Source organism: Mycolicibacterium alvei (assembly GCF_010727325.1).
Classification (GTDB): Bacteria; Actinomycetota; Actinomycetes; order Mycobacteriales; family Mycobacteriaceae; genus Mycobacterium; species Mycobacterium alvei.
Genome location: NZ_AP022565.1, coordinates 115,344 through 346,029, shown reverse-complemented (window position 1 = coordinate 346,029; position 230,686 = coordinate 115,344). Strand labels below are relative to the sequence as shown.

The following is a 230,686-nucleotide window of genomic DNA, read 5'->3' as shown; positions in this document are numbered from 1 at the left end:
CACAGCAGACCGAGCAGGATGATGCTCAACGAGACGGTCTGCCCGAGGTCGGGCTGGGCGACGATCAACGCGAGCGCGATCACCGCGGCAGGCACCAGCGGGATCAGCATCTCGCGCAACGAGGCCCGTTCCATGCGCCGGGCCGCCAGCAGGTGCGCACCCCAGATCGCGAAGGCGATCTTGGCCAGCTCCGAGGGCTGCATCGAGAACCCGGCGACGACGAACCAGCCGCGAGAGCCGTTGGCCACCTTGCCGATTCCAGGGATGAGCACCAGGATCAGCAGCACGATGGTGAAGGCGAACCCGGGGAACGCGATCCGGCGCAAGGTGCGTACCGGCATCCGCAGGGCCACATAGAACGCGATCAGCCCGACGCCCGTCCACATCACCTGGCGGCCGAACACCGCCCAGGGTGACCCGTCGAAGTCATACGAATACACGCCCGACGCCGAGAGCACCATGATCAGACCGAGCGTGGTGAGCAGCGCAGTGACCGCGATGATCAGGTGAAACGAGGTCATCGGACGGCCCAGCCAGGCGCCGAACCGGGTCCGCGGAGCCTCCGTCGATGTGCCTGTCGAATCGGAGGTTGCGCCCGTTGCGGCACCGTCACGGCGGCGCAACCGGGCCAGGATGCCGGCCACCTCGGCTACCCGATCGCGGCGCGGACGGCGCCGGCGAAAGCATCGCCACGCTGGCCGTAGCCGCTGAACTGATCGAAGGACGCACCGGCCGGGGCCAGCAACACGGTGTCACCCGCGCCGGCCAACCCGCGGGCGACATCGACGACCGCCGCCATGACCGCGTCGGAGACCGCACGGTCCCCGACATCGATCACACGAGTCACATGATCACCAATAGACTCATTTGTCTCAAGCACCCCAGAATCCTCCCCCGTCACAACCTCGACAACGGGTACATCCGGCGCGTGTCGCGATAACGCATCGGCAACCATCTGCCGATCCCGACCGATCAGCACCACAGCAACCAGGCGATTCGCCACCTCACGCACCAACTCGTCAACCGAGGCGCCCTTCAGCAAGCCGCCGGCGATCCAGATCACGCGGTCGAACGCGGTGATCGAGGCCTGCGCGGCATGTGGGTTGGTGGCCTTGGAATCGTCGACGTAGCGCACCCCGTCGGCCTCCCCGACCAGCTCGGCACGATGCCTGCCGACCTGGAACGAGGCCAACGCGCTCGCGATCGAACCCTGGGCCACCCCGACGGCACGGGCCAGTGCCGCGGCCGCGAGCGCATCGAGCACGCCGACCGGACCGGCCACCCCGATCGTCGCGGCATCAGCCAACTCGACATCGTCGCCGAACGCACGGTCGACGAGCTTGCCGTCACGCACGCCGAGCTCGCCGGCGGCAGGTTCGCCCAGCCGGAATCCGACCCGCACCCGCGCCCCGGCGGCCGGCAGCAGACCGGCGGCCACCGGATCGTCGAGACCCACCACGGCCACCCGTCCGGCCAGCGCGCGAGCCTTGTCGGCGGCATAGCCGGCCATCGAACCGTGCCAGTCCAGATGATCCTCGGCAACGTTGAGCACCACACCGGCGTCCGGGCGCAGCGAGGGAGCCCAGTGCAACTGAAAACTGGAGAGCTCGACCGCCAGCAACTCCGCGGGCTGGTCCAGAACGGCCAGCACCGGGTCACCGATATTGCCGCACAACAGGCTTCGACGCCCATCGGCCAGCAGCATCTCGTGCAGCATCGACGTGGTGGTGGTCTTGCCATTGGTGCCGGTGACCACCAGCCAGCGCCGCGGCGGGCCGTAACGACCCGCGGCATCCAGCCGCCAGGCCAGCTCCACATCGCCCCAGATCGGTACCCCGGCCCCGGCCGCGGCGGCCAGCACGGCAGCCGTCGGCGGAAATCCCGGGCTGGTCACCACCAGGGTGTAGTCGGCGATGGCGGCAATCGCGTCGGCCGGGTCGATGACGGCGGTGCCCTGCTCGGCCAGGACGCGCAGGGCATCGGCGTTGTCATCGCACAGCGTCGCCGCCACGTTCAACGGTGCCAGCGCCGCCAGCACGGCACGTCCGGTCACCCCGGCACCGGTCACCAACACCGGGGCACCCGGGGTCAGCAGCGAGAGATCGTCGTCACCGCCGCGCCCGCCGGATGGGCCCGCCACCGTCAGGCCCCGACTGCGGTGAGCCACTCGCTGTAGAACAGGGCCACACCCAGACCACAGGCGATCGCCGTCAGCAGCCAGAACCGGATGATGACCGTGGTCTCGGCCCAACCCACCAGCTCGAAATGATGATGGAACGGAGCCATCCGGAACACCCGGCGCCCTGTGGTGCGAAACGCCAGGATCTGCACCACCACCGAGGTCACCTCGGCCACGAACAGTGCGCCCAGGACGACCGCCAGGATCTCGGTGCGGCTGGTCACCGACAGCCCGGCGATGATGCCGCCCAGCGCGAGCGAACCGGTGTCACCCATGAAGATCTTGGCCGGCGCGGCGTTCCACCACAGGAAGCCGATACACGCGCCGGCGGTCGCAGCCGCGACGAGGGCCAGGTCCAGCGGGTCGCGCACGTTGTAGCAGCCCAGACCCGGAGCCGTGGCACAGGCATTGCGGTACTGCCAGAACGTGATCAACACGTAGGCCGCGGTGACCATCGCCATCGCGCCTGCCGCCAACCCGTCCAGACCGTCGGTGAAGTTCACCGCGTTGGACCAGGCACTGACGATCACGACGCAGAACAACACAAAAACCCACGACGCCAGCGTGACCGTGGCGATCTCGCGGACATAGGACAGCTCGGGGCTGCCCGGGGTCAGACCGTTGCCGTTGCGAAACTGCAGCACCAGCACGCCGAACAGCACGGCGGCGGTCAGCTGGCCGACGGTCTTGGCGGTCTTGTTCAGGCCCAGGTTGCGCGAACGACGCAGTTTGATCAGGTCATCGACGAACCCGACCAGGCCGAGCATCGTGGCCAGCCCCAGCACCAACAGCCCCGAGGCCGACGGACCGTCACCGCCCAGCGCTACCCCGACCAGGTGAGTGCCCAGGTAGCCCGCCCAGATGCCGGCCACGATCGCCACGCCACCCATCGACGGCGTTCCGCGTTTCTTGGCGTGACTGGCCGGGCCGTCCTCACGGATCTCGTGGCCCAGCCCGCGCTTGGTGAACAGCCGGATCAACGCCGGCGTGAGCAGGATCGAGACCGCCAGTGCGATACCGACGGCAATCAGGATGAGCTTCATCGGTCGGCGTTCCCAACTTCTCCTGCCGTCGGAGACGGCGATCCAGCTCCTGCCGTCGGAGACGGCGATCCAGCTCCTGCGGCAACCAGCGCGTCGGCCAGGGCACCCAACCCCACCGAGTTGGATGCCTTCACCAGCACCACGTCCCCGGGCTGCAGCTCAGCCCGCAACAGGGCGAGCGCGGCATCGGCGTCGTCGACCATCGTGGACTCAGATCCCCACGAACCCTCCATCACCGCGCCGTGGTGCATGGCGTTCATAGTCCTCCCGGTTCCGACGACGATTAACCGAGACACATCTAAGCGCACCGCGAACCGTCCGATGGCGTCGTGCTCGGTTATCGCGTCGTCGCCCAGTTCGGCCATTTCGCCCAACACCGCCCAGCTGCGCCGCTTTCCGTGCAGGTCACCGCCGGCATCACCACCACCCTGGCGGGCCATCCAGGCCAGCGCCTTGAGGCCGGCACGCATCGAATCCGGGTTGGCGTTGTAGGCGTCGTTGATGACCGTCACACCGTCGGCGCGGGTGCCGACCGCCATCCGGTGCCGCGAGACCGGGCCCGCGCCCGCCAGCGCGGTGGCCACCTGGTCCAGATCGGCGCCGCACTGCAGCGCGACCGCAGCCGCACACAACGCATTGCCGACCTGGTGATCGCCGTGCACCGCCAGCGCCACCTCGACTTCCCCACCGCCCGCGTGCAGCGCGAACCGCGGGCGGGCCAGATCGTCGAGGGTGACCGGGCCGGCCCACACGTCGACCGCCGCGCCGGGCTCCCGCGAGACCCGCACCACCCTGGCCTCGGTTTTGCCGGCCATCGCCGCCACCGCGGTGTCGTCGACGTTGAGGATCACCACCCCGGAGGACGGAACAGCTTGTGGCAACTCGGCTTTGGTACTGGCAATGGCCTCGCGCGAGCCGAACTCACCGAGGTGTGCGGTGCCCACATTGAGCACCACCCCGATCTGCGGCGGGGCGATGGCGGCCAGGGCGGCGATATTGCCCGGATGCCGGGCCGACATCTCCAGGATCAGGTAGTCGGTCTCGGGCGTGGCGCGCAGCACGGTCCACGGATGCCCCAGCTCGTTGTTGAACGAGCCCGGCGGCGCGATCACCTGCCCGAGCGGATCCAGCACCGCCGCCAGCAGATCCTTGGTCGAGGTCTTGCCCGAGGATCCCGTCACCCCGATGATCGTCAGCCCGTCGGCGACCAGTTCGGCTGCGACCGCCGCTGCCAACTTGGCCAGCGCGGCCAGCACCGCTGCACCGGACCCATCGGTATCGAATTCCAGAGCGCCAGAAGCGGTGTCGGCGCCCTTTGGATCGGGGGAAACGATGATCGCGGGCACCCCGACCGGGCGCGCGGCCAGCACGGCTACCGCCCCGGCCGCCACCGCCCTCGCCGCGAAGTCATGGCCGTCGGACCGGGCACCGGGTAGCGCCAGGAACAACCCACCGGTGCCGATCGCCCGGGAGTCGAATTCGACGGTGCCGGTGACGCGGGTCGCGGCGGCCTCGTCGGCAGTGATGTCGGCCAACTCGCCGCCGACGATCTCGGCGATCCTGGCGATGGTCATCTCGATCACGTGCCCGACTCCCCTTCCACGAGTGCCTCCAACGCCGCAGCCAATTCGTCACGATCGTCGAACGGCCTGGTGTGGCCGCCACCGGTCTGCCCGCTCTCGTGGCCCTTGCCGGCGATCAGCACGATGTCACCGGGCCCGGCCCAGGCCACCGCGCGGTCGATGGCCGCCCGCCGGTCCGCGACCTCCACGATCTCGGCGCCCGACCGTGCTTCAGCGGCCCCGGCCATGATCGCCGCGCGGATCAGTGCGGGGTCCTCGTCGCGGGGATTGTCATCGGTGACGACGACGAGATCGGCCAACTCGGCCGCGACCCGCCCCATCGGCGCGCGCTTGCCCGTGTCCCGGTTGCCACCGGCCCCGAACACCACGCCGATACGGCCCGGTCCCGACGCTCGCCGGGTGCCTTCTCCCGTCGCTGCGTTCGCCCCGCGATCATCTCCCGTCGCTGCGCTCGCCCTCAATGTCTCCAACACCGCCTGCAGAGCACCAGGCTTGTGCGCGTAATCGACCAGTGCCAGGAACCGCTGTCCGCGGTCGATCGGCTGCAGCCGACCCGGCACCGTCGCCACCTGCAACCCCGGAGCCGCCTGCTCAGGCGTCACCCCGGCCCCGTCCAGCAGGGCGATCGCCAGCGCCGCATTGGCGACGTTGTAGGCACCGGTCAGCCCGATCCGAATCTGGTGGGCCACGCCCGCCGGGTCCACGAGGGTGAACTCCTGGGACCCGACGCCGACCGCCGCGACATTGCGCACCTGCCAGTCTGCCGACGCGCCCGCGGAGCTGACGGTCGTCACCTTCTCGGCCCGGCCGGCCATCGCCACGCCCGCATCGTCGTCGACACAGACCACCGCGGCGGCGGCATGGTTACGCGACGCCGGATCGAACAGGCCGGCCTTGGCCTCGAAGTAGTCCTGCATCGTCGGATGGAAATCCAGGTGGTCGCGCGACAGGTTGGTGAACCCGCCGAGCGCGAAAACGATCCCGTCGACCCGGCCCAGCGTCAGCGCGTGGCTCGACACCTCCATCACCACGGTGTCGACACCGCTTTCGACCATCACAGCCAGCAACGCCTGCAGATCCGGCGCCTCGGGAGTGGTCAGCGCGCTCGGCAGATCGCGTCCGGCGATACGCACGCCCACCGTGCCGATCAGTCCGGCCACCCGGCCGGCGGACCGGAGCCCGGCCTCGGCCAGATACGTCGTGGTGGTCTTGCCCGAGGTTCCGGTCACCCCGATGACGGTCAGACGTTCCGACGGACGTCCGTACACCTCGGACGCCACCGCACCGAGCACCGCACGCGGGTCGGAATGGATCAGCACCGGCACCTGCAGCGCACCCAACTCGGCGGCGCCGGCAGCATCGGTCAGCACCGCCACCGCACCGGCGGCCACCGCCTCGGCCGCGTAGCGCGCACCGTGCACCGCCGATCCCGGCAGTGCGGCGAACAGGTCGCCTGGCCGGGCGTCCTGACCGCGCAGGGTCACGCCTGTCACCCGAAGATCCGGCAGGGGATTTCCGGTGGCGGATACCGCTTGGACCTGTTCGGCGAGCGGCACGAGGTATTGGCCGGCGGGACGGCTGGGACGCAGCTTCATGGCCATGCCACAGTACCCATCTGCGGGCCACCGACCGCACCACCCACGGCGATGGGGGTCAGGTCGCCTGCAGGGTCAACCGCGGCCCCGGATCGGCCGACAACGGGACGTTGTGACGTTGCAGCAGCCACGAGGCGATGTTGTGGAACAGCGGCGCCGCCGAGGATCCCGGTGAGCCGTCCGCGGCGCGGTGCGGCGCGTCCATCATGATGCCGATGACGTAACGAGGATCGTCGGCAGGCGCCATGCCGGCGAAGGTGATCCAGTAGACGTCGTCGTAGTAGCACCCGCACGCCGGATTGATCTGCTGCGCCGTACCGGTCTTACCGGCGATCTGATATCCCTCGACGGCGGCCTGCGGGCCGGTGCCCTGCTGGTAGCCCATCGGGTCACGCTGCACGACGGCGCGGAACATGTTGCGCACCGTACGGGCGGTCTCCGGTGTCACCACCCGAACCCCTTCGGGTCGCGGCTCATCGGTCCGGGTGCCATCGGGCGCAATCGTGGAGTTGACGATCCGCGGCGGCATCCGCACCCCGTCGTTGGCGATCGTCTGATACATCCCCGCCATCTGCAGCAGCGTCATCGAAAGACCCTGTCCGATGGGCAGGTTGGAGAACGAGCTGCCCGACCACTGATCGATGGGCGGCACCAGACCCGAGCTCTCGCCCGGCAGTCCGACGCCGGTGCGCTGACCGAGCCCGAACCGGCTGACCATGTCGTAGAACCGATCCGGACCCACGCGCTGAGCCAGCATCAGGGTGCCGACGTTCGACGACTTCCCGAACACACCGGTCATCGTGTATGGCATCACGCCGTGGTTCCACGCGTCGCGGACGGTGACCCCACCCATGTCGATCGACCCGGGCACCTGCAGCACCTCGTCCGGGTTGGCCAGACCGTACTCGATCGCGGCCGAGGCCGTGATGATCTTGTTCACCGAGCCGGGCTCGAACGGCGAGGACACCGGCAGGTTGCCCATCTGCCGGTGCTCCTGCCGACCGAGGTCCTGACTCGGGTCGAACGTGTTGTCGTTCGACATCGCCAGTACTTCACCGGATTTCGCATCGAGCACGACTGCCGAGACGTTCTTGGCACCCGAGGCATCCTTGGCCTGCTGCACCTGCTGCTGGACGTAGTACTGGATGTCGTCATCCAGGGTCAACTGCACAGTGGAGCCGTTGACCGCGTCGTGCCGGTTCCGGTAACTGCCCGGAATCACCACACCGTCGGAACCCCGGTCGTAGGTGACCGAACCGTCCGAGCCGGCCAGTACCGCGTCGAGCGAATCCTCAAGCCCCAGTAGGCCGTGGCCGTCCCAGTCGATGCCGCCGACGATATTGGCGGCCAGCGATCCACCCGGGTACTGCCGCAGATCTTGACGCTCGGCACCGACTTCGGGGAATTTTTCCATGATGGCGCCGGCGATCGCGGGGTCGACCGCACGGGCCAGATAGACGAAACTCTCGTTGCTCCGAAGCTTCTTGAGCACGGTCTTGAAATCTGGCCGGTTGTCCAGCCGGGTGGCGATCTCCTTGGCGATGTCGGAGAGCCGGCGATCCGGATCCGGCGCCTCGCTGGATTTGTCCTTCGCCTCGGCCAGCTGCTTGCGGACCCGGACCGGCTGGAACGTCAGCGCCTTGGCCTCGATGGTGAACGCCAGCTTGTCGTCGTTGCGGTCGACGATGCTGCCCCGCATGGCCGGATTCACGTCGGTGACCTTGAGCTGGCTGGCCGCCTCGGCGCGCAGACCTGCTGCCCTCGGCACCTGAAGCGTGAACAACTGCACGGCGGCGATCACCAGCACCGACAGCATGACCAGGTTTCCGGCGCGGTGCCGGAACACGAAAGACGAGCTGCGCAAACCCATTTCGGTCGCCGCAACGCGCGTGCGGCGAACCCGGGCCTCATGCCCCGGCCCGGGCGCGGCCTTCTTGGCCGGCTGTGGCTTCGGAGACCGGCCCTGGCCGCCCGGGCGGCGGCTCATGCGGCGGGCACCGGGGCGTTGACGGCGGCAGCCGGGACATGTGCCGCCGGGGCGGTCGGTCGGCTGAACTGCTCCAGAGGAACGACGGGGACGGGAGCGGCCAGCGCCTGCGCCGGCCCGGCCGGCGCAGGGGCAGCCGGCGGTGGCACGACCGGTCCCGGCGCAGTGGGCACCCCGGCGACGGGCGCGTGCGCCGGGTCGATGACCTGTTGCGGCACCAGTTGCACGGGATCAACCTGCGCGGGAGCCGCCAAGGGTGCCGGCGCCGGAACGGCGAGCACATCCGGTGCCGGCGCCGCCGGACCCGGCAGGGCCGGTCCGGGCACCGGCGGTACGGCTCCCGGCGCACCGTGGGGCGCGTCGGCCTGCGGGACCGGAATACCCGGGACGACAGGAGAACCCGGACGCGGTGTCCGGACCGTCAGCTCGCGCGGATCGACCACCTTCGGGGCCGGGGGCGCGGGCGGCGCAGGCGGGGCCTCCTCGGGCAGCGGCGTGTTCAACGGGGGCGGAGGCACGCCCTCGGCGGGCTTGGGGGTACCGACGACGGTCCAGTTACCGGCTGCATCCTGCACCAGGTGCGCGGTATCGCGTGACGGGATCATGCCCAGATTGCGGGCCGACTCGGCCAGTGCCGGTGCGGCCTGCGCCTCGAGCACATCGCGTTCCAGCGCCTCTTTCTGTTGCAGCAGGCCCTGATTGACCTGGCGGGCGTGCCCCAACTGGTAGGACCGCTCGGCAGAACCGGTCGACAGCCACAGCGTGACCGCGAGTCCCAGACCCAGCGCCGCGATCACCAACACGACGAAGGGGACACGGGAGAGCAGTACGCGCGGGTTCAGCTCGATCGAGGCCAGCCGGACCAGCAGACGTTCCCGCAACCGGACCCGCAGTGGCGGACGGACAACCTTGGGGGCCTTGGCCTTACGGGCCTTCGCCCGTGCCTTAGCCTGGCTGGTGTTCTTGGGCCGAGCCGGCCGGGTACCCGGCCGTTGATTCGGTCCGGCAGCCGGTGCCGTGCGTGCGGGCCGCTGTTCGGAACCCGGCCGGCGCTTGCGCGGCGGGGCCTGATCGGTGCGCCGCCCACCACCTCGCGCGGGTTGACGCACCGGACGCCTGCGGTCTGCCTCACGCAACTGTTCGGGTCGCTTGACCTTCATCGGTTACCCCCTTCCCCCACCTTTTCCAGTGCCCGCAGCCGCACCGGAGCGCTACGCGGATTGCGATCGATCTCACTTTGGCGGGCCTTCTCGGCACCGCGGGTCAACGCGACGAATTCGGGTTCATGGCCGGGCAATTCGATGGGCAGGCCGGGCGGGGTACGCGATGCGGTGGCGGCAGCGAAGGCCTGCTTGACGATCCGGTCCTCGAGCGACTGGTAGGACATCACCACGATCCGTCCGCCGTCGGTCAGCGCGGCGAGCGCGGCAGGCAGTGCGGCGCGCAGCGAGTCCAGCTCGCCGTTGACCGCGACCCGAAGCGCTTGGAAGGTGCGCTTACCGGGGTGCCCCCCGGTCCGCCGGGCCGGCGCCGGGATCGCCTCGTAGAGCAACTCGACCAGTTCACCGGTGGTGGAAAACGGTTTGTGCACACGCCGTTTGACCGCCTTGTCGGCTATCCGTCCGGCGAAGCGCTCCTCGCCGAAGTCGCGCAGGATCCGCGCGATCGACTTGGCGTCGTAGGTATTGAGGATGTCCGCGGCCGTCAGTGGCGCGTCCGGATCCATCCGCATGTCCAGCGGCGCATCCGCGGAGTAGGAGAAGCCGCGTTCGGTCTGGTCGAGTTGCATCGAGGACACCCCGAGGTCGAACAGCACACCGTCGATCTGAGTGAAGCCGGACTCCGCAATCGCCCCGGCGATTCCGTCGTAGCAGGTCCGCACCGGCCGCATCCGATCGCCGAACGGGGCCAGCCGGGCACCGGCGATGCCGAGCGCGGTGGGATCCCGGTCCAGACCGATCACGTGCAGACCCGGGAAGTCGGTCAGAAAGCGTTCGGAGTGGCCGCCTGCGCCGAGCGTGGCATCCACCAGAACCGCGCCCGTGCCGTCCTCATGGTGGCGGGTGAGTGCGGGGGCCAACAGCTCGACACAGCGGTCGAGCAGTACCGGGATGTGACCGTGGTCCTGGGAGTCGGACTGATCTGGGGAATCTGGCACCGCTGAAACACCTCCGCTCGGAATGGCCCCTGCACCGGGGTCTCTGTCCGAATTAACGGACCTGGCGTCGGGGAAGTACGCCAGGGCCAATTCGGGCAGAGGCCTCGCTGCACGGGCTAAGTCCAGGCCGGCCGCCGGTTCAGCGGCCGCATCAGCGGCGCCATCAGAGAACGTCGCGAGTTTCATCGGTGGCCGCGGAGAAGTTTTCTTCGTGGGTCTGCTGGTAGGACTCCCACGCTTCGGCGTCCCAGATCTCCAGGTAGTCGACCGACCCGATGACCACGCATTCCTTGGACAGGTTTGCGTACCTGCGGTGGTCGGCCGACAGGGTGATCCGACCCTGTCCATCCGGACGCTGCTCGTCGGCGGCCGCGGCGAATACCCGCAACTGTGCGCGACGTTCCGGATGCGCCTTCGCCTCTTCCACCGCTTTACGTGCGCGTTCCTCGAACTCGTCCCGTGGGTACACGGCCAGGCTGTGATCTTGACTCTTCGTGACCATCAACCCTCCTGCCAGTACGTCGCGGAACTTGGCGGGCAGCGTGAGCCGCCCCTTGTCGTCGAGCTTGGGCGTGTAGGTACCCAGAAACATCTGGACACCTCCCGCCACCGGAGTTCGGATCGCTTGCGAGATCCAGGCCTTCTGCCCTCCGAACGGGGCTCCGATTTCCCCGTTGGCCGCCACTTTACCCCACGATCCCCCACTTTGCTCCATTTAGTCCGCCAAGTTTGGGCACTCCCCCCACCTGAACACCCCATATCTCCGTGCTCAGTGCGTATTCATCCGCAGGGCGCGATCATAAGAACAGAAAAACCGCAGGTAGCGACCTATCGCGAGAGTGTGGGGGGATGTGGGGCGAAATTCCCTGAGAATCTGCCGTGCTCCCCACGCCGCCCCACGGATCCACCCGGCAGAACGACACCGGCGTGTCGCTGGACCGGCGCCCGACACCAGGCCCAGACATCCGGAACGCACAAAAAAGGGGGCAACCCGTTACGGGCTGCCCCCTGAATCCGTCTGACGGCTCAGTCGTCGAACCGGCGTCGGAACCGGTCTTCCATTCGAGTGGTGAACGACCCGCCACGTTGACGACGCTGCCGCGTCCTGGGCCGCACGCCCGGGACCACCGGTCACGCGCGGGCCGGTGACGGCGAACACCACGCCACCGAACATCACCACGAATCCCACCACCGACACGATCGGAAAATCGCCCATCCAGAGCGACTCCACTGCGAGTCCGATGACCAGTAGAGCCAGGCCCACGATGAACAGCAACGCGCCCTGAAGCCTGCGCCGAGCCGAGGGCGCACGCAAAGACCCACCACGAACGCTCGAGGCGAACTTGGGATCCTCGGCATAGAGCGCGCTCTCGATCTGGTCGAGCATGCGCTGCTCATGATCGGAGAGTGGCATTCGTCCCTCCTTGCCGACGCCGCCGTCGCGATTCCACGTGCCCGCAATCACGGGCACCTAACGCTAATGATACGAGGTCGATCCGAGCCGTACCACCTTGTTCACCGTCGATTGTAGGTCGTCGCGAGATGGCCCGGGTCGACGGGACCGAACGTCCTGCGGCCGGATAATGCTGAAGATAATGAAATGGGCAGGGCACCAGGCGGGCGAAAGGGCGAAGGCATTGGCGACGTATCTCATCGATCTGTCGCCGGACGACATGAAGCGCCGGCTTCCCGAGGCGCTGCGCGTGTACGTCGACGCCATGCGCTATCCACGCGGAACCGAGGAGCAGCGCGCCGCGCTGTGGCTCGAACACACCCGGCGCGCAGGCTGGAAATGTGTAGCCGCGGTCGAGGCGTCGGACGCCGATCCGGAGTCCGGTGCCGCCCCAGATCTGGCGGACCTGCTCGACGCACCGCTGAACGGGATCGCCTACGGCTACTGCGGCGCGCCGGATCAATGGTGGCAACAGCAGGTCATCTCCGGTTTGCAGAGAATCGGCACCAACCCCGGCCACATTGCCGACCTGATGGCCAGCTACTTCGAACTCACCGAGCTGCACATCGAGCCCCGGGCCCAGGGTCAGGGCCTCGGCGAGGCTCTGACCAGGCGACTACTGGCCGGGCGGGAGGAATCTCACGTGCTGTTGTCGACCCCTGAGATCACCGGCGAGTCGAATCGGGCGTGGCGCTTGTACCGGCGGCTGGGGTTCACCGACGTCATCCGCGGCTACCACTTCGCCGGCGACCCCCGGCCGTTCGCCATCCTCGGTCGCCCACTGCCGTTGTGAGATCTGGCACGATGACCAGCGTGCATGTCCGACCACCGAGCCGTCGCAGCCGCACCCGCCTGCTCACGTGGGTGATGTTGTTACTGATCCTGCCCATGGCGGTGGGCTGCGTCCGGGTCCGCACCTCGATCACGGTCTCCCCCGACGACCGGGTGTCCGGTCAGATCATCGCCGCAGCCAAGCCGCGGAACGCCGATGACCGGGGTCCGCAACTGCTGAACAACCTCCCCTTCGCGACCAAGGTTGCCGTCTCGGAGTACAGCCGCGACGACTACGTCGGCTCCCAGGCGGTGTTCTCCGACCTCACGTTCGCCGAACTGCCCCAGCTGGCCGGCATGAACCGGGATGCCGCCGGAGTCGACATCTCCCTGCGCCGCGCCGGTGACCTGGTGATCCTGGAGGGGCGGGTGGACCTCACCTCGCTCAACGATCCGCAGGCCGACGTTCTGCTCACCGTGTCGTTCCCTGGGGAAGTGACCTCGACCAACGGCGACCAGGTCAGTTCCTCGATCGTGGAATGGAAACTGCGCCCGGGAATCGTCAGCACCATGAACGCCCAGGCCCGCTACACCGACCCCAGTGCCCGGTCCTTCACCACCGCGACCATCTGGCTCATCGTCGGCGCACTCCTGGTCGCCGGCGTCATCGGGGGCTTGGCCTGGATGAGTCGGGACACCTCCCCGAAACCGGGTGACCCGGTCGCCGGCAGCGACTGACCGCGCGCCCCGTCCCCGCCGAGCACGTTGCTACACCACTCACTTGATACGAAACGCGCGGCACGCTCTACCCTGAATGCACTCACCGGACACACCGTTGACGACAGAAAGGGGCGGGCGCTGAGCGTGCAAACATCGGCTCCGTCAACCGTCGAGCTGGCCGGAGCCGTCACCGACCAATTGCGCGACTACCTGCGTGAGCGCCGCCTCGACAGCGAGTACATCGGAACCGACTACGCCGAACTGACCGCGGCTCTCGAAGAATTCGTCCTGCGCGGCGGTAAGCGGATGCGCCCGGCCTTCGCCTACTGGGGCTGGCGCGCGGTGATCGAGCCGGCGGACCGACCCGCGGGTCCCGATGTGTTGAGGTTTTTCGCCGCGCTGGAATTGCTGCAGGCCTGCGCCCTGGTGCACGACGACGTCATCGACGACTCGGACACCCGTCGTGGCCTGCCCACCGTCCACCGGGTGTTCGCCGACCGGCACCGCGACCGCAGCTGGCACGGTTCGTCACGGCAGTTTGGCTTGTCGGCGGCCATCCTGGCCGGCGATCTGGCGTTGTCCTGGGCCGACGACATCGTCGCGTCGGCCGACATCCCCGCCGACGCGCAGCAGCGCGTTCAGCAGGTTTGGCGCCACATCCGCACCGAGGTGCTCGGCGGCCAGTACCTCGACATCGTCGCGGAATCCAGCGGGGCCGAATCGGTGGCCTCGGCGATGAACGTCAACACCTACAAGACCGCGTCCTACACCGTGGCCCGGCCACTGCAGTTGGGCGCCGCCGCGGCCGCCGACCGGCCCGACGTGCAGCAGATCTTCCACCAGGTCGGCAACGACCTGGGCGTCGCATTCCAACTCCGCGACGACGTGCTCGGGGTGTTCGGCGATCCCGCGGTGACCGGAAAGCCCTCCGGTGACGACCTGCGATCCGGCAAGCGCACGGTGCTGCTGGCCGAGGCTCTCGAGCTCGCCGACAAATCCGACCCCGCGACCGCAGCACTGCTGCGCACCTCGGTGGGCACTGAACTGTCCGACGCCCAGGTGGGCGACCTGTGCCGGGCCATCGAGTCGGTGGGCGCCCTGGCCGCGGTCGAGGCGCACATCGAGCTACTGACCAACCGTGCCCTGGACACGCTGGCAGCCGCCCCCATTCACGCCCAGGCAAAGACCGGCCTGGCCGAGATCGCCCGGTTCGCGGCGAACCGGTCGGCATAGGAGCACGGCAAGCACGCCATGACACACACACCGACCGAGACCTCGAGCACCGGTTTCGCGCAACACCTCTCACGCCTGGCCGCATTCGCAGTGTCCGCCGATGCCCGTCCGGCCCGGCTGGGTTTCCTGGGCGCCACGCTGCTGACCATCGGTGGACTCGGCGCGGGCAGCACCCGATTGCACGACCCGCTCCTGGAGTCCCTGCACCTGTCCTGGCTGCGATTCGGGCACGGCCTGGTGCTGTCCTCGATCCTGCTGTGGGTCGGCATCGCGGTGATGCTGATCGCCTGGTTGTGGCTGGGCCGGCGCGTGATCGACCGCACCGCCACCGAATACACCATGGTGGCCACGACAGGTTTCTGGCTCGCACCCCTGCTGCTGAGCGTTCCGCTGTTCAGTCGGGACACCTACTCCTACCTCGCCCAGGGTGCCCTGCTGCGCGACGGCTTCGACCCCTACGTGGTCGGGCCGGTGGAGAATCCGAACCTGCTGCTGGACAACGTGAGTCCGATCTGGACGACGACCACCGCGCCCTACGGACCGGCCTTCATCCTGGTCGCGAAGTTCGTCACGATGCTGGTGGGCGACAACATCGTGGCGGGCACCATGTTGCTGCGGCTGTGCATGCTGCCCGGCCTGGCGTTGCTGATCTGGGCGACGCAGCGCGTCGCGCGCCACATCGGCGCGAGTCCGGCGACTGCGCTGTGGGTCTGCGTGCTCAACCCGCTGGTGATCATCCATCTGATGGGTGGCGTACACAACGAGATGCTGATGGTCGGGCTGATGATGGCCGGCATCGCACTGACGTTCCGACAACGCCCCGTCTGGGGTGTCGGCGTGATCGCCCTGGCCGTCGCAGTCAAAGCGACCGCAGCCCTTGCACTTCCGTTCGTTGTATGGGTATGGACGCGACAGCTGCGCGACCGCCACGGCCACCCGCCGGTGCGGGCATTCGTCCTGGCGACCGCCGCTTCCATGGCGATCCTCGCCGCGGTGTTCGCGGTGATGTCATGGCTCGCCGACGTCGGCCTGGGCTGGCTGTCCGCCCTCGCGGCCGGCAACGTGAAGATCATCAACTGGTTGACCGTGCCCACCGCCGCCGCCAACCTGATCAACGGCATCGGCGGCCTGATCGTCCCGGTGAACTTCTACGCCGTGCTCGAAGTCACCCGCATCATCGGCATCCTCGTCATTCTGATCGCCCTGCCGCTGTTGTGGTGGCGCTACCGGCACACCGACCGCGAAGCCCTCATCGGCACCGCCCTGGCGATGGCGGTGGTCGTGTTGTTCGTTCCCGCTGCGCTGCCCTGGTACTACACCTGGCCGTTGGCGGTGGCGGCCGCCCTGATCCAGACCCGGCCGGCCATCGCGGTGATGGCCGGGATGTCCACCTGGATCATGGTGATGTGGAAACCCGATGGGGCGCACGGCATGTACTCGTGGGCGCACGTCCTGCTGACCACCGCATGTGCGGTGGTGGCGTGGTACTCGCTGTACCGCGCACCCGAGCGGCCCGCGACTGAGCCGGCGGCCGAGAACCAGCCGTCAGTAGCCTAACGCCTGCGCGCGGCGCAATACCTCACGTGCCTGGTGCGAATGCAGGGCGTCGACCGGGCGGGCATTCGACACCTGCTCGGTTCGGCCGTCTGCCGTGATCGTCAGCGACTCGTCCGGAGTGAACAACCAGCGCACGATCTCGGTGTCGCGGTAGCCGCCGTCGCGCAGCACGATCAGCAGGCCGGGCAGGTGCTTGACCACATGACCTTCGTCATCGAAGAAGATCTCCGGCACCACCATGACGCGGTTGCGGCGCACGGCGATCAACTGCCCGTCGCGCAACTGTTGATGCACCTTGGTGACCGGGATGCCGAGCAAACCCGACACCGTCGGTAGGTCGTAGACGGGCTCGTCGGGGTCCAGGACATCATCGGCGACCGGAATGCTGCTCACCGCACTGATTCTAGGACCACGGCCGCAACTCGTAACATGTGTCCGGTGGAGCAGCAATCGGATCCACTCGTCGGCACCATGCTCGACGGGCGCTATCGCGTGGACACCGCCATCGCCACCGGCGGCATGTCCACGGTCTACCGCGGCCTCGACGTCCGCCTGGACCGCCCCGTGGCGCTCAAGGTGATGGACTCCCGCTACAGCGGCGACAGCCACTTTCTGACCAGGTTCGGCCGCGAGGCCAAGGCCGTGGCCCGGTTGAAGGATCCCGGGTTGGTCGCCGTCTATGACCAGGGGCTCGATCATCAACACCCGTTCCTGGTGATGGAGTTGGTCGAGGGCGGCACGCTCCGCGAGCTGCTGGCCGAACGCGGCCCGATGCCTCCGCACGCGGTTGCTGCGGTGCTGGCTCCGGTACTCGGCGGGCTCGCGGTGGCACATCGCGCCGGCCTCGTGCACCGCGACGTCAAACCCGAGAACGTCCTGATCTCCGACGACGGCGAGGTCAAGATCGCCGACTTCGGCCTGGTGCGCGCTGTCGCCGAGGCGAAGATCACCTCGACCAGCGTGATCCTGGGAACCGCGGCCTATCTGTCCCCTGAGCAGGTGAGCACCGGCGACGCCGACCCGCGTAGCGACGTGTACGCCGTCGGTATCCTCACCTACGAACTGCTCACGGGTGTCACGCCGTTCACCGGGGACTCGCCGCTCACCGTGGCCTATCAGCGCATGGATAACGATGTGCCCGCACCGAGCGGGGTAATCGCCGGAGTCCCAACGCAATTCGACCAGTTCGTGCGCCGTGCCACCGCACGCGATCCGGGACAGCGCTTCGTCGACGCCGACGCGATGCGGGCCGAGCTGGCCGAAATCGTCGAAGACCTCGGCCTTCCGGCGTTCCGGGTACCTGCACCGCAGCATTCGGCGCAGCACCTGGCCGCCACCCGCGTGCATGACCTCGGCGCCTCCGACGATCACCGCGCAGAGACGACGGCCGTCGTGACGGCGGCGCCCCCCTCCCCGGCGGTGACACCGCCGGGTGCTCCCGCACCGCGCCTGCCCACCCGGGAGATCACCCGCGACCAGCACGACTGGGCGCCGATCCCGGCCGACCCGGAAGCGGACGAATACGCTTTCGGGGCAGGGCAATTCGCCGGTATCGAGCTGAGCGAGTTCCACTGGGCGCGTCAGCGCGCCAAACGGATGCTGGCGTTCTGGGTGATCGCGGTACTCACCCTGACGGGCCTGGTTGCCACCGCGGCGTGGACGCTGGGCAGCAACGTCGGCGCGCTGCTGTAGCCGACCGGACCGCCAGGAATCACGCTAGCTGCGCAGCATCTCCGCGACCAGGAACGCCAACTCCAGGCTCTGCTGGGTGTTGAGCCGCGGATCGCACGCCGTCTCGTAGCGGCCGGCCAGATCCGAATCCGAGATGTCCTGCGCCCCACCGAGACATTCGGTGACGTTCTCGCCGGTGATCTCGACGTGTATGCCGCCGGGATGGGTCCCCAGGGCGCGGTGCACCTCGAAGAACCCCTGCACCTCGTCGACGATGCGGTCGAAGTGGCGGGTCTTGTAGCCGGTCGACGCCTCGTGGGTGTTGCCGTGCATCGGATCGCACTGCCAGATCACCTGGTGGCCGGCGGCCTGCACCTTCTCGATGATCGGCGGCAGCAGATCCCGCACCTTGTTGTTGCCCATCCGCGTCACCAGGGTCAGTCGGCCGGGCTCGTTGTTCGGATCCAGCCGCTCGACGTACTCGACGGCCATCTCCGGAGTCGTGGTGGGCCCCAGCTTGACCCCGATCGGATTGGCGATCACCTCGGCCAGCGCCACATGGGCCCCGTCGAGTTGCCGGGTGCGCTCCCCGATCCACAGATAGTGCGCGGACAGGTCGTACAGCTTGGGCGGCCCGTCCGGGTTCTCGGCCCGATCTGCCAGCCGCAACATCGACCGTTCGTAATCGATGACCAGGGCCTCGTGACTGGCGAAGATCTCGGCGGTCTGCAGGTTGCGGTCGGCCACCCCGCAGGCAGACATGAACTTCAGGCCACGGTCGATCTCCCCGGCCAACGCCTCGTAACGCGCCCCGGCCGGCGACGTCCGGACGAATTCGCGGTTCCAGTTGTGCACCAGATCCAACGACGCCAATCCCGACGAGGTCAGCGCACGGACCAGGTTCATCGCGGCGCTGGCATTGGCATAGGCCCGCACCAACCGCGACGGGTCATGCTTGCGCACCGCGGCGTCGGGGACGAAGCCGTTGATCATGTCACCGCGGTAGGACTTCAGGCCGAGCGCATCGATATCGGATGACCGCGGCTTGGCGTACTGGCCGGCGATGCGCGCCACCTTGACCACCGGCATGCTGGCGCCGTAGGTCAACACCACGGCCATCTGCAACAGGGTGCGGATGTTGGCCCGGATGTGCGACTCGGTGTTGTCCACGAACGTCTCGGCGCAATCGCCGCCCTGGAGCAGGAAGGCCTCGCCACGGGCAACATCGGCCAGCAGGCCCTTGAGCTTCTCGACCTCCGACGGCACGGTGACCGGCGGCACGCTCTCCAACACCGTGCGCATGGCCTTCGCCGCGTCCGCATCCCAGCTGGGCTGCTGCACAGCCGGCTTGGCCAGTGCCGCATCAAGCCGTTGCCGTAGCTCATCTGTCAGCGGGGGCAGTGGCGGCAGCTGGTCGATGGGGATGTCAACGGTCCAGTTCACCCGTTCATGGTAGCCGCCGGTGAACGGCCGATTCAGGGTTGTCGGGTGCCGGATTCCCGCGCCGGGGTGAGCCCGATCCCCGTCATCAACTGGAACCGGTGCAGATTGTGCCTGGCATCGACGAGCGCATCGTGCGCATCGGTCGGTCGTGCCGGCATCCGCGGCGATCCACGGTCCTCCCAGAACTGGCGCAGCTCGCGGGTGAACCGGGGCATCGCCGGAGGCAGATCGGTCATCGGCCCCCACAGCTGGCACAGCACCACGTGGTCGTAGGCGCCCACCCAGGCCCACAGCTCGATCGGCTCGTCACCGTCGATGTCGAAAAAGTCCTCCAGCTCCGACCGGATCTGGCGCCGCGACCGCCACAGCTTCGACGACGGCGACGGCAGCTTGGGCAGCACGTGCTTGCGTACCCACCGGCCGGCCCGGTCCGGATTGAATTCCGTCGAGATCGCGTAGTACTCGCGGCCGTCCTCGGCGGCGACGCCGATCGAGATCAGCTCGATGGTGCGACCGTCGTCGATGAACTCGGTGTCGTAGAAGTAGCGCATCAGGCCGCCGTCCGGGTCGGGTCACCCGGTGCCGGGGCGGCATGGACCTCCCGATCGAGTTGTGCGTCGACAGTGGCGTCGTCGGGAACCTTCGGCATACCGGTGATCGCGTCCTGCAACCACAGCTTGGCCTGCACCACGGGCCGGCGCAGCCAGCGCTCCCGCTGCAGTGCGCGGTGCATCCTGCGGGGTTGGCCCGTGTAGCGCCAGCGCGCCCACGGCGCATGCGGCCGCGACAGCCGAACTGCCCCGACGAACAGCAACGGGGTTATGAACATGCCCACCAATCCAGTCCAGACCTTGCCTTTGAGCAGAACCACCACCGCCAGGAGCAGGGTCAGCACCGCAACCGCGACCACGACCGCCCGCCCGACCGGCGACTGGTCCTCCCGCCAGATACCGATATCAAAGAATGACAGGGGATTGAAACCCAGGATCAACAGCCCGGCCACGGCCACCGCGGCGAACACCGCATCCACCGAGGTACGGCCGTCCTGGGCCCAGTACACATCCGACAGATGCAGGATCAACGCGAACTCGTCGAGCACCAGGGCCGCGCCGATGCCGAAGAACACCGCGGCCACGGTGAACTCCGCTACCCCGCCGTTGACCGCGAGCGTCACCATCGTCACGCCCGACACCATCACCAGTACGACGCCGATCACCATGTGGTGGATGTGCACGGAACCGTGTCCCATGTTGCGGGGCTGCCACCACTTCGGCGGCCGTTCGTCGCCGGCGTTCCGGCGGATGTAACGCACCACGAGTCGCGTCACGAAGAACGTGAGAATGAACGCCACCAGGCAGCACAGCAACGGCAGGCGATCCCGGGTGAGGAAATCGAGTTGAACGGTCGCATGCACGGACAGAGAACTTACGCCGCCCCACGCGCGTCGCGAGTGCGGATGCGCCGTCGGAGGGTGGCCCCCGATAGTCTGTTGAGGACATGAGTAAGCGGCAGTCGCCCGGTGGGGCTGGTTTGGCACCGACGATCGGGTGGCGGCTTTTTCAGTTGCTCACCGCGGCTGGGTTGATCCTGGTCGGCTGGAGGCTTCTGGGACACGTGCCCTATCGCATCGACATCGACGTGTATCGGATGGGCGGGCGGGCGTGGCTGGACAACCAGCCGCTGTACGCCGACGGCGCCATCTTCCACACCCAGGGCGGTCTGGACCTGCCGTTCACCTATCCCCCGCTCGCAGCGATCATGTTCGCCCCGTTCGCCTGGCTCTCGTTGCCGGCGGCAAGTGTGGCGATCACCGCCACCACCCTGGTACTGCTGATCGTCTCGACGGTCATCGTGCTGACCCGGCTGAACGTCTGGCCGGACACCGCGATCACCTCCGAACCGGCCTGGCTGCGACGCTGCTGGCTGGCGGTCGCGCTCGTGGCACCCGCGGTCATCTGGCTGGAGCCGATCCGGTCGAACTTCGAGTTCGGGCAGATCAACGTGGTGCTGATGACGCTGGTGATCGCCGACTGCGTGCCCCGCCGCACGCCGTGGCCGCGCGGAGTCCTGTTGGGCCTGGCGATCGCACTCAAGCTCACGCCCGCGGTGTTCCTGCTGTATTTCCTGCTGCGCCGCGACATCCACACGCTCCTGCGGACCGCCGCGGCCACGGTGGCAGCGACACTCGCCGGGTTCGTGCTGGCCTGGACCGACTCGATCGAGTACTGGACCGAGACGGTGCGCAACACCGACCGGATCGGTACGGCCACGCTCAACACCAACCAGAACATCGCGGGCACTCTGGCCCGGCTCGGCCTGTCCGAGGGGCCGCGGTTCGTCCTGTGGGTCGTCGCCTGCTTCGCGGTGCTGGCCCTGACGGTCTGGGCGGCCCGGCGGGTCCTGCGCTCCGGCGCCGACGAGGCCCCGTTGGTCGCCCTGACCTGTGTGGCGATGTTCGGCCTGGTGGTGTCGCCGGTGTCGTGGTCGCATCACTGGGTCTGGTCGCTACCCACCCTGTTGGTGACCGGCGTGCTCGCCTACCGGATGCGCAAGGTCCGCCTGCCGGCGGTGGCACTGGCCCTGGTGACGCTGATCGGGTTCGCCTTGATGGTGTGGACGCCCATCGCGTTGTTGACCCCGCACCAGGAAACCGCCGCATCGGTGCTGCGGCAGTTGGCCGGTGACGCCTACCTGTGGTGGGCGCTCGCGGTCATCGCCGTGCTCGGGCTCGTGTCCGCATCCAGGTCGGAACACACCACCGCGGTGCCCGCCGCCCCGCTGGTCCAGCTCAGCGGGGGCGAAGCGGTCTAACCGGCCGCCGCGTGTGGCAGGCGGGCCGCGGGCTTGGTCATGTCGACCGGCTGTCCGTTGACCTGCTGCGGGTTCTCCTTGAGGGTGGCCGCATAGATGTCGACGTACTCCTGATCGGACAGGTCCATCAGCTCGTACATGACCTCGTCGATCACGGCCCGCTCGATGAAACGGTTACCAGCAAGACCGTCGAATCGGCTGAAGTCCATCGGCTTACCGAATCTGACCTCGACCCGGCCGAACCGCAGTCCCTTCGTTCCCGGCGGATTGACGACGTTGGTGCCGATCATGGCCACCGGGATCACCGGCACGCCGGTCTCCAGTGCCAGCCTCGCCAGCCCGGTCTTGCCCTTGTAGAGGCGGCCGTCTGGTGAGCGGGTGCCTTCGGGATACATGCCGAGCAGCTTGCCCTCGCCGAGGATACGGGTGGCGGTGACCAAGGCTGCCTGCGCCGAATCCGCATCGGTGCGGTCGATCGGGACCTGTCCGGCCACCGTGTAAAACCAGGCCAGGATCCTGCCCTTGATCCCGGTACCGGTGAAGTACTCCTGTTTGGCCAGGAACGTGATGCGGCGGTTGACCACCAACGGCAGGTAGAAGCTGTCCATCACCGCTAGGTGGTTACTGGCCAGGATGGCCGGGCCGTCGGTCGGAACATGTTCCAGCCCAACGATTTTCGGCCGACCGAGGACAGCCAGCATGGGGCCCAACAGGATGTACTTGAACAGCCAATACCACATGGACCCTCCACCTTGGGCGTACCGCGCAATGCTCTGCGACAACTGTACCCAGGCCATGTTGCAGCTACCACATCAAGTCCTGGATACCCGCTGTGTCTCAGCGTTACTTCATTGGTGGCTCAGTCTGCTGGGCCCTCTACGGTGACCGGGATGTGCTGGTACCGACCGGGAGGCGGCGGGGGCGGGAAATCGTCGGGCGGCGGAGCGTCCGGCCCACCATCGGGTGTCGGGGTACCTCCGTCGGAGCCGCTGCCGCCAGACCCGTCGGCTCCCTCATCGAGAACAGCGCGGATCACCGTCAGCAGCGCCACACTGTGCTCGGCGATGACCGACAGCAGCGGATGCTGCTCGCCGTTGACCGCCGCAGCCAACGCGCATACCGGGCACCACACCTGCTGGCACTTGCCCGGGTCCGTGTCGCCCGACGCCGCGAAGGTGGCCGCGGCCAACCGCACCGCCGGATCCAACCGGTCCAGAATCTCCTGCGCCAATTGCCGCAGCTCCGAACTCAGCTCGGGATGAGACCCCGTCATGCCGGCCACACCTCCGGGTTCGGACGAAAACGTACGGTCAGCTCGCCACCGCGCAATTGGGCATCCGTCACGACGCACCGACGCAGGACAGAGGCCAACCGCACGCGGCGACGCATGCCTGCGACGCCGATGATCAAGTCGTCGTCGACGCGACCCAACGTGAGGTCGGCCGAATCGATCTGCGGCAACTCTAGCCGCAACCGGTACAGCGCTTCGAGTCCAGACCCCGACTCCCGGTCGACGACGGGCCGCAGGGGACCCGGCGGCGGCGACCCGTCGCGCTGTCGGGCACCTTCGAGCAGCTCCCCCAGCGCCTTGGGGCCGATCGGCTCCCCCGGCACGTGTGGAACGAGCACCAGCTGCACGTCACCGATCGCGGCGTCGAGGCCGTCGAGGACGGCCTGCTGCTCGGCGATCCGCTCGGTGTACCAGTCGAATGCGGGATGGGCAGGCAGGTTCTGGTACTCGAACGAATCATCCTGCACCAAAATCTGATTGACGATGATCTCGGCCACCTCGACACCCATCAGGGCAAGCGATCCCAGCGTCCGCGAGGCCTCGGCGGCCACCACCCGCTCCGGGGTGAGCACCAGGTGTGCGCTCACCCGTGAGCCGTCTGTGAGCAGGGTCCCGAGCCGGCGGATACCGGCATCGACGCGTTCGATCAGGGCCACGATGGCCGCACCGACCGCATCGGGTGAGCCCGACAGACGCCGGTGCCGCGGCCAGGCTCGTTCCAGATACAGGCCGAAAGTGTCCGGCAACGTCAGCATCCGCAGTGCGTCGGCCGTCGAGGCGCAGTCCACCACCACGTGATCCCAGCGGCCGGAATCGGCGAGCTCACCCACCTCGTGAAGTCCGAGGACTTCCTGGATTCCGGGAAGAGCCGAAAGTTCTTCAGGGGCAATGCTTCCCAGATCAGACTCGGGGAAACGAGCTGCCAGCGGACCAGCCGTCTCCACCCAACGCGCACCCAGCAGCGCCAGCGTGTCAAGGGCAAGTGCGTCCAAAACGCCACCGGCGTCGGTCAGGCCGGCACCCAGATCGCTGAGCACCCGGGTGGGGGCCCGCCCCCCGGTGGGAGCGAGCGCGATCCCGAGGACGTCGCCGGTGGAATGAGCCTGATCGGTGGACACGATCAGCACCCGCTGACCAGACGCGGCGTCCCGGACCGCGGTGGCGGTCGCCAGCGTCGACTTACCTACCCCGCCCTTGCCGACGAACAGGCTGATCTTCGCAGGGGTCCGTGCGCTCCCGTCCGGCGAAGTCACTCAGCCTCTGCTCGTTTCTTCAGGTCTTTGAGCGCGGTGTCGGTGAGTCGCCGCTCAGCCTTGCGCTTGAGCAGGCCGATCATCGGGATCATCAGATCGACCGAAAGCTCATAGGTGACCTCGGTACCGGATCCCTTGGGCGCCAAGCGATATGCGCCCTCCAGCGACCGCAGCAGCGAACTGGACACCAGCGACCAGGTCACCGAGGTGCGGTCGGCGGGCCACACGTAGGTCAGCACCATGGTGTCCTTGAGCACCGCGGCGTCGAGCACCATCCTGGCGGTCTTGGGATTGCCCTGCGCGTCGGTCTCCAGGACCTCGGCTTCCTTGTATTCGGCGACCCATTCCGGGTACGAGCCGATATCTGCGATGACATCCATCACCGTCACCGGATCAGCGTCGATGTAGATGGTCTGTGTCGTCTTGTCGGCCACCGCCACACCCTTCTCCCCGCGGGGATGTCTGGCTCTCGCCGAGAAATCTACCCTCCCGTTAGGGAGACGCCGACAACACCGGTCAGGCCAGTCGGGACACTCCCACCGGCCGCGCCGACTCCAACCGCTGTTTGATCCCGAATGCCATCACCTTGCCCGCGACGCGACGTTGGTGGTTCAGCTTCGCCAGATCCATATCGGCCAACTGCTCTGCCGTGGCGCCGGAGGGTTCGGCGTGCAGGAAGTAATGCAACACCACACCGTCCATCACCTCCTCCAGCCAGACCTCCATGGTGCCGGTGAGCGCACCGGTCACATTCCAGCGGTGGCCCTTGTCGGCGCGATCCTCGACAACCTTGAGCACCAGGTCGGGCCACCACCGCCGCCAGCTGGCGGGATCGGCGACCGCGGCGCCCACGGCGACCGGATCGGCGCAGACGAACGTCTCGTCGGCGATCTGAATGCTGTTCATCGCGGACTAGCTTCACACATGCACGATCACCTGCCTACCGCGGCCGACTAGGCTGACTCGCAAAGCGAGCATCACGAGCCTGGAGGGCAAGATCGTGCGTGAGTCAGTGCGGGAATACAGCGTGCCAGCGTCTTTTGCCGTCGGCGAGTACGACAGCATCGTCAGTTCGGTATCCGCGCACGCGGCCGACAGCCCTGACCAGGTCATCTTCCGGCGCCTGATCGACGGCGCCTGGACGGACGTGACCTGCGCCGAGGCGGCCGAGCAGATCCGTTCGGTCGCCCTCGGTCTGATCGCCGAGGGAATCCAGCCCGGCGACCGCGTAGCGATCCTGTCGGCTACCCGCTACGAGTGGCCAATCATCGACTTCGCGATCCTGTCGGTCGGCGCGGTGACCGTGCCGATCTACGAGACCTCCGCGGCCGAACAGGTGAAGTTCGTCCTGGACAACTCGGCGGCCCGGATCGTCTTCGCCGAGACCGATGCACACGCCGAGAAGGTGGAGCAGCTCCGCGGCCAACTGCCCGAATTGCGCAAGGTGCTGCGGATCGACGGTGCCGGCACGCCCGCGCTCGAGGCCATGGTCGAAGCCGGCAAGTCGACCGATGCCGCCGAACTCGACAAACGCCTCGCCGGCATCCGGTCCGCCGACCCGGCCACCCTGATCTACACCTCCGGAACCACCGGTCAGCCCAAGGGCTGCCAACTGACCCACTCGAACCTGCTCTACGAGATCCGGGGAGCCAAGGCCTGCTTCCCCTCCGAGCTGGCCGCCGGCGAACGCATGCTGGTGTTCCTGCCGCTGGCCCACGTGCTGGCCCGGGCCATCACCATCGCCGCCTTCACCAACAAGGTCACCCTCGGCTTCACCAGCGACATCAAGAACCTGGTCCCGACCTTCGGCGTGTTCAAACCCACCCTGGTGGTCTCGGTGCCCCGGGTGTTCGAGAAGGTCTACAACACCGCCGAGCAGAACGCCCGCAACGACGGCAAAGGCAAAATCTTCGCGATCGCCGCCGACACCGCGATCGAGTGGAGCAAGGCCCAGGACGAAAAGGGCCGAGCTGGCGCCGGCCTGTTGCTGCGCGCCAAGCACGCACTGTTCGACAAGCTGGTCTACGGCAAGCTACGGGCCGCCCTCGGTGGTGAATGCCGGGCGGCGATCTCCGGCGGTGCGCCGCTGGGCGCGCGGCTCGGTCACTTCTATCGCGGTGTCGGACTGAGCATCTACGAGGGCTACGGGCTCACCGAGACCAGCGCGGCGATCACCGTGAACCGGGTCAATGACCTCAAGGTCGGCTCGGTCGGCAAGCTGATGCCCGGCAACAGCATGCGCCTCGGCGATGACGGTGAGCTGCTGGTCAAGGGCGGCGTGGTGTTCAACGGCTACTGGGGCAACGAGGCCGAGACCAACGCGGTGTTCACCGACGGCTGGTTCCACACCGGCGATCTGGGTGCCATCGACGACGACGGCTTCCTGACCATCGTCGGGCGCAAGAAGGAGATCATCGTCACCGCAGGCGGCAAGAACGTCGCCCCCGCGCTGCTGGAGGACCGGCTGCGGGCCCATCCGTTGATCAGCCAGGCCATGGCCGTCGGTGACCAGCAGCCGTTCATCGCCGCGCTCGTCACCATCGACCCCGAGGCGTTCCCCGGATGGAAGGAGCGCAACGGCAAGGACGCCGGTGCCGCAGTCGGCGATCTCGCCGACGACCCGGACCTGCTGGCCGAGATCGACCTGGCGGTCAAGGAGGCCAACCAGGCGGTGTCGCATGCCGAGTCGATCCGCAAGTTCCGGATCCTGCCCGTCGATTTCACCGAGGACACCGGTGAACTGACCCCCACACTCAAGGTCAAGCGCAAGGTGGTCGCCGAGAAGTTCGCCGCCGACATCGCGGCGCTCTACGGCTGAGCCCCGGGTCAGCCCGACAACAGCCCGGCCAGCCGGGCGCCCTGCGAACGCCACTGCCAGTTGTCGACGGCCCAGTGCCGCCCGGCCACACCCATCGCGGCGGCGCGGCCCGGATCGGCCAGTAGGTCGGAAACGGCGGACGCGACCGCGGCGACGTCGGTGCCGTCCACGACGGTGCCGGTCTGGCCGTCCAGAACGGTTTCCGGTGCCCCGCCAGAGGTTCCGGCGATCACCGGCACGCCGCACGCCGAGGCCTCCAGGTAGACGATGCCCAGTCCCTCGACATCCAGGCCCGCACCGCGCGTCCGGCACGGCATGGCGAACACGTCGGCCATCGCGTGGTGCATGGGCAGCTCCACACCGGGTACCGCGCCGGTGAAGACCACGTCGGCCCCCACGTCATGCGTGTGCACGAGTTGTTTCAGGGTCGGCAGATACGGTCCCCCGCCGACGATGACCAATGCCGCGTCGGGCACGCGGCGCCGGATGGCCGGCCAGGCGCGGATCAGCATGTCCTGGCCCTTGCGCGGGACCAGACGGGACAGGCACACCACCACCGGACGTTGGCCCAGCCGGTACCGCGCGCGCAGTTCGGCCCGGGCCACCGGGTCGGGTACGAATCGGTCGGTATCGACGCCGGGCGACAGGCGTTCCAACGCCGCGTGGGGACCGAACGCCGAGGCGAACCTGCCGCGGGTATAGCGGCTGATGAACGTCACGACGTCGGCGTCATCTCCGATACGTCGCAATGCGCTCCGCGCCACCGGCAGCATCGACCAGCCGACCTCATGGCCGTGGGTGCTCGCCACCACGCGGGTGGCGCCGGCCCGCCGCGCCAGCGGGCCCAGCAGTGCCAGCGGTGCGGCCGCCCCGAACCACACCGTCTCGATGTCGTTCTCGGCGATCAACCGCTGCATGCGGGTGGCCACCATCGGCTCGGGGACCATCAGCGTGGTCGGGTGCCGCACGATCTGGTACCCGGCGGCCGCGTCGTAATCTGCGCAGCCCTTCCACTTCGGCGCGTACACCGTGAGCTGGTGCGAGCCGTCACGGACCAACTCGTCGACGAACGCCTCCAGATATGACTGGATACCGCCGCGGCGCGGTGGAAAGTCGTTGGTGACCAACAAAACCCGCGTCATCGCGCTATCCCTGCCCGTTTGTCGTCCATCGGCGACAGGCTATCCGGTCAGCCAACGATGCCAACCGGCAACTACGGCATCGAGTTCGGCGCCCAAGGTTTCCCGTAATGCGACGGTCACCTCCGGGTGCCCGGGTTCACAGGCGTGCAGGTAGAACTCACGCAGCTTCGGGACACCGTAGGCGTCGGCGACATAGCGGCTGAACCACCACGCCCGGTCGTAGGCGAGGCTGCGGGCGGCGCCGGGTGTGTCGAGATCGGCATCGGTGGGCAGCTGCGCCAGCGTCGCCGCCTGCACCGGACCGGGTAGCGGGGCAGGTGGTCGGCCGACGTAGTCGGCCACTCCCTCGGTCAGCCAGCGGGGCGCATCGACCGCTGTCCGCGACCGGGCTGCGTAATGAAACAGCTCATGGCGCAATACAATTCGCAGCGCTGCCGGGCTCATACCGGCGGCCCCGGGAGCGAACATGATCCGCTGGGCCGTAGCGGTCGCGGCGATGTCCGCGGCTCCGCCGGCCAGCACCCGGAATTGCTGATCGGAACCCGCGACCGCGATCTCGATGTCGCGCGGCCAGTCCGGACCCCAGAACGCGGTAACCGCGGCAGCGGCGTCAGGAAGCTCGGCGGCAAGACGCTGAAGCAGGGCCGAGGACTGCGAGCCGCCGAGGGCGAGTAAACGGGCGGCACGTCCATCGGGCAACACCAGGGCAGTGACCGGGTCGGGCGCTGGGCGCGCAGGCACGGCGGTGAGGGCAGACGGCACCGCCTGCAGAGGCGACGGGGGCGGTGCAGATTTCCACAACAGAGCAGCTGCCGCTGCCAGCTCCACCAGCAACAGCGCGACCAGCAGGCGCCTGTGCGCGCTCAGTGCGGTACCGCTATCGGACTTCTCGGTCGCCTCAGTACCGGCGAACGTTGTAGATCGGCGCATTGTTGACCGGGGCGACCCGCACCGGGGTGCCGTAGGTCGACGCGTGCACCATCTTCCCGTCACCGATGTAGATGCCCACATGGGAGGCGTCGGAGTAATAGGTCACCACGTCACCCGGCTGCATCGAATCCGTCGAGACCGGTTGACCACCGCGGGCCAGGGCCTGGCTCGAATGCGGCAGCGAGATTCCGGCATGCTGGAACGCCCACATCACCAGACCCGAACAGTCGAACGAGCTGGGGCCGGCCGCGCCCCAGGAGTACGGCGAGCCGATGCGGCTCAACGCCGCCTGGATCACGGTGCCGGAATGCCCGCCGCCCCCGTCCGGGAGTGCGCCCTCCGGCGGTGCAACGTCGCCGGGTGGAATGCCGTTCGGCGGGTCAGCCAACACTGCGGGATCCTGCGCCGGCGGCAACGCATCGGGCGCGGGCACCGGCGGGGCCGGCGGCAGGGCCGCCATCGCTTCCCGCTGGGCCGGGCTCAGCGCCTCGTACTGCGATTTGACGACGGCGATCTGGACCTGCAACTGACTTTGCTTGGATTGCAGGTCGGCGCGCACTGCGGCGGCCTGTTCAGCGGCGGTCTTGGCTTCGGCGGCCGAGGTAGCCGACTCCCGCTCGGCCACTGCGGCCTTCTCGCCCACCGAGCGGAAGTTCTTCATCTGCGCCGACATCTCGGTGGCCATCACGCGCTGCACCGCGAGTTGCTCGATCAGCTGCTGCGGCGAGTCGGCAGTCAGGATGGCATCCACCCCGGACGTGCGACCCCCCATGTACTGGGCTGCAGCTACCTTGTTGACCGAAGTCTGAAAGATTGCCAGCTGCGACTCGGCCTGACCGACCGCGGCGGCGTCGTCGGTGTGCTTCTTCTCCGCAGCCTCTTGTGCGGCAACCTTATTGTTCAGGTCGAGCTGCGCGGAGTGCATGGCCTCGGTGGTCTGCTCGGCCTGGCGGGACAGCTCGTTGAGCTTTGCCATGGCATCGTCGGCAGGATCGGCGTGCGAACTCACGGCCAGGAATCCGGGTATCAGAATCAAGCCCGCTATTGCACCTGCAATGGATCGCTTGACACGACTTGTGGGCCGGTGCGCGCGCTCGTGCCTCAAGTTTTCGTCCTCACAACTGGCGATGGCGAGCCGCCTCGAACTGCTCTTAGGTCTCAGATAGGTTACGAAACGGCAACGGGCTTGTCCAACGGAAGCTGCAAATTTAACAGCCCACCCTGGATATTTTCCTGTGAGCCAAGCGCTGCGTGTCGTCAGGCGACCCCGGATCTGCCGCCCCGGTGAATTGGGACGAGCCGCAGCCTCGGCGCCAGGCCCACGTCAGCGAGCACTTCCAGTGCCTGACGCTCGTCATCCAGCAAAGTTTCGGGAATCCCGAGCAGAACACTGACGACGCAGTCCTGGCATCCGGGCCCGCGTACCGCGCAATCGTCGCAGTCGATGGTCACGCTGCCGGTGACCGGTTCGTCGCCGTAGGGCTCGTCGGCGTAGAACCAGTTGTCCTGGCGCACTCCGGTCATCTTGACCATCCTCTCGATCGGTGTTGGGCGCACCGTATCGCCGCATACCGACAAGTTGCGTCGAGACAGTTCTGCGGGTGGGCCCAGCCTGGCCGTTAAATGTCGGGGGCTGGATCTACCGTCATCCCCATGGGCCAGCGCAATACCGCCGATACCGGGCAGCTGGCCCTGCAATTCGATCCCGGCTCCGACTTCGACGCGCTCTCACTCGCCGACACCACCTTCGTGGTGGTGGATCTGGAGACCACCGGAGGCCGGGCCACCGCCAAGGCACCGGGCGACGGCTACGACGCCATCACCGAGATCGGTGCGGTCAAGATTCGCGGCGGCGAGGTGCTCGGCGAGCTGGCCACGCTCGTCGACCCCGGCCGTTCCATTCCACCGCAGATCGTCGAACTCACCGGAATCACCACGGCGATGGTGCGCGACGCACCGCGCATCGAATCGGTGCTTCCCGCATTCCTGGAGTTCTCCCGGGGTGCGGTGCTGGTCGCCCACAACGCCGGGTTCGACATCGGCTTCCTGCGGGCCGCAGCCCGACGGGCGGAGCTCGGCTGGCCGCGGCCGCCGGTGCTGTGCACGGTGAAACTCGCCCGCCGCGTCCTCACCCGCGACGAGGCGCCCAGCGTGAAACTGTCCGCACTGGCCCGCTTGTTCGGCGCGTCCACCACACCCACCCACCGCGCCCTGGACGACGCCCGCGCCACCGTCGACGTCCTGCACGGACTGATCGAGCGGGTCGGAAACCAGGGCATCCACACCTTCGCCGATCTCCGCAACTATCTGCCCGATGTGACACCGGCCCAGCGCCGCAACCGCTCCCTGGCCGACCGGCTGCCCAACCGGCCCGGCGTCTATCTGTTCCGCGGCCCCTCCGACGAGGTGCTCTACGTCGGCACGGCGGTCGACCTACGACGCCGCGTCCGGCAGTACTTCACCGGTGCCGACCCCCGGGCCCGGATGAAGGAGATGGCCTCACTCGCGCGCGTCGTCGACCATGTCGAATGCGCTCACGATCTGGAGGCGGGGGTACGGGAGCTGCGACTGCTCGCGGCCCATGCGCCGCCCTACAACCGGCGTTCCAAGTATCCCCAGCGGTGGTGGTGGGTGGCCCTCACCGACGAGGCCTTCCCGAGATTGTCCGCGGTGCGAAACCCCGGGAGCCGCACCGCTTTCGGACCATTCTCGGCCCGGTCCGATGCGATACGGTCGGCGGCGCTGCTGGCCCGGTTCACCGGGGTGCGCACCTGCACGGCCCGCTTCGGCGCGACAGCCACGCACCGCTGCCCGGAGGTCGAACTGTCCCCGTGCCCGGCCCCGCAGGACATCGGGGCCGAGCAATACCGCGCCACGGTGCAACGTGCCACCGCGCTGATCGACGGCGCCGACCACAGCGCCCTGGCCGCCACTCTGACCCATATCGGCGAGGTTGCGGCGGCCCGACGGTACGAGACCGCGGCGCGGTTACGTGACGATGCCGCGGTGGCCATCGAGGCCCTGTGGCGGGGGCAGCGTCTGCGCGCCCTGGCCGATCTCCCCGAACTCGTGGCTGCCCGCGCCGACGGCGACGGCGGTTGGCAATTCGCGGTGGTCCGCCACGGCCGACTCGCCGGGGCGGGGACCGCCGGACGCGGGGTTCCACCGATGCCGGTGGTCGACGCCATCTGTGCGGCCGCGCAGGTGATCCTGCCCACCGCAACGCCTTTGGGCGGCGCGCTCCTGGAGGAGACCGCGCTCATCGCCCGCTGGCTGGCCGCACCCGGGGTCCGCATCGTGCGCACCGACACCGGCTACGCGACGCCGCTCGGGGCCGCGGGCCGCTACGCACAGTGGGCGGCCACCGCTCGCTCGGCGCGACTGGCCGCTGCCCAGCAGCAGAACTCAGAACTGCAGGCTGAACCGCACCCAACGCGCGAGCAGTTGTTCGGCCGCACCCGAGTCGATCGCCTCGACGGCCCGGGTCAGACCGGCCTCCCACGCCGGCACCCATTTGGCGTCGCTGGCTAGCCCGGCATGGGCGACCATGGCACCCGCCGCATTGAGCACGACCGCGTCACGCACCGGCCCTTTGGCCCCGGCCAGCACGGCCCGTGCGTCGGCGGCGTTGGCCGTGGCGTCGCCACCGACCAACTCACTGATGTCGGCGCGCTTGAAGCCGAAGGCCGCGGGGTCGAATTTCAACCGGTCCACGGTGCCGGCCTGTACCCGCCAGATGGTGCTGGTGGTCGTGGTGGTGAGCTCGTCGAGACCGTCGTCGCCGTGCACCACCAGCACGCTGGAACCACGGGCGGCGTATACCCCGGCCATCACCTCGGCCAGGTCGTCGAATGCACAACCGATCAGTCCGGCCCGCGGCGCAGCCGGATTGGTGAGTGGTCCAAGGAGATTGAAGACAGTGGGGACCCCGATCTCGCGGCGCACCACCGATGCGTGGCGATACGAGGGGTGGAACTGCGGCGCGAAGGCGAACCCGATGCCGACCTCGGCGACACTGCGCGCCACCTCGTCCGGGCCCAGGTCGATCCGAACCCCGAGCGCCTCCAGGGTGTCCGCACCGCCCGACAGCGAGGATGCCGCCCGGTTGCCGTGCTTGATCACCGGGACGCCACAGGCCGCCACCACGATGGCTGCCATCGTCGACAAGTTGACCGTGTTGGCCCCGTCGCCACCGGTCCCGACGATGTCGACCGTCTCGTGACCGATCGTGTCCGTCGGCACCCGACGCGCGTGCGACAGCATGATGTCGGCCAACTCCCCGACCTCAGCCGAGGTCGGTCGCTTCATCTTCATCGCCACCGCGAAGCCGGCGATCTGAGCCGGGGTCGCGACCCCGGTCATGATCTGGTCCATGGCCCATGCCGCGTAACCGTTGGGCAGGCTCTGCTCAGTAGTCAGGCGCCCGAGAATGGCCGGCCACGACGGCCCCGCCACCGAGCGTCGAGAGGACGGGTCCGCCGGCAGGAACTGAGGTGAAGATGCAGGAGCCACCGCCGAATGCTATCGCTGCGCGGGTGTGCACCCCTCGGCCCCGCCGACCCGAAGGCGACACGTTTCCGATCAATTGCTCGACCCGGGTGGAGTTCGACAACTACAAAGCGTCATACTTGCGGATGTGACGAGCGCTGTAGGTACCTCGGGAACGGCAATAACGTCGCGCGTTCATTCGCTGAACAGACCGAATATGGTCAGTGTCGGCACCATCGTGTGGCTTTCCAGTGAGCTCATGTTCTTTGCTGGACTCTTCGCGATGTATTTCACCGCGCGCGCGCAAGCCGGTGGCAACTGGCCTCCCGAGCCGACCGAACTCAATTTGGCCCTAGCCGTTCCGGTGACGCTGGTTCTGATCGCGTCATCCTTCACCTGCCAGATGGGCGTGTTCGCTGCCGAGCGCGGCGACGTGTTCGGGCTGCGCCGGTGGTATGTGATCACGTTCCTGATGGGCCTGTTCTTCGTACTGGGCCAGGGATACGAGTACATCCACCTGGTCCAGCACGGCACCACCATCCCGGGCAGTGCCTATGGATCGGTCTTCTATCTGGCGACCGGCTTCCACGGCCTGCACGTCATCGGCGGACTTGTTGCCTTCATCTTGCTGTTGGCCCGCACGAAGATGAGTAAATTCACGCCTGCGCAGGCCACTGCGGCGATCGTCGTCTCGTACTACTGGCACTTCGTCGACATCGTCTGGATTGCGTTGTTCGCCACGATCTACTTCGTCCGCTGATCGGCCGGCCGATGTTCGATTCGATGAGAAGGGGTTCGATGACCAGCAAGTCGCGCCGACGACTGCGCCGACGACTGTCAGCAGGCATCCTGCTGCTGGTCGGCCTGTCAGTCGCAGGTGGTGTTGCGGCCACGCTGACGCCCACACCGCAGGTCGCGGTCGCCGACGAGTCTCAGTCGGCGCTACTGCGCACGGGTAAGCAACTGTTCGACACGTCGTGCATCTCCTGCCACGGCGCCAACCTGCAGGGTGTGCCCGATCGTGGGCCCAGCCTGATCGGCACCGGCGAGGCAGCGGTGTACTTCCAGGTGTCGACCGGTCGTATGCCCGCGATGCGCGGTGAGGCTCAGGCCCCGGCCAAGCCCAAGCACTTCGACGAGGATCAGATCGACGCCCTCGGTGCCTTCGTTCAGGCCAACGGCGGTGGCCCCACGCTGCTCCGCAATGAGCACGGCGGCGTGGCCCAGGAGTCGCTGATCGGCTCCAACGTGGCCCGCGGCGGCGACCTGTTCCGGCTGAACTGCGCGTCCTGCCACAACTTCACCGGTAAGGGCGGCGCGCTGTCCTCCGGTAAGTACGCACCCGACCTCAGTGAGGCCGAGCCGGCACAGATCTACACGGCGATGCTGACCGGACCGCAGAACATGCCCAAGTTCTCCGACCGGCAGCTGTCGCCGGAAGAGAAGCGCGACATCATCGCCTACGTCCAAGAATCGACACAGGCGCCCAGCTACGGCGGCTACGGACTCGGCGGCTTCGGGCCCGGTCCCGAAGGCATGGCGATGTGGATCATCGGAATGGTCGCCGCTATCGGCATCGCGATGTGGATCGGGGCACGAGCATGACCGACAACAACCCGAAGATCCCGAGCGACGCCGAACTTGCCGAGATGTCGCGTGAGGAGCTCGTCGAGCTCGGCGGCAAGATCGACGGCGTCGAGACCATCTTCAAGGAGCCGCGCTGGCCGGTCGCAGGGACCAAGGCCGAGAAGCGCACCGAACGCCTCGTCGCATACTGGCTTCTGTTCGGCGGGCTTTCGGGCCTGGCGCTGTTGGTGATCTTCCTGTTCTGGCCGTGGGAATACCAGCCCCTCGGTTCGGAGGGTGAGTTCCTCTACTCGCTGGCCACCCCGCTGTACGGCCTCACCTTCGGCCTGTCGATCCTGGCGATCGGCGTCGGCGCGGTGTTGTTCCAGAAGAAGTTCATTCCCGAGGAGATCTCGGTCCAGGACCGCCACGACGGGCGCTCCTCCGAGCTGAACCGCAAGACCATCGCGGCCAACCTGACCGACGCCATGGAGGGCTCGACCGTCAAGCGCCGCAAGCTCATCGGCTTGTCGTTGGGTATCGGTCTCGGTGCGTTCGGGGCCGGCACCCTGGTGGCCTTCATCGGCGGGTTGATCAAGAACCCGTGGAAGCCCGTGGTGCCCACCGCAGAAGGCAAGAAGGCCGAGCTGTGGACCTCGGGGTGGACGCCTCGGTTCCACGGCGAGACGATCTACCTCGCCCGCGCGACCGGACGGCCCGGCTCGTCGCCGTTCGTGAAGATGCGGCCCGAGGATCTCGACGCCGGTGGTATGGAAACCGTCTTCCCCTGGCGCGAGTCTGACGGCGACGGCACCACCGTCGAGTCCGAGCATCACCTGACGGCGATCTCGATGGGTGTCCGTAACCCGGTCATGTTGATCCGTATCAAGCCGGCCGACATGCCCAGGGTGGTCAAGCGCAAGGGCCAGGAGAGCTTCAACTTCGGTGAGCTGTTCGCCTACACCAAGGTCTGCTCGCACCTGGGCTGCCCCTCGTCGCTGTACGAGCAGCAGACCTACCGGATCCTTTGCCCGTGCCACCAGTCGCAGTTCGACGCGTTGCACTTCGCAAAGCCGATCTTCGGTCCGGCTGCGCGCGCGTTGGCGCAGCTGCCCATCACCATCGACAAAGACGGCTACCTGGTCGCCAACGGCGACTTCGTGGAGCCCGTCGGACCGGCATTCTGGGAGCGCAAATCATGAGCCCTGACCTTGCCAAGATCGCTGCCGCGCAAGGCGATGCGATCGATTCCCGCTACCACCCCTCGGCCGCGGTACGCCGCCAGCTGAACAAGGTGTTCCCCACCCACTGGTCCTTCCTGCTGGGTGAGATCGCGCTGTACAGCTTCATCGTGCTGCTGATCACCGGTGTCTGGCTGACCTTGTTCTTCGATCCGTCGATGGCACACGTCACCTACGACGGTGTGTACCAACCACTTCGCGGTGTGCAGATGTCGCGGGCCTACGAGTCCGCACTCGACATCAGCTTCGAGGTGCGCGGCGGTCTGTTCGTCCGCCAGATCCACCACTGGGCCGCACTGATGTTCGCCGCATCGATCATGGTGCACATGGCGCGCATCTTCTTCACCGGTGCGTTCCGCCGCCCGCGTGAGGCCAACTGGGTGATCGGCTCGCTGCTGCTCATCCTGGCGATGTTCGAGGGCTACTTCGGTTACTCGCTGCCCGACGATCTGCTGTCCGGTATCGGTCTGCGCGCCGCACTGTCGTCGATCACCCTGGGCATGCCGATCATCGGCACCTGGCTGCACTGGGCGTTGTTCGGCGGGGACTTCCCCGGCGAGATCCTGATCCCGCGCCTGTATGCACTGCACATCCTGCTGCTCCCGGGCATCATCCTGGCCCTCATCGGTGCGCACATGGCGCTGGTGTGGTTCCAGAAGCACACCCAGTTCCCCGGCCCCGGCCGGACCGAGCACAACGTCGTCGGCGTACGCGTCATGCCGGTGTTCGCGGTGAAGTCGGGTGCGTTCTTCGCTCTGATCACCGGTGTGCTCGGCCTCATGGGCGGCCTGCTGACGATCAACCCGATCTGGAATCTGGGGCCCTACAAGCCGTCACAGATCTCGGCCGGTAGCCAGCCCGACTTCTACATGATGTGGACCGAGGGCCTGGCGCGTATCTGGCCGGCATGGGAGTTCTACCCGTTCGGCCACACCATCCCCGCGGTGGTCTGGGTCGCGTTGATCATGGGCGGTGTCTTCGGCCTGCTGATCGCCTATCCCTTCATCGAGCGGAAGGTGACCGGCGACGACGCTCACCACAACCTGCTGCAGCGTCCGCGTGATGTGCCGGTGCGTACCGCCATCGGTGCCATGGCGATCGCGTTCTACATGGTGCTGACCCTGGCCGCGATGAACGACATCATCGCGTTCAAGTTCCACATCTCGCTGAACGCGACCACCTGGATCGGCCGTATCGGCATGGTGGTCCTCCCGGCGATCGTGTACTTCATCACCTACCGGTGGGCGATCTCCTTGCAGCGCAGCGACCGTGCGGTGCTGGAGCACGGTATCGAGACCGGCATCATCAAGCGCCTGCCGCACGGTGCCTACGTCGAGCTGCACCAGCCGCTGGGACCGGTCGACGACCACGGTCACCCGATCCCGTTGGAGTACCAGGGTGCTGCCCTGCCGAAGCGGATGAACAAGCTCGGTTCGGCCGGTTCACCCGGCACCGGCAGCTTCTTGTTCGCCGATCCGGCTGTCGAGCACGAGGCGCTCACCGAGGCCGCACACGCCTCCGAGCACAAGGCGCTGACCGCTCTGCGCGAGCAGCAGGAACGAAATGGCAACGGGGACACCAACGGTCATCACTGACCACTCCCCTACCCCAAACAATCGCCGCAGCCTCTCAAGAGGTTGCGGCGATTGTTTTATGGGGAGCTGTCGGTCAGCGCTGTGCGGCGCACACCTTCAGCTGCCGTCACAGTTCGATCGCTGGCACTCCCGGAACTCGTCGGCCTCATGCCCTGGCTTCACGTACGGAGCGCTGCGGCGTTCCCACGGCGGTGATTTCGCCGTAATGCAGGCCGGGACAGCCCCGCTCAGTGCGGCTACGCGTCGAGTTGACGCAGCGCCGCGATCGGCAGCGCGACGAGGCCCGCGGTGACCACACCCGCCAGACCATAGAGGCACCAGGCAGCCACGTCACTGCCCGTAGCCATGAGATAGGTGGCCAACCCGATGGCTGCCGCCCCGACCCCGATGCCGCAGACGGTCGCCAGGAGAGACCGGAGCCACACCGCCTCGGCCGCGGCGGTAGCGCCGCCACGGTCCGCGGTGTAGCGGCTCATTGCTACCGGGGCAGCCCGGTAGCTGCCCCCGATCGGACGTGGCGAGCGGGCCGGCGGCTGGGGCCGGCGTCCGGGTTGGCGGTGGTCCGCTTGGGCCCGGGCCCGCAGCAGCAGCGGCACGGCGCCGGCGATCACCACGACGGACAGGCCGATCACGGTGTACAGCACCCAGGGAATGTCAGCACTCTCGGAGCCCTGCGGATGGCTGCGACCCAGGTCCACCAGGGCCACGACGGCCGCCACTCCGGCACCCAGCGCCGCGAGCCACACCGCGGCGCATGCGCCCAGCAAAACCCGGTCGGTGGTGTCGAGTTCGCTGACGGGCACTGGCATCAGCAGGCAGTCTGTGCGGAGTTGCTGGCGTTGGACGAGAGCACGGTGCCGTCACTTGCCGTGATCGAGCAGTTCAGTCTGCTGACCAGGAACAGGCTGGACGCCTCGACCGAGCCGACATCCGAGTTGGAGATCGGGGTCATCGTGAAGGTCCAGGGGATGTAGACGTTGCGCAGCGTGCGCCGGTTTCCGTTCCCGTCGACGTAAGTGATGGTGATGATGTCACCCGGCGCCTTGGTCCCCGTCACCGAATACGTGACCTGACGCGGTCCGGCTTGGGTGGTGGTCGGCGGCGCCGTCGTGGTATTCGGGGCCGGCGGGGGCGCCTCGTGGGTCGGCACGGGCGCGGGGGGTGGCGGTTCGGTCACCGTCACTGTCTCCGGGGGCGGCGGAGGCGGCAGTTCCTCCGATGTGGGGGGCGGCGGAGGCGGCGGCGGAGTCGTCGTGGTGATCTCGTCCTGCACCGGCGGCGCCGACGTGGTGGTACTCGTCTGTGGGGTTGCCAGGTTGGTGGTGTCGTCGTCGCGGGAAACCAGGACGCCCACCGAAGTCACCAGGGCTACCGCGGCGATGATGGCGGTGATGCCGACCACCCACGGCCAGCGCGGCGGAGGGCCGGTGTCGACGAGTTCGGTCGCCGGGTCGTAGTCGTCGTAGTCGTAGAGCGCCACATCGGCGGGTACGTAGGGCCCGCTGGTGAACTGCTCCGACTCCGGCGCGGAGTACGCCTGCGAGTAGAACTCCGTCTCGCCGTCATCCGCGTCTGCACCCGCAGCCTGACTCGGAACCTCGGGTGCGGAGTGTTTCCCGGGTTGATCCGGCAGATCAGAACCGGAGACACCGGGCTCCGGGGGATTCGGCCCGCTCATCTACGCCTATCCTTCTCGACAACTTCACTGCCACGCGGGACGAACGAATCCGTTCGCTGGTGACAGTGCCCCGGCAACATTACCGAACGAGGCGAAGCCGGCGAGTCCGGCACTGCCGGTGGCGGATGAAGTGACGGCCCGATTGTGACCTTGAGCAGGCCACACTCGGCACGTCCTAACGGTCAGTGCTTCTCGGCACCCCAGTAGTACTCGAAGACCAGGCCGCCGACGGCTGTCAGCACGAAGCAGATGCCCGCGACCATCAACCAGGGCAGCCACAGGGCGGTACCGACCGCGACGACCGAGAAGGCCAGCGCGATCAGGATGGGCCACCAGCTGTGCGGCGAGTAGAAGCCCAGTTCCCCTGCACCGTCACTGATCTCGGCGTCTTCGTAGTCTTCGGGACGGGTGTCGAGACGCCGCGCCACGAAGCGGAAGAACGTACCGGTGATCAGCGTCAGTCCGGTGGTGAGAGCGAGCGCGGTGGTGCCGGCCCACTCCACGCCACCGGTGGCGAACATCGCCGTCAGTACGCCGTATACCACCGCTGACACGGCGAAGAACGCCGTGAGGATTTCGAACAGTCGAGCTTCAATATGCATTACGTGTAGCCCCTACTTGCTCGCCTGCGGTGCCTGCTCACCGCGTCGGGTATCGAACGGGTGCGTCGTGATGGCCAGCGGCGGCTGGTTGATCGCCGCCAACGCCTCTGCGTTGGTCTTTCCCGCCTCGCGCTGGTCGATGTAGGCCTTGAAGTCAGCCGGTTCGACGACCCGGATCTCGAAGTTCATCATCGAGTGGTAGGTGCCACACATCTCCGTGCAGCGGCCGACAAATGCGCCGGTCTGCTCGATCTTGCTGACCTGGAAGATGTAGTCCGAGTTGTTGGCTACGGGCTGGGGCATCACGTCACGCTTGAAGAGGAACTCCGGCACCCAGAAACCGTGGATCACATCGGCGGAGTTGAGCTGGAACTCGATGCGCTTGCCCACCGGAACCACCAGCACCGGAATCTCGGTGGAGGTGCCCAGGGTCTCGATCTTGTCGAAGTTCAGGTAGGTGCGGTCCTCAGGGTTGAGACCGTGTACCGCGCCGACCTTCTCGTTGCCGTGCTCGTCCTTGCCCTCGGGCTTGGACGTCATCGCGGCCTTGCGCTCCGCGTCGACACCGTCGTAGTCGAACGTGCCGTCGGCGAAGTCGATCTTCTGGTAACCGAACTTCCAGTTCCACTGGAAGGCGGTCACATCGATGACGACCTCAGGATTCGGGTCCTTGTGCAGCATGCGCTCCTGGACCACCACGGTGAAGTAGAACAGCACCGAGATGATGAGGAACGGGATGACGGTCAGCGCCAACTCCAGCGGCATGTTGTAGCCGAACTGGCGCGGCAGCTCCGTGTCGCCCTTCTTCTTCCGGTGGAATGCGCTCGACCAGAAGATCAGGGCCCACACGATGGCGCCCACCACGAAGGACGCAATCACGGAGCCGATCCACAGCTCTCGGTTGAGTTTGCCCTCCGGGGTGATACCGGTCGGCCAACCGAGAGCGAGTGCGTCCTGCCAGCTGCAGCCGCTCAGCAAGAGCGCTGAGCCACCCAGGACAATGGTCAACAACGCCGCTCGGGCCACCTTCTTAAGCCCGCGAGGTGTCACGTTGGCGCCTCCTAGATCGGTATTTCGCGACCGCGACCGGTCGTTGTTTTGCGAATACTACGCAGCGTAGACCACGCCGGTCCACGGGAGTGAAGCGACTCGGGAATGACGTGGCGACAGGAGCGAAGCTACCCGGCGCGACGGCCCGGGTGGTGGTCTCGTGGAGCCGCCGGATCAGACATACTGGCGCGGTGTGCGGACTGCTCGCGTTGGTAACTGACCCATCCGACTCCTCCCGGGGTGACGTCTCCCCCGACTCCGGATCGCGGCTGGTCGACGCGGTGGCGGGCGCTTCCCACCTGATGCGTCACCGCGGCCCCGACGAGCCCGGCACGTGGGCAGATACCAGCGGAGATGCCGCCGTGGTGCTCGGTTTCAACCGGTTGTCGATCATCGACATCGCGCACAGTCACCAGCCGTTGCGCTGGGGACCCGCCGACTCGCCGGACCGTTACGCGCTCGTCTTCAACGGTGAGATCTACAACTACTTGGAACTTCGCGAGGCGTTGCGCTCCGAATATGGTGCGGTATTTCACACCGACGGTGACGGCGAGGCGATCGTCGCGGCGTACCACTACTGGGGTGCCGGCGCGCTGAGCCGACTACGCGGCATGTTCGCGTTCGCGGTGTGGGACACCGTCGAGCGTGAACTGTTCTGCGCCAGGGATCCGTTCGGCATCAAGCCGCTGTTCATGGCCACCGGGCCGGGCGGCACCGCGGTGGGCAGCGAGAAGAAGTGCCTGCTGGATCTCGCCGATCTGCTGGGACTCGACCTTGGCATCGACGAGCGGGCCGTGCAGCACTACACCGTGCTGCAGTACGTGCCCGAACCCGAGACGTTGCACCGCGGTATCCGTCGGCTGGAATCGGGCAGCTACGCACGGTTGAAGCCGGGTGGCCGTCCCGAGGTGACCCGCTACTTCGTCCCGAAGTTCGATGCGGTGCCGTTCGTCAAGGGCGCCGAGCAGTCCCGCTACGACGAGATCACCGCCGCCCTGGAAGATTCCGTCGCCAAACACATGCGCGCCGATGTCACCGTCGGGGCATTCCTGTCCGGCGGCATCGACTCCACGGCGACCGCCGCGCTGGCGATGCGTCACAATCCCCGGCTGATCACGTTCACCACCGGATTCGAGCGCGAGGGCTTCTCCGAGGTGGACGTGGCCGTCGCGTCCGCGGAAGCCATCGGCGCCCGGCATGTCACCAAAGTGGTCAGCCAGGCGGAGTTCGTCGAGGCGCTGCCCGAGATCGTCTGGTATCTGGACGAACCGGTGGCCGACCCGGCCTTGGTGCCGCTGTTCTTCATCGCCCGCGAGGCCCGCAAGCACGTCAAGGTGGTGCTGTCCGGCGAGGGTGCCGACGAGTTGTTCGGCGGTTACACGATCTACCGGGAACCGTTGTCGCTGCGGCCTTTCGACTACCTGCCACGGCCGGTGCGCAAGTCGCTGGGCAAGGCGTCCAAGCCGCTGCCGGAGGGCATGCGCGGCAAGAGCCTGCTGCACCGCGGTTCACTGACGCTGGAAGAGCGCTACTACGGCAACGCCCGCAGCTTCTCCGATGAGCAGCTACGGGCGGTGCTTCCGGGCTTCCGGCCGGAGTGGACGCACACCGACGTCACCGCACCGCTGTACGCCGAATCGCAGGGCTGGGATCCGGTGGCCCGGATGCAGCACATCGACCTGTTCACCTGGCTGCGGGGCGACATCCTGGTCAAGGCCGACAAGATCACCATGGCCAACTCGCTGGAACTGCGGGTGCCGTTCCTGGACCCAGAGGTTTTCGCGGTGGCCTCCCGGCTGCCGGTCGATCAGAAGATCACCCGCTCGACGACCAAGTACGCGCTGCGCCGTGCGCTGGAGCCGATCATTCCGCCCCACGTGCTGAACCGCCCCAAGCTGGGCTTCCCGGTGCCGATCCGGCACTGGCTGCGCGCAGGCGAGCTGATGGACTGGGCGTACGCCATGACGGCGTCCTCACAGACGGACGCCCTGATCGATCGGTCCGCGGTCCGCATCATGCTCGACGAGCACCGCAGCGGCGTCAGCGATCACAGCCGCCGGCTGTGGACCGTGCTGATCTTCATGCTGTGGCACGCCATCTTCGTCGAGCACAGCGTGACCCCGCAGATCTCCGAACCGCACTACCCGGTGCAGCTCTGAACCCCGCGGGTTCAGAGCCGCACCGCGGTATCGGCACGGTCAGGCCAGCGCTTTACCGATCTCGGCACCTGCCTCGGCGCCATAGGCGTCGGTGAGCCGCTGCACTGCCTCGGCCGGGTCCCAGGTCCATTCCTGCGGGCCGGTCGCCTCGAGCACCAGGACCGCGACCAGAGATGCCAACTGAGCCGAGCGCTCCAGGCCCAGTCCCGCACTGCGGCCGGTCAGGAAGCCCGCCCGGAACGCGTCGCCGATGCCGGTGGGGTCGGCCTGATGCTTTTCCGGCACCACGCCGACGTGCACGAACGTGCCATCCGAGCTGACCAGGTCGACCCCCTTGGCGCCGAGGGTGGTGACGCGCATGCCGATCTGGCTCATCACCTGCGCCTCGCTCCACCCCGACTTCTGCAGCAGCAGGTCCCACTCGTAATCGTTGGTGAACAGGTAGGCGGCGCCGTTGATGAGTTGGCGGATCTCCTCGCCGGAGAGCCGGGCCAGCTGCTGGGACGGGTCGGCGGCGAAGGCCAGGCCGAGCTTGCGGCACTCCTCGGTGTGCAGGAACATCGCCTCGGGATCGTTGGCGCCGATGATCACCAATTCCGGTTTCCCGACGCGGGCCACCAGATCTGCCAGGGAGATATTGCGGGCCTCCGACATGGCACCGGGGTAGAACGAGGCGATCTGGGCCATGTCCTCATCGGTGGTGCAGACGAAGCGGGCGGTGTAGGCGCTGTCGGAGATCAGCACGCTGCCGCAGTCGACGTTGGCGCCCTCCAGCCAGGTGCGGTATTCACCGAAATCCTGACCTGCGGCCCCGACGAGGGCCACGTCGCCGCCGAGGATGCCGATCGCGAAGGCCATGTTGCCCGCGACTCCCCCGCGGTGAATCACCAGATCGTCGACCAGGAAACTCAGCGACACCTTCTGCAGGTGGTCGGCCAGCAGTTGCTCGGAGAATTTGCCCGGGAACCGCATCAGGTGGTCGGTCGCGATGGATCCGGTAACTGCGATGGTCACGTAGTGCACCCCTCATTTCGTTAAGTCGGCTACATAACAGTACCCGCGCACGTCTTTCGGCGATCTGCGCGCACGGTCGTGCTTCGCGGGTTGCGCTAACCTGCGTATAACCGTATTCCCGGTCACCGTAGACGGCTGACCCACCTCCAGATCACGCGGGGAGCGTCATTTGATGACTGGTTCCTACCAGTACCCCGAGCACATTCCGCCGCAGACGTATCCCGAACCGGCGCCGACCGCACCGTCGTCCTACCCCGGCACACTGCCGCCGCCGGTGCCCTACCCGAAGCGGCGCCGCTGGCCGAAAATTCTGGCCGCCCTGCTGGTGTTCGCGGCGCTGGGAGGTGTGTTGACCGCGGTACTGGTCACCGGCCGCCGCGGACCTTCGGCACCGGTGGTGGTCTCCGACGCGCGGGCGCAGGCCGCGATCCAGGAATACCTGGATGCACTGACCGACGGAGACGCCGAAACGATTGCGCGGCACACCCTGTGCGGGTTGTACGACGGGGTGAAGGACCGCAGGGCTGATCTCGCGGTGGCCGGTCTGGCCAGCGACGCATTCCGCAAGCAGTTCAGCCATGTCGAAGTGACGGCTATCGACGAGAACGTGCCATGGTCCGCGACCCAAGCCCAGGTGCTGTTCACCATGCGGGTGGCGCCGACCGGTGGGTCCGCACGCGGACAACGCCCGATCAACGAGGAACAGCAGGGCGTGGCACAGCTACTGGTGCAGAGGGACGGGAAGAACGAGCACGTTCTGGTGTGCTCGTATGTGCTGCGCACCAGCGGCCTGTATTGACCGCCGGGCCGTCAGCTCAGGTCAGTTGAAGGAGTCGCCGCAGGCGCAGGAGCCGGTGGCATTCGGGTTGTCGATCGTGAAGCCCTGCTTCTCGATGGAGTCGACGAAGTCGATGATCGCGCCCTGGATGTACGGCGCGCTCATCCGGTCCACGACCAGCTTGACGCCGCCGAACTCGCTGGTGAGGTCACCGTCGAGGGCGCGGTCGTCGAAGAACAGGTTGTAGCGCAGGCCGGCACAGCCGCCCGGCTGCACCGCGATGCGCAGCGCGAGGTCGTCGCGGCCTTCCTGGTCCAGCAGCGCCTTCGCCTTCGTCGCCGCAGCGTCGGACAGGGTCGCACCGTGGGTTTCGGTGGTGCTGGCGTCCTGAACAGTCATAGCTCTCCCTAAGGATCCCGGGGCATCAAGGAAACGCGTGGATGTACCGCGCGTCTACTACCTCAACGGTACCTTGTTCCGACGCTATTCCCGACTTATCCACAGGCCGGGGCGTGTGGCCGGGTCACCTGCGGCGGGCAGTAACCTGGCAGTCGTGAAGCTGCTGGGCCGTAATAAGGACAACGAAGGCGAACCTGCCGGGACCGACCAGGTCACGAACGTCGGCGGGTCCGCAGAATCAACGGCGGGCACCGCGCCCAAGGGCAGGCCGACGCCCAAGCGCAATGAGGCCACCAAACGACGCGGACCGGTGGCCCCCGCCCCGCTGACCTCCGCCGAAGCCCGGGCGCGGCGCAAGGAACTGCGCGGGCCGAAGCTGTCCAAGGAAGAGCGCAAGCTCGAGCGCCTCACCCGCCGGGCCGACATGAGCGAACGCCGCGAGAAGATGATGGCCGGCGAGGAGTCCTACCTGCTGCCCCGCGACAAGGGCCCGGTTCGCCGCTACGTCCGTGACGTCGTCGACTCCCGCCGCAATGTGCTCGGCCTGTTCATGCCGGCCGCCCTGGCGATGATCTTCTTCATGCTGGCGCTGCCGTCGCTGAAGTTCCAGCAGCTCCTGTCCTACGCGATGTTGATCCTGGTGGTCGTCATGCTGATCGACGGCGTCATCGTCGGCCGCAAGGTCAACCGCATGGTGGACCAGAAATTCCCTGACAACACCGAAAGCGGTTGGAAGCTCGGTCTTTACGCGGCCAGCCGGGCCTCGCAGCTACGCCGTATGCGGGCACCACGACCAGTGGTCGACCGCGGCGACAAGATCTCTTGATGCCGTTCCAGGCGGCCTGACGAGTGCGCACCCTGGTGCTCGGCGGTATCCGATCGGGTAAATCCCAGTGGGCCGAAACGACCATTGCACACGCCGCCGAAGGGGCGCCGGTCCGTTATGTGGCCACCGGTCGCGCCGCCGACGGCGATGCGGCCTGGGCCGGCCGGATCAGCGCACATCGGGCCCGTCGTCCCGGGCATTGGCGCACCGTGGAGACGACCGACCTGGCCGCCGATCTGGGTGAGGTACCGGCCACCGCAACGCTCGTCGACGACATCGGCGGCTGGCTCACCGCGACCATGGACCGGCTGGATGCCTGGACCGGAACACCGGTGGGCCCCGAAGCCGACGACCTCGTGCAGGCGGTCGCCGCATTCGCCGCTCCCCTGGTCTTGGTCAGCCCGGAGGTCGGGCTGACCGTGGTCCCCGCGACCGAGGCGGGACGCCGGTTCGCCGATGAACTGGGCACGGTCAATCAGCGCCTGGCCGCGGTGTGCGACCGCGTGGTGCTGGTGGTGGCCGGCCAACCGCTCACGGTGAAGGAGCCGTCATGACGGAATCGGATGCGCTCTTCGCCCCGGTCACCGCACCGGATGCCGAGGTGGCCGCGGCGGCGTGGGACCGCCAAGCCCAGCTCACCAAGCCGCCCGGTTCGCTCGGCCGGCTGGAAGAACTCGCGGTCTGGGCCGCCTCGTGCCAGGGTGTGTGCCCGCCGCGAGCGCTCACCCGGGCACGCGTGGTGGTCTTCGCGGCCGACCACGGCGTCACCGCCGCGGGCGTTTCGGCGTTCCCCTCCGCAGTGACCGGCCAGATGGTGGCGAACTTCGACGCCGGTGGGGCCGCGATCAACGTGCTGGCCGAGGTGGCCGGAGCCACTGTGCGGGTCGCCGACATCGCCGTCGACTGCGATCAACCGCTGTCGCCTGCGATCGGCGCCCACAAGGTGCGCCGCAGCTCCGGCAACATCGCGGTGGAAGATGCACTGAGCGCCGAGGAGGCGGCGGCAGCGGTGGAAGCAGGCCGCCAGATCGCCGATGAGGAGATCGACGCCGGCGCCGACCTGCTCATCGCCGGCGATATGGGCATCGGAAATACCACGGCTGCAACAACTTTGGTGGCAGCACTGACCGGTGCCGAACCTGTCGTCGTGGTGGGCCGCGGCACCGGTATCGACGACCTCGGCTGGATGCGCAAGACCGGTGCGGTACGCGACGCGCTCTACCGAGCCCGCACCGTGACCGGCGATCCGCTGGGCCTCTTGCGGGTGTGCGGCGGTGCCGACCTGGCCGCGATGGCCGGGTTCCTGGCCCAGGCTGCGGTGCGGCGCACGCCGGTTCTGCTGGACGGACTGGTGGCGACGGCCGCGGCCCTGGTGGCCGAGAACCTGGCACCGGGCGCGCGGGCATGGTGGCAGGCCGGTCATCGGTCGACCGAACCGGCCCACAGCCTGGCGCTGTCCCAGTTGGGGCTGGAGCCGATCATCGACCTCGGCATGCGTCTGGGCGAAGGTACCGGCGCCGCGGTGGCGCTGCCGATCGTGCGGGCCGCGATCGCCACACTGGCCTCGATGGCAACTTTTGACGAGGCCGGAATCTCCGAAGAAGCGCCATGATTTCCGCACTCGGCGGGGCCTTCGCCTTCGGCACGGTGCTGCCGGTGAGAACTTCGGCCGGTATCGGCCGAGGCGCGCTCACCGCCCTGCCGGTGGTCGGTCTGACGCTCGGCGCACTGGCGGCCGCGGTGGTGGCCGGTGGCCAGTGGGCCTTCGGTACCAGCAGTGCACTGCCCGGCGTGGTGGCGGTGGCCGTCCTTCTGCTGACCACCCGCGGGCTGCACATCGACGGGTTCTGCGACACGGTCGACGGTCTGGGGTGCTACGGCCCACCGGAGCGGGCACTGGCGGTCATGCGCGACGGGTCGGCCGGACCGTTCGGCGTTGCCGCGGTGATCGTGGTGATCGGTTGTCAGGCAATGGCATTCAACCAGCTCGGTGCGGTAGCAATCGTCGTCGCCGTCGCCGCGGGCCGCGTCGCGGCAGTCCTCGCCTGCCGCCGTTCGGTGCCCGCGGCGGTCGGCAGCTCGCTGGGGGGCGCCGTGGCGGGCAGCCAATCGCCGGCCCTGGTGGTCGCGTGGGTGATCGCCGTCGCCACGACGGCCGTATGGGCTGGCCCACGAATGTGGCAGGGCCCGGTCGTGGTGCTGGTGGCGGTGGGCTGTTCGGCGCTGCTGGTCGCCCACTGCGTGCGGCGGTTCGGCGGTATCACCGGCGACGTGTTGGGCGCCGCCGTCGAGGTGACGACGACGCTGGCCGCGCTCGGCCTGGCGATTCGCTGATCTGCGGAGGTATCGCCGCCACCGCGGCCTGCACGGCCTGCCACTGCTCCTGCAGTTCGGCGCGTCCCACTGCCGGCGGCGGAAACTCCGGGACGGCGCCCAGCCGCTTCTCGACCCGCCTGCGATCGGCGGCCCACGCGGCCCGGAGTACCCGCCGGGCCCTGGTCAGATAACCGGTCAGTTTCCTGCCCGGCACCGCACCCAGGTCGGCGGGCAACCGCTCGGCCCAGTCACCCAGTTCCGCCGGGACCACTTCGGCGACCCGGGCGGGTGGAGCCGGATGCAGTGCCGCCGCCTTGGGCCCGAACAGTTCGGGATGCAGGTATTTACCCCGCTCGCCGTCGGGCTTGCGCTGCTCGGGGGTGACCCGATTCGCCTCGGCCCAGGCATCTTTGCGCACCCCGGTGACCTGCCAGCACACCTTGACCCGACCGGTGTCGGTGGCGATCGTGAACGCATTGTCCTTGATCTCCTCGGAGACCACCGCCTGGCTGAAGGTGCCGATCACGGTCAGCTGGTAGCGGAAGTCCCGGTTGAGTGCCTCGAAGTACGACGGCAGCTTCACCCGCGCCCGCCCGGACCGGTCCGTGGTCACCGTGCCGCTGTAGACGTTGAGCATGTCCGGGGACTCGACGAAGGAGTGCGACAGATACCGGTTCGCCGGATCGGCCGGGTGATCGACGGTGAACCCGCCGCCACTCTTGCTGAGAAACCCCGTCACCCGCACCCGTCCCACGAACAGCCCGGCGAAGCCGTTGGCACATTGACCGCGGACGGCTGCCACGTCGGGGTTGCGCCGACTGTCGGCGAAGGTGAAGCCCTCGACGCCGTTTCCGATCACGCTGAGACCCGAGACCCCGCCACCGGGGTCGGCGGAGAAATGCACGCCGGACACCCCGTGACCGGAACCGATGGTGAGGCCGGTCGTGCCGTCGGAGGACAGGCTGACTCCGCGCACACCTGCGTCGTCGTCGCTGCTGCCTCGGACGCCGGTGCCGCTGCGGCTGTGTCCGGAGACTCCGGACCCGGTCGAATCCGCGACGACGTGCCGTCCCGACACCCCGGAGACCCCGACGCCGTAGGTGAGACCGGCAATGGCATCGGTCGCCTGGCTGACGCCGTACACGCCGGGACCGTTGCTACTGGTGCCCAGTACCCCCATGGTGTTGTCGCCGGTGCCGAATACGCCTGGGGCACTGCCGCCGTCGGCGAAGCTGATACCCATGACACCGGCATTGTCACCGCTGGTGCCACGCACCCCGAAGCCATCGATACTGCTGCCGATCACCCCGGTTGCACCACCCACGAAGCCGGTGACTCCGTTGCCGCCCGTGGTGCTGGAACCGAACACCCCGTGTGAGTCGTCGGTGGGGCTGAAGGTCACCCCGAGCAACCCCGAGGCCGAGGAGCTGCGCGCCAGAACACCTGGCGCCTGCAAACTTTCGCCGATGACACCGTTTCCGGCGGGACTGCGGCCCACCACACCGGGACCGTCGGCGCCGTGACCCTCGACGCCGGCGGGCGGATCGATGGGCACGGTGGTGCCGCTCGGCAGAACCCCACTGCTGCCGAACACGCCGCCGCCGATATCGGAATCACCCCACACGCCGACCGGCACCGCCGCACCGTTCTCGTCGACTGGTTGCTGCCCGCTGTTGGCCGGATCGAATCCCGCTACGAGTGCCATGACGGCCTCCCCCAAATTGACTGCGCAGGTCAGATCAATTCTGCGCGCACCTCACGTCATTCGGGGAGAAACCGCTAGTTCAGCCGGGACATCCACCCGTGCGTATCGGCGAAGGTGCCCCGCTGGATCCCGGTCAGGGTGTCGCGTAGAGCCATGGTGATCTCGCCGGGTTGTCCGTCGGCGATGGTGAACTCGCCGTCCGCGTACTTGACCCTCGACACCGGGGTGATCACCGCGGCGGTCCCGCAGGCGAACACCTCGGTGATCTCGCCGGCGGCGGCCTTCTTCTGCCATTCGTCGACGTCGATCTTGCGTTCTTCGACCGCGAAGCCGGCGTCGGTGGCCAACTGCAGCAAGGATTCTCGCGTGATTCCCGGCAACAGCGAGCCGGACAGCTCCGGTGTGACGAGCCGGGCCGAACCGCCGCTGCCGAAGACGAAGAACAGGTTCATGCCGCCCATCTCTTCGACGTAGCGGCGCTCGATCGCGTCCAGCCACACCACCTGGTCGCAGCCGTTGTCGGCGGCCTGAGCCTGAGCCAGCAGTGAGGCCGCGTAGTTGCCGCCGAATTTGGCCGCGCCGGTGCCGCCGGGTGAGGCGCGCACGTACTCGTGTGACAGCCACACACTGACCGGTTTGACGCCGCCCTTGAAGTAGGCCCCGGCCGGTGAGCCGATCACCAGGTAGCGGTACTCGTTGGCCGGACGCACACCCAACCCCGGTTCGGTGGCGATCACGAACGGCCGCAGGTACAGCGACTCCTCACCACCGGCGGCGGGCACCCACTTCTCGTCGGCCGCGATGAGCTGACGAAGCGACTCGATGAACACGTCCTCGGGAAGTTCCGGGATGGCGAGCCGCCGCGAGGAGGCACGCAACCGCTGCGCATTGGACTCCGGCCGGAACGACACGATCGAGCCGTCCGCCCACCGATAGGCCTTGAGCCCCTCGAACACTTCCTGCGCGTAGTGCAGGACGATGGACGACGGGTCGAGTTCGATCGGCCCGTACGGGATCACCCGTGCGTCGTGCCAGCCCTGCCCGGCGGTGTAGTCGATGGCCACCATGTGGTCGGTGTGGAACTTGCCGAAGCCGGGGTTGGCCAAGATCGATTCGCGTACCGCATCGGTCGCCGGATTCGCATTGGCTGAAACCGTGAACTCGAGATGGCCGCTAGTCATGCAGCGATTGTATCGCCCGAGGCTAACGTGTTTTCGCGGCCACAAACGGTGGCTTGACCACTTCGCACTCGACAGCGCGGCCACGCACGTCCACACTCACCCGCTGCCCGTCGGCGATGTCGTGGGCAGTGTCGATGAGCGCCAGTGCGATACCGACTTTCAGCGACGGCGAGAACGTCCCCGACGTCGTGGTGCCGATCCGGGTGTCCCCGTCGAGCACCGCGAGATCGGCGCGCAATACCCCGCGGCCGACCGCTTTGAGGCCGCGCAGCACGCGTGCCGGGCCGGCCTGCTTCTCGGCCAGCAACGCATCGCGCCCCCAGAACGCATCCTTCTTCCAGCCGATCGCCCAGCCGCAGCGGGCCTGCAGCGGCGAGATGTCCAGCGACAGCTCGTGACCGTGCAGCGGGTAGCCCATCTCGGTGCGCAGGGTGTCGCGGGCACCCAGGCCCGCGGGTTCTCCGCCAGCCGCGCGCACCGCCGCCACCAGGGCGTCGAACACCACGCCGGCGCGGTCCCAGTCCGGTAGCAGCTCATAGCCGTGTTCACCGGTGTAACCGGTGCGGCAGACCCGCACGAACACGCCGTCGTAATCCGCGTCGACGTAACCCATGTAGTCCATCTCGGTGGGCAGCCCGAGCGCGGCCAGTACCTCGGTGGATTTCGGCCCCTGCACCGCCAGCACCGCATACGAGCGGTGCTCGTCGGTGATGGTGAGCCCGTCGGGAGCATGCTTTTTCAGTTCGGCGACCACCGCGGCGGTGTTGGCGGCGTTGGGCACCAGGAAGATCTCGTCGTCGGAGACGTAGTAGGCGATCAGGTCGTCGATAACCCCCGCGGCGCCTCCGTTTTCTGTGCAGCACAGGGTGTACTGCGCCTTACCCGGTCCGATCCGGTTCAGGTCGTTGGTAAACGCCGAGTTGACGTAGGCAGCCGCACCGGGCCCTTTGACCAGGGCCTTTCCCAGGTGGCTGACGTCGAACAGGCCGACGGACTCGCGGGTGGCGTTGTGCTCGGCGACGGTCCCGGCATAGGACACCGGCATCAGCCAGCCGCCGAACTCGGCAAAACTGGCCCCCAGTTCGCGGTGGCGGTCTTCCAACGGGCCGTGCAGCAGGTCGTCACTCACGAGTTCACCCTAATCTGCCTGCCCGATCGGGCCACCAAACTGCACACTGGACTGGTGGTCGATTTCGATGCACTGGCAGCCGCCGGGATTGCCGACGCTCGTGGGCGCGCCCCGCTCATCGAGTACCTCGACAGGCTGGGTTTCACTGCTGAGCAGATGATCGAGGCGGAGTCCCGGGGCCGGTTGTTCGGACTGGCCGGGGATGTCCTGCAGTGGTCGGGCCCACCGGAATACTGTCTGGCCGACGTGGCCGCCGAGATCGATGTCCCGCTGGAAGACGTGCAGCGGGCGTGGGCCGCGCTGGGTCTGACCGTGTCCGGTTGCGATGTGAGGACCCTGAGCCGGGCCGATGTGGAGACCTTGCGCACCTGGGCGGAGCTGCGGGTGCTGGTCGGCGACGTCGAGGCCACCGGCCTGCTGCGGGTGATCGGTTCGGGTATGGCCCGCCTGGCCGAAGCGCTGTCGTCGATGAGCCGGGCCAGTACGCCCGACATTCAGCTCAACATCACCCACGATGAGCTCACCACCGCCAAGGCGTACCGGGTCGCGGCCGGATTCATCCCGCGGATCGGCTCGATGATCGACGCCGTGCACCGCCACCATGTGATGAGCGCACGCAGCTATTTCGAGCATGTGGCCCGCGACGGATCTTCGGATGTGTTGTGTGGCATCGGTTTTGCCGATCTGTCGGGGTTCACCGCGCTCACCCAGATGTTGACCAGTACCGAACTGTCGGCACTGCTCAACGAGTTCAGCGCCATCAGCACCGAGGTCGTGCACGCCGCCGGTTGTCGCGTGGTCAAGTTCATCGGGGACGCCATCATGTGGGTGGGCTCCGAGCCCGCCGAACTGCTCCAGGTTGCCATCGACCTGGTAACTCACCCACGGGCCGCCGACGCCCACCTGCAGGTGCGGGCCGGACTTGATTTCGGCGAGGTGCTGGCCATCGGTGGCGATTATTTCGGTAACCCGGTGAATCGGGCGGCCCGTCTCGTCGCCGCCGCCGCACCCAGCCAGATCCTGGTATCCGAACCGCTGTGTGGGCTCCTCGACGAGCGGGCGTTCGCCGCGGCTCGCTCGCTGACACTGAAGGGTTTCGACGCACCGGTCACGGCGTATCCGCTGCGTCTAGGGTGGGCGGGGTGAGCCCCGCAAATCCCGGTTACCAGGTTCCCAACGTCACCGTCAGTGCGTCGCTGCCCAAACGCAGGAGCGACGCCGTGCTGATCGTTCCCGTGGTCAGCGGACCCGATGACGACGCAACCGCCACCGTCGTCGGCAACCCGTTCCTCGACGCCGAGGCGGTCGGCGAGATCGAGGTCGCGCTCAAGGCCCTCGGCGCGAAGGGTGGCACCGACCAGGTCACCAGGGTGCCCGTGCCGTCGCTTCCGGTCGCCAGCGTGCTGGTTGTCGGCCTCGGCACGCCCCGCGACGAGTGGCCCGCCGATGCGATCCGCCGGGCTGCCGGTACCGCGGCGCGGTCACTGAACGGCACCGAGAAGGTCATCACCACGCTGTCCCACATCGATCTGGAAGCCGCCGTCGAGGGCCTGATCCTGGGCGCCTACCGATTCAGCGACTTCCGTAGCGCCAAGACCGCACCGAAAGACGCCGGCCTGACCGCGGTCACCGCGCTGACCGCCGACACCACGGCAGCGACGAAGGCGCAGGCACAGCGCGCGGTAGACATCGCTTCGGCGGTCGCGATTGCCCGCGACTTCGTCAACACCCCGCCCAGCCACCTGTTTCCCGACGAATTCGCCAAGCGGGCAAAGACTTTGGGTGAGTCTGCCGGGCTTGAGGTCGAGGTGCTCGACGACAAGGCCCTGACCAAGGCGGGCTACGGCGGCATCGTGGGGGTCGGCAAGGGGTCCTCGCGTCCGCCGCGTCTGGTGCGACTGACCCACCGGGGCGGCAAGAAGAGCAAGCGCGTCGCGCTGGTCGGCAAGGGCATCACCTTCGACACCGGCGGCATCTCGATCAAGCCGGCGGCCAATATGCACCACATGACCTCGGACATGGGTGGTGCGGCGGCGGTCATCGCGACCGTGGTGCTGGCCGCCAGGCAGAAACTGCCCATCGAGGTCATCGCGACCGTGCCGATGGCCGAGAACATGCCGTCGGCGACCGCGCAGCGTCCGGGCGACGTGCTCACCCAGTACGGCGGGATCACCGTCGAAGTGCTCAACACCGACGCCGAGGGCCGACTGATCCTGGCCGATGCCATCGTGCGGGCCTGCGAGGACGACCCCGATTACCTGATCGAGACCTCGACGCTGACCGGCGCCCAGACCGTCGCGCTGGGCTCTCGCACACCGGGTGTCATGGGCAGCGAGGAGTTCCGCGACCGGGTTGCGACGCTGTCGCAGGCCGCCGGTGAAAACGCCTGGGCCATGCCGTTGCCCGAGGAACTCAAGGATGATCTGAAGTCCTCGGTGGCCGATCTGGCCAACGTCAGCGGGTCCCGCTATGCCGGGATGCTGGTCGCGGGCACCTACCTGCGCGAGTTCGTCGCAGACGGAGTCCAGTGGACGCACATCGACATCGCCGCCCCTGCCTACAACACCGGGGGCGCTTGGGGTTACACCCCCAAGGGCGGCACCGGAGTCCCGACGCGCACGATGTTCGCGGTCCTGGAAGATATCGCCGCGAACGGCTAGTCATGTTCCCGCCCAACGTGAACAAGATGGCGAGATTTCTCCAGAACCTGGCCATTTTCTTCACGTTGGGCGCAGCTGTCGCCGGCTGTTCGGGCTCACCGGACCCGCCGCCCGCGGCTCCACCCAGCACGACGATGTCGACGACGCACCCGCCGGCATCCACACCCGCCGCCCCGGTCGGCGCGCAACCCCGCCTGGCTGCGGACCCCGTCCGGCTGGCCGACGACCTCGTTGCCGACGAGCGGGCACTGCGCGACCCGTCGACTCCGGAGCCGGCGCTGACGCAGGCCGCCCGCCGCCAACAGGTCGCCTACCGGGCGATCGGCCGTCACCCCGAATGGGACGGGATCATCCGTCCCCGGATCCCCGGCGAACTGGTCGCGTTCTATGACCGCAATGTCGACGCGCGGCGGCAGCTCGCCACCCTGGCCCACCCCAAGGACACGCTGCCCGCGTGGCGCATCAACCCGCCGCCCCCGGCCGACATGCTGGTCAGCGCCTACCGCGACGCCGAAGCCGCCTCCGGTGTGGACTGGCATTACCTGGCCGCGATCAACCTGATCGAGACGCACTTCGGCAGCGTGGCCGGTGACAGCACGGCCGGGGCACAGGGCCCCATGCAGTTCATGCCGTCCACCTTCGCGGCGTACGGCCTGGGTGGTGATATCCACTCACCTCGGGACAGCATCATGGCTGCCGGGAATTACCTGGCCGCCAACGGTTTTGCGGACAACCCCGACCACGCCCTGTTCCGGTACAACAACGCCGACGCGTACGTGCGAGCGGTCACCGACTATGCCACCGCGATGGCCGCCGATCCCGCGGCATTCGGCGCGTTCTACCGCTGGGACGTCTATTACGTCTCCACCGCCGGTGACGTGCTGCTGCCCATCGGGTATGCCGCCGAATCGCGGATCCCCGTCGGCGAATACCTCACCGCGCATCCGCAGTAGCGGTTTACAGCGAGCCCGAACGCGCCGCCCGGCGCAGTACCGAGGGCACCACCCGTGCCACCCCGTATGCCGCATAGGCCTCCGGGGTGACGGGGCGGATCGCCTTGTCGTTGCGGACGGCCGCGACGATGGCCTTGGCCACCTTGTCCGGGCCGTAGCGCCGCGCGGCGAACATCTTCTTGGTCTGGGCCCGCAACTGCTCGACCTGGCCCTGCTTCTCGGCTGGGACGTCGAAGCGGGTGGTGTCGATGATGTTGGTGTCGATCATGCCCGGGCAGATCGTGGTCAAACCGACTCCCGCCGAGTTCAATTCGGCGCGCAGGCAGTCGGAGAACATGAAGACCGCCGCCTTGCTCGTGGAGTAGGCGTTCATCGATGCCGATGGCGAATAGGCGGCCATTGACGCCACGTTGACGATGTGGCCGCCGGTACCGCGGTCCACGAGGCGGCGGGCAAATGACCTGCAACAGTTGACGACTCCACCGAAGTTCACATCCAGTACCCGGTCGTACTGATCGGCCGGGGTGTCCAGGAACTTACCGCCGTGGCCGATCCCGGCGTTGTTGACGACCACATCGGGGATGCCGTGCGTACTGCAGACCCGGTCGACGAAGTTCTCCACCGCCTCGGCGTCGGACACGTCGAGGCCGTAGGCATGTGCCACCCCACCGCGCGCCGCGATCTCGCCTGCGGTGTTCTTGGCCGAAATCTCGTCGATGTCGCTGACCACGAGTTCGGCACCTTGCGCGGCGAACGCCAGCGCGGTGGCACGGCCGATACCGCTGCCCGCACCGGTCACCGAAACCAGGGTGTCGCTGAAGGATTCGCGTGACCGGCCGACCTGAGCGCGTCGCAGCGCACGGGATGCGGGAGCGCCCTCGATGTGCTCGATCAACTCGGCCGTCGCATTGGCGATGGCGTGCCAGTGCGAGAACGGGGCCCAGTGCCCGGCGTTGAGGTCACGACGCCACAGCAGCGGCACCCACTTGGACTCTTCCTCGAAGCCGTGCCCACGCACCACGGGATCGTGGTCGTTGCAGATCAACTGCACCGGCACTGTCACGTTGTGATCGCTGCGCAACGTCGTGAACGAGCGAATCGCGTTGGCACGGTAGATCTTCAGCCCGTTTGCCGCATCGATGTCGAGCGTCTCGGACTGGAACTTGGGGCCTGCGGTGTCGATGGCCTGCAGCCGACGCGCCGCACCCCGCCGCATCAATGCGGGCGCGGCGACCGGGACCGAGAACGGAATCCAGTAGCTGAACCGCGATGCCAGGTTCACCGCCTTGGCGAACCGGATCGGCCGGTAGGGGCGCGCCAGGCGGCCACGCACGAACGACCCGTAGTGATCGGTGCTCGGCCCCGATACCGACGTGAACGAGGCCACCCGTTCGGAGGCCTCCGGCCGGCTCAGGTACTCCCACACCCCGACCGACCCCCAGTCGTGGGCCAACACGTGAACCGGGCGTCCGGGGCTCACGGCGTCGATCACCGCGGACAGGTCGTCGGCGAACCGGTCCATCCGGTAGGCCCTGACCGGCTTCGGCACATCCGAGGCCCCTGCCCCGCGGTTGTCGTACCGCACGATGTGGAAGCGGTCCTCGAGCTCTCCCGTGACGCCGTTCCACAGCACATGCGAGTCCGGCCATCCGTGGGCCATGACGAGCGTGGGGCGCTGCCGATCCCCCTGTTCGTACACCGCGATGCGGGTTCCGTCCGGGCTGTCGACGAAGCGCTGCATGGTCCACCCTCCACGAGGTATCTGTGACGAACAGTATCCAATACCGGAGGTACCGGTTGCTTCGACTCTAGCGGTCGTCGAGTTCCCGGTACACCGCGCGCCGGCGTTCGATGCGACGACGAGCGTCGTAGTCCCGCATCCGTTGCGGATACCCCACCTTCTGCACGTCATACACGGGGATCTGGAGGCGGTCGCTGAGCCGGCGCGCACCCACCTCGCCGCCCGTTCGGCGCCGGGTCCATTCCCCGTCGGCAGCAACGAGCACGACAGTCACCTCGGTGACCGTGGTGCGGGGCTCGACGAATGCCTCCACCCCAACATGGCCGGCTGCCCAGCTTTGCAGATACTGCAGGTCCCCGGCCTGGTCGCTGTCTGATCCGCGCGCCGACCGGCTTCGGCGAAACGTATCGAACAGGCCCAACGGACGAATCTCCTCAGCTCTGGGCAAGTTCGGCGAACCGCCCTGCAAACCCTCACCCGATAGTGCCAGAGAATCAGCAACCCTGAGTGAGTGCGAATGGTGCTGCAGTGACAGGATGGGTCCGACAATCCACCTAGGTGCCGCACCCGGTGCACCTAGCTGTGGTAAGCCAGAGTTCGAGTCGTCACAAGTGACCGTCCGAGGAGTCAATACACATGGCCATCTCCGTCCAGATGCCCGCGCTAGGTGAAAGTGTCACCGAGGGGACCGTCACCCGTTGGCTTAAACAGGAGGGCGACGCCGTCGAACTCGACGAGCCGCTGCTGGAGGTGTCCACAGACAAGGTCGATACCGAGATCCCGTCGCCCGCCGCGGGTGTGTTGACGAAGATCGTCGCCCAGGAGGACGACACCGTCGAGATCGGCGGCGAGCTCGCGGTCATCGGCGAGGCCGGCGAAACCCCCGCTGCCGCCCCGGAACCGGAATCCCAGCCCGAACCCGAGCCGGAGCCCGCCCCGGCCGCACCCGAGCCCGCCGCTCCTGCCGTCCAGGAGCAGGCCGCCCCCGCCGCGCCGGCGGCCCCGGCCCCTTCCGGGTCGGCCACCTCCGTCGTGATGCCCGAGTTGGGCGAATCTGTCGCCGAGGGCACCGTCACCCGGTGGCTCAAGAAGGTCGGCGATTCCGTCGGTGTCGACGAGCCGCTGGTCGAGGTGTCCACTGACAAGGTCGACACCGAGATCCCGTCCCCGGTGGCCGGCACCCTGCTGTCGATCAGCGCGGAGGAGGACGACATCGTCGCGGTCGGCGGCGAGCTGGCCAAGATCGGCGACGCGTCCGCCGCGCCGGCAGCTGCTCCCGCTCCCGCTCCCGCAGCGCCCGCTCCGGCAGCCCCGGCCCCGGCTCCCGCGCCTGAGCCCAAGCCGGAACCGAAACCCGCACCAGCACCCGCCGCCACCCCGGCTCCCGCTCCGGCGGCACCGGCACCCGCACCGGCAGCCACCCCCGCCGCCGGCGACGGCTCGCCGTACGTCACCCCGCTGGTCCGAAAGTTGGCCACGGAGAACGGTGTTGACCTCACGACGGTGAAGGGCACCGGCGTCGGTGGCCGCATCCGCAAGCAGGATGTGCTCGCGGCGGCCGAGGCCAAGAAGGCTCCCCCGGCTCCCCCGGCACCGGCAGCTCCTGCCGCGGCCGCGCCCGCCGCCTCGGCTGCACCGGCCCCGGCCCTGGCGCACCTGCGCGGAACCACGCAGAAGGCCAACCGGATTCGCCAGATCACCGCGAAGAAGACCCGCGAATCGTTGCAGGCGACTGCGCAGTTGACCCAGACCCACGAGGTCGACATGACCAAGATCGTGGCGTTGCGGGCACAGGCGAAGGCCGACTTCGCCGAGCGCGAGGGGGTCAATCTCACCTACCTGCCGTTCATCGCCCGCGCCGTCATCGACGCTCTGAAGGTCCACCCGAACATCAACGCGAGCTACAACGAGGACACCAAGGAGATCACCTACTACGACGCCGAGCACCTCGGCTTCGCGGTCGACACCGACCAGGGTCTGCTCTCCCCGGTGATCCACAACGCCGGTGACCTGTCGCTGGGCGGGCTGGCACGCGCCATCTCCGACATCGCGGCGCGAGCCCGGTCGGGCAACCTCAAGCCCGACGAGCTGTCCGGCGGCACGTTCACCATCACCAACATCGGCAGCCAGGGTGCGCTGTTCGACACCCCGATCCTGGTGCCGCCGCAGGCGGCGATGCTGGGCACCGGGGCGATCGTCAAGCGTCCGCGGGTGATCTCCGATGCCTACGGCAATGAGTCGATCGGTGTGCGCTCGGTGTGCTACCTGCCGCTGACCTACGACCACCGACTGATCGACGGCGCCGACGCCGGCCGGTTCGTGACTACCATCAAGCGCAGGCTCGAAGAAGGTGCTTTCGAAGCCGATCTCGGGCTGTAACAGCTGTTAGGAGGGGCTCCCCACTGTGGCGGATGCCGTCATCGCGATAGCGGGATCATCCGGTCTGATCGGTTCGGCGCTGGTCTCAACGCTGCGCGCCGCCGATCACCGGGTGCTCCGGATCGTACGCAGGGCACCATCGAACGGCGACGAGCTGTTCTGGAACCCCGACACCGGGGAGTTCGACGCGTCGGCGTTGTGCGGTGTGGACGCGGTGGTGAACCTCTGCGGGGTCGGCGTCGGCGAGAAGCGTTGGTCGGGCGCCTTCAAGCAGAGCCTGCGCGACAGCCGGATCGATCCCACCGAGGTGCTCGCGGGCGCGGTAGCCGATGCCGGGGTGCCAGTGCTGATCAATGCGAGCGCCGTGGGTTACTACGGCGACACCCGGGACCGGGTGACCGACGAGTCCGCACCCGAAGGACGCGGGTTCCTGGCCGGGCTGTGCGCCGACTGGGAGGCGGCCACCGCGCCGGCGGTCGCTGCCGGCTCTCGGGTGGTGCTGCTGCGCTCCGGACTTGTCATGTCCCCGGCGGGCGGCATGGTGAACCGGCTCAGACCGCTGTTCTCACTGGGCCTGGGCGCCCGCTTGGGCAACGGCCGGCAGTACATCCCGTGGATCAGTCTGGAGGACGAGGTCCGCGCGGTGTTGTTCGCGATGGCGAACGAAAGCCTGTCGGGTCCGGTCAATCTCACCGGGCCGGCTCCGGTGACCAACGCCGAGTTCACGGCGGCACTGGGCCGGGCCCTCAACCGGCCCACGCCGGTGATGGTGCCCGGTTTCGCGTTGCGCACGCTGCTCGGCGAGTTCGCCGACGAAGGACTTCTCATCGGCCAGCGCGCCATTCCCGCCGCGCTGGAACGCGCCGGTTTCACCTTTCACCACAACACCGTCGGCGAGGCACTGGCCTACGCCACCGCGACCAAAGACCTGTGACCGAGGTCAGGGAGCGGCCGGGGCGTAGCGTCGACACTGTGGCATCCATCCGCTCGACCGCGGCTCCCGTCGATGTGCGGCACCTGGGCAGGGTCGACTACGAAGCCGCCTGGGCGCTGCAGCGCGAGATCGCCGATGCCCGGGTCGCCGGCGGTCCTGACACGCTGCTGCTGCTTCAGCACCCGGCCGTCTACACCGCGGGTAAGCGCACCGAGCCGCACGAACGCCCGGTGGACGGCACACCCGTCGTCGACACCGACCGCGGCGGCAAGATCACCTGGCACGGTCCCGGACAGCTGGTCGGCTACCCGATCATCGGGCTGACCGAGCCGCTGGATGTGGTGAATTTCGTTCGGCGCCTTGAGGAAGCACTGATCAGCGTGTGTGCGGATCTCGGACTGCAGACCGGCCGCGTCGAAGGGCGCTCGGGTGTGTGGGTGGCCGGCGACGCCGAGGCGGGCCGCGAATCCGGCCTGAGGCGACCGGCCCGCAAGGTCGGGGCGATCGGCATTCGGGTATCTCGGGCGACGACGTTGCACGGGTTCGCGCTGAACTGTGACTGCGATCTATCGGCGTTCTCGTCGATCGTGCCGTGCGGGATCGCCGATGCCGGCGTGACATCGTTGACTGCCGAACTCGGCCGCCACATCACCGTCGAGGATGTGACCGACCGCGTCGCCGCCGCGGTGTGCGACGCGCTGGACGGACGGCTGGAAGTAACTCTGAACGTAGGATGACCCTGTGACTGTGGTGCCTGAAGGTCGGAAACTGCTGCGTCTGGAAGTGCGGAACGCGCAGACGCCCATCGAACGCAAGCCACCGTGGATCAAGACCCGCGCCAAGATGGGCCCGGAGTACACCGAGCTCAAGGGGTTGGTGCGCCGCGAAGGCCTGCACACGGTATGCGAAGAGGCGGGCTGCCCCAACATCTTCGAATGCTGGGAGGACCGGGAAGCCACCTTCCTGATCGGCGGTGAGCAGTGCACGCGCCGGTGCGACTTCTGCCAGATCGACACCGGCAAGCCGGCCGAGCTGGACCGTGACGAGCCGCGCCGCGTCGCCGAGAGCGTGCAGGCGATGGGTCTGCGCTACTCCACGGTGACCGGGGTGGCCCGCGACGACCTGCCCGACGGCGGGGCCTGGCTCTACGCCGAGACCGTTCGCTACATCAAGCGACTCAACCCGAACACCGGCGTGGAACTGCTGGCGCCGGACTTCAACGGCGACCCCGACCAGTTGGCAGAGGTTTTCGAATCGCGCCCAGAGGTGTTCGCGCACAACGTCGAAACGGTGCCGCGCATCTTCAAACGCATCCGTCCGGCGTTCCGTTACGACCGCAGCCTGGCGGTGATCACCGCCGCCCGCAACGTCGGTCTGGTCACCAAGTCGAACCTGATCCTCGGCATGGGCGAGACCATCGAGGAGGTGCAGACCGCGCTGCGTGACCTGCACGACGCGGGCTGCGACATCGTCACCATCACCCAGTACCTGCGGCCCTCCCCGCGTCACCACCCGGTCGAACGCTGGGTGCACCCCGACGAGTTCGTCGAGTTGTCGAGCTATGCCGAGGGCCTCGGATTTGCCGGCGTGCTGGCCGGACCGCTGGTGCGGTCGTCCTATCGTGCGGGCCGGCTCTATGCCCAGGCCGCGCGGGTTCGGTTCGCGGATCAACCCCCCGTATCCTGAACCAATGGCGAAAAACCGCAATGCCGCAGAGACCAAGGCGGCAAAGGCCGAGGCGAAGGCTGCCCGTAAGGCGGCCTCCAGACAGCGGCGCAGTCAGCTGTGGCAGGCATTCCAGATCCAGCGCAAAGAGGACAAGCGTCTGCTGCCGTACATGATCGGCGCGTTCGTGCTGATCGTGGCCGCCTCGGTGGTCGCCGGTCTGCTCATCGGCGGGTTCACGATGTACACGATGATCCCGCTCGGCGTCGTGCTGGGCGCGCTGGTCGCGTTCATCATCTTCGGCCGCCGGGCCCAGAAGTCGGTGTACACGAAGGCCGAGGGTCAGACGGGTGCCGCGGCCTGGGCACTGGACAATCTTCGCGGCAAGTGGCGCGTCACCCCTGGTGTCGCGGCGACCGGTCATTTCGACGCGGTGCACCGGGTGATCGGCCGGCCGGGTGTGATCTTCGTCGGTGAGGGTGCGGCCAATCGGGTCAAGCCGCTGCTGGCCCAGGAGAAGAAGCGCACCGCACGTCTGGTCGGCGATATCCCGATCTACGACATCGTGGTCGGTAACGGCGAGGGTCAGGTGGCGCTGTCCAAGCTTGAGCGCCACCTGAACAAGCTGCCGGCGAACATCACGGTCAAGCAGATGGACTCGATCGAGTCCCGGCTCGCCGCTCTGGGCACCAAGTCCGGCCCGGCCGGGATGCCCAAGGGCCCGCTGCCCGCCGGCGCGAAGATGCGCGGTGTGCAGCGCACCGCCCGCCGCAAGTAACGCGCGCGCTTGGGCCGAACCCGCCTAGCGGCGCACCACGGCGGTGAACGTCAGCCGGTCGTGCAGACCACGCATGTCGGTGTCGGACACGAGCGGCGGGATCACCAGCGCAATCAACACCACCCGCAGAAACGCCCGGACGGTGCCGATCCCGTCGCGGCCGTCGGCCGGCACCACGACCAGACCTACCGCGAGCTGACCCGGGGTGAACGAAAACAGCCGCACGGCGATCGTTCCCAGCACCATCCAGATCACCAGCACCGCTGTGGAGAGCATCGGCAGCGAAATCAGGCCCAGGGCCATCACCAGACCCGCCAGCCCGTAGGCCACCAGCCAATCGATCAGGAGCGCACCGACCCGCCGGCCCATGCGGGCAATCGAGCCGGGGCCGGATTCGGGCAAGCCGAGGCGTTCACCGGAGTATTTACCCCGGCCATCCTGGGTGTCCTCGCCGTCACCGGCGTCGAACGGTCCTGGTCCGGACAGCCAAGTTCCCATCGTGCGCGCCATAGGGTCAGAATAGGCTGGTCCGGTTGAGTGGCGGTGAGTAGCTCACGTCACAGCGAACGGCCATCGCGTAACTTGCGCGCAACATATGGTTGACGACTGCGCAACATCGTGTCCTTAGCGTCAACCCGCGGGTTACCAGTAAAGGAGAACACTGAAGTGGCAGAAAAGACGTCCGACGACATCTTCAAGCTGATCAAGGACGAAAATGTCGAGTACGTCGACATTCGCTTCTGCGATCTGCCCGGCGTCGTCCAGCACTTCTCGATCCCGGCGTCCGCGTTCGACGCGAGCGTCTTCGAGGACGGTCTCGCGTTCGACGGCTCGTCGGTGCGCGGTTTCCAGTCGATCCACGAATCCGACATGATGCTGCTGCCGGACCCCGATACCGCGCGCATCGACCCGTTCCGCGCCGCCAAGACGCTGAACCTGAACTTCTTCGTGCACGACCCCTTCACCCGTGAGGCGTACTCACGCGACCCGCGCAACGTGGCCCGCAAGGCGGAGAACTACCTGGCGAGCACCGGTATCGCCGATACCTGTTTCTTCGGTGCCGAGGCCGAGTTCTACATCTTCGACTCGGTGAGCTTCGACTCCAAGATGAACGGCACCTTCTACGAGGTGGATTCCGAGTCGGCGTGGTGGAACACCGGCGAGCCCTTCGAGGCCGACGGCGGTCCCAACCTCGGTTACAAGGTCCGCCCCAAGGGCGGCTACTTCCCCGTGGCGCCGTATGACCACTACGTCGACCTGCGCGACGAGATGTCGACCAACCTGACCAACGCCGGGTTCACCCTGGAGCGCGGCCACCACGAAGTGGGCACCGCCGGCCAGGCCGAGATCAACTACAAGTTCAACACGCTGCTGCACGCAGCCGATGATGTGCAGCTGTTCAAGTACATCATCAAGAACACCGCATGGCAGAACGGCAAGACCGTCACCTTCATGCCCAAGCCGCTGTTCGGTGACAACGGTTCGGGCATGCACGCCCACCAGTCGCTGTGGAAGGACGGCAAGCCGCTGTTCCACGACGAGTCCGGCTACGCCGGCCTGTCCGATCTGGCCCGCCACTACATCGGCGGCATCCTGCACCACGCCCCGTCGCTGCTGGCGTTCACCAACCCGACGGTGAACTCCTACAAGCGTCTGGTGCCGGGCTACGAGGCTCCGATCAACCTGGTGTACAGCCAGCGCAACCGGTCGGCCTGTGTGCGTATCCCGATCACCGGCAACAACCCGAAGGCCAAGCGCCTCGAGTTCCGCTGCCCGGACAGCTCGGGTAACCCGTACCTGGCTTTCGCGGCCATGCTGATGGCTGGCATCGACGGCATCAAGAAGAAGATCGAGCCGCTGGCCCCGGTCGACAAGGACCTCTACGAGCTGCCGCCGGACGAGGCCGCCAACATCCCGCAGGCCCCGACCTCGCTGGCCGCCGTGATCGACAAGCTCGAAGAAGACCACGAGTACCTGACCGAGGGTGGCGTGTTCACCGAGGACCTGATCGAAACCTGGATCTCCTACAAGCGGGAGAACGAGATCCTGCCGATCCAGATCCGGCCTCACCCCTACGAGTTCTCGCTGTACTACGACGTTTAGGTCGGCTCGCCGACGCGACGTTTAGGTCGGCTCGCCGACGCGACGTTTAGGTCGGCTCGCCGACGCGACGTTTAGGTCGGCTCGCCGACGCGACGTTTAAGTCGTCCGACGAAAAGGCCGGGTGGTTCCCTTCGGGGCCACCCGGTTTTTCGTATCGGCAGCGGGCATCGATTTCCACCCCTGGGTCGCTGATATTCGACAGGCACAGCCCCGGTGCAGAAAGCGAGCTGCTCCCCCGCACAATGGGCCCATGCGTGTACTGGTGCAGCGGGTGAGCGCTGCGAGCGTTTCGGTGGACGGACAGATCGTCGGTGCCATCGACCCGCAACCGCAGGGGCTGCTCGCCCTGGTCGGCGCTACCCATGGCGATGACACCGCCAAGGCCCGGCGGATGGCCGAGAAGCTCTGGCAGTTACGAATCCTCGATGACGAGAAATCCGCATCCGACGTTGCCGCCCCCATCTTGGTGATCAGTCAATTCACGCTGTATGCCAATACCGACAAGGGCAGGCGCCCGTCCTGGAATGCCGCGGCGCCGGGGCCGGTGGCCGAACCGCTGGTGGTCGAATTCGCCAGCGCGCTCAGGCAGTTGGGCGCGGTGGTGGAAACGGGAGTTTTCGGCGCGGATATGCAGGTGGAACTGGTCAATGACGGCCCGGTAACGGTGTTGCTGGAGCTGTGAGTTTCCTGACCGTCTGAGCGTATTGTCGGCCCATGACGACCAATCTGGACACCCGACTCGGCTCGCTTTCGCCCGCCGTCATCAGCTTGTTCCGTGTCGTGCTCGGCTTTATGTTCGCCGTTCATGGGGCCTCGAAACTCTTTGCCTGGCCTGTCGATTCAGGAGCCGGCGCCGTGCCGGTCGGCAACTGGCCGTACTGGTACGCCGGCGTCATCGAGTTGGTGCTGGGCCTGCTGATCATGGTGGGGCTGTTCACCAGGATCGCGGCGTTCCTCGCCTCGGGCCAGATGGCGTTCGCCTACTTCACCGAGCATCAGCCGAAAGGCCTGTTGCCGATAGAGAACGGTGGCGAACCCGCCGTGCTGTTCTGCTTCGGTTTCCTGCTGCTCGCTGCCATCGGTGGCGGCGCTTACGCATTGGATGCGGCGCGCAGTAAGCGCTGACCGAGTCGCTCACCCCCGCCCGGGAATCCTCAGCCGATGACCTTCGTGTAGAACTCCGGGCGCGGGTCGCCCTCAAAGTACGCATCGACCTCATTGCGGAGCACGTCATGTTCCTCGCTGTTGTGCATCGCCAGGAATGTCTCCAAGCTCTCGTGCATCACGACTGAGGCGTAGTTTCCGCCCTGATTCGGTTCCAGCAAAACCCGACTGATGAATCCGGGGTACTTCGAGAATGCCTCGTTGGACCGGGCGAACCATTCACGGAACTCAGCATCCTTGCCGTCCTTGATCTTCGGCAGACGAACGAGGGTGTACAGCATTTCCCAACTCCTTTGTCCGGATCCGGTTCTTACATCCACCCTACATTTGTCGTAGGCGGATCAGCCCGATCAGGTAAAAAGCTTTGGGCGCAACGCTGTTCACAATGATCAGTCACGCCCTGGACCACCTAATCCAGCGCGAGGTCCTTGCGGAACCGCTTCATCCCGTCGATCTTCTCGGCCAGGGTGGCGCCGGGTCCGCTGTAGAACATCCACGGCATGGTGACGATGCCCTGGATACCGCCGGCCTCCGCGCGCGCGTAGTGCTCAGGAGTGAAAGCATCGGTGAGCGGTGTGATGACGGTGAAATCGTCCATCGTCAAGCCATTCTCGGCGCGCAGCTCACGCAACTGGTCGACCCGCTGCAGGGCGGCCTCGGTGGAGATCAGATCGCCGATCCAGCCGTCGTGCCGGGCCGCGCGGCGCAGCGCGATATCGGACAGACCGCCGACATAGATCGGGATCGGCGGCGGTGTGGGCTCCATCTCCAGGCGCGGCGTGGAATAGAACTCGCCGGAGAACTCCGTCCACCCGGGCTCCCACAGCTTCTTCATCAGCTCGAGCATCTCGTCGGTACGCTTGCCGCGTCGGGCGAACTGCTGGCCCAACAACTCGAACTCCTCCTCGCACCAGCCGACCCCGATACCCAGTTCCAGCCGGCCACCAGCCAGATAGGCCGCAGTGCCAATGGCTTTCGCAGCCGAGTACGGGTCGCGCATCGCGGGCAGATAGACAGTGTTGACGAACTTGAGCCGGGTGGTGACGAGCGCCAGCGCGCCGATCATCACCCACGGGTCCGGCCAGTCGGTGAATGCCTCCCAGCGCCGCTTGCCGTCCTTGGTGTAGGGGTACGGCGTGGACAGCGTTTCCAGGTTCACCACGTGATCCGGAATGCCCATCCCGTCGTATCCGAGATCGTCAGCGGCCCTGGCCACTTCGACGGCCTCCCGGGTGTCCAGGAAAGCCATGCTCACGTAGAACTTCATCCGGCGTCCCGCGCCCATGCCGGAGTGATGAAGATGCCCTCCGCCTCGACGGTGATTCCGTCGCCGTCGCTGATGTGGCCCTTCGCAAAGGTTTTGACGCCTTCGGTCCGGTCGATGTACGCCTCGGCGCGCAGCGCCCCCAGCGGCGTGCCACGGCGGTAACGACACGTGATGGTCCCGGTGTAGCGCGGCGAGTTCAGTCCCCCACTGGCCACCTCACCGAGAATCTGGTCGAGCACCAATGCGCAGATGCCGCCGTGTACCCAGCCCAGTGGCCCCTCATAAGCGGCGCCCAGCTCGAATTCACTCCAGCAACTGCCGTCCTGGGTATGTTCGATCACCAACGGCGGGGCCATCGCATTGCGCAGGCCGACGACCGGATTCGCCCACACCACCGGACGGTTCGTCTCGGCATGCAACATCACGTGCGGGCCGTCGCGCTGTTCGCGGCGCAGCGAGGCGGTGACAGCCTCGACAGCCGCCGTCGCCGCGACGATGGTCTGCGAGTCCACTTCGGTACGCACTCCGGCGTCCACGAGTTCGCGCACGGCACGGGCGAACGGCTCATAGAGGGCTTCGAGCCGTTCATGTTCCGCCGCGCTGATGACGTCGAACGTGTGCTTCATCCGGACTCCCAGTGAATTGGTTATACGCCCTTATTAACACCACCCACTGCGACGTCGTGCACGCGGGGCACTACTCCCCGCCGAAAATCCTGCGGACCACGCTCTTCGCCCGCCGAGTCACCCGCAGGTAGTTGTCCAGGAACTCCCCGCCGTCATCGCTGCCCCACCCGGCCGCCAGGGCCACCGCGTTGAGCTGACGACCCGGGCCGGGCAGCTGATCGGTGGGCTTGCCGCGCACCAGCACCAGGGCATTGCGCGCCCGCGTGGCCGTCAGCCAGGCATCCCGCAACAACTCGACATCGCTCTCGGCGACCAGTTCTGCCGCGCCGATCGCGTCGAGGGTCTGCAACGTCGAAGTGTTGTGCAGGGCAGGCAGGGTGTGTGCGTAACGCAGCTGGAGCAGTTGCACGGTCCACTCGATGTCGGCCAACCCGCCACGGCCCAGCTTGGTGTGCGTGTTGGGGTCGGCACCGCGGGGCAGCCGTTCGGCGTCCATACGCGCCTTGATCCGGCGGATCTCCTGGACAGCTTCGGCCGACACCCCGCCGGCGGGGTAACGCGTCTTGTCCGCGATCAGCAGAAAGCGTTCCCCGAGTTCCAGATCGCCGGCCACCCGATGTGCACGCAGCAGGGCCTGGATCTCCCACGGCTGGGCCCACTGCGTGTAATAGCTCGCATACGACGCCAGCGTGCGCACCAGCGGGCCGCTACGGCCCTCCGGCCGCAGCCCGGTGTCGACCTCCAACGGTGGGTCCGCACTCGGTGTCCCCAACAGTGCCCTGACCTGTTCGGCGATGCTCACCGACCAGCGCACGGCCGTCGACTCCTCGACACCGGTGTTCGGTTCGCACACGAACATGACGTCGGCGTCCGAGCCGTATCCCAGCTCACCGCCGCCGAGTCGGCCCATCCCGATCACGGCGATCCGGGCCGGCACACCGGATTCGGCTGTGTTGGCCCGGATCACGGCGTCGAGCGCGGCCTGCAATACGGCGACCCATACCGCGGTCAGCGCCTTGCACACGTCGATGACGTCGAGCAGGCCCAGGACATCCGCAGAGGCGATGCGAGCCAGTTCCCGACGGCGCAGCGTGCGGGCCGCAGCGATGGCGCGTACCGGGTCCCGGTGTCGGCCGGCCGAGGCCACCAGCGCACGGGCCAGACTGTCGGGATCGCCGTCGAGCAGCTTCGGGCCGTTGGGGCCGTCGGCGTAGAGCAGGATCACCTCGGGGGCGCGGATCAGCAGTTCGGGAATGTAGGCCGAGGTGCCCAGGATCCGCATGAGCCGCCTGGCCACCGCGCCCTCGTCGCGCAGGGTTGACAGGTACCAACGCTGCTCGGCCAGTTCCTCGCTGATCCGGCGGTAGGCGAGCAGGCCGCCGTCCGGGTCGGGGGTGTCCGACAGCCAGTCCAACAGGGTCGGCAGCAGCACCTGCTGCACGGTGCCGCGCCGCCCGCTCTGACCGGTGAGCGCGGCCAGATGGGTCAGTGCGCTCTGCGGTCCCTCGTAACCCAGTGCGGCAAGTTGTCGTTCGGCCGCCTCGGTACTCATACCGGTGCCGATGCCCAGTGCCGGCTGGCCCACCGATTCCAGCAGCGGCTGGTAGAAGAGCTTGGCGTGCAGTCGCGACACCCGCATGCTCTGCCGCTTGAGTTCTTCGCGCAGTACACCCGCCGCATCGCGGCGCCCGTCGGGGCGCACGTGCGCGGCCCGTGCCAGCCATCGGTACGCCTCATCGTCGCTGTCATCGGGCAGCATGTGGGTGCGCTTGAGCCGCTGCAGCTGCAGCCGGTGTTCGAGCAGCCGCAGGAATTCGTAGGACGCGGTCATATTGGCGGTGTCGTCACGCCCGATGTAGCCGCCTTCGCCGAGGGCCGCCAGCGCGTCGACGGTGGACGCTACGTGCAGTGAGTCGTCATTGCGTCCGTGCACCAATTGCAGGAGCTGGACGGCGAATTCGACGTCGCGCAGGCCTCCGGTGCCGAGCTTGAGTTCGCGCGCCCGCACTCCGGCCGGCACGAGTTCCTCGACGCGTCGGCGCATGGCCTGCACCTCGGGCACGAAATCGTCACGCTCGCAGGCGGTCCACACCATGGGCATCAGTGCCTCGAGGTAGGCCTTTCCGAGTTCGGTGTCACCCGCGGCGGGACGGGCCTTGAGCAGTGCCTGGAATTCCCACGTTTTCGCCCAGCGTTGGTAGTACGCGACGTGGGACTCCAGCGTCCGGACCAGTTGGCCGCGTTTGCCTTCCGGGCGCAACGCGGCGTCGACCTCGAAGAACGCCTCGCCGGCGAACTGCATCATCTCGCCCGCCACCCGGGTTGCGGTGGCCAGGTTGTCGTCGCCATCCCCGTCGGGGATGGACTCCCCCACGAAGATGACGTCGACGTCGCTGACGTAATTCAGCTCGCGCGCACCGCATTTGCCCATGGCGACGACTGCCAGCCGCGGCTCTACCCCGTCTTCGCACACGACGCGGGTAGCTACCGTCAGCGCTGCGCCCAGCGCAGCGTCGGCCAGATCGGACAGGTGGGCGGCGACCTCGACGAAGGGCAGCACCGGCTCGTTCTCGACGGTCGAGGCCACGTCGAGGGCGGCCAGGACCAGCAACCTGTCCCGGTAGAGATCCCGTAGTGCGGGCACGGCACTGCTTGCGCCCTTGTCGATCTCGACGGTCTGCGCGGCCGCGGTGAAGGCGCTGCGCAGTTCGTCGGCACCGGGGAGCCCGACCGCACCGGCCAGCAACCGCCACGATTGCGGATGGGCGATGAGGTGATCGCCCAGCGCCAACGAGGATCCCAGGACACCGAACAGCCGGCCCCGGAGTGCCTTGTCGGTCAACAGCGCACGGTTGAGTTCGTCGACGCCGGCCTCGAGCGCGTCAGCCAACCGGACCATGGCCAGCAGCGCGATGTCGGCATCGGGTGCGCGCGACAACGACCACAACAACTCGACGTGCGCCTCGGTGTTCCAGCCGAGCTGTTCCAGTTCGGCTGCCGACTGCGGATGCACCAGACCGAGCCGACCGACGCTGGGCAGTTTCGGGCGGTCGGTCGCAGGCTTGGCCATCACTCGACGTTACAGCGACAGGTAGGTCTTCAGCTCGTAGGGCGTGACGTGGCTGCGGTAGTTCTCCCACTCTGCGCGCTTGTTGCGCAGGAAGTAGTCGAATACGTGCTCCCCCAACGCTTCCGCGACCAGCTCGGAGTTCTCCATCGCCTCCAGGGCGTTGCCCAGGCTGGTCGGCAGCTCGCGATAACCCATGGCACGCCGTTCCTCGGGAGTCAGGCTCCAGACGTTGTCTTCGGCCTGCGGGCCCAGCACGTAACCCTTCTCCACGCCGCGCAGACCGGCGGCCAGCAGGACCGCGAACGTCAGGTACGGGTTGCATGCCGAGTCAGGGCTGCGGACCTCGACGCGCCGTGATGACGCCTTGCGCGGGGTGTACATCGGAACCCGCACCAGCGCCGAGCGGTTGGCCGCGCCCCACGAGGCCGCGGTGGGCGCTTCACCGCCGTGCACCAGACGCTTGTAGGAGTTCACCCACTGGTTGGTGACGGCACTGATCTCGCTGGCGTGCTCCAGGATGCCCGCGATGAAGGACTTGGCCACGTCGGACAGCTGCAGCGGGTCGTCGGGGCTGTGGAAGGCGTTGGTGTCGCCTTCGAACAGGCTCATGTGGGTGTGCATGGCCGAGCCGGGGTACTCGGCGAACGGCTTGGGCATGAACGAGGCGCGGACCCCGTCGGCCAGCGCGACCTCTTTGACCAGGTAACGGAAGGTCATCACGTTGTCGGCCATCGACAGCGCGTCGGCGTAGCGCAGGTCGATCTCCTGCTGGCCGGGTGCGCCCTCGTGGTGGCTGAACTCCACCGAGATGCCCATCTGCTCCAGGGCCTCGATGGCGTGGCGCCGGAAGTTGGGGGCCGAATCGTGCACGGCCTGGTCGAAATAGCCGCTGTTGTCCGCGGGCACGGGCACCGAACCGTCGTCGGGGCCGCGCTGCAGCAGGAAGAACTCGATCTCCGGGTGCACGTAGCAGGTGAAGCCCAGGTCGCTGGCCTTGGCCAGCTGGCGGCGCAGCACGTGCCGGGAGTCGGCCCACGACGGTGAGCCGTCCGGCATGGTGATGTCGCAGAACATGCGCGCCGAGTAGTGCTTGCCGGCGCCGGTGGTCCAGGGCAGCACCTGGAAGGTGGACGGATCGGGCCGGGCCACGGTGTCGGATTCCGAGACGCGGGCGAAGCCTTCGATCGAGGATCCGTCGAAGCCGATGCCCTCCTCGAAGGCGCCTTCGAGTTCGGCGGGCGCGATCGCTACCGACTTGAGGTAGCCGAGCACGTCGGTGAACCACAACCGAACGAACCGGATATCGCGTTCCTCCAGGGTGCGCAGCACGAATTCCTTCTGGCGGTCCATGAGCGCAGCGTAGGCATCGGCTGTTAAATCTGTGTTACGGCCCTGCAAGGAGTTAGCAGGACAGGTTGCCCGGCGAGGTTTGGTTGACGAAGAAACCCAGCACCGCGGTGTCGACACAGGCGTCGCCGTTGAACACGACGGTGTGTTGGGTACCGGTGAACGAGATCAGGTCCGCGTCCATTTGCCGGGCCAGGTCCACCCCGGCCTGATAGGGCGTGGCCGGGTCGCCGGTGGTGGACACCACTACGACCTTGCCGGGTCCGGGCCCGGTGATCGGGTGCGGCGCCGACGTCGCGGGCACCGGCCACAATGCGCAGATGTCGCGGGGCGCGTACCCGGTGAACTCGCCGTAGGACATGAACGGTGCCGCAGCGCGGATCCGCTGATCGGCGTCGGCCCACACCGCGGGGTCGGTGGGGAACGGCATGTCGACGCAGCGGATCGCGGTGAATGCGTCCTGCATGTTCTGGTAGTGCCCGGTCTCGTCGCGACGCCAGTAGTCGTCGGCGAGCAACAGCAGGTCACCGGCGTCGGTGCCGCGCGTCAACCCGAGCAGTCCGCTGGTCAGGTAGGGCCAGTACCGCGCCGAGTAGAGGGCGTTGCCGGTTCCGGTGATGGCATCGGCGTAGCCGAGTCCGCGCGGGTCCGCGGTGGAGGCCGGCGTCGTCGCCAACGGATCGATCAGTCGCTGAAACCTGCCGACGAACTGGGCCGGATCGGTGCCCAGCGGGCAGTCGGCCGATTTCGCGCAGTCTGCGGCATAGGTGTCGAAAGCCTTCTGGAAGCCGGCGAGCTGACGGATATTCTTGGTGATCGGGTCCAGGCTGGGGTTGATGGCACCGTCGAGCACCATGGTGCGCACCCGGTCACCGAACCGTTCGGCGTAGGCACCACCCAGTTCGGTGCCGTAGGAGAAGCCCAGATAACTGATCTGGTCCTCCCCCAGCGCGGCCCTTACCGCATCCATGTCCCGCACCGCCGACGCGGTGCCGACGTTGGCCAAGAACGGCGCACCCATGCGGTCCAGACACTGCTGGGCGAACTGTCGGTAGACGTCTTCGATGTGGGCGACCCCGGCCGGGCTGTAATCGGTCATCGGCTCGCGGCGGTAGGCGTCGATCTCGGCGTCGGTGCGGCAACGCAACGCCGGGGTGGAATGTCCGACGCCGCGTGGGTCGAATCCGACCAGATCGAAATGATCGGTGAGTGGCGACCCGGCCAGCGCCGCACCCATGCCGGCGACGGTGTCGACCGCCGAGGCGCCGGGGCCACCGGGGTTGATGAACAGTGCGCCGATCCGGTTGCCGGTGGCCGGAATCCGGATGACGGCCAATTGCGCTTGCGCCCCTTGGGGATCAGACGGATTCCAGGCCTCGCTCCATTCGATGGGTACCGAGACGGTGCTGCACTGCGCCGTCGGAACCCGTGCCGGGTCTTGCACCCATTGGGCGCAACTTCCCCACCCCGGCCCGAATTCCGGCACGGCACCCGCGACCGGCGCGGCGACCGGGTACACGACGGCGGTTGCGCTGAGCAGTATCACCGCCAGAGCTCTCGCTGCCCGTCTACCCGCCCACCACACGGCAGCCATGGTCGCATGGCGACCACCGCCGGGTCTGTGCCTGAGGCCGAGCAGAGATCGGCCGGAGACCATCCGGTGACCTCGACCGCTTGGATCGATCAGCAGCGGATCCCGGGCGCGGGCACGGTCACGTCCAGGAGGTACGTGGCGGCGATGTCGTCGATGCACTTGTTGCCCTGGAACACCACGGTGTGCTGAGTGCCCTCGAAAGTCACCAGCGTGCCTCCGAGTTGGCGGGCCAGGTCCACACCCGCCTGATAGGGCGTCGCCGGATCGTTGGTGGTCGAGACCACCAATGTCGGAGGCAGTCCCTTTACCGAGATCTCGTGCGGCTTGCTGGTGGGCGGCACCGGCCAGAAGGCGCAGGTGCCCATCGGCGCGTTCCCGGTGAACTCGCCGTAGCTCAGGAACGGAGCGGCCTCGCGGGCCCGCCGGTCCTCGTCGACGACGGTGGCCCGGTCGGTGATGGCAGGCTTGTCCACGCAGTTGACCGCGACGCGCACGTCGGTGGAATTGTTGTAGTGGCCCTTGGCGTCTCGACCCATGTAGAGGTCGGCCAGCGCCAGCATCACATCGCCGTTGCCGTTCTTCAGCCCGGTCAGGCCCTCGGTCAGGTGCCGCCACAGATTCGGCGAGTACAGCGGCAGGATGGTGCCCACGATGGCGTCGCTGTAGCCCAGCCCGCGCTGATCGCGGGTCTTGGCCGGGTGCTCGACCAGTGGGTCGACCAGGCTCTTGTAGACCTCGACGGCCTTGGCCGGGTCGGTACCCAGTGGGCAGTCGGGGTTCTTGGTGGCGCAGTCGGCGGCATAGTCGTCGAAGGCCTTCTGGAATGCCGCGGCCTGACGGATGTCTTCCTCCACCGGATCCGCGTTCGGGTCGACGGCACCGTCGAGGATCATCGCGCGGACCTTCTCCGGGAACTGCTCGGCGTAGGTCGCACCGATCCGCGTGCCGTAGGAATACCCCAGGTAGGTCAGCTTGTCGTCACCGACGGCGATCCGGATCGCGTCCAGATCCTTGGCGACGTTCTCCGTGCCGACGTTCTCCAGGAACTCGGTTCCCATCTTGTCGACGCAGCGCTGGACGAACTTCTTGGTTTCGCTCTCCAGATGCTCGACACCTTCGGGGGTGTATTCCACCGTCGGATCGGCCCGCAGCCGGTCGTTGTCCTCGTCGGAGTTGCACCACACCGCGGGCGTCGAAGATCCGACACCGCGCGGATCGAACCCGACGATGTCGAACCGGTCCTTGACCGACTGCGGCAGGCCCGACAACAGGGCGACCGCCGATTCCACCCCGGATTCGCCGGGACCGCCGGGGTTGATCACCAGCGAGCCGATCTTCTTGCCCGCGGCCGGGAAGCGGATCATCGCCAGGCGGGCGACCTCGCCGTCGGGATTGGAGTAGTCGACCGGCACCGACAGCATTCCGCATTCGGCGTTGTCGGGGATCTGCACCTGGTCGCCCGAACCCGCGTTGCACGGTAGCCATTGCACCGGTGTTCCTGGCCGCGGGACCGCGATCCTGGCCTGGCCCTCGACCACCTGGGTGCAGCCCGCCGCGGCCACCGCCGTCACCGCCAGCAGCGCGCCGAACCTCATCCTGGTCTTCATGGCTGACCATGCTGCCATGCCGCGACATTGCCGCAGGCTGGGCCTGGTCACCGAGGCCCGCGATGCTATCGGCTAACGGCGAGCAGCTCCTCGAGCGCGACCTGGAAAGCGTCGGCCATGTCCCACAGATCCGGCAGCAGGTCCGGGCAGGACATAAGGCCGACATCGAGCTTGCCGTTCAGCGACATCACGGTGATGTTCAGCCCCGCCCCGTGAAAGATCGGACCCAACGGATACAACGCCTTGACCTCACAGCCCAGCATGTAGACCGGTGTCTGCGGCCCGGGCACGTTGGAGACCACCAGGTTGTGGATGGGTTTGGCCCCCGACAGCCGACTGGCCGCGTATACCCGCATGGCCGCGCCGAACACCGCCGGAGCCACGAACTGCGTCCAGTCCTGCAGCAGTGTTGCCCCGAGGGCGGAGCTGTGTTGCTTGGCAACCGAATTCGACGCGGCGATGGCCCGTAGCCGCTCGGCCGGGTCGTCGACGTGGGTGTCGAGCTTGGAGAACATCCCCGACACCTGGTTGCGGCCGGGCCGATCGGACTGGTCGTGCACCGACACGGGCACCATCGCGACCAGGGAGTGTTCGGGCAGTTCGCCGCGGCTGGAAAGGAACGTGCGCAACACACCCGACACCAGCGCCATCACCACGTCGTTGACCTTGACGCCGAAGTGGTTCTTGACGGTCTTGATGTCCTCGAGATCAAGCTGGGCGAACCCCACGCAACGCTGACCGGTGATGTTGGCGTTGAACGCGGTTTTGGGTGCGTTGAACGGGGCCGCCATGGCCTGTCCGTTGAAGGCCCGGCGGACCGTGTCGACGACGGTCGTCGCCGTGGCGGGCAGCACGTTGACCAACTTGAAGGGGCGGGCGGCGAACTTCAGTGCCCCGCCCAGGGCAATCGCGGCGCCCGAGGCACCGCCGGTGCCTTGCGCCGGTTCGGGCGGCGGGGCGTCGGCTTCGGGGGTGCACAGTTGCGACATCAGGTTGGCGCCGGTCACACCGTCGACACCGGCGTGGTGGATCTTGGTCATCAGCGCCAGCCGTCCGCCCGCCTGCGGGTCGGTGCCCGCGATGTTCTCGATGACCCACATCTCCCACAACGGCCGAGACCGGTCCAGAGGCAGGGAGGCGATGTGGCCGCAGATCTCGGACAACTCCGCCCGTCCGCCCGGGCCCGGAAGTCCGATCCGGTGCAGATGGCGACTGACGTCGAAGTCCATGTCCTCCACCCACACCGGGTGATCCAGGTTGAACCGGCTGTCGGCCAGCTTCTCGCGGAACTGCGGCATCGCCTTGATGGACACCGACAGCGCGTCGCGCAACCGGTCGAACGTGTACCCACCCGGCATCGTCGAGGTGTCCAGTTCCAGCACAGAGCACACGTGCAACGGTTGGGCGGCGGTTTCGAGATACAGGAAGCTGGCGTCTAGTGGGCTGAGCCGTTGCATGCCGCTGATGTTAGGACTCCGCGGGCGAACTGTGAGGAAATCCACTCGAACGTCACTGTTGCCTTCATTACCCGCAGTGGCAGACTGGCACACGTCCGACGAACCCGGGGACCGCGGAGCGGCCTCGAGGATCGAACCGACCATCACAGGGGACGACGATGTCTGAACAGTCTGTTTATGGTGCTTCCGATTCTGCCGCAGCCAAGCCGCGCACCAAGGTCCGCACGCTCACGCTGCAGAAATGGAAGTCCGAGGGCCACAAGTGGGCGATGCTCACCTGTTACGACTACTCCAGCGCGCGGGTATTCGACGAGGCCGAGATTCCGGTACTGCTGGTCGGCGACTCGGCGGCAAACGTGGTCTACGGATACGACACCACCGTGCCGATCACCATCGACGAGCTGATCCCACTGGCCCGCGCGGTCGTCAAGGGCGCCCCGCACGCCCTGGTGGTCGCCGATCTGCCGTTCGGCAGCTACGAGAGCAGCCCCACCCAGGCTCTGGCCACCGCCACCCGTTTCATGAAGGAGACCGGAGCGCAGGCGGTCAAGCTCGAGGGCGGTGAGCGGATGGTCGATCAGATCGCGTTGCTGTCCGCCGCAGGTATCCCGGTGGTGGCCCACATCGGCTTCACGCCGCAGAGCGTCAACGGGTTGGGCGGGTTCCGCGTCCAGGGCCGTGGCGACGCCGGCGACCAGACGATCCACGATGCGATCGCGGTGCAGGAAGCCGGTGCGATCGCGGTCGTGCTGGAAATGGTGCCGGCCGAGTTGGCCACCCAGATCACCGGCAAGCTGACGATCCCCACGGTGGGCATCGGCGCCGGCCCCAGCTGCGATGCCCAGGTGCTGGTCTGGCAGGACATGGCCGGGCTCACCAGTGGCAAGACCGCCAAGTTCGTCAAGCGTTTCGGTGACGTGGGCGGCGAACTGCACCGTGCGGCAACGCAGTACGCCCACGACGTGGCGACCGGGGTGTTCCCGGCCGAGGAGCACAGCTACTAGGCGAAGTCGGGCCTGCGTTTGGCCAGGAACGCGTCGACGCCTTCGCGGCCGTCGGCGGAGTTGGCCCGCTCGGCGATGAACCTGGCTTCGGCGGCCATCTGCTCTTCGAGGCTGTTCTTGAACGAGGACACCAGTAGCGACTTGACCGCACCGTTGGATCCGCCGGAACCCGCCGCCACCTGCTCGGCCAATGCCGTGGCCCGCGCGACGAGCTCGTCCCCGGCGACCACCTCGGTGACCAGTCCCCACTCCTGCGCCTCCGCGGCTGAGAGCGTGCGGTTGGTCAGGATAAGCTCCTGGGCCCGACGCAGCCCGACCAATCGCGGCAGGTGGTAGGACGCGCTGCCATCGGGGCTCAGCCCCACCTTGGTGTAAGCCATCGTGAAGGTGGCCGAATCGGCGGCCAGAACCAGGTCGCCGGTCACCGCGAGGCTGAACCCGGCACCGGCTGCGGTGCCGTTGACCGCAGTGATCAGCAGGGCATCCATCCGGGCGAAGGATGAGATGGCCTGGTGCAGGTCGTCGGCAACGCCCTTGATGAAGCGACCGCGGTCGGGCGCGGTGGCGAAAGCCTTCAGGTCGCCGCCCGCGCAGAAGAAACGGCCCGCCCCGGTCAGCACCACGGCTTTGGTGCCGGGCGTATCGCAGCGCCGGGCCGCGTCGGCCAGTTCGCGAGTCATGGTGTCGTTCATGCCATTCGCGGCGTCGGGGCGGTTCAGCGTGATGCGCGCGACGGCGCCGGACTGCTCGAACGAGATGGCTTCATAGGTGGGCTCGGTCACGGCCCGAACTCTAGCGGGCCGGGGTTTGCGGCGGTCGCACGCCCAGCCGGGCCGCGGTGGCGGCCACCAGCGGGCCGAAGTCGCCGTCGAACCCGAGGATCCGCAGTGCCCCCTCCCCGATCGCCCAGGGCTGCGACGGTGTGCGCCCGACGTCGTCAGAGCGGCTGTTGACCACCGATTCCACCAATCGGAAGGGCAGGTCAGCGGCGTCGATCGGGCCTGCGCATTCGGCGATCACCGCGTCCGACAGCTGTCGGTACACCTCGCGCAGTTCGGCGCGTCGGCGCCGGAACGGCGCAAACCGGTCGGTGCGCAGCTCGGGCAGCAGATACAGGGCACCCAGATTCCACCGGCTCGCGCACAACTGGTGGGCGTCGGCGACCGCGAGCGTGTGCAGGTGTTGGACCGTCGGCCCCGCGTCCTCGAGCACTTCGGCGCCCAGCTGCAGGGCATTGTCGACCGTGCCGGCCAGCAACGCGTCGAGGATGTCGTCCTTGGTGGCGAAATGGTGGTACAGCGAAGCCTGCCGTACCCCGACTTCGTCGGCGATGCGCCGGGTCGAGGTGTTGGCGTACCCGTGGTTGGTGAACAGCTCGGCGGCAGCGTCCAGGATCTGCTCACGAGCGGTCGCCCCGGGCCTGCGTGGCTGCTCCAGCCGTGGGCGCCCGCGTCCGGTTGCGGCGTTCGCCGGTGTCATTTCAGCCCCCATGTCAGCAACAGTAGGAGACGCGCGCAGACCTGATCGAGGGCACAGTCGGGAAGCGACAAGTCTTGATGTTGCTGTGATCAGACACCGGTCGTGGCGCCTACCCGAATATGGCACGCTGGTGCCATCCGATCTCCCGCCTCCGGTGCACAGCGAAGGTGACTATGGCCCCCGGTAAATCGAAGACCGCCAGGTACACCGAAATCGAGCGGAAGTTCGCGGTCACCGAAACCACCGTCTCACCGTCGTTCGAGGGATTGTCGGCCGTCACCGAGGTGGCACGCACGGAAATCCAGCATCTGGATGCGGTGTATTTCGACACCCCGGATCGCGGCCTTGCCGCGCACCGCATCACGCTGAGGCGCCGCACCGGCGGCAACGACGCGGGCTGGCATCTGAAGCTACCGGCCGGTGTCGACACCCGCACCGAGGTCCGCACCCCGCTGGGCGCGGCAACCGATACCGTGCCCGAGGATCTGCGGGACATCGTGCTGGCGATCGTCCGGGACCGGCCGCTGTCCCCGGTCGCCCGGATCAGCACCCAGCGCAGCGTGGAGGTGCTGCGCGGAGCCGACGGCATCGGCCTGGCCGAGTTCTGTGATGACCGGGTCACGGCATCGACCACGGGCGGGGAGGCCGATAAACAGAGCTGGCGGGAATGGGAGCTGGAGCTGCTCACTGCCGACGTGCCCGACGATCTGATGGATCGACTGTCGAATCGGCTGGCGGATGCCGGGGCGGTGCCGGCCGGACACGGTTCGAAGCTGGCCAAGGTGCTGGGCACCGATCAGCTCCCGGCACCGACTCCCCCGGCCGATCCGGTGCACCGAGCCATCGCCGAGCAGATCGAGGCGCTACTGCTGTGGGACCGTGCGGTACGTGCCGATGCCTACGACTCGGTACATCAGCTGCGGGTGACGACCCGCAAGATCCGCAGCCTGCTGCAGGAATCCAGGGACTCGTTCGGACTGGACGACGACAACGTCTGGGTGCTCGACGAGCTGCGGGCCTTGGCCGCGGTGCTGGGGGTGGCCCGCGACGCCGAGGTGCTGGGCGAGCGCTATCAACGCGCACTCGACGAGATGCCCGCCGAGCTGATTCGCGGCCCGGTGCGCCAGCGCCTGGTCGAGGGCGCCAACCGCCGCTACACCGCGGGCTGGCGACGTTCGCTGCTGGCGATGCGATCGCCGCGCTACTTCCGGCTGCTGGACGCACTGGAGGAGTTGGTCAGCACCGAAAAACCGGAATCTGCCGACGCCTCTGCGCCTTCCGTGACCATCGACGCCGCCTACAAGCGGGTTCGCAAGGCCGCCAAGACTGCCAAGGCGGTGGCGGCCGAGGATGCCAGCACCGAGGAGAAGGACGAGGCGCTGCACCGGATTCGTAAGGGCGCCAAGCGGCTTCGTTACACCGCGGCGGCCACCGGGGCAGACAAGGTGTCCGATCGGGCGAAGTACATCCAGACCTTGCTGGGCGACCACCAGGACAGTGTGGTGAGCAAGGCGCATCTGAGTACTCAGGCCGATGCCGCACATGCCGCCGGTGAGGACACCTTCACCTACGGGCTGCTCTATCAACGGGAGCACGACACCGCCCAGCAGTCCCGGGCGTTGCTGGACGATGCACTCAAGAAGCTGGACAAGGCCGTCCGTAAGACCCACTAGGGGCCCGGTTGCGGTGGGGGCGAACGAGTTGGCCTGTAAGCCGGATTCTGTCTCTCACCCCGGAGGGTGAGGCGGCGACCATCCATCTGGACACACCGTTGCCGGGTGCCTCAAGCGGCCTACCCGCAGGCTCGGGCGAGCAACCCTCGAACGCCTGCGCGGCCGCAACCAGGTTGCGGCCTTCTTGGCCTTGCTTCGGGTGGGGTTTGCCTAGCCACCCCGGTCACCCGGGGTGCTGGTGCGCTCTTACCGCACCGTTTCACCCTTACCATTGCTGGCGGTCTGTTTTCTGTGGCACTTTCCCGCGAGTCGCCTCGGATTGCCGTTAGCAATCACCCTGCTCTGTGAAGTCCGGACTTTCCTCGACCCCGGTTTCCACCGGTGCCGCGGCCGCCCAGCCAACTCGTTCGCGCTGATCACCGTACCCTTATTTGCATGGTCCAGGTGCCACCGGCACGCTATCTGCTCCGCGCGAAGGATCTCGCGGACGCCCGTTACGCGGATCCGATCACCGTCGACGACCTCGCGTCCGCCGCCGGGTTGTCGCGGGCCCACTTCAGCCGGATGTTCACCCGCACTTTCGGTGAGTCTCCGCGGGCCTACCTGCAGAGCCGGCGCCTGGAGCGGGCCGCCGCCCTGCTGCGCAACACCGACCGGTCGGTGGCCGACATCTGCGTGATGGTCGGCCTGCACAGCGTCGGTTCGTTCACCACCAACTTCGCGCGGGTGTACGGCAAACCGCCTGCGGCGTACCGGGCGAGCCTGCCGCCGGCCATGCTGCGCGCCCCGGTGCCCAGTTGCATCCTGGCGCGCGACACCCGGCGCCCGCATTCCGGTAGAGCCAAGACAGCACAAACGGAGAAGACGGCGGGGCCGGACCGAACGTAGCGTCAGACCCATGATGAAAATCGCATACACCCACCTGTGGGTTCACGATCAGGAAGTCGCCCTGAAATTCTGGACCGAGAAGGTCGGAATGGAAGTGCGCGAAGATGTTTCGTTCCCGGAGGAGATGGGCGCCTTCCGATGGGTCACGGTCGGCCCGCCCGGTCAGGACGAAGTGGGCATCGTGCTGATGGCGGTTCCCGGGGAGCCGGTGATGGATGAGAACACCCGCACCCAGGTCCTCGATCTGACCGCAAAAGGCTTCGCCGGCACGGTGTTTCTGACCACCGATGACTGCCAGAAGAGTTACGAGGAACTGACCGCGCGCGGCGTCGAGTTCACCGAGCCACCGAATCAGATGCCCTACGGCATCGACTCCGGTTTCCGCGACCCGTCGGGCAACAGCATCCGGCTGACCCAGCGCACCGACTAGGCCTGGTCCGGACACCCACATTTGGGCATTGGGGTGTCTACACCGAGGATCGAGGTCACCATTGAGCAGCGATCCTCGATATAGAGCCGGTCTATTCAATGTGAATGGCCCTGCGCCTCAAGCTGTTCACCAGACACACAACCTAGCCCCGACGTCGCAGCACCATCACGTTGTCGATCAGGGTGCCGTGCTGCCCGTCCGGGCCGGTCGCCTCCCGCTCGTCGGTGCCCACCCGGATGCGTTCCCAGTGCGCGTCATCGAGGTTGAGCGAGTCGACGACGTCGTCGGCGCTGGGGAAGGCGAACTTCTGGACGTGCGCGGGGGCCCAGGCCGGGGCGGCCCCGTGATCGACGATGACCAGCAGACCGCCCTCGGCCACCGCCCCGGCGGCACGACGCAGCACCCCGGCGCGGTCCATGGCGATCGGTGACTGCAGGAACTGAGCCGAGACCAGATCGAAGCGCCCGTCGGGCAGGCTCTCGGACAGGTCGTGACGTTCAAAGCTGGCCCGATCCGCCACGCCGCGGTCCTGCGCTGCGGCGACGGCGCGGGCGAGCGCGGTGTCGGAGACGTCGACTCCCGTGACCTGCCAGCCCTGTTCGGCCAACCACACGGAGTCACCGCCCTCGCCGCAGCCCAGATCGAGAGCCCGGCCGGCGGGCAGGTCCGCGGCGATCTTTGCCAGCTGGGCGTTGACGCGGCCACTCCAGATGCGGCCGCGCTGCCCGTAGTGCCGTTCCCAGTACTGGGCGGTGACGGCGGTCTGGGCGGGCCACGGCGGCACCGGCAGCCCGACGTCCTCGCCGAGCAGGTGTTGCACGACGGCGGCACCGACCTGACTGCCCGACGCCACCGCCGTGGCCACCTGAGGTATCTGGGCACCGAGGTCGCCCGCGGCGAACACCCCGGGCACCGAGGTGCGGGCGAACGCGTCGACGACGAGCGCATCCGCGGCGACTGGCCCGGGCGCCGAGACGGCGCCGAGTTGCGCAGCCAGCGGCGAGCGTTGGTGCAGTGTCGCAGCGACGAGCGCCCCGCGCCGGGCCAGTCGGGCGCCGTCGGTGAACTCCACCGCAGTCAGTTCGCCGTCATCGGCGATGAATCGGGCGATCGGACGTTCGTCGACGCCGATGCCGACCGCGTCCAACTGCTTGACCTGCGCTTCGGCCAGGCCGCTGTCCCCGTTCGTGAGCACCACCAGGTCCTCAGTCCAGCCGCGCATCATCAACGCCGAGTGCACGGCGCGGTCCCCCTGCGCGATGACGGCAACCGGCGCATCACGCATCTCCCAGCCGTGGCAGAACGGGCAGTGGAAAACCGAAGTACCCCAGAGCCCTTCGAGCCCGGAGATGTTCGGCCCCCGGTACTCCATGCCGGTGGCCAGCAGCACCGTCCGGGTGTGCTCGCGGGTGCCGTCGGCCAGCTCGAGCACGAAACCCGGCTCGCCGATGACGACCTCGCCGGTACGCACCTCGACCGTGGGGTAGGCAGCCAACTCGGCGCGGCCCGCGGAGTAAAGCTCAGCGGGCGGGAGGCCATCGCTGCCGAGCAGCCCGCCGATTCCGGGTGCGGCGAGGTTGCTCTGATCTCCTGCGTCGACCAGCAGCACGCGGCGCCGGGCCCGGCCCAGCACCAGCGCCGCACTCAAGCCGGCGGCCCCGCCGCCGATGACGACGCAATCCCAGATGTTGTCCATGTCTTCGAGCTTGCCCAATACATGGCAAAGTGCCAAGCTCATTTGCCATGAAGGCAAATGTCGCCCAACCTGAGGACATCGACGCCCTGGTCCGCAGCCGTCTGCGCGAGTTGCGGACCCAACGCGGGCTCACCCTGGAGGACGTCGCCCGCCGCGCACAGATCGACGTCTCCACGCTGAGCCGGCTGGAATCGGGCAAACGTCGACTGGCTCTGGACCACCTGCCCCGCCTGGCCGCCGCCCTGTCGGTGACCACCGATGAGTTGCTGCGCACACCGCAGGCCGAGGACCCCCGGGTCACCGGCAGCTCACACACCCACCACGACATCACCTACTGGCCGCTGACCCGACAGGGCCCGGCCGCCGGCCTGCACGCCTACAAGATCCGGATCAGCGCCAAGCGTCGCAAGCCGCCCGCCGAATTACCCGTCCACGAGGGTCGCGACTGGATGTACGTGCTGTCCGGGCAACTGCGCCTGATGCTGGGCGAGCAGGACTTCGTCGTCAATCCTGGTGAGGCCGTGGAATTCTCGACGTGGACACCGCACTGGTTCGGGGTGGTCGACGGCCCGGTGGAGGCCATCACCATCCTGGGCCCGCACGGCGAGCAACTACACCTGCACGCCTGACCTACAGGTAGCCGGTCTGGTTCACCAGCCGAACCGATGAACCACCGTCTGCGTAGAACTCGGCGATCGACAGCGAGGCCAGATCCAGGTGCAGCCGGTACAGGATGCCCGCACCGGCGTCCAGCGCCAGCCGCAGGATGGTCTTGATCGGCGTCACGTGCGAAACCACGAGAACCGTTGCGGCACCGTACTCGGCGATGATCCGGTTGCGAGCCCGACTGACCCGGTGGGCGACGGCATCGAAGCTCTCGCCACCGGGCGGCTCGACGCTGGTATCACGCAGCCAGCGCCGGTGGAGTTCCGGATCCCGTTGCGCGGCTTCGGTGAACGTCAATCCTTCCCATTCGCCGAAGTCCGTCTCGATCAGGTCATCGTCGACACGGACATCGACTCCGAGAGCCTTGCCCGCCGCCGTAGCCGTCTCGAACGCCCGCCCCAACGGCGAGCTGATGACTGCCGCGACGCCCCCGCGTGCCCCCAGATAGCGCGCGGCGGCGTCGGCCTGCCTGCGCCCCTCTTCGGTCAGCGCCGGATTGCCACGCCCCGAATAACGCCGGGAGATGGATAATTCGGTCTGGCCGTGGCGCAGCAGCAACAGCCGGGTGGGCGATCCGGTGGCACCGGTCCACCCAGGTGCGGACGGCGCGACCTCGGCTGCGGGTTTCTCATCGACGATGCCCGCGGCTGCGTCCATGGCCTCGTTGGCCAGCCGGTCGGCATGGCTGTTGCGCTCCCGCGGAATCCACGAGTAGCTGATCCGACCGAAACCCGCGGCCAGCTCGGCCGCTCGGCGCTGCAGCGGAATCAGGTCGGGATGCTTGACCTTCCAGCGCCCCGACATCTGTTCCACGATGAGCTTGGAATCCATCGACACCGCCACCTCGGCCGCGCCGAGTTCGGCGGCGGCCTCCAAACCTGCGATCAGGCCGCGGTATTCGGCGACGTTGTTGGTGGCTCGGCCGATCGCTTCCTTACGTTCGGCCAATACCGTGGTGCGCTCGGCATCGAACACCACCGCGCCGTAGCCCGCCGGTCCGGGATTTCCCCGGGACCCGCCGTCGGCCTCGACGAGAACCTTCACTGCGTGAACCTCAACAGGATTGCCCCGCACTCGGGGCAGCGCAGTACGTCGTCCTCGGCGGCCGCGGCGATCCGGGCACTCTCGCCGCGGTCGATCTCGATCCGGCAGGCACCGCAGCGCCGGCCCTGCAGCAGCCCGGCCCCCGCCCCGCCGCGGGACCGCTGCCGTTCGTAGAGATCCACGAGTGCGGGATCGATCAGACCGACCAGACCTGCACGGCGAGTCACCGCCTGATGCTTGGCCTGGTCGATTTCCACCAGTGCGGCATCGCGGGCCTGCTGTGCCGCCGACAGCGCGGTCTGCAGGTCCTCGATGCGCTGCGACGCCTCGGCCTGCTGCCCCGTCAGTTCCTCACGGCGTTCCATGAGTTCCAGCAGAGAGTCCTCCAGGCTGGATTGCCTGCGCTGCAAGGTTTCCAGCTCATGCTGGATCTCGGCTACCTGCTTGGCGCCGACCGTGCCTCCGTCGATCAGCTTGCGGTCGCGGTCCGCACGCTGACGGACCGAGTCGATCTCGCTCTCGAGCTTGGCCACCTGGGCTTCCAGGTCTTCCAGGGCGATACCCAGAACGCCCACCCCGTCGCCCGCGGCGGCGTACTCGGCCTGCGCCTCGTCTAGCTTCTGCTGTTCGGCCAGGTGCTTGACACGGTGTTCGAGGCGCCCGAGTTCGGCATCGACCTCGGTCAGCGCGAGAAGCGAACGTTGTTGTTTTACTTCGGCTTTCATGCCCTGACTTTCATGTAGCTATGGGATTGTTCTGCGTTGATACGTTTACCGCGGGTCAGCACTCGACGTTCCACGGGTCGGTGCGCACCGACGACACCCGCACCGCAAGTGCGTCACCGAACTGCCCGTGCAGCACTCCGGCAGCCTGGGCGCACCAGGGGAACTCGGTGGCCCAGTGCGCCACATCGACGAGTGCGACCGGTGAGGCGCGTCGGTGCTCATCGGCGGGATGGTGCCGTAGATCCGATGTGACGTAAGCCTGTACGTCGGCCCGGGCCACCGTGCCCAGCAGTGAGTCGCCCGCTCCCCCGCACACCGCGACCCGCGACACCATGGCGTCGGGATCCCCCGAGGTCCGCACCCCCCACGAGGTGGCCGGCAGCGCAGCCCGTACCCGGGAGGCGAAGGCCGACAACGGCTCTGGCCGGTCCAGGAGTCCGATCCGGCCGATTCCCACGTCGCCGGGAATCGGCGCCAGCGCGATGATGTCGAAGGCCGGTTCCTCGTAGGGATGAGCGGCCCGCAGGGCGGACAGGATGGTGGCGCGCAGCCGCGAGGGCGCGATCACCTCCACCCGATCCTCGGCCACCTGCTCGACGGTGCCCACCTCGCCGATGGACGGGGCGGCCCCGTCGTGCGGCAGGAACTGCCCGGTACCGGGCACGCTCCAACTGCAGTGCGAGTAGTCCCCGATACGCCCGGCCCCGGCGTCGAACAATGCCGCCCGCACTCTCGCCGTGTGCGCGGCCGGCACGAACACCACCCATTTGTCCAGATCAGGACCCGGCGCCGCAGGCGACAGCACCGCCTCGACGGTCAGACCCAGCGCTTCGGCCAGGGCATCGGATACTCCGGGCGACGCGGCATCCGCGTTCGTGTGGGCGGTGAACAGGGCCCTTCCGGTACGGATCAGCCGGTGGATCAGGGCGCCCTTGGCGGTGTCGGCGGCCACCGTGTCCACGCCGCGCAGCAGCAGTGGGTGGTGGGCCAGCAGCAGACCGCGCTCGGGCACCTCGTCGATCACGGCTTCGGTCGCGTCGACCGCGATCGTCACCGATTCGACGGTTTCGTCGGGGTCACCGCACACCAACCCGACCGAGTCCCAATCGTGGGCCAGGTGCGGCGGGTACGCCGCGTCCAAGGCGGCGATTACGTCGGCCAACGGCACCCCGGCCGGTCGTGCGCTCATTGCAGCACCTCCGTCATGGCATCGATGAGTGCGGGCCATTCCGGACGCACCGCGGCACGCAGATAGTTTCCCGGCAGGCCCACGAAAGTATCGCAACGCCGTACCGCGATGCCTTTGCTTTCCAGATGTTTTCGCATCAACTCGGCGTCGGGCACGGTGAACAGGACAAATGGCGCCTCGCCGGCCACCACACCCAGTCCGAGCGCATCGAGCCCGGCGACCATCGCGTCCCGAAGTTCGGCGAGCCGACGGGCCCCGGTGTCGGCCTCGGCCACCGCTTCGGAGCTGCTGGTCGCGGTGATGGCCTCCAGTTGCAGCGTGCCCAGCGGCCAGTGCGGGCGCGGTGCGGTGAGCCGGGCCAGCACGTCGGGCGCACCGAGCGCATATCCGACCCGTAGCCCGGCCAGTGACCAGGTCTTGGTCAGGCTGCGCAGCACCAGCACGTCAGGCAACGATTCGCCGGCCAGCGTCTCGGCCTCACCGGGGATGCCGTCGGCGAACGCCTCGTCGACGACGATCAGCCGGCCCGGCCTGCGCAACGCCAGGATGTCCTCGCGCCGGTGCAAAACCCCGGTGGGATTGGTCGGGTTGCCGACCACCACCAGGTCGGCCTCCTCCGGCACGTCAGCCCCTGCCAGGGTGAACGGAGACGGAAGCACCACGTGCTGGATCGGCACATCGGCCGCGGCCAGCACGGCTTCGGGTTCGGTGAATGACGGGGCGATCAGGGCGGCCAACTGCGGTCGCAGTCCGGCCAGCAGGGCAAATCCTTCGGCCCCACCGGCCAGCAGGGCCACCTCGTCCCCACTTCGGCCGTGGCGCGCCGCGACCGCTTCGACGGCCCGGCGTTGATCGGCCTGGCTCGGGTAGCTGCCCAGGTCGGGCAGCCGGGCCGCGAGCCGATCGGTCAGCCAGGACGGCGGACCACCGGGGCGGACGTTGACCGCGAAGTCCAGCATGCCCGGCAATGCGGCCTGGTCGCCGTGGTAGCGGGCGCCTGCGCGGGGTGGGTGTGGCACAGCACGACCCTAGTGGTCACAGGCCTTCAACTGGGCATCCGGACGACCGCCGACGACATACGGGAGAATGGGTACGTGACCGACACGCTGGAACGCACCCGACCGCAGCTGGTGCTCTTCGATCTCGACGGCACCCTGACCGATTCGGCGGCCGGGATCGTGTCGAGTTTCCGCCACGCCCTGACCCACGTCGGCGCCGAGGTCCCGGACGGCGACCTGGCCGGACGCATCATCGGCCCGCCCATGCACGAGACGTTGCAGGCGCTGAGTCTCGGCGAGGCGAGCTTCGATGCCGACACTGCGATCGCGGCCTACCGCGCCGATTACACGAGCCGCGGCTGGGCGATGAACCGCCTGTTCGACGGTGTCGAGGCACTGCTGGCAGATCTGCGGTCCGCAGGGGTGCGGCTGGCGGTCGCCACCTCGAAGGCCGAGCCCACCGCGCAGCGCATCCTGGAGCATTTCGGCCTCGACGGCTACTTCGAGGTGATCGCCGGGGCCAGCCCCGACGGGGTCCGGGCGGCCAAGGCCGACGTCGTCGCCTACGCACTGGCCCAACTTCAACCCCTGCCAGAGCGCGTGCTGATGGTCGGTGACCGGATGCACGATGTCGAGGGTGCAGCCGAGCACGGGATCGGCACGGTGGTGGTCGGCTGGGGTTATGGCGCCACCGATTTCGCCGGCCCCACCGCCGTCGCCGCACATGCCCACGTCGACACCGTCGCCGCGCTGCGGGAGGTGCTCGGTGTCTGAGTCGAGGGAGGTGCAGTTGCACGTCACGTTCGTGTGCTCGGGCAACATCTGCCGGTCCCCGATGGCCGAGAAGATGTTCGCCCATCAGATCGGCGAGCGCGGCCTGGCCGATCTGGTCCGGGTGAGCAGCGGCGGAACCGGCGGCTGGCATGCCGGCGACGGCGCCGACAGCCGCGCCTGTCTGGTGTTGGGTGAGCGCGGTTATCCCAGCGATCACGTCGCCGCCCAGGTCTGCGAGGACCATCTCGGCGCCGACATGGTGATCGCGCTGGGCCGCAATCACCTACGCATCCTCACCGATCTGGGCGTGACGGCCGACCGGTTGCGGATGCTGCGCTCATTCGACCCGCGATCGGGCGCACACGCTCTCGACGTGGAGGATCCGTACTACGGCGGCAAAACGGATTTCGAGGATGTGTTCTCCGTGATCGAGTCGTCCCTGCCCGGTCTGCACGCCTGGATCGACGCGACGCTGGCCGAGCGGGGAATCCGGGGAACGGCAGTCTGATGCGACGCCTGGCCTTCCTGCTACGACCGCAATGGGTGGCGTTCTTCATCGTGGTGGTCGCTTTCGCCTACCTGTGTTTCACAGTTCTGGCGCCGTGGCAGCTGGGCAAGAACACCTCGACTTCGCGGGAGAACAACCAGATCTCGCATTCACTGCAGGCCGACCCGGTTCCGGTGACCACCTTTCTGCCACAGCAGGATTCGGTCGCGCCCGATGCCCAGTGGCAGCGGGTGACCGCCACCGGGCACTACCTGCCCAAGGCGGAGGTGCTGGTCCGGCTGCGGGTGGTCGACGGCGCGCCGGCGTTCGAAGTGCTCACCCCGTTCGCCGTCGACGGCGGGCCGGTGGTGCTGGTCAATCGGGGCTTCATCGAACCGATCGACGGAAACAAGGTGCCGGAGTTCGAGGCCGCACCCACCGGTCAGGTGTCGATCACCGCGCGTCTGCGGGACCAGGAAGGCCTCATCCCGGGCAAGGCGCCGTTCCGCAGCGACGACGGCGCACAGCAGGTGTACTCGATCAACACCGGGCAGATCGCCTCGCTCACGGGCGTTCCGCTCACCGGGTCGTATCTGCAACTGGTCGCCGACCAGCCCGGCGGGCTCGGGGAGATCTCCCTACCGCACCTCGACGCCGGACCGTTCCTGTCCTACGGCATCCAGTGGATCGCATTCGGCATCATCGCCCCGCTCGGTCTCGGCTACTTCGTCTACGCCGAGTTGCAGCAGCGCAGGCGCGAACGGGCAGCGGCCGAGGCGGCCTCGAAGGAACCGCCCCGCGAACTCACCGGCGAGGAGAAGATCGCCGACCGCTACGGCAAGCGCCGCTGACCGCTACGAGCAGCACCGACACCGCCGCCGCCGAGACCTGCACCGCGCGCGAGAGCCGCACCGCCCGGGCCACATCGGCCACCTCGGGCATGCGCCCGTCGCCCAGAGTGGGCCGGATCTCCAGCTGATGCGCATACTGCGTCGGGCCACCCAGACACACCCCCAGCGCGCCGGCGAACGACGCCTCGGCCACCCCGGCGTTGGGGCTGGGATGGCGGGCCGCGTCCCGTCGCCACGCGCGCAGCGCCGCCCGGGGTGAACCACCCACCACCGGTGCGCACAGCGCGGCCAGCAGCCCGGTCAGCCGGGCCGGCAGGTAGTTCAGTACATCGTCGAATCGGGCTGCCGCCCAACCGAAGTGGTTGTACCGCGGCGAACGGTGCCCGACCATCGCGTCCAGCGTGTTGGCACCCCGGTACACCAGCACCCCGGGCACTCCGCCGATCGCCGCCCACAGCAGCGGCGCCACCTGTGCGTCAGATGTGTTCTCGGCCAGCGATTCCACCGTGGCCCGGGTCAGGCCTGAAGCATCGAGCGCGGCCGGATCCCGCCCGCACAACGAGGGCAGCAGGGCACGCGCACCGTCGAGGTCGGCGTTCTGCAGCCGCGTCGACATCTGGGCACCCACCCGATTGAGCGAGGTTCCGCCGAGTGCGACATAGGTGGCCACCGCGGTCACCCAGATGCGCTCACCCCGTCCCGCCGCCCAGCCCAGCCCGGTCAGGCCCCCGAGCAGCAGCCCGGTGTGCAGCACACCTGCCCTACGGTTGTCGGCGTAGATCAGCTTTTCCAACCGTGCTGCGCCCGTGCCGAACCCGGCCACCGGATGCCCGCGGCGTGGATCGCCCAACAGCAGGTCGGCCACGAACCCGACGGCGATACCGGCGGCCCGACGGTGCCAGATGGGCGGGCACGCCCGCGGGCTTCTCGGCGCAAACACCCCGGCAGCGTCTCACAAGGTGGTCTACTCGACGTCATGAGGCTGGGTCCGCCACGACGCCCGCGACGGGTCACCGATCTGCTCAACCCGGCGGCGGCGCTGCTGCCCGCGGCCAACGTGATCATGCAACTGGCGTCCCCGGGTGTCGGTTACGGGGTACTGGAGAGCCCGGTGGACAGCGGCAATGTCTACCAGCATCCGTTCAAGCGGGCCCGCACCACCGGTACCTATCTGGCCGCGGCCACCATGGGCACCGACGCCGACCGCAGGCTGCTGCGCACCCAGATCGACAAGGTTCATGCGTTGGTCCGCTCACGGGCCTCAAGCCCGGTGTCCTACAACGCCTTCGATCCCCGGCTGCAACTGTGGGTGGCGGCCTGCCTGTACCGCTACTACGTCGACATGCACGAGTTCCTCTACGGCCCGCTCGACGAGGAATCCGCCGACGCTGTCTATGCCGACGCCCGCACGCTGGGCACCACCTTGCAAGTGCGCGATGGGATGTGGCCCGAGGACCGCAACGCCTTCGACGCGTACTGGAAGCAGTCGCTGCAGGATCTGCGGATCGACCCACCGGTGCGTGAGCACCTGCACGGGGTCGCGGCTATGGCGTTCCTGCCCGCGCCGATCCGCCTGTCGGCCGGGCGGTTCAACCTGTTCGCCACCACCGGGTTCCTGCCCGCCGAGTTCCGCAGCCACATGCGGATGAGCTGGACGGACGATCAGCAGCGGCGTTTCGAGTGGCTGTTGACCGGCCTGCGGGTCGCCGATCGCGTGATCCCGCACGAGGTATGGCTGTTGGGCTATCAGATCTATCTGTGGGACATGCGGATCCGTGACCGTCTCGGCAAACGAGTGGTCTGATTGAGGAGGGCGAAAAATGACGTTTCCGGCGCTCGCTCATGTGGCGGTCACCGTCCGCGATCTGGCGGTCAGCGGCCCGTGGTACCGCAGGTTGTTCGGCGCCGATCCGGTGCTCGACGAGGACACCGACGCCGGCTTCCGTCACCTGGTGTGGCTGCTGGACGGCGGCACGCTGTTCGGCATCCACCAACATCAGACCCCTGCTCCCGCTGACGGTTTCAGCGAGTTCCGGGTGGGCCTGGATCACGTCGGCTTCGGTTGCGCGTCGCGTACGGAACTCCAGACCTGGGTGGACCGGCTCGACAGTCTGGGTATCGCCCACGGCGGGATCGTCGATGCGCCGTACGGGTCGGGGCTCAGCTTCCGCGATCCCGACGGCATCGCCCTGGAGTTCTTCGCCGGGGCCTGAACTCGAGTGGTATCGCAGGGTATCGCCGACACGCGCGGATATGATCCGACGCGGAGGTCCCCTTTGAAAGACGCCATTGTCCTGGTTGCCGTGTCGCTGGCAATCGGATTCGCGCTCGGCGGCCTGCAGTCATCCGGCCCGCCGGCCGCTGCCCCGGCGTTGCCGGCCCCGCCGCTGCCGCGACCGGGCGTCTACACCGTCACCGAGACGTCGGGTGACCGCGCGCCGGAACCCTACAACTGGACGCTGTCCGATTGCGGCCCCCGGTGCCTGCGCGTGGTCTCGCCCGAATCGGAGGGCACGTGGCAGATGGACCTGCAATGGGACCCCGCCGCTGACCGGCACAAGGGTGCGTGGGTCGGTGAGCACCTCAATCCCGGTGTGCGCTGCCCGGCCGACGGATCCAAGACCGGCCCGGTTCCGTTGAAGTACGTCATCAGGGCCGACCTCACCGGATTCGTCAACCTCAAGTTCTCCGAGCAGAGCCCGTCATGTTGGGGAGAAACCGTCATGCTCGGCCGCCGGCTCGCACTGCGGCGCGCAACGGCTGTGTGGTCCTAGGACCGGGATTTGATGGTGGGCGCGGACGGTATCGAACCGCCGACCGCTGGTGTGTAAAACCAGAGCTCTACCACTGAGCTACGCGCCCCGTCGCAGGCACGGTACACGCCGCAAGGGCGTGACCGGAAATTCAGGCCTGCTCGGACTGCAAAACCGCCAGCGCCTCCCGCCACACCGCCTGATCTCGCGCCTGACCGGGTTCCATCATCTCGGCGAAGCGGATCTTGCCGGCCTTGTCGACGACGAATGTGCCACGGTTGGGATACCCGGCGTCGTCGTTGAACACGCCGTAGGCCTGGCTGACCGCGCCGTGCGGCCAGAAATCCGAGAGCACCGGGAACAGAAATCCACTTTCGACGGACCAGATCTTGTGCGTCGGAGGCGGGCCGACCGAGATGGCCAGGGTCGCGGTGTCGTCGTTCTCGTACTGCGGCAGCTTGTCGCGGATCTCGCCGAGCTCACCTTCGCATACACCGGTGAATGCCAACGGAAAGAACACCAGCAGCACATCCTTGGCACCGCGGTACGCGCTGAGTGTGACCGGTCGGCCGTTCTGGTCCTGGAGCGTGAAATCGGGCGCCGGGGCACCGACAGCGAGCACTATCCCCGCTTTCCCGCGGCCTTCGATTTCGGCTGCACCAGGCGACTCGCCGTCCAGTCCCCCAACTTGGCCGACGAAGTCTGCATCAACCCGGCCGTCGGCGCCGATTCGGCGATCTCGGCGGGCTGCACGTGCCCGGGTTTACCGGTTTTGGGAGTCACCACCCAGATCACGCCGTCCTCGGCGAGTGGAGTGATGGCGTCCATGAGTCGATCGACGAGATCCCCGTCGTCGTCCCGCCACCAGAGCAAAACCACGTCGACGACCTCGTCCGAATCTTCGTCGAGCAGCTCTGAGCCACACGCTTCTTCGATGTCGACCCGGATGTCGTCGTCGCTATCCTCGTCCCAACCCAGTTCCTGGACTATCTGATCCTTATGGATGCCCAGTATGTGGGCGTAGTTCGGGCCTGAGTCCGTCCCCGCCGCGACCACCGTCGGTCCTCCTTAACCTGTCCTGGAGCCTCTCTCAAGACTTCGTATTTCCCTATCGTCGCACGACGAGGCATCAGTGCGGACGTCCGGCAGGCGAGTTTGTCCATCCACCGGTCAGTAAGCCTTGTCGCATCTGGTCAATGCGTTCTCTCGAGCGGTGTTCGAGCGCTGCGATGCCGCATTGAATTCGTCCGGGCCGACATGGCCGGAAATGGCGGCGACAAGGACCCTCGCCGAGTCGATCCATTCGGTCAGGGCGGCGTGAAGATCCGGAGACAGCGCGTCGGACAGACCGGAGCTGACCAGATCGGCGCTGCGGTTGAGGCCGTCGATCGCGGGGCCGGCCTTGGCGGCGGTGTCGCCACCGTTGTTGACCGCCTCGACGTAGCCGTTGACGGCGTTGACCGCGTCGACGGCGGAGGTGCTGAGGTCCTCGCACACGGTGTGCACGGCGCGCGTGGTCAGTGAGGCCTGACGTTCGGATTCTCGGGTCACCGAGCTCAACGACGACTCTTCGATCGACGCCTTCACCGATGCCCGGTACACGGGGGCGGCTGACGGATCACCCTGCGCGGTACCGCCGGTAACGGACGTACAACCCACCACGACCATCGCGATCATCGCCGCACCGCCCAGTGCGCACGCGGCGATCCTCGCCTTTGCCCCAAACTGCCCATCAACCGGCACGATCTGCAGACGTTACCGGTTCCCAACGCAACTGATGGGTAACTTACGCACCACCACCCCCACCGGCCCGGAGGCGGCAAGATAGGTGGACGATAGGAGGTGCCACAAGCACCGTCAGTTGTTACCGCCTAACAAGGAGCGGAAGTTGACCACCGAGTTCGTGCGCCAGGATCTGGCCCAAAACTCCTCTACCACAGCCGAACCCGACCGGGTACGGGTCATCCGTGAGGGGGTTGCCTCCTACCTTCCCGATATCGACACCGAAGAGACCGCGGAATGGCTGGAATCGTTCGACGAGTTGCTGGAGCGATCCGGCCCAGCCCGAGCCCGGTATCTGATGCTGCGCCTGCTCGAGCGCTCCCGCGAGAAACGCGTCGCGATTCCGGCGCTGACGTCGACCGACTACGTCAACACCATCCCGACCGACCTGGAGCCCTGGTTCCCCGGCGACGAGGACGTCGAGCGACGCTACCGCGCCTGGATCCGGTGGAACGCGGCCATCATGGTGCACCGCGCCCAGCGCCCGGGAGTCGGTGTGGGCGGGCACATTTCGACGTATGCCTCGTCGGCCTCGCTGTACGAGGTCGGGTTCAACCACTTCTTCCGCGGCAAGTCCCACCCGGGCGGTGGCGACCAGGTTTTCATCCAGGGTCACGCCTCCCCCGGCATCTACGCCCGCGCGTTCCTCGAAGGCCGCCTGTCCACCGACCAACTGGATGGTTTCCGTCAGGAGCACAGTCATCCCGGCGGCGGCCTGCCGTCCTACCCACACCCGCGCCTGATGCCCGACTTCTGGGAATTCCCCACGGTGTCGATGGGCCTGGGCCCGATGAACGCCATCTACCAGGCCCGGTTCAACCACTATCTGCACGACCGCGGCATCAAGGACACCTCCGATCAGCATGTGTGGGCGTTCCTGGGCGACGGCGAGATGGACGAGCCCGAGAGCCGCGGCCTGATCCAGGTGGCGGCCAACGAGGCGCTCGACAACCTGACCTTCGTGGTGAACTGCAACCTGCAACGCCTGGACGGCCCGGTACGCGGCAACGGCAAGATCATTCAAGAACTGGAGTCGTTCTTCCGCGGCGCCGGCTGGAACGTCATCAAGGTGGTCTGGGGCCGCGAGTGGGATGCCCTGCTGCACGCCGATCGCGACGGCGCACTGGTCAATTTGATGAACACGACGCCTGACGGTGACTACCAGACCTATAAGGCCAACGACGGCGCCTACGTGCGCGATCACTTCTTCGGGCGTGATCCGCGCACCAAGGCCCTGGTCCAGCCGATGACCGACCAGGAGATCTGGAACCTCAAGCGCGGCGGTCACGACTACCGCAAGGTGTATGCCGCCTACCGCGCCGCGATGGAGCACAAGGGCCAACCGACGATCATCCTGGCCAAGACCATCAAGGGCTACACCCTGGGCAGCCACTTCGAGGGCCGCAACGCCACGCACCAGATGAAAAAGCTTGCGCTGCAAGACCTCAAGGATTTCCGCGACGTCACCCGGGTGCCCATCACCGATGCGCAGCTCGAGCAGGACCCCTACCTGCCGCCGTACTACCACCCGGGACCGGAAACCCCGGAGATCCGGTACCTGCTGGACCGGCGCCGCGCACTGGGCGGGTTCGTCCCGGCCCGTCGGAACAAGACCACGCCGCTCACGCTGCCCCCAGCCGACGCCTACTCGGCGCTGAAGAAGGGGTCGGGCAACCAGTCCGTGGCCACCACCATGGCCACGGTGCGCACGTTCAAGGAACTGTTGCGGGACAAGAACATCGGCCCGCGTCTGGTGCCGATCATCCCCGACGAGGCTCGCACCTTCGGCATGGACTCGTGGTTCCCGAGCCTGAAGATCTACAACCGCAACGGGCAGCTGTACACCTCGGTGGACTCGGCACTGATGCTGGCCTACAAGGAATCCGAGATCGGCCAGATCCTGCACGAGGGCATCAACGAGGCGGGTTCGACCGCGTCGTTCACCGCAGTGGGCACGTCGTACTCGACCCACAACGAGCCGATGATCCCGATCTACATCTTCTATTCGATGTTCGGGTTCCAGCGCACCGGCGACGGCCTGTGGGCGGCGGCCGATCAGATGGCCAAGGGCTTCGTGCTCGGGGCGACGGCCGGTCGCACCACGCTGACCGGCGAGGGCCTGCAGCACGCCGACGGCCATTCGCTGCTGCTGGCGTCGACCAACCCGGCCGCGGTGACCTACGACCCGGCGTTCGCCTACGAGGTCGCCCACATCATCGAGAGCGGTCTGCAGCGGATGTACGGCGAGCACGCCGAGAACGTGTTCTTCTACATCACCATCTACAACGAGCCCTACGTACAGCCCGCAGAGCCGGCCAACCTCGACCCCGAGGCCCTGCTGCGCGGGATGTACCGCTACCGCCGGGCACCCGAACCACGCTCGAACACCGCCCAGATCCTGGCGTCGGGCGTCTCGATGCCCGAAGCGCTGCGGGCGGCGGACATGCTGGCGGCAGAGTGGGATGTGGCGGCCGACGTGTGGTCGGTGACCAGCTGGGGCGAGCTCAACCGCGAGGGCGTGGAGATCGAGCGGCACCGGCTGCGCCATCCGGATCAGCCCGCCCGCACCCCGCACGTCACCAGCTCCCTGGCCGATGCAGCCGGCCCGGTGGTCGCGGTGTCGGACTGGATGCGTGCGGTGCCCGAGCAGATCCGGCAGTGGGTCCCGGGTACTTACATCACCCTCGGTACCGACGGCTTCGGCTTCTCCGACACCCGGCCGGCGGCACGGCGTTTCTTCAACACCGACGCCGAGTCGGTGGTGGTCGCGGCGCTGGAAGGGCTGGCGCGTGACGGCGAGATCGATCCGTCGGTGGCCATCGCGGCGGCCAAGCAATACAAGATCGACGACGTATTCGCCGCCGCGGTGTCCTACGTCGACACCGGCAGCGCCTAGCCAGGTCCGGAACGGGCGGTCGCACTCCAAGCGGCCGCCCGCCGGACGGGCGGCTTGGAGGAATCCACCAGAAAAGTGGCGTAGCTTTTAGGAATGCCCGACAAGCGGTTCATTCCGCCGAAATCCACGGTCGAGGTCCTTGAGACCGTGCCCGACTCGACGCTGCGCCGGTTGAAGCAGTACTCCGGCCGGTTGGCCACCGAGGCGGTACACGCCATGGCCGAACGTCTGGACTTCTTCAATGACCTGGACGCGTCGCAGCGGGCCAGCGTGCAACTGGTCGTCCAGACCGCCGTGGTCAACTTCGTCGAATGGATGCGGGACCCGGAAAGCGACGTCAGCTACACCGCCCAGGCCTTCGAGGTGGTGCCGCAGGACCTGCGCCGCCGTATCGCCCTGCGCCAGTCGGTCGAGATGGTCCGGACCTCGATGGAGTTCTTCGAAGAGGTGGTGCCGCTGCTGGCCCGGTCCGAGGAGCAGCTCAACGCCCTGACCGCGGGCATCCTGCGCTACAGCCGGGACCTGGCGTTCGCGGCGGCCAGCGCGTACGCCGACCAGGCTGAGGCCCGCGGGGCCTGGGATCTGCGGATGGAGGCCAACGTCGTGGATGCCGTGGTGCGCGGGGACACCGGGCCCGAACTGCAGTCCCAGGCGGCGGCACTGAATTGGGACGCCACCGCCCCGGCCACGGTGATCGTCGGCCTGCCACGTCCGGGCCGGTTGGATCTGGCCCGCGACGACATTCACGACGTCGTGAAGCGCCACGACCGGGCGGCACTGTCCGACGTGCACGGGACGTGGCTGGTGACGATCGTGTCGGGCCCGCTGTCAGCAACCGACCGCTTCCTGGCCGACCTGCTGTCGGTGTTCGCCGACGGCCCGGTGGTGGTCGGGCCGACCTCGCCGACGCTGACTGTCGCGCACCGCAGCGCCACCGAGGCGATCTCCGGGATGAACGCGGTGGCCGGCTGGCCGGGCGCACCCCGGCCGGTGCCCGCGCGCGAACTCCTGCCCGAACGGGCCCTGATGGGTGATGCGACGGCCATCGCGGCACTCGAGAGCGAGGTCATGCGCCCTTTGGCCGATGCCGGCCCGGCACTCACCGAGACCCTCGACGCCTTCCTCGATTCCGGGGGCGCCATCGAAGCTTGTGCGCGCAAATTGTTCGTTCATCCAAACACCGTGCGCTACCGTCTGAAACGGATCGGAGACTTCACCGGCCGCGATCCCGCCGTGCCGCGGGACGCTTATGTGCTGCGTGTGGCCTCGACAGCCAGCAGGCTAAGCAAACAGGCATACCTTCCGGACACGCCAGATGCGGGAACGATCGTGATACCGGCGATTCGCCCGGCGCGTTCGGCCAGACAACACGCCTGAGCTGGGATCGATCGACGATCGAGACGCTGTGACGGATGTCGCTCCGGTGAAGGCAATGTCGCATCACGTGCACTTTTGTGGAGAACCTACAAAAACATAAGACAAGGTTCATAATCTCTTACACCCCACAAACCCGTCTTCACAGTGTTCTCTTAATGACGTGCCTCAACCCGTGCTCGCATTGCTCGCTCCCGGACAGGGATCGCAGACGCCCGGCATGCTCTCCCCTTGGCTGGAGCTGCCCGGTGCGGCCGACCGCCTCGCCACGTGGTCGCAGATCAGCGGCCTGGATCTGGCGCGCCTGGGAACCACCGCGACCGCCGAGGAGATCACCGATACCGCGGTGACTCAGCCGCTGGTGGTGGCCGCCACGCTGCTGGCCTATGAGGAACTGGCCAAACGCGGCGTGCCCGAGACCGCCGAGACGCTGGTCGCGGGCCATTCCGTCGGTGAGATCGCCGCCTACGCCATCGCCGGCGTCATCTCCGCCGACGATGCGGTCAAGCTGGCCGCCACCCGTGGCGCCGAGATGGCCAAGGCCTGCGCGGTCGAGCCGACCGGCATGTCCGCGGTGCTCGGCGGCGACGAGGCCGAAGTATTGGAAGCCCTGGCTCGTCTCGACCTGATCCCCGCCAACCGCAACGCCGCCGGCCAGATCGTGGCTGCCGGTGCGATCTCGGCCCTGGAGAAGCTCGCCGAGGATCCGCCGGCCAAGGCCCGCGTCCGTCAGCTGGCCACCGCAGGCGCGTTCCACACCCGGTACATGGCGTCCGCGCTGGACGGGTACTCCGCCGCAGCAGCATCTGTAACAACCTCTGAGCCGACCGCGACACTCCTGTCGAATGCAGACGGCCGGCCGGTCACCTCGGCTGCCGATGCTATGGAGAAGCTGGTAGCCCAGCTGACCAAGCCGGTGCGCTGGGATCTGTGCTCCGCCACCATGCGAGACCGCTTCCAGACCGCCGAGCGCGCCGGGATCGTCGAGTTCCCGCCGGCGGGAACTCTGGTCGGGATCGCCAAACGTGAACTGAAGGGCACACCGACACGCGCGGTCAAGGCCCCCGCAGACCTGGATGGTTTGGACGAGCTGTAAATCCAGCGACAACTGAATAAGCAGTAACAACCGAACGTCCCGAATCGTCCTCCACACCCGGAGGGCACACTCAACAACAAGAAGGAATCACCATGGGCGCCAGCCAAGAAGAAATCATCTCCGGTCTCGCCGAGATCATCGAAGAGGTCACCGGCATCGAGCCGTCCGAGGTGACCCCGGAGAAGTCGTTCGTCGACGACCTGGACATCGACTCGCTGTCGATGGTTGAGATCGCCGTGCAGACCGAGGACAAGTACGGCGTGAAGATCCCCGATGAGGATCTGGCCGGCCTGCGCACCGTCGGTGACGTCGTCTCCTACATCCAGAAGCTCGAAGAAGAGAACCCCGAGGCCGCCGCCGCCCTGCGCGAGAAGTTTGGCTCGGAATGACCAAACCTTCCACTGCTAACGGAGGCTTCCCGAACGTCGTGGTGACCGCCGTGGAGGCCACCACGGCGCTCGCTGCTGACATCGAGAGCACGTGGAAGGGCCTCCTGGCCGGAGAAAGCGGCATCCGTGAGTTGACCGACGACTTCGTCACCAAGTGGGACCTTCCGGTGCGTATCGGTGGTCACCTCGTCGACGACATCGACGGTCACCTGACCCGCATCGAGCTGCGCCGCAATTCCTACGTGCAGCGCATGTCCCTGGTGCTGGCTCGCCGGCTATGGAAGAACGCGGGTGCACCCGAGGTCGATCCGGATCGTTTCGCGGTCGTGATCGGCACCGGACTCGGTGGCGGCGAGAAGATCGTCGAGACCTACGACGCGATGAACGAGGGCGGCATCCGCAAGGTCAGCCCGCTCGCCGTCCAGATGATCATGCCCAACGGTGCAGCCGCCGTCGCGGGTCTTGAACTCGGCGCCCGTGCCGGGGTCATCACCCCCGTGTCGGCATGTTCGTCGGGGTCTGAGGCCATTGCCCACGGCTGGCGTCAGATCGTGATGGGTGACGCGGACTTCGCCGTTGTCGGCGGTGTGGAGGGCGGTATCGAGGCGCTGCCGATCGCGGCGTTCTCGATGATGCGCGCCATGTCGACCCGCAACGACGATCCCGCCGGTGCGTCCAGGCCGTTCGACAAGGATCGCGACGGCTTCGTGTTCGGCGAGGCGGGCGCGATGATGATCATCGAGACCGAGGAGCACGCTCTGGCCCGTGGCGCCAAGCCGCTGGCCCGGGTGATGGGTGCCGGTATCACCTCGGATGCGTTCCACATGGTGGCTCCGGCGGACAACGGTCTGCGGGCCGGTGCCGCGATGAAGCGTGCGCTGGAAACCGCAGGGCTGGAGGCCAAGGACATCGACCACGTCAATGCCCACGGCACTGCCACCCCGATCGGTGACACCGCCGAGTCCAACGCCATCCGGGTCGCCGGATGTCAGAACGCCGCGGTGTACGCACCGAAGTCGGCACTGGGTCACTCGATCGGTGCAGTCGGTGCGCTGGAGTCGGTTTTGACGGTGCTCGCATTGCGGGACGGGGTGATCCCCCCGACCCTCAACTACGAGACGCCGGATCCCGAGATCGATCTCGATGTGGTTGCGGGCGAGCCTCGTTATGGCGACTACAAGTACGCCATCAACAACTCGTTCGGGTTCGGTGGCCACAATGTGGCTCTGGCTTTCGGGAAGTACTGACCTCCGGCGGTAACCCGATAGGTACCCCGGCCGGTAACACACCGAGGGAATGCACGGAAGGAAGAACACAGCAAATATGGCGGGATTATCCACTGGGAACGGTCTTCCCAATGTGGTTGTCACCGGCGTAGCCATGTCAACGGCGCTGGCAACCGACGCTGAAAGCACCTGGAAGAAGCTGCTCGACGGCCAGAGCGGGATCCGGTTACTCACCGATCCGTTCGTCGAGGAGTACGACCTGCCGGTTCGTATCGGCGGCCACCTCCTGGAGGACTTCGATCACGAGCTGACGCGGGTTGAACTGCGCCGGTTGTCATATTTGCAGAAGATGTCGACGGTGATCGGCCGCCGGGTCTGGGCCAACGCTGGCTCCCCGGAGGTCGATACCCGCCGGCTCATGGTGTCGATCGGCACCGGTATGGGTTCCTCCGAGGAGCTCGTGTTCGCCTACGACGGCATGCGGACCAAGGGCCTGCGCGCCGTGTCGCCACTGGTGGTGCAGATGTACATGCCCAACGGTGCGGCCGCGGCGGTCGGGCTGGATCGCAAGGCCAAGGCCGGGGTGTGTACCTCGATCTCGGCCTGTGCCTCCGGTTCCGAGGCCATCGCCAACGCCTGGCGCCAGATCGTGCTCGGCGAGGCCGACATCGCGATCTGCGGTGGCGTCGAGACGAAGATCGAGGCCGTGCCGATCGCCGGCTTCGCGCAGATGCGCATCGTGCTGTCGAACACCAACGATGATCCGGCGGGCGCGTGCCGCCCGTTCGACAAGGACCGCAACGGTTTCGTGTTCGGCGAGGGCGGTGCCCTCATGGTCATCGAGACCGAGGAGCACGCCAAGGCACGCGGCGCCAACATCTTGGGCCGTCTGATGGGTGCGAGTGTCACCTCGGACGGCTACCACATCGTCGCGCCGGACCCCAACGGCGAGCAGGCTGGTCACGCCATGACCCGCGCCATCGAACTGGCGGGCCTGCAGCCCACTGACATCGATCACATCAACGCGCATGCCACGGGCACCAGCGTCGGCGATGTGGCCGAGGGCAAAGCGATCAACAACGCGATGCGCGGGCACGTGCCCGCCGTCTACGCACCCAAGTCCGCTCTCGGGCACTCGGTCGGCGCGGTCGGCGCGGTGGAGTCCATCCTGACGGTGATGGCGCTGCGGGACGGCGTCATTCCACCCACGCTCAACCTGCGCAACCTCGATCCGGAGATCGATCTGGACGTGGTTGCCGGTGAGCCGCGACAAGGCGACTACAAGTACGCCATCAACAATTCGTTCGGATTCGGTGGGCACAACGTCGCGCTCGCCTTCGGGAAGTACTGATAGCCAGCGCTTTCCACCAAAGGAGACTTTATGACGATCATGGCCCCCGAAACTGCTGCTGAATCGCTCGACCCGCGCGACCCACTGCTGCGTCTTCAGACCTTCTTCGATGACGGCAGCGTCGAGCTGCTGCACGAGCGGGACCGATCCGGTCTGCTGGCCGCGGCCGGCACGGTCAACGGTGTTCGTACGATTGCGTTCTGCACCGACGGCACCGTGATGGGCGGCGCCATGGGCATCGAGGGCTGTGCCCACATCGTCAACGCCTACGACACCGCAATCGAAGAGCAGAGCCCGATCGTGGGCATCTGGCACTCGGGCGGTGCGCGACTGGCCGAGGGCGTCAAGGCGCTGCATGCGGTCGGTCTGGTCTTCGAGGCGATGATCCGGGCCTCGGGCTACATCCCGCAGATCTCGGTGGTCGTCGGCTTCGCTGCCGGTGGTGCCGCGTACGGGCCGGCCCTGACCGACGTCATCGTCATGGCCCCGGACAGCAAGGTGTTCGTCACCGGTCCGGACGTCGTGCGCAGCGTTACCGGTGAGGATGTCGACATGGTGTCGCTCGGCGGCCCCGACGCCCACCACAAGAAGTCGGGTGTGTGCCACATCGTGGCCGACGACGAGCTCGACGCCTACGAGCGCGGCCGCCGTCTGGTCGGATTGTTCAGCCAGCAGGGCCATTTCGATCGCGCCAAGGCCGAGGCCGGCGACACCGATCTGGCCGCGCTGATGCCCGAGTCGGCCCGCCGCGCCTACGACGTGCACCCGATCATCGGGGCATTGCTCGACGAGGGTGTGCCCTTCGAGGAGTTCCAGGGCAAGTGGGCCCCGTCGATCGTGGTCGGTCTGGGCCGTCTGGCCGGCCGGTCGGTCGGCGTGATCGCGAACAACCCGCTGCGCCTGGGTGGCTGCCTGAACTCCGAAAGCGCCGAGAAGGCAGCACGTTTCGTGCGGCTGTGCGACGCCTTCGGCATCCCGCTGGTGGTCGTGGTCGACGTCCCGGGCTACCTGCCCGGCGTGGACCAGGAATGGGGCGGCGTGGTCCGCCGCGGCGCCAAGCTGCTGCACGCTTTCGGTGAGTCCTCGGTCCCCCGCGTGACCCTGGTGACCCGCAAGATCTACGGCGGCGCCTACATCGCGATGAACTCGCGTTCGCTCAACGCCACCAAGGTGTTCGCCTGGCCGGACGCCGAGGTCGCCGTGATGGGCGCCAAGGCCGCCGTCGGCATCCTGCACAAGCGTAAGTTGGCCGCGGCGGCTCCTGAAGACCGCGAGGCATTGCATGAGGAACTCGCGCTGGAGCATGAACGGATTGCCGGCGGCGTGGATTCCGCGATCGAGATCGGCGTGGTCGACGAGAAGATCGACCCGGCCCACACCCGCAGCAAGCTGACGCAGGCGCTGGCCGAGGCCCCGCACCGGCGCGGCCGCCACAAGAACATCCCGCTGTAACTCTCAGCTGGCGCGAATGGCCAGTTATTGCACATCAAAGGCGAAAAGCCGTGCAATAACTGGCCATTCGGCGTTGCCGAGCCCGTACTAACGAGTGGTATAGCCACCGTTGGCGAAAATGGTCTGCCCGTTGATCCAGTGCCCCTCGTCGGCGAGAAACACCACCAGCGGGGCGATGTCGGTGATCTCGGTCAACCGGTTGCCCATCGCCTGCGACTTGTGGAACTCGACCCGTTCCGGGGTCTCCTGCGGATAGAAGAACGGCGTGTCCATCGGGCCGGGTGCCACGTTGTTGACGTTGATACCGCGGACTCCGAACTCCTTGGAGGCGGCCCGGGTGAAGTGTTCGACGGGGCTCTTTGAGCCCGCGTAGGTCGAGTAACCGTCGGTGTAGGCCGCCAGCAGCGCGGTCACGATGGTGACCACCGAGCCGTTGTCATTGAGCCGCTTGCCCGCCTGCTGCAGGAAGAAGTAGGCCGCCTTGGCATTGATGTCGAACATCGAGTCATATTCGGCCTCAGTCGTTTCCACGAACGGCTTCCGCAACACCTTGCCGACGGTGTTGATCGCGATGTCGACGCTGCCGAATGCGTCGACGGCCGTGTCGAAGAGCCGCTCGACGTTGGCCGGGACAGTGAGGTCGCCTTGCACTTTGACGGCTTTGACGCCTGCGTCCCGCACTGCCGCGACCGTCTTGTCGGCGTCCGCCTCACTACTGGCGCTGTTGAAATGAACCGCGACGTTGACACCCCTCGAAGCCAACGTCGCGCTGATCAGTCCACCAAGGTTTTTCGCTCCGGCAGCAACGACTGCCGATTTACCTTCCAGTTTGCTCATAGGTCACAGCGTAGTTATGCGATCCACACATGGATAACGCAAACAACCGAGGTTTCCACAAGCTTTGGTTGTGGTTAGGCTTGCCGAGTGCCCGAGAAAGTCCCTGATCTACGGCGTTTGGGTCAATTCATCGCCATCGCGGAGTCCGGCAGCATCACTGCGGCGGCCGCCGTGCTGCACATTAGCCAACAGGCGCTAAGCAGCTCCCTGCAGCAACTGGAGAAAGATCTCAACGCGACGCTGTTCCAGCGCGAGGGGCGTCGTCTGACACTCACTCCGGCCGGTGAATTGCTTCTAACCGAAGGCCGATCACTGCTGGCAGCGGCGCATACGGTGGCCGACCGGGTGGCACAGACCGCCGGCGGCGCGGCTGAGGTCTTTGTCGTCGGCCACACCCCGGCACTCAGCGGCAGCGAAGCCTATGCCCGCCTCGAACCGGCCATCGTCGCTTTCCCCGACACCTCCTTCACCTTCCGTCAGCTCTACCCCGATCAGCTCGCCGCTGCGGTGCTCGGCGGCGAGGTACACCTCGGCCTACGCCGCGGAATCGTCCCCACCAACGAACTGGCCACGGCCGTCGTGGGTTACGACCGAGTGCGGTTGGCTGTCCCCCGCGAGCACCGACTGGCCGCCCAGCCGGTGGTGGACATTCGCGAACTCGCCGGAGAGCGCATCGCACTGTGGGCTCCCCCGGCCGCTTCCTACTACAGCGACTTCCTGATGGGGGCGTGCCGGCGTGCCGGTTTCGAACCCGACTACGTCGTCAGCCGGGTGCAGGGGGCGGCTACCGTCGCCGCCCCGCTGACGACGGGCGCCGTCACGTTCGTCACGACTGCCGCGGGCGAGGCCATGGGCGGCCGAGTGGTGGTCACCGAACTCGAACCACCGCTGTTGGTGGGAGCCCAGGCCCTGTGGCAGCGCCACACCAGTTCGGCGGTGCGCGACGCACTGTTGTCGCAGGTCTAGCCGACCCGGTGGCCGCACCGTTTCGCGAGCGGTCACACCGTGCGTGCCGGCCTACTCGTGATCGCCGAATTCGGCGATCATCTCGGCAGCCGCCTCGGCCGCGAGGTCCCGGTCGCCGCTGACCAGCCCGATGCGGGTGCGTCGGTCGAGGATGTCGTCGGCACACAGTGCGCCTTCGTGGGTGACGGCATATTCGAATTCCGCACGGATGACGTCGATTCCCTCGGCCACCGGTTCGGTGGGCCGAGCACAGCGCGCCCGGGCGATCACGTTGGGCGCCTCGGCTCCGTACCGGGCGACCAGCGAGGACGGCAGCACATGTTCGGAACGCAGGGTGGACACCGGATTGGCCGGGGCTCCGACGAGCGGCAGGTTGGCCGTGCGGCAGCCTGCGGCCGTGAGTCCGCGCAGGGCCAGCGCCCGGTCGAGCACATCCTGGGCCATGTAGCGGTATTCGGTCAGCTTCCCGCCGATGACACTGACCACCCCGCTCGCCGACTCCACCACCGCATGCTCGCGGGACACGTCGGCCGTGTTGCCCTCCCCGGTGTCGATCAGTGGGCGCAGCCCGGCATAGGCCCCTCGTACGTCTGAGGTGGTCAGCTCGGTGGCCAGCGCGGTGTTGACGGTATCCAGCAGGAAGTCGATCTCGCCCGGAGTCGGTTGTGGCACATCGGGAATGGGCCCCGGGGCATCCTCGTCGGTCAGCCCGAGGTAGACCCGGCCGAGCTGTTCGGGCATCGCGAAGACGAAGCGGTTCAGCGCCCCCGGTATCGGAATGGTCAGGGCCGCGGTGGGATTGCCGAATGCCGCGGCGTCGAAGACCAGATGCGTTCCACGACTGGGCCGCAGGGTGAGCGCCGGATCGAGATCGCCGGCCCACACCCCGGCGGCGTTGATGACCACCCGCGCGGTCGCGACGAAGGAATCCCCGGTCAGTTCGTCGGTCAGTCGTACCGAGGTGGCCTCGGCGTCACTGGCGGAGACCCGGGTCAGGATGCGGGCCCCGTGCTGCGCGGCGGTGCGGGCGACGGCCGCCACCAGGCGGGCATCGTCGACGAGCTGGCCGTCGTAGGCCAGCAGGCCGCCGTCGAGACCCTCGGTACGCACGGTCGGCGTCAGCTCGACGGCGCGACGCGCGTCCACCCGGCCCGACCGCGGCAGGGTCGACGCGCTGGTTCCGGCCAGCCTGCGCAGCCCGTCGCCGGCCACGAATCCGGTCCGCACCAACGCCCGTGACCCCCGGCCCATCGACGGCAACAGCGGCACCAGTTGCGGCATGGCCTTGACGAGATGGGGTGCGTTGCGGGTCATCAGGATTCCACGTTCGATCGCACTGCGGCGCGCGATCCCGATGTTGCCGGTGGCCAGGTAGCGCAGCCCGCCGTGCACGAGTTTGGAGCTCCAGCGGCTGGTGCCGAAAGCCAGATCGTGCTTCTCCACCAGCGCCACGCTCAGACCCCGGGTGGCGGCATCCAGCGCGATACCCGCACCGGTGATCCCGCCGCCGATGACGATGACGTCGACCGGTTGCCCGTCGGCGAGTGCGGCCAGTTCGGTGCTGCGCCTGGTGCGGGTGAGTGCTGTCGGTCCGGTCACGAGGCGAGGTATCCGTTCAGTGCGTGGGTGAGTTCGACCGCCAGGGCATCGGCGTCGAGGATGGGTTCGACCATCTGGGCGGACTGGATCGCCGACTGGGTGATCAGCAGGCACATGGTTGCCAGCTGGCGCGGATCACCGGCCCGGACCCGGTCGTTGTCGGCGCTCACTTCCTGAGCAAGCTTGAGCTCGCCGGCCAGTCCGTCGATCAGGATCTGCTGGCTGGTGCCCAGCCGCTCGGCGATGTAGACCATCGCCACGTCGGGTGCGGAGTGCAGTACCGCCGTGATCACCTCGTCGTGACGCAGCCGCGCGGCCACGGTGACGATGCGATCCACCAGGGCTGCCCGGCCCGGCCCATGGTTCACGGTTTCGTCCAGAACACGCACGATCCGCGCGGTGAGCAGCGCGGCCAGGATGGACCGGGTGTCGGGGAAGCGCCGGTACACGGTAGGGCGGCTGACCCCGGCCCGGCGGGCGATCTCCGCCAGGGTCACCCGCTCGACGCCGAAGGCCAGCACGCAGCTCGCGGCAGCATCCAAGATCTGGTCGCTCAGCGATCTCTCGTTACTGATTGACATCATGTGTAATACTGTAACGCATGACTCAGCCGGCCGATCAGTTTCTGCCTCCGATGAAGTGGAATGCCTGGGGCGACCCGAACGCAGCCAAACCGCTCTCCGACGGAATCCGGGCCCTTCTCCAGCAGGCTCTGGGCGTCGACGCCGCGCCGGCCGCAGAGCCGAAGCCCGAGCAGGTGCAGCTGCGGCCGTCCGCACTGCCCGATGCTGACCGGGAGGCACTCGCCGCCATCGTCGGTGCCGCGCACCTCGGTACCGACGCCCCCTCCCGGCTACTGCACGCCGGCGGTAAGTCCACGCTGGACCTGTTGCGCCGCAACGGTTCCGGCGTTCAAGATGCGCCCGATGCAGTGCTGCTCCCGGGCAGCGAGAACGAGATAGCCGAGATCCTGACCTACTGCACCGATCACCGGATCGCGGTCGTCCCGTTCGGCGGCGGGACCAGCGTGGTGGGCGGCCTCGATCCGCTGCGCGGTGACTTCGCCACGGTCATCGCACTCGATCTGCGCCGGCTCGACGCGCTGCACAGCCTCGACAAGGTGACCGGTGAGGCCGAACTCGGCGCGGGCCTCACCGGACCGCAGGCCGAGGCGTTACTCGGCGCACAGGGCTTCTCACTCGGCCATTTCCCGCAGAGCTTCCAGTTCGCCACCATCGGCGGGTTCGCCGCCACCCGATCCTCGGGTCAGGATTCAGCCGGTTACGGGCGATTCGACGACATGGTCCGCGGTCTGCGCGCCGTGACCCCGGCGGGGACGCTGGACCTCGGCCGGGCCCCGGCCTCGGCGGCCGGACCGGACCTACGCCAACTGCTCCTCGGTTCCGAAGGGGTGTTCGGCGTCATCACCCGGGTGCGGGTTCGCGTCCATCCGGTGCCCGAGACCACGCGCTACGAAGCCTGGTCCTTCCCCGATTTCGCCACCGGCGCGGAGGCGCTGCGGGCCATCACCCAGACCGGCACCGGTCCGACGGTGGTCCGACTGTCCGACGAGGCCGAGACCGGGGTGAACCTGGCCACCACCGACAGCATCGGCGAGCAGACCATCACCGGCGGCTGCCTGGCCGTCACCCTGTTCGAGGGCACTGCGGCGCACACCGAGAGCCGCCACGCGGAGACCCGCGGAGTCCTGGAAGCCCACGGCGGTACCTCGCTCGGTGAGGGTCCGGCCCGGGCCTGGGAACACGGCCGGTTCAACGCGCCGTACCTACGCGACTCGCTGCTGGCCGCGGGCGCCTTGTGCGAGACGCTGGAGACCGCCACCACGTGGTCCAACCTGGCCACACTGAAGGCTGCGGTCACCGAGGCCCTGACCACCGCGCTCACCGAATCCGGCACGGCGGCCCTGGTGATGTGCCACATTTCGCATGTGTACCCCACCGGCGCCTCGTTGTACTTCACGGTCGTCGCCGCCCAGCGCGGCAACCCGATCGAACAATGGCAGGCCGCCAAGAAGGCCGCGTCAGAAGCCATGGTCCACAATGGCGGCACCATCACCCACCACCACGCCGTCGGTGCGGACCACCGCCCGTGGATGAGTGCGGAGATCGGCGACCTCGGCGCCGAGGTACTGCGCGCCGTCAAGGCCACGCTCGATCCGGCCGGAATCCTCAACCCGGGCAAGCTGATTCCGTGAATCGGGTTACCGTCCTGACCAATCCGTTGTCGGGGCACGGCAACGCGCCGCATGCGGCCGAGCGGGCGGTCGCGCAGCTGCAACGGCGCGGCATCGACGTGTGCGCGATCGTCGGCACCGACGCCGCGCACGCCCGCAGGCTGGTCGACGATGCTCTCGACCGCGGCACCGACGCCCTCGTGGTGGTCGGCGGCGACGGGGTGATCTCACTGGCGCTACAGGCGCTGGCCAACGGTGATGTCCCCCTCGGTATCGTCCCGGCCGGGACGGGTAACGATCATGCCCGTGAATACCGTTTGCCGACAGACAATCCCGAGGCTGCCGCCGATATCGTCGTCGACGGTCACACCGAGACCGTCGACCTCGGCCGCATCGTCGACACGTCGGGTGCGGTCAAGTGGTTCGGCACCGTGATGGCCGCGGGATTCGATTCCCTGGTCAGCGACCGGACCAACCGGATGCGCTGGCCGCACGGCCGGATGCGCTACAACGTCGCGATGGTCGCCGAGATCTCGAAGCTACGACTGCTGCCGTTCCGGCTCACGTTCGACGACGGCCCGGAGATCCGCACCGACCTCACCCTGGCGGCGTTCGGCAACACCCGCAGCTACGGCGGCGGCATGTTGATCTGCCCCGGCGCCGACCATTCGGACGGACTGCTCGACGTCACGATGATCTCCTCGGCGTCCCGCACCCGGTTGATCCGGCTGTTCCCGACCGTTTTCAAGGGCACCCACGTTGACCTCGACGAGGTGACGACCAAGCGCGCCAAGACAATTCACGTCGAATGTCCCGGCATCAACGCCTACGCCGACGGGGATTACGCGGCCCCGCTGCCGGTGTCGGTCTCGGCCGTACCGGGGGCACTGCGCTTGCTCGTGCCCAAACAGTCCTGAATGAACTCCACCATGCAGTCTCGTGCCTCACGGCTCTCCGGCAGAAACGGCAGGAATGCCGGGAACGCGTGGAGCTGACCGGGCCAGACCTTGAGAGTGCTGGCCCGTCCCGCATCGGTCAGCACCTCATGCATGCGTTCGGCATCGCAACGCAGCGCCTCCGATTCTGCCGCGATGATCAGGCTCGGCGGAAAATCGGTGAGCACTCCGTTGACCGGCGACAGGGCGTTGCCGTCCGATGTTCGCGGACCGACGCATTCGACGATCATCGGCAGGGCAAGTCCGATCCCCATCCGATCCGCGGCGAAATTGGGATGGCCGGATCGGCGTTCACCGTCGAGTTCGAGCAACGGGCTGACGCCGACCACGCCGGCCGGCACACCCAACCCCTGCGACTCGGCGGCGAGAACGGTTGCGAACGCCAGGAATCCACCTGCCGAGTCACCGGCGATTATCGTCTTGGCCGGCTCCGCACCCTGGTCCAAAAGCCAGCGGAACGCACGCAGGCAGTCCGTCACGGACTCGTCGACCGTGACATCGGGGTGCTGTCGGTACTCGACGTGCACCACGGGAAGCTGGGTCCGACGGGCAAGCTCGACCACGACGTGCGAGTGGGTGTCGAAACCGCCCAGAAAGAACCCCCCGCCGTGCAGGTAGAGGATGGCGCCGTCGGCGAGCGGGCGCTGAGCCGACGCTGCGGTTCGGATGGTCTCGATCGTGACATGGCCGAGCGTGATGCGGCTGATCTGCAGCCCCCGCCGAGGGCGGAGGCGCTGGAGCCGCGCGAGCGCGTTGATGCGGCGACCGATCGTGGTGAGGCGGTCCTCGACGGATCGATCTCCTTGGTAGGCAACCGATCTACGCACCTGCGTGAGAAGGGTTCGGCGAGCGATGCCGTAACACACGCGGGATCTGCGACTGGGACGTCGGGTCGACAGCGCGGTGGCCGGTAATACCATCCAAACTCCTTCGGGCTATTTCGGCGATCCCAGGGCGGCAAGCAGTTTCACCAGATGTCCGAAGGCGTCGGTGAACGGGCGTGCAGGCACGGACGGATCGATGGCCCGCTGGATGCCCAGGCCGATCCCGGCGCTGAGCAGCAGACTCCCGAGGTCCTCCAGGCTCGCGGCCACGTCGCTGTTCACCAGTTGCGCTTCGGTGAGGCCGAGTTCGGCAGACATCGACCTGACTACGTCGAGGACCATCTGCGCGGCTTCGTTGCGCAGGGCTGTGATCATCTGCGAAAGCTCGGGATTGTTCCGCGACAGCACCGCGAATTCGAGTTCCAGCATCGTCCAGCCGACATCGCCTGCGGTGCGCTCCAGCCAGGCGCTCAACGCCTCCACACGAGTGTCCAGCTCGGCGTCGGATATCGCGAGTTCGGCCATCTCGGCGAACTTCTCACGGTGGATCAGCTCGAGGACATCGCGGCACAGGTTGGGCTTGCTGCCGAAGTTCGAGTACACCGCGCCCTTTGAGAAACCCGCGTCGTCGGCGATGTCTTCGAGGCTCGTGGCGGCATAGCCGTGACGCAGGAAGCGCTGCTTGGCGGCCTCCAAAAGCTCGGCCCGCGTCCGTTCCTGGCGTTCAGCCCTGGTCAGCCGCGGCATGCGCCGATGATAGATCGAAGCGGACTCTGGGTATTGAACCAACTCAAAGTATTCAGATACCGTGAGTATTTGAATTATCGGGAGATGACTTCAGGGGAGGCGTGACGTGCGGTTTTCACGGCGGGAGGAGTCGGTGGACGGGGCGGTCGTCATCGTCACCGGCGCTGCACGCGGCATCGGTGCCAAGACCGCGGAGCTGTTCTCCGCCCGTGGGGCCACGGTGTGGCTCGGCGATGTCGACGCGGATGTGGCCGCGACGATCGCAGCCGGCCTCCCCCGCTGCCGGGCGGCATACCTCGACGTCACGCGGCGGTCGTCGTGGGATCGATTCGTCGCTGACGCCGTCAGGGAATCGGGCGGCATCGACATCCTGGTCAACAACGCCGGGGTCATGCCGCTGGGTGCGTTCGACGCCGAGACCGAGTCCACGACCGACCTGATCCTCGACGTCAACGTGCGCGGCGTCCTGAACGGCATGCGCGCCCTGATCCCGTCGATGGTGGCCCGCGGCCGCGGTCACGTCATCAATGTGGCGTCGATGGCGGGCATGATCCCGATTCCCGGCATGGTCACCTACAACGCCAGCAAGTTCGCCGCACTGGGCGCTTCACTGGCTGCACGTCGTGAGTACGCAGGCACCGGGGTGTCCGTGTCGGCCGTGCTGCCGTCGGCGGTTCGCACCGAGCTCACCTCGGGTGTGCAACTCGGAAGCGGCCTTCCCACTGTGGATCCCGATGCCGTCGCCCGCGCGATCCTCAAGACCGTCCGCACCCGAGCTGCCCGCACGTCGGTACCGGGTTGGATCGCCCCCGGCTGGGCCCTCGTCGACGCCCTGGTACCCGAAGCGCTCCAGAACGCAGTGCGTACCAGGATCGATGACCGCCGCGCCCTGACCAAACTCGACGAGCAGAGCCGGTCCGCATACCTGCAGCGTATCGACCGGCAGGCGAAAGCTCATGCCGCGCAGCCCGATTCCGGGGCGAAACGATGAGCCGAGAGGTCCGCATCGTCATCACCGGCGCCGGGATGGCCGGTATCGCCACGGCCTACACGCTCAAACAAGCCGGATTCACGAATTTCACGATCCTGGAGAAGGGTTCCGACGTCGGCGGCGTCTGGCACTGGAACCGCTACCCGGGGCTCACCTGCGATGTACCGTCGCAGATCTACCAGTTCGGCTTCGCACCGAAACCGAACTGGAGCCACATCTGGGCCAGCGGTGAGGACATCCAGCACTACCACCGCGACGTCGTCGAGCGTTTCGGACTCGACACCCATCTGCGGTGCAACACCGAAGTCACCGAAGCGCGTTACGACAGCACCACGACGTCGTGGACGCTCACCACCGGCGACGGAGACACGCTGACAGCGGATTTCGTCATCTGCGCCACCGGCGTGCTGCATCACCCCTCGATACCCGAGATTCCCGGCATGGACAGTTTCGGCGGACAGATCATGCATACCGCGCGGTGGGATCCGGAGGTGGTGACCGAGGGCAGGCGCATCGCGGTGATCGGTACGGGATCGACCGGTGTGCAGGTGGTTTCGGCGTTGCAGCCGAAGGCCCGCACGCTGTTGCACTTCGCCCGATCGCCGCAGTGGATCCTGTGGGCACCGATGTCGCTGCGCCAGTCGTCGGTGCTTGCCGGGGTGCTGCGCCGGCGACCGGGATGGCACGACGTTCTCTTCCGGCGCCTGCAGTGGGTAGCCAATATCCTCGCCGACGTCGTCACCACACCGTCATGGCGGCGCACGCTGGTGCAGTCCTATGCGCGCTGGAGCCTGGCTGCCCAGGTCCGCGACTCCGCACTTCGCGCCAAGCTCACCCCGGACTACGAACCCCTGTGCAAACGGCAGGTGGTCTCGGGCTCGTACTACCGCGCCATCAAGCGTCCCAACGCCACCCTGATCGACGATCCCATCCAGGAGTTCACCGCAACCGGCATCCGCACCGCCAACGGCATCCACCACGACGTGGATATCGTGGTGCTGGCCACCGGATTTCAGGCGCACAACTACATGCGCCCGATGAACATCGTGGGTCGTGACGGCATCACGCTCGACGATGCGTGGGTCAAAGGCCCACGCGCCTATCGAATGACGGCGATCCCCGGCTTTCCCAACCTGTTCACCGTGCTGGGCCCGAACTCGCCGACCGGATCGATCCCGCTGCAGTACTCCGCCGAACTCACCGCCGGCTACATCGTGGCCTGGCTCAAGCGGTTTGCGAACGCCGAACTCTCCGAGGTCGAGGTCACCGAGCAGGCCACCGACGAATTCAACGCCGCGGTTGCCGACGGCCTCGGTCCGACGGTGTGGAACACCGGGTGCAATTCGTGGTACTTCACCGACGCCGGAACCATCGACCTGTGGCCCTTCGATCGGGCCACCCTCACCCGCATGCTGTCCACCCCGGACCCCGCCCACTACCGCATCAGGTAACCGCGAAGGCCCGCGGTCGAGGCCACATTCGGCGATTTGGCGTGTTTGCCCGACACCGTGAACGGTACGGGGTAGGTTTCGTCTGGGCCGGGGTAAAGACTGAGTGGACTGGTACGGAGCGTCATGGAATCGACCAAATACATCGGCCGCGTCGGCGCACTGGCCGTTGCTCTCGGCATCGGAACTGCCCTGACCTCCGGGACCGGAATCGCCTGGGCCGAAGACGGGTCGGGCAACCCTGGCACATCGACCGCGGGCAACTCTGATGGCTCGACCTCAAGTCCGGGGACGAAGAAGCGCCCGAGCAAAACCACCGGCACCAAGAAGCCGGCTGCCACCCCGTCCGGTGCGCTGTCGAAGATCGGCGAGCGGATCCGCAAGGATGTCGAGTCCGGCCGCAACGACGTCGGTGATGCGATCAAGCAGACGCAGAGCCGTCTGGACTCCGCCCGCACGCCGCTGCAGAACCGGACGACCAAGGTCCGGAGCAAGATTCAGGGCACACTCAACAATGCCCCCGATGTCGGCACGAAGGCCGACCCCGACAAGAAGGGCGACCACACCGATACCGCCCGGATCGCCCCGGAAGCTGTGACCTCTGCACCCGATCGGCAGCGCACGTTGCGACCCAGCACCGTGGTGGTACGTCTCAAGGAGGCGGCCCAGGACATCGACCGCCGCGGCCGCGACACCGTGTCGACAGTGCGCACCGAGGTCACGTCGTTCGACGCCCCCGCCGTCGTGCAGAAGAGCACCGTTGTCCCGCAGGCACTTCCCTCGACACCCGAGCCCACCGCGCCCGAGGTGACCGCACAGCCAGTGGTCTCGGCCCTGCTGGGAGTGGTCGGCCTGGCACCGTTCGGCGCGGGCACCAGCCCGGTCGGCCCGGGCCAGTCCCCCGCACTGTGGGCCATGATGGCCTGGACCCGTAAGGAATTCGAGCGGTCGATCAACCCGCTGAGTTCCCGCGTCATCTCGGCCAACGATGCCGCCTCGACGGTGGCCGAGGGCGACATCCAGCCGATGACGGCGGCCGCCCCCAATGCAGCGGTGCAGACCGATGATCTGACACCCAAGCCTGAGGTCCCGGCGTCGTTGGCAGATGCCACCATCAAGCTCCCGTGGGTCACCGGGTCCGGCGTCACCGATCACTGGTACGTCGCGGGCACCGATCTGGGCATCATGTGGGACAGCGGCTATACCGATCCCGTGACCGGAAAACCGGTGATCTACACGTTGTTCGGCGATACCTACAGCGCGCCGGGAATGACCGGCGACTGGCGCAACAACGTGTTGTTCCGCACTTCCGACACCGATATGTCCAACGGTCTGCAGTTCAGCGACGCGCTGATCCACGCAGGGGCGGGACCCGGCAATCCCGGCACGCCGACGTGGTACGGCACCGGCGGCGATCCGGCCGGCGCCGCCCAGATCATCTACGATCCGGGCGGCCTCAACGGACTGTTCGGCACCACGTACACGATGATCCCGACGTCGGCGATCGCGATCGAAAACCCCGGCGCCGTGGGCGGTTACCGGCAGTACGCCACGGTAATGTCGGTCCGGACCTGGGACAACCCGGGCAGTTGGACCACCAACTACTCGGCGATCGCCTACTCCGACGACGGCGGCAAGACCTGGGTCGTCGACCGTGACACCGTGCGTTCCTCGGGCTGGCTCCGTGCGGGCCCGGCCTATGTCCCGGGCGACGAGCATTTCCAGCAGAACGCGCTGGTGATGTCGGACGACCCGACCGACCCGTACGTCTACGTGTACGGAACCCCGTCTGGCCGGCAGGGGTCGGCCTACATGGCCCGCGTGAAAAAGGATCAGATCGCCAACCTGGACGCCTACGAGTACTGGGCGGGTGAGAATTCCAGCGGCACCGGGAAGTGGGTGACCGGCGACCCGTCGGCGGCGGTTCCGGTGTTCGGCTCCAGCAGTACCGATTTCCTGCCGACGCTGTACAAGGTGGCGGATTTCTTCACGTTCGGATTGTTCACCAAGATCGCCAACGGCATCTGGGTCGGCGGTCTGCCCACCAACGGCAATGTCAGCGAAATGTCGGTGCAGTACAACGAGTATCTGGGCAAGTACGTCGTGCTCTACACCGACGGCGGCAACAACGTGGTGATGCGGGTGTCGGATTCACCGCAGGGTGAATGGTCGGATACCACGACGCTGGTGAAGAACAACCTGACGTCCGATTCCGGCATGTACGCGCCGATGGTCCACCCGATGTCGGGTACCGACTATTTCAACACCGTCGACGAGAACGGCGATGTGGTGCAGGACAACTCGCAATACCTGTACTACAACCTGTCCTACTGGGGTGATTACAACGTGCGGTTGATGCGTACCGACCTGTCGCCGATGAAGACGGTTTCGGTGTAGACGGATGTCTCGCGCGTCGGCGTTGAGTGCGGCGGGCCTCATCGTGGCTGTCGCACTCAGCACGAGTGCGTGCGCACACGCAGAACCCGAACCGGTGCCGCAGGGGCCAGCCGACACCACGGCACCTCAACCAGACTCGGCGTGCACCGAAAGCCTTGCCGGGGCACTGACACCAGCAGACCCCGGGCAACTCGGCAACAATCGGCGCTTGCTGTTGTGCGATGGGGCCAACTGGCAGACATTCGGTGGCCCGTATCCCTCATCGGACCACTGGCTGACCACCGGGCCCCCGGTGATCCTGCACGGTCAGGGCCGGCGGAACCCGGAAGCCCATGCGGGTACCTGGACGGCGACACCGCAGACCGCCGAGGCACGGTGCAACGTCGAAGTTGTCGACGTCCTGGGCGCAGGCGAGACGTCGGAGCCCGAGACGTTCAGTGCTGAACCGGGACAGTCGCTGACCTTCCAGGTCAGCGACCATATGTTCACGACGAAGCTCAGCGGCTACTGCCTCTGGGCGCGTAGCTGACGAACTATCCCACGCCCCGGTTCAGCCAGGACACCTCGCCGCCGTCACCACCGTCGCGGTAGGGCTCCAGAGACTCGTCCCATGCCGTACCGAGGACGGTGTCGAGTTCGGCCGCCAACATGTCGGCGCCGCCGGCCATCAGGGACCGCAATCGCATCTCACCGACCATCACATCGCCGTTGGCACTCATGGCACCACTCCACAGACCGAGTTGGGGGGTGTGGCACCAGCGGTGTCCGTCCACGCCGGTACTGGGATCCTCGGTCACCTCGAAGCGCAGCACTGACCATGAGCGCAGGGCATTGGCCAACTGCGCCCCGGTGCCGACGGGCCCAACCCAGTTGGTCACCGCACGCAACTGGCCGGGCATGGCCGGTTGCGGCGTCCACTTGAGGTTCGCTCGCGCCGACAGGGTCGACGACAACGCCCACTCAACGTGAGGGCATACCGCTGCGGGTGAGGCATGGACATACACCACGCCTGTCGCCGCATCGGCGAACTGGTTCGACGCACGCATCTGCTACTCCTTCGGATACGAGGGACGTCTTCCCCAACGGCCTGGTATTCCGATCGAGCATGCAGTTGTCTGTGTCGCGCGTGTCTATTGTGCCCTGTGAGGCCAGTGTTGCGCTAGTCTGTCCCGCTTTCTCTCAGCACACCATCAGAAATTGCCGGCCACAGTGGGTAGGTCCAGTCCCCGAAGTCGCGGTCGGTCAGCACCACCAAGGCCAGGTCAGCGGCCGGATCGACCCACAGAAAGGTCCCCGACTGGCCGAAATGACCGAAGGTGCGCGGCGAGTTTGCCGAGCCGGTCCAGTGCGGCGTTTTACCGTCTCGGAGCTCGAACCCCAGCCCCCAGTCGTTGGGGCGTTGCACCCCGAAGCCGGGCAACACCCCGCCGAGTCCGGGAAACTGCACCGTCACTGCGTCGTCGTGCAGTTGCTGTGACACCAGTGCCGGCCGAAGCAACTCGGCGGCGAACTCCGCGAGGTCGGCAACGGTCGATACGCCGCCGAACCCGGCCGCCTGCGTCCCACCCAACAACGTCGACGTGGACATCTGCAGCGGCGCGAACACTGCCTCGGTCAGATAGCGGCCGAACTCGATGTCGGTGGCGTCCTCGACGGCGCGGGCCAACAGTTCGAACCCGTAGTTCGAATAGATCCGACGCTGCCCCGGCCGGGCGAGCACCTCGGCCGAACGCATGGACACCCCCGACGCATGGGCCAGCAGGTGGCGGATCGTCGAACCGGGTGGGCCGGCCGGGGTGTCGAGTTCGACCGCGCCCTCTTCGATCGCGATCTGGGTGGCGCGCGCCACGAGCGGTTTGGTCACCGAGGCCAACGTGAAGGTCTTGCTCGTATCGCCGTGGGCCGCCAGGACCCCGGACGGGCCCACCACAGCCGCGGCGGCCGAGTCGGCCGGCCAGGTATCGATTACGCGGAGGACTTCGGCGACACTCATCGCGGCCAAATCTATCCGGCACGCCCCCGACTCGCCGCCAGGCTCCGCGAAAGCAATTCCTCGACCATGCCCGCCGCCACCGCATCCACGTCGGCGACCAGGCGACGCAGGCCGACCACGCGCCGGACCAGATCCCGCGGATCGGGGTCGGCAACCGCCGACAACCGGTGCACGTCCAAGACCGCGCGGTACGCCGACTCGGTGGAGTCCGGTTCGGTGGCCTCACACCACCGCTGCATGGACTGCGTCCACGACGTCAACCGATCCCCGGCACCCCGGCGGTGCGCCAGGCTCAACGCCCGCCGGTAGACGTCGGCCGCCCACTCCACCGGCACAGGCTCGTCGAGCACCGGCAACAGCACCTGATCGAGCGCCTGGTATCCGGCCGGGTCGCCGGCAGCGACAGCCGCCATACCGCCGAGCGCCCGCGACAGCGCGGCCAGGGCGGCATCGTCCAAGTCCTGCGCGAGGGCGGACAATTGTCGTGTCGCAGCGCGGAATTGGTCGTGATCTCCGGTGTCGGCCGCCGTCGCAGCGAGTAGGTACGCCAGGTAGCCGTGCGCGGCGGTCTGCGGGACGCCGTCGAGCAGTACCTGCGCTCGTTGTCCCCAACTGCCCGCCAGCGCCACGTGACCCCGGGCCAGCCAGGCCAGGCCGAGTTCGGCTGCCTTCATCGCCGCCTGTACCGGGTCCGTGCGTAGCAGGCGGGTGTGCACCTGTTCGTTGATCCGCACGGATTCGCGACCATGGCCGTGCCGCCAGGCCGCCGCGGCGTACACGGCAAGATCGTCGGTGTCGAGGGCCTGTACCCCGTCGACACGGCTGAAGGATTCGTAGCTGGTGCGCCAGTCATTTCGCCGATATGCCGAGCGTGCGACCACCAGCAGTTGGGTTCGATCGTCAACCACAACCCACGGTAACGCGAGGATGCTCCGGCGGGCCGGGATTCGGCGGACGATGAGCACCGGCCAGCAATTGGACACCTGTCCGGTTTCGATTAAGTTGTAGGCATGAGCCAGACGGTGCGAGGTGTGATTTCCCGGTCCAAAGGTCAGCCGGTCGAACTGGTCGACATAGTCATCCCCGATCCGGGTCCCGGTGAGGTGGTGGTCGACATCATCGCGTGCGGGGTGTGCCACACCGACCTGACCTACCGCGAGGGCGGCATCAACGACGAATACCCGTTCCTGTTGGGCCACGAAGCCGCGGGCACGGTCGAGGTTGTCGGCGAGGGCGTCACCCACGTCGAGCCCGGCGACTTCGTGATCCTGAACTGGCGCGCGGTGTGTGGGGAATGCCGCGCCTGCAAGCGCGGTCGCCCGCAGCTGTGCTTCGACACTCACAACGCCACCCAGAAGATGACGCTGACCGACGGCACCGAGCTGACCCCGGCGCTGGGCATCGGCGCGTTCGCCGACAAGACCCTGGTGCACGAAGGTCAGTGCACCAAGGTCGATTCGGCGGCAGACCCGGCGGTGGCGGGCCTGCTGGGCTGCGGCGTGATGGCCGGCATCGGCGCGGCGATCAACACCGGCGCCGTCACGCGTGATGACACCGTCGCGGTCATCGGCTGTGGCGGCGTGGGCGATGCCGCGATCGCCGGTGCCGCCCTGGTCGGCGCGAAGAAGATCATCGCCGTCGACACCGACAACAAGAAGCTGAACTGGGCCCGCGATTTCGGGGCCACCCACACCATCAACGCCCGTGAGCTCGACGCGATCGAGACCATCCAGGATCTGACCGACGGCTTCGGGGCCGACGTCGTCATCGATGCGGTCGGCCGCCCCGAAACCTGGAAGCAGGCCTTCTACGCGCGTGACCTGGCCGGCACCGTGGTGCTGGTCGGCGTCCCGACCCCGGACATGAAGCTGGAGATGCCGCTGGTCGACTTCTTCTCCCGCGGCGGATCTTTGAAGTCCTCCTGGTACGGCGACTGCCTGCCCGAGCGCGACTTCCCCACCCTGATCTCGCACTACCTGCAGGGCCGACTGCCATTGGAAAAGTTCGTCTCCGAGCGCATCGGCCTGGATGCGATCGAGGATGCGTTCCACAAGATGCACGCCGGAGAGGTGCTGCGTTCCGTGGTGGTGCTGAAGAAATGAGCGCACCCTCTCAAATTCAGCGTGTCGTCACCAGCGGGAAGTTCGAACTCGACGGCGGAAGCTGGGACGTCGACAACAACATCTGGATCGTCGGTGACGACAAAGATGTGGTGGTGTTCGACGCGGCCCACACCGCCGCCCCGATCATCGAGGCCGTGGGTGGCCGCAACGTCGTCGCGGTGGTCTGCACACACGGCCACAACGACCACATCACCGTCGCACCCGAACTGGGCAAGGCACTGGACGCGCCGGTGCTGCTGCACCCGGCCGACGAGATGCTGTGGCGGGTCGTGCACCCCGACAGCGAATTCCGCACCGTCGAAGACGGTCTCGTGTTGCGGGCCGGTGGCATCGAACTGCACGCTCTGCACACCCCCGGGCACTCGCCCGGATCGGTCTGCTGGTCGATCCCCGAACTGAACGCGGTGGTCTCCGGCGACACCCTGTTCCAGGGCGGGCCGGGTGCCACCGGACGGTCGTTCTCGGACTTCCCCACCATCCTGGACTCCATCTCCAAACGGTTGGGAATGCTGCCCGGCGAGACGGTCGTCTACACCGGCCACGGTGACACCACCACCATCGGCGACGAGATCGTCCACTACGACGAGTGGGTCGCGCGCGGGCACTGACGCCGGGTCGCGAGCACGCTGAGCTCAGTTCTCCAGGATTCGGCGCTTCTCCGCCTTGAACTCGGCCTCGGTCAGTGCGCCGGTATCACGCAGGGCAGCAATCGTTTTGAGCTGTTCGAGCCTGACCGCCTGGTCGGTGGGTTGGTAGCTGACCGGCTGATAACCGGTCGGCGGCGCCGGCTCTGGTGGCATTGGCTCAAGTCCCAGAGCCGAGATGGGGCGTGGCCGCTTGTTCACCCGCGCCGACCACCTCACGCTGCAGATCAGTGCCAGCACACCCACTGCGGCGAGTCCGCCGAACAGCCAGGGCAGCCATCCGTATCGACTGCCGTGCCCGAAGGCCAGCCACGGATCGATATAGCCCTGGACTTGGCCGTCGACGCTGATCTCGTAGGCACCGGCACTGGATACCTGCATCACCCACACCCGCACCCGAGCGTCGTTGTTCACCGTGGTTGTCCCGCCGATGCTTTCGGTCAGCACCGGATCGGCGGCCCCCTCTGGTGCGGACACGTGCAGTTGCAGTGGCGGAACCGGCAGACGGGCTCCGGTTCCGGTGACCATGGTGTGGAGGCTGATCGTCACCTCACCCTGCGGCAAATCCAGGCTGGCGCTCCCCGGGATCGGCACCTCGCCGTAGGCGTCGTATCTGTCCAGAACGAACGCGTTCAGGAAGATCGTTACGAACAGGCCGACAAAGCCGATGACGAGGGTGGAGGTCGATAGCACGGTCGCGGCGCGTGGAGCAGACCGACGGCTGATCATGGCCGAAGTTTGTCATAGCCGGCCGGGTGCGGGTTACCGTCGGGGTATGCCTCGCCACGAGACGGAGAGCGCCGAGACCACCGGCCCGGCACGCCGGTTGGCGCTGCGCTACTGGGTGGCACTGATCCTGGTCGCCCTCGCCGCGATCTTCGTCGCGCAGAACCGCGATCGGGTGGGCGTGCACGTGCTGTGGGTGACGGTCGAGTCGCCGATGTGGTTCATCTTGGTCATCATTTTCGTCATGGGCCTTCTCATCGGACTGCTGCTGCGCCGACGACGGCGAACCTGATCATGGCCAAGCCGCGCCGAACCACACCCCGCCCGCACACCGCCGGAATGAGTTCGGCGATCAAGCTTCTCGAGCTGGCCGCGCATACGGTGCCGATCCCGACACCGCCACACCCCGTCGTCATCGCCGACTACGGGGCCGGCACCGCGCAGAATTCGATGCAACCGATCAACGCCGCCATCGCCGCCGTGCGTCGCCGCACCCGCCCCGAGCACTCGATTCTGGTCACGCACACCGATGTCGCCGACAACGACTTCTCCACGATGTTCCGGATCCTGGAGGAGGATCCGGAGTCCTATCGGCACCGGGATTCGGCCGCCTTCAGTTCGGCCATCGGCCGGTCGTTCTACAGCCAGATCCTGCCGTCGAACAGTGTGCACCTGGGCTGGTCGGCATGGGCGGTAGCGCGACTGAGCACGGTGCCGATGCCGGTCACCGATCACGTCGTCGCGGCCTACAGCAACGATGCGCAGGTGCGCGGCGCCTATGCCAGGCAGGCAGCGCACGACTGGCACGAGTTCATCGCGTTCCGCGGCCGCGAACTGTGCCCGGGTGGTCGCCTCGTGGTGTTGACGACGGCACTGGACGATGAGGGTGACTTGGGCTATCGCCCGTTGTTCCGCGCCGTCACCCGAGCACTGACCGAGCTGATTGCGACCGGTGTGGTGAGCACTGAGGAGGCGGCCCGGATGTCGCTACCGATCGCCGGACGGCGTGCAGTGGATTTCACCGCACCGTTCGCGCCCTCGGGCCGGTTCGAACGGTTGGAGATCCAGCACGTCGAACTGATCGACGCCGAGGACCGAATCTTCAACGCCTACCGCAGTGACAGGGACGCAAGCGCTTTCGGCACCCGCTGGGCCGATTTCCTCAGGTTCACCGCATTCGCCGATCTGGGGGCTGCGCTGGAGGGTGCGCCGGACCGGCTGCCGGTGTTCTACGACCAACTGCATGCCGGCATCGCGGCGCAATTGTGCGCCGAGCCCGAGGAGATGCGCATTCCGATCGCCGCGGTGGTGCTGGAGAAGCGCCGTACGAGCCAGTGATCAACCCGGCGACCAGGTCGGCAGCGCGGCGTCGATCAGGTGCGGCCCGGGCTCGGCCAGCGCCGTCCGGAACTGGTCGGCAAGTTCCTCCGCGGTGGTGGCCCGGGTCGCCGGAACTCCGAATCCCTTTGCTATCGAGGCGAAGTCGATGTCGGGACGGCTCAGGTCGAGTAGTGAGCGCGACCGCTCCCCGTTCGCCTGGGTGCCCACCCGCAACAGCTCGAGCTGCAAGATGGCGTAGGCGTGGTTGTTCAGGATCACCACCGTGACGTCGAGTTGCTCGCGAGCCATCGTCCACAGTGCCGAAATGGTGTATGCGGCACTGCCGTCGGACTGCAGGGCGACGACGGGGCGGTCCGGTGCGGCGATCGCGGCACCCACTGCCACCGGGAGGCCCTGTCCGATAGCACCACCGGTCAGGGTGAGGACGTCGTGGCGCGGAGCCGACGCGGTGGCGGCCGGCAGGAACACGCCGCTGGTGTTGGCCTCGTCGGAAATGATCGCGTTCTCGGGTAGCAGCGCGGCGATCACCTGCGCCAGGTTCTGTGGATTGAGCGGACCCGTGGGCAACTCGGCGGGGCCGGGTTGCTGCGGGGCCGGCACCACCCCACCCAGTTCGTCGGCCAATACGGTCAGTTCATCCACGGCCAGCGCACAGACCTCGGCGCCGTCGGGCACCAACACACTCGGCTTGCCTGGATAGGCGAAGAACGACACCGGCGATTTCGCTCCGACCAACACCAGATGCGTTGCCCCGGAGAGCTGTTGGGTGGCCTGCTCGGCCAGGTAGCCGAGCCGTTCGATGGCAGGCACCCCCTGTCCACGGGCCAGCCGGGCCGGAAAGGTCTCGACCAGGACGCGCGCCCCGGTGGCCGCGCTGATCCGCGCCGCGGCCCGCAGACCGTCCGCGTGGGTCGCGATACCGCCGAGCAACACCACTGCACGCTCCCGCTGGGCTCGCAGCAGCTCGGCGGCCTGCGCGACGTCCATGGGCGGGTCGGCGTCGTCGGTTTCCGATCCCCCAATACCTTTGTCCGGCAAGGGGTTCTGCGGTGCGCTACCCCAGGAATAGTCGGCGGGAAGGATCAGGGTGGCGACCCGTCCGGGTGCGCGGGTCGCGCTGCGTACCGCGGCGTGGACGGCGGTGTCGAGGTCGGCGGATGATTCGGGCCGGTGCACCGACCCGTGCGTCCATCGCCCGAGTGCGTCGATATCGGATTCCAACGGCGCATCGAACCGTTGGTGGTAGGTCGCATGATCGCCGACGACGTTGACCACCGGCGTGAACGCGCGCCGGGCGTTGTGCAGGTTGGCCAGGCCGTTGGCCATTCCGGGGCCGAGGTGCAGCAGGGTCGCCGCGGGGGTGCCGGAGATGCGGGCGTACCCGTCGGCAGCCCCGGTGGCGACACCTTCGAACAGGCACAGCACCGGACGCATGGCCGGAGCGGCATCCAGCGCGGCGACGAAATGCATCTCCGAGGTGCCCGGGTTGGCGAAGCACACATCGACGCCTTCGGCGAGCAGACGGTTCACCACCACTTCGGCGCCGGTACTCAGCTCAGGGTGTTCACTGGGGTCGCCCACCCGGCCCATCGTGGTCGCTGTCGCCGACGCTGGCAAGGCGGCCTGCCGACGGCCCGACCGGGTCGACCGGCCCCGGCCCGTCCCGCTACCATGCAGACAACTGACCAGTACGTCAATTCAAGATCGACAAGGTGTCTCAAATGGTTCGTGTCGTGATCCTCGCCGCTGCTCTGATCGGTGGCGCCATCGGTGTGGCTCCCGCGGCACAGGCCGACCCGCCGTATCGGTACTGCAAGGACGCCTACGCCGACGGCAAGGCCAACATGACAAAAGATGATCCCGGCTATGCCGACCACCTCGACCGGGACGGCGACGGCATCGCCTGCGAGAAGAAGTCATAGCCACGGTCACAATGGCGATCCGCGCCCTCGCCGCACTGGCGATCCTGGCGGCGACCCTCATCCACGCCCCGGCCGTCGCGGCCGACCCGGTCACCGCGACCGCCGAGGTGTTGCGGGCGGTCGACGGCGACACCATCGATATCCGCGACGACGTGCGGGGGCGCCTCCGCGTGCGCATCCTGGGCATCGACACCCCGGAAACGAAGAAGCCCGGATACACCGTCGGCTGCTGGGGGCCGGAGGCGACGGACTTCGCACGATCCAATCTGGTCGGACGACGCGTCGCACTCCAGACCGATCCGACCCAGGACAGGACCGACCGGTACGGGCGCACTTATCTGCACTAGTCAATCCGGTTCACCGGGGCCGGTCATCAGTCGGAGTCTTTGGAGCCTTCGAGGGCGCGGCTGAGCTGTTGATGTGGGACAGCTCTAGCTGGATGGTCGGTGAGTTCGCGTCGGGTTACGTGGTTTTGCGGGCGGTGAGGCGTTCGACGAGGCCGAGTTTGAAGCGTTCGACGCGTTCGATGTCGAGGTTGGGGTCGTTGCGGATGTGGTTGAGGGGGCGGCGCAGGAAGTGTTCGCCGCCGAGGGGAACGGTGAATGAAGCACCCCAGGTTTTTTCCTAGTTGGTTGTGAGGGCCGGGGTTGGCTGGCTCACGGGGTGTGAGGCGCCGGTGAGGGCGGCCTCGTACTCGGCTGGTGGAACGTAGCCAAGAGCTTCATGCAGGCGTTCCTGGTTGTACCAGGACACCCAGGCGGCGGTTGCCAGTTCGACGTCATCGACGCACCGCCAGGGTCTGCCGCGGTTGATCAACTCGGTCTTATAGGCCGCATTGACCGCCTCGGCGAGGGCGTTGTCATAACTATCGCCGCGGGATCCGACTGAGGGGGCGATCCCGAGCTCGGCCAGCCGATCGGTATAAGCCAGCGATAGGTACTGTGACCCGCGGTCGGAATGATGCACTAACCCAGATAGATCTGAATCTGCCTGCCACACAGCGTGGTTGAACGCCTGCAACGGAAGGTCCTCGGTGCGCATCGTCACCGAGACTGCCCAGCCGACGACCTTGCGGGTACAGACATCGGTGACGAACGCGGTGTAGCAGAACCCCTGCCAGGTCCGCACGAACGTGATGTCAGCGACCCAGAGCCGGTTCGGTGCAGAGGCCTTGAACTGACGGTTGACCAGATCAGCCGGCCGTTGATCGGCGGGGTCGGTGACCGTGGTGAACACCGGTCTGCCCCGTTGGACGCCGCGTAGGCCAGCCTTGTGCATTAATCGTCGTGTTTGTTCGCGGCCCAGGTGCCAACCGCGACGTTGCATCGCTGCGTGCATCTTCTTGACGCCGTACACCGAGAAGTTGTCTTGGTGCACGGTGTGCAGGTCGGCGATCAGCTGTTCGTCGCGGATCTCGCGATCGCAGGCCGGTCGGGTCCGCGCGGCGCGATAGCCTCGAGCGGTAAGGAACCCCGGGATTGCTGCCCGTAGGATGCGGCAGATGAGCTCGACCCCGAACTGATCGCGATGTGCGTCGATGAAGGCGATCATTTCGTCACGGGGCGGTCGAGCTCCGCTGCGAAAAACGCGGACGCTGACTTCAAAAGCTCATTGGCTCTGCGTAATTCGGCGACTTCACGTTTGAGCTTGCGGATCTCGGTGTGCTCGGCGCTGGTCGTGCCGGACCGTTCGCCAGCATCGACTTGAGCTTTGCGTCGCCACCGACGCACCGATTCCTCCGAGATGCCAAGTTTGCTGGCCACCGACTTGATGGCCTCGAACTCAGAAATATCCGAGGCTTCCATCATGGTGTCCAACATCCGCAACGCACGATCGCGAAACTCCGGCGAATACTGACGGGGCATGTTCCTGATCCTCCTATACGGATCGGAACAAAACCTGGGGTACTTCAGGTCTCGAAGATGGTGCGGGCGGTGGGTGGTGGGTCGAGGTCGATGGCGATGACCTGGCCGGCGAGACGTAGAACGCGGATGGCTTCGTCGATGGCGCGGTGGCGGATGTCGGTGGGCAGTTCGTGCCAGCCGAACACGCTCATCACCACGTCGAAGGTGTCATTGCCGAACGGCAGTGCGGCGGCGTCACCTTCATGCAGCGCCACGGTACCGATCCCGGCGCGGGTGAGGTAGCGGCGGCCGACGGCCAGCATTTCCGGGGAGATGTCGAGGCAATCCACTCGTGTGCTCGGGGATTTGCGGGCGAGCAGGCGGGCGGCGTAGCCGGTGCCGCCGCACAGTTCGAGCACTCGTTTCGGTTTCTGGTCGGCGAGGAGCTGGGCGAGCCGGTCATGGGGTCGGCCGGGGATGAACCGGTTGCCGGCTTCGAACAGCGGTCCGGCCAGGGCGAATTTGAGCCGGTTGCGGCCCCAGGGGCGGCTCATGTCGGCTGCCGTTCACTGGCGGTGACCGGGAGTGTCGATGTGTAAGTGCTTGGGGTGGTGGTGAATTGGTGGGCGCAGTCGGTCGAGCAGAACCACCAATCCCGGTCCTGGTAGCGGCGTCGCGCCCGGGCGGTTTCCGGGTTGATCCGCATGCCGCAGACCGGGTCGCGGGGGTAGCGGGCCTCGGTCAGGGCCAGCGTGTGTAGCGGAATCGGGGTGGTGATGCTGCGCAGCGGCGGAGCACCGATCGCTGGGGTGGACAGGCCTTGTCGGGTAGCGGCAGCCGCGATCGGGTCGGTGATCACGGCGTGGCCGGCCCCGGCGAGTGCGGTGATGCGGGCGGCGATGTTGACGGTGTGGCCGAACACGTCGCCGCCGCGGGCGATGACGGGTCCGTGATGGATTCCGGCGCGCAGCGCCAGGAACCCGTCCTCGCCGGCGACCTGCTCTGCCAGGTCGGTGAGGGTGGCCAGCATCTGGGTGGGTGTGTCGGCGGTCAACATGACCGCGTCCCCGATCGTCTTCACCAGCCTCACGCCCGGTTGTAGTGCAGCCTGTGCCAGGTCGGCAAGCCGCGCGGCGAGCTGGGCGGCTTCGTGGTCGCCGCAGATTTCGGTGAGGATGCTGTAGCCGGCCAGGTCGACAAACGCCGCCGTCGCCTCGACCGTGTCGAAGTCAGGTGTAGTGTCGGGCAGCATCATTGGTCTCATCTCTGGTGCGGCCGAGCCACGGTAGGAAGCGCCCCACTCGGGTGGTGTAGTCGCGGTAGGTGTGGCCGTGGACGCGGCGCAGGTAGGGCTCTTCCACTTCGCGCACCTGCAGCTGGATGCCGGCGATCGCGATCAGCAGGCCGGCGATCGCTATCGGGTTGGGCACCATCAGCGTCAGGCCGGTCAGGGTGAGCAGCAGTGTGGTGAAGATCGGGTTGCGCACAATCGCGAACGGGCCGCCGGTGACCAGCTCGGTGCGTTCGGTCTCATCAACCCCGATCCGCCACGAGGCCCCCAACCCCAGCTGGGCCTGCAAGGTCAGCCCGATGCCCACCACCGCAACCGCGATCCCAGTCGCATGAACCAGCAGATGGTCGGCGAAACGCAGTGGGGCGAGCCCGGCCAGGGCCGCCGCTGGGGCGCCGACGCCGACCAGCAGATAGCCCACGTCGGCGAGCGCGAGCGCCCACCATTCCAGGGTGCCGTCGGGCCGCCAACCCCGCCGGTTGCCGCTGTCGCCGATGCGGGCCAGCTGGATCCGGCGCCGACAGGCCCCGATCACCAGCATCAACATCGCGAACAGGCCCAGTGCAGTCAGTGCCATCGCCTGCTCCTTCCCGGTCGGCCCGTCCCCGCCCTGCGTCCTCATCCATCGGGTTGTATCGATGTTGGCGGGGTTGACCGATCAATAGTGTTGGACGCTATCATCGTCGTGTGGCGATGAAAAGTGGTTCGGTCGATCCCGCGATGTGCGGGAATGTGGATGCGGCGACGGCGTTGTTTCACAGCCTCTCGGATGGCACCCGGTTGGCGATCCTGCGCCGGCTGGCGGTCGGTGAGGCGCGGGTGGTGGATCTGACCGGCGAGTTGGGGTTGGCGCAGTCGACGGTGTCGGCGCATCTGGCGTGCCTGCGCGACTGCGGGCTGGTGGATTTCCGGCCGCAGGGCCGCGCCTCGGTGTATCGGCTGGCCCGCCCGGAACTACTGGACATGTTGCGGGCCGCCGAAGCTGTCTTGGAGGCCACCGGCAACGCGGTGGCGTTGTGCCCCAACTACGGCCACCCGACTGAGCGGAAGAAGGTTGCGCGATGAGTGAGGCGTGCGGCTGCGGCAGCGACGACCGCCCCGGCGAGGACGAGCAGGAACCCGAACGGCTTTGGGAGATCACCGAACTGCGCGCCGCCGCGGTGGCGGGCGTGGTGCTTTTGGCCGGCTATGTGGTCGGCTGGTCCGGCGGCCCCCATGCGGTCGAAATCGGCCTGTATGCGCTCGCCTTGGTGATCGGTGCCTACACGTTCGTGCCTTCGACGCTGCGCCGGCTGGCGCAGGGCAAGATCGGGGTCGGCACGCTGATGACGATCGCCGCGGTCGGCGCGGTGATCCTCGGCGAGGTCGGCGAGGCCGCCATGCTGGCGTTCCTGTTCTCCATCAGCGAGGGCCTCGAAGAATACTCCCTCGCCCGCACCCGCCGAGGTCTGCGGGCGTTGTTGTCGCTGGTGCCCGATGAGGCCACCGTGCTCCGCGACGGTACCGAAACCACCATCGCCCCAGCAGAGTTGGCGGTGGGTGACCGGATGCTGGTCAAGCCCGGCGAACGCGTCGCCACCGACGGCACGATCGTGTCGGGGCGCACGGCGCTGGATGTTTCGGCCATCACCGGCGAATCCGTGCCGGTAGAGGCCGGGCCCGGTGATGAGGTGTTCGCCGGGTCGATCAACGGCACCAGCGTGCTGGAGGTTGAGGTCACGTCCACTGCTGCTGACAACTCGTTGGCCCGCATCGTGGCGATCGTGGAGGCCGAGCAGTCCCGCAAGGGCGAAGCCCAGCGCCTGGCCGACCGCATCGCCAAACCCCTGGTCCCCGCGATCATGATCGCCGCGGTCCTCATCGCCGCCATCGGCAGCGTGTTGGGCGATCCGCTGGTGTGGATCGAACGTGCCCTGGTGGTGTTGGTGGCGGCCTCTCCTTGCGCGCTGGCGATCTCGGTGCCGGTCACGGTGGTCGCCGCGATCGGCGCGGCTAGCAAGCTCGGTGTCTTGGTCAAGGGCGGGGCGGCGCTGGAAGCCCTGGGCGCGGTCCGCACGATCGCGCTGGACAAGACAGGCACCCTGACCGCCAACGCACCCACCGTCATCGACGTCGCCACCACCAACGGCGCCACCCGCGAGCACGTGCTGGATGTGGCGGCGGCGTTGGAGGCCCGCAGCGAACACCCCCTCGCGGCAGCGATTCTCGCCGCCGCGCAGGGCCCCGTGCAACCGGCTGATGACGTGCAGGCGGTCACCGGTGCCGGGTTGACCGGCGCGCGGGATGGCCGTCGATTGCGGCTGGGCCGCCCCGGCTGGCTTGACCCCGGCCCGCTGGCCGGCCAGGTCGCGGCCATGCAGGCCGCCGGCGCCACCGCCGTGCTCATCGAAGACAACGACCAGATCATCGGGGCAGTCGCGGTGCGCGATGAGCTGCGGCCCGAAGCCGCCCACGTCGTCGCCCAGCTGCGCCGCGGCGGGTATCAGGTGGCCATGCTCACCGGTGACAACCAAGCGACCGCCCACGCATTGGCCAAGCAGGTGGGCATCGAGGTCGTGCATGCCGATCTGCGGCCCGAAGACAAAGCCGCGCTAATTGGTCAAATGCGCCAACGTTCCTCGACGGCCATGGTCGGTGACGGCGTCAACGACGCCCCGGCCCTGGCCACTGCCGATTTGGGTATCGCCATGGGCGCGATGGGCACCGACGTGGCCATCGAAACCGCCGACGTCGCGCTGATGGGTGAAGACCTGCGCCACCTCACCCAAGCACTGGCCCACGCGCGGCGCGCGAGGCGGATCATGCTGCAAAACGTCGGCCTCTCACTGGCATTGATTACGGTGCTCATTCCGCTCGCCCTCACCGGTGTCCTCGGGCTGGCCGCGGTCGTCGCGGTGCACGAACTCGCCGAAATCGTCGTCATCGCCAACGGCGTGCGCGCCGGACGCACCAAGCCCCTCGGGGGCACCATCATCGAAACCGGAACCGACTCCCACCGGCTGGCCCACACCCGCAACCAGAAGACCACGGCAGCCAGCTGAACTCGGGGCCGCAACATCGGGGTAAGACCCCGGATCGATCACGTCAACGGCGTCGCACTCCGAAGCGCCGCCAGCACGCGATCCCTGGTCGGAAGGTCCAATCGGCACGCATCAGCTGCCAGCTCAGTGCCCGGCTTCATGACATCCATACCATCAACGAGCACTGTTGGCGATGGATATCCACCGACCCTTTCCACCACCACATCTTCAGCGATATCAACCTCAGACAGACACTCGGCGAGCAAGCGCCGAGCCGCCGCCGCATTCGGACATCCCGGGCTCGTGAGAAGTTCCACACGCATACATCTAGCTTCGCTCAATACGCGCGTTGGATCGGGATGGCTGGCCGGTGGGTGGTGTGATCGCGGTGGAAAGGTTGGCGGCCAAGGCCTGGACGCGCGTGGTGATGTCGTCGCGGATGATTCGCATGCGGTCGATTCCGTCGATGCCGCGCAAGGAGGGTTCGTCGGTATCCCACCGCTGGATGGTGACGCCGGGACAGTACTCGTCGAGGTGGGCTTGGCTGCCGACGATGACGACCAGGTCGGCGTCGTCGAGCATCTGCGCGGTGAGTTGGGCGGGCTGATGGTCGCTGATGTCGACGCCGACTTCTGCCAAGGCTTGTACCGAGAGGTCGTTGACGGCGGTCTTGGCGCGGGTGCCCGCCGAGCTGACGTGGATGGTCGGTCCGGCGATCTGGCGCATGAGCCCGGCGGCCATGACCGATTTTCCGGCGTTACTGACGCAGACGAACAACACTGATGTGTCAGCCATATTCGGTGTGTTCCCTTGAGGTTTTCGCGGCTACCGGGTGACGGGCACGTTCAGGTCGGCCAACAAACGGTGGACGCGTTCTTCGATGTCGTCGCGGATCGGGCGGACGGCGTCGAGGCCCTGGCCGGCGGGGTCGGGCAGTTCCCAGTTCTCGTAGCGTTTCCCGGGGAAGATCGGGCAGGCGTCCCCGCAGCCCATGGTGATGACGACGTCGGCCGCCTGCACAATTTCGTCGGTCCAGGGTTTGGGGTATTCGCCAGTGATGTCGATACCGACTTCGTGCATGGCAGCGATCGCGGCGGGGTTGATCTCGTTGCCGGGTTCGGATCCACCGGACCAGGCGACGGCCCGGTCACCGGCCAGGTGGGTGAAGTAGCCCAGCGCCATCTGCGAGCGGCCGGCGTTGTGGGTGCACAGGAACAACACGGTCGGTTTGCCGTCGCTGATCTTTCCTTCCACTCTCGCCAGGGCGTGCAGGCGTTGGCGGGCGAACCGTTCGGCCAACAGCGGCAGGAAGTTCGGAATGGTGGCCCGGCCGGCGAACTGGTCGTAGGACGAATGCAAGAACCGTTCGATGGTTTCGGTACCGAAGGTGCCATCGAACTCACCGCCCAGCCGGGTCGCCGCGGTTTTCAGGGCGAGTTGCTGGTCGATGGACAGATCGTGGCGAAGCTCGTGGGTGACGGGGCTGTCAGTCATGGATTGGGTTCCGTTCTCGTCGTCGAGCCGTCGGCAGGAAGGTGTTGGGAGGTGTGGTGGTGGAACCGGTTGCGCAACGCCAAGGACACGTAGACCAACCCGACCAGGACCGGGACTTCGATCAACGGGCCGACGACGCCGGCCAGGGCTTGGCCGGAGGTGGCGCCGTAGGTGGCGATCGCGACGGCGATGGCGAGTTCGAAGTTGTTGCCCGCGGCGGTGAACGCCAGGGTGGTGGTGCGCTCATAACCGAGATCGAGCATGGTGCCGAGCAGGTAGCCTCCGCCCCACATGATCGCGAAGTACGCTAGTAGCGGCAGGGCGATGCGGGCGACGTCGAACGGTTGGTGGGTGATCTGGTCGCCTTGCAGCGCAAAGAGAATCACGATAGTGAACAGCAGCCCGTAGAGCGCCCACGGCCCGATCCGGGGCAGGAACTTGGCCTCGTACCAGTCACGGCCCTTGGTTTTCTCGCCGAGCCGGCGCGACAGGTAGCCGGCCAGCAGCGGGATGCCCAGAAATATGAGCACGGACTTGGCGATCTGCCATGGGGAGGTGTCGATGGTGGTCTGTTCCAGGCCGAGCCAGCCGGGCAGCACCGACAGATAGAACCAGCCCAGCAGGGCGAACATGATGACCTGGAAGATCGAGTTGAGCGCCACGAGGACGGCGGCGGCTTCCCGGTCGCCGCAGGCCAGGTCGTTCCAGATGATGACCATGGCGATGCAGCGGGCCAGGCCGACGATGATCAGGCCGGTCCGGTATTCGGGCAGGTCGGGCAGCAGCAGCCACGCGAGCGCGAACATCAGCGCGGGGCCGAGCACCCAGTTCAGGACCAGTGAGGACAGCAGCAGCTTGCGGTCGCCGGTGACGGTGTCGAGGCGGTCGTAGCGGACCTTGGCCAGCACCGGGTACATCATGATGAGCAGGCCAAGAGCGATGGGCAGTGAAATCCCGTCCAGCTGAACGCTTTCCAGCGCGGTGTTCAAGCCGGGAACCCAGCGGCCCAGCAGCAACCCGGCGACCATCGCCGCGCCGATCCACAGCGGCAGGAACCGATCCAGGGTGGAGAGCTTGCCCACGACCGCTGGGGCCGGGGTGGTGGTGTCGGTCATGCCGACACCCCGGCGGCTGCGTCAATGCCGAACAGGACGGCGGGGCTGGCCAGCGCGTCGGGCACCACGGCGTAGTACACCCAGGAGGCCCGGCGCTGTGAGGTCAGTAGCCCGGCGTCGCGCAGCACTTTGAGGTGGTGGCTGATGGTCGGTTGTGACACCTCGATGTCGGCGGAGATGTCGCAGACGCAGGCCTCACCACCGGCGTGGCTGGCGATCGCGGAGAACAGCTGCAGGCGTACCGGATCGGCCAGCGCTTTGAGTTTGACCGCCATGTCCGCCGCGTCCGCGGCGGTAAGGGGTTCGCGCAGCAGCGCCCCGGGTGGGCAGCACGCGTCCCCGTCGGTCAACGACTCCTGCGACTTCGACATACATCAATATTGACGGATATCGAAGTTGTTGGCAAATGAAACGTCAGGTGAAGGTGAGTTGGGCGGCGTGGAAGTCGAAGTGGCGCCCGGGGTAGCGGTAGACGTCTTCCAGCGTCATGTAGTCGGAGAAGAACGGATCCCATCCCGGCGGGAAATGCATGCCGCGCCGCAGGGTGTCGTCGGTCTCGCGGGCGAGCCGGTGTTGCAGTGAGTCGATGACCCGGTGGAGTTTGGCGCCCATCCTGCGCCGGTTGTAGACCATGGCGGCGGCGCATGATCCGTAGTAGTTGATTTGATGAAACGGCGTGGTCGCGGCGTTGAGCAACCGGGCGTATGCCCCGCTGACGCGGTCAGGTAGTCGGCCCATCACCCGCACCAGGGGCAGCAGCCGCTGCACGACCATGTAGCCGAACACCATGTGGAACAGCAATTGGCCGTTGGTCCACCGGGTTCCGCGCGTCGGCGCATCCCAGTCGTCGGGGCCGGCGGCCGCCAGTAGCTGGTGGAACGTGACACGCGCGCGCTCCAGATCGGCAGCGATGGCATCGCGGTCCATGCCCCGATCATGCGCCTGCCGCGGCCATGTGACCACGGCCGCGGCAGGTGCGATCGGCTAGCAACAGGACGCTGCGGCGGGGTCAGCCTCCTTGGAGGCTCCGCCGCAACACACCCCACCCTCGCCGTCGGCGGAATCGTCGAGGTGCTGTGGGCTGGTGCCGAAGGTGTCGGAGTCGGCCAGCACCGTGTAGACCTCCCATTTCTCTCCGGCCGGCCCGGTCACCCAGACCTTGTCCTGGGTGGCGAAGCAACACGTGGTGCCGATCTCCTCATCGGTGAACAGCCCCTCGCCGGTCAGGCGGGCGATCTCGGCGTGCACCTTGTCGCTGGATTGGACCTCGACGCCGAGGTGGTTGATGGTGCCGCCCTTACCGGGATTTTCCAGCAGCACCAGCTTCAGCGGCGGCTCGGCGACGGCGAAGTTGGCATAGCCGGGCTTGACCTTGGCGGGGTCGACGCCGAACAGTTTGGTGTAGAACGTGATCGCCTCGTCGAGGTCATCGACGTTGAGGGCGAGTTGCATACGGGACATGATGGACCTCCCACTAGGGATGAGACATATATCGAACTGGCGCGTCGACCTCAGGATGCCACCTTTTTGATATATGTCAAGACAGGTGGCAGGATGGGGTCATGCCCAAAGCGCTGCCCGTGATCGACATGTCCGCCCCGGTGTGCTGCGCCCCGGTCGCCGCGGGCCCGATCAGCGACGCCGATGCCCTGCAGGTCGCGATGCGGCTCAAGGCGCTCGCCGACCCGGTGCGGGTCAAGATGATGTCGCTGCTGTTCAGCTCACGCCCCGGCGAAGAGACCAGCGGCGATCTGGCCGCGGTGCTCGACCTGAGTGAATCCACCGTCAGCCACCACCTGGGCCAGCTCCGCAAAGCCGGGCTGGTGATCTCCGACCGGCGCGGCATGAACGTCTTTCACCGCGTCAAACCCGAAGCCCTGCAGGCACTCTGCGTCGTCCTCGACCCCAACTGCTGCACCTAGCTGTCAGAAGGACGGTCCCTTACTGCTCGCGTCAGGACGTGTGCGCGGCAAGGAGTACCGGGGCCGCCTCGGTGAGGGCTGCCAGCCTCGCCGCCTTGCGGTCGGCGTGCTCAATGGTGAGGCGTAATTGGTTAACGTCGCCCAGCCACCGGTTCTTTTGGGCCTCGACCACCTGGAGGCGAAGGTTGTCACGGATCTCATCGAGCCTTGCGGCCTGGGCCGGTTCAACCTCGCAGAAATCGCACCGGATGCAGGCATGTTCATGGGAACAGTCAGATCCATAGGGGCGGTGGCAATTGCCGAGCGCGATCCGGCGCTGGCCGAAGTGTTCGACGAACTCGTCCCATTCGGCTTGGGTGGGCTCACGGTATTCGGCCGATGGCCGTGCCTGTCTACGGTTGTCGATGAACCGGTCATATGCCTCGAAGACATCTTTCTGATACACCGCGGTGTAGCCGCGCGTGACTTCGATATTGTTGTGGCCCACCATCTTTGCGGCCAAATGGATCGGGAACCCGGCGTTGACGATGTCGGTGATGAAGATCCGGCGAAAGTCGTGTGGCGTGAAATGCAGCGAAGTACCGTCAGCGTCCTTCAAGGCCATGCTGTTGGCCAGCTCTGATAACCACTTTCGGACCGTGCACTGGTTGATTACCCGCGACCGTCCACCCTCTCGGATCTGGATCAGATGCGGCATCGGCGCCGACACCTGGCGTTCCTGTGTGTCGATTCGGCAGCACAGCGGAACGCGGCCATCGATGCTGACGAACTCGACCAGTCGCGCCAAGGTGGTGGTCAACTCCGGGCTGCAGGGAAATATCCGCTCCTGATCGGTCTTGCTCGGTGCGATCTGCAGGAGCGGTATCACGGTGCCATCGGGTTTGCGGTACTGCTTGATGCTCAGATGGGTCAGCTCCAGCATCTCTTCGATCCGGATACCGGTGTGGCGCAACACCTCGATGATCGTCCAGGTCATGAAGGCCCGTGTCACGGTGTAGTGGATGTCAACCCGCTTCTCCGATCCATCCTGCAGAACATGGATGCGCACTCGGTCGGCCCGCTTGCCCGGTGTGTGCTTGATGTAGGTGCTCCCGTGCACGGCGAACGGTTCACCGAACGGCGCTGTCGTCGCGACCGCTTGCAGCTCTGCTGCTTGCACGTACGCCCGCCGGGCTGCAGCGACGAGTGCATCGACGTGCGGGGTGAGGGTGCGGGTGCGGGCATGCATGCGGTGTGCCCGCTGGGCCCGGCGCTTCTGCTGGCCTCGGACGTCGCGGATGCTGACCGGGCATGAGACAGCCCAATGGGCCCACGTCGAGGGATCCTCGTGGGACCAGGCAGCCACGTCGAGGTAGAAGCTGCGGACCGCTCCCAGAATGCTCTCGGCGTGCCGGCGCGGAGTCCCATCCGGTTTGGTGCGCAACCACTCTTTCCAGGCGGATGCCTGGGCCTTCGTCAAACTGATTGTGTCGATGCCGGGGTTGGCGTCTTCGATCGGTTTCCAGAACAGCTTCACCAGGTTTCGGCTGGTTCCGTCCAGGCTGGCGTAGTCCTGACCGACGGCGATCTCGGCGAGGTAGGCGATCAACAGTCCTCGCACGCTGGGAGCTCGCACATTGAAGCGGTCGACCAGTTCGGTGGGACTGAGACGTTTGGCGATGAGGTAGTGCCGCAGGTCGTCGGCTTCACCGGCGAACAGTCCGCCGCGGCGTCCGTAGTGCCACATGGCGAGAAGATCCCCCGGCATCCTGCCGGTCGAGACGAGAAAGTCTCGGTAGGCCAACACATGCTGGCTGTGCAGCTCGGTGATTGGCAGCCCGTTGCAGATGCTGATACGTACCAGGTGGGTGGCGGTTCGCCATTTCTTCACTTCCGGTGCGCCCTCGTGCTCCGCGGCGGCGAAGTAGCGATCCCACGCCTTCGGTTCGTGCGTGGTCGTCCAGTCACGGTAGAACCGCGCCTGCTTGTTCTCGATCAACCAGTCATGGCCGGGACGAATGACCCCCAGCATTATGAGTGCGTTGATCGACAGCCTTGCCCCAAGCCGTGTATGCGATCCGGTTGATAAGGCTGGGCACCACGCCTTCGGCTGGCGATCGGAATCGCTGGCGATCCAACGGTCTTGATAACTGTCGCCGACAAAGCCATCCAGCCAGTCCAATAGGCGACTCAGCCAGAGCCGTGCACCGCTGCGGGCTACTGCCTCGCTGCGGTACTTCTCACTCATCCGTGCCATCACGAGCGGAAGTCCCGCAGTGATGATGCGTTCACGTTCGGCGCAGGTGACAGTGTTTCCGAACCACGGATGGTCCTCGGGCGTCGGGGACAGCGAAGGCAGTACTTCGACTGGATGGTTGGCAAACGCAGACGAACTCGCCAGCGACTGGGCACGCGTGAGCACCCGCGCCATCAGAATGCCCGACCGAAAAGAACTTGGAGATCTTCTGCCGCATAGCCTTTCGCCGGCGTGGGCTGCGGTGACGGGGGTCTATTCCAGTGCTGATCAAGTTTGTCGACGAGTTCGGCTACGGTGGGTCGCAGGTAGCGTGTGGTGCTGGCGATCGACGCGTGCCGCATCAGCTCCTGCATTTCCGCGATGGTCATGTTCTCGTCCTGGGCGAGACGCATGCAGAAGGTGTGCCGGAAGTCATGCATCGTGACGTTGGAGCCCAGCAGCGCGTTGCTGCGTTCAAGGATCTGTCGCATTGCCCAATAGCTCAGCGGCCGCGGTGTGCCGCGCAATGTCAGCCAGACTGGCTCTTCAGGCGGACCCACGGGGCGCTCAGCAAGGTACCGGGCGATCCAGAGATACGCAGTGGGACTGATACGGACCATGACACGACTTCCATTCCCGCCCTTGGGTATTACATCGGCGGTTTGGTCGGCGGCATGGAGCATCCCCCGCCGCATGCTGAGCAGTTCACTGGCGCGTAAACCAGAGGAGATCGCCGTAGCGACAATGGCACGGTCGCGGTTTGTTCTCAGCGATGCAAATACCTCCTCGTACAGGTCGTCGCTGAGCGCGCGCGGCGCACGTTCCACTAGCTTCTGCCGATAAGGCGCGCGCTTTTGGGGGCGCGGGTTATCGAAGTGCTGGCGGTGCACGTCGAGTCGAGTGAGATCGTCGCGCGATTTCGGTACCGGGTTGATGAGCGGCCCGAGATCCGACTCCAGGGCGAACTCGTAGAAGCCACTGAGCGACGACAGTCTGCGATTCATCGACGACCGCGCGTAGGAAGACTCCAGGTAGGCCTTGCCCGTCCGCTCGTTCACAGAACCTGGGGTCGGCCGATGAGTATCCGCACTCGATCCGCGGCGTCGTTGCGGGTTCGCGCGACACCGGTACCACCTCACCCAGTCCCGGACTTCGCCCCGCGTTGCCTGAGTCCACGAAACCTGCAGTGCGCCGAGGAAACGACTCCAGCTCAGTAGGTCGTACGCATAGGCGCGCAGCGTCGCAGGCGAGTTGTCGCACGCGAACAGGTCGGCCAACCACAGATTGACGTGGTTTACGCCGGCACCCGACTCGTCGACCAAACGCCACGGCAACGAGCCCGCATTGCCGCGAACGACCGCACCAAGCCTCGGGACATCGAGAACCTCCACAAGTCTCGGTTCGATCCCGTCATCCATCACAGCCCCTGGTCCGGAAGTTCAATCTGCGTGGAGACTAAACGCACCGGCCGACAAGTTGAGCCTGCACAGCCGCACCACGTGGATCATCCAACTGCAGTTAACCGCACCCTGGGCTACCTGGTCCGCGCCGACGGCTGGGACTACTCGGTGGAAGCCGCGAGAGCCGGGATGGCCCATGCGTATGTCTACGATCGTCGCCCTGTCGTCCGATATGACGCGATCGCCGCCGCCGCGAATGAAGCCAGACAAGCGCATCGCGGCCTGTGGGGCCCGCCGTGCAACGGCAACACGGACTCGGTTCCGCGCTGAGGTAGTCCGGCGGTCATGACCGACTTCGCTTGGCTCCGTGGGTTTTCGTCGTCACGAGGTGCTGGGTACATTCAGTTCGGCCAACAGGCGGCGGACCTGCTCGTCGATCCGGTCGCGGATCGGACGTACGGCGTGGAGACCCTGACCGGCCGGGTCGGGTAGGTCCCAGTTCTCGTAGCGTTTACCCGGGAAGATCGGGCACGCGTCCCCGCAGCCCATGGTGATGACGACATCGGCGGCTCGGACGATGTCGTCAGTCCAGGGTTTGGGGTATTCGCCGGTGATGTCGATGCCGACCTCGGCCATGGCGGCGACGGCGGCGGGGTTGATCTCGTTGCCTGGTTCAGATCCACCCGACCAGGCGACGGCCCGCTCGCCGGCGTAGTGGGTGAAATAGCCGAGAGCCATCTGGGAGCGGCCGGCGTTGTGGGTGCACAGGAACAGCACGGTGGGTTTCCCGTCAGGGCTGTCGGTCATGGCCGATCACTCCGACGCGGTGCGGTGTGGTGGCTGAACCGCTTGCGCAGCGCCAGCGAGACGTAGACCAGAGCGACCAGGACCGGCACTTCGATCAGCGGTCCGACCACCCCGGCCAGAGCTTGGCCGGAAGTGGCGCCGTAGGTGGCGATCGCCACGGCGATGGCCAGCTCGAAATTGTTGCCTGCCGCCGTGAACGCCAGGGTGGTGGTGCGCTCGTAGCCCAGACCGAGCATGGTTCCGAGTAGATAGCCGCCTCCCCACATGATGGCGAAATACGCCAACAGCGGCAGCGCGATGCGAACCACGTCCAGGGGCCGATTGGTGATCTGATCACCTTGCAGCGCAAAGAGAACCACGATGGTGAACAGCAGCCCGTAGAGTGCCCACGGCCCGATTCTGGGCAGGAACTCAGATTCATACCACTCGCGACTTCTGGCCTTCTCCCCCAGTCGGCGCGACAGATATCCCGCGAGCAACGGAATACCGAGGAATATCAGTACCGATTTGGCGATCTGCCACGGTGAGGTGTCGATGCTGGTTTGTTCCAGGCCGAGCCAGCCGGGCAGCACCGACAGGTAGAACCAGCCCAGCACGGCGAACATGATGACCTGGAAGATCGAGTTGAGCGCGACCAGCACGGCTGCGGCTTCGCGGTCTCCGCAGGCCAGGTCGTTCCAGATGATGACCATGGCAATGCAGCGGGCCAGCCCGACGATGATGAGCCCGGTGCGGTACTCGGGCAGATCGGGCAGCAACAGCCAGGCCAGGGCGAACATCAACGCCGGCCCGAGCACCCAGTTCAGCAGCAGCGAGGACAGCAGCAGCCTGCGGTCGCCGGTGACGGTGTCGAGCCGGTCGTACCGGACCTTGGCCAGTACCGGATACATCATGATCAGCAAGCCGAGGGCGATCGGCAGCGAAATCCCGTCGATCTGAACCTTTTCCAGTGCGATATTCAGACCCGGGACCCATCGGCCCAGCAGCAGGCCCGCGACCATCGCCGCCCCGATCCAGACCGGCAGGTAGCGGTCCAGGGTGGAGAGCTTGCCGACGACCGGAGTCGCCGACGTCGTCGTGTCGGTCATGCCGTCGCTCCTGCCGCCGCGTCAGCGCCGGTCGCTTCGAGCAGCACCGCCAGGCCGGCGAGCGCGTCGGGCACCACGGCGTAGTAGACCCACGACGCGCGCCGTTGCGACGTCAGCAGGCCGGCGTCGCGCAACACTCTGAGGTGATGGCTCACCGTCGGCTGTGAGACCTGCACTCCTATCGAGATATCGCACACGCAGGCCTCACCGCCGGTGTGGCTGGCGATCGCCGAGAACAGTTGCAGGCGAACCGGATCGGCCAGGGCCTTGAGTTTGACCGCCATGGCGGCGGCGGCTTCGGCGGTGAGCGGTTCGCGTAGCAACGTCACCGGCGGGCAACAATCCTGGCCGGCCTCCGACCCGGGCGCTGAATTCGACATACATCGATATTGACAGTTATCGATACCGTCTGGCAAGTGGCGCATTCGCAGCTAGTCGGCGTTGCGCGCAGGAATGCCCCCACGGAGCAGTGCATTGGCCTGTGGGACGTCCGATGTCAGCCACAGCCTCAGCAGATGGCGCCGCAGCCCCGGATCGTCATCGTCCAGGTAGGCCTCACGCGAGTGCAGGACGGTGGTGTTGTTGAGCAGTTGCACGTCACCGGGCCGGAACTCCATCTCGATATGGAACAGCGGATCGTTGGCGATGCCCTCCACGAGTGCCAGCGCGGCGAGCTGATCCTCGGTCAGGCGGGGCGCCGCGCGGTGTTGTTGCGAGTCGCGGATATACCAGGCGATGAAGAAGATGCGCGGTGTTCCGTCGATGTCGGTGATCGGTGCCAGTTCGAAGTACGGTGCCTCACCCGGACCTTGTTCACCGTTGCGACTCCAGGGCATCGGTGAATACATGACCTCGAGCAGGTGCGGATCGCGGCGGAGCATCTCGTTGAAAACCGCGTGCGCACTGACGATCCGGGACTCGCCGCCGGCCTTGGCTGGGTGCAGACACAGCAGCCCGACGAGGTCGGAGCCGTCGCTGTGAAAATCCTGCCGCAGGTTTGTCCGATATTTGCGCACATTGGGCCCGGCGGGGATGCGTTCATCGCGAATGTGGGTGATGATGTTGCCGTCGCGGTCCTGCCCGACCGGCGTTCCCAGCACAGACCCCAACCCGAGGTAGGCGCGCTCGATCTCGGACTCGGTGAGGGCGTCGATGGGAAAGTTGCGTAGGCGCACGAATCCCGGCCCGTCGTTGAGCAGCTGCGCCCACCGGGTGGCTTCGGGGCCGATCTGGTGAGCCAGATCGGCCCCGGAGCCACCTCTGCCATGGTCGACCAGTGCCTGCCGGACGCTGTCGCTCAGCTCGAATGACCATTCCGACTCGTCCGGAAAGTCTGCCCGCGTCCACAACGACGGTGCGTCATCGGTGACCGGAGATACCACGATCGTGTCCCGCGCTCAGCAGCATGAGGTGGTCTGGACGTCGGCCGGCGGGCTCGCTTCGGCAGTGCCCGCGGCGGTGCCGCCGCAGCACACCCCGCCCTCCCCCTCGGCCGCATCGTCGAGATGCTGCGGACTGGTGCCGAACGTGTCCGAATCGGCCAGCACCGTGTAGACCTCCCACTTCTCACCGGCGGGGCCGGTCACCCACACCTTGTCCTGGGTGGCGAAGCAACACGTGGTGCCGATCTCCTCATCGGTGAACAGGCCCTCGCCGGTCAGGCGGGCGATCTCGGCATGCACGGTTTCGCTGGAGTCGACCTCGACGCCGAGGTGGTTGATGGTGCCGCCCTTGCCGGGGTTCTCCAACAGCACCAGCTTGAGCGCCGGCTCGGTGATCGCGAAGTTGGCGTAGCCCGGCTTGACCTTGGCCGGGGTGGTGTTGAACAGCTTGGAGTAGAACGTGATCGCCTCGTCGAGATCATCGACGTTCAGGGCGAGTTGGACACGGGACATGAGCGACCTCCACCAGAGATGAGACATATATCGAATTGACGCGCCACGCTCAGAATGCCACCTTTTTGATATATGTCAATATCGATGGCAGGATGGTTTTCATGCCCAAGGCGCTGCCCGTGATCGACATGTCCGCTCCGGTGTGCTGCGCCCCGGTGGCCGCAGGCCCGATCAGCGATGACGATGCCCTTGCGGTAGCGATGCGACTCAAGGCACTCGCCGATCCGATGCGGGTCAAGATCATGTCGCTACTGTTCAGCTCGGTCCACGCCGAGGAGACCAGCGGCGACCTCGCCACCGCACTCGGCCTCAGCGAGTCCACCGTCAGCCACCACCTCGGACAGCTCCGCAAGGCTGGGCTGGTGCTATCCGATCGCCGCGGCATGAATGTCTTTCACCGCGTCAAACCCGAAGCCCTGCAAGCGCTTTGCGTGGTTCTCGATCCGAACTGCTGCACTTAGTCCGTACCCCGGCCCGAACTGTCAGCCCCCAGTGTGACCGCCACCCGGCGCCGGAACCCACGGCAGGCCGGGGATCGTCGGATACGGCGCGGTGGGACTCCAGGGCGCCGGCGTGGTCGTGGGCGCCGGCGTGGTGGCGGGAACCTGCGTGGTGGTGGGCGGGGCCTGCGTCGTCGTCGGCGGCTCCTCGGTGGTCGGAGGCGGAGGCGTCTCGGCGGGCGGCGGAGCCTCCGTCACCGGTGGAGCCTCCGGGGCGGGTTGCTCCACGGTCTGTGTCACCGTGTGCGGGGCCTGCGGCTCGTGGGTGACGGTCTGCGGCGCCTGGTCGGTGACGGGTCCGTCGACCGGCACGCCAGGCGACTGCTCGTCCGGGGCCGCAGTCGTCGAGGTGACCGCCTTGGAGGTGGACGCCGGCCGGGTGGGCTCGTCGCTCCCCAGGACGGTCACCAACGCCGCCAGGACGGCGACCAACACGGCGGCGGCCGCGGTACCCAGGATCACGGGCCGGCGGCGATACCAGGGCCGGGCGGCGATCTCGTCGCGTTCGGTCGGCTCGCGATCACCGAACTCGAGTCGAGGTCGCGCCGTGGTCCGTCCACCTGCGGCGTCCAATCCGGTGTCGAAGTCGGCCCCGTAATCGTCGCCGTACTCCTCGGCCCGGTAATCGTCGACCGGCGCGACGTCGGGCACGTTCTCGGCATCGGACCAGGCCAGCGCCTGCGAAGCGGCCGGAGGCTCGGGCGCCACCAGGGCCGCGGCCTGTGTCGGCGGGGCTGCCGCCGATGCCGGGGCCATCGCTGTTCTGCCGTCGTCCACGGTGCCACGCACCGCGATCAGGCCACCGCCGATGGCCGGGGTCAACTCCGGCTGGGCCGCGGTGATGACCGGCAGTCGGAGGTGTTCGGACAGCGTCGTCGTGATCGCGGGAATCCGGGCGCCCCCGCCGGTGGAAGCCACCGCCACCAGTTCACCGGGGCGCAACCCGGTGCGTTCTATCGCACCCTGAAGGACGGACATGAACTCGCGCAGCGGTTGGGCGATCACGTCATCGAGTTCGTTGCGGTTCAGCCGTACGTCGCTGCGATGCCCCGGGAGTTCGGCGACCAGGGCCGTGACGGATTCGGTGGACAGCCGTTCCTTGGCGCGCCGGCATTCGGTGCGCAGACGGCCGAGCGAGCCGATGGCCGAGGTGCCGGCCAGATCGATCGACCCGGCGGCGGACAGGTCGTTCACCACATGGGTGAGCAGTCCCTGGTCGATCAAGTCACCGGACAGGTCGGAATGCCGGATGGTCGGGGCGATCGGCTGATACCCGTTGTCCGCGTCGGCCAGGGTGATGCTGGTGCCGCTGCCCCCGAAGTCGCATACCGCGATCACGCCGCGCGTCGGCACCCCCGGGTTGTCCTGGAGTGCGACCAGCGTCGCCGCCGCGTCGGGCACCAGCACCGGATCGCCGAAACCGCCGAGAGCGGCCAGTTCGGTGCGCAGCGCCTCGACCTGGTTGGGCCGCCAATGCGCGGGATGGGTGACGGTGATCGGATCTGCGGGGGGTCGACCCCCGGTCAGCGTGCGCAGCAGCGCCGCCAAGGCGTCGGCCAGCAGGGTCTCGCCCCGGTGCGACGAGCCGTCGGGGGCGAGCATCCCGACCGGATCCCCCACCCGTTCGACGAAGTCGGTGAGGATCAGACCGCGCTCGTTCAGATTGGGATTCTCGCTGGGTACCCCCACCTCGGCGGCCCGATGCGGGAAGAGCGTCAGCACCGGCGACCGCGTCACCGCGGCCCGTCCCACCACTACCGCTGTGAGGTTTGTCGATCCGATCGACAACCCGATCCCGTCAGCCATGTCACCCCGTTTCGAGAAGAACCCTATCCGGTAGTCCATCTCGTTTGACGGGGCGTGCGTTACCTAGCGAATAGTGCCAAACCCTGGAATCAGTGGTAGATCAAGCGGTGTCACCCAGCCTGGCAAATGTTCATTCACCGCGGGTACGGCATTGAGCGCGCGCAGGCCGGTGGCCAGGCAGCCCGCGGCGGCGGCATCGCGACCGGAGCCGTCGGTGAACCGGAACGCGGTCTCCTGAGAGATGCTCGGGGTGCCCTCGATGTCGACCCGGTAGACGTCGTTGTCGTTTCCGGACGGCCAGTCCGGGGCGGCGTCCGGGCCGATCCGGTTGACGTGCTCAAGCTGGATCCGGGTCTCGCCGCGGTAGACACCGTTGATCGTGAACCGCACGGCGGCGACGTTGCCGGCTCCGATGACGCCCTTGGCCGACTTCCGTTCGTCGGGGGTGATCCACTTGTCCCACGTCGTGGTGATCTCGTCGAGCTCGATGCCTGCCGCGTGCGCGATCATCGGAACCGTTGCGCCCCAGGCGAAGATCAAGATGTCTCGGTTTTCGAGCAGCGCCCGGTGCTCGGGCGGTTTGCCGATGCCCATCTCGAATTCGTAGTCACCGGTGTAGTTGGTGTAGTCCAGCAGTTCCGAGGCCCGCACCTGGCGGATCTCGGAGCACAGGCCCATCAGGGTCATCGGGAACAGGTCGTTGGCGAAGCCGGGGTCGATCCCGGTGGTGAAGCACGACGCCCCACCGGCCTCGCACGCCTCGGTGATCGGCTCGATCCAATTGGGCGGGTTGAGGTGCATCTTGGGCCACACCCACGGGGTCATCGCGGTGGAACAGACATCGACACCGGCCCGCAGGAATCGGGTGATCACGTCGATGTTGATGTCGGCGTGGGCGGCGGTCGGCCCGTAGTGGACCAGTGCATCGGGCTTCAGGGCGATCAGCGCGTCGATATCGTCGGTCGCGGTGAGACCGATCGGCGCGCCCAGCCCGCAGATCTCGCCGACGTCGCGGCCCACCTTCTCCGGATTGCTGACGCCGACGCCGACCAGCTCGAACAAGGGATGTTTGACGATCTCGGCGATCACCATGCTGCCCACAAAACCGGTGCCCCAGAGCACGACGCGCTTTCTCACGCCCACACCATAGGTGATACCGGTCACATCGGGAATCATCACCGTGCGATCAGCTTTGACCTCAACATCATTCGCTTTCGTCGAAACACCCGCGGAGGGCCGACATCATGAACACACCGACTTTGGCCGGACGACGCGCACTGGTGACCGGCGGATCCCGCGGAATCGGAGCAGGGATCGTGCGACGGCTCACCGCCGACGGCGCCGCGGTGGCCTTCACCTACGGGGCCTCTGCCGCCGAGGCCGACAAGCTGGTCAGCGAGTTGAGCGCAGAAGGCGCCAAGGTCGTCGCGATCCAGGCCGACAGTGCCGATCCGGCGCAGGTGTCGAATGCGGTCGAGCAGGCGGTCGCGGAACTCGGCGGTCTGGACGTGTTGGTCAACAATGCCGGCGTGGCCGTGATTTCACCGATCGACGACTTTCCGCAAGAGCAATTCGACCGGCTGGTGGCGGTCAACATCGGCGGCGTGTTCGCCGCGATCCGCAGCGCGGTGGCGCACCTCGGCGAGGGCGCACGGATCATCAACATCGGCAGCATCAACGCCGACCGGGTACCTGAGCCGGGGTTGTCGGCCTACGCGATGACCAAGGGAGCGGTCGCCTCGCTCACCCGCGGCCTGGCCCGCGAACTCGGCCCGCGCGGGATCACGGTCAACAACGTGCAGCCAGGTCCGATCGACACCGACATGAACCCCGATCAGGGCGAATTCGCCGAGGCGGCAAAGGGAGTCGTCGCGCTGGGACGCTACGGGAACACCAGCGACATCGCGGCCGTGGTGAGCTTCCTGGCCGGCCCGGAGTCGGGCTACGTCACCGGAGCAAACTGGAACGTCGACGGCGGTTTCACCGCCTGATCATTCACAGGTTGGTCGGGTCCGGCCGCTGCGGCTTCTTGGACGTGTCCTTCAGCTTCGCCTTGAATTGCATTGCCCGGTAAGGCCATCCGGTGTCGGTTCGCCACTGTGAGACCACCAGTCCGATACCACCGGTGATGCCGAAGCGTGAGCCCGGCAGCAGGTAGCCGCCGTACAACTGGGCTACCTTGCCGTCCGCATGGTTTTCGGCGTCCCATGACGATCCGGTGATCGGTGTCTGCACCGCGGTGGTGTACATGTTGGCTACCGGGGAGGACACCACCCGGTAGCCCAGTGCGTATGACGACGCCAGGAATCCGCCCAGGACCCATCTGCCCGGAGCGGTGCGGCGGAAGGTCAACTCACCCCACGTCTCGTCCGGTGGGGTGATCGGAGTGGCCTGACGGCCCCACTGCCACCGTCCATTGACGAACCCCCAGCTGGAGTACTGCGACCGTCGGCCGATCTGATCGGGGCGGACGCGCATCAGGATGATGCCCTTGTCACGCTGAAAACCCGTTGCCACCACGTACACCCAGCCGTCGTGGGGATCGAAGTCCCACGACCAGCATTGGGCATGGCCGTCGTGCAGATCGGCCGGGAACTTCGCCTCTTCACCCAGGTGTGTCCATGACACCCCGCTGTCGTCGGAGCGCCAGATCTCGGTCCAGATGACCGTCCCGAAGCCGTGATTGACGATGGCGTGCAAGTACAGCGAGTCGCCGACCCGCAGCAGATCCGACGGGATCACGGTGCTGATGCCACCGCGCCGCCACCCGGATGCCTCGTCGTCGTGGAGATAGTGCCACAGCTGCCGCGCGTACTCGGGGTCTGCTCCCCCAGCGGATTCGTAGACGATCTCGTGGTTGGCGTCGCCGGTGCCGATCAGCACCACGGGTGAGCGCCAATCTCCCTGTCCGACCCGGTTGCCGGAGAACGTGTCCCCGAATACCGACACCAACTTGCCGTTGGGCGCGATGATCGACGCACCGAGATCGGCGGCGGTCACCCCGAACCGGTCAGTGCGTCCCGGACCGGTGATGTCGACGACCTTGCCGTCGATCAGCGGAACGGCACCGCTCAGATGCACAAGCGCAGGCCCCAGGACTGGCAATCCAGCGGATAGACATCGACCGGAATGGGCAGCGGCCGCTCGTATTTCAAGGTGAACGGAAAGGTGTGGATCGCCGGTGCCAGGGTGCCGCCGCAGGCCTCGTTGTTGGAAACGCTGCGGGTGCCGGTCAGCGTGACGTCGTCGAACTTGTAGGTCTCCTTGGTCGGCTCCAAGTCTCCATTCGCACACTGGAGACCGTCGGGCACCGCAGTTGAGTAGACCCACTGCCCGCCCGTCAGCCGTGCGTCGCCGCCCTTGGTGCCGCGGGTGGTTGCCACGTGCAGCCGGCACGCCACGGCCAGTTCGAGAGGCTCGCGCAGATCGCCGACCGTCGGGACGCACGACGGGTAGATGGACCAGGTCTCGTGACCCACCCCTTCCTGCGTGTAGTTGAAAACACCCTGCATCACCGGCTCGGCGTGGGCCGGGCTCGCCGACCCCATACCGAGCCCCGTCGCGGCGGCGATTGTCAGGACGGCTGCTGCGGCCATGCGCTTGAAGGTCACAATGGGTGAGTATCGCAGTCTTCATCAGCGCCGTCACCAGTATGGGTAGGGACACTTCAGTCCGGCCCACCTGGCGGCAACCGGATGAGAACCTGCAGATGCGTCCCGCAGCACCCCTACACCCGCACGCTGCTGGCCGCGGTTCCGCCGTCCGGGCCCCGTGAGAAGGTGTGAGCCATGACTGCTCTGGATGGAAAGGTCGCGCTGGTCACCGGCGCCTCATCGGGACTGGGCGCGGCAGTGGCCCAATTGTTCGCCGCACGTGGGGCAAAGGTATTCGGTGTCGCCCGCGATGCGGAACGGATGGCGACGGTGTTCGAGGATGTGCCCGGCGGTGCGTATGCCCCGGTGGACATCTCCACCTCGCAGGCCTGCCGGGACGCGGTGGCGCAGTGCCTCGAGAAGTTCGGCCGGCTCGACGCACTGATCAACGTCGCGGGGTTCCACCAGATGCGCCACACCGTCTCGGTGACCGACGAGGACTGGGACAAAGACCTCGCAGTCAACCTCAACGGGCCGTTCTTCCTGTGCCGGGCGGCGCTACCGCATCTGTTGGAGGCCGGCGGCAACATCGTCAACGTCGCCTCCATCGCAGGCATCGAGGGCGAGGTGTACTCGGCGGGATACTGTGCGGCCAAGCACGGACTGGTCGGGCTGACCCGTGCCCTGGCCATCGAGTTCACCTCGGAGCGCCTCCGCGTCAACGCGGTGTGCCCGGGCGGCATGCTGACCCCGCAGACCACCGAGTTCGCCGCACCGGAGAACGCCGACTGGAACCTGATCATGAGGATCGCCGCGCCCCGCGGGATGATGGACGTGGCCGATGTCGCCAAGACCATCGCATTCCTCGCCAGTGACGACGCCGCCGCCGTGCACGGTGCGGTCTACATCGTCGACGCAGGTAAGACAGCGGGATGAGCGCGCGGCCGCCGTCAGCCGCCGGGCACCACCAGAACCGGCCGATATGTGCGCTGCAGGGTCGTGCCCGCCACGCTGCCCAGTAGTACCTTCTTCAGCGCCGAACGCCCGCGCGAGCCCACCACCACGACACTGGCCCGTTGATCGTCGGCAAAAGCCACCAGTGCGTCGGCGGTGGCACCGGCGCCGGATCCGCGGAACCTCGGCACGCGATGCCCGGGCTGGGCAGCGGCGAGGTCGACCGCACTGCCGTCGTCCACCCCGACCGAGATCACCTCACGGTCGGGGAACAACGCACCGGCCGCGGCCAGCGCCCGATCGGAACCTGCAGAGCCATCGACCCCGACCACTACCGGCCCGTCGGCCACCGCGTCGTACTCGGCCGCGATCATGTTCTGGGACACCACAAGCACCGCGCGCGGTGAGTGGTGCACCACCAGATCCGACACGCTGCCCAGCTTCGAGTCGCTCGCGCCTGCGCCGCGGGCGCCGACGATCAGAACATCGGGCTCAAGCTGCTCGACCACCTGCGCCAGCCCCAGACCTTCCCCGGCCCAGGTGCGCTTGACCAGCGCCTCGGGGTTCCAGCCGGCGGCCCGGGCCAGGATCACGCCGGTGTCGACCAGTCGCGCGGCCTCACCCTCGCTCTCGCTGTCGACGAGATCGATCAGCTCGTCGACGTTGCGCGCGGAGTGCCGCAATCTGGCCCGCAGACCCTTGCTGCCGAACGGTGGCGTGCACAGATAGACGACGACCGCATCGGCGGCCGGGAACAGCGCAGCACCGGTGTTGATCGCCGCGGTTGCCGCCATTGACCCGTCATACCCGAGCACTACCTTCATTTGCGTCCCCTCGTTCCGCTCGTGCGTCTGATGTCAGACTAATCGGCCGCAGACAGGTAGCCGACTACCCTAGTGACGGTTGTGGTTATGCGCGCAAGCTGAGCTCATGGACGCCACCGTTCACGGATTGTCCCAGCGCAGGAAGCCCGTCGCTGTCGCCCGCGACGTCATGGCCCGCGACGTCGGGGCCGAACTTCGTCATCAGACCTTCAGGCGCTGGGTCGTCAGTGCGGCGGTGGTCAGCGCCGGTGGCGTCGGGATAGTCGGCGCCTTCCTGGCCTTCGCGGCCCCCATCGTGCTGGGCCCGACGGACACCCAGCGACTGCTGACGCGCGGCGGCGCCGTACTCATCGTGTTCCTGGCCGTCGCGGTCCCGGTGATGATGCGGGTACGGCGCCACCGGTTCGCCGCCGGAACCGCCTGGCTCAGCGAGGGCCGCCGACCCACCCCGCGGGAACAGCGAATGACGCTGGGCGCCTCCGGGGAGGCGGTGCGGTTGTCGGCCGCGGTGTGGGGTGTCGGCGCGGTGATCTTCGGCTCGCTGGCGCTCGGTCAGCAGGTGGCTACCGCGGTGTACATCTTCAGTGTGGTGGCGTTGGGCGGTATCTCGACGAGCGCGGTCTGGTATCTGATCGTCGAACGGGTCATGCGACCGGTGTCGGCTCGTGCCCTCGACGGCACCGCTCCCGACCGGCGAATCGGGCCGCCGATCGGGCGCAGGCTGGTGATGGCCTGGCTGCTGGCCACCGGGGTTCCGCTGTTGGGCGTCGCCGTACTGGCGGTCGGCTACCTCGCCGACGTCGGTTTCCGGGCCCAACGCACCTTCGCCGCGATCCTGATCCTCGTGGCGGTGGCGATCGTGGTCGGCCTGTTCGCGATCCTGGTCGCCATCCGGTCGGTCACCGAACGTGTCACCGCGCTGCGCCGAGCCCTGGCCAAGGTTCAGGCAGGTGACTTCTGTGCACGGGTCGAGGTCGACGACGCGAGCGAGATCGGGCGACTGCAAGCCGGTTTCAACACGATGACGGCGGGCCTGGCCGAACGGGAACGCATCCGCGACACCTTCGGCACCTACGTGGATCGCGATGTGGCCGAACACATTCTGCGCGCATCCGGGTCGGTACAGGCCCAGGAGGTAGACGTCACGCTGATGTTCGTCGACGTCCGCGGATTCACCGCGCTCGCCGAGCAGTTGCAGCCCACCGAGGTGGTCGCCACGCTCAACCGGCTGTTCGAGCGGATCGTCCCGATCGTGCACAGGCACGGCGGCCACGTCGACAAGTACGCGGGCGACGGCCTCATGGCCGTCTTCGGTGCGCCCCGACACCAGGACCGTCACGCCGACGACGCCCTCGACGCGGCATTACAGATCGCCTCCGCCGTACGCGACGAATTCAGCGGCACGCTGTCGGTGGGCGTCGGGCTGAACTCCGGGCCGGTGGTGGCCGGAAATGTCGGTGGCGCAGGTCGTTTGGAGTTCTCTGTGATCGGTGATGCGGTGAACATCGCCTCCCGGGTGGAATCGGCAACCCGCCAGACTGGCGACACCGTGCTGCTCACGGCTGCCACGGTGAGTCAACTGACCAGGTACCAAGGCGATTTCGAGGCCCGACCGGGGCTGGCCCTCAAGGGCAAGACCAATCCCGTGGACGTGTTCGCTCCGATTGCCGCACGCACGGCCGCGGTGACCATCGCCTCCTGAGGACGTCAGCGCCGGCCGTACTCCAGGGGCGGTTCCGAGGAATCGACGTGGCCGTTACTGCTGATGGTGAGTCCGTCGGGCCCGACCTCATAGCGTGCACCGTCGGCGGGATTGGTCGCCACGAAACCGTTGCCGGAGCGCTCGGCGGTGGGGATCTGGAGATTGGCACCGTCGCTGAGACGCTCGCCGCGGTAAGAGTAGGAATCGCGGCCGCTCTGGCAGATCACCGCCAGCGAGGACGCGGTTCGGATCACGGCAGCGGGGGTGGTTCCATCGACGCAGCGCGCGGTATGGCCGATGAAGCCCTGCTCGTCGGTGCCGCTCACGCCGGCCGTCGCCGAACCGGCCGTGGTGCTGCTCGTCGGCGACTCGGACATCGAGTTCGGCGAAGACGGTACGGCCAGCGTCTCCCGGGTGGAGGCGCCATCGCCGCCACTGGCCAGAACCGCGGCCAGCACGGCGGCAATCCCGAACAGCCCCACCGATGCCACGATCAGGAAGAGCTGGGTCCGGCTGAACCGCGGCGTACGCCCGGGGGCCGGTGGCGCCTGAGGTGCCGGTGGCACCGGCGGATACGGGGTGTAGCCCGGGTGATCCGGATTCGGGTAGATCGAGGAGAACTCGCGGGTGCCCGGTGCGCGCGGCGGCGGTGCCGGTCGCGGCGGCGGTGCCGGTGCCGGTGCCGGTGTGGCAACGGAAGTGTCAGAACCGACCACCGCGCGGGCGGCCTTGGCGAGTTCACCGGCACTGGAATAGCGATCGACGGGCTCCTTGGCCATGCCCTTGGCGACGACCTCGTCGAAGGCGCGCGGTATGCCGCGGCGCATGATGCTGGGCCGCGGCGCCGGTGCAAACATGTGCGCACTCATCAGCTGGCGCAGATCACCGGCCTCGAATGGTGGCCTGCCGATCAACATCTCGTAGAGCAGGCAGGCCAGCGCATAGACGTCGGCGGCCGGTCCGACCGGGCCGCCGGAGAACCGCTCGGGCGCCATGTAGGCGCTCGATCCGATCAGCACGCCCGTCATCGTGACGCTCGCCTCACCCTCGACGTGGGCGATGCCGAAATCCACCAGGTAGGCGAAATCGTCGGGGGTGAGCAGCACGTTCTCCGGCTTGATGTCGCGGTGCACCAAATCGTCGGCGTGCGCGGCGTCCAGTGCCGCAGCCACCTGCGTGACGATCGCGGTGGCGCGTTCCGGGGCGAGCGGGCCGTTGGTCCGCAGCAGTTCCTTGACACTGACGCCCTCGACCAGGCGCATGTCGATGTACAGGACGCCGTCGATCTCCCCGAAATCGTGCACCGGGATGACGTGGGGCTCCTGCAGCCGCGCCGCCACCCGGGATTCACGCCGGAACCGCTCCTGAAAGCTCGCGTCTGCGGCGATCTCGGTGCGCAGCAGTTTGACGGCCACCATGCGTTCCTTGACCGTGTCGTAGGCGCGGTACACCTCGCCCATTCCACCGACACCGATCAACGATTTCAGCTCGTAGGGTCCGAACCGGGTGCCGAGGCGCGAGGCACCAGGGGGCGGGTTCATTGCGCGATCCTTTCCGGTTGCACGGGGACAGTTCGACGTTACCCACCCGCGCCTTCGATGCGATCCGGCGATCGATCTGTGCATCAACGCTGAAGATTGCGGCTACCTGGTGACCACGATCTTCAGCGTAAGGAGTTGTCCACAGATCACCGGAGTGATCCGCAGCGGTGGATCACCGTCGCCGGCTGTGTGTGCGGGCCCGGGTGTGGATTCACTCGACTCGACCAGGCCGCTTGATCCGCGGCGTAGCGCCCTCGATTGACCGGCCGCTTGCGGTAGCTTCACGCAAACGCGTCAGCAGACCAGGAGTCGATTTTCGTGAACGAAGTCGCACCGTTCTCGCCCTCGATCGACTGGAGCAGCGAGGTGCTGCACTCCCTGTGGTGGCTCGCCCAGGCCTGGACCATCACGGCGGTGTGCACCCTCGCGGTACTGACCCTGATCGCCCGGTTCACCACGTGGGGCCGGCAGTTCTGGACTGTCACCGGCGCGTATTTCACCGGGCGCCACAGCCTCACGCCGTGGCTCACGCTGGCCGCGATGCTGCTGTCGGTGATCGTGGACGTACGGCTGGCGGTGTTGTTCAGCTATCAGAGCAACGACCTGTTCACCGCCGCCCAGGTCGCCGTTCAGGGATTGGCCACCGGCAACGACGAGATCAGAAATTCGGGGATCAGCGGTTTCTGGATTGCGCTGATTATCTTCTCCATATTGGCGGCGATCCTGGTCACCCGCGTCCTGGTCGACCTGTTCATCACGCAGCACTTCATGTTGGCCTGGCGCACGTGGCTGACCGACCGGCTCACCGGCGACTGGCTCGACGGCCGCGCCTACTACCGGTCCCGGTTCATCGACCAGACCATCGACAACCCCGATCAGCGCATCCAGTCCGACATCGACGTATTCACCGCCCTGTCCGGACCGCAACCCAACACCCCGCACCAGACCAGCAGTGGCACTTTGCCGTTCGGCGCCATCCGGTCGATCGTCTCGGTTATCTCGTTCACCTCGATCCTGTGGAACCTGTCGGGGGATCTCAGCCTCTTCGGTATCGAGATCCCGCGAGCGATGTTCTGGTCGGTGTTCGTCTATGTCGCGTTCGCCACCGTGTTCGCGTTCGCGCTCGGCCGTCCGCTGATCCGGTTGTCGTTCAACAACGAAAAGTTCAACGCCGCATTCCGTTACGCGTTGGTCCGGTTGCGCGACGCCGCCGAATCGGTCGCGCTCTACCGGGGCGAGAAGGCCGAGCGGTCACAGCTGCGACAACGTTTCGCCGCCGTGGTGACCAACTACAAACATTTCATCAACCGGACCATGATCTTCACCGGCTGGAACCTGTCGATGAGCCACATCATCATCCCGCTGCCGTGGGCGCTGCAGGCCCCGCGGTTGTTCACCGGCCAGATCCAGCTCGGGACGGTCAATCAGTCGGTGGCCGCCTTCGGCGCGATCCAGGACGCGCTGTCGTTCTTCCGCAACTCCTACGACACCTTCGCCGGTTACCGCGCCTCGATCATCCGCCTGTACGGGCTGGTCACCGCCGACCAGCAGAGCCGTGAGCTACCGACGTTGGACATCGACGAGCTTGCCGCGGACACCGACAGCCTGGTCGAACTCGACGACGTGGAGGTGCGCAATCCGGCCGGCGAGCAGTTGATCGACGATCTCAACCTGTCGCTAGCCGCCGGCGAGGCGATGATCATCACCGGCAAGTCGGGCACCGGCAAGACCACACTGCTGCGCAGCATCGCCCAACTGTGGCCGTACGCCTCGGGTACGGTGCGATGCCCGCAGGGCGATAACGAATCGCTCTACCTGTCACAGGTCCCCTACATTCCGCTGGGCGACCTACGGACCGTGGTGTCCTACCCCCAGCAGTCCGGGGCGTTGTCCGACAAGGCATTGCAGGAAGCCCTGCTCGCGGTCGCGCTGCCGCGTTATGTCGACCGCCTCGACGAGGACACCGACTGGGCCAAGGTGCTCTCCCCGGGCGAACAGCAACGCGTCGCGTTCGCCCGGGTACTGCTGACCAGACCCAAGGTGGCGTTCCTCGACGAGGCAACCGCAGCGCTCGACGAACCGTTGGAGTTCATGATCTACAGCCTGATCCGCCGCGAACTACCCGACACCGTGCTGGTCAGCATCACCCATCGCTCCACGGTTCACCGCCACCACACCACCCACCTGGAACTGCTGGGCGAGGGACAGTGGCGGCTGGGCCCTGTCGACCAGACCGAACCGGTCGGCGTGTAGCGGGTGATGGTGAAAGCTGGCGCCCTGCTGACGGGCCCCGTCTGGTAAGACGGGTGGGAACGACACGACGTAGTAAGGTCAGCCTTCGCACATGGCCCGACCGCACAAGGCCCGACCGCCGCATCGTGCTCACCCCGCCGACCACCAAGGGTTCCTGATGGCCGATTTCAGAGCCCCCCATACGGGGGTTGCTCGATGGATCCGTCGATTCGCCGTTCCGGTGATTGTCGGCTGGATCGCCCTCCTCGCGTTTCTGAGCGTGACCGTTCCCCCGCTCGAGGTGGTCGGCCAGATGCGCTCGGTGTCGATGAGCCCGGACGAGGCGCCGTCGGTGATCGCGATGAAGCGCGTCGGCAAGGTGTTCGACGAGTTCCATTCCGACAGCTCGGCAATGATCGTGCTGGAGGCCCAGGGGGATGACGCCAAGCTCGGCGACGACGCGCATCGGTTCTACAACGACATGGTCGACCGGCTGGAAGCCGACAAGAAGCATGTCGAGCACGTGCAGGACTTCTGGGGTGATCCGCTGACCGAGGCCGGCGCCCAGAGCAATGACGGCAAGGCCGCCTACGTGCAGGTGTACATGGCCGGCAACATGGGTGAGGCGCTGGCCAACGAATCGGTGGAGGCCGTCCAGAAGCTCATCGCCGGGCTGTCGCCGCCGCCGGGGCTCAAGGTGTACGTCACCGGCCCCACCGCCCTGGCCGCCGATCAGCAGATCTCCGGCGACCGCAGCGTCAAGATCATCGAAGGCGTCACCTTCGCAGTGATCATCACGATGCTGCTGCTGGTCTACCGGTCGATCGTCACGGTGCTGCTGGTGCTGGCGATGGTGGTCGTCGAACTGTCCGCGGCACGCGCCTTCGTCGCATTCCTGGGTTACCACAACCTGATCGGGCTCTCGACGTTCGCGACACAGCTTCTGGTCACGCTCGCGATCGCCGCGGCCACCGATTACGCGATATTCCTGATCGGGCGATATCAGGAAGCCCGCAGCGTCGGCGAGGACCGAGAACAGGCGTACTACACGATGTTCCACGGCACGGCGCACGTGGTGCTCGGCTCCGGTATGACGATCGCCGGGGCCACATTGTGTCTGCATTTCACCCGGCTGCCCTATTTCCAGACCCTGGGCATTCCGATGGCCGTCGGCATGACCGTCACGGTGCTGGCGGCATTGACGCTGGGGCCGGCGGTGATCACGGTGGCAAGCCGGTTCGGCAAGGTGCTGGAACCCAAGCGCGCCATGCGCATCCGCTTCTGGCGGCGGCTGGGAGCCTTCGTGGTTCGCTGGCCGGGTCCGGTGCTGTTGGGCACCATCCTGCTGTCGTTGGTCGGTCTGCTGACCCTGCCGGGCTACCGGACCAACTACAACGACCGCAACTATCTGCCGACCGATCTGCCTGCGCAGGAGGGTTATGCCGCGGCCGATCGGCACTTCTCGGCGGCAAAGATGAACCCCGAGTTGTTGCTCATCGAAACCGATCACGACATCCGCAATTCCGCGGACTTCCTGGTGATCGACAGGATCGCCAAGAAGATCTTCGAGGTGCCGGGGGTCGGGAGCGTGCAGGCCATCACCCGCCCGCAGGGTGAACCGCTGGAGTTCAGCACGATTCCCGCGCAGATGAGCATGGGCGGGGTCATGCAGACCATGAACCGCAAGTACCTCACCGACCGCGCCGACGACATGCTGCTGCAGGCCGACGAGATGCAGAAGACCATCAACACGATGGATCAGATGATCACGCTGATGGAGGAAATGAGCTCCATCACGCACAACATGGTCGGCAAGATGGACACGATGGTCGTCGACGTCAAGGAACTGCGGGACCACATCTCCGATTTCGACGACTTCCTGCGCCCGGTGCGCAACTACCTGTACTGGGAACCGCACTGCTACAACATCCCGGTGTGCGCGTCGATGCGCTCGGTGTTCGACGGCCTCGACGGTGTCGACAGCATGACCGAGACCATCGAGCAGATGATGCCCGACATGCACCGGCTCGACGCCCTGATGCCGCAGATGGCCACCATGATGGTGCCGCAGATCGAGACCATGCGGACGATGAAGACGATGATGCTGACGATGTACCAGACCCAGAAGGGTCTGCAGGATCAGATGGCGGCGATGCAGGAAAACCAGACCGCCATGGGAACTGCGTTCAACGACTCCAAGAACGACGACACCTTCTACCTGCCGCCGGAGATCTTCAACAACGCCGACTTCAAGCGCGGCATGGAGAGTTTCATCTCCCCCGACGGAAAAGCCGTGCGCTTCATCATCTCTCACGAGGGTGACCCACTGACGCCGGAAGGCATCGGGTTGGTCGACGACATCAAACTGGCCGCCAAGGAAGCCATCAAGAACACACCGTTCGAGGGTTCCAAGATCTACATGGGCGGTACCGCATCGGCTTTCAAGGACATGCAGGAAGGCAACAACTACGACCTGATCATCGCCGGAATCTCGGCCCTGTGCCTGATCTTCATCATCATGCTGATCATCACGCGCAGCCTGGTCGCCGCCGCGGTCATCGTCGGCACCGTGCTGGTCTCCCTGGGAACGTCGTTCGGTTTGTCGGTCCTGGTGTGGCAGCACCTGATCGGGATCGAACTGCACTTCATGGTGATGGCCATGGCGGTGATCGTGCTGTTGGCCGTCGGCGCGGACTACAACCTGCTGTTGGTGGCGCGGCTCAAGGAAGAACTGCCCGCCGGGATCAACACCGGCATCATCCGGGCCATGGGCGGCAGCGGATCGGTGGTGACCGCGGCCGGACTGGTGTTCGCGTTCACCATGATGTCGATGGTGGTCAGCGAGATGATCGTGGTGGCCCAGGTGGGCTCGACCATCGGGCTGGGCCTGTTGTTCGACACCCTGGTGATCCGGTCGTTCATGACCCCGTCGATCGCGGCGCTGATGGGCCCGTGGTTCTGGTGGCCGCAGCTGGTGCGTCAGCGCCCGGCGCGCGGCGTGGTGGCACAGGCGATGGAGCGCGCCGGTCGCTGATGGCATCGACGGCCATTCACGACGCGTAGTGTCGACGACACCGGGACCACTCAGGCCCTCACTATCAAAGGGGCCCAGCGATGTCTGACGAATCTCCTCGAAGATCCACGGCTCACGCCATCGAGGTGCCATTGCCTGACCAGAAGAGCTGAAGTGGCGAAACAGCTTTCGCTAGGCGTTCTGGCTCACTCCCGCAAACCTGACGAACGTAGGCTGCCCATTCACCCGGCTCATTTCAGCCGGATCGATCCACCGATACTGCGGCGGGTGTTCCTTGAGCACGGCTATGGCGAAGAGTTCGGTGCCACCGATGACGCACTGGCCGAGCTGGTCGGCGGAATCAAGACACGCGACGAGATCATCGCGGAGTGTGACATCATTCTGCTGCCCAAAGTGCAAGCTGAGGACCTGGCGGAGCTGAGGGTCGGTCAGGTGGTCTGGGGATGGCCGCACTGCGTGCAGGATGCGGCCCTCACTCAGATCGCCATCGACCGGCGACTGACGCTGATCGCCTTCGAGGCAATGCAACACTGGCAGGCCGATGGTGGATTCGGTCTGCACGTATTCCACAAGAACAACGAGCTCGCGGGCTACTGCTCGGTGCTACACGCGATGCAACTGGCCGGAATCACCGGCAGCTACGGTCGCCGCCTCCGCGCTGCCGTCATCGGATTCGGTGCGACGGCCCGCGGTGCGGTCACCGCACTCAACGCCCACGGCGTCGACGATGTCCGCGTCCTGACCAATCGTGAGGTCGCAGCCGTCGGATCCCCGATCCACTCGACGCAGATCGTACAGATGGGGCGCGACAAGGAAACTCCCGAGCGGACGTGGGCCGACACACCAGCGGACGGCATGGTGCCGGTGGCTCGCTTCCTGGCCGAGAACGACATCGTCGTCAACTGCGTGCTGCAAGATCCCACTGCTCCCCTCATCTTCGTCACCGAACACGATCTGGCCATGTTCGATCCAGGCAGCCTGCTCGTCGACGTCTCCTGCGACGCAGGCATGGGGTTCAGCTGGGCGCGTCCGAGCTCGTTCAACGACCCGGTCTGCCAGGTGGGCGACGGCGTCTACTACTACGCCGTGGACCACAGCCCGTCCTACCTGTGGAACTCCGCGACGTGGGAGATCAGCGAGGCGCTGATGCCGCACATCGAGACTGTGCTCGGGGGTCCGGCGGCCTGGGATGCCGACAACACGATCTCGCGGGCCATCGAGATTCGTGAGGGCACCGTACTGAACCCCGACATCCTGAAGTTTCAGCATCGTCAGGATGCCTACCCGCACCTCGTCTCCCCGCAGATCCTCAGTTGATGGGTGCGAAAACGGCCGCCGTTCCCTACACGCCGGGCAGCATCGGATAGGTACCCGCCGGTGCCGGTGCCGGTGCCGGTGCCGGTGCGATGCCGCCCGGCCCACCGAGACCAGACTGAGCACTGCGGCCGCCGGTGAGGATCGACAGGAGAGTCGCGTAGTCGTCGATGGCATTGACCAACGCCCCGGGGTCGAAGGGCACCGCGGGCGCCTGGTCGTCGGAGGGCAGTGGCGCCCGCGGCGTGGCGGCCGCCAACCCGTGGCTCACGGTCAGGGCCGTCAACGCGCCGGCGACGCTCAGCGCCGCATATCCGAACAGTCGGCCGAAGGTGATCTGCGCTGCCATGGTGGTTCTCCCCGCTCCGACGTGGCGTGCATCAGTGCACTTGTGTCACTCGGGCAACACTTGTACGCAATAGTCACATTCAGGCCACGGAACCATCACAAATCGCCCCACGCCCGGCGAGGTCAGTTGCTGCTCAGCCCCAGGGCACGGGTCATCGTGAAGAACAGGTCGGTCTGGTCCGTCAACCCGACGACATCGGCCGCACCGGGACCATAGGCCGCGATGCGCAACTGAGATCCGGTGTGGCCCTGGTCCATGGCGTCGAGGTTGTCCGATGTGCCGTAGGAGATTGTCAGGTCCTGGCCGTCCTTGCTGCGGAGCACCCGGGTCAGACCCGGATAGATCGCGTCGCGGGTGACCTCGAACGGCAGGTTGGCCTCGGCCGCGGCAGCGCGGACGTCGTCGAGGCTCATGGTCTCGACGATCTGGCTGCTGTGGGCATGGTCGGCGGTGACGATGACCAGGGTGTCCTTGTTCTCCTCGGCGAAGTCGAGGGCGACCTTGGCGGCCTCGTCGAGGTCGACGGTCTCGCCGATCTGACCGCAGGGATTGGCGGCGTGGTCCTGCTTGTCGATCGAGGCGCCCTCGACCTGCAGGAAGAATCCGTTCTCATTGCCCTTGAGCAGGTCGATGGACTTCTCGGTCATGGCGGCCAACGTGGGAACCGATGCACCGCGCTCCGGGTTGTCCTTGCATTCGACAGCCGGTTCCAGATAGCCGCCCTTGCCGGCCACGGGACCGCTCCACCGGGTCGGCATGTTGCCCTCGGCGAACAGGCCGAGCAACGGGGCGTCCCGGTCGGCCTTGTCCACCGTGTCGAGTTCGTCGGCGTTGCGCACGATGGTGAAACCACGTTCCTTGGCCTGCACTTCAAGTGTCTTGCCTTGGTAGTCACCGGCTTTGGCGACCTGCTGGAAGGTCTCGGCGCCGCCACCCATCACGACGTCGGCGCGGGTGGTGAGCAGCTGCTCGGCGATCGATCCGTTGCCGCCGTGCTCCAGCGCGTTCGTCGGGCACTTCTCGGTGGTCTCGTCGGGTCCGTAGCACTTCCGCCCGGTGACGTGGGCGAGCTGGACCGCCGGGGTGGCGTCCTGGATCTCGGCGGTAGATATGTCTCCAGTGGCCTTGCCCGCGTCCTTGGCACGCTGCAGCAGCGTCTTCTGCTCCATGCCGTGGATGTCCACTGAGATGGCGCCGTTGTAGGTCTTGGTTCCGGTGGCCCACGCCGATCCACCGGCGGCCGAATCGGTCACGTAGGTGGGCTTGCCGTCCTTGTTAAGGGAGTAGTGCGTGTACTGACCGGTCAGCGGAAGGGCGTCGAGACCCGGGAAGGCGCCACCGGCTCCGTGCGCATAGTTGCGGGCCATCGTGATCTCGGAGTCTCCCATCCCATCGCCGATCAGCAGGATGACGTTTTTGGCGCCGGTGTTCTTGATGGAGTCCGCGATCAGCCGGCTGCGGTCGGCACCGGCGCGGGTCGCACCGCCGTGCTCGGACAGGGTGCCCTTGGCGGCGGGATCGAGTACCGGAAGCGAGGCGTTGCCGTCGTTGCTCCCGCCGCAGGCCGCGGCCAAGCTCGCCGTACACACCAATCCTGTCGCCACCGCGAACCACCTGCGTCTCATCCAGACATCGTTCAAGCCGCACGTGAACCACTGCTTGCCCGACAGTCGACATTCGCGCAACGACAACCAAACAGCTGGACGCGTTGTTGCCATCGGAACTACCTGGCCCTTCCTGCTGTCAAAATCCTCCAACCGCTCTGGCCGGCATTGGTACGGTGCGGCAAAACGAACGGGGAAGCCCATGCCGAAGCACACCACAACCTGCCTCATCGGGGCGATGGCGATCGGTCTGGCCGCCACGGCGTGCAGCTCGGTCACCGAGAAGGCCGAGGCCACCACCACCACGATGACGGCCGCCACCAGTACGACCACCACCGCGGCCGGGGACGGTGCGGCAGTGGCGTCGCTATTGCCCACACCGGCGGACGTGCAGCAGACCAGGGGGCCCGACGACATCGCCGACGGCGGAATCCACCTCCACTACCAGGTCAACGGATCACCGAACGATGTGATGACCGCGTACAAGAACGCACTCCAGAGCAAGGGGTGGACGGTCACCACGATCATCACCTCGGGAGGCGGCGGAGGCGGCGGCGCGACCTACACCGGCACGCACGGTGACGCCTACGGCGTATTCGACGGCGGTGGCTACGCCAACACCACCTACATCGACGTGTGCAGCTGGCCCGCCAAGCCGGCCAATCCGAACTGCAGTCGCGGCGATCGTTAGCGACGTTCCGTCGGGCCCGTTGCGCATCGGATCGCCCAAGCGCCACCGGTCACGGACGTCGGCCCCAGCCAACCCGTGCAGATTCGACAGTCTGAGGTTCTGAAATCACAACGTAGCCAACGTGTTGCGTGCGATATATCCATCGCCCACCGCTGAGCGTCTTACGCTTGAGAGCATGTCCGACCCGCCACCGCGGTCGCGGTCTACGGTTGCCAAGTTGGCCATGCACTGTGTGCTGGCCGGATTGCTCGCGGCGGTGTTGATGTTCCCCGTCGTCGGCGGTGTCGGCATGATGACGGCACGGCTGTCCGACACCGTGGCACAGGATTCCGCGGAGGTGCTCCAAGGTGACGCACCGCTCGTCACCACCATGGTGGACACCTCGGGCAAACCGATCGCCTGGCTGTACGAACAGCGCCGGTGGGTGGTTCCTCCCGATCGGATCGCCGACACCATGAAGCTGGCGATCGTCTCGGTAGAGGACAAGCGCTTCGTCGAACACAACGGTGTGGATGTCCAGGGCACTCTGCACGGACTCATCGGCTACCTGCGGGGTGTCGACGACGTCCGCGGCGGATCCACCATCGAGCAGCAGTACGTCAAGAACTACAACCTTCTGGTCACTGCGAACTCCGACGCCGAACGCCGGGCCGCCGTCGAGGTCAGCCCCGCACGCAAGCTGCGCGAGATCCGGATCGCGCTGGCGATGGACAAGACCCTCCCCAAAAGCGAGATCCTGGCCCGGTACCTGAACCTCGTGTCGTTCGGCAACGGCGCCTTCGGAGTTCAGGATGCGGCACGTACCTACTTCGGCGTCGACGCCGCCGACCTGACCTGGCCGCAGGCCGCCCTGCTGGCCGGTGTGGTGCGGTCCACCAGTGCGCTGAACCCCTACACCAATCCCGACGGCGCCCTGGCCCGACGCAACCTCGTGCTCGACACCTTGATCGACTATCTGCCGGACCGCGCCGAGGAACTGCGCGCAGCCAAGGCGGCACCGTTGGGCATACTCCGCCAGGCCGACCCGCTACCGCAGGGGTGCATCGCCGCCGGTAATCGCGCCTTCTTCTGTGAGTACGTCCTGCAGTACCTCGCCCGCTCCGGGCTGACGATGAAGGACGTCGCGCGCAACGGTTACCTGATCCGCACCACGCTGGACCCCAAGGTGCAGGACAGCGTCCAGTCGGCGATCGAGAAGTACGCGAACCCGAATGCAGCCGGTGTCGCGAGCGTGATGAGCGTGATCACGCCAGGCAAGGACACCCATCGACTGGTCGCGATGGGTGACAGCCGCACCTATGGACTCGATCTGGATGCCAACCAAACCGTGCAGCCGCAGCCCTTTTCGTTGGCCGGTGACGGTGCCGGGTCGATCTTCAAGATCTTCACCACCGCCGCCGCACTCGATATGGGCATGGGTATCAACGCCCAACTCGATGTCCCCGGAACGTTTCTGGGCAAAGGCCTGGGGAGCAGCGACACCCCCGGGTGCCCGAAGGAAACCTGGTGTGTGCGCAATGCACATGGTTTCCGCAGCCCGCTCAATGTCACCGACGCCCTGGCACAGTCCCCCAATACCGCTTTCGCCAAACTCATCTCGCAGATCGGGGTACCGCGTGCGGTGGACATGGCCGTCCGCCTGGGCCTGAGGTCCTACGCCGAACCCGGTAGCGCCCGGGATTACAACCCCGATTCCGACGAGAGCATCGCCGATTACGTCAAGCGGCAGAACATCGGATCGTTCACTCTCGGCCCATTCGAGCTCAACGCGCTGGAGTTGGCGAATGTCGGAGCGACACTGGCCTCCGGCGGTACCTGGTGTCCACCGAGTCCGATCGACAAGGTCTTCGACCGCAACGGCCGTGAGGTCGGGGTGGAAACAGTGCCGTGTGACCAGGCGGTACCCGAGGGCCTTGCCAATACCTTGGCCAACGCGCTGAGCAAGGATCACTCGAACGGAACCGCCGCCGGCGCAGCGAGTTCGGTCGGCTGGACGCTTCCGATGTCCGGGAAGACCGGAACCACCGAGGCCCATCGGTCATCGGGTTTCCTCGGCTTCACCAATCGGTACGCCGCCGCGAACTACGTCTTCGACGACTCCCCGTCGCCGTCGGGACTGTGCTCGTACCCGTTGCGCAAATGCGGCGACGGCACCCTGTTCGGCGGTACGGAACCAGCGTTGACCTGGTATGCCGCAATGAGTCCCATCGCCGACTACTTCGGCCCCGTCGCGCTTCCTCCCACCGACCCACGCTACGTCGACGGGGGCCCCGGTGGCGAAGTGCCGAGCGTGACCGGTTTGAAGGTCGAGGACGCGCGGAAACGCCTGCTTAGCTCCGGTTTCCGAGTCGCCGACCAACCCACTGCCGTCAACAGCAATGCCTCGAAGGGTTCGGTCGTCGGTACCACGCCGAGCGGCAGGACCATTCCCGGCTCGATCATCACGATCAACACCAGCACGGGGTATGTGCCACCACCGGTCTACATTCCCCCGCCCGAGGCGCCACCTCCTCCACCCGGGGGCCTGCTCAACCAGCTCGGCCCGCCCCCGCCGCCCAACGTCATCGAGATCCCCGGGCTGCCCCCGATCACGCTGCCGGCGCCCCCTCCACCGCCTCCGCCCCCACCTCCGCCGTGACGACGGGGCTGGGCGCCCTGCGCCCATACGAACGTGCGCTGAAGTGCCCGCACGTTTGAAATTCGACGAATATGGCAATTCCTGTCGCCGACAGCCCCGCGCGGGGTTCCTACGTCGAACGGATTGACCATGATCGTGCTCGGCATCATCCTTCTGTTGATCGGCTATTTCGCCGGTATATCGATCCTGTACACCATCGGCGGGATCCTCTTGGTGATCGGTGTCATCCTGTGGATCCTCGGCGCGGTCGGCCGTCCGGTGGGCGGACGAAAAGTCTGGTTTTAGCGCCGCGGGGGCAGGTAACCGTCACCAGCCGTGACGTTGAGCGTCGGCAGAAGACCGGTGGGAGCCGGAAGCTTCTGCCGGCGTTCGCGTGTGGCTGCGGTACAACACCTGTCCGTGGCCATGAAAAAGTACCCACTGGTGGCCAGGTGGAGGTATCCAGTTTTGGCCGGATAAAAGTATCCACCCCGTGTTCGTCGTGTCGATCAGGAACTGCGGGCCCCGATGGTGACGGTGAAGGCGCCAATCAATCGCCATCACCATCGGGGAGTTCCATTGAAATCTGCGAAGGACCGCATGGACATCATTTCCGCCTACTACGAGCTCGGGTCGTACCGGGGTGCCGCCGATAGGTGCGGCACCACCCACCGCACCGTCAAGAAGATCATCGACCGGCACGAGGCCGAGCAGGCCGGCATACCGCCAGCACGCCGGGTCGAACGAGCGCACAACTACGACACGGTCGCCGAACTCGTCGCTGAACGCGTCGAGAAATCACAAGGCCGGATCTCGGCCAAACGGCTATTGCCGATCGCCCGGACCGCCGGCTACCAGGGCTCGCCGCGTAATTTTCGGCGTCTGGTCGCAGAGAAGAAAGCGTTGTGGCGCAGTAACAATCACCGTGGCCGCCGCCCGGCAGTGTGGGCGCCGGGCGAGTATCTGGTGATCGACTGGGCCCAGGCCGCGCCGGGGCTGTTCCTGTTCTGCGCGGTGCTGGCATTCTCCCGGTGGCGCTTCGTGCGCTTTGCCACCGACCAGAAAGCCTCCACCACGCTGGCGTTGATCGCCGAAGCACTGGCCGTGGTCGGCGGCGTTCCGGCGCGGGTGCTGGCCGACCGGATGGCCTGCCTCAAAGGCGGGGTCGTCGCCAACGTCGTTGTCCCGACCCCGAACTACGTCCGCTTCGCGACGCACTACGGGTTCGCCCCGGACTTCTGCCACGCCGGCGACCCGCAGTCCAAGGGCATCGTGGAGAATCTGTGCGGCTATGCCCAACGCGACCTTGCAGTGCCGCTGCTGACCGAGGCTGCCATCGCCGACTCCCCGGTGGATCTGAGGGCCGCCAACGCCGCCGCGGCCGCCTGGTGCGCCGAAGTCAACGCCACGGCGCACTCGGAGGTCCAAGCGGTCCCCGACGACCGACTGATCGCCGAACGCCAAGTGCTCCAACCACTCCCATCGCTACGACTGCAGATCGGTGCACCCTCGGTGCTACGTAAAGTCGACCGGTTGTCGTGTGTGCGCTACGGGTCAGCCCGCTACTCGGTACCGACCCGGCTGATCGGGACCAGCGTGGCCGTTGTGGTCGATCACGGCGCGGTGTGCCTGCTCGAGCCGGCCACCGGGGTGGTCGTGGCCGAACACGAACTCATCGCACCCGGTGGCGCCTCAATTCTCGACGAGCACTACGACGGGCCCCGGCCGGCACCGAACCGCGGACCACGGCCGAAGACCACCGTGGAGAAGCAGTTCTGCGACCTCGGCGACGACGCGCAGGCGTTCCTGGTCGGCGCTGCCGCGATCGGCAACACCCGCCTGGCCTCCGAACTGGAGATCCTTCTCGCTCTGGGCGCCGCCCACGGTGAACAGGCGTTGGTGGCGGCGTTGCACCGGGCGGTAGCGTTCCGGCGGTTCCGCGCCGCCGACGTGCGCTCCATTCTGGCCGCCGGCACCGGCGCCCCGCAGCCACGCGACGCCGGGGATGCGTTGATCCTGGACCTGCCGGTCGCCCCGACCCGGTCGCTGGAGGCCTACCGGGTCGCACCCGTCGCTGACGGTGAGGTGAACTCGTGACCAACACAGCACCGTTGACCGATACCAAACCCGTTGCACCAAAATCAGTTCCACCATTAGATGCCGATCTCGATGCCGGACTACGCCGCCTGAAGCTGGCGGCCATCCGGCGAACGGCACCGGAGGTGCTGATCACCGCCAAGACCCAACGCTGGACCCCTGAAGAGGTGCTGCGAACTCTAGTCGAGACCGAACTCGCGGCCCGGGATGCTTCCAACGTCGTCAACCGGCTCAAAGCTGCCGCGTTCCCCGTGCCCAAGACATTGGAGAGCTTCGATGTAGCCGCATCGTCGATCCCACAGAAGACCTTCGACTACCTGTCGAGTCTGGAATGGATACGTGCACAACGTAACCTGGCGATCATCGGTCCCGCCGGGACCGGCAAGAGCCACACCCTGATCGGGTTGGGGACCGCCGCGATCCACGCCGGCCTCAAGGTGCGTTACTTCGCCGCCGCCGATCTCGTCGAAACCCTCTACCGCGGGATGGCCGACAACACCGTTGGCAAGATCATCGAATCGCTGCTGCGAGTCGACCTCATCATTCTCGACGAGCTCGGCTTCGCACCCTTGGATGACACCGGCACCCAGCTGCTGTTCCGGCTCGTCGCCGGCGCGTACGAACGCCGCAGTCTGGCCATCGGGTCACACTGGCCCTTCGAGCAATGGGGCCGATTCCTGCCCGAACAGACCACCGCCGTCAGCATCCTCGACCGCCTGCTGCACCACGCCACCGTCGTCATCACCGACGGCCAGTCCTACCGCATGAAAGACGCCCAACACCGAAAGGAGACCACCCCGACAACCTAGGAATCACCGCACGGGGTGGATACTTTCATCTGGCCACCAGCGGGTACTTCCACCTGGCCATTGACAACACCATTCGCTAGGAAACTATTGGTGGTACATCAATCAGTGCAGAGATCTGTTTGATGATCCTGGCTGCCGAATCCGCCGGGTTGGCGCTGCAAGTGTTGACGTCGACCACGATGTTGTTGTTCGCAGTCAACGCCCGACCACAGGCCCAACCGCCTGCCTGAGCGTTGGATTGGGTTGCGACCGCGCTCAATACGCCACCTTCGGCGGAGATGGGCCCCACGTCCCACAGGGTGCCGGTCTGTGTGTGGGTGTAGTGCTTGCACGCCGGCCACTGTTGAACCGACGAGTTATAGAACGCCTTGGCCTGATCGGCGTCGGCGAATCGAACCACGGCCTGCTTGGCGTAGTGAGCGAGGACGTCGGGTTCCCGTAACGTCATCTCCTCCTCGTCGATGAATCCACTGTCGGCATACACGGGCGCTTGCGCAGCACCGTCGACCGCGAGGCATTCACGGGGTTCCATCGTCCCGCTGTCGTCAGACATTTGAGAATCGGTGCCCGTGACGGCCATTCCCCCGGCAGCCATGGATGCGCTGATCTGCTCGGGTGAGAGCAGCAATCGGGGCAGCGCTTTCTGGCGCAGTGGCGTCGGGGGAAACGACGTAATCATCGGCCTGGTCGCCGTTGTCTCGGCGGCTTGTTCCGTTGACTGGCCGCAGCCTGAAATGAGGGTGCACGCAGCGGCGATGGTGATCACAGTGGCGGCAAAGCGCATTTCTCGTCCCCATTTCTGCGCCGGCACATCTGACCCGTCATGGATAAATCCAGGGAAACAGTCACGCCCCACTCGACGCAGAATATTTCTCTAACCGGTCGAAGACTTTCCGAAACCGTTACCGAAACACCATCAACCTCGGCTCGGACGGTTCCACCGGGGCCCTCGCCTCTCCTGGCAAGCCTTGAAGAGGTCGTCGGAGTGGAGCGGGTGAGACATTACTCGAAACCCGTCTACCAGGGAAAATGGCTCCGCCGGATGGTCGCCCTGGCCGAAAAATCGGCCAAAATGCCGACCAGGCCGCCAGAACCACCGGTGCCGGTGCAAAAAGTAGACCGTCGCCTGTCCGCTGACCAGATTGCCGAAATCGTTCAGGCCTATGAGGGGGACCCATTCGGTGGTCCAGTCGCTATGCGGCTTGGGGTTGGTGGGTCGTGGTCCACTGTAGGGCGAACTCGGCTGGGCTGAGTCCGCGGTGGGCCGAATGCGGTCGGTTGGCGTTGTAGTCGATCCTCCAGTCTTCGATGATCACCCGGGCTTCGAGCAGTGAGTCGAAGCGCCAGGAGTTGAGCAGCTCGTCGCGCAGTCGGCCGTTGAACGACTCGATCCATGCGTTCTGCCAGGGTGATCCGGGGTCGATGAAAAGTGAGCCGGTGCCGTTGAACCGGCACCAGTCGTTGACCGCGTGGGCGACGAACTCGGGCCGTTGTCAAAGCGCACGTAGTGCGGCGCGCCATGTTGGTCGACCAGTTGGTCGAGGATGTCGACGACCCGGTCGGCGTTGATGGCGCGATCGACGTGGATCGCCAGGGCTTCGCGGGTGAACTCGTCGATGATGTTGAGCATTTTGATGGTGCGCCCGTCGGCGGTGGTGTCGAACTGAAAGTCCATCGCCCAGATCACGTTCGGCTGGATCGGGCACATCGCGCCGACCGCGGTCCCGATGCCGGTCAGACGTTTCTTCTTGCGGCGCTGCGGGACTCGCAGGCCCTCGTCGCGCCACAGTCGGCGGACGCGCTTGTTGTTGACGACCCAGCCCGCTTTTCGTGCGGCAATCGCCGCTCGTCGCCAGCCCCAGCGGGGCCGGTCGGTGGAGAATTTCCGCAGCCAGGCCCGCAGCTCGGCTTCCTCGTCGGTGATCGGTGGCGGCGTCAGTCGCATCGTGGAGCGGTGAATGCCGACCACCGTGCAGGCTCGACGCTCAGAGACCCCGAACCGCTCACGCAACGCCGTGACGGCGCTGCGCTTGCGATCCGGGGTCAGAAGTTTCCCGACGAGATCTCCTTGAGCATGTCGATGTCGAGGGCCTGATTGGCGACCAGCTTCTTGAGCCGGGCGTTCTCGGCCCGAGTTCCTTGAGCCGTTTGGCCTCGTTGGCTTTCATGCCGCCGTACTGGGCGACCCAGCGATGCCAGGTCGACTCGGTGACCTCCAGGTGCCGGCACACCTCGGCCAGCTCCTGCCCGGTCCCGAGGAGCTTGTTGCCCTCGGCGAGCTTGCGGATGATCTGATCCGGCGTGTGCCGCCGGCGCTTGTTCGATGCCATGTCGTCGTCGATTCTTCCTGCCCGAACACCGGGCATCAGAGTCGCACAACAACTGGACCACTACGAAGGGCTCACCTCACCTACAAGGATGGAACTGGGACACCGGAACTCCGCAGCCGTTACAACCTCAGCCAGGGCAGCGTCCTGAAGATACTTCATTCCCATGGGGTTACGATGCGCCGCCAGGGTATTACGGATGAGCAGATTGACGACGCCGTCCACCTATACGAGTTGGGTGAGTCGCTTGCGAAGATTGGCGCACACCTCGGCGCTGAAGCTGGCACTGTCCGCCGAGCGTTGCTGAACCGGGGCGTGCGGATGCGGGATACGCATGGACGGGAACGCTAACCGCTCCTATCTCGGTTTGCACGCTTAATCCGAACGCGCGCTGCGGGCTTGGCGAAGCATCGCTCGTACAACGGGCGGCATCAAATCGACCAGCTCGCATCTATCAACTTCACGTACAAGTGTGTCCCAGAAATGCCGCCGAACATCATCCACACCGATCCCGTAGCTCGCCGCCACTACCTGCTCGACGTCAAAGGTCCACCCCGGCTGACGTGGGCCATCACCCCTTCTGTTGCCGCTCGGGTGATCGGTCTCCGGCAGAAGGCGGTCCAGAGGTACGCCGGCTTTCAGTAGCCGTCCGACGTCCATGCTCCGATTGATCGAGAACAGACACCCAAGCTCTATTGCGCGTTGCGTGTCGGACACCGATCCGAGCCACCAATGGAGGATTGACCCACGCACGCCTGACTGCTCGATCAGATCGATCGTGCGGGTTGTCTCCCGCTTGCTGTGAATCGAGATGAGCCGGGGTCTGTTTGACACCTGCGCCAGGATCGACCCGAAGACCTCCACTTGCCGATCGATCGGGACAGCCGAACTGCCATCTAGGCCCACCTCGCTGACGTAGGGGGTGGCAGCTAGCGCGGAAGAGAAATAATCCTCGTCATATGCGGCCTGAGCAGTAGCAATTCCCGGATGACATCCGACACCCCACACGGTCACCGCGTCTGTACGGCTGCTGGCTTGTTGGTACTCGTCAAGTGAACGCGTTGCGACAAAGACAACAGCACCGAGTTGCTCAAGTGAACGTGGAGATACGCCAGGGTCTACGTGCGCGTGCAGGTCCAGTGGTGGTAGCGCCCGGCTCATGGCAGGAAGGCCCTCAGTTCCGCGATGCCGCGCTGACAGAGATCTAACGCCGCTTCCGGCGCATAGTCGCTCGGCAGTGACATCGTCATGACCATGCTCGGCTTCGGGTCCTCGGTCGCAAAGTCGCGCATGGCCTCGATGATCGACTTTTGAGCGACAAACTCCGCGAAGCGGTTCGCTGGGTCGTTACAGAGATATTCTGTCCGGTCCTCAATCTCTGCCGCGTGGAAGGACGCACGTCGCATGAGACAGCCGAAACAGACGCCACACTGGGCCCCGGCTGATGCGCCGCTGTAACGAGCATCTGTGTGCGAGCAGGAGTTGGTGGCACTCAGATAGTTTGACGCCTCCGTCTTCCCGATCCGCCGTGCAACCTCGGCGAACATCTCGCCTTTAGTCATCAACTCGAAGGGGTTGTGTATCGCGCCGTGCGCGCCCACCTTCGCAAGGATGCCCACGAGGTCACGCAGAAAGCGGGGATGCGTGGTGTGCGTCGAGAGTGCACCCCGCCGCTCCGCACCCAGCGGCGGGTTGAGCGAGGCAAAGCCGTTTTCGGGGATTAGTAGCGTCTGGCCCGACCGTTCCGCGGCAGCAAGACCCAGTGCCAGGAACAGGAGCGATCGGGATCGATTCGATGACTCGCTGGGAAAGCGAGAGCCATCTGGCCGCCTCGCACGGCGGTTCAGGTTGTTCTGGCGATGGACGATTGTTCGGCCTGGCACCAGTTGTTGGATGCGATTCACGAGGTCGGTTTGGAATGGCGAGACCGCGTTGGCACTGAAGTGGGACACCAGCTGGAGCGTTGAGCCCTTCGGCAGGTCCAATGCGGTGACGAGCGCCCCAGTGGCGGAATCAGCTCCGCCACTAAGCAAAACGGTTGTGGTAGGCGGTGGGTCGATCGGTAACTGCCCGTCGGACTCCTTGGACGGCGCCTGGGTGAAAGTGAAGGACCAACGATCGCCAGTCAGGAAGCCAACAACCTCAGCCAGCTCCTCAGCTTGCTCCTGCCAGATACTTGGGTTGCCGACTTCGACCGTCAGCGTGATGTCGCGAGCATTCCAGTCGGCACCGCGGGACGCACGCCGAACAGATCGGTCTGCTGAGAAGACGCCTAGAGCAAGTCTGACGAAGTCAACGTTCTCTGGGCGCACCGGACCGAAGGCTTCCAGGTGAGGATCGAGCGTGCCGGTGAAAGTTGAAGGGGCAGAGCGTGTCCAGAGAAATACCTCTTCAAAGCCGGGGGCGCCCGCGGCCGTCTCTTCGTCGATGGTGAGCAAGAAGTCCGTCACTTCTGGCCCCCAAAGATCTCACCGAGCTCGCGGATGCCGCCCTCGATGGCCGCAGCCATCTCGCGCTCTGATGCACCCGTGTTGGTAAGTGTTACCTGGCTGGCGTAGACCTCAGCTGCCTCACGGATTTCCAGCTCAGCTGCCCGACGCTTCTCCCTAGACCGTTCTTGGCGAATTCGGTCCCCGGCCTCAGTCAGCACCGTATCCGCGATGATCGTTTCGATGGACTTACGGACGATTTCCTCGGGGGTCGGTTGCTGGGCCTCGGGATGGTCGAGGATCCACGTCACGATATCGGCAACGATCTCGCGATTCTCTGCATCCTCGATCGTGCTGTCGGCGCGCGTCTCAAAGGCCGCCTCAACGATCTTGGTGCCGATGCTGACCACGTCGCCGAGAGCGAGAAGCGCATCGTAGTTCAGACCCGCGGTCTCCAGCGCGACACGATCACCCGACACATAGGCCCGGGCCAACGCTCCGGCACGACCAGCCGCTCGCGATGTGGCACCCAACGAGCGCTGTGCGCCGCCGCCGGATCTACCCGATCCACCAGTGCCACCACCCGCACGACCAGATCCGCCACCACCCCCAGGACCGTCGCCACCACGACCGCCGCCCGTCAAGATTCGAATTATCGGCCGCAGATCCATGCCCGTAGGTGGCAATCCTGCTTGTCCAGGTTGGCCGTCCGCCCCGGGCACTCCTGACGTACCGTCGCCACCATTGGGATCCGTCGCAGCATCCGCTGGCCTGGGTGATTGCGAAACTGGCGCATCATCAAGCCAGTCAGCGATTGAGTCGCGTAGGTCCTTCGCAGCTTTGCCGCCGCTCCCGCCGAACGCCCCGCTAGTTCCCACTGCTTCCGCTCCAACCGGATCGAACAGCCGTGATCGCTTGCTTCACCTGTTGAGAAGCGTTGGAGGCATCCCAGGTGGAAAGTACAGCCTCATACTCGGACGATTCTGGCTTCAGCAGCATGACGCTAGGAACTGTGACGTCCGCGGCGGGGAGCAACTTCAACGCGGTTATCACGACATCTTCGTTGCCTGGGTGAGTGCCCGCGAGGCGCAGCATGCCGGCGACCGAGTAGCGCTGGATGGTGGGTTGGTCCCGCGTCAGACTCCCGAGATGTGTAATGAGCGTCCTCGTATCGGCCACGTTGAGTGCCTTGAGGTTGTCATCGGTGACACCGTCGCGATCGACCTTGGTGGACGAGATCAGGGCGCTGGCGACGTCGCGTAGGCGCTCAGGCAGCCCTTCGTTGATCAGCTGCTTGCCCTCGAAAGATGCCGCCAGAACGAGGTAGCTTGATACGTCGGCATCACTGAGGCGCGGCGGCAGTTTCGCCCAACGCTGCAGGGTGTCGGAGAAGTCGGTATCGCCAGTTGGCTCTACGGGCGGGCTGTCATTCTCTTGGGCGGATTTGCCCTTCGCTGAACCCTGTTTGGGAACCTCGTTAGTGCTCTGCTCTTCCGTAGGGATGTCGGGCTCGTTGGCGAGTTTCTCAAGGGCCTGAAGCTTGTTGCGTAGCTGGTTCGTGGCGAGCCAGTCGAGCACGACCGCGAAATCGTCGGGAAGCAAACGCTCCAACATCATCAGCTTGGCGACGGCGTCCGATGAAAGCGTGATACCACGGCGTTGGGCCACGGATTGGCGAACGTTTAGATCATTGAGAAAGCGCTTGATCCGCCGCGGGTTACCACGAAATTTTTCGTAGAGCATCGGGGTTAGCCGAGAGGCTGTGGCGAGTTGGGAGGTCACATCGACGTCGCTCGGAATCTCCAGTTCGTCGAGTGAACCGCTCTGCAGACGAAGGCTGGCCGAGGAGTCAACCAGCTTGTTGAACACGTCCGGCTGAATGTCACGCTCTACAAGCAACAGGAATAGGTAGGCATTGGTATCGAACTGGCTCAGTGCGGGAAGGGGGACCGTCGTTTGCACAATCTTGTGGAGGTAGAGCCGAGCTGGTGATTCAACGCCGTTGGCGCCTTCATCGGAGGTGCCCAGTCGTTGCTGGATTGCGTCTGCAACCCGGTCCTCGTCGGCGGCGATAACGAAAGACATGCCCTCGGTGGACAGAAACAACCGAATCGCCTCCAGTGTCTCAACTACGGTCTCGGGCAGGCAGCGATCAAGGTCATCGACGAGGACAACTGTGCGGGAAATGTGCTTGAGCCCATCGGAAGCCAGCAGTGATGCGAAGTCCTCGCGAAACCCGGCCAAGCCCCGGTCTGGGGATTCGACATTGCCCGGGTCCTCCTTGATGAGACCGAGCAAGTCATCGATCGACGGCAACTGCAGCGCCACACCGGCCTTCGCGGCGATCTTGAATGCCTTGGACCAGTTCACCCGACCAACAAGCTTGCCGAGGATCTCTTTGGCTTTCTCGCCGGTCCCTGGCTTGATCTCGCCGCCAAGCGCATCAAGCACCTCCGCAATGAGGCTCTCCTTGGGGCCGACCGCCGGGTCATATCGCCACGGCTGGGTTGAGATCACAAGAATGTGGTTGTCCTCGGCATTCGCGTTTCGCGCCTCAAGCTGCGCGTTCACGAGTTCCAGAACACTGGTCTTACCGCTGCCCCATGAGCCCGACAGTCCGAGTGCTATCGGGTCGAGCTTGTCGTCAAGAACCGCGTCAACCACAGTTGCCGCAACAGCGTCGAATGACAGGAGGTCGCGAGCGGTGGGCTCGTCTGACCACAGCGGATAGCTGGTATCGGTCACAGCAGATCTCCCACCGTTCTGCCATCTGCATGCGCCCCAAGTTGCTGTGGCGCGGACGTCTCGTCGTAGTTAGTCATCAGCGAGCCCTCTGCCCGAGCCCAATCCAAAGAATCTCTCAAAGAACTCGGCGAGCCTTTCGAGTACCCGCTGCTTCTTCTCCCCGTGACCACCGCCAGCAGCGAAGCGCGAAACCGGCGGCAACACCTTGATGATGGCCGTGCCAGTCACCTGAATCGCGCCGTCATGGAAGGCCGTCTCGATAAATTCGCGGGTCTCGTCCGGTTTGAGGTTCTCCTCGGAAATGATCCGGTCGAGTTCGACTGTCTTACGAGCGGCCACGTATTCTCGCCACGCTTCATCGACCTCGCCTGTAGCGGAGATCGAGTCAACGAAATCTTCGATGAGGTCTTTCTTGTTGCGCAAGCTTGGGCTGGCATCGACGGCCCGGGTGATCTCAGCGCGAATCTCCTTGTCCTCGCCGTCACCCTTCGCCTGACGGTACTTCTGCACGAGCATCAGGATGTAATCGACATTGATCTCGACCTGTTTGATGAGCTCGATTTCGAAGACAACGTCATCGATAATTGACTCTTTGTCAGCATTCGCGTCACTGCGGAACTCGGCGTACAGGTCGAGGTAAACACTGCGGTAGTCCTGAGCCTGGCGATCGGTGAGGATCTGATTCCCCGCAAAGTCATCGAATGACATCAGGATGTTCTGCAAGCGCAGGATCTGACCAAACAGGGCGATGAACGCCTTCTGTGCGGCTTCGCCAACGATCTGCACTCCCAGGGGAAACTGTTGCAGCAGCTCGGAAACCTTATCGGCGTACTCGCCGTAGTACTCGACGTACGGCTTGAGGACCACGATGCCGCCCGCATCCTTGTTGCCGAACAGCGCGATGGCGTCGTTGGTCTCTTCCTCAAGATCTCGGAAGCTGACGATGTTGCCGTATGTCTTGACCGAGTTCAGGATTCGGTTAGTACGCGAGTACGCCTGAATGAGCCCATGGGATCGCAGGTTCTTGTCGACCCACAGTGTATTGAGCGTCGTGGCGTCGAAACCGGTGAGGAACATGTTGACCACGATGACGACGTCAATTTCGCGGTTCTTCAGGCGGAGTGACAGATCCTTGTAGTAGTTCTGAAACTTGTCGCTGGACGTGTCGAAGCTGGTGCCGTACAGGTCGTTGTAGTCCTGGATCGCGTCTTCGAGGAATTCGCGAGCGGACGAGTTGAGCTGCCCCGTCTCGAATTCTTCCTCATCGAGCGCCCCATCTTCAACGGCCTCGTTGGCGGCATACGAGTAGATCAACCCGACCTTGAGGCGCCTGTCTGGCGGTAGATCTTCCTGCTGGATGGCGAACTGGTTGTAGTAAATGCGCGCGGCCTCAATCGACGCGGTGGCGAACAGCGCATTGAAGCCGTGTACGCGACGCTCACCGAGCGAATAGTGTTGGCTCCGTTTGGTCTTTTGGTCGAAATGCTCCAGCGTGTACTCCACGACCTGACGCACTCGCTCGGGTGCCAGTAGTGCCTTCTCAGTGTCGATGGCCGACACCTGTTTGTCCGTGATGCCCGCTGGCATCTTGACGGTGTTGACGTAATCGATGCGGAAGGGCAGCACGTTCTTGTCGTTGATCGCGTCGACGATGGTGTACGTGTGCGCTGCTGTCGAATGCCGCTCAGCGCAGTTCCGCGGATCACCGTGCCAGTAGCAGCCGAACGCTTGGGGTGTCGTGCGAAGCTGCGGGTTGCCACCTGTGCCGGAGTTCACGGCGAAGATCGGTGTGCCAGTGAAGCCAAACAGGTTGTAGCGCTTGAACGCTTTCGTGATGGCCTGATGCATGTCACCGAACTGCGATCGATGACACTCATCGAAGATAATCACGACGTGGCCGCTGAAGATCGCATGGTTCTTGTTCGCCGGAGCGTTGATAAACGTCGCGAGCTTCTGGATCGTCGTGATGATGATGGTGGCGCTCGGGTTTTCGAGCTGCTTCTTCAGCACGCTCGTCGAGGTGTTGGAGTTCGCAGCGCCCTTCTCGAACCGGTCGTACTCGCGCATCGTTTGGTAGTCGAGATCCTTGCGGTCGACCACAAAAAGCACCTTGTCGACACTCTCGAGCTTTGATGCCAGCTGCGCGGTCTTGAACGAAGTCAGTGTCTTGCCCGAGCCGGTGGTGTGCCAGATGTAGCCACCGGCGGCCAGGGTGCCGAGTTGCTTGTAGTTGGTCGAGATGTCGATCTTCTGCAGGATGCGCTCAGTTGCGACGATCTGATACGGGCGCATCACCAACAGTAGTCGGTCGGCGGTGAGGACGCAGTACCTCGCGAGGATGTTGAGAAGTGTGTGCCGCGCGAAAAACGTTGTTGCAAAAGCCGTTAGGTCTTGAATCGGCCTATTGGCCGCATCAGCCCACCATGATGTGAACTCGAACGAGTTGCTAGTCTTCTTGGCCTTCGACGATCCAGCGGCTTCCTTGATGTGTTGGCGACGCGTCGTATTGCTGTAGTACTTCGTGTGCGTGCCGTTGCTTATGACGAACAGCTGCACGTAGTCGAACAGGCCAGAGCCGGCCCAAAAACTGTCCCGCTGGTAGCGGCTAATCTGGTTGAACGCCTCGCGGATCACGACACCACGCCGCTTCAACTCGATGTGCACCATCGGCAGGCCGTTGACGAGCACTGTCACGTCGTATCGGTTGGCGTACTTGGCGCCGCCCTCGCCCTGACCGACCTCGTACTGGTTGATGACCTGCAGCGTGTTGTTGTGGATGTTCGCTTTGTCGATCAACTTGATGTTCTTGGTCGAACCGTCATCGCGCGTCAGGATCTGAACGTAGTCTTCCTGGATACGGACAGTCTTTTCCTCGATACCTTCATTCGCACCGGCGATCTTCTCGTTGAACAACCGCTTCCACTCGGAGTCAGAAAACGTGATGCCGTTCAACGCTTCAAGATTGGCACGAAGGTTGGCGACGAGCTCCTTCTCGTTCGTGATCGATAGGTACTCATACTCCTGTGATCGCAGGATGTTGATGAACTCTCGTTCGAGGTCAGCCTCGGACTGGTACGAATCAGCTGCTTTGTCGTCAGGGACGAACTCAGCGACGACCGTGCTCTCAGCGGAGACGGCGATTGGGTCGTAACGGACCGCCTTGCCGTCGGTCATGCGACCAACTCCTCGAAGGTCAGCAGGCGGTCTCGGTAGTACTCGTACTGCTTACGACGGGCGTTGAGCTCGGCCACAATGCCGACCGCCGTGTCGTTCACTAGCAGATCAAACTTGTCGATGATGGAGACGATGCGGTCTTGCTCCTCAAGTGGCGGAACAGGGATCTCAATCGTGCCCATCGGCCCAGCCATCAGCTTAGGGTTGCCCATTCCTGCGCTGACATAGGCTTTCGCACGCTTTGCAAGTTGGTAGTAGATGTACCGCGTTGACACAATCGTCTGATCTACAACACGCAGTAGCCCGCAGACGTTGGTGATACTGAACTTCTCGTCCGTGTGGAAGAAAACTGAGCCCGCATTGGCCCCATCCGTCGTCCACGTAATTGACTCGAAGTCGTAATCGTAGGAATCGATGAAGCCAAAGATGCCGTGATTCTGCGTTTGAGACGAGTACACCGGATAAGGCCCTTCGTTATCCCGCAAATAGTCTCGCGAGATAACTCGGCCACGAGATATCTTACAGAGTTCCCGCATCGGGACCAGCGGCACATCGCTACCGAACGTCAAGAGAGTACTGGAGTAGTGAGCATGCTGACGTCGCCGAGCCTCTAGCTCCGCCTCTAGCTCCGCCTCCAGACGCTGGAACGTGTCAAGCACACGGACAATTTCCTGCTGCACTTCGATAGGCGGTAGGGGTATCGGCAAAGGGTTCAACATGGTTTGGGTGAGGCTTGGAACCCCGCCAGCCTGGTTCATTTCGTCGAGGTGTTGCGTAAGAAGGTAGTAGTAGAGGAATTTCGGTACTACTTGCTCACCGATCTCCGTATAGAAGATCGTATCGACCGTCCAGAAGGGAACGTCCACGTAGTAGAGCTTGTCTAAAGACCCCTTGCGCGGAATCAACACTGACGGCTCGGCATACGCGGCCGTGTCGACGTACGTCATGACGCCGCCTGTCCCATAGACCGGTACATCACCCACGCCAAGGGACTTATAGTCGCGCCCGTTGCGAATGCGTACGACGTCGCCCAATCGAACGAACTCAACCCCATTCGGACAACGTTTGGCGATCAAATCGTCAATCCGGCTCACGACGCGCCCTCGAGTTCAGCGACAATCACGTCGATCTCCTCGCGTAGTTTCGATTGTCGCAAAACGATTTCCGCAATCTCTGCATTCAGCGCGGTGATGTCGATCACCTCCGACGTGTCCCTGGCCTCAACGTACGACGACACCGATAAGTTGTAGCCATTGACCTTGATGTCTTTGTAAGCAACGACTTTGGCGAAGTGATCGATGCCTTCGCGACTCGCGTAGGCATCCAAAATCTTCTTCTGACTGGCAGCGATCAGCTTGTTCTTCTTGCCAAGTCGTTGGAACTCTGCCGAGGCATCAATGAACAGGACGTCTGTCGCCTTCTTCGACTTTTTCAGCACCAAGATGCACGTCGCGATGGTTGTGCCGAAGAAGAGGTCAGGCGGAAGCTGAATCACAGCATCCACGTAGTTGTTGTCGACGAGGTACTGGCGAATTTTCTGCTCCGCACCGCCGCGGTAAAGGGCACCAGGGAACTGAACGACCGCAGCTGTGCCGTTCACAGCCAGCCATGACAGCATGTGCATCGTAAAGGCGAGGTCGGCCTTCGACTTTGGCGCAAGCACACCAGCGGGCGCGAATCGCGGGTCGTTGATCAACAGCGGGTCGCCGTCGCCCGCCCATCTGATCGAGTACGGCGGATTAGAGACGATCGCTTCGAACGGCTCATCATCCCAGTGCAGCGGATCAGTGAGGGTGTCGCCATGCACGATGTCAAACTTTTCAAAGTTGATGTCGTGCAGGAACATGTTGATGCGCGCGAGATTGTAGGTGGTCAGGTTGATCTCCTGACCGAAAAAGCCTTGGCGGACATTGTCTTTGCCAAGCACCTTCGCGAACTTCAACAGCAGCGAACCCGATCCGCAGGCGGGGTCGTACACCTTGTTAACCGACTTCTTGCCAACCACCGTGATTCGCGCCAGTAGTTCCGAAACCTCTTGGGGTGTGAAGAACTCGCCACCGGACTTGCCAGCGCTCGACGCATACATCGTCATGAGGTACTCGTAGGCATCACCGAACGAGTCGATCGCGTGGTCGTTAAACTCGCCCAGATTCAGGTCACCGATGGCGTCGAGCAGCTTCACGAGTTTCTCGTTGCGCTTGGCGACCGTATTCCCTAGCTTGGCGCTGTTGACGTCCAGATCATCGAACAGACCCTTTAGGTCGTCTTCACTGTCCGTCCCAACGGCCGAACCTTCGATGTTCTTGAAGACCTTCTGGAGCGTCTCGTTCAGGTTTTCGTCTTTGGCGGCCCGCTTGCGGACGTTGACGAACAGCTCGCTCGGGAGGATGTAGAAGCCCTTCTCCTTGACCGTCTCCTCGCGGCCGAACTCTGCGTCTGGGTTACCAAGGGCTGCGTAGTCGAAGTTAGTTTGACCGGCTGCGCGTTCCTGCTCGTTCAGGTACGCAGTGAGGTTCTCGGAGATGAACCGATAGAACAGCATGCCGAGCACGTATGTCTTGAAGTCCCAGCCGTCGACGGCGCCACGCAGATCGTTCGCGATTCGCCAAATCGTCTTGTGGAGTTCAGCGCGCTGAGCCTCCTTCGTTACAGGAGCCATTACCACGCCACCACCCTCGTACGCAGGTTGATAAGGCGGACGGTCGTCAGCTCGGTCATGTGTGCGTGAATCTCCTTCGGTGTAGCACCGTTTATTGACAATTGTTTTCAATTATATCATCTGCGTAGGTATTGTTGCAGGTCAGAGGCACTTTTGGCGCCCAGCGGAGCATGCGCATCCAGCCTAGGTGACCGGTGCGACAACGCTGCGCTGTTTGTGTCTCTCGGCGCGGCGAGAATCTCCACCGACGTTGCCGAACGCTCTAAGCGTTGTTGTCGTTCGTGGGTCCGCGCCGACCACGAAGGCGCGCGCATGCTTGACAACCTCGCGATTGTCCAGCTCGCGATTGTCCAGACGGAGCTACGCCGGCTTCGCGATCACTAGTCAGTCAGTGCCAGTGGCCGACTGCGAACGGCGATACTCCTTTACCTGGCTCACGGCGTCCCTGACTCCCAGGGCGCCCCGGATGACTCGCCGAATGATCGTGTCGCGGGTGGCATCGATCCGCCCGAAACCGAGACGCAGATTGGCGTCAGCGGGCGTGAGACCCGCCGCGCATAGTTTCACCGCAACATCCGGATGCTGACCACCGCTGACTCTGATCCATTCGGCCATGTCGTCCAGCCAGGTTTCCAGCCACCGCCGTAACAGCCGCTCTACACGGTCCCGATCCTCGGGCGTGTAGCCGCCGTGCCTGGTGCGCGTCGGGTCGATGACGCAGCGGTAGAGCGCTGCCTCGATCTCGCCCGGCTTGTGGTCGCTCGGAGCCGTGCGACGACTCCGCCGCCGAGCCCGTTCGACTGCGGCCGCGAAGTCGTTGTCATCGCGCAGCGCGGAGCGGTTGGACCCAGCCGAGGCTCCGTAGTCGCGAGCTGTAATGGGCCGGGGTGGTCGGGCGGCGTAGTGCTCGCGCACCCGTCGAGCGAGCGGTGCCTCGACCGTGCTGCTCGCAGATTTCACGAACTCGCCCCAGCCGCTCAGGAGGGCGAGTATGTCTTTCGCCGTGACGCCGAATTCGGCCGCCAACTCGTGAACGCGAGCCTTGCCTTGTGCCATGAGGGCCGCCGCATCTGTCGTCGTGAGAACGAGCACCTCGAATAAGCGTGACACGTCGCACCGACAAATTCGGTGACGCACCGCGCTCAGATCGACGGGTAGGGCAGGTGCACCTCACCAACGCTGGCCGAAGCCGAGGCGCTGGCGGAAGTCCCGAAGGTCGTTGTAGTCCGGTGGCTTGACGTTCGGTTGACGGATCGGCTTCGTGAGCGGGTCACACTTGCCGCTGTACTCCTCGCACCATTGCATCCACTCGGTGGCTACTGCTCGTTGCTCCTCGTCGGTGATGTGCCCAATGCACTCGGCCATGTCAGCGAGGTAGTGGCGCAGCCGGCCTGCCAACTCCCAGTCCCTCATGTCTGCAATCAGCCGCTCCCCCAGCGCATGCTGCACGTAGGCCTCGCGGGCGAGTTCATCCTCGCGTTCTTGCCGGTTGCGCTTCTCGATCTCTGCCAGTCGTTCGGCTTCGGTGCGTTCGGTGTGAATCAGCGCCCAGCGCTCGAACAAGGTCATGACATCCGGCAGCCTCGACTCCAGCGGGATCGTCTTGGTGTCCGCCCACGACACCTCCGAGGAATACCGGCTATCGGTGTTCAGCGTGATCGACAGCCGCTTGGACCGTACGTAGTCGTGGGTAGGAATCCGGTACCACGACTCCCGCTTGGCCCGTTCCAGTTCCTTCACCGTCGCCTCGTGCGGCACCTTGTCCTGTAGTTGCGTGATTCCGATCCCGCACTTGACCGGCGTCACGCCGACGATCACACAGCCGGGTAGATGGTCATGATCGTGGTGGCCGTAGCCGCGTGGCTCCCGTTTCGGCGCTTCATTCACGGTGTAGCCGCGCGCTTCTGCCTCACGGGCCAGAGCGTGCAGCAATCGCAGGGCACGCTGACGCTGTGGTGATTCGATCGAACTGAGCCGGTTCTCGCTTCGCAGCGCCGCCACCGCGGGATGCCAGCGCCCGATGCGGTCAGCGGCCACGACCTCGGCTGGCGGCTGGGTCTTCCACTCCGCTACCGACGACAGTCGAAACACCTTCTGGTAGTAGCTGGCGCCATCCAACAAAATCACTTGCTGGCCGTCCGGAGCCATCTGCCGCCTGTTGATGATCGCGACCAGATTGCCGTAGTTGGTGTCATCGCCCTTGGTATTCAGTTCGAGCACGCCACCCGCGTCGATGATGTCCTGCAGCAACTTTCGGGTCGGCGTGGGCTCGTCGGGACCCGGACGGGTGAGCGACCGCTGAGGATTTCCTTGCTCCGAATGTGCCAACCGAATGGCGCGGCTATACGACCGACGCTTGTTCGGAAAATGATCCCTCGGGTAGTCGCCGTGCTTCAGGTAGTAGGTACCAGCTGGTTCGATCGTCGCTTTCCATCCGCCTCTCTTGCTGACCGTGACCAGGCGCCGGTTCTGCAAAGCCGCCGCAGTTGCTTTGTAGGACGTGTTAGTCCACCGGCCGTCGGGGCAGCCTTCGCCGATCCAACTGAGCACGTCGAGCTGGCGCGTGTTGAGCGGGGTATCAAGTGCCACAGCACTATTGGCTCACAATCGCCTGATGCCTGCATCCCGGCGGACTGATTAGATCCCTCGACCACGAGCAATAAAGACACCGCATTTGCCGCATACAGGGCACGCGTAGTCGGTGAAGTCGAGCAGACCGGGAGCGACCATCCACAAGACCTCGTCACAGAGGAGCAGCGTGCAGCCGCATGTCAGAATGCATCGCCAGTTCGCCCGATGGGCGACAATTGCACATGCCTTGGTGATGGCGTCACATTCCACGATTGGCGTGAAATCGAGGGCTAACAAGACAGGGTCGTGCCACCAATCCGGGTCAGGGTGGTTGTCAGTCATCGCGCAATCTCGACCTTCCGAACTGCGCCGATAGGGGAAACCGCGATGCGGCAGATGTCTGATCGTACGGATCATCGGACGGCAGGGCAAGGCACTTGGCAACGGGGAGATTCCGCAGGCCATCTATGAAACATATTGCAGTACTTCGTCTTTCAAATCTGGTCACACCTTGCCGCTCTACGATGCAGTCAAAGAGTCGACAAGGAACTGTGTTTCGCGGGGTGGTAGCGATCTGCTACAGCATTACGTCTGGCAGGCTCGGCGATGGAACTCATTTATCCTGTTGCCGCGAAGTAAGGGTCTGCTGCACGATCAGGTGACAGTTTCGGTCACGCGGCCTGACTGGCCGGTGTGGTCATGATTGCTTCGTATTCGATCGGGGTCAACCGCCCGAGGCCGGTCTGTCGTCGGCGACGATGGTAGGTCCGCTCGATCCAGGTGACGATCGCGATCCGCAGTTCCTCGCGCGTAGCCCAATAGCGACGGTCCAAGACGTTCTTCTGCAGCAGGCTGAAGAAACTCTCCATGGCCGCATTGTCGCCGGCCGCTCCGACACGGCCCATCGACCCAACCATATCGTAGCGGCCCAGAGTACGGACGAATCTTCTTGACCTGAACTGAGATCCACGATCGGAATGCAGAATGCAGCCGGCCACCTCGCCACGGCGTGCCACCGCACTACTGAGCGCGGCGGTGGCCAATCTGGACTTCATCCGCGAGTCGATGCTGTAGCCCACGATCCGGTTGGAGAACACGTCCTTGACCGCACACAGGTAGAGCTTCCCCTCGCCGGTGCGATGTTCAGTGATATCGGTGAGCCACAGCTGATTTGGTGCATCAGCAGTGAAGTCCCGCTCGACAAGGTCGTCATGCACCGGTGGCCCGACCTTGCCGTTCTTACCGCGTTTCTTACCGAACACACTCCACCACCGGTTCTGGGTGCAGATTCGCCAACCAGTGCGCTGCGCCATCGGCTCGCCGGCATCGGATGCCTCTTCGACCAGGTAGCGGTATCCGAACTCCGGGTCATCGCGATGAGCGTCGAACAGGGCGTTGGCGCGGTAGGCCTCGACGATCTCGGCATCGGTCACCGGTTTGGCCAGCCAGCGGTAATAGGGCTGGCGGGTGAGCTTGAGTACCCGGCACGTCACCGCGACGGGGATCCCGTCGGCGGCGAGCTCAGCTACGAGCGGGTAGAGCCTTTTCCCGGCAGATTGGCCTGCGACAGATAGGCCGCAGCCCGGCGCAGGACCTCGTTCTCCTGCTCGAGGAGCTTGATCCGACGCCGCGCATCCCGCAGCTCACCGGACTCGCCGGTACTTCTGCCGGGTTTGGCGCCCTCGTCGATATCGGCTTGGCGTAGCCATTTGTGCAGCGTCATCGGGTGGACCCCGAAATCGGTGGCGATCGCCTCGATCGTCACACCGTCGTCGCGGTTGCGAGCGACCCGGACGACATCGTCACGGAACTCGCGAGGGTAGGGCTTGGGCACAGGAACATCCTTCCAGCCCACCCGCCACGGGCAAGCCAACTCAGATGTCACCTGATCGTGCAGCAGACCCTAACGCCAGTTGGCGGTGGCAGTCGGGAGATCGATCTGCGCTATGAACAACACAGCCGATCCGGCGGCCACGGTAGTGATTGTGTTTCCACCGGATGACTGCACGGTCACAGTGCCGGTGGAGTTGTTGATGATGCGGTAGTCCATTCCGGCAGTGACTCCCCCATTTGGAAGTCTCACCGTATGAACGGCGGTTCCGGTGATCTCCTGCACTTGCGTTGAGTCACTATTCATCGTCAACGTGCCCGCCGATGACGCGGTGGACGTCTTGGTCGGCACGAACGCGTCGGCCAACAGGTTCGCCGACGCATTGCGTAATGCGATTGATCCCCCCACTGGGGTATCCCGATAGGTGTAGCCGTTGCCCGAACCGATTGCACTGTTCCAGTGGCTGTAGGTGGTCGGTGTGGCTTGCAGCGCTGTCACTTCGAGACTCTGCCCAATAGGAATCAGGCCGATCGAGGTGGCATCCGATGCTTGGACGATGAGCGTTGCGGCATTGGAGTTGATGATTCGGAAGTGCCGGGCCTTCTCCACGCTCGTTGTGGGCAGCACCACGGTCTGATTGCCTGATCCTCCAGCGAAAATTTGCACCTCGGCGTCGTTGGCAGTCAGGGTTGTCGTGGTCCCGGAAGGGGTCGTCGTCGCCGAGCCGGGGATAAAAGCATCGGCTGACAGGTTTCCGTTAGCGTCTCGGGCCGCGATCACCGACGGGATAGCCACCGCTGATGCGGCACTAACCTTGTCGATGGTGCCGTCGATGCTCGACCCACCGACCGATGAGCTGATCAGGCTGCCAGGCAGGATGTCGCGCACGAAGTCCGCCATCCGGCGATGTCCCTCGAGGGCGGGGTGAACGGTGCCGGACGGCCACATTCCCATGGCCTCACCAGATGTTCGATCCCCGAACAGTGCGTTCTGATCCGCATAGGCGACGTACTGATTGGAGTCGGAGATCGACTGCAGTACAGCGCGGTACTGCGACCCTTTAATGGCATAGGCGGTTTCCTCATTGGTAACCATCGGGTCGCCGAGCAGGAGCACGCAGGCCGCGCCGTGTCCGGTGGTAGCACGGGTGATGATGCTGTTGACCGCAGTTTGAAAGTCGGACAGCGAAGGCTGCTGATAGACCTCGTTTGCGGTGAATTGAATGACCACCAAGTCGGAGTATCCGGCGGTGACGGCGGCGTCGATGTTGCGTTGCTGCTGCACCGTGGTGAATCCGTAAGCAGCACCGGACACGTCGGACGCTCTCGCTCCGGGGCAAGCGATCCGGTTGACGATGATCCCCGATGATCGGCGTGTGACGACACCGGCCACAAAGCATCCGCTGACGCCGGTGCCGACGAGGGTGATCTTGTGTGCAGCGTCCGACAGGCCGGTGATTGGGATGACGTCGAGGTTGCCGGTCGCGATCGTGCCACCGGCGTACACCTCGACGTTGTCAATGAGCACCTTTGGCCTGTAACCGGCAGTGCCCGAGGCGGTGCCCCAACACAGCACGTCGAGGGCAGTGAATCTGCCGGCCTTCGACGCAGGGATGTCGATACTCGCCGACGTAGAAGGCAGACCGATCCCGCCGCCGTTCTGTCCGCCGACTGTCAAGCTTCCGAATGGGCCTACCGACTGAATCGTGCCTGCACTGTTCTGCGGGTTCTCGGCGTAGCCGAACAATCCGGACAGGCCGATGAAGTTCTCGCATGGCAACTGGCCCGCCCTGGCCGCCAACAGTTTCCGCAGTAACACCGGCCACGCGTACTGTCGATACGGCTCGTAGTATCCGTTAGTGGTGGACCCGCTGCCGTCCGCGCCGACGCCGTAGGTTATCGAGTTGCCCAGCACTGTTATCACCGGATTGGCTTTCGTCGCCAAAGCTGTCTCGAACCGGGCCAAGTTCTTCCGGTTCCGCACCAGCGGTCGCGACCGGGCAGGACTGACCGTCGCCAAAGTCTGAGGGTCGATCGCATCGATGGCGGATCGCGCCGCGACTCCGTCCGATCCCGCCGCGACAACAGCAGGCTTGCCGCTGAGCGTGCTCCATGTCGGTGCAGCCTGGTTCAGTTTGGTCGTTACACCGCCGTCCAGCAGTGCTTCGGTAATCGATCCATTGGCAATGCTCGCAGCATTAACCGCGTCGTCGGCAATCGCCGTGTTCGTAATGCTATTTGGGGCAAGGACATTCGCGGTCACCGCGTTGTCCTTCAACGCGCCGTCAGTCTTGTGCGCCTGAGACAGGTACTCGTTGAGGATGTCGCCCCATGTGCCGCTGTCTTGGCCAGGAATCGGGAGCCGGGCCATCAGGCAGCCCTCCGCGCCGGCTGTTCACCGCCTTGCTTGCTACCGCCGTAGGCGCTATCACCATAGCCAGCCTGTCGTGACGTTCGATCAGAACCATTGCCCAACAGACCCATTCGGATCAGCACACCGCCACCCACCAGCGCAACGGCGCCAACCGCCATGTGCTTGATGAAGTCCTGCCTATCCATCTGTTTGTCGAGAATGCGTTTCAATTGATCTCGTATTTCCACACTATTCATTCGCAATGAACTGCTACCCAAATTACATTAATTTGTTTTAATAATAATGCGTTTATGTTAATTTATCAATAGCGTAAATTGGAAAATCAAATGGCGACATATAACTGCATAAACGACACAAGCAACACATACGGCTCCGGTGGGTACGGCACCTGCACCGGTCAGTCCGTTGGCGCGCCGAATACTGGCCTATTTCAACATGCGATCAGCAGCGGGAGCATCGCGATGCTCGGACCGCTCGCAGCCGCGGTCATTCTCGCAGGCGTGGCGGCACTTATCGGCAAACGACGGATGACACGACGGCGATAGTCCCTCCATCGGCGTATCGACGACTCGCGACAGACGCCGCGTCACAATCGGTTCATCGAGCGAGCCGAGCTAATCGTCAGAATCCCAACTGTCCCCGGTCTTCTTGGGGCGGTTGGGGTTTCGCGTTTCTGGAGGCCTTCTTGGCGGCGGCCACGGTTCGGGAGCCGGGAGTTGCCAGAGCAACTTATCCCAGACATTCGCGGTCTCAAGCTCGACGAGCAGGGTGGCGAGGAAGTTCATCGCGCTGAGTCGCGCCAGGTCGAAGCGCAGCGTTGGCTCGCCACCCTCGAAGAACCAGCCACCTTCGGCGAGCGCTTCCAGTTCAGCTCGGTCGGTGCGTGACCATAGGTCTCCAAACTCCGGCCTGCTCGTTCGGCCTATGGGAGTGCGGCCACCGCCGCGGAGCAACGCCACTAAGACACTGTCGAACGCGGCCGCAAGCATCTCGTTCCCCGGAAACCAGAACTGCCGCCCCACATAATGCCGTGGGATCTCCTTGATGATGTGAAATGCATCCTCCGGCAAGCCTTTACCTGTTTGTCTCAGGTCACCGTAATACTCTGACCGAATCGCGACGAGAATGACTCGGTCAAGCTTTCCTAGCGGATCCAGACCGCGTAACTGCTCGATGGACGACAGTCCCGGTAGCGCCCTCAGGACGTCCTCGGCCAACACATCCTGGTTGACGGGCAGCATCGACACCCGCGCGTCCAGCAGCACTCGGATGACCTTGACACGATGGTCAAACGGGAGCTTCGCGATGACTGCGGCAGTGTCGTCATTCGCACTACAGAAAGATTTTTCTTGCTGCTGAATCTTGAAGGCGAAATCCCAGTAGACGTCCTTTTCCCAAGATTCATAGGTTGTCTTTGAATAATAGCCGAGCGTGTCCATGACTGTCTGCTGCCGCTGGGTGAGATTCGTCCGCGTCCCACCGAAATTGAGCGTGGTGTCTAAGAGGATGAATTGCACGCTCTCCGGGCCGTAAGAGCGCACCGCACACTCAAGCGCCCTCTTGGTGGCCATCGGCAGTGTTTCAGGTTGCGACCCGGATCGACGGAACTCGTCGATGCTGATGCTCAGCCGCGCGAGATTCAGGCCGTGGCTGATAATTCGGCGGATAGACACGCCTTCCTGCTGTCGCACTTGCTTGAGATCCCTCTGAACGGTTTCGAATGACGGCTGGCGGGTCGAAGACTCTCCTTCGTCCGCAACTTCGATCGTCAACCGCTTCCCCTTACCTCAATCGACCTTCTCAAGCACCCCAGCGCGCACCCCAGTTTAGGGCCGTGAGGCGGGCGAGATTGGTATTTGCGCTGGGTATCGCCGTATCTGCTCATCAGGAATCGTTGGTGTCGTAGTTAGCCAACCTCAAAGAACGAGAGCAGAACAGGAGAAAGCAGATGGCGCCCAACACGAATGAATCACCGGCCGACGAATGCGCAGCGCACCACATCGCGCTTGAAATCGTCCGCGATCGAGGGCACGCCGACCAGTACGCAGCTCCACGCCAAGCGAGTGCATCGACCACCGGCCCCGCGTCGCGGCGGTTTGCCGACACGCTTCGCTGCACCCATTCATCCCCAACCAAGGAGGTCATCATGTCCAAGCGCACACCACATGTGTTCAGCTTCGAAAGTCCCTACGAACTCGCCGATACCGTCGACACCTTCCGCGATGTCCTGTGCGATGTCTACGCGGGATACGCGGGCCGCGATGTTGTCCTGGCGTTGCAGCCGGACCAGGCACCGCCGCTGACGTCCGAACTCTATGTACGGGCACCGGCAGCGCCACACTCGCCCGGCCATGACCTGATTGATTTCGTCGTCGGCAACAGGGCGCAGACGTACTGGGCTGCCACCATCACGTTCGTGCAGCACGGCAGCATGACGCTTGGCGAGGTCAACCTCGACCGACCCAAGATCGATCTCAGAAGGACCGCCGCGGGTTTCAAGCTTGACGAGTACTTGGTCTTGCGGGATCGGCTGCCCGGCGCGCTGCGCAACCGGCTCGGCTTCATCATCACGAGGCTGGACTTCAGCTGATGATCACCTACGACAGCACCCTCTGGGATACGCACGAGGACCTGCTGGATAAGTACGAGGACCTCAAGGAAGAGCTGTCCGCCATGAGTCTGGCGTACGAACATCCGCCGCTGCTACGGGAGGCATGCGAGAAATTGGACGCCTCCGTCGAGTACGTCAAGGAGTTGTCACCGTTGGCGGCCCCGGAGCTCGACCGGCTGCGGGAAGAGCGATTCAGACAGTGGGAAGCAGCGGACAGACCGTACTGGTACGGCGAAATGATCGAAGTGGCCTATGAATTCAACGCGATCAGAGACGCCCTTCTCGCCGTGATCGCCGAACTGGAGGGGATCGCAGAGCGGGCGGGTGAGCGCGGATGAGACAAAACAACTGGATCGACCGCGCCATCGGCTGGTGCTTCGGCATCCTGCTCGGCGTGATCACGCTGACCTGCGCGGTCCAGCTGATCACGGCAATGCTGCCGGCTTTGGTCATCATTATTGGCCTCGCCGGACTCGTTTATGTCGGCTCCGTTGTAATTTCTACATTGCGAAATCGATGGTGATTTTATGGTCATCTACCTCTATTGACAGATAGTCAAAGTTGTTGTGGCGCAACATAAACATATTGACTATTGATTCAATTCAATAGATAATGCAGTCACGGCTTTGAACCGAATTCATTAAGCCGGAAACCAATTAATCACATTTGAACTGGAGGACAACTATGTCTAAAACAGGAAGACTCAATCACCGCCGCGGGTCTCGCGGCACACCAAAAGCCGAGCGGCACATCGTCGTTCGCAGCGTCCGCCGCGATGAACCTGACCTACGCAAACTCAGCCGCGCAGTCATCGCCATCGCGCTCCGTGACGCAGAAGCCCAAGCCGAAGTCCGCGACGCCATGAAGATTGGCAGCAGCACCGAGGCGGGCGAGGGCACCGTGCTCATGGGAGAGCGCGGATGACCCACACGAGTGATGCCACCGTGTCGGCGGGTTCGCTGGTGTGGCAGCAACTGTTCTGGCCGCAGCCGCTCACAGAAGCGACCGCGTTCGGACTCTTGCGCCACTGGGCAGCGCAATCCCACGCACCGCAACTCATTCTGGAAGCGCGCGCCGATGTGACTGGCGTGGAATACCTGATCGGTAGTCAGCTCCGGCACCAAGCGGCCGTCCGCCGTGCTGTCGAGCAACTGGTCGACGGATCGATCGTCACCAGTTTCCAGGCCGCCGATCGCGAGTCCATCGGGACCGCGCGCCGAATCCAGTTGAGCACCAATACCCGTCAGCTAGAGCCCGCTGACGCGGTGGCATCACACCGCTCGATCCTGCACGCTCTGACCGCCGTGCGAAAGGGCGAGCGCCTGACGCTCCAGATCACTCTGGGCCCGCGTCAACATCCCAAGGGCGTCCCTGCCGCCCCGCACTGGGAGAACCAACTGCTGATGTCCAAGCTGCTCAACGGCATCCAGGCTGACACCCGACCCGGCGCCCGGCAAGCCCTGGCACACAAACTCGGACAACACGCCTTCTCGGCAACCGTGCGCCTCGGGGTCGAGGCAGCCACCGCCACCCGCCGCAAGACCTTGCTGCTCGGCCTGGCCGCCGCCATCGGCACCACCGAATCACCGGATGTCCGCATCACCTTGCGGCAGGAGAAGGCCGAACGGGTCAACACACCACGCGCCTCCTGGTCGGTGTTCACCCCGGCGCAGCGACTCACCGTGACCGAGGTCGCCCGCCTGTCCGGCTGGCCGATCGCCGACCACGACGAACAATATCCAGGCCAACCGCCGCTGCACCCGCGTCCGGTACAACCGAGCGCTCAATTGCGCTCTGGGAACCGGGTTGTGGCTGATGCCAGTGCACCTGGCGCTGGTGGCACGACGATCGGCTACGACACCACCGACGCCTTGCGCCATACCTGGGTCATCGGCCCAAACGGGGTAGGGAAGAGCACCCTGCTGCTCAACCTGATCCTGCAAGATCTTGAGGCCGACCGGCCGATCGTGGTTATCGAACCCAAGGACCTGATCGCCGATTTGCTGGCGCGCATCCCGGAGAAGCGGCGAGGCGACATTGTTGTCCTCGATCCCTTCGACGCGGCCCCGGTCGGCATCAATCCGCTCGATGCCGCCCACCGCCACGGCCGATCACCTGAGGTCGTCGCCGACAGCCTATTCGGCACCTTCAAATCGATCTGGGGCGACAGCCTCGGCCCCCGCTCAGCTGACATCCTGCGCAACTGCCTCGACCTGCTGGCCCGCCGCGACGACGCCACCCTCGTCCAATTGCCGCTGCTGCTCACCAATCCCGGCTTCCGCCGCCGCCTGACCAAGGGCGTCATGGAGCGCGACCCCTTTGCCTCCGGCCCCTTCTGGCAGTGGTTCGACAGCCTCTCCCCCGAGGCCACCGCCACCACCATCGCCCCACTGTCCAACAAACTGCGCCCGCTCCTCAGCAAGCCACTGAGAGACGTTCTTGCTCAGCAGCATCCGAAGTTCAACGTCCGCCAAGTGCTGCGCGAGAAGAAGGTGCTCCTGGTGCCACTCCAGAAGGGCATCATCGGACCGGAGAACGCCCAACTGCTCGGCGCGCTCGTCGTGGCAGAACTGTGGCAGGCCATCCGCGAACGGGCCGGAACTCCTGAAGCTGGCCGCGATCCGGTCATGGTCTACATCGACGAGGTACAGGACTACCTGCGCCTACCTACCGGCCTCGGCGACGCGCTGGCCACCGCCCGCAGCCTCGGCGCCGCATTCCACTTGGCGCACCAATACGAAAAGCAGCTGCCCCCAAGCATGCTGGACGCCTTCCGCAACAACGCCCGCTCCCGCATCTGCTTCCAGCTCCAAGCCGGTGATGCCAAAGAGATGACCGCCGGGCAATCCGTGCTGACGATCGAGGACTTCACCCGGCTACCCGCCCACCACGTCTACGCCAGCCTCGTCCGCGACAACGCCGTGCAGCCCTGGGCCTCCGGTGTCACCAAACCGGCACCCCCACCGAGCGCTGATCCGTCCGCGATTCGCAGCCTGGTGCGCGAGCGCTACGGCCAACCCCTGGCCGACATCGAAGCCGGCTTCACGGCCCTCATCGAGGGCGCGGCAGACAGCGACGACTCGAACAGCATCGGTGCACCAAGGCGAAGGAGGCAACCATGAACATGCAACAGCCGCAGCCAAATGCATCGGCGCCGCGCCCTCCGATCGCCACTCCGGTCGCATCGAACGGCACTACCACATCACCCCTGGCAGATGACCAATCTGGCCCGATACCGTCAGCGAATAGTGGTGCCCCACGGGGCACCACAACACCCGCCAACACGTCCATACGCCAACGCATCTCAGCCACTGGCATAGACGTCATCGCCGATCAACTATCCGATCGTGACCATGCCATCCTGCGGTCTGTCGACGCGCATCAATTCCTAACCGTCCATCACATCGAAGCCCTGCATTTCGATCCGATTGCCCCGGCCGCTCGCAGTCGCATCACCCGTCTCGTACTGGCCCGGCTCCGAGAGTTACGCGTACTCGGCGCCCTTGATCGCCGCATCGGCGGCACGCGAGCCGGATCACAGGGCTTGATCTACCACGTCGGCGTTGCCGGTGATCGACTGCTGGCACGTGCCGTCCGCCGAAGCGCGCGACTGCGATACGAGCCCTCGGCCCGTTTCCTTAACCATCGGCTGGCCATCGCCGATGCGCACATTGCGCTGATTCAAGCGGACCAGGCCCAAACGATCGAACTCGTTGCCAGTGCAGTCGAACCCGTCACCTGGCGGACCTTCACCGGCCTCGGCGCATCTCGTCGGACGCTCAAGCCTGATCTGTTCGCCGAAACCGCCACCACCGACGACCTGGTGCACGCCTGGTTCATCGAGATCGACCTTGGCACTGAGAGCATCCCAACACTGCTCAAGAAGTGTCGTGAGTACGAGGCCTATCGCCAGAGCGGCATCGAGCAGGACCGCCACGGCGCTTTCCCGCTCGTCGTCTGGTCGATCACCCATCCAGACCCAGCAAAGGCCGCACGGCGCCGCCAGGCGCTCGCAGAGGCCATCGCTGCCGACCCCCGATTACCAACCCAACTCTTCAGCATCGTCGCCCCTGACGCCTTGCTGACCGTCATCCAGAAAGGAGGTGCGCAATGAGTACCCCAATCGCATTGCCGCGTAACCACATCATCCTCGGGGACGCCCTCGACCGGCTCCGACAACTCCCGGACGCCTCGGTCGACTCGGTGATCACCAGCCCGCCGTACTTCTCGCTCCGCGACTATGGCGCAGACGGTCAACTCGGTCTCGAAGGCCATGTCGATCAATGGGTCGAAGAGTTGGCCGCCATCAGTGAGCAGGTCGCCCGCGTCCTGGTGCCCACCGGCACTTACTGGCTCAACCTGGGTGACACCTATTCGACTCATCCGTCGCAGGGGGCGAAGCGAAAGAGCTTGCTGATGGCACCCGAACGGGTGGCAATACGGCTGCAGAAGGACGGCTGGATCATTCGCAACAAGATCATCTGGGCCAAGCCCAATCCCATGCCCACCAGCATCCGAGACCGGCTCAACTGCACCCACGAAGTCATCTACGTCTTCGCCAAGCAGCCGAAATACTTCTTCGACCTCGACGCCATCCGCGTCCCGCACACCTCAGCGATCAAGGCCGGATCAAAGAAAGCGCACACAGCGCACCGGGAATCGTGGCGCGGCCCCAACAGCATGTCCGGTAAGGGCCTGCACGGCATGATGGCCTCCGGCCGCGTCGGGCATCCGCTGGGCAAGAACCCCGGCGACGTCTGGACCATCGCACCGGGCGGCTATCGCAGCGCGCACCATGCCATCTACCCGCTGGCGCTCGCCGAACGCATGGTCGCCGCCGGCTGCCCAGAAGCCCGCTGCACCCGCTGCCGCCTGCCATGGCAACGACCCGTCATCCGGGCACTCGGTGGAACAGCGACTCGTGCCGCGCTCGCACCGACCTGCAAATGCGAGACCGACAGCGAACCCGGCTTGGTGCTCGATCCCTTCACGGGCAGCGGCACCACCGCCGTCGCCGCCGAGAAGATCCGACGCGACTGGCTCGGCATCGAACTCAACCCCGAGTTCGCGAACTCCGCCGAGGCACGCATCACCGCAGCCCGCGAGGGGCCGCCTGCCACACCAGCCGAGACCAGCACCCCTAGGACCCAGCCGCTGCTTCGTCAGTGTCATGCGGCCGTACCCGTAAACCCATCAAGGGCTTACCGGCCGCAGCGCACCGAGGAGGTCGCACATGTCCACACCCGATGATTTGACCCGAGGCGTCAAAACCCTTGGCATCAAACTCAAGCCCGACGTCCACGCACAACTGAGCTTCATCGCCCAGCTGCGTGACGGCACCATCACCGATGAAATCCAGATCGCCATCGCCGAGCACATCACACGCTCCCGAAACGATCCGGACCTCGCCAGCAAGGCAGCCGAAGCCCGCGCCGAAATCGAGCGCGAAGCCGCAGCCCGCCAGCAGGCCATCGCCACCCTGTTCGCCGACGGCGGCGACACCACCGCAGCCCGGCAACGCCGGACCACGAAGGGAGGCGACAGCCCATCGGACACCTGACGGTGCCCACCGTCGAGCACGGGCGACCGTGACCTCACGGTGCACACGGGCCGGCGGGAAGCAGATCGAGCCACATGCGCTCTCTGCTTCCCGTCCGGCCCCTTCAACCCACAAATCAAGAACAGAAGGGAGGTGAGAATGAATGAAACCCACCACGAACCAACCCAACCCGAGCCTCAGCCAGACGCTGAGACAGATCATGAGGCGGAATCGAATCCGTCTCCTGCCATTTACGTCGCCAGCCTGGCCGACTACAACAACGGCGTCCTCCACGGCAAATGGATCGACGCTGCACGCGAGCCCTGGGAGATCCAGGCCGACATCAACGACATCCTGGATAGCTCCCGTCAGCCCGACGCCGAAGAATGGGCAATCCACGACTACGAACAATTCGGCAGCTGGCGAGTCGGCGAATACGACTCAATCGAATCGATATCCCGAATCGCCAAAGCCATTCGCCAGCACGGCCCGGCCTTTGCGAGCTGGCTCAGCATATTTGACCGGCTCCCCGAGGACTTCGACAACTTCCGCGAGTCCTACCTCGGCCACTACGACTCGATCGAAGATTACGTCGAGCAGATGGCCGACGACCTCGGCTACGCCAAGGAAATGGACAGGCTTCCCGAGCACCTGCGCCACTACGTGCGTATCGACTTCGCAGCCATCGCACGCGATATGGACCTGTCAGGCGACATCACCGCTGTTGACAACCCGACCGGCGGGGTGTGGATTTTCCGCGCACACCTCTAGCCACGACGAGCTCGACAGCCAGACTCAGCCACATTTCAGAATTGCAATAAACCATTATAAAATGGCCACATTTTGCATTCTAGAATGGCGCATTTGTATTGATTTTGTTCAATGCACCATTGTACAATTAATGGTACAAGGGGGCGCCATTCTTATGACACCAGAACAAACCGTAAAACTGATCAATTTACTAAAGAACACACGCGAGAAGTTGAACCTGAGCGTCAACGAAGTCGCACGCCGGGCCGACGTCGATCCAGGCACCGTCTGGCGTATCGAGCAGGGCATGATCGCCAAGCCGCGGATGGAGAGCCTGGTGGCGATCGCCCGCGTGCTCGACATCAACACCGCCGACCTCTTCACCACGGTGGGCTGGTTGAACGCAGACGAACTGCCATCGCTCAGCACGTACCTTCGCGCCAAGTTCGGCGACTTATCCGATGCAGCCATCACCGACATCAAGCACTACGTCCATCGAACTCAATACGTCTACAGCCTCGCCGACAGTCACTCGCACACGGCCTCAGCCGCCGCGAGACTCTCGGGGAACCGCACCAACCGTCGTTCTCCTGACTCGCCGCCGTCCCGACCATCGAAGGAGAAATAAGTATGAGCCTGCCCAACGATTTCGAGGACGCTGCGAAGGCTGTTCTCTACCTTCGGGTGTCGAGCAAGAAGCAAATGGACACCGCCGTCGACATCGATCCGGACGGCAATTCCATCGCCACACAACGAGAAGTCAGTACCCGCAAGGCCAACAGTCTTGGTGCCGATGTCGTCCGCGAGTTCGTGGAGCCTGGCGTTTCGGCATCCACCATCGAAAAGCGTCAAGCATTTCAGGACATGCTGGCGTTCCTGCGTGAGAACCCGGATGTGCGCTACGTCATCGTCTATGCGCGCTCCCGCGCCTTCCGCAATTACATCGACGCCGCCATCACCAAGCGGCTCCTCGACAAGTTGAACGTCAAACTCGTCTCCGCCCGTGAGGATTTCGGTGACGGCGTCTACGCCGACATGATGGAAGCCGTCACCGACATCTTCAACGATGTCCAGAACAAGCTCAGTGGTGAAGACATTCGAATCAAGATGCAGCATAAGGCCGTGAATGGAGGGACGCTTGGACCGGCCCGCATCGGCTACCTCAACACCCGCGTTCAAGTTGAGGGGCGAATGGTCAACTCCATCAGTCTCGATCCAGAACGCGCACCCTTGGTACGGAAGGCCTTCAAGCTCTACGCGACCGGCGAATATTCGATTGACCGACTCACCGCGACGATGGCTGACCTGGGGCTGACATCAAGGCCATCCGCCCGATGGCCGCAGATCCGACCAGTATCGGACAGCACCCTGCATCGAATGCTGCGCGACCCCTACTATTCAGGCTTCGTTGTCTATAAGGGCGCGGTCTATCCCGGCCGTCATGAGGCCATCGTCAGCCACGACGTCTTCGATCGTGTCCAAGACATCCTCAACCTGCGAAGCGACACTGGCCAGCGTGATCGCGCGCTGACCCACTACCTCAAGGGAGTCCTTTTCTGTCAGCGTTGCCACGAGCAGGGGCGCACCGCCCGCCTGATCTATACAGAGGCGAAAGGGAAGAACAAGAAGCGCTACGGCTACTTCTTATGCCGCGCCCGACAGGAAGGGCTTTGCGACCTACCACACCTGCGTGCCGAGCTCGTCGAGGAGGCCGTGATCGAGCACTACACCACCCTGCGACTGACTGATGACTTCCGACATGAGGTGCGTGCGCGACTCGAAGATGCTGTCGCTGACGACCAGACGAGCGCGCGCGAATTCCACGCGTCGCTGACACGCAGACTCAAGGACCTCGACGAACGCGAGTCCAGGTTGATCGATCTTGCTGCCGACGACGCACTTCCACAGGCGAAGATCCGCGCGAAGCTTCGCGAAGTCCAGAAGGAGAGGGCCCGTACACAAGCCGGTCTCACGAACACCAGCGAGGAACTGTCAGTCGGGGCGTCAGTGCTCCGGGACGCGTTGCACCTGGTCGAGGACCCACAGAGGCTCTACCGGAATGTTGCTGATGACGTTCGTCGGCATCTCAACCAAACTTTCTACGAACGTTTCTATATCGATGATCTTGATGTCGCGGGTGACCAGAAAACACCGCTGTTCGCCGAGCTCAGCGAGGCTGAAGCAGCGTATCGCCGCCAAACCTATGCTGACCAGCAAAAGGGCCCCCGCGAAGCGGAGGCTCTTGTCTCGACCTCGACAGACTCACTCACCTTGTCCGATCTTTTTTCGGTCAAGGTTTCGAGTAAGCCTGTCATGGTGGGGCGGGCGGGGCTCGAACCCGCGACCAATGGATTATGAGTCCACGGCTCTAACCGACTGAGCTACCGCCCCCGGGCGCGTCTGCGCCGCAATATGGTCGCACACAGCGCACACGCAGGCGCCAATGAGGGGCCGCAGGCGGGCCCGTCGCGGCTACGCTCACCGCATGGTCCGCTTTCTGCTGCGTACAGCGATCTTTTTAGGCTCCTCCGCCATCGGCCTGTTGGTCGCCGCGTGGCTGATTCCCGGGGTCTCGGTGTCGGTGTGGGGCTTCATCACGGCGGTGGTGATCTTCGCCGTCGCGCAGGCGCTCCTGTCGCCGTTCTTCCTCAAGATGGCCAGTCGCTACGCATCGGCATTCCTGGGCGGTATCGGATTGGTCTCCACCCTGGTCGCACTGGTGCTGGCCTCGGTCCTCACCCACGGGCTGAGCATCCGCGGTATCGGCTCCTGGATCGGCGCCACCGTGGTGGTCTGGCTGGTCACGGCCGTGGCCACGGTGGTGCTGCCGGCGCTGCTCCTCAAGAAGAAGGTCGCCTCGAAGTAGCGCTCGGCAGTGGGATCATGGCGAGCGTGCCTTCTCACGCGTTCGCCTCGGACAACGCAGCGCCCGCACACCCGACGGTGATCGACGCGATCATCGCCGCCAACCACGGCGCCGTCGCGTCCTACGGAAACGACCCGGTCACCCAGCACGCAGCCGAAGCCCTCAAGGCCATCTTCGACTCCCCTGACGCCGAGGTGCTGTTCGCGCTCACCGGCACGGCCGCCAACATCATCGCGCTGGCCTCGGCCGTGCGGCCGTGGCAGGAGATCCTGTGCAGCGATATCGCGCACTCGCTGGTCGACGAAGCCGGCGGACCGGTCCGGTTGTCGGGCGCCCCATTGACGAAACTGTCCAGCGATGACGGCCTGATCGACCCGGCTGCACTCGACGCCGCGGTGGCCCGTCGTGGGCCGGTGCACCACTCGCAGCCACGCATCGCCAGCATCACCCAGTCCACCGAGAACGGCCGGATCTGGACCCCGCACGCCATCAAGACCTTCATCGACCACGCCCACGACCTCGACCTGCTCGTCCACATCGACGGTTCCCGTATCGCCAATGCGATTGCCGCCCTGGATGTCTCTCCCGCAGCGGCCGTCGCGGACGCCGACATCATCACAGTGGGCGGCACCAAGAACGGCATGCTGATGGGCGATGCGATCCTGGTGCGCCGCCCCGATCTGTTCGACGGAATTCACTTCGTACAGAAGCAGATCGGCCAGCTGGCCAGCAAGCAACGCTTCGTCGCAGCCCAGTTCGAGGCGATGCTGAACGACGGACTGTGGCTGCAGACCGCGGCCCACGCCAACCACATGTCTGCCCGGCTCAGCGCGGGCTTGCAAGCACTCGGTCTGAGGCTGGCTGCCCCCACCGAAGCCAACGAGGTGTTCGTCGACCTCGAACCCGCGGCCTATGCCGCGGTCTCGGCCGGCTACGCCGTGCACCGCCCCGACCCGCTGCTGCCCACCGTGCGGTTCGTCTGTTCGTGGGCCACCACCGACGCCGAAGTCGACGACGTTCTGGAACTACTTGCACCGATTGCGACGCCACGGCGATGAAGGCATCACGCTTCATCTTCGCCATCCTCGCCGCGGCGCTGATCGTGGCGGGTTGTGCGTCACCCCAACCGCCGGCCCTCAAGACCATCGACCCAGCGCACTTTCAAACCATCGTGGAAAACGCCGCCGCCACACTGCGGGTGCCGGGAGCACTGGTGAAGCTGCAGACCCCGCAGGGCACCTTCACCGCCGAGGTCGGCACCACCGAACTGGGCACGACATCTCCGCCACAGCCCGACACCCATTTCCGGATCGCGTCCAACACCAAAACCATGACCGCCGCGCTGATCCTGCTGCTGGCCCAGGACGGCAAGCTCACCCTCGACGACCCGATTTCGGCTTATGTGCCTGGCGTGCCCCGCGGCGACGCCATCACCCTGGCCGATCTGCTGACGATGCGCAGCGGGCTGTACTGCTACACGTTCGCCCCGGAGCTCTCGGCCGAACTCGATGCCGAGCCGGCCAGGGCCTGGACCCCCGAACAGGTGCTGGCCATCGCGTTCGCCCATCCGGCGACCGCCCCGCCGGGCACCACCTACGACTACTGCAACACCAACTACGCGCTGCTGGGCCTGGTGGCGGAGAAGGCCGGCGGCGCCCCGCTGGCCGGGCAGTTCGACCGCCGCCTGTTCGGTCCGCTGGGCATGCACGACACCTCGTTGCCGGCCGCCGGCGATACCTCCCTCCCCCAGCCGTCCTCGCACGGCTACATGTACGGAAAGACGTTGTACGCGTTGGTCGATGAGGACTACCCGCCGGATCTGGCGACCGCAGCGCGAGCCGGGACCGTGCAACCGATCGACTACACCCACCAGAATCCGTCGTATGCCACCGCGGCCGGCGGCGTCATCTCCACAGCAGACGATCTGGCTATTTGGGTGCGGGCGTTGGTCACCGGCACGGTGTTCGACGACGACTTCGCCCAGCGGTGGCGGGACAGCCTGCGCCCCGAGGATCCGGACCGTCCCGACTGGCAGCAGTACGGCTACGGCATCAGCTTTCAACGGTACGGACCGCACGCAGCGATGTACTACCACGGCGGCGAGATGCCGGGGTTCAACTCATTCATCGGTTTTGACCCGGACAATGATGTGGCACTGGTGATCTGGACGAATCTGACCCTGTCACCGGAGGGGCAGACGACAGCCAACGCGCTGCTGCCTACGGTGCTCGACCAGATCTACCCGGGTCTGAATCTCGGCTGAGACGCTCAGCTGTAGATCGGCTGCCCGTCGGGGCCGAGCCGATACTCCTCGGTGCCCTCGTCAACGCGGGCCGCGTCGGCGCCCAGTGCGACGGCCACCTTGTTGCAGGCGTTGCGCATGACGTCGAGGGTCAGCTCGACCGCCTCCTCCAGCGAAAAATGTTGCCGAAGCTCCTCACCGGACACCTGAGAAGGCGCCCAGATGAGCGCATCGACGTAGCGCAGCGCAGCCTTGTGCCGATCGGACAGGTCGGAGTTCTCGAAGTCGTCGATACCGTCATAGTCGGACTCGGTCGCCCCGGCCTCCAAGGCCGCGGACTCCCGCAGCGACTTGCACAGCCGGCAGTTGTGTTGGCGGGCCCCGCGTAGCCGCACTATCTCGGTGGTCACCGGGTCCAGCGCACGCATCCGCCCCACGGCTGGCACGAAGGTGTCGAGCACGTAATCGGCCGGGTTGGTTTCGTGGTCCCAGACGACGGGTTCGGCCGGCCACTCCACACTCAGTGCGGTCAACCCGGCGCGCATCCGCGGCACGAAGTCGGCCACAAAGATCAGCATCGTCACGGTGAACACGTCGGGCCCGAGCAGATCGGAGAACGCGGCCCGCTGTGCGGTGGTGACGCCGGTGACGTCCATGCTGAACTGCTCGGCGAACTCGGTGACCATGGGGTCGACGGCGCCGCCGCGGGTCTCCGCCGGCAGGGGCGGCAATCCCAGCGTCGACGCGCACACCTCACGCACGTCGGCATTGATATCGGCCAACTTTGGCGGAGACAACGCAACCAGGTGCGTCAACTCATGGAGCAGATCGGCGGACACACCGGCAGTATCCTCCACCGGGTCCGGCAGCGTGCGGTTACCCGGCCCGTTCCCATGGCCACGTCATGAGCGCCCACACCACCAGCACCAGCGCACTGGCCACCAGAACATAGACCGGCCAGGGACCCATCACGTCGAGTAGCGACGCCGTGGCGGGTTTGGCGTTGAGAAACCCGTAGTTGGTGCCTGCGATTCCGTTGAACGTCATGGTTCCCGCCGCCCATGCCGCGGTCACCGCCACCGCGAGTCGGTAGTCGCGCCACCGGGGACGCATCCCACGGCCCCAGGTCAGATAGATCGCGGCCCAGACCACCAGCAGGTGAATCGACCAGAACGCCAGGAACTCGTAGTGCGGGAAGTCCGGGCTCTTGAGCACCGGCGAGATCAGTGCCTGAGTACTCAGCACCAGCCCCCAGTAGTAGGTGAGTACGAATGCCCACTGCCGCTGCGACCACAGCGCGTAGGCACCCACGACGGTCGCCAGATCGGTCAACCGCAACGGCACCGACCGTTCGATGGACGGCGGGATGAGCGTGTAGGCGAGCATCGCGACATAGATCGTGGCGGTCAGGGCGCCGAGAAAACGGCCGAAAACCCGGGATTGATGTTCGGTCTGGCGGCGCCCGAGCCAGACCGACAGAATCGCACCGGCGACGAACACGGCGATCACGGCCCAGTGTGACGGACCGTATGTCGTGAATTGCCGTTGCGACAGCACTTAACTCATTGCGCCTGGCTCACCGAGGACATGTGGAAATCCGGGATCCGTAGCGTCGGCATGGACGCCCGAGTTGCCCAGTCGCCCCACTCGCGCGGCAGGGTCACCTCGCTGATGCCGGCCTCGGTGGCGCGCCGCAGCAGATCGAGTGGGCTCTCGTTGAAGCGGAAGTTGTTCACCGCGGCGGTCACCTCACCGTCCTCGATCAGATAGACGCCGTCACGCGTCAGCCCGGTCAGCAGCAGCACGGTCGGGTCGACCTCGCGGATGTACCACAGTGTGGTCAGCAGCAGGCCACGTTCGGTGCCGGCGGTCATATCAGCCAATTCCGTTGTGCCACCGGTCATCAGCAGGTTGTCGGCGGGCACCGCAACGGGTGTGCCGTATTCGGCGGCCACCGCCCGTGGATAGGCCAGCGCGTTGACCACGCCCTCGTGGATCCAGTCCACCCGGCCGATGTCCATGCCGTTGTCGAAGATCGACACCCGCTCCGAGGAACTCGGAACTGCGACGAACGGTTGGCAAGCCAGCGCCTGCGCGAACGGGTCCGAATACAGCGTCAGCCCCAGATCGGTGAGCTTCTCCCCCACCCGGGTCCCGCCCGGTGCCGACAGCGCGGTGCGCCCCTCCTGCGCCCCACGACCATCCATGGTCCAGGTCAGGTAGATCATCATGTCGGCCACGGTCGAGGGCGGCATCAGTGTCTCGTACCGGCCGGCCGGGAGTTCGACCGTGCGCTGGGCCCACCCCAGCTTCAGCGACAACTCGTCGAGCAGCGAATCCACCCGCACATCAACGAAATCCGACGTGCTCACCCCGGCCCAGGCACTGGCCCCGTCACGCTTGGCGTTGATCTCCACCGACCCGGTCGGCTGGGTGTAACGACGGCGCAGTCCGCTCGAGGTGGCCACGAACGTCGTCTCCATGACGTGGCGGGCATACCCGTACAGCCGATCGGAACCGGCAAACCCCTTGGCCAGCTCACCGGCCATGCCGGTGAACACCTGCGCACCCGTGCCGACCACCGGCGCATCCCAGTCGAACGGCACCCCGGTACCGGGCAACGGTGGCGCGGCATCGCGCGCCTCGGGCGAGGACACCGCGGCCCGCTGGGCCGCGGCCACCAGGTCCGGGATCACCGCCGGGTCCACCTCGGTGGAGCGGACCGACCCGACATGCGCCTTGTCACCGCGGCGCACGATCGAGATCACCGTGATGGTGCGACTGACCGTCTCACCGTTGGTGGTCATCGAGTTGCCGGCCCACCGCAGCGAGGCGTCAGCCCGGTCGGTGACCAGCACGACGGTTTCGGCACCGGGATCTGCTGCGGCCAAGGCGATTTCGACGACCTGCTGTGCGCCGATCATCGGCCGCCCTCCGTCCGGGTGTTCAGTACGTTGATGCCACGGAACAGGGCACTCGGGCAGCCGTGACTGACCGGCGCCACCTGCCCGGGCTGGGCCTTGCCGCAGTTGAAGGCGCCACCGAGACGCCAGGTCGACGGCCCGCCGACGGCCTCCATCGCACCCCAGAAATCGGTGGTGGTGGCCTGGTAGGCCACGTCGCGCAACTGCCCGTCCAGCCGGCCGTCACGGATCCGGTAGAACCGCTGACCGGTGAACTGGAAGTTGTACCGCTGCATGTCGATCGACCAGGACTTGTCGCCGACGACGTAGATGCCGTCGGACACCCGCGAGATCAGATCCTGCGTGCTGAGTTCTTCCGGCCCCGGCTGCAGCGACACGTTGGCCATCCGCTGGATCGGGACATGATGGGGCGAGTCGGCGTATGAGCAGCCGTTGGAACGCGCCTGCCCCAGCCGGGGCGCGAACACCCGGTCCAACTGATAGCCGACGAAGACGCCGTCGCGCACCAGGTCCCAGCTCTGCGCAGACACCCCCTCGTCATCGAAACCGACGGTGGCCAAGCCGAATTCCACGGTACGGTCGGCCGTCACGTTCATCACCGGCGAGCCGTAGCGCATGGTGCCGAGTTTGTCCGGGGTGGCGAACGACGTCCCGGCGTAGGCCGCCTCGTAGCCGATCGCCCGGTCGTATTCGGTAGCGTGCCCGATGGATTCGTGAATCGTCAGCCACAGGTTGGACGGGTCGATCACCAGGTCGGTGGGACCGGCGACCACCGAGGGCGCCTTGGTCTTCCCGGCCAGCAGTGTCGGCAGCTCGGCGAGCTCAGAGGTCCAGTCCCACACGTCATCACCGGCCAGGGCCTCCCAACCGCGTGCCGTCGGCGGGGCGAGTGTGCGCATGGTCTCGAACGACCCGGCGGCCGAGTCGACGGCCACCGCCTCCATCGTCGGCATCACCCGTACCCGCTGCTGGGTGACCGACGATCCGAAGGTGTCGGCGTAGAAGGTCTGTTCCTTGACCGCGTGCACCCCGGCCGAGACGTGGTCCACGCCGTCGGCGGCCAGCAGCCGGCCGGAGTATTCGCCGAGCAGCGCGATCTTGTCGGCGGCGGGGACCGCGAATGGGTCGACGCCGTAATCGGACACCCAGGTCAGATCCGTGTAGACGGGTTCGGCGGCAAACTCGATGCGCTCGGCGTTCAGGGGCGCGAGCGTCCTGGCCACCTGCACGGCGCGGCGGGCCGTCTCGGCCGCCACCTCCGGCGCCAGCTCGGCGTGAGAGGCAAACCCCCACGTGCCGTCGACGATCACCCGCACCGCCAGCCCGACCTCGCGGTTGACCACCGACATCTCCAGCTCGCCGTCACGTAGCTGGATGATCTCGGTGGTGATGCGGTGAATCCGCAGATCGGCATGGCTGGCGCCGGCCGCGGCTGCCGCGGACAGCGCCGCATCAGCCAACTCAAACCGGGGCAGCTCCAGGAAGTCGGCGTCCACACATCGTTGGGCTGTCACGATTCCCCACATTAGAGGGTGCTCTCAGCCTCGGCGCTTACCCTGACCAGATGGCAGAGCTCAGCAGACGGGCTGTTCTGGGTGGTGCCGTGGTGGCCGCCGGTGCGGTCGCCGCGGGAGTCGGCGGCTATCAGCTGCTGCGCAAGCCAGGCCCGAGCGCGGCCGCCCAACCCAACATCCTCGTCATCATCGTCGACCAGATGCGGGCGCCCCAGTGGTTCCCCGATACCCACCAACTGGGCGCGCTGCTGCCGAACCTCGAGCGGTTGCGGACGCGCAGCACGTCGTTCGGCTCGCACTACAGCGCATCGAACATGTGCACACCGTCGCGCGGAGTGCTGACCACCGGGCTGTACTCACACCAGACCGGATGTCTCTACACCGGCGAAGGCCCCACCGAGTCGACGCTGGCGGCCCGCTTCCCCACCTGGGGCACGATGCTGCGCGACGCCGGATACCGCACCTGGTGGTGGGGTAAATGGCATCTGGGCAGCGCGGCCGACAACACCCCCGACGGCCTGGATGTCCACGGCTTCTCCGGTGGCACCTACCCGTCCCCCAACGGCGCACCCAATCAGGGCCTGGCGCAGGATCCTTCGATCGTCGATCAGTTCGCCGGATGGTTCGACGCCCATGCGAGCGAGGGCCCGTGGTGCACCACTGTGTCCCTGGTCAATCCGCACGACATCTGCTGGTGGCCGAAAAACCCTCTGCCAGAAGATGTTCCACACTGGTTCAGTGCCAAGCCGGCGAACTTCGAGACCGCTGAGGATCTGCGCCGCCGGGGCAAACCCCAATTGCAGATCGACTACATGAACTTCATGTCGCCGTTGATGACCGGCGCGATGGACTACACCGGGCCCGAGGCGGCCGCGCAGTGGGCACGGTGCCTGGACATGTACCTGTGGCTGCATCAGCAGGTGGACACCCAGATCGGCCGGGTACTCGACACCCTCGCCGCCCGATCGGACATCGACGACAACACCGTCGTCGTCTTCACCTCCGACCACGGCGAGTACGCCGGATCGCACGGCCTGCGCGGTAAGGGCGCCGCGGTGTACGAGGAGAGCATCCGGGTGCCGCTCTACATCCGTGACCCGTCAGGTCATCTGACGCCTGGGCCCGGCGACACCCGCACCCAGCTGACGTCCAGCGCCGACCTGGCGGCGCTGCTGTTGACGATCGCGCACGGCGGGGCCGGCTGGCGCTCCCACTCCCGCTACTCCTACCTGTCCGGACGTGCCGACATCGCCGGTATGGCCGCCGACGCCACCGCGCAAGGCCGGCCGTGGATCGCCCACGCCACCGACGACATGTCGGTGGAAGAGATGGCGGCCTTGCTGAAATCACCGCTCGCCCAGAAGGTGTTCGGCGCCTCGGGCCCACCGACAGACATCCCGACGTCCGCGCCCAGCCACATCGTCGCCGTACGCACCCCCGAGGCCAAGCTCGGCATGTATACGTACTGGAGATCCGGCAGCATGGACATCGACACCTCGCGACCCATCCACCATGAGTTATACGACTACACAACCGATTCAGGAGCCCAGGAGCTGGACAACCAGGCGGGCCGCCACGCCAAGCAGGCCGACCTGCAGGCCCTGCTCGACCATGAGGTGCTCCCCGAACTGCGGGCGCCACTGCCGAGTTTCCTCGATGAGGCGCAGGAGCAGGGGTGGGCGAATATGAAGGAGCTCGCGACGCTGAGGGGCGGCTGAGCCGACAAAGCCGACACGGGACTGAAACCGCTTCGGCGCGCGGTCTGACCCACTAGCGTCTGTGCGACGAGTTGTTCGTTCGCTAGGAGGTTGGCGTCATGCGCGTTCTGGTCACCGGCGGTACCGGGTTTGTCGGCGGGTGGAGCGCAAAAGCGATTGCGGACGCCGGACATTCCGTCCGGTTTCTGGTGCGCAATCCGGACCGGCTGCACACCAGTGTCGCCAAACTCGGAGTAGATGTCTCCGACTATGCCGTCGGCGACATCACCGACCGCGACTCGGTGGTGCTCGCACTCGAGGGCTGCGATGCCGTCCTCCACAGTGCGGCGCTGGTCGCCACCGATCCCAGCCAAACCGCACAGATGATGAGCACCAACATGGACGGTGCGCGGAATGTGCTCGGCGGCGCGGCAGAGCTCGGCCTGGATCCGATCATCCATGTGTCGAGCATTACCGCGCTGTTCAACCCCGATGTGGATACGCTGGAAGCCGACCTGCCGGTGTTCGGCGGGACCGACGGCTACGGCCGGTCCAAGGCCCAGGTCGAGATCTATGCCCGCGGCATGCAGGACGCCGGCGCACCGGTCAACATCACCTATCCCGGCATGGTCATGGGGCCACCGGTCGGCAACCAGTTCGGAGAAGCCGGCGAGGGGGTGGCCGCCGCGCTGCAACTCGGGGCGATTCCCGGTCGCAGCGCAGCCTGGACCATCGTCGACGGACGTGACCTGGCGGCCCTGCATGTGGCGCTGCTCGAACCCGGCCGCGGACCCCGCCGCTATATGGCCGGTGGTCATCGCATTCCGGTGGACCAATTGGCCAAGCTGCTCACCGAGGTCGGCGACAAGACCATGTTCGCGGTCCCGGTTCCCGATACCGTCCTGCGCATCGCCGGGCAGGTGCTGGACCGGGTGGGTCCGTTCCTGCCGTTCCAGACGCCGTTCACCGAAGCCGGGATGCAGTACTACACGCAGATGCCGGACTCCGACGATTCACCGAGCGAACGCGACCTGGGTGTGACCTACCGCGATCCGCGAATCACCTTGGCCGACACCGTTGCCGGGTTTCGGGGACTCGAGCACTGACGGCCGAAAGCGGAGGATGCGCTTCCGGCCGTCTGGCTTGTTCAGTTTGGCGTCAGTTGGCGCCGACCTCAGCCGCGGTCTGCACCACTGTCGCCGCCGGAGCGCCGCCGCCCAGGTGGCGGGCCGCGAAATCGGCCGCCTGGATTGCCATTCCGTTGTCCTTGTAGGAGCTGTGGGCGGCCCGATTCAGGCCGCCGGGGAAGCAGATCGGATCACCGGGGGCGCACAGCTGGATCGTCTTGGCCACGTAGGGCGCACCGATGGCGATGGGTGGTGCGCTGCGGTCGGCCAGGCCCAGAACCCACTCGTCGGGAGTTCCGAACAGCGCCACGGCCGAGACGTGTGAGGCGACCGATGCCGGCATCGGACCGCTGATGCTGGCGGGCAGGACATATCCGGCGGGAACGTTACTGGCGGTGGTGTAACCGGCCACCGCAGCGCCCTGCGAGTAACCGCCGAGCACGATCTGCGTCGCCGGGCACGTCGCCGCGATCGACTGGATCCGGTTGCTCGCATCGGCGATCCCGTCGACGGCCTCGCCGAAGTTAAGTGACGCCGGGTAGTTCACCCCGTACACATCCACAGTCTTGCCCGGCAGGTCTGCGGTGAGCGCGTCGACGAACGCCTGCCCGGTGGCGCCCACCCCCGGTGCCTCGTTGGTGCCGCGGGCGAACACCACCTCGACGTCGGCACACCCGTCAGCGGCATTGGCCGAGGCGATCGGACCGGCCAGCGAGCCGAGGACCATGGCGGTCAGGGCGAGCATGGCGAAGAGCATGGCCTGCGCCGTCCTGATGATCGGAGCGCCCGTTCGGGCCCGCTGCGGTGTGCTCATGAGATTCTCCCCCAGTCCCTGTTTGCTGCGATTACCTGCTACAAGCGCCAGGCAGCGAATTCGATTCCGGAACAGTCAAGTGATCTACGTCATCTGAGCAATTGCGTGCTTCGGGATTGCACGACGGCATTCCGGCGTTGAGGTTGGGCGCTCGGGAGCCCGGCGTGGCGTCCGAAGGTCGCGAACCGCTTTAATGACTCGATGGCCACCTCGCGTGTCCGCACCACTGCACTGGGGTACGCGCTTGTCGCCCCCAGCCTGTTCGGCGTCGTCACCTTCCTGTTGCTGCCCATGCTCGTGGTGCTCTGGTTGAGCCTGCAGCGGTGGGATCTGCTGGGCCCGATCGAGTATGTGGGGCTGGACAATTGGACGTCGGTGCTCACCGATTCGTCGTTCGCCACCTCATTGGGGGTGACGCTGCTGTTCGTGCTTCTGGTGGTGCCGGCGCAGACCGTACTGGGCCTGATCGCCGCGTCGCTACTGGCCCGGGAACTGCCGGGCACCGGATTTTTCCGCACGGTGTACGTGCTGCCGTGGATCTGCGCACCGCTGGCTATCGCGGTGTTGTGGAAATGGATCCTCGCCCCGACCGACGGGGCGCTGAGCACCGTGCTGGGCCGTCCCGTCGAGTGGCTCACCGATCCCGGACTGGCCCTGCCGGTGGTGTCGGCGGTAGTGGTGTGGACCAACGTCGGCTACGTGACGCTGTTCTTCCTGGCCGGCATCCTCAACATCCCTGCCGATGTGCACAACGCCGCGCGCACCGACGGCGCGACCGACTGGCAGCGGTTCCGTCACATCACCCTCCCGATGCTGCGCCCGACCATGTTCTTTGTTCTGGTCACCGGAATCGTCAGCGCCGCACAGGTATTCGACACGGTCTACGCACTGACCGCGGGCGGTCCGCAGGGCCGCACCGATCTGGTGGCCCACCGGATCTATGCCGAGGCGTTCGGTGCGGCCGCGGTGGGCCGCGCGTCGGTGATGGCGATCGTGCTGTTCGTCATCCTGGTCGGTATCACGCTGCTCCAGCACGTCTACTTCCGCCGCAGGATCAGCTATGACCTCACGTAACGCGCTGATCTATGTGGGACTGCTCCTCGGCGCGGTGATCACGCTGCTGCCCTTCGGCCTCGGGCTGCTCACCTCGTTCACCTCGGCCGAGCAGTTCGCCGCCGATGCCCCGCTGTCGCTGCCCACGCCGCCGACGCTGGAGAACTACGGTGGGCTGTCCGATGCCGGCTTCGGTCGCGCTTTTGTCGTAACCGCATTGATGACGGCAGTCATCCTGCTGGGCCAACTGGTGTTCTCGGTGCTGGCCGCCTACGCGTTTGCCCGGTTGCGCTTTCCCGGCCGCGACGCACTGTTCTGGATCTATATCGCGACGCTGATGGTGCCCGCGACGGTGACGGTGGTGCCGCTGTATCTGATGATGGCCGAGGCGGGATTGCGCAATACCTTCTGGGCGCTGGTGCTGCCGTTCATGTTCGGCTCGCCCTACGCGATCTTCCTGCTGCGTGAGTATTTCCGGTCGATTCCGGGCGATCTGATCAACGCGGCCCGCCTCGACGGCGCCCACACCCTGGACGTGATCACGCACGTGGTGGTACCGGCCAGCCGCCCGATCCTCGTCACTCTGGCGCTGATCACCGTGGTGAGCCAGTGGAACAACTTCCTGTGGCCGTTGGTGATCACCAGCGGGAGCAAGTGGCAGGTGTTGACAGTCGCGACGGCCGGCCTGCAGACGCAGTACAACGCGCAGTGGACGCTGGTCATGGCCGCCACCACGGTGGCGATCGTCCCGCTGATCGTGTTGTTCATCGCGTTCTCGCGCAACATCGTCCGCTCGATCGTGGTGACGGGGATCAAATGATCGTCGAGATCTACACCGGGGCTGTGAAATCGCCGGCGCAACGACCCTCACGTCGATCTCGCGGCAGGAGGCAGGCATGAGGCGCTCCACGCTGGCCGCCGCCGGCCTCGCCCTCGCCATGGCCACACTGCTGGTGGCGGCGACTCTGCTGGGCCACACCGCCGAACCCGAGGGCCGCACCGTGGTGACCGTGCGACTGTGGGACCCGCAGGTCGCGGCCGCCTATCGAGAGTCCTTCGCCGAGTTCAGCAGCGAGCATCCCGATATCGAGGTACGGGTCAACACCGTCGCCTACTCGTCCTACTTCGACAGCCTGCGCACCGATGTGGCCGGCGGCAGTGCCGATGACATCTTCTGGCTGTCCAATGCCTACCTGGCCGGGTACGCCGACAACGGCCGGTTGCTGGACATCGGGCAGACGCTGGGCACCAACGCTGCCCGAGCCTGGGAAACCTCGGTGGTCAACCAGTTCACCCGTAACGACGCCCTGTGGGCCGTTCCGCAACTGACCGACGCCGGTATCGCGGTGTATTTCAACGCCGACCTCATCGACGCCGCCGGAGTGGACCTCGCCGAACTGACCACGCTGCGTTGGTCGAACGGGCCCGACGACACACTGCGGTCGTTGGCGGCCAGGCTCACCGTCGACGAGCAGGGTCGCACCGCCGGCACCGAGGGTTTCGACACCGGTCGGATCCGGCAGTGGGGCTACAACGCCGCCAACGACCTTCAGGGCATCTACCTCAACTACATCGGCTCGGCGGGTGGCATCTTCACCATCGGAGACCGCTTCGCCTTCGACAACCCGCAGGCGGTCGAGGCCTTCACATATCTGGTCCGGATGATCAACGACGATCACGTCGCCCCGCCCGCCTCGGCCACCAACAACAACGGAGACTTCTCCCGCAATACCTTCATGCAGGGCCGGATGGCGCTGTTCCAGTCCGGCACCTACAACCTGGCCGCCATTGCGGATCAGGCCCGGTTCCGGTGGGGTGTGGTCATGCTGCCCACCGGCCCCAAAGGCCGGGTCAGCGTCACCAATGGCATTGCCGCAGCAGCTAACTCGGCAACCCGCCACCCGGGTGCGGTGCGGCAGGTCCTGGCCTGGATGGGCAGCAAACGGGGTAGCGAGTTCCTCGGGGTGAAAGGTGCCGCCATCCCCGCCGTGCTGGCCGCCCAACCCGTCTACCACGACTACTGGAAAGCGCGCGGCGTGGACGTCAGCCCGTTCTTCCGGGTGCTGCGGGGGCCGCGGATCCCGGCACCGGGCGCAGCCGGCTTCCCGGCCGGATATCAGGCCCTCCAGCCCTATTTCGACGAGATGTTCCTGGGCCGACGCGATGTCGAGAAGTCTCTGGGCGACGCCCAGTGGGCCGCCAATACTGCGGCAGCACGGTGACCACGGGCCGCCGGTACATCGCCTACATTGGGCTGATGCCCAGGCACCCCCGTGCATCCCGCCGCCGCGTGACGGCTGCATTGTTCGCCGCGGCCATGTTGGTCGCCGCCCCGGCCTGCGCGGCCGGACACTCCCCCAACTCCACGGCCCCGGCGGCACCACCGAGCGACGCCGGATTCGCGCCTTCGGCACCGGCGCCGGAAAGCGGTGCGGGGCTCAAAGAGGCCCCGATACCCGCCGACCTCAAGCGAGACATCGTCAAGACCGCGTCGATGTCGATCACCACCGGTACCCCGGCTGCGGTGGCCGACAGGGCCGTCGCACTGACCGCCGATGCCGGTGGCCGGGTGGACAGCCGCTCCGAAGACGCCGGCTCCAGCTCGGGGCGCGCACACATCTCACTGGCGCTACGCGTACCGGCCGCCAAACTGGAGGGCACCCTCGACGGGTTCACGAAACTCGGCACGGTGCAAACCGTCGAGGTCCGCTCCGACGATGTGACCTCGCAGCGCGTCGATCTCGACGCCCGCATCAATGCGCTGCAGACTTCGGTGGACCGGCTGCTCGGGATCATGCGCGACGCCAAGGATCCCGAGGCGTTGATCACGGCCGAAAACGCCCTGTCACAGCGCCAGGCCGACCTCGACAGCCTGCGTGCGCAGCGCACCCAGCTCGGCGACCAGATCGACTACAGCACGGTCAATCTCGACATCACCGCCGAGCAGATCGGTGGCCCCGCCCCGCAGTATCAGGGGTTCTGGGGCCAGGTGGAGCGCGGCTGGCACGGCTTGGTGTCCGCGGCCACCGGATTCGTGATGCTGTTCGGCCTGCTGCTGCCGTGGCTGGCGGTCTTCGTCACCGCAGCTGTGATCGTCTACGTCGCCATCCGGCTGACCCGACCGCGGTCCGGGCAGCCCTCAGTGCCGAGGCAGGCTGGTCGGCAGGACGGTGAGCTCCAGGGCCAGGGCGGTGCCGCAGACCAGAACGAGGATGGCGAAGGCGATCCAGTCACGAGCCCTGGGCCCTGACGGCGCTGCCGAGATCTGGCCCGCGCCACCGCGTGCGGTGATGGCGTCGCCCATCTCGTCGCCCCGGCGCAACGCCACGGTGACGGCTGCGGCGAGCAGATCGATCAGATTGGCCACCCGTTGCCGGTGCCGCTCCCGGAACGTCTCGGCCGGTTCGACCGGGCGCAGCCGGTGCGCCGCGTACAGCGTGCGGAACTCGTCGATCAGCATCGGAAAAGCCCGCAGCGCCAACGCAATCGTCACCGCCCAGTCGTCCACCGGGATGCGTAGCCTCCGCAGCGGGCGGCCCAGGGTGGCCACCGCCGGGGCGACGTCGGCGACGTTCGTCGTCCAGGACACGAGTGCGCCGAGCCCCAACAACACGATCGCCAGCGCGGTGACCCGCAGGAAGTTGAGGAGCCCGCCCAGACCGACCTGCACCGAGCCGATGTCGATCATCGGGGCACCGCCGCCCAGCGCGGCGAGCGCCCCGCCCAGCGCCACCAGGATCCACAGGAACAGCGGGATCGACGGCAGCGCGCCACGCGGAATGTGCGCCAGCCTCGCGGTCACCAGAACCAGCACCGCGACGAAGGCGATCGGCACCCATCCCGGATAGAAGGTCAGCAGCACGCCGATACCCGCCACCGCGAGCAGTTTGGTGCCGGCCCACAGTCGGTGGATGACGGTGTCGCCGGGGACCGGGCGCAACAGAACGACCGGTCTGCGTTGCCCTCGGGTCGGAGCGGTCATCGAGAACCCCCGGCAGTCGTCGGAGCAAGAGCGAGTTCACCGTGGTGCAGGTGCAGCGTGCGCGGGCACAGACCCTCCAGGCCGGTGAAGTCGTGCGAGATGACGACGACGGTGAGCCCGTTGTTGCGGCGCAGATCCTCCAGCAACCGCAGCAGCCCCCGTTGGCTGGAGGCGTCCAGGCCGGCCAGGGGCTCGTCGAGGATCAGTGCACGTGGCGACCGGGCCAGCAACCCGGCAAGCACCACCCGACGCATCTGACCGCCCGAGAGTTGGTCGATGCGCCGCTGGGCCAGTGCCGCATCCAGACCCACCATCTCCAGTGCGCCCGCGATCTTGTCGCTCTCGCGCGCCGAGAAGCCTGCGGCCGAGGCGATTTCGCGCCCGACGGTGCTGCGCATCAATTGCAGGCGGGCGGCCTGGAACGAGATCGCCACCGAGCCAACCTGCTGTGACACCGGCACCCCGTCGAGCAGGCACGCACCGTAGGTGGGGGCGGTCAGCCCGGCCATGATCCAGGCCAGGGTCGATTTGCCGGAACCGTTCACGCCGTGCACCAGCACTCCGTCACCTTCGTTGACGGTGAACGTGATATCACGCAAAGCAGTTTTCGCCCAAGGGGTTCCGTTGCCGTAGTCGTGTCCGACGCCGGTCAGCTCCAGCACCGGCGCGGCGCTCGCCGTGGAGCGCACCCCTTCCCGCGGCACCGCGGAGGTCTGAACCATGTCGGTGTTGTCGGCGGTGCCGCCGTTACCACTGAGCGTCACCGTCCGGTCCGCGGAATCAGCCTCGTCGTTGTAGTGCGTGATGTGCACCAGCGACATCTGATGATGATCGGTCAGCCCGGACAGGACGTTCATCAAGGTGTCGCGGCCCTGTTGGTCCACCATGCTGGTGACCTCGTCGGCGATCAGCAGCGAGGGTTCACGGGCCAGCGCCGCGGCAACAGCCAGTCGCTGCAGTTCGCCGCCGGACAACCCGCCGGTGTCACGTTCGGCCAGGCCGTCGAGCCCCACTTCGGCCAGGAGGCGCTCAACGTCGGCGGTCGCGCCGACCGGCAGTCCCCACACCACGTCGTCGGCCACCCGGGTGCCCAGCACCTGGCTTTCCGGATGTTGCATCACCACCGCGGTGCCGCCGATGCGACCCAGCCCCACCGCGCCGGGCCGCTCGATGCTGCCCGAGGTGGGTTGGCGCCCGGCCAGCATCAGCATGAGGGTGGTCTTGCCCGAGCCGTTCGGTCCGGTCACCGCGACATGTTCGCCGGGCTGGAACTCCATCGAAACCGGCCCCAGTGCGTCGCGCCCGACCCCCGGATAGCGGAACCGCACGTCGGTCAGGCGGGCCGGTACCGGCGCGATCACCGCCGAGTCGTCGTCGACGTCGAGCTTGTGGACATCGGGGACCCCGAGCAGTCGCGCCAGGATCCGCGAAAGCGCCCACCAGCCGATCATGCTGACCGAGGTGATGCTGACGATGCCCATGACCAGCATCAGCACGGGCCAGTAATCCAACAAGGTGCCGAAGGTGGTCCGCAGCGGTTCGGCGGTCACGTCGAGCAGCGGGATCCGTTCCAGGACGTTGGCCAGCCCTTCGATGCCGGCAGTCAGCGAGTCGAAGACCAGGTTGCGCAGCCGTGACAACACGGACAATGCGGCGATGGCCGCCATCCCGAATATCGCGCCGGCCACGACCGCCGTGCCGAACGCGGTGGCCGTGCCCTTGCCGCGACGCTTGACCACACCGGTCAGCCCACCGATGTAGGCGCAGTCGATGACGGTCATCAAGCCGCCCATCCCGGCGATCAGGAAGGCGATGGTGCCCGCGGCGATGGTGGCTGCGAGGAGTACCCGCAGCCGGTAGCGGTAGGCCAGCAGACCCATGGGCACCGTTCCCAGCACCGAAAGCCCGGCCGCGAACGGCACCACCACCGCGATGATCGCGGTGGCCGCGCAGAGGGCCGCCATCACTGCGGCCTGCGCCAGCTCGCCGGGGGTGAGGCCGCGTCGAGGCGTCGTCGCCGGGGGTATCGCGGTCATCGTTTGATTCTGCCAGTCACGATCGCCGCCGACGGTTGTCCGTGGTGTGAGCGAGAGCACCCCGGGCAGGTAGACTACATAGTAAATCTATGTAAAGATGGTCGGTATGCCGACCCCGACCGAGGATGTCACGGTAACCGACGAGTCCGAGCTTGGCGCTGACCTGCTGTCGGTCGTCGCCCGGTTGAACCGACTGGCCACCCAACGCACCCGCCTGCCGCTCCCCTGGGCCCAGGCCCGGTTGCTGTCCACCATCGAGGACCAGGGCGAGGCCCGCATCTCCGACCTCGCCCTGCTCGACCACTGCTCGCAGCCGACCATGACCACCCAGGTTCGCCGCCTGGAAGACGCCGGCCTCGTTACCCGCACCACCGATCCATGCGATGCCCGCGCGGTGCTGATCGCCATCACCGAGGAGGGCCGTCAGACCCTGGAGCAAGCCAGGGCCGACCGCGCCGCGGCGATCAACCCGAGGCTCGACCGACTCACCGCCGAGGAGCGCCAGACGCTGGCGGACTCCGTCGGCATCATCCGCCGATTGCTCACCGACGTCGACGAGCATCCGCTCTCACACCACACCAGTTAGGAGTCACCGCCCCATGTGGCGCCAACCCAAGGCCGTCTGGGCCGTCGCTTTCGCCTCCGTTGTCGCCTTCATGGGTATCGGACTGGTCGATCCCATCCTCAAACCGATCGCGGACAACCTCGGCGCCTCGCCGTCGCAGGTGTCGCTGCTGTTCACCAGCTACATGGCGGTGATGGGCGTGGCGATGCTGATCACCGGAGTGGTGTCCAGTCGCATCGGCCCCAAGCGCACGCTGCTGCTCGGCCTGGTGATCATCATCGTCGGTGCCGGCCTGGCCGGGATGAGCGAGAACGTGATGCAGATCGTGGGGTGGCGCGCCCTATGGGGCCTGGGTAACGCACTGTTCATCGCGACTGCGCTGGCCACCATCGTCAACTCCGCGAAAGGCTCTGTGGCACAAGCCATCATCCTCTACGAGGCGGCACTCGGCCTGGGCATCGCGATCGGACCACTGGTCGGCGGCGTGCTCGGCTCGATCTCGTGGCGCGGCCCGTTCTTCGGCGTCTCGGCGCTGATGGCCTTCGCGCTGGTGATCACCGCGTTCCTGCTGCCCGCCACCCCGCGGGCCGACCGTGCCACCACGCTGGCCGACCCGTTCCGGGCGCTGCGCCACCGGGGACTGCTGGGCGTGTCGATCACCGCGCTGCTCTACAACTTCGGCTTCTTCACCCTGCTGGCCTTCACCCCCTTCCCGCTGGACATGACCGCCCATCAGATCGGGCTGATCTTCTTCGGCTGGGGCCTGGCGCTGGCCTTCACCTCGGTGGTCGTCGCCCCGCGGCTCCAACACCGCTTCGGCACGGTGCGGGTGTTGATCCTCAACCTGCTCGCCTTCACCGCGGTACTGACCGTGATGGCGGTGTGGACGGATTCCAAAGCCGTACTGGCATCGGGCGTCGTGGTCGCCGGCCTGTTCATCGGCATCAACAACACGCTGATCACCGAGACCGTCATGAAGGCCGCCCCCGTCGAGCGTGGCGTGGCCTCGGCGGCCTACAGCTTCCTGCGGTTCGGCGGCGCCGCCGTCGCACCGTGGCTGGCCGGAGTCCTCGGCGAGCAGTTCAGTGTCCACCTGCCGTACTGGGTGGGCGCGGCGGCGGTGCTGCTGGCCGCCGGCGTGCTGGTCCTGACGCGTCCGCACCTTGTCCACATCGACGAGGAAGGCACGGCGGAAGACGAACTCGACGAACTCACCGACGAGGCGACAGCGGTCACGGTGGGCAGCGACAGCTGATCGGCCGGAGCCGGCGAATCCGGTCCGCACGCCGAGATTGACGTAAGGGTCGTTGTCCGGCGAGATTCACCACCCTCACGTCGATCTCGGTGCGCTCGGGGTGCCTACAACGCGAACAGCAGAAACTGGGTCACCTGAGTGGGCGAGAAATTGTCGTCGCTGACGGCGATCACCGCTTGCCGACCGTCGGCCAGCTTGGGCCCCAACGTGATTCCCTCGATGTTGTCCAGCGGAGCCGGTCCCGGTGCAGCGGTCAGATCGGCCAGCAGCGTCTTCGTCATCTCGGTGGAGCCCTCGACCAGGCTCGCGCGGTAGATCCGCACGGCCACGTGCGTGCCGTAGCCGCGCTCGACCACCAGAAAGTTCCTGTCGTCGAGCGCCACCAGATCTGACAGGCCGTTGTCCCCGCCCGGACCGGCGGTGACCGGGTCCAGCGGGTAGGTGTACCGGCCGTCGATCGCCCCGGTGTCCGCGTCGAAGCGGATGACGCGGGCCCATGCACCGTGCTGCTCGTCGGGTGGCGGGCCGTCCTCGTACGTGGGTCCCTCCATGGCCGCCCACAGATGCCGTCCGTCCGGTGTCAGCGTGAGCCCTTCCAGCCCGCTGTTGCGCCGCGGACCGTGTTCACCGGCCGACATCCGCAGGGCCTCGGGCAGTGCGAATTCGGAGAGGAAGCTGCCGTCGAGCCCGGCCGAACGCACCCACGGATCCAGCAGAATCGGCCCGTCGACCCGCCGCTCCCCCTCGCTGGTCCAGTACAGCCGCTGCCTGCGCGCATCGAAGGCGATGGCCTCGGAGTCGGGCGGCACCACAGCTGGCCGCACGTCAATGTTCAACGGGCCGAACGGGTGTGCGTCACGGTCCAGCCACGGGCGGGTGGTGACGAACTCGACGTCCCCGATGCCGTTGTCCGACAGTGTGATTCGTGCGGTGTAGAAACGTGCCGGCCCCTTGGCGGAACGCTCGTCACTGATGAGGTAGTAGAGGTCGGCGGCCGGGTCGTAACTGATTCCCGACAACCCGCCGATCACCGTGCCGTCCAGCACAGTAGAAGGGGCAATCTGGTGTTGGTCGAGAAACTCGAACCCCGCAGTGGCGCGTGCGGGGGTACAACCGGACAGGACCAGTAGACCGGCCGCCAAGATTCGGTACAACATCAGGTGATGACGGCGCCCACCAGGATGCCGGCGGCATAGGTGGCCGCGATCGCGACGGCTCCGAACACCAGCTGCCGCAGCCCCGCGATGGCCATCGGCTTGCGGGTGAACTTCGCGGCCACAGCGCCCGCGATCAACAGACCCACCCCGCCGCAGGCCAGCCCGGCCCACAACGACTCGAAGCCCAGCAGATACGGGATGAGCGGGATGATCGCACCGATCGCGAACAACACGAAGGAGGATCCCCCGGCCACCCACGGCGACGGCTTCTCCCGGGGGTCCACCCCCAACTCCTGCACGAGGTGAAAGTTCAGCGCCAAATTTTCGTCGCGGTGAATTTCCTCGGTTGCCTTCACCGCAGTTTCGGCTGTCATGCCCATTTCCTGCAGCATGGCCGCGAGCTCGGCCCGCTCGGCCTTCGGGTTCTTGCGAAACGACTTACGCTCGACGCTGACCTCGGAATCGACCTGCTCATTGGCGGTGGTCACCGACGTGTACTCACCGAGTGCCATCGAGAACGCCCCCGCCAACAGGCCGGCGACACCGCTGAGCACCACGGTCTGGGCCGACGCTGCGGCCCCCACGCCTGCGATCAACGCGGTGTTGCTGACCAGACCATCCATCGCGCCGAAGGTCGCCGCGCGCAGCCAGCCCCCGGTCACATCGGCATGACGGTGATAGCTGACGTGCGGCAAGCCGGTGGGCGACAGGGACTTACCGACCGACTCCGGCATGGCGCCAGTCTTGCCCGGCAACGTCTCGCTTGTCCAGGAAGGCTTACCTTCGTTCCAATCCACCCGCCTGATCGTCGAACGCGTTACCGTCGCATATGACTTCCACTGCTGAGCATCTGCGAAACGCGCTGGACGGCCGTTGGCGCGACGTCAAGAACGCCATGCGGGTCAGGCTGGCCGACGAGGTCTTCCGACCGCACTACACCCCCAACACGACCATTGCCCGGGCCAAGGTGGGCGAGCAGCTCAAGATCATGGCGGCCGCCGGTGCAGCCGAGGACGGTTTCCGTAAACAACACGGCGGCAACGGCGATGTAGGCGCAGCGATCACCCAGATCGAGATGTTGGCGATGAGCGATCTGTCGCTCATGGTCAAGGCCGGGGTGCAGTGGGGCCTGTTCGGCGGCGCCATCGAGAACCTGGGTACCGAACGTCATCACGAGGCCTATGTGCGCCCGCTGATCAACCTGGAACTGCCGGGCTGCTTCGCGATGACCGAGACCGGGCACGGCAGCGACGTGCAATCCCTGGAGACCACCGCCACCTACGATCCGGCCACCCAGGAATTCGTCATCCACTCCGAGACCCCCAACGCCCGCAAGGACTACATCGGCGGAGCGGCCGAGAGTGCTCGGGTGGCAGCGGTTTTCGCACAGCTGATCACCCCGGATGGCGAAGGCCACGGCGTGCACTGCTTCGTGGTGCCGATCCGTGACGATGAGGGCAACGACCGGCCCGGGGTGACCACCTCGGACTGCCACTACAAGGGTGGACTGCCCGGCGTCGACAACGGACGCATCGTGTTCGACCAGGTACGTATCCCCCGGGAGAACCTGCTCAACCGCTACGCGGACGTCGCACCCGACGGCACCTACAGCTCGCCGATCGAGAACCCCGGCCGCCGGTTCTTCACCATGCTGGGCACGCTGATCCGCGGACGGGTCACCGTCGGCGGCAGCGCCGCCGCCGCCGCGCGGGTGGCGCTCGACATCGCCACCCGGTATGCGTTGGAACGCAGGCAGTTCGAGGCGCCCGACGCTGACAGCGAAGTGCTGATCATGGACTACCTGGTGCACCAGCGTCGGCTACTGCCCTTGATCGCGAAGTCCTACGCGCTACAGTTCGCCCAGAACGAACTGGTGGCCAAATGCCATGAGCTGCAGACTTCCGACGATCCCGACGCCGAGGAGCAGCGCGAACTGGAGGCCCGCGCCGCGGGACTGAAAGCCGTCAACACCTGGCATGCCAGCCGTGCGATCCAGGAAGCCCGTGAAGCCTGCGGTGGCGCAGGCTATCTCGCCGAGAACCGGCTCATCGCCCTGCGCGCCGACACCGATGTGTTCACCACCTTCGAGGGTGACAACCATGTGCTCACCCAACTGGTGGCCAAGGAACTGCTCACCGCCTACGCCGACGACATCAAGGGGATGAGCCCGGTCGAATGGGTGCGGTTTGCGGCGAACTTCGCCGGCGAGCGGGTGGTCAAACGCACTGCCGCCCAGACCATCATCCAGACCATCCTCGACGCCCGCCAGGACAACGAGGAGGAAGGCAGCCTGTTCAACCGAGGTACCCAGGTCAAGATGTTCGAAGACCGCGAGGAGTACATGTTGGCCTCGGTGGCACGGCGACTGCAGGGCAAGGCCAAGGAGATGTCGGCCTTCGAGGCGTTCAACGCCGTGCAGGACCACGTATTGCACGCCGCACAGGCGCATATCGACCGGGTCGTGCTGGAAGCCTTCGTCGCAGGCATCGACGCCTGCGAGGACGACACCGCCCGCGAACTGCTCTCCGATGTCTGCGATCTGTACACGTTGTCGGTGATCGAGGGCGACAAGGCCTGGTTCATCGAGCACCGGTTCCTGTCGACAGAACGCGCCAAGGCCGTCACCCGCGGTATCAACGAACGCTGCCGCTCATTGCGGCCGCACATCGAAACGCTCGTCGACGGGTTCGGTATCCCCGAGCAGCTGCGTTACGCGGCGATGCTCGACCCTGCCGAACTCGTCAACGGCTGAGCCGGCTCAGGGTTTCGGAAGCGGGTCGACGGCAACCAGTTTGCCGTCGTCGGAGATCCGGAACCGCACGGTGGCGATGCCGGTCGGCGATGTGGGCGAATCATGGCCCTGCTGCCACTGGTAGTTCACCACCACGGTGTCATCGGCATTGGTGACCACGTTGATGTAGGGCCGGGGCTCAGGGGTGGCCGGGCCGATCGGGCTCTGCCGGTCGAAGAACAGCAGCTGCCCGGGGCTGTTGGGCTCGGGGTTCGACTGACCCACCTGTACCCAGTACAGCCGGCAGTTGGTGGTGTGTCCGCTGTTGACCTGCGTCCACTGCCGGCCCGCTTCGGGGGCAGGCAGTTTGGCGATCTGGTCGGCGACCGTGTCGGCGCTGGGGCCGTCGGTCGGTGCGCAGGTGTCAGGCTTGGGCGGCGGTGCGGACGACGGCCCCCAGCCGCAACCAACCGCAAAGAGACCGATGAAGGCGACGATGACGATCAGCCGTGAGTGCACACCCCGAGGGTAGCGAATCAGACCGGCTCAGCAAGTGAGCTGACGGCGGCGCGCCGATAGGTGACACTGGTGGCGATCCGACTCGCGATCCGCCGACGACCACCGACCCCTAGGAGACACCGATGGCCTGGTTCCTCGCCATGGAAGGCCCCGCCAACAAGGCCGTGCTGTACCAGCTGCAGGAATCAGCCAACGTCCAACAGATCGCCGAGGAGATGGTCAGCGCCGCCACCCTCGATCGCGCGGTGCCCGTCCCGGCCGTGTTGGCGAACAACCGGCAACAGGTGACGGTGTATGTCCGGCCGGCGGCCTGGGGAGTGTGGACGTTCTACCAACTGACCGACGAGGAGCGTAATGCCCTCGCGTCGGCTTCCAATCCACTGGTGGAGGCGCTGACCCAGGCGGCGCGTCAGGCGCAGGCCCGGCCCCAGTCCTAGGACTGGGATTCGAGAACTTGCTCCCCCGATTGGACTCGAACCAATAACCGCCCGATTAACAGTCGGGAGCTCTGCCAATTGAGCTACAGGGGACTACCTTCCGCGGAAGCTCCGCGGCCGAGCGTTGACTCTAGCGTACCGACCGCCGCTGCCGCCAACTCGCTCCCGGACGGGCGCGCCAGGCCCGATGTGAGGCAGGATGGAGTACACACACAACTGCTGTCCGGGAAGCCCGTTTCGGGAGGCACGTCGTCTTGGGAGGAACACTGTGATCCGCTATGCCGCCGTGATCGCCGTCGGCTACGTGCTGGGTGCCAAGGCAGGGCGACGCCGCTACGAGCAGATCGCCAGTACCTACCGTGCAGTGACCTCCAATCCCGCCACCAAGGCGGCGATCGACGCCGGACGGCGCAAGATCGCCAAGCAGGTGTCGCCGGATCCGCAGTTCCTCACGATGACCCCCATAGATGCAGAAACGTCGGTGCTCACCCCAAAGGAGAGCACCGACGGTCGGCGGAACGTACCGGGTAGGAGCTAGCCGATACCCTGCGTGATCGAGGTTCCGGGCAGCAGCGGACCGGTGACCACGCCACCCTGCCCGACGCCGACCCACGGTGTCCCCACGTTGGCCGGCATGCCGTTGGAGTAGGACAGGCACTTGCCGTCCTCTTTGTTCCCGAACCACGCCAGGCAGGCCGGCTGGGCCGTGATCTCAGGGCCCGTGGCAGACGTCGGGATGAGGGCCGGGGCGCCCGCCGCCGCACCGGCAGCCAGGACGAATGCGCCGACAGCGACGAACCGCCGCGTCCGCATGCTGAAACGTGTCACCGGGTGTGCCTCTTTCGCGTCTGATGGGCCCAACTGCGCCTCACCCTATCGCGATGTTGCTGATCACGCAGTCAGGTCGTCGCCACTGGCCTGTTCGAGCAGGCTGCGCCGGTAGGACTCCATGGCCACCAGGTCACCGAACAAGGCGTGATATTCGTCTCCCTGCTCCACCGGTGACATGCGTTGCAGCTTGGACTTCACCTCGGCGATCTGGCGACCCACCCAGACCTCCTGCAGTCGGGCCAGCACGCTGCTGATGTAGCGCGGCAGGTGCTCGTCGTCCTCGACGTTGATGGCCTCGACGCCCAGTTCGTTGACCAGGCCGGCCGCGGCCGGGGCGATGGTCTGCTCGCGGACGGTCTCGATCCACTGGGCCCCGGATATGCCCGATGCCACGCCGCCGGCCGTCTCGATCGCCGAACGTACGGCGGCGTACCCGGGGTGGGTGAAGCTCTCGACGGTCAGCGAATCGAACACCGGGCCGGCGATCGCCGGATACTGCAGACCCGCCTTGAGCGCCTCGCGCTGCGGCCACAGCGTCGGATCGGTCGGATTGGGTCGGTCGATGGGTGCCGATTCCGGGGTCTGCCTGGGTCGCACCGGTTGCCGCGCAGGCTGACGCCGCGAATCCCTGCGGCCGCCACTGGCTTCCTCCCGCACCCGGCCGATCACCTGAGCGACGTTGTCCCAGCCGACCCAGCCGGCCAGCTGCCTGGCGTACTCGTCGCGCAGCGTCTGGTCCTTGATCCGGGCCGCGATCGGCACGCAGCGCCGCAGTGCCGCCACCCGGCCCTCCGCGCTGTCCAGGTTGTGCTCGGCCAGTGCGCTACGAATCACGAACTCGAACAACGGCGTTCGTCGTGCCACCAGATCGCGCACCGCACCGTCGCCGGAGCGCAGTCGCAGGTCGCACGGATCCATCCCGTCGGGCGCCACCGCCACGAACGACTGACCGGACAGGTTCTGCTCGCCCTCGAACGCCTTCACCGCGGCAGCCTGACCCGCGGCGTCGCCGTCGAACACGTAGATCAGTTCACCGCGGAAGAAATTGTCGTCCATCATCAACCGGCGCAGCATCGACAGATGCTGTTCACCGAACGCGGTGCCGCACGAGGCCACCGCGGTGGTCACCCCGGCCTGGTGCATGGCCATCACATCGGTGTAGCCCTCGACGACGACGGCCTGATGTCCCTTGGCGATGTCCCGCTTGGCGCGGTCCAGTCCGAACAGCACCTGCGACTTCTTGTACAGCACCGTCTCGGGGGTGTTGACGTACTTGGCCTGGTTCTGATCGTCGTCGAACAACCGACGCGCGCCGAAGCCGATGGTCTCGCCCGAGGACACCCGAATCGGCCACAGCAGCCGTCGGTGGAACCGGTCCATCGGCCCGCGCTTGCCCTCCCGGCTCAGCCCGGCCGCCTCCAACTCCTTGAACTCGAAACCCAAGCGCAGCAAATGCTTTGTCAGCTTGTCCCACCCCGACGGCGCGAAACCGCACCCGAACTGGGCGGCCGCGGCGGCGTCGAAGTTG

211 protein-coding genes, 3 tRNA genes, 1 other RNA gene, 8 pseudogenes and 1 other annotated feature (2 of these 224 only partly in view) are annotated in these 230,686 nt (G+C 66.2%); of the genes and pseudogenes, 101 read left to right on the top strand and 122 right to left on the bottom strand.

Going from position 1 to position 230,686, the window contains the following annotated elements:
* The 10 genes and pseudogenes from ftsW to G6N44_RS01545 all read right to left on the bottom strand — a co-directional run.
* Positions 1-644, bottom strand: partial view of a putative lipid II flippase FtsW gene (ftsW, locus tag G6N44_RS01590; RefSeq protein ID WP_163660535.1) — the beginning only. It extends 973 nt beyond the left edge of the window; 644 of the gene's 1,617 nt are visible here — the first part of the coding sequence; it begins with the start codon at positions 642-644; its stop codon lies off the left edge, out of view.
* A 5-nt stretch (positions 645-649) separates the two neighbouring features.
* Positions 650-2,140: a UDP-N-acetylmuramoyl-L-alanine--D-glutamate ligase gene (murD, locus tag G6N44_RS01585; protein WP_163669475.1), complete on the bottom strand. Its 1,491-nt coding sequence runs from the start codon at positions 2,138-2,140 to the stop codon at positions 650-652.
* Between the two features lie 2 nt (positions 2,141-2,142).
* Entirely contained in the window at positions 2,143-3,222 is a 1,080-nt protein-coding gene (mraY, locus tag G6N44_RS01580) for a phospho-N-acetylmuramoyl-pentapeptide-transferase (protein ID WP_163660533.1), read from the bottom strand.
* Positions 3,219-4,805: a UDP-N-acetylmuramoyl-tripeptide--D-alanyl-D-alanine ligase gene (locus G6N44_RS01575; protein ID WP_163660531.1), complete on the bottom strand. Its 1,587-nt coding sequence runs from the start codon at positions 4,803-4,805 to the stop codon at positions 3,219-3,221. The genes mraY and G6N44_RS01575 overlap by 4 nt, the downstream gene beginning before the upstream one ends.
* Complete coding sequence (locus G6N44_RS01570; RefSeq protein ID WP_163660529.1) at positions 4,802-6,406, bottom strand: UDP-N-acetylmuramoyl-L-alanyl-D-glutamate--2,6-diaminopimelate ligase; 1,605 nt, start codon at positions 6,404-6,406, stop codon at positions 4,802-4,804. The genes G6N44_RS01575 and G6N44_RS01570 overlap by 4 nt, the downstream gene beginning before the upstream one ends.
* Before the next feature lie 52 nt (positions 6,407-6,458).
* Positions 6,459-8,270 (bottom strand): peptidoglycan D,D-transpeptidase FtsI family protein, encoded by a 1,812-nt coding sequence (locus G6N44_RS01565; protein WP_407666173.1) that lies wholly within the window; start codon positions 8,268-8,270, stop codon positions 6,459-6,461.
* A 113-nt stretch (positions 8,271-8,383) separates the two neighbouring features.
* Positions 8,384-9,547, bottom strand: coding sequence for a cell division protein FtsL (locus G6N44_RS01560; protein ID WP_163660525.1), 1,164 nt, complete (start codon positions 9,545-9,547; stop codon positions 8,384-8,386).
* Complete coding sequence (gene rsmH / locus G6N44_RS01555) at positions 9,544-10,545, bottom strand: 16S rRNA (cytosine(1402)-N(4))-methyltransferase RsmH (protein WP_163660523.1); 1,002 nt, start codon at positions 10,543-10,545, stop codon at positions 9,544-9,546. The genes G6N44_RS01560 and rsmH overlap by 4 nt, the downstream gene beginning before the upstream one ends.
* Before the next feature lie 163 nt (positions 10,546-10,708).
* Entirely contained in the window at positions 10,709-11,137 is a 429-nt protein-coding gene (gene mraZ, locus G6N44_RS01550) for a division/cell wall cluster transcriptional repressor MraZ (protein WP_163660521.1), read from the bottom strand.
* A gap of 434 nt (positions 11,138-11,571) precedes the next feature.
* Positions 11,572-11,959, bottom strand: a pseudogene (locus G6N44_RS01545) (DUF3040 domain-containing protein).
* A gap of 223 nt (positions 11,960-12,182) precedes the next feature.
* Between G6N44_RS01545 and G6N44_RS01540 the strand changes: the two are divergent.
* From G6N44_RS01540 to G6N44_RS01525, 4 genes are all read left to right on the top strand, one after another.
* Complete coding sequence (locus tag G6N44_RS01540; protein ID WP_163669473.1) at positions 12,183-12,791, top strand: GNAT family N-acetyltransferase; 609 nt, start codon at positions 12,183-12,185, stop codon at positions 12,789-12,791.
* A gap of 11 nt (positions 12,792-12,802) precedes the next feature.
* Complete coding sequence (locus G6N44_RS01535) at positions 12,803-13,507, top strand: LppM family (lipo)protein (protein ID WP_163660519.1); 705 nt, start codon at positions 12,803-12,805, stop codon at positions 13,505-13,507.
* A 126-nt stretch (positions 13,508-13,633) separates the two neighbouring features.
* Positions 13,634-14,722, top strand: a complete 1,089-nt coding sequence (gene idsA2, locus G6N44_RS01530) for a bifunctional (2E,6E)-farnesyl/geranyl diphosphate synthase (RefSeq protein WP_163660517.1) — start codon at positions 13,634-13,636, stop codon at positions 14,720-14,722.
* 18 nt (positions 14,723-14,740) lie between these two features.
* Positions 14,741-16,279 (top strand): alpha-(1->6)-mannopyranosyltransferase A, encoded by a 1,539-nt coding sequence (locus G6N44_RS01525; protein WP_163660515.1) that lies wholly within the window; start codon positions 14,741-14,743, stop codon positions 16,277-16,279.
* Here the strand turns inward: G6N44_RS01525 and G6N44_RS01520 are convergent.
* Positions 16,268-16,672, bottom strand: a complete 405-nt coding sequence (locus G6N44_RS01520; RefSeq protein WP_163660513.1) for an Rv2175c family DNA-binding protein — start codon at positions 16,670-16,672, stop codon at positions 16,268-16,270. The genes G6N44_RS01525 and G6N44_RS01520 overlap by 12 nt on opposite strands.
* Positions 16,673-16,708: 36 nt before the next feature.
* Here G6N44_RS01520 and G6N44_RS01515 point away from each other — a divergent pair, with 36 nt between their 5' ends.
* Positions 16,709-17,971, top strand: a complete 1,263-nt coding sequence (locus G6N44_RS01515; RefSeq protein WP_163660511.1) for a protein kinase domain-containing protein — start codon at positions 16,709-16,711, stop codon at positions 17,969-17,971.
* Positions 17,972-17,995: 24 nt separating this feature from the next.
* Here G6N44_RS01515 and G6N44_RS01510 read toward each other — a convergent pair whose 3' ends face one another.
* The 3 genes from G6N44_RS01510 to G6N44_RS01500 are packed head-to-tail and all read right to left on the bottom strand — an operon-like array spanning position 17,996 to position 20,807.
* Positions 17,996-19,393 (bottom strand): class II 3-deoxy-7-phosphoheptulonate synthase, encoded by a 1,398-nt coding sequence (locus G6N44_RS01510; RefSeq protein WP_163660510.1) that lies wholly within the window; start codon positions 19,391-19,393, stop codon positions 17,996-17,998.
* 32 nt (positions 19,394-19,425) lie between these two features.
* Positions 19,426-19,944, bottom strand: a complete 519-nt coding sequence (locus G6N44_RS01505) for a polyadenylate-specific 3'-exoribonuclease AS (RefSeq protein ID WP_163660508.1) — start codon at positions 19,942-19,944, stop codon at positions 19,426-19,428.
* The gene (locus G6N44_RS01500) at positions 19,944-20,807 is read right to left on the bottom strand and encodes a hypothetical protein (RefSeq protein ID WP_163660506.1); all 864 of its coding nucleotides are present in this window, start codon (positions 20,805-20,807) and stop codon (positions 19,944-19,946) included. The genes G6N44_RS01505 and G6N44_RS01500 overlap by 1 nt, the downstream gene beginning before the upstream one ends.
* An 83-nt stretch (positions 20,808-20,890) precedes the next feature.
* Between G6N44_RS01500 and G6N44_RS01495 the strand changes: the two genes are divergently transcribed.
* Complete coding sequence (locus G6N44_RS01495; protein ID WP_163660504.1) at positions 20,891-22,204, top strand: glycosyltransferase 87 family protein; 1,314 nt, start codon at positions 20,891-20,893, stop codon at positions 22,202-22,204.
* Here G6N44_RS01495 and G6N44_RS01490 read toward each other — a convergent pair.
* The 5 genes from G6N44_RS01490 to G6N44_RS01470 all read right to left on the bottom strand — a co-directional run bounded on the left by G6N44_RS01490 (position 22,201) and on the right by G6N44_RS01470 (position 25,654).
* Positions 22,201-22,944 (bottom strand): lysophospholipid acyltransferase family protein, encoded by a 744-nt coding sequence (locus tag G6N44_RS01490; RefSeq protein WP_163660502.1) that lies wholly within the window; start codon positions 22,942-22,944, stop codon positions 22,201-22,203. The two genes, G6N44_RS01495 and G6N44_RS01490, sit on opposite strands and share 4 nt — an antisense overlap.
* 119 nt (positions 22,945-23,063) lie before the next feature.
* Positions 23,064-23,477 (bottom strand): hypothetical protein, encoded by a 414-nt coding sequence (locus tag G6N44_RS01485; RefSeq protein WP_163660500.1) that lies wholly within the window; start codon positions 23,475-23,477, stop codon positions 23,064-23,066.
* Positions 23,474-24,748 (bottom strand): ArsA family ATPase, encoded by a 1,275-nt coding sequence (locus G6N44_RS01480; RefSeq protein WP_179964459.1) that lies wholly within the window; start codon positions 24,746-24,748, stop codon positions 23,474-23,476. The genes G6N44_RS01485 and G6N44_RS01480 overlap by 4 nt, the downstream gene beginning before the upstream one ends.
* The gene (locus tag G6N44_RS01475) at positions 24,745-25,182 is read right to left on the bottom strand and encodes an SRPBCC family protein (RefSeq protein WP_163660498.1); all 438 of its coding nucleotides are present in this window, start codon (positions 25,180-25,182) and stop codon (positions 24,745-24,747) included. Before G6N44_RS01475 ends, G6N44_RS01480 begins: the two co-directional genes overlap by 4 nt.
* An 82-nt stretch (positions 25,183-25,264) precedes the next feature.
* Positions 25,265-25,654, bottom strand: coding sequence for a polyketide cyclase / dehydrase and lipid transport (locus G6N44_RS01470; protein WP_163660496.1), 390 nt, complete (start codon positions 25,652-25,654; stop codon positions 25,265-25,267).
* 106 nt (positions 25,655-25,760) lie between these two features.
* Between G6N44_RS01470 and G6N44_RS01465 the strand changes: the two genes are divergently transcribed.
* Positions 25,761-27,566 (top strand): AMP-dependent synthetase/ligase, encoded by a 1,806-nt coding sequence (locus G6N44_RS01465; protein WP_163669469.1) that lies wholly within the window; start codon positions 25,761-25,763, stop codon positions 27,564-27,566.
* Between the two features lie 8 nt (positions 27,567-27,574).
* Here the strand turns inward: G6N44_RS01465 and pimB are convergent, their stop codons facing one another.
* The 4 genes from pimB to G6N44_RS01445 all read right to left on the bottom strand — a co-directional run bounded on the left by pimB (position 27,575) and on the right by G6N44_RS01445 (position 31,162).
* The gene (gene pimB / locus G6N44_RS01460; protein WP_163660494.1) at positions 27,575-28,708 is read right to left on the bottom strand and encodes a GDP-mannose-dependent alpha-(1-6)-phosphatidylinositol monomannoside mannosyltransferase; all 1,134 of its coding nucleotides are present in this window, start codon (positions 28,706-28,708) and stop codon (positions 27,575-27,577) included.
* 39 nt (positions 28,709-28,747) lie between these two features.
* Positions 28,748-29,638: a peptidase gene (locus G6N44_RS01455; protein ID WP_163660491.1), complete on the bottom strand. Its 891-nt coding sequence runs from the start codon at positions 29,636-29,638 to the stop codon at positions 28,748-28,750.
* On the bottom strand, positions 29,607-30,743 hold the full coding sequence (ripC, locus tag G6N44_RS01450; RefSeq protein ID WP_163660489.1) for a peptidoglycan hydrolase RipC: 1,137 nt from the start codon (positions 30,741-30,743) through the stop codon (positions 29,607-29,609). The genes G6N44_RS01455 and ripC overlap by 32 nt, the downstream gene beginning before the upstream one ends.
* A gap of 152 nt (positions 30,744-30,895) precedes the next feature.
* Positions 30,896-31,162 carry a hypothetical protein gene (locus G6N44_RS01445; protein WP_235682915.1) on the bottom strand — a complete coding sequence of 89 codons (267 nt, stop codon included), beginning with the start codon at positions 31,160-31,162 and terminating at the stop codon, positions 30,896-30,898.
* 99 nt (positions 31,163-31,261) lie between these two features.
* Here G6N44_RS01445 and G6N44_RS01440 point away from each other — a divergent pair.
* Positions 31,262-33,106 (top strand): annotated as a pseudogene (locus tag G6N44_RS01440) (DEDD exonuclease domain-containing protein); the annotation flags it as partial.
* Here G6N44_RS01440 and trpD read toward each other — a convergent pair.
* Complete coding sequence (gene trpD, locus G6N44_RS01435) at positions 33,044-34,123, bottom strand: anthranilate phosphoribosyltransferase (protein WP_235683030.1); 1,080 nt, start codon at positions 34,121-34,123, stop codon at positions 33,044-33,046. The pseudogene G6N44_RS01440 and the gene trpD sit on opposite strands and share 63 nt — an antisense overlap.
* Before the next feature lie 151 nt (positions 34,124-34,274).
* On the opposite strand from trpD, the gene ctaE reads away from it, so the two are divergent.
* From ctaE to qcrB, 4 genes are read left to right on the top strand one after another with little or no spacing between them, the layout of a single operon-like run.
* Positions 34,275-34,886: an aa3-type cytochrome oxidase subunit III gene (gene ctaE, locus G6N44_RS01430; RefSeq protein WP_163669465.1), complete on the top strand. Its 612-nt coding sequence runs from the start codon at positions 34,275-34,277 to the stop codon at positions 34,884-34,886.
* Positions 34,887-34,924: 38 nt separating this feature from the next.
* Positions 34,925-35,731, top strand: coding sequence for a cytochrome bc1 complex diheme cytochrome c subunit (gene qcrC, locus G6N44_RS01425; protein ID WP_163660485.1), 807 nt, complete (start codon positions 34,925-34,927; stop codon positions 35,729-35,731).
* Positions 35,728-36,894, top strand: a complete 1,167-nt coding sequence (qcrA, locus tag G6N44_RS01420) for a cytochrome bc1 complex Rieske iron-sulfur subunit (RefSeq protein ID WP_163660483.1) — start codon at positions 35,728-35,730, stop codon at positions 36,892-36,894. The genes qcrC and qcrA overlap by 4 nt, the downstream gene beginning before the upstream one ends.
* On the top strand, positions 36,891-38,528 hold the full coding sequence (gene qcrB, locus G6N44_RS01415; RefSeq protein WP_163660481.1) for a cytochrome bc1 complex cytochrome b subunit: 1,638 nt from the start codon (positions 36,891-36,893) through the stop codon (positions 38,526-38,528). The genes qcrA and qcrB overlap by 4 nt, the downstream gene beginning before the upstream one ends.
* Before the next feature lie 236 nt (positions 38,529-38,764).
* Here the strand turns inward: qcrB and G6N44_RS01410 are convergent, their stop codons facing one another.
* The 4 genes from G6N44_RS01410 to ctaC form a co-directional block, all read right to left on the bottom strand.
* A complete protein-coding gene (locus G6N44_RS01410) occupies positions 38,765-39,337 on the bottom strand; it encodes a DUF2561 family protein (protein ID WP_163660479.1) in 573 nt (190 codons plus the stop codon).
* Complete coding sequence (locus G6N44_RS01405; protein WP_163660477.1) at positions 39,337-40,206, bottom strand: MmpS family transport accessory protein; 870 nt, start codon at positions 40,204-40,206, stop codon at positions 39,337-39,339. The genes G6N44_RS01410 and G6N44_RS01405 overlap by 1 nt, the downstream gene beginning before the upstream one ends.
* Positions 40,207-40,388: 182 nt before the next feature.
* Positions 40,389-40,808 carry a cytochrome c oxidase subunit 4 gene (locus G6N44_RS01400; RefSeq protein ID WP_163660475.1) on the bottom strand — a complete coding sequence of 140 codons (420 nt, stop codon included), beginning with the start codon at positions 40,806-40,808 and terminating at the stop codon, positions 40,389-40,391.
* A gap of 12 nt (positions 40,809-40,820) precedes the next feature.
* The gene (gene ctaC, locus G6N44_RS01395; protein WP_163660473.1) at positions 40,821-41,858 is read right to left on the bottom strand and encodes an aa3-type cytochrome oxidase subunit II; all 1,038 of its coding nucleotides are present in this window, start codon (positions 41,856-41,858) and stop codon (positions 40,821-40,823) included.
* A 191-nt stretch (positions 41,859-42,049) separates the two neighbouring features.
* On the opposite strand from ctaC, the gene asnB reads away from it, so the two are divergent.
* Positions 42,050-44,017: an asparagine synthase (glutamine-hydrolyzing) gene (gene asnB, locus G6N44_RS01390; protein ID WP_163660472.1), complete on the top strand. Its 1,968-nt coding sequence runs from the start codon at positions 42,050-42,052 to the stop codon at positions 44,015-44,017.
* Between the two features lie 39 nt (positions 44,018-44,056).
* Here the strand turns inward: asnB and G6N44_RS01385 are convergent, their stop codons facing one another.
* Positions 44,057-45,031, bottom strand: coding sequence for a carbohydrate kinase family protein (locus G6N44_RS01385; protein ID WP_163660470.1), 975 nt, complete (start codon positions 45,029-45,031; stop codon positions 44,057-44,059).
* Positions 45,032-45,203: 172 nt separating this feature from the next.
* On the opposite strand from G6N44_RS01385, the gene G6N44_RS01380 reads away from it, so the two are divergent.
* A complete protein-coding gene (locus tag G6N44_RS01380) occupies positions 45,204-45,830 on the top strand; it encodes an Rv0361 family membrane protein (protein ID WP_163660468.1) in 627 nt (208 codons plus the stop codon).
* Positions 45,831-45,851: 21 nt separating this feature from the next.
* Here the strand turns inward: G6N44_RS01380 and G6N44_RS01375 are convergent, their stop codons facing one another.
* Entirely contained in the window at positions 45,852-46,208 is a 357-nt protein-coding gene (locus tag G6N44_RS01375; RefSeq protein ID WP_163660466.1) for a HesB/IscA family protein, read from the bottom strand.
* A gap of 145 nt (positions 46,209-46,353) precedes the next feature.
* On the opposite strand from G6N44_RS01375, the gene G6N44_RS01370 reads away from it, so the two are divergent.
* Genes G6N44_RS01370 through G6N44_RS01355 form a run of 4 tightly spaced genes read left to right on the top strand, consistent with a single transcriptional unit; the run spans position 46,354 to position 49,368 of the window.
* Positions 46,354-47,034 (top strand): DUF3043 domain-containing protein, encoded by a 681-nt coding sequence (locus G6N44_RS01370; RefSeq protein ID WP_372508222.1) that lies wholly within the window; start codon positions 46,354-46,356, stop codon positions 47,032-47,034.
* A gap of 23 nt (positions 47,035-47,057) precedes the next feature.
* The gene (locus G6N44_RS01365; RefSeq protein ID WP_163660462.1) at positions 47,058-47,588 is read left to right on the top strand and encodes a bifunctional adenosylcobinamide kinase/adenosylcobinamide-phosphate guanylyltransferase; all 531 of its coding nucleotides are present in this window, start codon (positions 47,058-47,060) and stop codon (positions 47,586-47,588) included.
* Positions 47,585-48,646: a nicotinate-nucleotide--dimethylbenzimidazole phosphoribosyltransferase gene (cobT, locus tag G6N44_RS01360; protein ID WP_163660460.1), complete on the top strand. Its 1,062-nt coding sequence runs from the start codon at positions 47,585-47,587 to the stop codon at positions 48,644-48,646. Before G6N44_RS01365 ends, cobT begins: the two co-directional genes overlap by 4 nt.
* Positions 48,643-49,368, top strand: coding sequence for an adenosylcobinamide-GDP ribazoletransferase (locus tag G6N44_RS01355; RefSeq protein ID WP_163660458.1), 726 nt, complete (start codon positions 48,643-48,645; stop codon positions 49,366-49,368). The genes cobT and G6N44_RS01355 overlap by 4 nt, the downstream gene beginning before the upstream one ends.
* On the opposite strand, the gene G6N44_RS01350 is transcribed toward G6N44_RS01355, so the two are convergent.
* The 3 genes from G6N44_RS01350 to gcvT all read right to left on the bottom strand — a co-directional run bounded on the left by G6N44_RS01350 (position 49,295) and on the right by gcvT (position 53,365).
* Entirely contained in the window at positions 49,295-51,055 is a 1,761-nt protein-coding gene (locus G6N44_RS01350) for an autotransporter outer membrane beta-barrel domain-containing protein (RefSeq protein WP_163660456.1), read from the bottom strand. The genes G6N44_RS01355 and G6N44_RS01350 overlap by 74 nt on opposite strands.
* A 74-nt stretch (positions 51,056-51,129) precedes the next feature.
* Complete coding sequence (locus G6N44_RS01345) at positions 51,130-52,236, bottom strand: branched-chain amino acid aminotransferase (protein WP_163660454.1); 1,107 nt, start codon at positions 52,234-52,236, stop codon at positions 51,130-51,132.
* Between the two features lie 22 nt (positions 52,237-52,258).
* Positions 52,259-53,365: a glycine cleavage system aminomethyltransferase GcvT gene (gene gcvT / locus G6N44_RS01340; RefSeq protein ID WP_163660452.1), complete on the bottom strand. Its 1,107-nt coding sequence runs from the start codon at positions 53,363-53,365 to the stop codon at positions 52,259-52,261.
* A 54-nt stretch (positions 53,366-53,419) separates the two neighbouring features.
* Between gcvT and G6N44_RS01335 the strand changes: the two genes are divergently transcribed.
* Genes G6N44_RS01335 through G6N44_RS01325 form a run of 3 tightly spaced genes read left to right on the top strand, consistent with a single transcriptional unit; the run spans position 53,420 to position 56,978 of the window.
* Positions 53,420-54,511: an adenylate/guanylate cyclase domain-containing protein gene (locus tag G6N44_RS01335; protein WP_235682914.1), complete on the top strand. Its 1,092-nt coding sequence runs from the start codon at positions 53,420-53,422 to the stop codon at positions 54,509-54,511.
* Positions 54,499-56,025 (top strand): leucyl aminopeptidase, encoded by a 1,527-nt coding sequence (locus tag G6N44_RS01330; RefSeq protein WP_163660448.1) that lies wholly within the window; start codon positions 54,499-54,501, stop codon positions 56,023-56,025. The genes G6N44_RS01335 and G6N44_RS01330 overlap by 13 nt, the downstream gene beginning before the upstream one ends.
* Positions 56,026-56,051: 26 nt before the next feature.
* Positions 56,052-56,978, top strand: coding sequence for a lytic transglycosylase domain-containing protein (locus G6N44_RS01325; protein ID WP_163660446.1), 927 nt, complete (start codon positions 56,052-56,054; stop codon positions 56,976-56,978).
* Positions 56,979-56,982: 4 nt separating this feature from the next.
* On the opposite strand, the gene G6N44_RS01320 is transcribed toward G6N44_RS01325, so the two are convergent.
* Both G6N44_RS01320 and G6N44_RS01315 read right to left on the bottom strand, forming a co-directional pair.
* Positions 56,983-58,719, bottom strand: coding sequence for an SDR family oxidoreductase (locus G6N44_RS01320; protein WP_163660444.1), 1,737 nt, complete (start codon positions 58,717-58,719; stop codon positions 56,983-56,985).
* A gap of 67 nt (positions 58,720-58,786) precedes the next feature.
* Positions 58,787-59,140, bottom strand: coding sequence for an oxidoreductase (locus G6N44_RS01315; protein WP_163660442.1), 354 nt, complete (start codon positions 59,138-59,140; stop codon positions 58,787-58,789).
* Between the two features lie 215 nt (positions 59,141-59,355).
* On the opposite strand from G6N44_RS01315, the gene sucB reads away from it, so the two are divergent.
* From sucB to G6N44_RS01290, 5 genes are read left to right on the top strand one after another with little or no spacing between them, the layout of a single operon-like run.
* On the top strand, positions 59,356-61,098 hold the full coding sequence (sucB, locus tag G6N44_RS01310) for a 2-oxoglutarate dehydrogenase, E2 component, dihydrolipoamide succinyltransferase (protein WP_163660440.1): 1,743 nt from the start codon (positions 59,356-59,358) through the stop codon (positions 61,096-61,098).
* A 25-nt stretch (positions 61,099-61,123) separates the two neighbouring features.
* Positions 61,124-62,032 carry a TIGR01777 family oxidoreductase gene (locus tag G6N44_RS01305; protein WP_163660438.1) on the top strand — a complete coding sequence of 303 codons (909 nt, stop codon included), beginning with the start codon at positions 61,124-61,126 and terminating at the stop codon, positions 62,030-62,032.
* A gap of 38 nt (positions 62,033-62,070) precedes the next feature.
* Positions 62,071-62,769: a lipoyl(octanoyl) transferase LipB gene (gene lipB / locus G6N44_RS01300; protein ID WP_163660436.1), complete on the top strand. Its 699-nt coding sequence runs from the start codon at positions 62,071-62,073 to the stop codon at positions 62,767-62,769.
* Between the two features lie 4 nt (positions 62,770-62,773).
* On the top strand, positions 62,774-63,718 hold the full coding sequence (gene lipA / locus G6N44_RS01295; protein ID WP_163660433.1) for a lipoyl synthase: 945 nt from the start codon (positions 62,774-62,776) through the stop codon (positions 63,716-63,718).
* Between the two features lie 4 nt (positions 63,719-63,722).
* Entirely contained in the window at positions 63,723-64,475 is a 753-nt protein-coding gene (locus tag G6N44_RS01290; RefSeq protein WP_163660430.1) for a DUF4191 domain-containing protein, read from the top strand.
* Between the two features lie 24 nt (positions 64,476-64,499).
* On the opposite strand, the gene G6N44_RS01285 is transcribed toward G6N44_RS01290, so the two are convergent.
* Positions 64,500-64,985 carry an RDD family protein gene (locus G6N44_RS01285; RefSeq protein ID WP_179964458.1) on the bottom strand — a complete coding sequence of 162 codons (486 nt, stop codon included), beginning with the start codon at positions 64,983-64,985 and terminating at the stop codon, positions 64,500-64,502.
* A gap of 156 nt (positions 64,986-65,141) precedes the next feature.
* On the opposite strand from G6N44_RS01285, the gene glnA (G6N44_RS01280) reads away from it, so the two are divergent.
* The 3 genes from glnA (G6N44_RS01280) (at position 65,142) to G6N44_RS01270 (ending at position 67,703) form a co-directional block, all read left to right on the top strand.
* Positions 65,142-66,578: a type I glutamate--ammonia ligase gene (glnA, locus tag G6N44_RS01280; RefSeq protein ID WP_163660428.1), complete on the top strand. Its 1,437-nt coding sequence runs from the start codon at positions 65,142-65,144 to the stop codon at positions 66,576-66,578.
* A gap of 250 nt (positions 66,579-66,828) precedes the next feature.
* The gene (dtd, locus tag G6N44_RS01275; RefSeq protein WP_163660426.1) at positions 66,829-67,260 is read left to right on the top strand and encodes a D-aminoacyl-tRNA deacylase; all 432 of its coding nucleotides are present in this window, start codon (positions 66,829-66,831) and stop codon (positions 67,258-67,260) included.
* 32 nt (positions 67,261-67,292) lie between these two features.
* Positions 67,293-67,703 carry a DoxX family protein gene (locus tag G6N44_RS01270; RefSeq protein WP_163660424.1) on the top strand — a complete coding sequence of 137 codons (411 nt, stop codon included), beginning with the start codon at positions 67,293-67,295 and terminating at the stop codon, positions 67,701-67,703.
* A 29-nt stretch (positions 67,704-67,732) separates the two neighbouring features.
* On the opposite strand, the gene G6N44_RS01265 is transcribed toward G6N44_RS01270, so the two are convergent.
* The 8 genes from G6N44_RS01265 to G6N44_RS01230 all read right to left on the bottom strand — a co-directional run bounded on the left by G6N44_RS01265 (position 67,733) and on the right by G6N44_RS01230 (position 78,710).
* Positions 67,733-68,023 (bottom strand): antibiotic biosynthesis monooxygenase family protein, encoded by a 291-nt coding sequence (locus G6N44_RS01265; protein WP_163660422.1) that lies wholly within the window; start codon positions 68,021-68,023, stop codon positions 67,733-67,735.
* Positions 68,024-68,151: 128 nt separating this feature from the next.
* Positions 68,152-69,009: a TIGR03619 family F420-dependent LLM class oxidoreductase gene (locus tag G6N44_RS01260; protein ID WP_163669462.1), complete on the bottom strand. Its 858-nt coding sequence runs from the start codon at positions 69,007-69,009 to the stop codon at positions 68,152-68,154.
* Positions 69,006-69,635: a PaaI family thioesterase gene (locus tag G6N44_RS01255; protein ID WP_163660420.1), complete on the bottom strand. Its 630-nt coding sequence runs from the start codon at positions 69,633-69,635 to the stop codon at positions 69,006-69,008. Before G6N44_RS01255 ends, G6N44_RS01260 begins: the two co-directional genes overlap by 4 nt.
* A 70-nt stretch (positions 69,636-69,705) precedes the next feature.
* On the bottom strand, positions 69,706-72,705 hold the full coding sequence (locus tag G6N44_RS01250) for a bifunctional [glutamine synthetase] adenylyltransferase/[glutamine synthetase]-adenylyl-L-tyrosine phosphorylase (RefSeq protein ID WP_163660418.1): 3,000 nt from the start codon (positions 72,703-72,705) through the stop codon (positions 69,706-69,708).
* Between the two features lie 9 nt (positions 72,706-72,714).
* Positions 72,715-74,055: a type I glutamate--ammonia ligase gene (gene glnA / locus G6N44_RS01245; RefSeq protein ID WP_163660416.1), complete on the bottom strand. Its 1,341-nt coding sequence runs from the start codon at positions 74,053-74,055 to the stop codon at positions 72,715-72,717.
* A 52-nt stretch (positions 74,056-74,107) separates the two neighbouring features.
* Positions 74,108-75,646 carry an alpha/beta hydrolase gene (locus G6N44_RS01240; protein WP_163660414.1) on the bottom strand — a complete coding sequence of 513 codons (1,539 nt, stop codon included), beginning with the start codon at positions 75,644-75,646 and terminating at the stop codon, positions 74,108-74,110.
* A gap of 89 nt (positions 75,647-75,735) precedes the next feature.
* Entirely contained in the window at positions 75,736-77,253 is a 1,518-nt protein-coding gene (locus G6N44_RS01235; protein ID WP_235683029.1) for an alpha/beta hydrolase, read from the bottom strand.
* 65 nt (positions 77,254-77,318) lie between these two features.
* Complete coding sequence (locus G6N44_RS01230) at positions 77,319-78,710, bottom strand: WS/DGAT/MGAT family O-acyltransferase (protein WP_163660410.1); 1,392 nt, start codon at positions 78,708-78,710, stop codon at positions 77,319-77,321.
* A 158-nt stretch (positions 78,711-78,868) separates the two neighbouring features.
* On the opposite strand from G6N44_RS01230, the gene panB reads away from it, so the two are divergent.
* Positions 78,869-79,714 (top strand): 3-methyl-2-oxobutanoate hydroxymethyltransferase, encoded by an 846-nt coding sequence (gene panB, locus G6N44_RS01225; RefSeq protein WP_163660408.1) that lies wholly within the window; start codon positions 78,869-78,871, stop codon positions 79,712-79,714.
* Here panB and G6N44_RS01220 read toward each other — a convergent pair.
* Positions 79,711-80,496: an enoyl-CoA hydratase/isomerase family protein gene (locus G6N44_RS01220; RefSeq protein WP_163660406.1), complete on the bottom strand. Its 786-nt coding sequence runs from the start codon at positions 80,494-80,496 to the stop codon at positions 79,711-79,713. The two genes, panB and G6N44_RS01220, sit on opposite strands and share 4 nt — an antisense overlap.
* Before the next feature lie 10 nt (positions 80,497-80,506).
* Positions 80,507-81,205 (bottom strand): TetR/AcrR family transcriptional regulator, encoded by a 699-nt coding sequence (locus G6N44_RS01215; protein ID WP_163660404.1) that lies wholly within the window; start codon positions 81,203-81,205, stop codon positions 80,507-80,509.
* A gap of 161 nt (positions 81,206-81,366) precedes the next feature.
* Between G6N44_RS01215 and G6N44_RS01210 the strand changes: the two genes are divergently transcribed.
* Positions 81,367-82,866, top strand: a complete 1,500-nt coding sequence (locus G6N44_RS01210) for a CYTH and CHAD domain-containing protein (protein WP_163660401.1) — start codon at positions 81,367-81,369, stop codon at positions 82,864-82,866.
* A 20-nt stretch (positions 82,867-82,886) separates the two neighbouring features.
* Here the strand turns inward: G6N44_RS01210 and rnpB are convergent.
* Positions 82,887-83,272, bottom strand: an RNA gene (gene rnpB / locus G6N44_RS01205) — RNase P RNA component class A.
* A 29-nt stretch (positions 83,273-83,301) separates the two neighbouring features.
* Between rnpB and G6N44_RS01200 the strand changes: the two genes are divergently transcribed.
* Together G6N44_RS01200 and G6N44_RS01195 are read left to right on the top strand one after the other, a co-directional pair.
* Positions 83,302-83,754: a helix-turn-helix transcriptional regulator gene (locus tag G6N44_RS01200; RefSeq protein WP_163660399.1), complete on the top strand. Its 453-nt coding sequence runs from the start codon at positions 83,302-83,304 to the stop codon at positions 83,752-83,754.
* Positions 83,755-83,764: 10 nt separating this feature from the next.
* Entirely contained in the window at positions 83,765-84,184 is a 420-nt protein-coding gene (locus G6N44_RS01195) for a VOC family protein (RefSeq protein ID WP_163660397.1), read from the top strand.
* A 367-nt stretch (positions 84,185-84,551) separates the two neighbouring features.
* Here the strand turns inward: G6N44_RS01195 and G6N44_RS29755 are convergent.
* Positions 84,552-85,880: pseudogene (locus G6N44_RS29755) on the bottom strand (FAD-dependent oxidoreductase); the annotation flags it as partial.
* A gap of 47 nt (positions 85,881-85,927) precedes the next feature.
* Between G6N44_RS29755 and G6N44_RS01185 the strand changes: the two are divergent.
* Positions 85,928-86,509, top strand: a complete 582-nt coding sequence (locus G6N44_RS01185; RefSeq protein ID WP_163660395.1) for a type II toxin-antitoxin system RelB family anti-toxin — start codon at positions 85,928-85,930, stop codon at positions 86,507-86,509.
* A 1-nt stretch (position 86,510) separates the two neighbouring features.
* Here G6N44_RS01185 and G6N44_RS01180 read toward each other — a convergent pair whose 3' ends face one another.
* Genes G6N44_RS01180 through cobC form a run of 4 tightly spaced genes read right to left on the bottom strand, consistent with a single transcriptional unit; the run spans position 86,511 to position 90,463 of the window.
* Positions 86,511-87,590, bottom strand: a complete 1,080-nt coding sequence (locus tag G6N44_RS01180; protein ID WP_163660392.1) for a bifunctional RNase H/acid phosphatase — start codon at positions 87,588-87,590, stop codon at positions 86,511-86,513.
* On the bottom strand, positions 87,587-88,315 hold the full coding sequence (locus G6N44_RS01175) for a zinc ribbon domain-containing protein (protein WP_163660390.1): 729 nt from the start codon (positions 88,313-88,315) through the stop codon (positions 87,587-87,589). The genes G6N44_RS01180 and G6N44_RS01175 overlap by 4 nt, the downstream gene beginning before the upstream one ends.
* Before the next feature lie 55 nt (positions 88,316-88,370).
* Positions 88,371-89,504 carry a Nif3-like dinuclear metal center hexameric protein gene (locus tag G6N44_RS01170; RefSeq protein ID WP_163660388.1) on the bottom strand — a complete coding sequence of 378 codons (1,134 nt, stop codon included), beginning with the start codon at positions 89,502-89,504 and terminating at the stop codon, positions 88,371-88,373.
* Entirely contained in the window at positions 89,501-90,463 is a 963-nt protein-coding gene (gene cobC / locus G6N44_RS01165) for an Rv2231c family histidinol phosphate aminotransferase CobC (protein ID WP_235683147.1), read from the bottom strand. Before cobC ends, G6N44_RS01170 begins: the two co-directional genes overlap by 4 nt.
* Before the next feature lie 135 nt (positions 90,464-90,598).
* Between cobC and G6N44_RS01160 the strand changes: the two genes are divergently transcribed.
* From G6N44_RS01160 to G6N44_RS01150, 3 genes are all read left to right on the top strand, one after another.
* Complete coding sequence (locus G6N44_RS01160; protein ID WP_163660384.1) at positions 90,599-91,276, top strand: HAD-IA family hydrolase; 678 nt, start codon at positions 90,599-90,601, stop codon at positions 91,274-91,276.
* Positions 91,277-91,337: 61 nt separating this feature from the next.
* Entirely contained in the window at positions 91,338-91,784 is a 447-nt protein-coding gene (locus G6N44_RS01155) for an arsenate reductase/protein-tyrosine-phosphatase family protein (protein ID WP_235683146.1), read from the top strand.
* A complete protein-coding gene (locus tag G6N44_RS01150; protein WP_163660380.1) occupies positions 91,784-92,614 on the top strand; it encodes an SURF1 family cytochrome oxidase biogenesis protein in 831 nt (276 codons plus the stop codon). Before G6N44_RS01155 ends, G6N44_RS01150 begins: the two co-directional genes overlap by 1 nt.
* On the opposite strand, the gene G6N44_RS01145 is transcribed toward G6N44_RS01150, so the two are convergent.
* On the bottom strand, positions 92,568-93,554 hold the full coding sequence (locus tag G6N44_RS01145) for a cobalamin biosynthesis protein (RefSeq protein ID WP_235682913.1): 987 nt from the start codon (positions 93,552-93,554) through the stop codon (positions 92,568-92,570). The genes G6N44_RS01150 and G6N44_RS01145 overlap by 47 nt on opposite strands.
* Positions 93,555-93,590: 36 nt before the next feature.
* Between G6N44_RS01145 and G6N44_RS01140 the strand changes: the two genes are divergently transcribed.
* The 3 genes from G6N44_RS01140 to G6N44_RS01130 all read left to right on the top strand — a co-directional run bounded on the left by G6N44_RS01140 (position 93,591) and on the right by G6N44_RS01130 (position 95,388).
* Positions 93,591-94,418: an oxygenase MpaB family protein gene (locus G6N44_RS01140; RefSeq protein ID WP_163660378.1), complete on the top strand. Its 828-nt coding sequence runs from the start codon at positions 93,591-93,593 to the stop codon at positions 94,416-94,418.
* Positions 94,419-94,434: 16 nt separating this feature from the next.
* The gene (locus G6N44_RS01135) at positions 94,435-94,827 is read left to right on the top strand and encodes a VOC family protein (protein ID WP_163660376.1); all 393 of its coding nucleotides are present in this window, start codon (positions 94,435-94,437) and stop codon (positions 94,825-94,827) included.
* Between the two features lie 63 nt (positions 94,828-94,890).
* Positions 94,891-95,388 (top strand): hypothetical protein, encoded by a 498-nt coding sequence (locus tag G6N44_RS01130; RefSeq protein ID WP_163660374.1) that lies wholly within the window; start codon positions 94,891-94,893, stop codon positions 95,386-95,388.
* A gap of 13 nt (positions 95,389-95,401) precedes the next feature.
* Here G6N44_RS01130 and G6N44_RS01125 read toward each other — a convergent pair.
* The 4 genes from G6N44_RS01125 to G6N44_RS01110 form a co-directional block, all read right to left on the bottom strand.
* A tRNA-Val gene (locus G6N44_RS01125) sits at positions 95,402-95,476 on the bottom strand.
* Positions 95,477-95,518: 42 nt separating this feature from the next.
* Complete coding sequence (locus G6N44_RS01120) at positions 95,519-95,989, bottom strand: peroxiredoxin (RefSeq protein ID WP_163660372.1); 471 nt, start codon at positions 95,987-95,989, stop codon at positions 95,519-95,521.
* A complete protein-coding gene (locus G6N44_RS01115; protein WP_163660370.1) occupies positions 95,989-96,423 on the bottom strand; it encodes a DUF3052 domain-containing protein in 435 nt (144 codons plus the stop codon). The genes G6N44_RS01120 and G6N44_RS01115 overlap by 1 nt, the downstream gene beginning before the upstream one ends.
* A 114-nt stretch (positions 96,424-96,537) precedes the next feature.
* Positions 96,538-97,110, bottom strand: a complete 573-nt coding sequence (locus G6N44_RS01110; protein ID WP_235682912.1) for an Rv2240c family protein — start codon at positions 97,108-97,110, stop codon at positions 96,538-96,540.
* Positions 97,111-97,255: 145 nt separating this feature from the next.
* On the opposite strand from G6N44_RS01110, the gene aceE reads away from it, so the two are divergent.
* The 7 genes from aceE (at position 97,256) to G6N44_RS01075 (ending at position 106,933) form a co-directional block, all read left to right on the top strand.
* The gene (gene aceE, locus G6N44_RS01105) at positions 97,256-100,045 is read left to right on the top strand and encodes a pyruvate dehydrogenase (acetyl-transferring), homodimeric type (RefSeq protein ID WP_163660368.1); all 2,790 of its coding nucleotides are present in this window, start codon (positions 97,256-97,258) and stop codon (positions 100,043-100,045) included.
* A 93-nt stretch (positions 100,046-100,138) separates the two neighbouring features.
* Entirely contained in the window at positions 100,139-101,422 is a 1,284-nt protein-coding gene (locus tag G6N44_RS01100) for a PucR family transcriptional regulator (protein WP_163660366.1), read from the top strand.
* Positions 101,423-101,594: 172 nt separating this feature from the next.
* On the top strand, positions 101,595-102,515 hold the full coding sequence (locus G6N44_RS01095) for an ACP S-malonyltransferase (protein ID WP_163669454.1): 921 nt from the start codon (positions 101,595-101,597) through the stop codon (positions 102,513-102,515).
* A gap of 92 nt (positions 102,516-102,607) precedes the next feature.
* Positions 102,608-102,904, top strand: coding sequence for a meromycolate extension acyl carrier protein AcpM (acpM, locus tag G6N44_RS01090; protein ID WP_163660364.1), 297 nt, complete (start codon positions 102,608-102,610; stop codon positions 102,902-102,904).
* Positions 102,901-104,151: a 3-oxoacyl-ACP synthase KasA gene (kasA, locus tag G6N44_RS01085; RefSeq protein WP_163660362.1), complete on the top strand. Its 1,251-nt coding sequence runs from the start codon at positions 102,901-102,903 to the stop codon at positions 104,149-104,151. Before acpM ends, kasA begins: the two co-directional genes overlap by 4 nt.
* 76 nt (positions 104,152-104,227) lie before the next feature.
* Positions 104,228-105,481, top strand: a complete 1,254-nt coding sequence (kasB, locus tag G6N44_RS01080) for a 3-oxoacyl-ACP synthase KasB (protein ID WP_163660360.1) — start codon at positions 104,228-104,230, stop codon at positions 105,479-105,481.
* Between the two features lie 30 nt (positions 105,482-105,511).
* Positions 105,512-106,933 carry an acyl-CoA carboxylase subunit beta gene (locus tag G6N44_RS01075; RefSeq protein ID WP_163660358.1) on the top strand — a complete coding sequence of 474 codons (1,422 nt, stop codon included), beginning with the start codon at positions 105,512-105,514 and terminating at the stop codon, positions 106,931-106,933.
* An 87-nt stretch (positions 106,934-107,020) separates the two neighbouring features.
* On the opposite strand, the gene G6N44_RS01070 is transcribed toward G6N44_RS01075, so the two are convergent.
* The gene (locus G6N44_RS01070) at positions 107,021-107,770 is read right to left on the bottom strand and encodes an SDR family oxidoreductase (protein WP_163660356.1); all 750 of its coding nucleotides are present in this window, start codon (positions 107,768-107,770) and stop codon (positions 107,021-107,023) included.
* Between the two features lie 87 nt (positions 107,771-107,857).
* On the opposite strand from G6N44_RS01070, the gene G6N44_RS01065 reads away from it, so the two are divergent.
* Positions 107,858-108,736, top strand: coding sequence for a LysR family transcriptional regulator (locus G6N44_RS01065; protein ID WP_163660354.1), 879 nt, complete (start codon positions 107,858-107,860; stop codon positions 108,734-108,736).
* A gap of 51 nt (positions 108,737-108,787) precedes the next feature.
* Here G6N44_RS01065 and G6N44_RS01060 read toward each other — a convergent pair whose 3' ends face one another.
* Positions 108,788-110,335: a glycerol-3-phosphate dehydrogenase/oxidase gene (locus G6N44_RS01060; RefSeq protein ID WP_163660352.1), complete on the bottom strand. Its 1,548-nt coding sequence runs from the start codon at positions 110,333-110,335 to the stop codon at positions 108,788-108,790.
* The gene (locus tag G6N44_RS01055) at positions 110,332-110,919 is read right to left on the bottom strand and encodes a TetR/AcrR family transcriptional regulator (protein WP_163660350.1); all 588 of its coding nucleotides are present in this window, start codon (positions 110,917-110,919) and stop codon (positions 110,332-110,334) included. Before G6N44_RS01055 ends, G6N44_RS01060 begins: the two co-directional genes overlap by 4 nt.
* Before the next feature lie 50 nt (positions 110,920-110,969).
* Here G6N44_RS01055 and G6N44_RS01050 point away from each other — a divergent pair, with 50 nt between their 5' ends.
* Together G6N44_RS01050 and G6N44_RS01045 are read left to right on the top strand one after the other, a co-directional pair.
* A complete protein-coding gene (locus G6N44_RS01050; RefSeq protein WP_163669453.1) occupies positions 110,970-112,550 on the top strand; it encodes an FAD-binding oxidoreductase in 1,581 nt (526 codons plus the stop codon).
* Positions 112,547-113,446 carry a diacylglycerol kinase gene (locus tag G6N44_RS01045; protein ID WP_163660348.1) on the top strand — a complete coding sequence of 300 codons (900 nt, stop codon included), beginning with the start codon at positions 112,547-112,549 and terminating at the stop codon, positions 113,444-113,446. The genes G6N44_RS01050 and G6N44_RS01045 overlap by 4 nt, the downstream gene beginning before the upstream one ends.
* Here G6N44_RS01045 and G6N44_RS01040 read toward each other — a convergent pair.
* Positions 113,371-114,312 carry an alpha/beta hydrolase gene (locus G6N44_RS01040; protein ID WP_163660346.1) on the bottom strand — a complete coding sequence of 314 codons (942 nt, stop codon included), beginning with the start codon at positions 114,310-114,312 and terminating at the stop codon, positions 113,371-113,373. The two genes, G6N44_RS01045 and G6N44_RS01040, sit on opposite strands and share 76 nt — an antisense overlap.
* A 108-nt stretch (positions 114,313-114,420) precedes the next feature.
* Positions 114,421-115,056 (bottom strand): TetR/AcrR family transcriptional regulator, encoded by a 636-nt coding sequence (locus G6N44_RS01035; RefSeq protein WP_163660344.1) that lies wholly within the window; start codon positions 115,054-115,056, stop codon positions 114,421-114,423.
* 106 nt (positions 115,057-115,162) lie between these two features.
* Here G6N44_RS01035 and G6N44_RS01030 point away from each other — a divergent pair, with 106 nt between their 5' ends.
* The 4 genes from G6N44_RS01030 (at position 115,163) to G6N44_RS01015 (ending at position 120,421) form a co-directional block, all read left to right on the top strand.
* Positions 115,163-116,047 carry an SDR family oxidoreductase gene (locus G6N44_RS01030; RefSeq protein ID WP_170309376.1) on the top strand — a complete coding sequence of 295 codons (885 nt, stop codon included), beginning with the start codon at positions 115,163-115,165 and terminating at the stop codon, positions 116,045-116,047.
* The gene (locus G6N44_RS01025) at positions 116,044-117,498 is read left to right on the top strand and encodes a flavin-containing monooxygenase (protein WP_163660342.1); all 1,455 of its coding nucleotides are present in this window, start codon (positions 116,044-116,046) and stop codon (positions 117,496-117,498) included. Before G6N44_RS01030 ends, G6N44_RS01025 begins: the two co-directional genes overlap by 4 nt.
* A gap of 123 nt (positions 117,499-117,621) precedes the next feature.
* Positions 117,622-119,892, top strand: a complete 2,271-nt coding sequence (locus G6N44_RS01020) for a glycoside hydrolase family 183 protein (protein WP_163660340.1) — start codon at positions 117,622-117,624, stop codon at positions 119,890-119,892.
* A gap of 4 nt (positions 119,893-119,896) precedes the next feature.
* On the top strand, positions 119,897-120,421 hold the full coding sequence (locus G6N44_RS01015) for a hypothetical protein (protein ID WP_163660338.1): 525 nt from the start codon (positions 119,897-119,899) through the stop codon (positions 120,419-120,421).
* A 4-nt stretch (positions 120,422-120,425) separates the two neighbouring features.
* Here the strand turns inward: G6N44_RS01015 and G6N44_RS01010 are convergent, their stop codons facing one another.
* From G6N44_RS01010 to G6N44_RS01000, 3 genes are all read right to left on the bottom strand, one after another.
* A complete protein-coding gene (locus tag G6N44_RS01010; protein ID WP_163660336.1) occupies positions 120,426-120,938 on the bottom strand; it encodes a DUF3145 domain-containing protein in 513 nt (170 codons plus the stop codon).
* 113 nt (positions 120,939-121,051) lie between these two features.
* On the bottom strand, positions 121,052-121,885 hold the full coding sequence (locus G6N44_RS01005) for a serine hydrolase domain-containing protein (protein WP_163660334.1): 834 nt from the start codon (positions 121,883-121,885) through the stop codon (positions 121,052-121,054).
* A gap of 11 nt (positions 121,886-121,896) precedes the next feature.
* Positions 121,897-122,793, bottom strand: a complete 897-nt coding sequence (locus G6N44_RS01000; RefSeq protein WP_179964457.1) for a chemotaxis protein CheY — start codon at positions 122,791-122,793, stop codon at positions 121,897-121,899.
* 102 nt (positions 122,794-122,895) lie between these two features.
* Between G6N44_RS01000 and G6N44_RS00995 the strand changes: the two genes are divergently transcribed.
* Both G6N44_RS00995 and G6N44_RS00990 read left to right on the top strand, forming a co-directional pair.
* Positions 122,896-123,987 (top strand): S-(hydroxymethyl)mycothiol dehydrogenase, encoded by a 1,092-nt coding sequence (locus tag G6N44_RS00995; protein ID WP_163660332.1) that lies wholly within the window; start codon positions 122,896-122,898, stop codon positions 123,985-123,987.
* Positions 123,984-124,616, top strand: a complete 633-nt coding sequence (locus G6N44_RS00990; RefSeq protein WP_163660330.1) for an MBL fold metallo-hydrolase — start codon at positions 123,984-123,986, stop codon at positions 124,614-124,616. The genes G6N44_RS00995 and G6N44_RS00990 overlap by 4 nt, the downstream gene beginning before the upstream one ends.
* Before the next feature lie 24 nt (positions 124,617-124,640).
* Here the strand turns inward: G6N44_RS00990 and G6N44_RS00985 are convergent, their stop codons facing one another.
* Positions 124,641-125,381: an SHOCT domain-containing protein gene (locus G6N44_RS00985; RefSeq protein ID WP_163660327.1), complete on the bottom strand. Its 741-nt coding sequence runs from the start codon at positions 125,379-125,381 to the stop codon at positions 124,641-124,643.
* Positions 125,382-125,427: 46 nt separating this feature from the next.
* Between G6N44_RS00985 and G6N44_RS00980 the strand changes: the two genes are divergently transcribed.
* Positions 125,428-125,670 carry an LPXTG cell wall anchor domain-containing protein gene (locus G6N44_RS00980; RefSeq protein ID WP_163660325.1) on the top strand — a complete coding sequence of 81 codons (243 nt, stop codon included), beginning with the start codon at positions 125,428-125,430 and terminating at the stop codon, positions 125,668-125,670.
* Between the two features lie 2 nt (positions 125,671-125,672).
* On the top strand, positions 125,673-126,716 hold the full coding sequence (locus G6N44_RS00975) for a class I SAM-dependent methyltransferase (RefSeq protein WP_235682911.1): 1,044 nt from the start codon (positions 125,673-125,675) through the stop codon (positions 126,714-126,716).
* Here the strand turns inward: G6N44_RS00975 and G6N44_RS00970 are convergent, their stop codons facing one another.
* Positions 126,717-128,273, bottom strand: a complete 1,557-nt coding sequence (locus tag G6N44_RS00970; protein ID WP_276039843.1) for an acetolactate synthase large subunit — start codon at positions 128,271-128,273, stop codon at positions 126,717-126,719.
* Positions 128,274-128,440: 167 nt separating this feature from the next.
* On the opposite strand from G6N44_RS00970, the gene G6N44_RS00965 reads away from it, so the two are divergent.
* Positions 128,441-128,641, top strand: a complete 201-nt coding sequence (locus G6N44_RS00965; RefSeq protein ID WP_163660321.1) for an excalibur calcium-binding domain-containing protein — start codon at positions 128,441-128,443, stop codon at positions 128,639-128,641.
* A gap of 11 nt (positions 128,642-128,652) precedes the next feature.
* On the top strand, positions 128,653-128,988 hold the full coding sequence (locus G6N44_RS00960) for a thermonuclease family protein (RefSeq protein WP_163660319.1): 336 nt from the start codon (positions 128,653-128,655) through the stop codon (positions 128,986-128,988).
* Between the two features lie 277 nt (positions 128,989-129,265).
* Here the strand turns inward: G6N44_RS00960 and G6N44_RS00950 are convergent.
* The 4 genes from G6N44_RS00950 to G6N44_RS00935 all read right to left on the bottom strand — a co-directional run bounded on the left by G6N44_RS00950 (position 129,266) and on the right by G6N44_RS00935 (position 132,353).
* Positions 129,266-130,506, bottom strand: a protein-coding gene (locus G6N44_RS00950; RefSeq protein ID WP_372508218.1) for an IS3 family transposase whose coding sequence is annotated in 2 segments (ribosomal slippage) — positions 129,266-130,221 and positions 130,221-130,506 — 1,242 coding nt in all. Because the reading frame shifts where the segments join, the coding sequence is not laid out codon by codon here.
* Positions 130,115-130,231, bottom strand: a sequence feature (AL1L pseudoknot). It overlaps the preceding gene by 117 nt.
* Before the next feature lie 44 nt (positions 130,507-130,550).
* On the bottom strand, positions 130,551-131,039 hold the full coding sequence (locus G6N44_RS00945; protein WP_235682909.1) for a class I SAM-dependent methyltransferase: 489 nt from the start codon (positions 131,037-131,039) through the stop codon (positions 130,551-130,553).
* Positions 131,036-131,740, bottom strand: coding sequence for an adenylate/guanylate cyclase domain-containing protein (locus G6N44_RS00940; protein ID WP_006246590.1), 705 nt, complete (start codon positions 131,738-131,740; stop codon positions 131,036-131,038). Before G6N44_RS00940 ends, G6N44_RS00945 begins: the two co-directional genes overlap by 4 nt.
* Complete coding sequence (locus tag G6N44_RS00935) at positions 131,715-132,353, bottom strand: methyltransferase family protein (protein WP_006246589.1); 639 nt, start codon at positions 132,351-132,353, stop codon at positions 131,715-131,717. Before G6N44_RS00935 ends, G6N44_RS00940 begins: the two co-directional genes overlap by 26 nt.
* Positions 132,354-132,469: 116 nt before the next feature.
* On the opposite strand from G6N44_RS00935, the gene G6N44_RS00930 reads away from it, so the two are divergent.
* A complete protein-coding gene (locus G6N44_RS00930; protein ID WP_050982640.1) occupies positions 132,470-132,841 on the top strand; it encodes an ArsR/SmtB family transcription factor in 372 nt (123 codons plus the stop codon).
* Positions 132,838-134,817 (top strand): heavy metal translocating P-type ATPase, encoded by a 1,980-nt coding sequence (locus G6N44_RS00925; RefSeq protein WP_084032479.1) that lies wholly within the window; start codon positions 132,838-132,840, stop codon positions 134,815-134,817. Before G6N44_RS00930 ends, G6N44_RS00925 begins: the two co-directional genes overlap by 4 nt.
* Positions 134,818-135,123: 306 nt before the next feature.
* Here G6N44_RS00925 and G6N44_RS00920 read toward each other — a convergent pair whose 3' ends face one another.
* The 6 genes and pseudogenes from G6N44_RS00920 to G6N44_RS00895 all read right to left on the bottom strand — a co-directional run bounded on the left by G6N44_RS00920 (position 135,124) and on the right by G6N44_RS00895 (position 138,866).
* Positions 135,124-135,591, bottom strand: coding sequence for an arsenate-mycothiol transferase ArsC (locus G6N44_RS00920; protein ID WP_006246586.1), 468 nt, complete (start codon positions 135,589-135,591; stop codon positions 135,124-135,126).
* A gap of 30 nt (positions 135,592-135,621) precedes the next feature.
* Complete coding sequence (locus G6N44_RS00915) at positions 135,622-136,290, bottom strand: arsenate reductase ArsC (protein WP_013470140.1); 669 nt, start codon at positions 136,288-136,290, stop codon at positions 135,622-135,624.
* Between the two features lie 41 nt (positions 136,291-136,331).
* Positions 136,332-137,405, bottom strand: a pseudogene (gene arsB, locus G6N44_RS00910) (ACR3 family arsenite efflux transporter); the annotation flags it as partial.
* Positions 137,402-137,776, bottom strand: a complete 375-nt coding sequence (locus tag G6N44_RS00905; RefSeq protein WP_163660315.1) for an ArsR/SmtB family transcription factor — start codon at positions 137,774-137,776, stop codon at positions 137,402-137,404. The pseudogene arsB (G6N44_RS00910) and the gene G6N44_RS00905, both read right to left, overlap by 4 nt.
* A gap of 43 nt (positions 137,777-137,819) precedes the next feature.
* Complete coding sequence (locus G6N44_RS00900) at positions 137,820-138,332, bottom strand: DinB family protein (RefSeq protein ID WP_163660312.1); 513 nt, start codon at positions 138,330-138,332, stop codon at positions 137,820-137,822.
* A 57-nt stretch (positions 138,333-138,389) separates the two neighbouring features.
* Positions 138,390-138,866, bottom strand: a complete 477-nt coding sequence (locus G6N44_RS00895; RefSeq protein WP_013470142.1) for an ArsI/CadI family heavy metal resistance metalloenzyme — start codon at positions 138,864-138,866, stop codon at positions 138,390-138,392.
* Between the two features lie 101 nt (positions 138,867-138,967).
* Here G6N44_RS00895 and G6N44_RS00890 point away from each other — a divergent pair, with 101 nt between their 5' ends.
* Complete coding sequence (locus G6N44_RS00890; protein ID WP_003887760.1) at positions 138,968-139,327, top strand: Rv2640c family ArsR-like transcriptional regulator; 360 nt, start codon at positions 138,968-138,970, stop codon at positions 139,325-139,327.
* Between the two features lie 31 nt (positions 139,328-139,358).
* On the opposite strand, the gene G6N44_RS00885 is transcribed toward G6N44_RS00890, so the two are convergent.
* Both G6N44_RS00885 and G6N44_RS00880 read right to left on the bottom strand, forming a co-directional pair.
* Positions 139,359-141,338 carry a tyrosine-type recombinase/integrase gene (locus tag G6N44_RS00885; protein WP_099962892.1) on the bottom strand — a complete coding sequence of 660 codons (1,980 nt, stop codon included), beginning with the start codon at positions 141,336-141,338 and terminating at the stop codon, positions 139,359-139,361.
* A 398-nt stretch (positions 141,339-141,736) separates the two neighbouring features.
* Positions 141,737-142,960: a tyrosine-type recombinase/integrase gene (locus G6N44_RS00880; protein WP_013470144.1), complete on the bottom strand. Its 1,224-nt coding sequence runs from the start codon at positions 142,958-142,960 to the stop codon at positions 141,737-141,739.
* Positions 142,961-143,041: 81 nt separating this feature from the next.
* On the opposite strand from G6N44_RS00880, the gene G6N44_RS29340 reads away from it, so the two are divergent.
* The gene (locus G6N44_RS29340) at positions 143,042-143,272 is read left to right on the top strand and encodes a thermonuclease family protein (protein ID WP_235682908.1); all 231 of its coding nucleotides are present in this window, start codon (positions 143,042-143,044) and stop codon (positions 143,270-143,272) included.
* A gap of 51 nt (positions 143,273-143,323) precedes the next feature.
* On the opposite strand, the pseudogene G6N44_RS00870 reads toward G6N44_RS29340, so the two are convergent.
* The 5 genes and pseudogenes from G6N44_RS00870 to G6N44_RS00850 form a co-directional block, all read right to left on the bottom strand.
* Positions 143,324-143,734, bottom strand: a pseudogene (locus G6N44_RS00870) (arsenate reductase ArsC); the annotation flags it as partial.
* An 11-nt stretch (positions 143,735-143,745) separates the two neighbouring features.
* Positions 143,746-144,837 (bottom strand): ACR3 family arsenite efflux transporter, encoded by a 1,092-nt coding sequence (gene arsB, locus G6N44_RS00865; protein WP_163660309.1) that lies wholly within the window; start codon positions 144,835-144,837, stop codon positions 143,746-143,748.
* Positions 144,834-145,217: an ArsR/SmtB family transcription factor gene (locus tag G6N44_RS00860; RefSeq protein ID WP_163660307.1), complete on the bottom strand. Its 384-nt coding sequence runs from the start codon at positions 145,215-145,217 to the stop codon at positions 144,834-144,836. The genes arsB (G6N44_RS00865) and G6N44_RS00860 overlap by 4 nt, the downstream gene beginning before the upstream one ends.
* A gap of 51 nt (positions 145,218-145,268) precedes the next feature.
* A complete protein-coding gene (locus G6N44_RS00855; protein WP_163660305.1) occupies positions 145,269-146,219 on the bottom strand; it encodes a TauD/TfdA family dioxygenase in 951 nt (316 codons plus the stop codon).
* A gap of 15 nt (positions 146,220-146,234) precedes the next feature.
* A complete protein-coding gene (locus tag G6N44_RS00850; RefSeq protein WP_163660303.1) occupies positions 146,235-146,732 on the bottom strand; it encodes an ArsI/CadI family heavy metal resistance metalloenzyme in 498 nt (165 codons plus the stop codon).
* 101 nt (positions 146,733-146,833) lie between these two features.
* Between G6N44_RS00850 and G6N44_RS00845 the strand changes: the two genes are divergently transcribed.
* On the top strand, positions 146,834-147,193 hold the full coding sequence (locus tag G6N44_RS00845; RefSeq protein WP_163660301.1) for an Rv2640c family ArsR-like transcriptional regulator: 360 nt from the start codon (positions 146,834-146,836) through the stop codon (positions 147,191-147,193).
* 21 nt (positions 147,194-147,214) lie between these two features.
* On the opposite strand, the gene G6N44_RS00840 is transcribed toward G6N44_RS00845, so the two are convergent.
* Both G6N44_RS00840 and G6N44_RS00835 read right to left on the bottom strand, forming a co-directional pair.
* A complete protein-coding gene (locus G6N44_RS00840; protein WP_163660299.1) occupies positions 147,215-149,038 on the bottom strand; it encodes an Hsp70 family protein in 1,824 nt (607 codons plus the stop codon).
* Positions 149,039-149,101: 63 nt separating this feature from the next.
* Positions 149,102-150,214, bottom strand: coding sequence for an NAD(P)H-dependent amine dehydrogenase family protein (locus G6N44_RS00835; RefSeq protein ID WP_163669448.1), 1,113 nt, complete (start codon positions 150,212-150,214; stop codon positions 149,102-149,104).
* Positions 150,215-150,282: 68 nt separating this feature from the next.
* Here G6N44_RS00835 and G6N44_RS00830 point away from each other — a divergent pair, with 68 nt between their 5' ends.
* Positions 150,283-151,029, top strand: a complete 747-nt coding sequence (locus tag G6N44_RS00830) for a 3-oxoacyl-ACP reductase family protein (RefSeq protein WP_163660297.1) — start codon at positions 150,283-150,285, stop codon at positions 151,027-151,029.
* Positions 151,030-151,033: 4 nt separating this feature from the next.
* On the opposite strand, the gene G6N44_RS00825 is transcribed toward G6N44_RS00830, so the two are convergent.
* Both G6N44_RS00825 and G6N44_RS00820 read right to left on the bottom strand, forming a co-directional pair.
* The gene (locus G6N44_RS00825; protein WP_163669447.1) at positions 151,034-152,113 is read right to left on the bottom strand and encodes a glycoside hydrolase family 183 protein; all 1,080 of its coding nucleotides are present in this window, start codon (positions 152,111-152,113) and stop codon (positions 151,034-151,036) included.
* On the bottom strand, positions 152,110-152,649 hold the full coding sequence (locus G6N44_RS00820; protein WP_372508217.1) for a hypothetical protein: 540 nt from the start codon (positions 152,647-152,649) through the stop codon (positions 152,110-152,112). Before G6N44_RS00820 ends, G6N44_RS00825 begins: the two co-directional genes overlap by 4 nt.
* A gap of 177 nt (positions 152,650-152,826) precedes the next feature.
* Between G6N44_RS00820 and G6N44_RS00815 the strand changes: the two genes are divergently transcribed.
* Positions 152,827-153,567, top strand: coding sequence for an SDR family NAD(P)-dependent oxidoreductase (locus tag G6N44_RS00815; protein ID WP_163660294.1), 741 nt, complete (start codon positions 152,827-152,829; stop codon positions 153,565-153,567).
* A gap of 14 nt (positions 153,568-153,581) precedes the next feature.
* Here G6N44_RS00815 and G6N44_RS00810 read toward each other — a convergent pair whose 3' ends face one another.
* Complete coding sequence (locus tag G6N44_RS00810; RefSeq protein WP_163660292.1) at positions 153,582-154,409, bottom strand: universal stress protein; 828 nt, start codon at positions 154,407-154,409, stop codon at positions 153,582-153,584.
* A 106-nt stretch (positions 154,410-154,515) separates the two neighbouring features.
* On the opposite strand from G6N44_RS00810, the gene G6N44_RS00805 reads away from it, so the two are divergent.
* On the top strand, positions 154,516-156,111 hold the full coding sequence (locus G6N44_RS00805; protein ID WP_235682906.1) for an adenylate/guanylate cyclase domain-containing protein: 1,596 nt from the start codon (positions 154,516-154,518) through the stop codon (positions 156,109-156,111).
* Between the two features lie 5 nt (positions 156,112-156,116).
* On the opposite strand, the gene G6N44_RS00800 is transcribed toward G6N44_RS00805, so the two are convergent.
* On the bottom strand, positions 156,117-157,652 hold the full coding sequence (locus G6N44_RS00800) for a serine/threonine-protein kinase (RefSeq protein ID WP_163660290.1): 1,536 nt from the start codon (positions 157,650-157,652) through the stop codon (positions 156,117-156,119).
* A gap of 318 nt (positions 157,653-157,970) precedes the next feature.
* Between G6N44_RS00800 and G6N44_RS00795 the strand changes: the two genes are divergently transcribed.
* From G6N44_RS00795 to G6N44_RS00785, 3 genes are all read left to right on the top strand, one after another.
* A complete protein-coding gene (locus G6N44_RS00795) occupies positions 157,971-159,905 on the top strand; it encodes an ABC transporter ATP-binding protein/permease (protein WP_163660288.1) in 1,935 nt (644 codons plus the stop codon).
* Between the two features lie 157 nt (positions 159,906-160,062).
* Positions 160,063-162,918 (top strand): MMPL/RND family transporter, encoded by a 2,856-nt coding sequence (locus G6N44_RS00790; RefSeq protein WP_163660286.1) that lies wholly within the window; start codon positions 160,063-160,065, stop codon positions 162,916-162,918.
* A 135-nt stretch (positions 162,919-163,053) separates the two neighbouring features.
* The gene (locus G6N44_RS00785; protein ID WP_163669442.1) at positions 163,054-164,235 is read left to right on the top strand and encodes a N(5)-(carboxyethyl)ornithine synthase; all 1,182 of its coding nucleotides are present in this window, start codon (positions 163,054-163,056) and stop codon (positions 164,233-164,235) included.
* A gap of 25 nt (positions 164,236-164,260) precedes the next feature.
* Here the strand turns inward: G6N44_RS00785 and G6N44_RS00780 are convergent, their stop codons facing one another.
* Positions 164,261-164,581, bottom strand: a complete 321-nt coding sequence (locus G6N44_RS00780) for a hypothetical protein (RefSeq protein WP_163660284.1) — start codon at positions 164,579-164,581, stop codon at positions 164,261-164,263.
* A 122-nt stretch (positions 164,582-164,703) separates the two neighbouring features.
* On the bottom strand, positions 164,704-166,206 hold the full coding sequence (gene phoA / locus G6N44_RS00775) for an alkaline phosphatase (protein WP_163660282.1): 1,503 nt from the start codon (positions 166,204-166,206) through the stop codon (positions 164,704-164,706).
* A gap of 181 nt (positions 166,207-166,387) precedes the next feature.
* Here phoA and G6N44_RS00770 point away from each other — a divergent pair, with 181 nt between their 5' ends.
* The 5 genes from G6N44_RS00770 (at position 166,388) to istB (ending at position 172,399) form a co-directional block, all read left to right on the top strand.
* Positions 166,388-166,876 carry a hypothetical protein gene (locus tag G6N44_RS00770; RefSeq protein ID WP_163660280.1) on the top strand — a complete coding sequence of 163 codons (489 nt, stop codon included), beginning with the start codon at positions 166,388-166,390 and terminating at the stop codon, positions 166,874-166,876.
* Between the two features lie 175 nt (positions 166,877-167,051).
* Positions 167,052-169,514: a transglycosylase/D,D-transpeptidase PonA2 gene (ponA2, locus tag G6N44_RS00765; protein ID WP_163660278.1), complete on the top strand. Its 2,463-nt coding sequence runs from the start codon at positions 167,052-167,054 to the stop codon at positions 169,512-169,514.
* Positions 169,515-169,643: 129 nt separating this feature from the next.
* On the top strand, positions 169,644-169,799 hold the full coding sequence (locus G6N44_RS29020) for a hypothetical protein (RefSeq protein ID WP_170309375.1): 156 nt from the start codon (positions 169,644-169,646) through the stop codon (positions 169,797-169,799).
* A gap of 273 nt (positions 169,800-170,072) precedes the next feature.
* Positions 170,073-171,590, top strand: a complete 1,518-nt coding sequence (gene istA / locus G6N44_RS00760; protein ID WP_083339402.1) for an IS21 family transposase — start codon at positions 170,073-170,075, stop codon at positions 171,588-171,590.
* On the top strand, positions 171,587-172,399 hold the full coding sequence (gene istB, locus G6N44_RS00755) for an IS21-like element helper ATPase IstB (RefSeq protein WP_070946684.1): 813 nt from the start codon (positions 171,587-171,589) through the stop codon (positions 172,397-172,399). Before istA ends, istB begins: the two co-directional genes overlap by 4 nt.
* A 76-nt stretch (positions 172,400-172,475) precedes the next feature.
* On the opposite strand, the gene G6N44_RS00750 is transcribed toward istB, so the two are convergent.
* The 15 genes and pseudogenes from G6N44_RS00750 to G6N44_RS00680 form a co-directional block, all read right to left on the bottom strand.
* Complete coding sequence (locus G6N44_RS00750; RefSeq protein WP_235682905.1) at positions 172,476-173,210, bottom strand: sensor domain-containing protein; 735 nt, start codon at positions 173,208-173,210, stop codon at positions 172,476-172,478.
* 382 nt (positions 173,211-173,592) lie between these two features.
* Positions 173,593-174,729 (bottom strand): annotated as a pseudogene (locus G6N44_RS00745) (IS3 family transposase).
* 372 nt (positions 174,730-175,101) lie between these two features.
* Positions 175,102-175,887, bottom strand: a complete 786-nt coding sequence (locus tag G6N44_RS00740; RefSeq protein ID WP_163660276.1) for a TatD family hydrolase — start codon at positions 175,885-175,887, stop codon at positions 175,102-175,104.
* Positions 175,884-177,176, bottom strand: coding sequence for a hypothetical protein (locus G6N44_RS00735; RefSeq protein WP_163660274.1), 1,293 nt, complete (start codon positions 177,174-177,176; stop codon positions 175,884-175,886). The genes G6N44_RS00740 and G6N44_RS00735 overlap by 4 nt, the downstream gene beginning before the upstream one ends.
* The gene (locus G6N44_RS29335) at positions 177,173-177,565 is read right to left on the bottom strand and encodes a hypothetical protein (protein ID WP_163660272.1); all 393 of its coding nucleotides are present in this window, start codon (positions 177,563-177,565) and stop codon (positions 177,173-177,175) included. Before G6N44_RS29335 ends, G6N44_RS00735 begins: the two co-directional genes overlap by 4 nt.
* Positions 177,566-178,022: 457 nt before the next feature.
* Positions 178,023-179,900 carry a KAP family P-loop NTPase fold protein gene (locus G6N44_RS00725; RefSeq protein ID WP_163660270.1) on the bottom strand — a complete coding sequence of 626 codons (1,878 nt, stop codon included), beginning with the start codon at positions 179,898-179,900 and terminating at the stop codon, positions 178,023-178,025.
* Positions 179,901-179,969: 69 nt separating this feature from the next.
* Positions 179,970-183,074, bottom strand: a complete 3,105-nt coding sequence (locus G6N44_RS00720; RefSeq protein WP_163660268.1) for a type I restriction endonuclease subunit R — start codon at positions 183,072-183,074, stop codon at positions 179,970-179,972.
* Positions 183,071-184,168: a restriction endonuclease subunit S gene (locus G6N44_RS00715; RefSeq protein WP_163660266.1), complete on the bottom strand. Its 1,098-nt coding sequence runs from the start codon at positions 184,166-184,168 to the stop codon at positions 183,071-183,073. The genes G6N44_RS00720 and G6N44_RS00715 overlap by 4 nt, the downstream gene beginning before the upstream one ends.
* Positions 184,165-185,733: a type I restriction-modification system subunit M gene (locus G6N44_RS00710; protein ID WP_163660264.1), complete on the bottom strand. Its 1,569-nt coding sequence runs from the start codon at positions 185,731-185,733 to the stop codon at positions 184,165-184,167. The genes G6N44_RS00715 and G6N44_RS00710 overlap by 4 nt, the downstream gene beginning before the upstream one ends.
* A gap of 905 nt (positions 185,734-186,638) precedes the next feature.
* Positions 186,639-186,789, bottom strand: a pseudogene (locus G6N44_RS29330) (translation initiation factor IF-2 N-terminal domain-containing protein); the annotation flags it as partial.
* Between the two features lie 114 nt (positions 186,790-186,903).
* A complete protein-coding gene (locus tag G6N44_RS00700) occupies positions 186,904-188,322 on the bottom strand; it encodes a hypothetical protein (protein ID WP_163660262.1) in 1,419 nt (472 codons plus the stop codon).
* A 653-nt stretch (positions 188,323-188,975) separates the two neighbouring features.
* Positions 188,976-190,138, bottom strand: a protein-coding gene (locus tag G6N44_RS00695; RefSeq protein WP_163660260.1) for an IS3 family transposase whose coding sequence is annotated in 2 segments (ribosomal slippage) — positions 188,976-189,851 and positions 189,854-190,138 — 1,161 coding nt in all. Because the reading frame shifts where the segments join, the coding sequence is not laid out codon by codon here.
* A gap of 69 nt (positions 190,139-190,207) precedes the next feature.
* Positions 190,208-192,505: an SGNH/GDSL hydrolase family protein gene (locus G6N44_RS00690; RefSeq protein WP_163660257.1), complete on the bottom strand. Its 2,298-nt coding sequence runs from the start codon at positions 192,503-192,505 to the stop codon at positions 190,208-190,210.
* Positions 192,505-192,744 (bottom strand): hypothetical protein, encoded by a 240-nt coding sequence (locus tag G6N44_RS00685; RefSeq protein ID WP_163660256.1) that lies wholly within the window; start codon positions 192,742-192,744, stop codon positions 192,505-192,507. The genes G6N44_RS00690 and G6N44_RS00685 overlap by 1 nt, the downstream gene beginning before the upstream one ends.
* A 378-nt stretch (positions 192,745-193,122) precedes the next feature.
* On the bottom strand, positions 193,123-194,280 hold the full coding sequence (locus G6N44_RS00680) for a hypothetical protein (RefSeq protein WP_163660254.1): 1,158 nt from the start codon (positions 194,278-194,280) through the stop codon (positions 193,123-193,125).
* A 374-nt stretch (positions 194,281-194,654) separates the two neighbouring features.
* Here G6N44_RS00680 and G6N44_RS00675 point away from each other — a divergent pair, with 374 nt between their 5' ends.
* The 11 genes and pseudogenes from G6N44_RS00675 to G6N44_RS29325 all read left to right on the top strand — a co-directional run.
* Positions 194,655-195,098, top strand: coding sequence for a hypothetical protein (locus G6N44_RS00675; protein WP_163660252.1), 444 nt, complete (start codon positions 194,655-194,657; stop codon positions 195,096-195,098).
* Positions 195,098-195,457 (top strand): hypothetical protein, encoded by a 360-nt coding sequence (locus G6N44_RS00670; protein ID WP_163660250.1) that lies wholly within the window; start codon positions 195,098-195,100, stop codon positions 195,455-195,457. Before G6N44_RS00675 ends, G6N44_RS00670 begins: the two co-directional genes overlap by 1 nt.
* A complete protein-coding gene (locus tag G6N44_RS00665) occupies positions 195,454-195,642 on the top strand; it encodes a hypothetical protein (RefSeq protein ID WP_163660248.1) in 189 nt (62 codons plus the stop codon). Before G6N44_RS00670 ends, G6N44_RS00665 begins: the two co-directional genes overlap by 4 nt.
* 161 nt (positions 195,643-195,803) lie before the next feature.
* Positions 195,804-196,043 carry a hypothetical protein gene (locus tag G6N44_RS00660; RefSeq protein WP_163660246.1) on the top strand — a complete coding sequence of 80 codons (240 nt, stop codon included), beginning with the start codon at positions 195,804-195,806 and terminating at the stop codon, positions 196,041-196,043.
* Positions 196,040-198,241, top strand: coding sequence for a type IV secretory system conjugative DNA transfer family protein (locus G6N44_RS00655; protein ID WP_163660244.1), 2,202 nt, complete (start codon positions 196,040-196,042; stop codon positions 198,239-198,241). The genes G6N44_RS00660 and G6N44_RS00655 overlap by 4 nt, the downstream gene beginning before the upstream one ends.
* Positions 198,238-199,233 (top strand): replication-relaxation family protein, encoded by a 996-nt coding sequence (locus G6N44_RS00650; protein ID WP_163660242.1) that lies wholly within the window; start codon positions 198,238-198,240, stop codon positions 199,231-199,233. Before G6N44_RS00655 ends, G6N44_RS00650 begins: the two co-directional genes overlap by 4 nt.
* Entirely contained in the window at positions 199,230-200,369 is a 1,140-nt protein-coding gene (locus tag G6N44_RS00645) for a DNA-methyltransferase (protein WP_163660240.1), read from the top strand. The genes G6N44_RS00650 and G6N44_RS00645 overlap by 4 nt, the downstream gene beginning before the upstream one ends.
* Entirely contained in the window at positions 200,353-200,679 is a 327-nt protein-coding gene (locus G6N44_RS00640) for a hypothetical protein (protein ID WP_163660238.1), read from the top strand. Before G6N44_RS00645 ends, G6N44_RS00640 begins: the two co-directional genes overlap by 17 nt.
* Before the next feature lie 138 nt (positions 200,680-200,817).
* Complete coding sequence (locus G6N44_RS00635) at positions 200,818-201,429, top strand: antirestriction protein ArdA (protein WP_163660236.1); 612 nt, start codon at positions 200,818-200,820, stop codon at positions 201,427-201,429.
* A 61-nt stretch (positions 201,430-201,490) separates the two neighbouring features.
* The gene (locus G6N44_RS00630; RefSeq protein WP_235682904.1) at positions 201,491-202,036 is read left to right on the top strand and encodes a helix-turn-helix domain-containing protein; all 546 of its coding nucleotides are present in this window, start codon (positions 201,491-201,493) and stop codon (positions 202,034-202,036) included.
* 2 nt (positions 202,037-202,038) lie between these two features.
* Positions 202,039-203,076, top strand: a pseudogene (locus tag G6N44_RS29325) (recombinase family protein); the annotation flags it as partial.
* A gap of 9 nt (positions 203,077-203,085) precedes the next feature.
* Here G6N44_RS29325 and G6N44_RS29320 read toward each other — a convergent pair.
* Entirely contained in the window at positions 203,086-203,232 is a 147-nt protein-coding gene (locus G6N44_RS29320) for a hypothetical protein (RefSeq protein ID WP_235682903.1), read from the bottom strand.
* Between the two features lie 490 nt (positions 203,233-203,722).
* Positions 203,723-203,799, bottom strand: a tRNA-Ile gene (locus G6N44_RS00620).
* A 94-nt stretch (positions 203,800-203,893) separates the two neighbouring features.
* Between G6N44_RS00620 and G6N44_RS00615 the strand changes: the two genes are divergently transcribed.
* From G6N44_RS00615 to G6N44_RS00605, 3 genes are read left to right on the top strand one after another with little or no spacing between them, the layout of a single operon-like run.
* Positions 203,894-204,274 (top strand): phage holin family protein, encoded by a 381-nt coding sequence (locus tag G6N44_RS00615; RefSeq protein ID WP_163660233.1) that lies wholly within the window; start codon positions 203,894-203,896, stop codon positions 204,272-204,274.
* 17 nt (positions 204,275-204,291) lie between these two features.
* Positions 204,292-205,332, top strand: coding sequence for a threonine aldolase family protein (locus tag G6N44_RS00610; protein WP_179964456.1), 1,041 nt, complete (start codon positions 204,292-204,294; stop codon positions 205,330-205,332).
* Positions 205,329-206,537: a serine hydrolase domain-containing protein gene (locus G6N44_RS00605; RefSeq protein ID WP_163660229.1), complete on the top strand. Its 1,209-nt coding sequence runs from the start codon at positions 205,329-205,331 to the stop codon at positions 206,535-206,537. Before G6N44_RS00610 ends, G6N44_RS00605 begins: the two co-directional genes overlap by 4 nt.
* Before the next feature lie 5 nt (positions 206,538-206,542).
* Here G6N44_RS00605 and G6N44_RS00600 read toward each other — a convergent pair whose 3' ends face one another.
* Genes G6N44_RS00600 through G6N44_RS00585 form a run of 4 tightly spaced genes read right to left on the bottom strand, consistent with a single transcriptional unit; the run spans position 206,543 to position 210,954 of the window.
* Positions 206,543-207,355, bottom strand: coding sequence for a carboxymuconolactone decarboxylase family protein (locus tag G6N44_RS00600; RefSeq protein WP_235682902.1), 813 nt, complete (start codon positions 207,353-207,355; stop codon positions 206,543-206,545).
* 37 nt (positions 207,356-207,392) lie between these two features.
* Positions 207,393-208,073, bottom strand: a complete 681-nt coding sequence (locus G6N44_RS00595; RefSeq protein WP_163660227.1) for a YwaF family protein — start codon at positions 208,071-208,073, stop codon at positions 207,393-207,395.
* Between the two features lie 5 nt (positions 208,074-208,078).
* Entirely contained in the window at positions 208,079-209,440 is a 1,362-nt protein-coding gene (locus G6N44_RS00590; RefSeq protein ID WP_163660225.1) for a metallopeptidase TldD-related protein, read from the bottom strand.
* Positions 209,437-210,954 carry a TldD/PmbA family protein gene (locus tag G6N44_RS00585; protein ID WP_163660223.1) on the bottom strand — a complete coding sequence of 506 codons (1,518 nt, stop codon included), beginning with the start codon at positions 210,952-210,954 and terminating at the stop codon, positions 209,437-209,439. Before G6N44_RS00585 ends, G6N44_RS00590 begins: the two co-directional genes overlap by 4 nt.
* Positions 210,955-211,004: 50 nt before the next feature.
* Here G6N44_RS00585 and G6N44_RS00580 point away from each other — a divergent pair, with 50 nt between their 5' ends.
* Together G6N44_RS00580 and G6N44_RS00575 are read left to right on the top strand one after the other, a co-directional pair.
* Positions 211,005-212,672 (top strand): sulfatase-like hydrolase/transferase, encoded by a 1,668-nt coding sequence (locus G6N44_RS00580; protein ID WP_163660221.1) that lies wholly within the window; start codon positions 211,005-211,007, stop codon positions 212,670-212,672.
* Positions 212,673-212,770: 98 nt separating this feature from the next.
* Positions 212,771-213,757: an NAD-dependent epimerase/dehydratase family protein gene (locus tag G6N44_RS00575; protein WP_163660219.1), complete on the top strand. Its 987-nt coding sequence runs from the start codon at positions 212,771-212,773 to the stop codon at positions 213,755-213,757.
* Between the two features lie 52 nt (positions 213,758-213,809).
* Here G6N44_RS00575 and G6N44_RS00570 read toward each other — a convergent pair whose 3' ends face one another.
* Positions 213,810-214,592: a cutinase family protein gene (locus G6N44_RS00570; protein ID WP_163660217.1), complete on the bottom strand. Its 783-nt coding sequence runs from the start codon at positions 214,590-214,592 to the stop codon at positions 213,810-213,812.
* 201 nt (positions 214,593-214,793) lie between these two features.
* Here G6N44_RS00570 and G6N44_RS00565 point away from each other — a divergent pair, with 201 nt between their 5' ends.
* The 4 genes from G6N44_RS00565 to G6N44_RS00550 all read left to right on the top strand — a co-directional run bounded on the left by G6N44_RS00565 (position 214,794) and on the right by G6N44_RS00550 (position 218,895).
* A complete protein-coding gene (locus G6N44_RS00565; protein WP_163660215.1) occupies positions 214,794-215,666 on the top strand; it encodes a carbohydrate ABC transporter permease in 873 nt (290 codons plus the stop codon).
* Positions 215,653-216,465 carry a carbohydrate ABC transporter permease gene (locus G6N44_RS00560; RefSeq protein ID WP_163660213.1) on the top strand — a complete coding sequence of 271 codons (813 nt, stop codon included), beginning with the start codon at positions 215,653-215,655 and terminating at the stop codon, positions 216,463-216,465. The genes G6N44_RS00565 and G6N44_RS00560 overlap by 14 nt, the downstream gene beginning before the upstream one ends.
* 76 nt (positions 216,466-216,541) lie before the next feature.
* On the top strand, positions 216,542-217,867 hold the full coding sequence (locus tag G6N44_RS00555) for an ABC transporter substrate-binding protein (protein ID WP_163660211.1): 1,326 nt from the start codon (positions 216,542-216,544) through the stop codon (positions 217,865-217,867).
* Positions 217,868-217,962: 95 nt separating this feature from the next.
* Positions 217,963-218,895, top strand: a complete 933-nt coding sequence (locus G6N44_RS00550) for a DUF4349 domain-containing protein (RefSeq protein ID WP_372508136.1) — start codon at positions 217,963-217,965, stop codon at positions 218,893-218,895.
* Here G6N44_RS00550 and G6N44_RS00545 read toward each other — a convergent pair.
* Both G6N44_RS00545 and G6N44_RS00540 read right to left on the bottom strand, forming a co-directional pair.
* Positions 218,785-219,627: a CbiQ family ECF transporter T component gene (locus tag G6N44_RS00545; protein WP_163660207.1), complete on the bottom strand. Its 843-nt coding sequence runs from the start codon at positions 219,625-219,627 to the stop codon at positions 218,785-218,787. The genes G6N44_RS00550 and G6N44_RS00545 overlap by 111 nt on opposite strands.
* Positions 219,624-221,663 (bottom strand): ABC transporter ATP-binding protein, encoded by a 2,040-nt coding sequence (locus G6N44_RS00540; RefSeq protein ID WP_163660205.1) that lies wholly within the window; start codon positions 221,661-221,663, stop codon positions 219,624-219,626. Before G6N44_RS00540 ends, G6N44_RS00545 begins: the two co-directional genes overlap by 4 nt.
* 106 nt (positions 221,664-221,769) lie before the next feature.
* On the opposite strand from G6N44_RS00540, the gene G6N44_RS00535 reads away from it, so the two are divergent.
* Together G6N44_RS00535 and G6N44_RS00530 are read left to right on the top strand one after the other, a co-directional pair.
* Positions 221,770-222,249 carry a MarR family winged helix-turn-helix transcriptional regulator gene (locus G6N44_RS00535; RefSeq protein WP_163660203.1) on the top strand — a complete coding sequence of 160 codons (480 nt, stop codon included), beginning with the start codon at positions 221,770-221,772 and terminating at the stop codon, positions 222,247-222,249.
* A gap of 13 nt (positions 222,250-222,262) precedes the next feature.
* A complete protein-coding gene (locus G6N44_RS00530; protein ID WP_163660201.1) occupies positions 222,263-223,483 on the top strand; it encodes an MFS transporter in 1,221 nt (406 codons plus the stop codon).
* Positions 223,484-223,587: 104 nt separating this feature from the next.
* Here G6N44_RS00530 and G6N44_RS00525 read toward each other — a convergent pair whose 3' ends face one another.
* Both G6N44_RS00525 and G6N44_RS00520 read right to left on the bottom strand, forming a co-directional pair.
* On the bottom strand, positions 223,588-224,640 hold the full coding sequence (locus G6N44_RS00525; protein ID WP_163660199.1) for an esterase-like activity of phytase family protein: 1,053 nt from the start codon (positions 224,638-224,640) through the stop codon (positions 223,588-223,590).
* The gene (locus G6N44_RS00520; RefSeq protein ID WP_163669429.1) at positions 224,640-225,374 is read right to left on the bottom strand and encodes a VIT1/CCC1 transporter family protein; all 735 of its coding nucleotides are present in this window, start codon (positions 225,372-225,374) and stop codon (positions 224,640-224,642) included. Before G6N44_RS00520 ends, G6N44_RS00525 begins: the two co-directional genes overlap by 1 nt.
* A 95-nt stretch (positions 225,375-225,469) precedes the next feature.
* Between G6N44_RS00520 and G6N44_RS00515 the strand changes: the two genes are divergently transcribed.
* Entirely contained in the window at positions 225,470-227,392 is a 1,923-nt protein-coding gene (locus tag G6N44_RS00515) for an acyl-CoA dehydrogenase family protein (RefSeq protein WP_163660197.1), read from the top strand.
* A gap of 6 nt (positions 227,393-227,398) precedes the next feature.
* On the opposite strand, the gene G6N44_RS00510 is transcribed toward G6N44_RS00515, so the two are convergent.
* Positions 227,399-227,890 (bottom strand): LppP/LprE family lipoprotein, encoded by a 492-nt coding sequence (locus G6N44_RS00510; protein WP_163660195.1) that lies wholly within the window; start codon positions 227,888-227,890, stop codon positions 227,399-227,401.
* Between the two features lie 122 nt (positions 227,891-228,012).
* Between G6N44_RS00510 and G6N44_RS00505 the strand changes: the two genes are divergently transcribed.
* A complete protein-coding gene (locus G6N44_RS00505; RefSeq protein ID WP_163660193.1) occupies positions 228,013-228,327 on the top strand; it encodes a hypothetical protein in 315 nt (104 codons plus the stop codon).
* A 20-nt stretch (positions 228,328-228,347) separates the two neighbouring features.
* Here the strand turns inward: G6N44_RS00505 and G6N44_RS00500 are convergent.
* Positions 228,348-228,420, bottom strand: a tRNA-Asn gene (locus G6N44_RS00500).
* A 175-nt stretch (positions 228,421-228,595) separates the two neighbouring features.
* Here G6N44_RS00500 and G6N44_RS00495 point away from each other — a divergent pair.
* Entirely contained in the window at positions 228,596-228,865 is a 270-nt protein-coding gene (locus G6N44_RS00495; protein WP_163660191.1) for a hypothetical protein, read from the top strand.
* Here G6N44_RS00495 and G6N44_RS00490 read toward each other — a convergent pair.
* A complete protein-coding gene (locus G6N44_RS00490) occupies positions 228,862-229,140 on the bottom strand; it encodes a DUF7155 family protein (protein WP_163669427.1) in 279 nt (92 codons plus the stop codon). The two genes, G6N44_RS00495 and G6N44_RS00490, sit on opposite strands and share 4 nt — an antisense overlap.
* Positions 229,141-229,218: 78 nt before the next feature.
* On the bottom strand, positions 229,219-230,686 hold the 3' portion of the coding sequence (dnaG, locus tag G6N44_RS00485) for a DNA primase (protein WP_163660189.1). The gene runs 443 nt beyond the window's last position; only the last 1,468 of its 1,911 coding nucleotides appear in the window; its start codon lies beyond the right edge, outside the window — the gene reads right to left on this strand; the stop codon is at positions 229,219-229,221.

Bases quoted from the DNA above. Each gene is read 5' to 3' on its own strand.
- G6N44_RS00860 (WP_163660307.1), bottom strand. From the start codon at position 145,217: ATGTCGAATTCAGCGCCCGGGTCGGAGGCCGGCCAGGATTGTTGCCCG.
- G6N44_RS00790 (WP_163660286.1), top strand. From the start codon at position 160,063: ATGGCCGATTTCAGAGCCCCCCATACGGGGGTTGCTCGATGGATCCGT.
- G6N44_RS00615 (WP_163660233.1), top strand. From the start codon at position 203,894: ATGGTCCGCTTTCTGCTGCGTACAGCGATCTTTTTAGGCTCCTCCGCC.
- G6N44_RS00830 (WP_163660297.1), top strand. From the start codon at position 150,283: ATGAACACACCGACTTTGGCCGGACGACGCGCACTGGTGACCGGCGGA.
- G6N44_RS01155 (WP_235683146.1), top strand. From the start codon at position 91,338: ATGGCCGAGAAGATGTTCGCCCATCAGATCGGCGAGCGCGGCCTGGCC.
- G6N44_RS01380 (WP_163660468.1), top strand. From the start codon at position 45,204: ATGACTGGTTCCTACCAGTACCCCGAGCACATTCCGCCGCAGACGTAT.
- G6N44_RS01290 (WP_163660430.1), top strand. From the start codon at position 63,723: ATGGCGAAAAACCGCAATGCCGCAGAGACCAAGGCGGCAAAGGCCGAG.
- G6N44_RS01375 (WP_163660466.1), bottom strand. From the start codon at position 46,208: ATGACTGTTCAGGACGCCAGCACCACCGAAACCCACGGTGCGACCCTG.
- G6N44_RS00690 (WP_163660257.1), bottom strand. From the start codon at position 192,505: ATGGCCCGGCTCCCGATTCCTGGCCAAGACAGCGGCACATGGGGCGAC.
- G6N44_RS00975 (WP_235682911.1), top strand. From the start codon at position 125,673: ATGGCCAAGCCGCGCCGAACCACACCCCGCCCGCACACCGCCGGAATG.
- G6N44_RS01260 (WP_163669462.1), bottom strand. From the start codon at position 69,009: ATGAAGTTCTACGTGAGCATGGCTTTCCTGGACACCCGGGAGGCCGTC.
- G6N44_RS00800 (WP_163660290.1), bottom strand. From the start codon at position 157,652: ATGAACCCGCCCCCTGGTGCCTCGCGCCTCGGCACCCGGTTCGGACCC.
- qcrA (WP_163660483.1), top strand. From the start codon at position 35,728: ATGACCGACAACAACCCGAAGATCCCGAGCGACGCCGAACTTGCCGAG.
- G6N44_RS00840 (WP_163660299.1), bottom strand. From the start codon at position 149,038: ATGGCTGACGGGATCGGGTTGTCGATCGGATCGACAAACCTCACAGCG.
- G6N44_RS00675 (WP_163660252.1), top strand. From the start codon at position 194,655: ATGTCCAAGCGCACACCACATGTGTTCAGCTTCGAAAGTCCCTACGAA.
- G6N44_RS01445 (WP_235682915.1), bottom strand. From the start codon at position 31,162: ATGACCGGAGTGCGCCAGGACAACTGGTTCTACGCCGACGAGCCCTAC.
- G6N44_RS00920 (WP_006246586.1), bottom strand. From the start codon at position 135,591: ATGGCTGACACATCAGTGTTGTTCGTCTGCGTCAGTAACGCCGGAAAA.
- G6N44_RS00880 (WP_013470144.1), bottom strand. From the start codon at position 142,960: ATGGATGACGGGATCGAACCGAGACTTGTGGAGGTTCTCGATGTCCCG.
- G6N44_RS00655 (WP_163660244.1), top strand. From the start codon at position 196,040: ATGACCCACACGAGTGATGCCACCGTGTCGGCGGGTTCGCTGGTGTGG.
- G6N44_RS01240 (WP_163660414.1), bottom strand. From the start codon at position 75,646: ATGGCTGCCGTGTGGTGGGCGGGTAGACGGGCAGCGAGAGCTCTGGCG.
- G6N44_RS00845 (WP_163660301.1), top strand. From the start codon at position 146,834: ATGCCCAAGGCGCTGCCCGTGATCGACATGTCCGCTCCGGTGTGCTGC.
- G6N44_RS01185 (WP_163660395.1), top strand. From the start codon at position 85,928: ATGAAGGCAAATGTCGCCCAACCTGAGGACATCGACGCCCTGGTCCGC.
- phoA (WP_163660282.1), bottom strand. From the start codon at position 166,206: ATGAGACGCAGGTGGTTCGCGGTGGCGACAGGATTGGTGTGTACGGCG.
- G6N44_RS01400 (WP_163660475.1), bottom strand. From the start codon at position 40,808: ATGCATATTGAAGCTCGACTGTTCGAAATCCTCACGGCGTTCTTCGCC.
- G6N44_RS00805 (WP_235682906.1), top strand. From the start codon at position 154,516: ATGGACGCCACCGTTCACGGATTGTCCCAGCGCAGGAAGCCCGTCGCT.
- G6N44_RS00990 (WP_163660330.1), top strand. From the start codon at position 123,984: ATGAGCGCACCCTCTCAAATTCAGCGTGTCGTCACCAGCGGGAAGTTC.
- G6N44_RS00520 (WP_163669429.1), bottom strand. From the start codon at position 225,374: ATGCCGGAGTCGGTCGGTAAGTCCCTGTCGCCCACCGGCTTGCCGCAC.
- G6N44_RS00645 (WP_163660240.1), top strand. From the start codon at position 199,230: ATGAGTACCCCAATCGCATTGCCGCGTAACCACATCATCCTCGGGGAC.
- G6N44_RS00660 (WP_163660246.1), top strand. From the start codon at position 195,804: ATGTCTAAAACAGGAAGACTCAATCACCGCCGCGGGTCTCGCGGCACA.
- G6N44_RS01485 (WP_163660500.1), bottom strand. From the start codon at position 23,477: ATGACGGGGTCTCATCCCGAGCTGAGTTCGGAGCTGCGGCAATTGGCG.
- G6N44_RS01075 (WP_163660358.1), top strand. From the start codon at position 105,512: ATGACGATCATGGCCCCCGAAACTGCTGCTGAATCGCTCGACCCGCGC.
- G6N44_RS00570 (WP_163660217.1), bottom strand. From the start codon at position 214,592: ATGAGCACACCGCAGCGGGCCCGAACGGGCGCTCCGATCATCAGGACG.
- G6N44_RS00960 (WP_163660319.1), top strand. From the start codon at position 128,653: ATGGCGATCCGCGCCCTCGCCGCACTGGCGATCCTGGCGGCGACCCTC.
- G6N44_RS01565 (WP_407666173.1), bottom strand. From the start codon at position 8,270: ATGGGTTTGCGCAGCTCGTCTTTCGTGTTCCGGCACCGCGCCGGAAAC.
- G6N44_RS01140 (WP_163660378.1), top strand. From the start codon at position 93,591: ATGAGGCTGGGTCCGCCACGACGCCCGCGACGGGTCACCGATCTGCTC.
- G6N44_RS00490 (WP_163669427.1), bottom strand. From the start codon at position 229,140: ATGCGGACGCGGCGGTTCGTCGCTGTCGGCGCATTCGTCCTGGCTGCC.
- G6N44_RS01230 (WP_163660410.1), bottom strand. From the start codon at position 78,710: ATGCAACGGCTCAGCCCACTAGACGCCAGCTTCCTGTATCTCGAAACC.
- G6N44_RS00525 (WP_163660199.1), bottom strand. From the start codon at position 224,640: ATGTTGTACCGAATCTTGGCGGCCGGTCTACTGGTCCTGTCCGGTTGT.
- G6N44_RS00605 (WP_163660229.1), top strand. From the start codon at position 205,329: ATGAAGGCATCACGCTTCATCTTCGCCATCCTCGCCGCGGCGCTGATC.
- G6N44_RS00810 (WP_163660292.1), bottom strand. From the start codon at position 154,409: ATGAAGGTAGTGCTCGGGTATGACGGGTCAATGGCGGCAACCGCGGCG.
- G6N44_RS00850 (WP_163660303.1), bottom strand. From the start codon at position 146,732: ATGTCCCGTGTCCAACTCGCCCTGAACGTCGATGATCTCGACGAGGCG.
- G6N44_RS01070 (WP_163660356.1), bottom strand. From the start codon at position 107,770: ATGAGCAAACTGGAAGGTAAATCGGCAGTCGTTGCTGCCGGAGCGAAA.
- G6N44_RS00665 (WP_163660248.1), top strand. From the start codon at position 195,454: ATGAGACAAAACAACTGGATCGACCGCGCCATCGGCTGGTGCTTCGGC.
- G6N44_RS29020 (WP_170309375.1), top strand. From the start codon at position 169,644: ATGATCGTGCTCGGCATCATCCTTCTGTTGATCGGCTATTTCGCCGGT.
- G6N44_RS01350 (WP_163660456.1), bottom strand. From the start codon at position 51,055: ATGGCACTCGTAGCGGGATTCGATCCGGCCAACAGCGGGCAGCAACCA.
- G6N44_RS00995 (WP_163660332.1), top strand. From the start codon at position 122,896: ATGAGCCAGACGGTGCGAGGTGTGATTTCCCGGTCCAAAGGTCAGCCG.
- kasB (WP_163660360.1), top strand. From the start codon at position 104,228: ATGGCGGGATTATCCACTGGGAACGGTCTTCCCAATGTGGTTGTCACC.
- G6N44_RS00925 (WP_084032479.1), top strand. From the start codon at position 132,838: ATGAGTGAGGCGTGCGGCTGCGGCAGCGACGACCGCCCCGGCGAGGAC.
- G6N44_RS01100 (WP_163660366.1), top strand. From the start codon at position 100,139: ATGCCCGACAAGCGGTTCATTCCGCCGAAATCCACGGTCGAGGTCCTT.
- G6N44_RS00930 (WP_050982640.1), top strand. From the start codon at position 132,470: ATGAAAAGTGGTTCGGTCGATCCCGCGATGTGCGGGAATGTGGATGCG.
- G6N44_RS00505 (WP_163660193.1), top strand. From the start codon at position 228,013: ATGGCCTGGTTCCTCGCCATGGAAGGCCCCGCCAACAAGGCCGTGCTG.
- G6N44_RS00965 (WP_163660321.1), top strand. From the start codon at position 128,441: ATGGTTCGTGTCGTGATCCTCGCCGCTGCTCTGATCGGTGGCGCCATC.
- G6N44_RS00580 (WP_163660221.1), top strand. From the start codon at position 211,005: ATGGCAGAGCTCAGCAGACGGGCTGTTCTGGGTGGTGCCGTGGTGGCC.
- G6N44_RS00935 (WP_006246589.1), bottom strand. From the start codon at position 132,353: ATGGCACTGACTGCACTGGGCCTGTTCGCGATGTTGATGCTGGTGATC.
- G6N44_RS00720 (WP_163660268.1), bottom strand. From the start codon at position 183,074: ATGACCGACGGCAAGGCGGTCCGTTACGACCCAATCGCCGTCTCCGCT.
- G6N44_RS01265 (WP_163660422.1), bottom strand. From the start codon at position 68,023: ATGCTGTACACCCTCGTTCGTCTGCCGAAGATCAAGGACGGCAAGGAT.
- G6N44_RS01235 (WP_235683029.1), bottom strand. From the start codon at position 77,253: ATGAAGACCAGGATGAGGTTCGGCGCGCTGCTGGCGGTGACGGCGGTG.
- cobT (WP_163660460.1), top strand. From the start codon at position 47,585: ATGACGGAATCGGATGCGCTCTTCGCCCCGGTCACCGCACCGGATGCC.
- G6N44_RS00915 (WP_013470140.1), bottom strand. From the start codon at position 136,290: ATGACTGACAGCCCCGTCACCCACGAGCTTCGCCACGATCTGTCCATC.
- G6N44_RS01175 (WP_163660390.1), bottom strand. From the start codon at position 88,315: ATGAAAGCCGAAGTAAAACAACAACGTTCGCTTCTCGCGCTGACCGAG.
- G6N44_RS00770 (WP_163660280.1), top strand. From the start codon at position 166,388: ATGCCGAAGCACACCACAACCTGCCTCATCGGGGCGATGGCGATCGGT.
- G6N44_RS01285 (WP_179964458.1), bottom strand. From the start codon at position 64,985: ATGGCGCGCACGATGGGAACTTGGCTGTCCGGACCAGGACCGTTCGAC.
- qcrC (WP_163660485.1), top strand. From the start codon at position 34,925: ATGACCAGCAAGTCGCGCCGACGACTGCGCCGACGACTGTCAGCAGGC.
- dtd (WP_163660426.1), top strand. From the start codon at position 66,829: ATGCGTGTACTGGTGCAGCGGGTGAGCGCTGCGAGCGTTTCGGTGGAC.
- mraZ (WP_163660521.1), bottom strand. From the start codon at position 11,137: ATGTTTCTGGGTACCTACACGCCCAAGCTCGACGACAAGGGGCGGCTC.
- G6N44_RS01410 (WP_163660479.1), bottom strand. From the start codon at position 39,337: ATGCCAGTGCCCGTCAGCGAACTCGACACCACCGACCGGGTTTTGCTG.
- G6N44_RS01505 (WP_163660508.1), bottom strand. From the start codon at position 19,944: ATGCGCTACTTCTACGACACCGAGTTCATCGACGACGGTCGCACCATC.
- G6N44_RS00515 (WP_163660197.1), top strand. From the start codon at position 225,470: ATGACTTCCACTGCTGAGCATCTGCGAAACGCGCTGGACGGCCGTTGG.
- G6N44_RS01570 (WP_163660529.1), bottom strand. From the start codon at position 6,406: ATGGCCATGAAGCTGCGTCCCAGCCGTCCCGCCGGCCAATACCTCGTG.
- G6N44_RS01525 (WP_163660515.1), top strand. From the start codon at position 14,741: ATGACACACACACCGACCGAGACCTCGAGCACCGGTTTCGCGCAACAC.
- G6N44_RS01535 (WP_163660519.1), top strand. From the start codon at position 12,803: ATGACCAGCGTGCATGTCCGACCACCGAGCCGTCGCAGCCGCACCCGC.
- G6N44_RS01200 (WP_163660399.1), top strand. From the start codon at position 83,302: ATGGTCCAGGTGCCACCGGCACGCTATCTGCTCCGCGCGAAGGATCTC.
- G6N44_RS00815 (WP_163660294.1), top strand. From the start codon at position 152,827: ATGACTGCTCTGGATGGAAAGGTCGCGCTGGTCACCGGCGCCTCATCG.
- G6N44_RS01050 (WP_163669453.1), top strand. From the start codon at position 110,970: ATGAAGTGGAATGCCTGGGGCGACCCGAACGCAGCCAAACCGCTCTCC.
- G6N44_RS00640 (WP_163660238.1), top strand. From the start codon at position 200,353: ATGTCCACACCCGATGATTTGACCCGAGGCGTCAAAACCCTTGGCATC.
- G6N44_RS00670 (WP_163660250.1), top strand. From the start codon at position 195,098: ATGATCACCTACGACAGCACCCTCTGGGATACGCACGAGGACCTGCTG.
- G6N44_RS00885 (WP_099962892.1), bottom strand. From the start codon at position 141,338: ATGCTGGGGGTCATTCGTCCCGGCCATGACTGGTTGATCGAGAACAAG.
- G6N44_RS01515 (WP_163660511.1), top strand. From the start codon at position 16,709: ATGTGTCCGGTGGAGCAGCAATCGGATCCACTCGTCGGCACCATGCTC.
- G6N44_RS01055 (WP_163660350.1), bottom strand. From the start codon at position 110,919: ATGATGTCAATCAGTAACGAGAGATCGCTGAGCGACCAGATCTTGGAT.
- G6N44_RS01150 (WP_163660380.1), top strand. From the start codon at position 91,784: ATGCGACGCCTGGCCTTCCTGCTACGACCGCAATGGGTGGCGTTCTTC.
- sucB (WP_163660440.1), top strand. From the start codon at position 59,356: ATGGCCATCTCCGTCCAGATGCCCGCGCTAGGTGAAAGTGTCACCGAG.
- G6N44_RS01015 (WP_163660338.1), top strand. From the start codon at position 119,897: ATGTCTCGCGCGTCGGCGTTGAGTGCGGCGGGCCTCATCGTGGCTGTC.
- G6N44_RS01005 (WP_163660334.1), bottom strand. From the start codon at position 121,885: ATGAGTGTCGCCGAAGTCCTCCGCGTAATCGATACCTGGCCGGCCGAC.
- G6N44_RS00650 (WP_163660242.1), top strand. From the start codon at position 198,238: ATGAACATGCAACAGCCGCAGCCAAATGCATCGGCGCCGCGCCCTCCG.
- G6N44_RS00710 (WP_163660264.1), bottom strand. From the start codon at position 185,733: ATGGCTCCTGTAACGAAGGAGGCTCAGCGCGCTGAACTCCACAAGACG.
- G6N44_RS00900 (WP_163660312.1), bottom strand. From the start codon at position 138,332: ATGGACCGCGATGCCATCGCTGCCGATCTGGAGCGCGCGCGTGTCACG.
- G6N44_RS01010 (WP_163660336.1), bottom strand. From the start codon at position 120,938: ATGCGTGCGTCGAACCAGTTCGCCGATGCGGCGACAGGCGTGGTGTAT.
- pimB (WP_163660494.1), bottom strand. From the start codon at position 28,708: ATGACGCGGGTTTTGTTGGTCACCAACGACTTTCCACCGCGCCGCGGC.
- G6N44_RS01215 (WP_163660404.1), bottom strand. From the start codon at position 81,205: ATGGGGGCTGAAATGACACCGGCGAACGCCGCAACCGGACGCGGGCGC.
- G6N44_RS00560 (WP_163660213.1), top strand. From the start codon at position 215,653: ATGACCTCACGTAACGCGCTGATCTATGTGGGACTGCTCCTCGGCGCG.
- G6N44_RS00940 (WP_006246590.1), bottom strand. From the start codon at position 131,740: ATGATGCTGCCCGACACTACACCTGACTTCGACACGGTCGAGGCGACG.
- G6N44_RS01035 (WP_163660344.1), bottom strand. From the start codon at position 115,056: ATGCCGCGGCTGACCAGGGCTGAACGCCAGGAACGGACGCGGGCCGAG.
- G6N44_RS01355 (WP_163660458.1), top strand. From the start codon at position 48,643: ATGATTTCCGCACTCGGCGGGGCCTTCGCCTTCGGCACGGTGCTGCCG.
- G6N44_RS01325 (WP_163660446.1), top strand. From the start codon at position 56,052: ATGGCGAGATTTCTCCAGAACCTGGCCATTTTCTTCACGTTGGGCGCA.
- mraY (WP_163660533.1), bottom strand. From the start codon at position 3,222: ATGAAGCTCATCCTGATTGCCGTCGGTATCGCACTGGCGGTCTCGATC.
- cobC (WP_235683147.1), bottom strand. From the start codon at position 90,463: ATGCTGGACTTCGCGGTCAACGTCCGCCCCGGTGGTCCGCCGTCCTGG.
- ponA2 (WP_163660278.1), top strand. From the start codon at position 167,052: ATGTCCGACCCGCCACCGCGGTCGCGGTCTACGGTTGCCAAGTTGGCC.
- G6N44_RS01345 (WP_163660454.1), bottom strand. From the start codon at position 52,236: ATGACTAGCGGCCATCTCGAGTTCACGGTTTCAGCCAATGCGAATCCG.
- G6N44_RS01405 (WP_163660477.1), bottom strand. From the start codon at position 40,206: ATGAGCGGGCCGAATCCCCCGGAGCCCGGTGTCTCCGGTTCTGATCTG.
- G6N44_RS00780 (WP_163660284.1), bottom strand. From the start codon at position 164,581: ATGGCAGCGCAGATCACCTTCGGCCGACTGTTCGGATATGCGGCGCTG.
- G6N44_RS01470 (WP_163660496.1), bottom strand. From the start codon at position 25,654: ATGAACAGCATTCAGATCGCCGACGAGACGTTCGTCTGCGCCGATCCG.
- glnA (WP_163660416.1), bottom strand. From the start codon at position 74,055: ATGGACCGCCAGAAGGAATTCGTGCTGCGCACCCTGGAGGAACGCGAT.
- kasA (WP_163660362.1), top strand. From the start codon at position 102,901: ATGACCAAACCTTCCACTGCTAACGGAGGCTTCCCGAACGTCGTGGTG.
- G6N44_RS00530 (WP_163660201.1), top strand. From the start codon at position 222,263: ATGTGGCGCCAACCCAAGGCCGTCTGGGCCGTCGCTTTCGCCTCCGTT.
- G6N44_RS01490 (WP_163660502.1), bottom strand. From the start codon at position 22,944: ATGTGGTATTGGCTGTTCAAGTACATCCTGTTGGGCCCCATGCTGGCT.
- G6N44_RS00835 (WP_163669448.1), bottom strand. From the start codon at position 150,214: ATGATTCCCGATGTGACCGGTATCACCTATGGTGTGGGCGTGAGAAAG.
- G6N44_RS00945 (WP_235682909.1), bottom strand. From the start codon at position 131,039: ATGAGCCGCCCCTGGGGCCGCAACCGGCTCAAATTCGCCCTGGCCGGA.
- G6N44_RS01455 (WP_163660491.1), bottom strand. From the start codon at position 29,638: ATGCGCCGATCTACAACGTTCGCCGGTACTGAGGCGACCGAGAAGTCC.
- G6N44_RS00590 (WP_163660225.1), bottom strand. From the start codon at position 209,440: ATGATCGGCGCACAGCAGGTCGTCGAAATCGCCTTGGCCGCAGCAGAT.
- G6N44_RS00550 (WP_372508136.1), top strand. From the start codon at position 217,963: ATGTTGGTCGCCGCCCCGGCCTGCGCGGCCGGACACTCCCCCAACTCC.
- G6N44_RS00635 (WP_163660236.1), top strand. From the start codon at position 200,818: ATGAATGAAACCCACCACGAACCAACCCAACCCGAGCCTCAGCCAGAC.
- G6N44_RS00565 (WP_163660215.1), top strand. From the start codon at position 214,794: ATGGCCACCTCGCGTGTCCGCACCACTGCACTGGGGTACGCGCTTGTC.
- G6N44_RS00555 (WP_163660211.1), top strand. From the start codon at position 216,542: ATGAGGCGCTCCACGCTGGCCGCCGCCGGCCTCGCCCTCGCCATGGCC.
- G6N44_RS01170 (WP_163660388.1), bottom strand. From the start codon at position 89,504: ATGAGCGCACGACCGGCCGGGGTGCCGTTGGCCGACGTAATCGCCGCC.
- qcrB (WP_163660481.1), top strand. From the start codon at position 36,891: ATGAGCCCTGACCTTGCCAAGATCGCTGCCGCGCAAGGCGATGCGATC.
- G6N44_RS00685 (WP_163660256.1), bottom strand. From the start codon at position 192,744: ATGAATAGTGTGGAAATACGAGATCAATTGAAACGCATTCTCGACAAA.
- panB (WP_163660408.1), top strand. From the start codon at position 78,869: ATGTCTGAACAGTCTGTTTATGGTGCTTCCGATTCTGCCGCAGCCAAG.
- G6N44_RS01195 (WP_163660397.1), top strand. From the start codon at position 83,765: ATGATGAAAATCGCATACACCCACCTGTGGGTTCACGATCAGGAAGTC.
- G6N44_RS00985 (WP_163660327.1), bottom strand. From the start codon at position 125,381: ATGATCAGCCGTCGGTCTGCTCCACGCGCCGCGACCGTGCTATCGACC.
- G6N44_RS01210 (WP_163660401.1), top strand. From the start codon at position 81,367: ATGGCCCCCGGTAAATCGAAGACCGCCAGGTACACCGAAATCGAGCGG.
- G6N44_RS01135 (WP_163660376.1), top strand. From the start codon at position 94,435: ATGACGTTTCCGGCGCTCGCTCATGTGGCGGTCACCGTCCGCGATCTG.
- G6N44_RS01270 (WP_163660424.1), top strand. From the start codon at position 67,293: ATGACGACCAATCTGGACACCCGACTCGGCTCGCTTTCGCCCGCCGTC.
- G6N44_RS00905 (WP_163660315.1), bottom strand. From the start codon at position 137,776: ATGTCGAAGTCGCAGGAGTCGTTGACCGACGGGGACGCGTGCTGCCCA.
- G6N44_RS00630 (WP_235682904.1), top strand. From the start codon at position 201,491: ATGGCCACATTTTGCATTCTAGAATGGCGCATTTGTATTGATTTTGTT.
- G6N44_RS00545 (WP_163660207.1), bottom strand. From the start codon at position 219,627: ATGACCGCTCCGACCCGAGGGCAACGCAGACCGGTCGTTCTGTTGCGC.
- G6N44_RS00535 (WP_163660203.1), top strand. From the start codon at position 221,770: ATGCCGACCCCGACCGAGGATGTCACGGTAACCGACGAGTCCGAGCTT.
- G6N44_RS01250 (WP_163660418.1), bottom strand. From the start codon at position 72,705: ATGGCCAAGCCTGCGACCGACCGCCCGAAACTGCCCAGCGTCGGTCGG.
- G6N44_RS00575 (WP_163660219.1), top strand. From the start codon at position 212,771: ATGCGCGTTCTGGTCACCGGCGGTACCGGGTTTGTCGGCGGGTGGAGC.
- G6N44_RS01020 (WP_163660340.1), top strand. From the start codon at position 117,622: ATGGAATCGACCAAATACATCGGCCGCGTCGGCGCACTGGCCGTTGCT.
- G6N44_RS01025 (WP_163660342.1), top strand. From the start codon at position 116,044: ATGAGCCGAGAGGTCCGCATCGTCATCACCGGCGCCGGGATGGCCGGT.
- G6N44_RS00980 (WP_163660325.1), top strand. From the start codon at position 125,428: ATGCCTCGCCACGAGACGGAGAGCGCCGAGACCACCGGCCCGGCACGC.
- G6N44_RS00740 (WP_163660276.1), bottom strand. From the start codon at position 175,887: ATGAGCCGGGCGCTACCACCACTGGACCTGCACGCGCACGTAGACCCT.
- acpM (WP_163660364.1), top strand. From the start codon at position 102,608: ATGGGCGCCAGCCAAGAAGAAATCATCTCCGGTCTCGCCGAGATCATC.
- arsB (WP_163660309.1), bottom strand. From the start codon at position 144,837: ATGACCGACACGACGACGTCGGCGACTCCGGTCGTCGGCAAGCTCTCC.
- G6N44_RS01320 (WP_163660444.1), bottom strand. From the start codon at position 58,719: ATGCAGCGCTTCGTCGACAGCCCGGACGGAACCCGCATCGCGGTGTAC.
- G6N44_RS01255 (WP_163660420.1), bottom strand. From the start codon at position 69,635: ATGAAGCACACGTTCGACGTCATCAGCGCGGCGGAACATGAACGGCTC.
- G6N44_RS00610 (WP_179964456.1), top strand. From the start codon at position 204,292: ATGGCGAGCGTGCCTTCTCACGCGTTCGCCTCGGACAACGCAGCGCCC.
- G6N44_RS00540 (WP_163660205.1), bottom strand. From the start codon at position 221,663: ATGACCGCGATACCCCCGGCGACGACGCCTCGACGCGGCCTCACCCCC.
- G6N44_RS01495 (WP_163660504.1), top strand. From the start codon at position 20,891: ATGAGTAAGCGGCAGTCGCCCGGTGGGGCTGGTTTGGCACCGACGATC.
- G6N44_RS00890 (WP_003887760.1), top strand. From the start codon at position 138,968: ATGCCCAAAGCGCTGCCCGTGATCGACATGTCCGCCCCGGTGTGCTGC.
- G6N44_RS00895 (WP_013470142.1), bottom strand. From the start codon at position 138,866: ATGTCCCGTATGCAACTCGCCCTCAACGTCGATGACCTCGACGAGGCG.
- G6N44_RS01560 (WP_163660525.1), bottom strand. From the start codon at position 9,547: ATGAAGGTCAAGCGACCCGAACAGTTGCGTGAGGCAGACCGCAGGCGT.